184 protein-coding genes, 1 tRNA gene, 1 pseudogene and 1 riboswitch (1 of these 187 cut by a window edge) are annotated in these 230,686 nt (G+C 71.8%); of the genes and pseudogenes, 91 read left to right on the top strand and 95 right to left on the bottom strand.

What is annotated here, in order from left to right:
- Positions 1-420: 420 nt before the first annotated feature.
- A complete protein-coding gene (locus ACILSK_RS04025) occupies positions 421-2,151 on the bottom strand; it encodes an MFS transporter (RefSeq protein WP_395725842.1) in 1,731 nt (576 codons plus the stop codon).
- Positions 2,152-2,304: 153 nt separating this feature from the next.
- Between ACILSK_RS04025 and ACILSK_RS04030 the strand changes: the two genes are divergently transcribed.
- Together ACILSK_RS04030 and ACILSK_RS04035 are read left to right on the top strand one after the other, a co-directional pair.
- Complete coding sequence (locus ACILSK_RS04030; protein WP_395725843.1) at positions 2,305-3,114, top strand: hypothetical protein; 810 nt, start codon at positions 2,305-2,307, stop codon at positions 3,112-3,114.
- A 274-nt stretch (positions 3,115-3,388) separates the two neighbouring features.
- Positions 3,389-5,053, top strand: a complete 1,665-nt coding sequence (locus ACILSK_RS04035) for a DNA repair helicase XPB (protein WP_395725844.1) — start codon at positions 3,389-3,391, stop codon at positions 5,051-5,053.
- 139 nt (positions 5,054-5,192) lie between these two features.
- Here the strand turns inward: ACILSK_RS04035 and ACILSK_RS04040 are convergent, their stop codons facing one another.
- A complete protein-coding gene (locus tag ACILSK_RS04040) occupies positions 5,193-5,555 on the bottom strand; it encodes an STAS/SEC14 domain-containing protein (RefSeq protein WP_395725845.1) in 363 nt (120 codons plus the stop codon).
- 59 nt (positions 5,556-5,614) lie between these two features.
- Here ACILSK_RS04040 and ACILSK_RS04045 point away from each other — a divergent pair, with 59 nt between their 5' ends.
- The 4 genes from ACILSK_RS04045 (at position 5,615) to ACILSK_RS04060 (ending at position 9,373) form a co-directional block, all read left to right on the top strand.
- Positions 5,615-7,267 carry an alpha-keto acid decarboxylase family protein gene (locus tag ACILSK_RS04045; RefSeq protein WP_395725846.1) on the top strand — a complete coding sequence of 551 codons (1,653 nt, stop codon included), beginning with the start codon at positions 5,615-5,617 and terminating at the stop codon, positions 7,265-7,267.
- Positions 7,264-7,566 (top strand): DUF6092 family protein, encoded by a 303-nt coding sequence (locus ACILSK_RS04050; RefSeq protein ID WP_395725847.1) that lies wholly within the window; start codon positions 7,264-7,266, stop codon positions 7,564-7,566. Before ACILSK_RS04045 ends, ACILSK_RS04050 begins: the two co-directional genes overlap by 4 nt.
- Positions 7,567-7,746: 180 nt before the next feature.
- Positions 7,747-8,304 (top strand): nitroreductase family protein, encoded by a 558-nt coding sequence (locus ACILSK_RS04055; protein WP_395725848.1) that lies wholly within the window; start codon positions 7,747-7,749, stop codon positions 8,302-8,304.
- 4 nt (positions 8,305-8,308) lie between these two features.
- The gene (locus ACILSK_RS04060) at positions 8,309-9,373 is read left to right on the top strand and encodes an aminotransferase class V-fold PLP-dependent enzyme (RefSeq protein ID WP_395725849.1); all 1,065 of its coding nucleotides are present in this window, start codon (positions 8,309-8,311) and stop codon (positions 9,371-9,373) included.
- 9 nt (positions 9,374-9,382) lie between these two features.
- On the opposite strand, the gene ACILSK_RS04065 is transcribed toward ACILSK_RS04060, so the two are convergent.
- A complete protein-coding gene (locus ACILSK_RS04065) occupies positions 9,383-10,111 on the bottom strand; it encodes a PIG-L deacetylase family protein (protein WP_395725850.1) in 729 nt (242 codons plus the stop codon).
- A gap of 85 nt (positions 10,112-10,196) precedes the next feature.
- Here ACILSK_RS04065 and ACILSK_RS04070 point away from each other — a divergent pair, with 85 nt between their 5' ends.
- The 5 genes from ACILSK_RS04070 to ACILSK_RS04090 all read left to right on the top strand — a co-directional run bounded on the left by ACILSK_RS04070 (position 10,197) and on the right by ACILSK_RS04090 (position 13,988).
- Positions 10,197-10,709 (top strand): hypothetical protein, encoded by a 513-nt coding sequence (locus ACILSK_RS04070; RefSeq protein ID WP_395725851.1) that lies wholly within the window; start codon positions 10,197-10,199, stop codon positions 10,707-10,709.
- Between the two features lie 84 nt (positions 10,710-10,793).
- The gene (locus ACILSK_RS04075; protein WP_395725852.1) at positions 10,794-11,282 is read left to right on the top strand and encodes a hypothetical protein; all 489 of its coding nucleotides are present in this window, start codon (positions 10,794-10,796) and stop codon (positions 11,280-11,282) included.
- A 294-nt stretch (positions 11,283-11,576) separates the two neighbouring features.
- Positions 11,577-12,335, top strand: a complete 759-nt coding sequence (locus ACILSK_RS04080) for a LamB/YcsF family protein (RefSeq protein ID WP_395725853.1) — start codon at positions 11,577-11,579, stop codon at positions 12,333-12,335.
- A 103-nt stretch (positions 12,336-12,438) separates the two neighbouring features.
- On the top strand, positions 12,439-13,101 hold the full coding sequence (locus tag ACILSK_RS04085; protein ID WP_395725854.1) for an allophanate hydrolase subunit 1: 663 nt from the start codon (positions 12,439-12,441) through the stop codon (positions 13,099-13,101).
- Positions 13,098-13,988, top strand: coding sequence for a biotin-dependent carboxyltransferase family protein (locus ACILSK_RS04090; protein WP_395725855.1), 891 nt, complete (start codon positions 13,098-13,100; stop codon positions 13,986-13,988). The genes ACILSK_RS04085 and ACILSK_RS04090 overlap by 4 nt, the downstream gene beginning before the upstream one ends.
- A gap of 343 nt (positions 13,989-14,331) precedes the next feature.
- On the opposite strand, the gene ACILSK_RS04095 is transcribed toward ACILSK_RS04090, so the two are convergent.
- The gene (locus tag ACILSK_RS04095; RefSeq protein ID WP_395725856.1) at positions 14,332-15,030 is read right to left on the bottom strand and encodes a helix-turn-helix transcriptional regulator; all 699 of its coding nucleotides are present in this window, start codon (positions 15,028-15,030) and stop codon (positions 14,332-14,334) included.
- A 75-nt stretch (positions 15,031-15,105) separates the two neighbouring features.
- Here ACILSK_RS04095 and ACILSK_RS04100 point away from each other — a divergent pair, with 75 nt between their 5' ends.
- Positions 15,106-15,843 carry an alpha/beta fold hydrolase gene (locus ACILSK_RS04100; protein ID WP_395725857.1) on the top strand — a complete coding sequence of 246 codons (738 nt, stop codon included), beginning with the start codon at positions 15,106-15,108 and terminating at the stop codon, positions 15,841-15,843.
- A gap of 286 nt (positions 15,844-16,129) precedes the next feature.
- On the opposite strand, the gene ACILSK_RS04105 is transcribed toward ACILSK_RS04100, so the two are convergent.
- From ACILSK_RS04105 to ACILSK_RS04115, 3 genes are all read right to left on the bottom strand, one after another.
- The gene (locus ACILSK_RS04105) at positions 16,130-16,309 is read right to left on the bottom strand and encodes a hypothetical protein (RefSeq protein ID WP_395726151.1); all 180 of its coding nucleotides are present in this window, start codon (positions 16,307-16,309) and stop codon (positions 16,130-16,132) included.
- A gap of 153 nt (positions 16,310-16,462) precedes the next feature.
- The gene (locus ACILSK_RS04110; RefSeq protein ID WP_395725858.1) at positions 16,463-16,981 is read right to left on the bottom strand and encodes a hypothetical protein; all 519 of its coding nucleotides are present in this window, start codon (positions 16,979-16,981) and stop codon (positions 16,463-16,465) included.
- Positions 16,982-17,048: 67 nt separating this feature from the next.
- Complete coding sequence (locus tag ACILSK_RS04115) at positions 17,049-18,077, bottom strand: zinc-dependent alcohol dehydrogenase family protein (protein ID WP_395726152.1); 1,029 nt, start codon at positions 18,075-18,077, stop codon at positions 17,049-17,051.
- Positions 18,078-18,249: 172 nt separating this feature from the next.
- Here ACILSK_RS04115 and fdhA point away from each other — a divergent pair, with 172 nt between their 5' ends.
- Positions 18,250-19,479, top strand: coding sequence for a formaldehyde dehydrogenase, glutathione-independent (gene fdhA, locus ACILSK_RS04120; RefSeq protein WP_395725859.1), 1,230 nt, complete (start codon positions 18,250-18,252; stop codon positions 19,477-19,479).
- 25 nt (positions 19,480-19,504) lie between these two features.
- Here fdhA and ACILSK_RS04125 read toward each other — a convergent pair whose 3' ends face one another.
- Positions 19,505-20,455 (bottom strand): EamA family transporter, encoded by a 951-nt coding sequence (locus tag ACILSK_RS04125; protein ID WP_395725860.1) that lies wholly within the window; start codon positions 20,453-20,455, stop codon positions 19,505-19,507.
- A gap of 67 nt (positions 20,456-20,522) precedes the next feature.
- On the opposite strand from ACILSK_RS04125, the gene ACILSK_RS04130 reads away from it, so the two are divergent.
- The 5 genes from ACILSK_RS04130 (at position 20,523) to eccB (ending at position 30,770) form a co-directional block, all read left to right on the top strand.
- Positions 20,523-22,160, top strand: coding sequence for a PLP-dependent aminotransferase family protein (locus tag ACILSK_RS04130; RefSeq protein WP_395725861.1), 1,638 nt, complete (start codon positions 20,523-20,525; stop codon positions 22,158-22,160).
- Positions 22,161-22,856: 696 nt separating this feature from the next.
- Positions 22,857-23,156, top strand: coding sequence for a WXG100 family type VII secretion target (locus ACILSK_RS04135; protein WP_395725862.1), 300 nt, complete (start codon positions 22,857-22,859; stop codon positions 23,154-23,156).
- A gap of 142 nt (positions 23,157-23,298) precedes the next feature.
- On the top strand, positions 23,299-27,309 hold the full coding sequence (gene eccCa / locus ACILSK_RS04140) for a type VII secretion protein EccCa (RefSeq protein ID WP_395725863.1): 4,011 nt from the start codon (positions 23,299-23,301) through the stop codon (positions 27,307-27,309).
- On the top strand, positions 27,306-29,258 hold the full coding sequence (gene eccD, locus ACILSK_RS04145; protein WP_395725864.1) for a type VII secretion integral membrane protein EccD: 1,953 nt from the start codon (positions 27,306-27,308) through the stop codon (positions 29,256-29,258). Before eccCa ends, eccD begins: the two co-directional genes overlap by 4 nt.
- Before the next feature lie 39 nt (positions 29,259-29,297).
- A complete protein-coding gene (gene eccB, locus ACILSK_RS04150; protein ID WP_395725865.1) occupies positions 29,298-30,770 on the top strand; it encodes a type VII secretion protein EccB in 1,473 nt (490 codons plus the stop codon).
- A 41-nt stretch (positions 30,771-30,811) separates the two neighbouring features.
- On the opposite strand, the gene ACILSK_RS04155 is transcribed toward eccB, so the two are convergent.
- Both ACILSK_RS04155 and ACILSK_RS04160 read right to left on the bottom strand, forming a co-directional pair.
- Positions 30,812-31,438 (bottom strand): MBL fold metallo-hydrolase, encoded by a 627-nt coding sequence (locus ACILSK_RS04155; RefSeq protein ID WP_395725866.1) that lies wholly within the window; start codon positions 31,436-31,438, stop codon positions 30,812-30,814.
- The gene (locus tag ACILSK_RS04160; RefSeq protein WP_395725867.1) at positions 31,435-31,656 is read right to left on the bottom strand and encodes a hypothetical protein; all 222 of its coding nucleotides are present in this window, start codon (positions 31,654-31,656) and stop codon (positions 31,435-31,437) included. Before ACILSK_RS04160 ends, ACILSK_RS04155 begins: the two co-directional genes overlap by 4 nt.
- Positions 31,657-31,811: 155 nt before the next feature.
- Between ACILSK_RS04160 and ACILSK_RS04165 the strand changes: the two genes are divergently transcribed.
- Complete coding sequence (locus ACILSK_RS04165) at positions 31,812-32,747, top strand: hypothetical protein (protein ID WP_395725868.1); 936 nt, start codon at positions 31,812-31,814, stop codon at positions 32,745-32,747.
- Positions 32,748-32,779: 32 nt separating this feature from the next.
- Here ACILSK_RS04165 and ACILSK_RS04170 read toward each other — a convergent pair whose 3' ends face one another.
- Both ACILSK_RS04170 and ACILSK_RS04175 read right to left on the bottom strand, forming a co-directional pair.
- Positions 32,780-33,139: an MmcQ/YjbR family DNA-binding protein gene (locus ACILSK_RS04170; protein ID WP_395725869.1), complete on the bottom strand. Its 360-nt coding sequence runs from the start codon at positions 33,137-33,139 to the stop codon at positions 32,780-32,782.
- 194 nt (positions 33,140-33,333) lie between these two features.
- A complete protein-coding gene (locus ACILSK_RS04175; protein ID WP_395725870.1) occupies positions 33,334-34,161 on the bottom strand; it encodes an LLM class flavin-dependent oxidoreductase in 828 nt (275 codons plus the stop codon).
- Between the two features lie 195 nt (positions 34,162-34,356).
- Here ACILSK_RS04175 and ACILSK_RS04180 point away from each other — a divergent pair, with 195 nt between their 5' ends.
- A complete protein-coding gene (locus tag ACILSK_RS04180; RefSeq protein WP_395725871.1) occupies positions 34,357-36,813 on the top strand; it encodes a bifunctional lysylphosphatidylglycerol flippase/synthetase MprF in 2,457 nt (818 codons plus the stop codon).
- 18 nt (positions 36,814-36,831) lie between these two features.
- On the opposite strand, the gene ACILSK_RS04185 is transcribed toward ACILSK_RS04180, so the two are convergent.
- Positions 36,832-37,095: a hypothetical protein gene (locus ACILSK_RS04185; RefSeq protein WP_395725872.1), complete on the bottom strand. Its 264-nt coding sequence runs from the start codon at positions 37,093-37,095 to the stop codon at positions 36,832-36,834.
- A gap of 26 nt (positions 37,096-37,121) precedes the next feature.
- On the opposite strand from ACILSK_RS04185, the gene ACILSK_RS04190 reads away from it, so the two are divergent.
- Positions 37,122-37,712, top strand: coding sequence for a CGNR zinc finger domain-containing protein (locus ACILSK_RS04190; RefSeq protein ID WP_395725873.1), 591 nt, complete (start codon positions 37,122-37,124; stop codon positions 37,710-37,712).
- Positions 37,713-37,785: 73 nt separating this feature from the next.
- Here the strand turns inward: ACILSK_RS04190 and ACILSK_RS04195 are convergent, their stop codons facing one another.
- From ACILSK_RS04195 to ACILSK_RS04210, 4 genes are all read right to left on the bottom strand, one after another.
- Positions 37,786-40,098: a DUF3488 and DUF4129 domain-containing transglutaminase family protein gene (locus ACILSK_RS04195; protein ID WP_395725874.1), complete on the bottom strand. Its 2,313-nt coding sequence runs from the start codon at positions 40,096-40,098 to the stop codon at positions 37,786-37,788.
- A complete protein-coding gene (locus ACILSK_RS04200) occupies positions 40,095-41,342 on the bottom strand; it encodes a DUF58 domain-containing protein (protein ID WP_395725875.1) in 1,248 nt (415 codons plus the stop codon). Before ACILSK_RS04200 ends, ACILSK_RS04195 begins: the two co-directional genes overlap by 4 nt.
- 62 nt (positions 41,343-41,404) lie before the next feature.
- Complete coding sequence (locus tag ACILSK_RS04205) at positions 41,405-42,406, bottom strand: AAA family ATPase (protein ID WP_395725876.1); 1,002 nt, start codon at positions 42,404-42,406, stop codon at positions 41,405-41,407.
- Between the two features lie 11 nt (positions 42,407-42,417).
- Positions 42,418-48,621: an Ig-like domain-containing protein gene (locus ACILSK_RS04210; RefSeq protein WP_395725877.1), complete on the bottom strand. Its 6,204-nt coding sequence runs from the start codon at positions 48,619-48,621 to the stop codon at positions 42,418-42,420.
- Positions 48,622-49,021: 400 nt separating this feature from the next.
- On the opposite strand from ACILSK_RS04210, the gene ACILSK_RS04215 reads away from it, so the two are divergent.
- From ACILSK_RS04215 to ACILSK_RS04225, 3 genes are all read left to right on the top strand, one after another.
- Positions 49,022-50,512: a hypothetical protein gene (locus ACILSK_RS04215; protein ID WP_395725878.1), complete on the top strand. Its 1,491-nt coding sequence runs from the start codon at positions 49,022-49,024 to the stop codon at positions 50,510-50,512.
- Positions 50,513-50,592: 80 nt separating this feature from the next.
- Positions 50,593-50,808 carry a PspC domain-containing protein gene (locus tag ACILSK_RS04220; protein WP_395725879.1) on the top strand — a complete coding sequence of 72 codons (216 nt, stop codon included), beginning with the start codon at positions 50,593-50,595 and terminating at the stop codon, positions 50,806-50,808.
- Positions 50,809-51,006: 198 nt separating this feature from the next.
- Positions 51,007-51,891, top strand: coding sequence for a D-hexose-6-phosphate mutarotase (locus ACILSK_RS04225; protein WP_395725880.1), 885 nt, complete (start codon positions 51,007-51,009; stop codon positions 51,889-51,891).
- A 77-nt stretch (positions 51,892-51,968) separates the two neighbouring features.
- On the opposite strand, the gene ACILSK_RS04230 is transcribed toward ACILSK_RS04225, so the two are convergent.
- The 3 genes from ACILSK_RS04230 to ACILSK_RS04240 all read right to left on the bottom strand — a co-directional run bounded on the left by ACILSK_RS04230 (position 51,969) and on the right by ACILSK_RS04240 (position 56,633).
- Positions 51,969-53,009, bottom strand: a complete 1,041-nt coding sequence (locus ACILSK_RS04230) for a lysylphosphatidylglycerol synthase domain-containing protein (protein ID WP_395725881.1) — start codon at positions 53,007-53,009, stop codon at positions 51,969-51,971.
- Between the two features lie 119 nt (positions 53,010-53,128).
- The gene (locus ACILSK_RS04235) at positions 53,129-54,463 is read right to left on the bottom strand and encodes a nucleotide disphospho-sugar-binding domain-containing protein (protein WP_395725882.1); all 1,335 of its coding nucleotides are present in this window, start codon (positions 54,461-54,463) and stop codon (positions 53,129-53,131) included.
- 7 nt (positions 54,464-54,470) lie between these two features.
- The gene (locus tag ACILSK_RS04240; protein ID WP_395725883.1) at positions 54,471-56,633 is read right to left on the bottom strand and encodes a glycosyltransferase; all 2,163 of its coding nucleotides are present in this window, start codon (positions 56,631-56,633) and stop codon (positions 54,471-54,473) included.
- Positions 56,634-56,921: 288 nt separating this feature from the next.
- On the opposite strand from ACILSK_RS04240, the gene ACILSK_RS04245 reads away from it, so the two are divergent.
- Positions 56,922-57,503: a DUF1349 domain-containing protein gene (locus ACILSK_RS04245; RefSeq protein WP_395725884.1), complete on the top strand. Its 582-nt coding sequence runs from the start codon at positions 56,922-56,924 to the stop codon at positions 57,501-57,503.
- Positions 57,504-57,689: 186 nt separating this feature from the next.
- Here the strand turns inward: ACILSK_RS04245 and ACILSK_RS04250 are convergent, their stop codons facing one another.
- From ACILSK_RS04250 to groL, 4 genes are all read right to left on the bottom strand, one after another.
- Complete coding sequence (locus ACILSK_RS04250; protein WP_395726153.1) at positions 57,690-58,364, bottom strand: nucleoside/nucleotide kinase family protein; 675 nt, start codon at positions 58,362-58,364, stop codon at positions 57,690-57,692.
- A gap of 53 nt (positions 58,365-58,417) precedes the next feature.
- Complete coding sequence (locus tag ACILSK_RS04255) at positions 58,418-58,780, bottom strand: hypothetical protein (protein ID WP_395725885.1); 363 nt, start codon at positions 58,778-58,780, stop codon at positions 58,418-58,420.
- A 299-nt stretch (positions 58,781-59,079) separates the two neighbouring features.
- On the bottom strand, positions 59,080-59,841 hold the full coding sequence (locus ACILSK_RS04260; protein ID WP_395725886.1) for a DUF2510 domain-containing protein: 762 nt from the start codon (positions 59,839-59,841) through the stop codon (positions 59,080-59,082).
- Positions 59,842-60,268: 427 nt separating this feature from the next.
- Entirely contained in the window at positions 60,269-61,894 is a 1,626-nt protein-coding gene (gene groL, locus ACILSK_RS04265) for a chaperonin GroEL (protein WP_395725887.1), read from the bottom strand.
- Positions 61,895-62,164: 270 nt separating this feature from the next.
- Here groL and ACILSK_RS04270 point away from each other — a divergent pair, with 270 nt between their 5' ends.
- Positions 62,165-63,874: a Mur ligase family protein gene (locus ACILSK_RS04270; RefSeq protein WP_395725888.1), complete on the top strand. Its 1,710-nt coding sequence runs from the start codon at positions 62,165-62,167 to the stop codon at positions 63,872-63,874.
- Positions 63,875-64,003: 129 nt separating this feature from the next.
- On the opposite strand, the gene ACILSK_RS04275 is transcribed toward ACILSK_RS04270, so the two are convergent.
- Entirely contained in the window at positions 64,004-64,294 is a 291-nt protein-coding gene (locus ACILSK_RS04275; protein ID WP_395725889.1) for a hypothetical protein, read from the bottom strand.
- A gap of 148 nt (positions 64,295-64,442) precedes the next feature.
- On the opposite strand from ACILSK_RS04275, the gene glp reads away from it, so the two are divergent.
- Positions 64,443-65,627 (top strand): gephyrin-like molybdotransferase Glp, encoded by a 1,185-nt coding sequence (gene glp / locus ACILSK_RS04280; RefSeq protein WP_395726154.1) that lies wholly within the window; start codon positions 64,443-64,445, stop codon positions 65,625-65,627.
- A gap of 13 nt (positions 65,628-65,640) precedes the next feature.
- On the opposite strand, the gene ACILSK_RS04285 is transcribed toward glp, so the two are convergent.
- Positions 65,641-66,519 carry an endonuclease/exonuclease/phosphatase family protein gene (locus tag ACILSK_RS04285; RefSeq protein ID WP_395725890.1) on the bottom strand — a complete coding sequence of 293 codons (879 nt, stop codon included), beginning with the start codon at positions 66,517-66,519 and terminating at the stop codon, positions 65,641-65,643.
- Positions 66,520-66,815: 296 nt separating this feature from the next.
- On the opposite strand from ACILSK_RS04285, the gene speB reads away from it, so the two are divergent.
- The 5 genes from speB (at position 66,816) to ACILSK_RS04310 (ending at position 72,541) form a co-directional block, all read left to right on the top strand.
- Positions 66,816-67,952 carry an agmatinase gene (speB, locus tag ACILSK_RS04290; protein ID WP_395725891.1) on the top strand — a complete coding sequence of 379 codons (1,137 nt, stop codon included), beginning with the start codon at positions 66,816-66,818 and terminating at the stop codon, positions 67,950-67,952.
- Positions 67,953-68,879: 927 nt separating this feature from the next.
- On the top strand, positions 68,880-71,222 hold the full coding sequence (locus tag ACILSK_RS04295) for a sensor histidine kinase (protein WP_395725892.1): 2,343 nt from the start codon (positions 68,880-68,882) through the stop codon (positions 71,220-71,222).
- A gap of 15 nt (positions 71,223-71,237) precedes the next feature.
- Positions 71,238-71,933, top strand: coding sequence for a response regulator (locus ACILSK_RS04300; RefSeq protein WP_395725893.1), 696 nt, complete (start codon positions 71,238-71,240; stop codon positions 71,931-71,933).
- A gap of 91 nt (positions 71,934-72,024) precedes the next feature.
- Positions 72,025-72,273: a DUF6457 domain-containing protein gene (locus tag ACILSK_RS04305; protein ID WP_395725894.1), complete on the top strand. Its 249-nt coding sequence runs from the start codon at positions 72,025-72,027 to the stop codon at positions 72,271-72,273.
- A gap of 4 nt (positions 72,274-72,277) precedes the next feature.
- Entirely contained in the window at positions 72,278-72,541 is a 264-nt protein-coding gene (locus ACILSK_RS04310; protein ID WP_395725895.1) for a GlsB/YeaQ/YmgE family stress response membrane protein, read from the top strand.
- 111 nt (positions 72,542-72,652) lie between these two features.
- On the opposite strand, the gene ACILSK_RS04315 is transcribed toward ACILSK_RS04310, so the two are convergent.
- Positions 72,653-73,051: a PPOX class F420-dependent oxidoreductase gene (locus ACILSK_RS04315; protein WP_395725896.1), complete on the bottom strand. Its 399-nt coding sequence runs from the start codon at positions 73,049-73,051 to the stop codon at positions 72,653-72,655.
- A gap of 183 nt (positions 73,052-73,234) precedes the next feature.
- On the opposite strand from ACILSK_RS04315, the gene ACILSK_RS04320 reads away from it, so the two are divergent.
- Together ACILSK_RS04320 and ACILSK_RS04325 are read left to right on the top strand one after the other, a co-directional pair.
- Positions 73,235-74,392, top strand: a complete 1,158-nt coding sequence (locus ACILSK_RS04320) for a cation:proton antiporter (RefSeq protein WP_395725897.1) — start codon at positions 73,235-73,237, stop codon at positions 74,390-74,392.
- Positions 74,393-74,673: 281 nt separating this feature from the next.
- Positions 74,674-75,531, top strand: a complete 858-nt coding sequence (locus tag ACILSK_RS04325) for a PhzF family phenazine biosynthesis protein (RefSeq protein WP_395725898.1) — start codon at positions 74,674-74,676, stop codon at positions 75,529-75,531.
- A 293-nt stretch (positions 75,532-75,824) separates the two neighbouring features.
- Here the strand turns inward: ACILSK_RS04325 and ACILSK_RS04330 are convergent, their stop codons facing one another.
- Positions 75,825-76,868 (bottom strand): App1 family protein, encoded by a 1,044-nt coding sequence (locus ACILSK_RS04330; protein WP_395725899.1) that lies wholly within the window; start codon positions 76,866-76,868, stop codon positions 75,825-75,827.
- A 179-nt stretch (positions 76,869-77,047) separates the two neighbouring features.
- Between ACILSK_RS04330 and eat the strand changes: the two genes are divergently transcribed.
- The 4 genes from eat (at position 77,048) to ACILSK_RS04350 (ending at position 83,394) form a co-directional block, all read left to right on the top strand.
- Entirely contained in the window at positions 77,048-78,535 is a 1,488-nt protein-coding gene (eat, locus tag ACILSK_RS04335) for an ethanolamine permease (protein ID WP_395725900.1), read from the top strand.
- Positions 78,532-79,944: an ethanolamine ammonia-lyase subunit EutB gene (locus tag ACILSK_RS04340; protein WP_395725901.1), complete on the top strand. Its 1,413-nt coding sequence runs from the start codon at positions 78,532-78,534 to the stop codon at positions 79,942-79,944. Before eat ends, ACILSK_RS04340 begins: the two co-directional genes overlap by 4 nt.
- Positions 79,941-80,747: an ethanolamine ammonia-lyase subunit EutC gene (gene eutC / locus ACILSK_RS04345; protein WP_395725902.1), complete on the top strand. Its 807-nt coding sequence runs from the start codon at positions 79,941-79,943 to the stop codon at positions 80,745-80,747. Before ACILSK_RS04340 ends, eutC begins: the two co-directional genes overlap by 4 nt.
- A gap of 268 nt (positions 80,748-81,015) precedes the next feature.
- On the top strand, positions 81,016-83,394 hold the full coding sequence (locus tag ACILSK_RS04350) for an FdhF/YdeP family oxidoreductase (RefSeq protein ID WP_395725903.1): 2,379 nt from the start codon (positions 81,016-81,018) through the stop codon (positions 83,392-83,394).
- 52 nt (positions 83,395-83,446) lie between these two features.
- Here the strand turns inward: ACILSK_RS04350 and ACILSK_RS04355 are convergent, their stop codons facing one another.
- The gene (locus ACILSK_RS04355) at positions 83,447-83,887 is read right to left on the bottom strand and encodes a PAS domain-containing protein (RefSeq protein ID WP_395725904.1); all 441 of its coding nucleotides are present in this window, start codon (positions 83,885-83,887) and stop codon (positions 83,447-83,449) included.
- Positions 83,888-83,896: 9 nt separating this feature from the next.
- Between ACILSK_RS04355 and ACILSK_RS04360 the strand changes: the two genes are divergently transcribed.
- Complete coding sequence (locus tag ACILSK_RS04360) at positions 83,897-84,442, top strand: GNAT family N-acetyltransferase (protein WP_395725905.1); 546 nt, start codon at positions 83,897-83,899, stop codon at positions 84,440-84,442.
- A gap of 103 nt (positions 84,443-84,545) precedes the next feature.
- Here ACILSK_RS04360 and cphA read toward each other — a convergent pair whose 3' ends face one another.
- A complete protein-coding gene (cphA, locus tag ACILSK_RS04365; RefSeq protein ID WP_395725906.1) occupies positions 84,546-87,281 on the bottom strand; it encodes a cyanophycin synthetase in 2,736 nt (911 codons plus the stop codon).
- A 77-nt stretch (positions 87,282-87,358) separates the two neighbouring features.
- Complete coding sequence (locus tag ACILSK_RS04370) at positions 87,359-88,747, bottom strand: aminotransferase class V-fold PLP-dependent enzyme (RefSeq protein ID WP_395725907.1); 1,389 nt, start codon at positions 88,745-88,747, stop codon at positions 87,359-87,361.
- A gap of 346 nt (positions 88,748-89,093) precedes the next feature.
- Between ACILSK_RS04370 and ACILSK_RS04375 the strand changes: the two genes are divergently transcribed.
- Positions 89,094-91,037 carry an ABC1 kinase family protein gene (locus tag ACILSK_RS04375; RefSeq protein ID WP_395725908.1) on the top strand — a complete coding sequence of 648 codons (1,944 nt, stop codon included), beginning with the start codon at positions 89,094-89,096 and terminating at the stop codon, positions 91,035-91,037.
- 235 nt (positions 91,038-91,272) lie between these two features.
- Here ACILSK_RS04375 and ACILSK_RS04380 read toward each other — a convergent pair whose 3' ends face one another.
- Together ACILSK_RS04380 and ACILSK_RS04385 are read right to left on the bottom strand one after the other, a co-directional pair.
- The gene (locus ACILSK_RS04380; protein ID WP_395725909.1) at positions 91,273-92,091 is read right to left on the bottom strand and encodes a fumarylacetoacetate hydrolase family protein; all 819 of its coding nucleotides are present in this window, start codon (positions 92,089-92,091) and stop codon (positions 91,273-91,275) included.
- A 14-nt stretch (positions 92,092-92,105) separates the two neighbouring features.
- Positions 92,106-93,077 carry a cyanophycinase gene (locus tag ACILSK_RS04385; protein WP_395725910.1) on the bottom strand — a complete coding sequence of 324 codons (972 nt, stop codon included), beginning with the start codon at positions 93,075-93,077 and terminating at the stop codon, positions 92,106-92,108.
- Positions 93,078-93,404: 327 nt separating this feature from the next.
- Between ACILSK_RS04385 and ACILSK_RS04390 the strand changes: the two genes are divergently transcribed.
- Positions 93,405-93,941 (top strand): hypothetical protein, encoded by a 537-nt coding sequence (locus ACILSK_RS04390; protein WP_395725911.1) that lies wholly within the window; start codon positions 93,405-93,407, stop codon positions 93,939-93,941.
- 153 nt (positions 93,942-94,094) lie between these two features.
- Here ACILSK_RS04390 and ACILSK_RS04395 read toward each other — a convergent pair whose 3' ends face one another.
- On the bottom strand, positions 94,095-94,454 hold the full coding sequence (locus ACILSK_RS04395) for a hypothetical protein (protein ID WP_395725912.1): 360 nt from the start codon (positions 94,452-94,454) through the stop codon (positions 94,095-94,097).
- Positions 94,455-94,509: 55 nt separating this feature from the next.
- Here ACILSK_RS04395 and ACILSK_RS04400 point away from each other — a divergent pair, with 55 nt between their 5' ends.
- Positions 94,510-94,893 carry a helix-turn-helix transcriptional regulator gene (locus tag ACILSK_RS04400; protein ID WP_395725913.1) on the top strand — a complete coding sequence of 128 codons (384 nt, stop codon included), beginning with the start codon at positions 94,510-94,512 and terminating at the stop codon, positions 94,891-94,893.
- Between the two features lie 219 nt (positions 94,894-95,112).
- On the opposite strand, the gene ACILSK_RS04405 is transcribed toward ACILSK_RS04400, so the two are convergent.
- Together ACILSK_RS04405 and ACILSK_RS04410 are read right to left on the bottom strand one after the other, a co-directional pair.
- On the bottom strand, positions 95,113-96,792 hold the full coding sequence (locus ACILSK_RS04405; protein WP_395725914.1) for an alpha/beta hydrolase: 1,680 nt from the start codon (positions 96,790-96,792) through the stop codon (positions 95,113-95,115).
- Between the two features lie 136 nt (positions 96,793-96,928).
- Positions 96,929-97,801, bottom strand: a complete 873-nt coding sequence (locus ACILSK_RS04410) for a putative protein N(5)-glutamine methyltransferase (RefSeq protein ID WP_395725915.1) — start codon at positions 97,799-97,801, stop codon at positions 96,929-96,931.
- A gap of 543 nt (positions 97,802-98,344) precedes the next feature.
- Here ACILSK_RS04410 and galE point away from each other — a divergent pair.
- The 3 genes from galE to ACILSK_RS04425 all read left to right on the top strand — a co-directional run bounded on the left by galE (position 98,345) and on the right by ACILSK_RS04425 (position 101,713).
- On the top strand, positions 98,345-99,307 hold the full coding sequence (gene galE, locus ACILSK_RS04415; protein WP_395725916.1) for a UDP-glucose 4-epimerase GalE: 963 nt from the start codon (positions 98,345-98,347) through the stop codon (positions 99,305-99,307).
- A gap of 319 nt (positions 99,308-99,626) precedes the next feature.
- The gene (locus ACILSK_RS04420) at positions 99,627-101,021 is read left to right on the top strand and encodes a sugar porter family MFS transporter (RefSeq protein WP_395725917.1); all 1,395 of its coding nucleotides are present in this window, start codon (positions 99,627-99,629) and stop codon (positions 101,019-101,021) included.
- A 38-nt stretch (positions 101,022-101,059) separates the two neighbouring features.
- Complete coding sequence (locus tag ACILSK_RS04425) at positions 101,060-101,713, top strand: hypothetical protein (protein ID WP_395725918.1); 654 nt, start codon at positions 101,060-101,062, stop codon at positions 101,711-101,713.
- A 13-nt stretch (positions 101,714-101,726) separates the two neighbouring features.
- Here ACILSK_RS04425 and ACILSK_RS04430 read toward each other — a convergent pair whose 3' ends face one another.
- Both ACILSK_RS04430 and ACILSK_RS04435 read right to left on the bottom strand, forming a co-directional pair.
- On the bottom strand, positions 101,727-102,440 hold the full coding sequence (locus tag ACILSK_RS04430; RefSeq protein ID WP_395725919.1) for a TetR/AcrR family transcriptional regulator: 714 nt from the start codon (positions 102,438-102,440) through the stop codon (positions 101,727-101,729).
- Between the two features lie 32 nt (positions 102,441-102,472).
- Positions 102,473-103,093, bottom strand: coding sequence for a TMEM175 family protein (locus tag ACILSK_RS04435; protein WP_395725920.1), 621 nt, complete (start codon positions 103,091-103,093; stop codon positions 102,473-102,475).
- 209 nt (positions 103,094-103,302) lie between these two features.
- Here ACILSK_RS04435 and ACILSK_RS04440 point away from each other — a divergent pair, with 209 nt between their 5' ends.
- Together ACILSK_RS04440 and ACILSK_RS04445 are read left to right on the top strand one after the other, a co-directional pair.
- Positions 103,303-104,049: a phosphatidylserine decarboxylase gene (locus tag ACILSK_RS04440; RefSeq protein WP_395725921.1), complete on the top strand. Its 747-nt coding sequence runs from the start codon at positions 103,303-103,305 to the stop codon at positions 104,047-104,049.
- Positions 104,049-104,945 (top strand): CDP-alcohol phosphatidyltransferase family protein, encoded by an 897-nt coding sequence (locus tag ACILSK_RS04445; RefSeq protein WP_395725922.1) that lies wholly within the window; start codon positions 104,049-104,051, stop codon positions 104,943-104,945. Before ACILSK_RS04440 ends, ACILSK_RS04445 begins: the two co-directional genes overlap by 1 nt.
- A 96-nt stretch (positions 104,946-105,041) precedes the next feature.
- Here the strand turns inward: ACILSK_RS04445 and ACILSK_RS04450 are convergent, their stop codons facing one another.
- The 3 genes from ACILSK_RS04450 to ACILSK_RS04460 form a co-directional block, all read right to left on the bottom strand.
- Positions 105,042-105,374: a DUF3263 domain-containing protein gene (locus ACILSK_RS04450; RefSeq protein ID WP_395725923.1), complete on the bottom strand. Its 333-nt coding sequence runs from the start codon at positions 105,372-105,374 to the stop codon at positions 105,042-105,044.
- A 91-nt stretch (positions 105,375-105,465) separates the two neighbouring features.
- Entirely contained in the window at positions 105,466-106,497 is a 1,032-nt protein-coding gene (locus tag ACILSK_RS04455) for a hypothetical protein (protein WP_395725924.1), read from the bottom strand.
- Positions 106,498-106,760: 263 nt separating this feature from the next.
- A complete protein-coding gene (locus ACILSK_RS04460; protein ID WP_395725925.1) occupies positions 106,761-108,182 on the bottom strand; it encodes an amidase in 1,422 nt (473 codons plus the stop codon).
- A 62-nt stretch (positions 108,183-108,244) separates the two neighbouring features.
- Here ACILSK_RS04460 and ACILSK_RS04465 point away from each other — a divergent pair, with 62 nt between their 5' ends.
- Both ACILSK_RS04465 and ACILSK_RS04470 read left to right on the top strand, forming a co-directional pair.
- On the top strand, positions 108,245-109,807 hold the full coding sequence (locus tag ACILSK_RS04465; protein ID WP_395725926.1) for an MFS transporter: 1,563 nt from the start codon (positions 108,245-108,247) through the stop codon (positions 109,805-109,807).
- 44 nt (positions 109,808-109,851) lie between these two features.
- The gene (locus ACILSK_RS04470; RefSeq protein ID WP_395725927.1) at positions 109,852-111,501 is read left to right on the top strand and encodes an AMP-binding protein; all 1,650 of its coding nucleotides are present in this window, start codon (positions 109,852-109,854) and stop codon (positions 111,499-111,501) included.
- A 400-nt stretch (positions 111,502-111,901) separates the two neighbouring features.
- On the opposite strand, the gene ACILSK_RS04475 is transcribed toward ACILSK_RS04470, so the two are convergent.
- From ACILSK_RS04475 to ACILSK_RS04485, 3 genes are read right to left on the bottom strand one after another with little or no spacing between them, the layout of a single operon-like run.
- On the bottom strand, positions 111,902-112,684 hold the full coding sequence (locus ACILSK_RS04475) for a TIGR03084 family metal-binding protein (RefSeq protein WP_395725928.1): 783 nt from the start codon (positions 112,682-112,684) through the stop codon (positions 111,902-111,904).
- A 30-nt stretch (positions 112,685-112,714) separates the two neighbouring features.
- Positions 112,715-113,377, bottom strand: coding sequence for a response regulator (locus tag ACILSK_RS04480; protein WP_395725929.1), 663 nt, complete (start codon positions 113,375-113,377; stop codon positions 112,715-112,717).
- Positions 113,374-114,579 (bottom strand): sensor histidine kinase, encoded by a 1,206-nt coding sequence (locus ACILSK_RS04485; RefSeq protein ID WP_395725930.1) that lies wholly within the window; start codon positions 114,577-114,579, stop codon positions 113,374-113,376. Before ACILSK_RS04485 ends, ACILSK_RS04480 begins: the two co-directional genes overlap by 4 nt.
- Before the next feature lie 126 nt (positions 114,580-114,705).
- Between ACILSK_RS04485 and ACILSK_RS04490 the strand changes: the two genes are divergently transcribed.
- The gene (locus tag ACILSK_RS04490; RefSeq protein WP_395725931.1) at positions 114,706-115,620 is read left to right on the top strand and encodes an ABC transporter ATP-binding protein; all 915 of its coding nucleotides are present in this window, start codon (positions 114,706-114,708) and stop codon (positions 115,618-115,620) included.
- Positions 115,617-116,393, top strand: a complete 777-nt coding sequence (locus ACILSK_RS04495; RefSeq protein WP_395725932.1) for an ABC transporter permease — start codon at positions 115,617-115,619, stop codon at positions 116,391-116,393. The genes ACILSK_RS04490 and ACILSK_RS04495 overlap by 4 nt, the downstream gene beginning before the upstream one ends.
- A 181-nt stretch (positions 116,394-116,574) precedes the next feature.
- Here ACILSK_RS04495 and ACILSK_RS04500 read toward each other — a convergent pair whose 3' ends face one another.
- Together ACILSK_RS04500 and ACILSK_RS04505 are read right to left on the bottom strand one after the other, a co-directional pair.
- Complete coding sequence (locus ACILSK_RS04500) at positions 116,575-118,275, bottom strand: DHA2 family efflux MFS transporter permease subunit (RefSeq protein ID WP_395725933.1); 1,701 nt, start codon at positions 118,273-118,275, stop codon at positions 116,575-116,577.
- A gap of 233 nt (positions 118,276-118,508) precedes the next feature.
- Complete coding sequence (locus ACILSK_RS04505; protein WP_395725934.1) at positions 118,509-119,183, bottom strand: PadR family transcriptional regulator; 675 nt, start codon at positions 119,181-119,183, stop codon at positions 118,509-118,511.
- A 312-nt stretch (positions 119,184-119,495) separates the two neighbouring features.
- Here ACILSK_RS04505 and ACILSK_RS04510 point away from each other — a divergent pair, with 312 nt between their 5' ends.
- The 3 genes from ACILSK_RS04510 (at position 119,496) to ACILSK_RS04520 (ending at position 122,231) form a co-directional block, all read left to right on the top strand.
- Entirely contained in the window at positions 119,496-121,196 is a 1,701-nt protein-coding gene (locus ACILSK_RS04510; RefSeq protein ID WP_395725935.1) for a PHA/PHB synthase family protein, read from the top strand.
- Between the two features lie 191 nt (positions 121,197-121,387).
- On the top strand, positions 121,388-121,858 hold the full coding sequence (locus ACILSK_RS04515; protein WP_395725936.1) for a PAS domain-containing protein: 471 nt from the start codon (positions 121,388-121,390) through the stop codon (positions 121,856-121,858).
- Between the two features lie 91 nt (positions 121,859-121,949).
- Positions 121,950-122,231, top strand: coding sequence for a hypothetical protein (locus tag ACILSK_RS04520; protein ID WP_395725937.1), 282 nt, complete (start codon positions 121,950-121,952; stop codon positions 122,229-122,231).
- A gap of 254 nt (positions 122,232-122,485) precedes the next feature.
- Here the strand turns inward: ACILSK_RS04520 and ACILSK_RS04525 are convergent, their stop codons facing one another.
- Genes ACILSK_RS04525 through thiO form a run of 3 tightly spaced genes read right to left on the bottom strand, consistent with a single transcriptional unit; the run spans position 122,486 to position 124,661 of the window.
- Positions 122,486-123,283, bottom strand: a complete 798-nt coding sequence (locus ACILSK_RS04525) for a thiazole synthase (protein WP_395725938.1) — start codon at positions 123,281-123,283, stop codon at positions 122,486-122,488.
- On the bottom strand, positions 123,280-123,480 hold the full coding sequence (gene thiS, locus ACILSK_RS04530; protein WP_395725939.1) for a sulfur carrier protein ThiS: 201 nt from the start codon (positions 123,478-123,480) through the stop codon (positions 123,280-123,282). Before thiS ends, ACILSK_RS04525 begins: the two co-directional genes overlap by 4 nt.
- The gene (thiO, locus tag ACILSK_RS04535; RefSeq protein ID WP_395725940.1) at positions 123,477-124,661 is read right to left on the bottom strand and encodes a glycine oxidase ThiO; all 1,185 of its coding nucleotides are present in this window, start codon (positions 124,659-124,661) and stop codon (positions 123,477-123,479) included. Before thiO ends, thiS begins: the two co-directional genes overlap by 4 nt.
- Before the next feature lie 58 nt (positions 124,662-124,719).
- A riboswitch (TPP riboswitch) is annotated at positions 124,720-124,829 on the bottom strand.
- Positions 124,830-125,227: 398 nt separating this feature from the next.
- Here thiO and thiE point away from each other — a divergent pair.
- Positions 125,228-125,839, top strand: a complete 612-nt coding sequence (gene thiE, locus ACILSK_RS04540) for a thiamine phosphate synthase (RefSeq protein WP_395726155.1) — start codon at positions 125,228-125,230, stop codon at positions 125,837-125,839.
- 154 nt (positions 125,840-125,993) lie between these two features.
- Here the strand turns inward: thiE and malQ are convergent, their stop codons facing one another.
- A complete protein-coding gene (gene malQ / locus ACILSK_RS04545; RefSeq protein ID WP_395725941.1) occupies positions 125,994-128,180 on the bottom strand; it encodes a 4-alpha-glucanotransferase in 2,187 nt (728 codons plus the stop codon).
- Between the two features lie 165 nt (positions 128,181-128,345).
- On the opposite strand from malQ, the gene ACILSK_RS04550 reads away from it, so the two are divergent.
- Positions 128,346-129,764, top strand: a complete 1,419-nt coding sequence (locus ACILSK_RS04550) for an aromatic acid exporter family protein (protein WP_395725942.1) — start codon at positions 128,346-128,348, stop codon at positions 129,762-129,764.
- Between the two features lie 10 nt (positions 129,765-129,774).
- On the opposite strand, the gene ACILSK_RS04555 is transcribed toward ACILSK_RS04550, so the two are convergent.
- Positions 129,775-130,923, bottom strand: a complete 1,149-nt coding sequence (locus tag ACILSK_RS04555; RefSeq protein WP_395725943.1) for a DUF2235 domain-containing protein — start codon at positions 130,921-130,923, stop codon at positions 129,775-129,777.
- Positions 130,924-131,168: 245 nt separating this feature from the next.
- Here ACILSK_RS04555 and ACILSK_RS04560 point away from each other — a divergent pair, with 245 nt between their 5' ends.
- Complete coding sequence (locus ACILSK_RS04560) at positions 131,169-132,431, top strand: multidrug effflux MFS transporter (protein WP_395725944.1); 1,263 nt, start codon at positions 131,169-131,171, stop codon at positions 132,429-132,431.
- Positions 132,432-132,460: 29 nt separating this feature from the next.
- On the opposite strand, the gene ACILSK_RS04565 is transcribed toward ACILSK_RS04560, so the two are convergent.
- Positions 132,461-133,165: a hypothetical protein gene (locus ACILSK_RS04565; RefSeq protein ID WP_395725945.1), complete on the bottom strand. Its 705-nt coding sequence runs from the start codon at positions 133,163-133,165 to the stop codon at positions 132,461-132,463.
- Between the two features lie 98 nt (positions 133,166-133,263).
- Between ACILSK_RS04565 and ACILSK_RS04570 the strand changes: the two genes are divergently transcribed.
- From ACILSK_RS04570 to ACILSK_RS04580, 3 genes are all read left to right on the top strand, one after another.
- Entirely contained in the window at positions 133,264-134,562 is a 1,299-nt protein-coding gene (locus tag ACILSK_RS04570; RefSeq protein WP_395726156.1) for a DUF4032 domain-containing protein, read from the top strand.
- 151 nt (positions 134,563-134,713) lie between these two features.
- Positions 134,714-135,301 (top strand): HdeD family acid-resistance protein, encoded by a 588-nt coding sequence (locus tag ACILSK_RS04575; protein WP_395725946.1) that lies wholly within the window; start codon positions 134,714-134,716, stop codon positions 135,299-135,301.
- Positions 135,302-135,416: 115 nt separating this feature from the next.
- Positions 135,417-136,406, top strand: a complete 990-nt coding sequence (locus tag ACILSK_RS04580) for a sigma-70 family RNA polymerase sigma factor (protein WP_395725947.1) — start codon at positions 135,417-135,419, stop codon at positions 136,404-136,406.
- A 381-nt stretch (positions 136,407-136,787) separates the two neighbouring features.
- On the opposite strand, the gene ACILSK_RS04585 is transcribed toward ACILSK_RS04580, so the two are convergent.
- The 3 genes from ACILSK_RS04585 to ACILSK_RS04595 form a co-directional block, all read right to left on the bottom strand.
- Positions 136,788-137,225, bottom strand: a complete 438-nt coding sequence (locus tag ACILSK_RS04585) for a pyridoxamine 5'-phosphate oxidase family protein (protein WP_395725948.1) — start codon at positions 137,223-137,225, stop codon at positions 136,788-136,790.
- 347 nt (positions 137,226-137,572) lie between these two features.
- Complete coding sequence (locus ACILSK_RS04590) at positions 137,573-139,105, bottom strand: CHAD domain-containing protein (RefSeq protein ID WP_395725949.1); 1,533 nt, start codon at positions 139,103-139,105, stop codon at positions 137,573-137,575.
- 74 nt (positions 139,106-139,179) lie between these two features.
- Positions 139,180-139,323 carry a hypothetical protein gene (locus ACILSK_RS04595; protein WP_395725950.1) on the bottom strand — a complete coding sequence of 48 codons (144 nt, stop codon included), beginning with the start codon at positions 139,321-139,323 and terminating at the stop codon, positions 139,180-139,182.
- A gap of 451 nt (positions 139,324-139,774) precedes the next feature.
- Between ACILSK_RS04595 and ACILSK_RS04600 the strand changes: the two genes are divergently transcribed.
- Positions 139,775-142,261 carry a DUF222 domain-containing protein gene (locus tag ACILSK_RS04600; protein WP_395725951.1) on the top strand — a complete coding sequence of 829 codons (2,487 nt, stop codon included), beginning with the start codon at positions 139,775-139,777 and terminating at the stop codon, positions 142,259-142,261.
- 375 nt (positions 142,262-142,636) lie between these two features.
- Here the strand turns inward: ACILSK_RS04600 and ACILSK_RS04605 are convergent, their stop codons facing one another.
- Both ACILSK_RS04605 and ACILSK_RS04610 read right to left on the bottom strand, forming a co-directional pair.
- The gene (locus ACILSK_RS04605; protein WP_395725952.1) at positions 142,637-143,818 is read right to left on the bottom strand and encodes an ABC transporter ATP-binding protein; all 1,182 of its coding nucleotides are present in this window, start codon (positions 143,816-143,818) and stop codon (positions 142,637-142,639) included.
- Positions 143,815-145,788, bottom strand: coding sequence for a helix-turn-helix domain-containing protein (locus ACILSK_RS04610; protein WP_395725953.1), 1,974 nt, complete (start codon positions 145,786-145,788; stop codon positions 143,815-143,817). Before ACILSK_RS04610 ends, ACILSK_RS04605 begins: the two co-directional genes overlap by 4 nt.
- A 156-nt stretch (positions 145,789-145,944) precedes the next feature.
- Between ACILSK_RS04610 and ACILSK_RS04615 the strand changes: the two genes are divergently transcribed.
- The 6 genes from ACILSK_RS04615 to ACILSK_RS04640 all read left to right on the top strand — a co-directional run bounded on the left by ACILSK_RS04615 (position 145,945) and on the right by ACILSK_RS04640 (position 152,634).
- Positions 145,945-147,456, top strand: coding sequence for an aldehyde dehydrogenase (locus ACILSK_RS04615; protein ID WP_395725954.1), 1,512 nt, complete (start codon positions 145,945-145,947; stop codon positions 147,454-147,456).
- A 68-nt stretch (positions 147,457-147,524) separates the two neighbouring features.
- The gene (locus ACILSK_RS04620; protein WP_395725955.1) at positions 147,525-148,928 is read left to right on the top strand and encodes an MFS transporter; all 1,404 of its coding nucleotides are present in this window, start codon (positions 147,525-147,527) and stop codon (positions 148,926-148,928) included.
- Entirely contained in the window at positions 148,925-150,115 is a 1,191-nt protein-coding gene (locus ACILSK_RS04625; protein ID WP_395725956.1) for an FAD-dependent monooxygenase, read from the top strand. The genes ACILSK_RS04620 and ACILSK_RS04625 overlap by 4 nt, the downstream gene beginning before the upstream one ends.
- Positions 150,116-150,136: 21 nt before the next feature.
- On the top strand, positions 150,137-150,565 hold the full coding sequence (locus tag ACILSK_RS04630) for a hypothetical protein (protein WP_395725957.1): 429 nt from the start codon (positions 150,137-150,139) through the stop codon (positions 150,563-150,565).
- Entirely contained in the window at positions 150,562-151,554 is a 993-nt protein-coding gene (locus tag ACILSK_RS04635) for an amidohydrolase family protein (protein ID WP_395725958.1), read from the top strand. The genes ACILSK_RS04630 and ACILSK_RS04635 overlap by 4 nt, the downstream gene beginning before the upstream one ends.
- A 3-nt stretch (positions 151,555-151,557) precedes the next feature.
- Positions 151,558-152,634: an NADH:flavin oxidoreductase/NADH oxidase gene (locus tag ACILSK_RS04640; protein ID WP_395725959.1), complete on the top strand. Its 1,077-nt coding sequence runs from the start codon at positions 151,558-151,560 to the stop codon at positions 152,632-152,634.
- 62 nt (positions 152,635-152,696) lie between these two features.
- Here ACILSK_RS04640 and ACILSK_RS04645 read toward each other — a convergent pair whose 3' ends face one another.
- Together ACILSK_RS04645 and ACILSK_RS04650 are read right to left on the bottom strand one after the other, a co-directional pair.
- Complete coding sequence (locus ACILSK_RS04645) at positions 152,697-153,851, bottom strand: hypothetical protein (protein WP_395725960.1); 1,155 nt, start codon at positions 153,849-153,851, stop codon at positions 152,697-152,699.
- 278 nt (positions 153,852-154,129) lie between these two features.
- The gene (locus tag ACILSK_RS04650) at positions 154,130-155,359 is read right to left on the bottom strand and encodes an Nramp family divalent metal transporter (protein WP_395725961.1); all 1,230 of its coding nucleotides are present in this window, start codon (positions 155,357-155,359) and stop codon (positions 154,130-154,132) included.
- A 139-nt stretch (positions 155,360-155,498) separates the two neighbouring features.
- Here ACILSK_RS04650 and ACILSK_RS04655 point away from each other — a divergent pair, with 139 nt between their 5' ends.
- The 5 genes from ACILSK_RS04655 (at position 155,499) to ACILSK_RS04675 (ending at position 160,656) form a co-directional block, all read left to right on the top strand.
- Complete coding sequence (locus ACILSK_RS04655) at positions 155,499-156,425, top strand: cation diffusion facilitator family transporter (RefSeq protein WP_395725962.1); 927 nt, start codon at positions 155,499-155,501, stop codon at positions 156,423-156,425.
- 299 nt (positions 156,426-156,724) lie between these two features.
- Entirely contained in the window at positions 156,725-158,167 is a 1,443-nt protein-coding gene (locus tag ACILSK_RS04660) for an ankyrin repeat domain-containing protein (protein ID WP_395725963.1), read from the top strand.
- A 183-nt stretch (positions 158,168-158,350) separates the two neighbouring features.
- On the top strand, positions 158,351-159,283 hold the full coding sequence (locus tag ACILSK_RS04665) for a B12-binding domain-containing protein (RefSeq protein ID WP_395725964.1): 933 nt from the start codon (positions 158,351-158,353) through the stop codon (positions 159,281-159,283).
- Between the two features lie 258 nt (positions 159,284-159,541).
- On the top strand, positions 159,542-159,838 hold the full coding sequence (locus tag ACILSK_RS04670) for a hypothetical protein (RefSeq protein ID WP_395725965.1): 297 nt from the start codon (positions 159,542-159,544) through the stop codon (positions 159,836-159,838).
- Positions 159,839-159,939: 101 nt separating this feature from the next.
- The gene (locus tag ACILSK_RS04675) at positions 159,940-160,656 is read left to right on the top strand and encodes a hypothetical protein (RefSeq protein ID WP_395725966.1); all 717 of its coding nucleotides are present in this window, start codon (positions 159,940-159,942) and stop codon (positions 160,654-160,656) included.
- A 235-nt stretch (positions 160,657-160,891) separates the two neighbouring features.
- Here ACILSK_RS04675 and ACILSK_RS04680 read toward each other — a convergent pair whose 3' ends face one another.
- Entirely contained in the window at positions 160,892-162,181 is a 1,290-nt protein-coding gene (locus tag ACILSK_RS04680) for a glycosyltransferase (RefSeq protein WP_395725967.1), read from the bottom strand.
- 109 nt (positions 162,182-162,290) lie between these two features.
- Between ACILSK_RS04680 and ACILSK_RS04685 the strand changes: the two genes are divergently transcribed.
- Positions 162,291-162,929 carry a TetR/AcrR family transcriptional regulator gene (locus ACILSK_RS04685; RefSeq protein WP_395725968.1) on the top strand — a complete coding sequence of 213 codons (639 nt, stop codon included), beginning with the start codon at positions 162,291-162,293 and terminating at the stop codon, positions 162,927-162,929.
- Positions 162,930-162,944: 15 nt separating this feature from the next.
- Here ACILSK_RS04685 and ACILSK_RS04690 read toward each other — a convergent pair.
- Positions 162,945-163,017 (bottom strand) — tRNA-Thr (locus tag ACILSK_RS04690).
- A 251-nt stretch (positions 163,018-163,268) separates the two neighbouring features.
- Between ACILSK_RS04690 and ACILSK_RS04695 the strand changes: the two genes are divergently transcribed.
- Together ACILSK_RS04695 and ACILSK_RS04700 are read left to right on the top strand one after the other, a co-directional pair.
- The gene (locus tag ACILSK_RS04695) at positions 163,269-163,871 is read left to right on the top strand and encodes a histidine phosphatase family protein (protein ID WP_395725969.1); all 603 of its coding nucleotides are present in this window, start codon (positions 163,269-163,271) and stop codon (positions 163,869-163,871) included.
- Positions 163,872-164,042: 171 nt separating this feature from the next.
- Entirely contained in the window at positions 164,043-165,614 is a 1,572-nt protein-coding gene (locus tag ACILSK_RS04700; RefSeq protein WP_395725970.1) for a gamma-glutamyltransferase family protein, read from the top strand.
- Positions 165,615-165,651: 37 nt separating this feature from the next.
- Here the strand turns inward: ACILSK_RS04700 and ACILSK_RS04705 are convergent, their stop codons facing one another.
- The 5 genes from ACILSK_RS04705 to efeU form a co-directional block, all read right to left on the bottom strand.
- Positions 165,652-167,682, bottom strand: coding sequence for a VanW family protein (locus ACILSK_RS04705; RefSeq protein ID WP_395725971.1), 2,031 nt, complete (start codon positions 167,680-167,682; stop codon positions 165,652-165,654).
- Between the two features lie 163 nt (positions 167,683-167,845).
- The gene (locus ACILSK_RS04710) at positions 167,846-168,361 is read right to left on the bottom strand and encodes a helix-turn-helix domain-containing protein (RefSeq protein WP_395725972.1); all 516 of its coding nucleotides are present in this window, start codon (positions 168,359-168,361) and stop codon (positions 167,846-167,848) included.
- Between the two features lie 378 nt (positions 168,362-168,739).
- The gene (gene efeB, locus ACILSK_RS04715) at positions 168,740-170,035 is read right to left on the bottom strand and encodes an iron uptake transporter deferrochelatase/peroxidase subunit (RefSeq protein WP_395725973.1); all 1,296 of its coding nucleotides are present in this window, start codon (positions 170,033-170,035) and stop codon (positions 168,740-168,742) included.
- Positions 170,036-170,126: 91 nt separating this feature from the next.
- Positions 170,127-171,362, bottom strand: coding sequence for an iron uptake system protein EfeO (gene efeO, locus ACILSK_RS04720; RefSeq protein ID WP_395725974.1), 1,236 nt, complete (start codon positions 171,360-171,362; stop codon positions 170,127-170,129).
- Positions 171,363-171,458: 96 nt separating this feature from the next.
- Positions 171,459-173,165 (bottom strand): iron uptake transporter permease EfeU, encoded by a 1,707-nt coding sequence (gene efeU, locus ACILSK_RS04725; RefSeq protein WP_395725975.1) that lies wholly within the window; start codon positions 173,163-173,165, stop codon positions 171,459-171,461.
- Positions 173,166-173,322: 157 nt separating this feature from the next.
- On the opposite strand from efeU, the gene ACILSK_RS04730 reads away from it, so the two are divergent.
- Together ACILSK_RS04730 and ACILSK_RS04735 are read left to right on the top strand one after the other, a co-directional pair.
- Entirely contained in the window at positions 173,323-173,895 is a 573-nt protein-coding gene (locus ACILSK_RS04730; protein WP_395725976.1) for a peptide deformylase, read from the top strand.
- Between the two features lie 402 nt (positions 173,896-174,297).
- Positions 174,298-176,652, top strand: coding sequence for a bifunctional alpha,alpha-trehalose-phosphate synthase (UDP-forming)/trehalose-phosphatase (locus tag ACILSK_RS04735; RefSeq protein ID WP_395725977.1), 2,355 nt, complete (start codon positions 174,298-174,300; stop codon positions 176,650-176,652).
- Positions 176,653-176,679: 27 nt separating this feature from the next.
- Here the strand turns inward: ACILSK_RS04735 and pip are convergent, their stop codons facing one another.
- The 6 genes and pseudogenes from pip to ACILSK_RS04765 all read right to left on the bottom strand — a co-directional run bounded on the left by pip (position 176,680) and on the right by ACILSK_RS04765 (position 181,835).
- On the bottom strand, positions 176,680-177,642 hold the full coding sequence (gene pip / locus ACILSK_RS04740; protein WP_395725978.1) for a prolyl aminopeptidase: 963 nt from the start codon (positions 177,640-177,642) through the stop codon (positions 176,680-176,682).
- Positions 177,639-178,013, bottom strand: a complete 375-nt coding sequence (locus tag ACILSK_RS04745; RefSeq protein ID WP_395725979.1) for a VOC family protein — start codon at positions 178,011-178,013, stop codon at positions 177,639-177,641. Before ACILSK_RS04745 ends, pip begins: the two co-directional genes overlap by 4 nt.
- Before the next feature lie 127 nt (positions 178,014-178,140).
- Positions 178,141-178,743 carry a hypothetical protein gene (locus ACILSK_RS04750; protein WP_395725980.1) on the bottom strand — a complete coding sequence of 201 codons (603 nt, stop codon included), beginning with the start codon at positions 178,741-178,743 and terminating at the stop codon, positions 178,141-178,143.
- A gap of 392 nt (positions 178,744-179,135) precedes the next feature.
- Positions 179,136-179,267 (bottom strand): annotated as a pseudogene (locus ACILSK_RS04755) (AAC(3) family N-acetyltransferase); the annotation flags it as partial.
- A gap of 169 nt (positions 179,268-179,436) precedes the next feature.
- Positions 179,437-180,582 carry an AI-2E family transporter gene (locus ACILSK_RS04760; protein ID WP_395725981.1) on the bottom strand — a complete coding sequence of 382 codons (1,146 nt, stop codon included), beginning with the start codon at positions 180,580-180,582 and terminating at the stop codon, positions 179,437-179,439.
- 176 nt (positions 180,583-180,758) lie between these two features.
- The gene (locus tag ACILSK_RS04765; protein ID WP_395725982.1) at positions 180,759-181,835 is read right to left on the bottom strand and encodes a LacI family DNA-binding transcriptional regulator; all 1,077 of its coding nucleotides are present in this window, start codon (positions 181,833-181,835) and stop codon (positions 180,759-180,761) included.
- Between the two features lie 339 nt (positions 181,836-182,174).
- Here ACILSK_RS04765 and ACILSK_RS04770 point away from each other — a divergent pair, with 339 nt between their 5' ends.
- Positions 182,175-183,323 (top strand): ABC transporter ATP-binding protein, encoded by a 1,149-nt coding sequence (locus ACILSK_RS04770; protein ID WP_395725983.1) that lies wholly within the window; start codon positions 182,175-182,177, stop codon positions 183,321-183,323.
- Positions 183,324-183,484: 161 nt separating this feature from the next.
- Here ACILSK_RS04770 and ACILSK_RS04775 read toward each other — a convergent pair whose 3' ends face one another.
- The 16 genes from ACILSK_RS04775 to ACILSK_RS04850 all read right to left on the bottom strand — a co-directional run bounded on the left by ACILSK_RS04775 (position 183,485) and on the right by ACILSK_RS04850 (position 203,639).
- Positions 183,485-184,387 (bottom strand): metal ABC transporter permease, encoded by a 903-nt coding sequence (locus ACILSK_RS04775; RefSeq protein ID WP_395725984.1) that lies wholly within the window; start codon positions 184,385-184,387, stop codon positions 183,485-183,487.
- Positions 184,388-184,394: 7 nt separating this feature from the next.
- Positions 184,395-185,303 carry a metal ABC transporter ATP-binding protein gene (locus ACILSK_RS04780; RefSeq protein WP_395725985.1) on the bottom strand — a complete coding sequence of 303 codons (909 nt, stop codon included), beginning with the start codon at positions 185,301-185,303 and terminating at the stop codon, positions 184,395-184,397.
- A complete protein-coding gene (locus ACILSK_RS04785) occupies positions 185,300-186,265 on the bottom strand; it encodes a metal ABC transporter solute-binding protein, Zn/Mn family (protein WP_395725986.1) in 966 nt (321 codons plus the stop codon). Before ACILSK_RS04785 ends, ACILSK_RS04780 begins: the two co-directional genes overlap by 4 nt.
- Positions 186,266-186,644: 379 nt before the next feature.
- Positions 186,645-187,625, bottom strand: coding sequence for a 23S rRNA (guanosine(2251)-2'-O)-methyltransferase RlmB (gene rlmB / locus ACILSK_RS04790; RefSeq protein ID WP_395725987.1), 981 nt, complete (start codon positions 187,623-187,625; stop codon positions 186,645-186,647).
- Between the two features lie 31 nt (positions 187,626-187,656).
- Positions 187,657-189,072, bottom strand: coding sequence for a cysteine--tRNA ligase (gene cysS, locus ACILSK_RS04795; protein ID WP_395725988.1), 1,416 nt, complete (start codon positions 189,070-189,072; stop codon positions 187,657-187,659).
- A gap of 109 nt (positions 189,073-189,181) precedes the next feature.
- Positions 189,182-190,888 carry an alpha-glucosidase gene (locus ACILSK_RS04800; protein WP_395726157.1) on the bottom strand — a complete coding sequence of 569 codons (1,707 nt, stop codon included), beginning with the start codon at positions 190,886-190,888 and terminating at the stop codon, positions 189,182-189,184.
- A gap of 11 nt (positions 190,889-190,899) precedes the next feature.
- A complete protein-coding gene (locus ACILSK_RS04805; RefSeq protein WP_395725989.1) occupies positions 190,900-191,232 on the bottom strand; it encodes an Lsr2 family protein in 333 nt (110 codons plus the stop codon).
- Positions 191,233-191,488: 256 nt separating this feature from the next.
- Complete coding sequence (locus ACILSK_RS04810; protein ID WP_395725990.1) at positions 191,489-192,286, bottom strand: sugar phosphate isomerase/epimerase family protein; 798 nt, start codon at positions 192,284-192,286, stop codon at positions 191,489-191,491.
- 136 nt (positions 192,287-192,422) lie between these two features.
- A complete protein-coding gene (locus ACILSK_RS04815; protein ID WP_395725991.1) occupies positions 192,423-193,103 on the bottom strand; it encodes a response regulator in 681 nt (226 codons plus the stop codon).
- Positions 193,100-194,296, bottom strand: a complete 1,197-nt coding sequence (locus tag ACILSK_RS04820; protein ID WP_395725992.1) for a sensor histidine kinase — start codon at positions 194,294-194,296, stop codon at positions 193,100-193,102. Before ACILSK_RS04820 ends, ACILSK_RS04815 begins: the two co-directional genes overlap by 4 nt.
- A gap of 118 nt (positions 194,297-194,414) precedes the next feature.
- Positions 194,415-195,158 (bottom strand): phosphoglyceromutase, encoded by a 744-nt coding sequence (locus ACILSK_RS04825; protein WP_395725993.1) that lies wholly within the window; start codon positions 195,156-195,158, stop codon positions 194,415-194,417.
- Positions 195,159-195,221: 63 nt separating this feature from the next.
- On the bottom strand, positions 195,222-196,352 hold the full coding sequence (locus ACILSK_RS04830) for a DUF4349 domain-containing protein (protein WP_395725994.1): 1,131 nt from the start codon (positions 196,350-196,352) through the stop codon (positions 195,222-195,224).
- Positions 196,353-196,637: 285 nt separating this feature from the next.
- A complete protein-coding gene (locus ACILSK_RS04835; RefSeq protein WP_395725995.1) occupies positions 196,638-199,802 on the bottom strand; it encodes a C40 family peptidase in 3,165 nt (1,054 codons plus the stop codon).
- A gap of 270 nt (positions 199,803-200,072) precedes the next feature.
- Positions 200,073-200,591 (bottom strand): YbjN domain-containing protein, encoded by a 519-nt coding sequence (locus ACILSK_RS04840; protein WP_395725996.1) that lies wholly within the window; start codon positions 200,589-200,591, stop codon positions 200,073-200,075.
- Between the two features lie 59 nt (positions 200,592-200,650).
- On the bottom strand, positions 200,651-202,009 hold the full coding sequence (mshA, locus tag ACILSK_RS04845; protein ID WP_395725997.1) for a D-inositol-3-phosphate glycosyltransferase: 1,359 nt from the start codon (positions 202,007-202,009) through the stop codon (positions 200,651-200,653).
- Positions 202,010-202,364: 355 nt separating this feature from the next.
- A complete protein-coding gene (locus ACILSK_RS04850; protein WP_395725998.1) occupies positions 202,365-203,639 on the bottom strand; it encodes an Ig-like domain-containing protein in 1,275 nt (424 codons plus the stop codon).
- A gap of 113 nt (positions 203,640-203,752) precedes the next feature.
- On the opposite strand from ACILSK_RS04850, the gene ACILSK_RS04855 reads away from it, so the two are divergent.
- The 3 genes from ACILSK_RS04855 to ACILSK_RS04865 all read left to right on the top strand — a co-directional run bounded on the left by ACILSK_RS04855 (position 203,753) and on the right by ACILSK_RS04865 (position 207,872).
- Positions 203,753-204,880 carry a UDP-N-acetylmuramate dehydrogenase gene (locus ACILSK_RS04855; RefSeq protein WP_395725999.1) on the top strand — a complete coding sequence of 376 codons (1,128 nt, stop codon included), beginning with the start codon at positions 203,753-203,755 and terminating at the stop codon, positions 204,878-204,880.
- Positions 204,881-204,965: 85 nt separating this feature from the next.
- Positions 204,966-206,408: a gamma-aminobutyraldehyde dehydrogenase gene (locus tag ACILSK_RS04860; RefSeq protein WP_395726000.1), complete on the top strand. Its 1,443-nt coding sequence runs from the start codon at positions 204,966-204,968 to the stop codon at positions 206,406-206,408.
- Positions 206,409-206,843: 435 nt separating this feature from the next.
- Positions 206,844-207,872, top strand: a complete 1,029-nt coding sequence (locus ACILSK_RS04865; RefSeq protein WP_395726001.1) for a hypothetical protein — start codon at positions 206,844-206,846, stop codon at positions 207,870-207,872.
- A 369-nt stretch (positions 207,873-208,241) separates the two neighbouring features.
- On the opposite strand, the gene ACILSK_RS04870 is transcribed toward ACILSK_RS04865, so the two are convergent.
- Complete coding sequence (locus ACILSK_RS04870) at positions 208,242-209,444, bottom strand: cytochrome P450 (protein ID WP_395726002.1); 1,203 nt, start codon at positions 209,442-209,444, stop codon at positions 208,242-208,244.
- 53 nt (positions 209,445-209,497) lie between these two features.
- Between ACILSK_RS04870 and ACILSK_RS04875 the strand changes: the two genes are divergently transcribed.
- Both ACILSK_RS04875 and ACILSK_RS04880 read left to right on the top strand, forming a co-directional pair.
- Positions 209,498-209,860 (top strand): DUF6924 domain-containing protein, encoded by a 363-nt coding sequence (locus tag ACILSK_RS04875; protein ID WP_395726003.1) that lies wholly within the window; start codon positions 209,498-209,500, stop codon positions 209,858-209,860.
- Between the two features lie 105 nt (positions 209,861-209,965).
- Positions 209,966-210,340 (top strand): rhodanese-like domain-containing protein, encoded by a 375-nt coding sequence (locus tag ACILSK_RS04880; RefSeq protein ID WP_395726004.1) that lies wholly within the window; start codon positions 209,966-209,968, stop codon positions 210,338-210,340.
- A gap of 6 nt (positions 210,341-210,346) precedes the next feature.
- On the opposite strand, the gene ACILSK_RS04885 is transcribed toward ACILSK_RS04880, so the two are convergent.
- Positions 210,347-211,525, bottom strand: a complete 1,179-nt coding sequence (locus ACILSK_RS04885) for a winged helix DNA-binding domain-containing protein (RefSeq protein ID WP_395726005.1) — start codon at positions 211,523-211,525, stop codon at positions 210,347-210,349.
- 565 nt (positions 211,526-212,090) lie between these two features.
- Between ACILSK_RS04885 and ACILSK_RS04890 the strand changes: the two genes are divergently transcribed.
- Positions 212,091-213,209 carry a globin domain-containing protein gene (locus ACILSK_RS04890; RefSeq protein ID WP_395726006.1) on the top strand — a complete coding sequence of 373 codons (1,119 nt, stop codon included), beginning with the start codon at positions 212,091-212,093 and terminating at the stop codon, positions 213,207-213,209.
- Between the two features lie 40 nt (positions 213,210-213,249).
- Positions 213,250-214,125: a DivIVA domain-containing protein gene (locus ACILSK_RS04895; protein ID WP_395726007.1), complete on the top strand. Its 876-nt coding sequence runs from the start codon at positions 213,250-213,252 to the stop codon at positions 214,123-214,125.
- A 182-nt stretch (positions 214,126-214,307) separates the two neighbouring features.
- Here ACILSK_RS04895 and ilvD read toward each other — a convergent pair whose 3' ends face one another.
- Positions 214,308-216,014, bottom strand: a complete 1,707-nt coding sequence (gene ilvD, locus ACILSK_RS04900; RefSeq protein ID WP_395726008.1) for a dihydroxy-acid dehydratase — start codon at positions 216,012-216,014, stop codon at positions 214,308-214,310.
- Between the two features lie 166 nt (positions 216,015-216,180).
- On the opposite strand from ilvD, the gene ACILSK_RS04905 reads away from it, so the two are divergent.
- The gene (locus ACILSK_RS04905) at positions 216,181-217,500 is read left to right on the top strand and encodes a patatin-like phospholipase family protein (RefSeq protein ID WP_395726009.1); all 1,320 of its coding nucleotides are present in this window, start codon (positions 216,181-216,183) and stop codon (positions 217,498-217,500) included.
- Between the two features lie 56 nt (positions 217,501-217,556).
- Positions 217,557-218,756 carry a serine hydrolase domain-containing protein gene (locus tag ACILSK_RS04910; RefSeq protein ID WP_395726010.1) on the top strand — a complete coding sequence of 400 codons (1,200 nt, stop codon included), beginning with the start codon at positions 217,557-217,559 and terminating at the stop codon, positions 218,754-218,756.
- Between the two features lie 61 nt (positions 218,757-218,817).
- Here ACILSK_RS04910 and ACILSK_RS04915 read toward each other — a convergent pair whose 3' ends face one another.
- Positions 218,818-220,455 (bottom strand): biotin carboxylase, encoded by a 1,638-nt coding sequence (locus ACILSK_RS04915; RefSeq protein WP_395726158.1) that lies wholly within the window; start codon positions 220,453-220,455, stop codon positions 218,818-218,820.
- A gap of 380 nt (positions 220,456-220,835) precedes the next feature.
- On the opposite strand from ACILSK_RS04915, the gene ACILSK_RS04920 reads away from it, so the two are divergent.
- Positions 220,836-221,921, top strand: a complete 1,086-nt coding sequence (locus ACILSK_RS04920) for a C45 family autoproteolytic acyltransferase/hydolase (RefSeq protein ID WP_395726011.1) — start codon at positions 220,836-220,838, stop codon at positions 221,919-221,921.
- A 225-nt stretch (positions 221,922-222,146) separates the two neighbouring features.
- On the opposite strand, the gene ACILSK_RS04925 is transcribed toward ACILSK_RS04920, so the two are convergent.
- Together ACILSK_RS04925 and ACILSK_RS04930 are read right to left on the bottom strand one after the other, a co-directional pair.
- Complete coding sequence (locus tag ACILSK_RS04925) at positions 222,147-223,904, bottom strand: alpha/beta hydrolase (protein WP_395726012.1); 1,758 nt, start codon at positions 223,902-223,904, stop codon at positions 222,147-222,149.
- 88 nt (positions 223,905-223,992) lie between these two features.
- The gene (locus ACILSK_RS04930) at positions 223,993-225,657 is read right to left on the bottom strand and encodes a PucR family transcriptional regulator (RefSeq protein WP_395726013.1); all 1,665 of its coding nucleotides are present in this window, start codon (positions 225,655-225,657) and stop codon (positions 223,993-223,995) included.
- A 171-nt stretch (positions 225,658-225,828) separates the two neighbouring features.
- Between ACILSK_RS04930 and gabT the strand changes: the two genes are divergently transcribed.
- The 3 genes from gabT to ACILSK_RS04945 all read left to right on the top strand — a co-directional run bounded on the left by gabT (position 225,829) and on the right by ACILSK_RS04945 (position 230,323).
- Positions 225,829-227,196 (top strand): 4-aminobutyrate--2-oxoglutarate transaminase, encoded by a 1,368-nt coding sequence (gabT, locus tag ACILSK_RS04935; protein WP_395726014.1) that lies wholly within the window; start codon positions 225,829-225,831, stop codon positions 227,194-227,196.
- 55 nt (positions 227,197-227,251) lie between these two features.
- A complete protein-coding gene (locus ACILSK_RS04940; RefSeq protein WP_395726015.1) occupies positions 227,252-228,715 on the top strand; it encodes an NAD-dependent succinate-semialdehyde dehydrogenase in 1,464 nt (487 codons plus the stop codon).
- Positions 228,716-228,928: 213 nt separating this feature from the next.
- Positions 228,929-230,323 carry an NAD(P)/FAD-dependent oxidoreductase gene (locus ACILSK_RS04945; RefSeq protein ID WP_395726016.1) on the top strand — a complete coding sequence of 465 codons (1,395 nt, stop codon included), beginning with the start codon at positions 228,929-228,931 and terminating at the stop codon, positions 230,321-230,323.
- Between the two features lie 83 nt (positions 230,324-230,406).
- Here the strand turns inward: ACILSK_RS04945 and ACILSK_RS04950 are convergent, their stop codons facing one another.
- Positions 230,407-230,686, bottom strand: the end of a protein-coding gene (locus ACILSK_RS04950) for a sensor histidine kinase (protein WP_395726017.1). Its footprint extends 1,475 nt past the window's final position; 280 of the gene's 1,755 nt are visible here — the last part of the coding sequence; its start codon lies off the right edge, out of view — the gene reads right to left on this strand; it ends in the stop codon at positions 230,407-230,409.

Consider the following 230,686-nt stretch of genomic DNA (forward strand, 5'->3'; position numbering starts at 1 on the left):
GTTCCCGCGGGAACGTTCCACCCCGCACCCACCGCGACGTTCCCGCGGGAACGCCCACCATGTTCAGTGCTGGCCCCGCAAGCCCGGCCAACCAGGGTTCGGGCACCCGACCGGACGGGGCCAGTGGCGCGGGGCCGGTCCACTTACGCCGGTGGTGCGCCACTCGCCGGCCGCGACGTTCCCGCAAGAACGCCCGGGAACTGTCGCCCCGGCCGGCCGGGGCCAGTGGCGCAGGGCCGGTCTACTTACGCCGGTGGTGCGCCACTCGCCGACGACGGTCGACTCCGCGGAACGTCCGACGCGATTCGGGCCGTTCGTACCGGCCTAATCAGGCCATTGCCGATGGCGCCCGGTCACTGACGCGTTCGTGAGTCACCACCGAAGATTTATCGATTTCGCCCGTCGCGGACGGGACCCCGATCAGCAGTCGGCGCAGCACAACTGATCGTCCGGACGGGCCTGCGCCGCCGGATCTGGGGTGAGTGTCGGCCCGGCCGGTGCCGTGGGTGCGTCTTGGGCGATCGGTCCGGTGGCCTGGTCCCCGGCACCGTCCGCGGGGGCATCGTGGCCGGCAGCGACGACCTCGCCGGGCGCCGCGTCAATCGCCACCGCCGACTCCGGCTGCCGCGGTTGCCGGAGCGCGAACCAGGACACCACCGCGATCACCACGGCGATCACCGTGGCCACCGCGCTGACCACCTGCAGGCCGGTGACGAACGCGTTCGCCGCCGCGTCGAACACCGCCGCCCCCTCGGCCGGCGGCAACGTCGAGGAGACCACCACCGCTCCACCCAGGGTGTCCCTCGCCGCGTCGGCCACCTGCGTCGGCAGCCCGGCCGGCAGGTCGGCGGCGAGCTGCGACCGGTAGATCGCCACCCCGACGCTGCCCAGGATCGCGATGCCCAGCGCGCCGCCCAGTTCGGCCGCGGTCTCCGAGATCCCCGAGGCGGCGCCGGCCTTCTCCGGCGGCGCGGTGCCCACGATCAGCTCGGTGGTCAGCCCGAACACCGGCCCCAGCCCGACCGAGATGATCACCGACGACGTCACGATCACCCACAGCCCGTCGCTCACACCGATCTGGGTGAGCAACCCCAGGCCGACCGCGGTCAACCCCAACCCGACCGCGATGACCAGCGCGGGCTGGACGCGTCGCACGATCCGCGGGCCCAGTTGCGAGCCGAGGATGAACCCGGCGGCGGACGGCAGTGACCACAGTCCGGACTGCAGCGGCGACAGGCCGAGGATCAGCTGCAGGTACTGGGCCAGGAACAGGAAGTAGCCGACCGAGATGAACACGGCCAGGAAGTTGACGGCCAACGCGGTGCGGAACGAGGAGATCCGGAACAGGCCGACGTCGATCATCGGGTCGGCCAGCCGCCGTTGCCGCCGCACCCACAGCCAGCCGACCACCAGGCCTGCGAGGATCAGCGTGATCGGCAGCCAGGACACGCCGTCCTGGGCGATCTCCTTCAGCCCGAAGATGACCGCCAGGACCGCTGTGATCGACATGCCGACCGAGCGCAGATCGAGCCGGCCGGCGTTGGGATCCTTGTATTCGGGCAGCAGCACCGGCGCGAGGATGAGCAGGGCGACCATGACCGGCAGGGCGAGCAGGAAGACCGCGCCCCACCAGAAGTGCTCGAGGACGAGGCCGCCGAGCACCGGCCCGATCGCACTGCCGGCGGAGAACGCGCCGATCCAGACACCGATCGCCACCGACCGCTGCCGCGGGTCGGCGAACATGTGGAAGATCAGCGACAGCGTGGACGGAGCCAGCGTCGCGCCGGCCAGTCCGAGCAGCGCCCGGGAGACGATCAGCATCTCCGGTGTCGTCGAGAACGCGGCCAGGATGGAGGTCAGCCCGAACGCGGCGGCCCCGATCATCAGCAGCTTGCGCCGGCCGATCCGATCGCCGAGGGTGCCCATCGTGACCAGCGCGCCGGCCACCATGAACCCGTACACGTCGATGATCCAGAGCAGCTGTGCGCTGGACGGGGCCAGTTGCTCGCTGATCTGCGGCAGCGCCAGGTGCAGGACGGTCAGGTCCATGACGTACATCAGGCAGGCCAGCGCCAGCACGGACAGGCCGACCCAGTCGCCGGTGGTGGCTCGCCGATGGGCGGGTGTGCCCACCGCCTCCGCTGCGCTCATCGCCTGGTCCTTTCACCGTTCCCGTGCCCGCCGGCCGTGTCGAGGGTTTGACGGCCGGTCCACGGAGAACTCATCGGTTCGGGGTCCGGTCGCGGTACTCATCCGGATCAACCAAGCACAGGGGTCTGACAGTCCAGGGACGAAGGAGAAGACGTGAGCTCACTGAACGGCTCCACCGTGGTACCGATTCGTCGGCCGGCCACGGGTGGCGACCGGGTCCGCACCACTGCTCTGTTGGCCGCGACGGCCGCGCAGGTGGTGATCCCGGCGATCGGGCCGCTGCTGGGCCAGCGTCCGGTCGGCGAGGTCTCGAAGGACACGCCGAGCATCGTCACCCCGCCGGACTGGGCCTTCGGGGTCTGGGGCCCGATCTTCACCGGGTCCGCCGCGACCGCCGTGGTGCAGGCGCTGCCGACGCAGCGGACGGCGCCCGCGTCCCGGCAGGCCGGTTGGTGGCTGGCCGCGGCGGCCGCCGGCAACGCCCTCTGGGAGTGGGTGGCGCAGTCGGGCCGGTACCGGGCGACCCCGCCGATCCTGTGGGGCATCGTCGCCGCCGCCGGGGCCGCGCACGTCGCGCTGCAGCGGGTCGAGCCGACCGGCCAGGCCCGGCTGGCCACCGGCAGCAACGGGATGCTGCTGGGCTGGACGAGTCTGGCCGCGTCGATCAACACCGCGGACGTGCTGTTGAGCGCACTGCAGATCGACCCGGACAGCCGGCGGGGCCGGCTGGTCTCGCTCGGCCTGGTCGGCGGCGCGGCGGCCGGTGTCACCGCGGCCGTGGCGGCGAGCCGGCGCGGGGCCGCGGCGGTGGCGTCGACGACGACCTGGGGTCTGTCCACGCTGGCCGCCAACACTCCGCGGACGGCGGTACGAACCACCGGCTGGGCGGCGGTGTCGGGTGTGGCCGGCGGGTTGCTGACCCGGATCGCCAAGACCAAGCGGGTGCTGGACCTGCTCGGCTGAGCTGCACCGAGGCCGGGCGCCCGCGCGGATCAACTCCGCCGGCGCGGATCAACCGACGCCGATTGTGACGGGTGGGACGCGAGTCGACGACTTCGGCCGCGCCGGCGTTGATGATCCGCGCGGCAGGAGTGGCGGGGCAGGCTCAGCCCGGGAGGTCGCGGAGATTCGTCACCGCCGGGCCGGCCGGCGGTTCGGGCACACTTGATGGGTTGTGCCCCGTCCGGCCGGCCCACCGCGGCCGGGCGAGCCGAACCCAGTTGTGAAGGAACCGCCCGTGACCGACGGACCGCTGATCGTCCAGTCCGACAAGACGCTGCTGCTCGAGGTGTCCCATCCGGACGCCCCGGCCGCGCGCGCCAACATCGCGCCGTTCGCCGAGCTCGAACGGTCCCCCGAGCACGTGCACACCTACCGCATCACCCCGCTGGCCCTGTGGAACGCGCGGGCCGCCGGGCACGACGCCGAGCAGGTGGTGGACGCGCTGGTTCGCTGGTCCCGGTTCCCGGTGCCGCAGGCGCTGCTGGTCGACGTCGTGGACACGATGAGCCGGTACGGCCGGCTGGTGCTGCAAACCCACCCGGCGCACGGGCTGATCCTGTATGCCCGCGACCGGGCGGTGCTCGAAGAGATCATGCGGCACAAGAAGATCTCGCCGATGCTGGGCGCCCGCATCGACCAGGACACGGTCGTCGTGCACCCGTCGCAGCGCGGTCACCTCAAGCAGCAGTTGCTCAAGGTCGGCTGGCCGGCCGAGGACGAGGCCGGTTACGTCGACGGCGAGGCTCATCCGATCAGCCTGGACACCAGCGATTGGGAGCTGCGCTCGTACCAGGCCGAGGCCGTCGACGGGTTCTGGGACGGCGGATCCGGCGTGGTGGTGCTGCCCTGCGGCGCCGGCAAGACGCTGGTCGGGGCGGCCGCGATGGCCAAGGCTCAGGCGACCACGCTGATCCTGGTCACCAACACGGTCGCCGGGCGGCAATGGAAGCGGGAGCTGCTGCACCGGACGAGCCTGACCGAGGAGGAGATCGGCGAGTACTCCGGCGAACGCAAGGAGATCCGGCCCGTCACGATCGCCACCTACCAGGTGATGACCCGCAAGTCCGGCGGCCAGTACCGGCACCTGGACCTGTTCGATTCCCGGGACTGGGGCCTGGTGATCTACGACGAGGTGCACCTGCTGCCGGCCCCGGTGTTCCGGATGACGGCCGACCTGCAGTCCCGGCGTCGCCTCGGGTTGACCGCCACCCTGGTCCGGGAGGACGGCCGGGAGGGCGACGTGTTCTCGCTCATCGGGCCCAAGCGGTACGACGCTCCCTGGAAGGACATCGAGTCCCAGGGCTGGATCGCGCCGGCCGAGTGCACCGAGGTCCGGGTCACCCTCACCGATCACGAGCGCCTGGTCTACGCCACCGCGGAGCCGGAGGAGCGGTACAAGATCGCCTCCACCGCCCGAACCAAACTGCCGGTGGTGCGCAGCGTGCTGGATCGGCATCCCGGCGAACCCACGCTGGTCATCGGGGCCTATCTGGACCAGCTCGAGGAGCTCGGCGAGGAATTGCAGGCGCCGATCATCCAGGGTTCCACTCGCACCGCCGAACGGGAGCGGCTGTTCGACGCGTTCCGCTCCGGTGAGATCAGGACACTGGTGGTGTCCAAGGTCGCCAACTTCTCCATCGACCTGCCCGACGCGACCGTCGCCATCCAGGTGTCGGGCACATTCGGCTCCCGGCAGGAGGAGGCGCAACGGCTGGGCCGTTTGCTGCGCCCCAAGGGTGACGGCCGGCAGGCGCACTTCTACTCGATCGTGTCGCGGGACACCCTGGACACCGACTACGCCGCGCACCGGCAGCGGTTCCTGGCCGAGCAGGGGTACGCCTACCGGATCGTCGACGCCGACGACCTGCTGGGTCCGCCGGTTCCTGGTTCCCCGGAGTAAGGGGCCACCGCCGGTCCGGACCCACGGTTCGGCACGGCCCGACGTCGCGGGTGGGCCGTCCCGGCGGCCCGAGATATCGGACCCCTGCGGGATGTTCGACCGCATCGCCGGGCCGGCGGACCCGGGTCGACCCCGGCGGTCAGCCCTGCGCCACCCAGTCGATCGCCTCCTCGCTCTCGCCGAGACCGAACAGCCTCAGTTGTCCCGGCACCATCCAGGCGAACGCCTTGACCAGGTCGGCGTAGGCCCGGTGGTCGGTGACGAACGCGCCCCGCTTCCAGGCATGCAGATGGGCGATGCCCAGCCGCAGGTCCTCGAAGCCGGCGCCCACGCTGTAGCCGGTGAACCGGTCGCCCAACACGTACACGAGCCGTACGCCGCCGGACGCGGCGGCTGCGTCGACGGCGGGAATGAGCACCTTCTCGTAGTCGGCGGCGTGCACCTCGCCGACCGCCTCGAACCCGATGACGCCATCCGGCAGGTTGTCCAGCTTCTCGATCATGGCCTCACCCTGGCACGGCAATCCCGCCGGCGCAGCGGCCGTCTGTTTGACTGGCCGGCGTGGACACCTACACCGTCGCCGATCACCTTGTCGACCGGCTGGCCGAGCTCGGCGTCGACCGGGTCTTCGGGGTGCCCGGCGACTACAGCCTCGGTCTGCTCGACCACGTCGTGCACCACCCGTCGGTCCGCTGGACGGGAACCACCAACGAGCTCAACGCCGGGTACGCCGCCGACGGGTACGCCCGTCTGCGCGGAATGGGCGCACTGTGCACGACTTTCGGTGTCGGCGAGTTGAGCGCGATCAACGCGATCGCCGGCAGCTTTGCCGAACACGTGCCGGTCGTGCACGTGGTGGGCGCTCCGGCGCTGGTCAAGCAGGCCCAGCACCGGCCGGTGCACCACACCCTGGGCGACGGCGAGTTCGGCCATTTCGCCGCGATGCACGCCGACATCACCTGCGCGCGGGCCACCCTCACCGCGGCGAACGCGATCGCCGAGATCGACCGGATGCTCGCCGCGGTGCGCGACGAGCGATTGCCGGGCTACCTGGTGGTGCCCGCGGACGTGGCCGAGGCACCGGCCGAGCGGTCGACCGCGCCGCTGCCGCCGCCGGTGGCCGGTACCGACCCCGAGGCGCTCGCCGGCTTCACCGACGCGGCCCGCCGGCTGCTCGACGGGGCCGCCGACCAGGGCGAGATCGGCGTCCTCGCCGGACTCCTCGTCCACCGCTTCGGCGCCGGCGGTGCACTGGGCGACGTGCTGGCTACCGGGGTTCCGCACGCCGTCACCCCCTGGGCGAAGAGCCTGGTCGACGAGTCGGCACCCGGGTTCGCCGGCACCTACTCGGGTGCCGCGGGGAGCACCGAGACGACCCGGCGGGTGGTCGAGGACGCCGCCGCGCTCATCCTGGCCGGCGTGCAGTTCACCGACCTGAATTCCGGCCTGTTCACCCAGCGGATCACCCGGTCCCGGACGATCGAGGTGGGTGCCCGGTCCGCGTCCGTCGGGTCCGCCGTCTTCGCCCCGATCGACCTGGCCGACGCCATCGCGGCGCTGGCCCCGCTGGTCGCGGCCCGTCCCGCGGCGACCCCGGTCGCGGCGCCGCCGGTCGACCCGGGCGGGCCGGCCCCGGACGGTGACCCGCTGAGCCAGGCCGTCCTGTGGCAGGAGGTGGCCGATCAGCTGCGGGCCGGCGACATCGTGCTGGCCGACCAGGGCACGTCGTTCTACGGCATGGCCCCGCATCCCATCCCGGCCGGCATCACGTTCGTCGGGCAGCCGTTGTGGGCCTCGATCGGCTACACGCTGCCGGCGCTGATCGGTGCGTGCACCGCGGCGCCGGGGCGGCGGGGCGTGTTGCTCGTCGGTGACGGCGCCGCTCAGATGACGGCGACCGAGCTGTCGACCGTGCTGCGTCTGGACCTGTCGGTGGTCGTGCTGGTCGTCGACAACGACGGGTACACGATCGAACGGGCCATCCATGGTCCGGACGAGCCGTACAACGACATCGTCCGGTGGGACTGGACCGCTCTTCCGGCCGCGTTCGGCCGGGCCGATGCGACGGCGATCCGCGTCGAGACCGTCGGCGAACTGCGGGCGGCCCTGGCCGGCGCGGCCGGTTTCACGCTGATCCAGGCGGTGGTGCCGCGCGATGACGTGCCGGATCTGCTCGCCACCCTCACCCGCGTCCTGGGCGGGGCGCAGAAGTGACGGGCGTCCTGACCGAGGACGAGGCCCTCGAACTCCTTGCCTACCTGGTCACCAGTGCCCGGACCCAGGTCGACGAGGCCGCCGAGTACGGACCGCTGCGTCTGCTGACCGCCGCCCGGCGCCTCGGCGAGGCGATCGCCGCCCGCGCCTCCGACCCCACCGCCGAGTTCGTCGCCGGGCCACTCACCGCCCTGCCGGAGTTGGCCGTACCCAAGGCCGGCCGCGAGGAGTACGTCGCCCGGCTCGACCAGGTCTGCCGGGATCTCGCCACGCTGCTGTCCGACCGGTTCGCCTCATGAGCGAGGCTTGCCGAGCGAACCAGAACTTCCCGCAGCGGCGCCGCGCCGGCGCGACCGAGCGGGCGAGGTCGCACCGGGAGGCGCCGCTGTGAGCGAGGCTTGCCGAGCGAACCAAAGCTTCCCGCAGCGGCGCCGCGCCGGCGCGACCGAGCGGGCGAGGTCGCACCGGGAGGCGCCGCTGTGACCGAGGCCGACCGAACGAGCGCTGCTGCCCCCAACGAGGTGCTGGCCGCCATCCGGAGCAGGCGGGTCGTCCGCTCGATGAGCGACCGACCGGTGGCCCGGGCCGACCTGGAGACGATCCTGGACGCCGGCCGGTGGGCGCCGAGCGCCGGGAACCGGCACCTGCAACGGTTTGTCGCCACGGATCACCCCGGAACGCTGCGAGTACTGCGGATGCTGTCGCCGGGCATGATCGCCCGCCCGGCCGCGGCGATCGTCATCTGCACCGATGGGGCACTGGCCGTGGACTTCGGTTTCCGGCCGGACGTCCCCGGGCCATGGATCGACGTCGGCACCGCGGCCGCGACGCTGATGCTCGCGGCACACGCGATCGGGGTGGGCGCGGGGCCGGTGACGTCGTTCAGCAAGGCGGCGGTGGCAACGGCGCTGGGGCTGCCCGACGGGCTGCAACCGGACCTGATCGTCTGCCTGGGCTACCCGGCGCCCGGGGGTCCGGGGCCGATGCGACGAGGCCGGCGGGTGACCTGGCAGGACCTCACGACTTTCGTACCCTGAGGCCATGACGGACCTCGACGCGGCGGCCACCCTCTGGGACCCGGACCCCGGCTACCTGAACACCTCTTCGTTCGGTCTGCCCCCGCGGCCGGCCTGGGACGCGTTGCAGCAGGCCCTGTCCGACTGGCGAACCGGCCGGACGAGCTGGGAGGGGTGGGCGACCGCCGTCGACGAGGCCCGCACGCTGTTCGCCGGCCTGGTCGGCGCGACGACGGCGACCGTGGCCACCGGCGCTTCCGTGTCGCAACTGCTGGCTCCGATCGGCGCGGCCATCGCCGATCGGGCCACGGTGCTGGTGCCGGACATCGAGTTCACCTCGAACGTGTTCCCGTGGGCGGTGCACGCGGACCGCGGGGTCACGGTGCGGACGGCGCCGGTGGACCGGTTCGTCGAGGCCGTCACGGCCGACGTGGACGTCGTTGCGTGGTCGGCGGTGCAGTCGGCGACCGGTGAGGTGGCCGACACCGCCGCCATTTCCGCGGCCGCCCGCGCGGTCGGCGCGGTGACGGTCGTCGACGCGACCCAGGCCGCCGGTTGGCTGCCCGTCCACGCGGGTGCCGTCGACGTGCTGGTCGTCACCGCGTACAAGTGGCTGTGCAGCCCGCGCGGCACCGGCTTCCTGGTGCTCGATCCGGACCTGCCCGCGCGTCACCCGGCTGTGGCGAAGCGATTGAAGCCGTTGGCCGCCAATTGGTTTGCCGGCGAGTCCGTGCACGACTCGTATTACGGGTTGCCGCTGCGGCTGGCCGGCGACGCCCGCCGGTTCGACATCTCGCCGGCCTGGCACTGCTGGGTCGGCACCGCCCCGGCGCTGCGCGTGCTCACGGATGTCGGGGTGGCCGCGATCGGTGCGCATAACGTGGGCCTGGCGAACGAGTTTCTCGCCGCGATGGATCAGCCGCCGTCGAACTCGGCGATCGTCAGCGTGCCCGCGGACGACGCCGCGATCCAGCGGTTGCAGGCCGCAGGGGTGCAGTTCGGCGTGCGAACCGGCCGGGTGCGGGTGGCGTTCCACCTGTATTCGACCGCCGCCGACGTCGAGCTGGCGGTGCGGGCGTTGCGGGGCTGAGGTGGGGGCTCAGGAGAGGAGCTCGTAGGCAACCGTCAGCCGGCCGCCGAACCGCGGCGCGTGCATCGCCGCGAACCCGCGCAGCATGCCGTCCACGTCCGGGGCGCTCTCGCCCAGTCCCTCCAGATAGCGGCGGTGCGCGTGCAGCGAGGCCACGCTCGCCTCGATGGTGTCGGTGACGTCGACCGCGTGGGACGCGCGCGGGGACATGCCCAGTGCCGTGTACCTGACCTTCCACGGCTCCAGGCCTTCGTCCAGCAGTTCCCGGAAGACCCAGCGATTGCCCGCGTCCCGCACCCCGTCGACCGCGGCCAGGCCGACCGCCCGGTGGTCGGCGTAGTCGATGCCACCCCAGGCCGGCCGCGGGTCGGGGTTGGACGTGACCACCAGATCCGGCCGCCGGCGCCGGATAGCCCGGGCGATGTCCCGGCGCAGCGGCAGCCCGTACTCGACGACACCGTCGGGGTAGCCGAGGAACTCGACGGTCTCGACACCGACCTCGGCCGCCCCGGCCCGCTCCTCGGCCTCGCGCAGCGGGCCGCATTCGGCCGGGTCCAGCCCGTCGATGCCGGCCTCGCCCGAGGTGATCAGCAGGTAGGTGACCGTCTTGCCGGCCCGGGTCCAGGCCGCGACGGCGCCGGCCGTGCCGTACTCCAGATCGTCCGGGTGGGCCGCGATGCACAGCGCGGTCTGCCAGTCGTCGGGAAAGGGTTCGAGCTGGGGAAGGGGGTCGGTCACCCCCGCAGTCTCCCCCATCCGGTCCCCCGCGGCACCTGGCACAATCAACCATCCGCATTCGTTTCCCGGTCGACAAGGAGCCCGCATGGCTGCACCCGGCCGCCGTCGCCGCTGGCCGTGGGTCGTCGGCGCCGGGATCGTGCTCCTCGCCGGCGCCGCCTTCACCTTCCTGACCAGCCCGCGCAGCGACACCGATTTCGTCGGGGTCGCCGACACTCTCTGCAAGGAACTGCGGATCGACCGGCTGTCGGCCGTGGCCGGCCTCGCGCTCACCCAGTCGGCCGATCCCCCGGACTCGGCCAGCTGCACCCTCGTCGGCGAGGTGCCGGGCGACGGCACGGTGCCGGACGGCCAGACCTTCCTGCGGTTCGCAATGGCGACGGGGAACAACGTGGACCAGACCGGTGGCTCGCTGTTCAATTCCGGCGGCATCGACGGCGTCGGTTGGAAGGAGGTGATCGACCAGGACGGGTTCTACTCGGCCAAGATCATCTCGCTGCCGGGCAACAAGTCGGCCTCGGTCACCATCACGTCCGCGCAGAGCAACTTCGGGAACGCCGCGCTGGCCGTCGCGCTGCTGAACGAGTGGCTGGTGTGACCGTCCGACCAGGGTCGAAAGACCCTTCCCGACGGTTCGTTTCGGTCTGACGGCGACGCAGATCCGGCCGTAGCGTCGCGAACCGTGAGCGCAACCGTGCACCCCACCACCGTCCCGACGAAAGCGGCCGTCCCGGCATCGATGTGGGTCGGCGCCGGCATGGCCCTGGCCGCGTTCGGCGCCAGCGTGTACTTCTTCGAGATCGTGGGATACCAGGCGTCGTCACTGTGCTGGCTCAACCGCATGTTGATGCTGGCGCTGTTCCTCGTCATCGGCACCGGGATCGTCAGCCGGGACACCGGCGCCTGGCGGTACACCGTGCCATTCCTGGTGATCGGGCTGCCGGTGGCCCTGTTCCAGCAACTGGTGCACTGGAACGTGATTCCGCTCGGCATTCAACAATGCGGGACGTCCTTCGTCTGCACCACCAAGTTCTTCAACCTGTTCGGCTTCATCAGCCAGGCCACCCTCTGCCTGGTCGCGTTCGTGGTGGTGACTGCCGCGATGGCCGCCCTCGCCGCCCGCGACCGCGCGGCCCGTCCCGCACCGGCCTCCCCCACCCCTCACCGCTGAACCTCCCCGGGGCCGGCCCTGCCCGTCCGCCTCGGCCGCGCGGATCAAGTAGGTCAGCGCGGATGAATTGGTTGACTTCGGCCCCACCCGTCACATTTCCCGTCAGTTGATCCGCGCGGATGTCCACAACCACCCCTGTCGATCACCGCGCGGACGAAGTCGTCGACTCCTGTCCCACCAGCACCATTTCGCGCCAGTTGATCCGCGCCGGCGTAGTTGATCCGCGCGGGCAGGCTGGCCCCGGGGGTGGCGGGTCGTCCGTAGGATGGCCCGGCATCCTCGGAGGGAGCGGCCGTGCCCGTGATCGACCTGAACAGCGACGTCGGCGAGTCCTTCGGGCGCTGGACGCTCGGCGACGACGCCGCGCTGATGCCGTTGATCACCAGCGCGAACGTGGCCTGCGGGTTCCACGCCGGGGATCCGCGGACGCTGCAGGCCACCTGTGCGGCGGCCGTGGACCACGGGGTGACGGTCGGCGCGCAGGTCGGCTACCGCGATCTGGCCGGGTTCGGCCGGCGGTTCATCGACGTCGAACCGGCCGACCTGATCGCCGACGTCATCTACCAGATCGGTGCGCTGCAGGCCCTGGCCGGCGCGGCCGGCACCGTGGTCCGGTACGTGAAGCCGCACGGCGCCCTCTACAACGCGGTCGTGCATCACCGGGAGCAGGCCATCGCGGTGGTCGAGGCCGTGCGGGTGGTCGACCCGTCGCTGGCGCTGGTCGGGCTGCCCGGGTCGGCCATCCTGGAACTGGCCGCGGCGGCCGGGTTGCGGACGGTTCGGGAGGCGTTCGCCGATCGCGCCTACACCCCGCAGGGCACCCTGATCTCCCGCCGCGAGCCGGGCGCCACCCTGCACGACCCGGACCTGGTGGCGGCGCGGATGGTGCGTCTGGTGACCGACGGGGTGATTGCCGCCGCCGACGGGACCGACGTCGCCGTGGCCGCCGACAGCATCTGCGTGCACGGCGACGGCCCCGGGGCGGTCGACCTGGCCCGCCGGGTCCGGGCCGCGCTGGAGGCGGCCGGCGTCACGGTCGGGGCGTTCGCATGAATGCGGACCGGGCGCGGCGCTCCTGGCGGATCGAGGGCGCAGTTGCGGTCCTTCCCCGGGCCGCGAAAGGACCGAAACCGGCCCCTCGATCGCGGGGCCGGGGATGATGCCGCGGCTGCGCCGGGCCGGCGACCGGGCGCTGCTGCTGGAGACCGGTGATCCGGCCGGCACGATCGCGGTCGCCGCCGCGCTGGCCGCGGCAAGTCTCGACGAGGTCGAGGAGCTCGTTCCGGCCGCCGCCACCGTGCTGGTCCGGGTCGCCCGCGGCGCCGACCTGACCGCCCTGGGCCGGCGCGTGCTCGCCGCGGCCGACGGCGCGACGGCCGTCGGCGGGACAACCGGCGGCGCGCACGCGGGCCCCGGTGCGACCGCGCCGGACGAGCTGGTGATCCCGGTCGTCTACGACGGGCCCGACCTGGCCGAAGTCGCCGCCAGCACCGGGTTGACCGCAGCCGAGGTGATCGCCGCCCACGCCGGAACGCCGTGGCAGGCCGCCTTCGTCGGCTTCGCTCCGGGGTTCGCCTACCTGATCGGCGGTGACCCGCGACTGCAGGTGGCCCGCCACTCGCAGTCGCGACCCCGGGTGCCCGCCGGGTCGGTCGCGCTGGCCGGCGAGTACTCCGCGGTCTACCCCCGGGAGTCGCCCGGCGGCTGGCAGCTGATCGGCCGCACCACCGCGACGCTCTGGGACGAGACGGCGGAGCCCGCCGCCGCCATCCGGCCGGGCCGCCAAGTCCGCTTCCAGGACGCAGGAGCCCGACCATGACGGCCCGGCCGCGCACGACCGCAGGGTCGGTCGCGGCGCTGACCGTCGTGCGACCCGGGCCGCTGGCGCTGCTGCAGGACGCCGGCCGGTTCGGGCACGCCGCCGACGGCGTCGGGCGATCGGGGCCGGCCGACCGGGCCGCCCACGCCCGAGCCAACCGACTGGTCGGCAACGACACGGGCGCCACCGCCGTCGAGGTCACCCTGGGCGGCCTGGCGATCCGGGCCGAGATCGAGGTGACGGTGGCAATCACTGGCGCCCCGGCCCCGGCCGACGTCGACGGCCACCCGGTGGCCCACGACACGCCGCTGCTCCTGACGACGGGAAAGACGTTGCGGCTGCGGGCCCCTCGCACGGGTCTGCGCAGCTACCTCGCGGTGGCCGGGGGTATCGACGTGCCGGTGACGCTCGGCTCGGCCAGCACGGACACCCTTGCCGGGCTGGGTCCACCCCCGCTGGCCGCGGGTGCCCGGCTCCCGGTCGGGACCAACCGCGGCGCCGGGAATCTACCCACGGCAACCCCGCTTGGCGACCCGGTGACGGTGCTACGGGTGCTGTTCGGGCCCCGGGACGACTGGTTCACCGACCCGGCCGCGCTGACCACCGGGGAGTGGCAGGTCTCCCCGCAGAGCAACCGGGTCGGGCTGAGGTTGTCCCGGCCGGACGGCGGCGGCCCGACCCTGGACCGGGCGCGTCCGGGCGAACTGCCCAGTGAGGGGCTGGTTCTCGGGGCCATCCAGGTGCCACCCAGCGGGCAGCCGGTGCTGTTCCTGGCCGACCATCCGCTCACCGGCGGCTACCCGGTGGCGGCCGTGGTCGTCGACGCCGACATCGACCGGGCCGGGCAGCTGCGTCCCGGGCAGCGGTTGCGCTTCGTCCCGGCCTGATCGTCCCGGCCTGGTCGCGACACCCCGCGACCGGTTTGCGCAACTTTGCTCGAGATGGACGTGAAGTGGACGATCGCGGCGTGTTCGCTGGCCGCCAGCTACGGGTGCGCGTGCCGGACGGTCTCGACGCCGTGGGCGAGCAGGGTAGCCCCGCCGGTGACGACGGCCGTGCGACCGGACAGGTCGGGCATGCTGGGACCTCCGTTCCACATCCACCGCACCCGCTGTCGCGGGTGGTGGCTCGGAACGCCAGGTCCGGGTGCAGGTCAGGGACTAACCGTGCGCGGTGGTCGTCCGCGGAACGCGACCACGGTCTCGGGCCCGGCATCGAACAGCCGGGGACTCACCCGCTGCCACCGTGCACGGGTCGGGCGTTCGCCGGAGGTTCGCCGACCTCACTGACGGTGTGGCCGCTGCAGGCCGTCGCGGTGACGCCGGCCCGCTCGATGCGCGAGACGATGAACCATCGCATCGCGTCGCGCAGCCGGCACCACCCGACGAGGTACCACTGGCCGTTCGCGGCGGCGAACAGCACCGGCTCGACGTCGCGAGTGGACGCGGCACCCGCCCGGGACACGTAGCGGATGCGCACCACCCGCTGCTCGGCCATGGCCTCCTCCAGCGCGGACCTGATCGCTCGGGACGGGGTGGGAGCCGCGTTGACCCAGACCCGGCCGGCCAACTCGTCGGCCTTGGCCCGGGTGCCGGGATCGAGGACGTCCAGGATCTTGCGGACACCGGCGGCGGCCAGGTCGGCGTAGGGAGCATCGGCGGCGGCGGACACCGCCGCCATCAGGGCCACGGCCTGGGACGGGGAGAGGCTGACCGGCGGCAGGGACGCGCCGGTCGCCAGTCCGTAGCCGCCGCCGGGACCCGGCCGTGACCAGATTGGCGCGCCACTGTTCTCCAGCGCGTCGAGGTCCCGCTTGATCGTCCGGACCGAGACGCCGAAGTCACTGGCCAGACGCTCGGCCGAGCAGCCCCGTGCGCCGCTGCGACGCAGCGCCTCCGACACGGCGTGCAACCGCTCCGTTCGCTTCACCGTTTCCACCCCTCACCCGATTGGTGACGCAGATGGTGACACACAGCTGTCCGTCGGGAGGGCGAGAATCGGGGCATGAACAGCGCGCCGAAGCAGCCGACCATCGTCCTCATCGCCGGCCATTGGCTGGGCGCGTGGGCCTGGGACGGGGTGATCGAACACCTGGCGACCGGCGGTTCCCGGGCGGTCGCGATGACCCTGCCCGGCCTCGATGCCAGCGACCCGGAGCGGGCCACCAGGACCCTTCACGATCAGGCCGCTGCCATCATCGACCTCATCGGTCAACCGGAAATCGGCAGCGAGGCAGTTGTTCTCGTCGCCCACAGCGGGGCCAACGGCCCCGTCAGCCTCGTCCTGGACCGGCATCCCGAGCTGGTCCGGCGGGTGGTGTGGGTCGACTCCGGGCCGGTGACGGCCGGCACCAGCTTCGCCTCGGACCTGCCGGAAGACATGGTGGAACTCCCGCTCCCGCCCTTCGACGTCCTCAGCGCGCAGGCCAGCCTCGATGGCCTGAGCCCGGCCGACCTCGACCGGTTCCGCGCGAAGGCGGTCCCGGAGCCTGGCGCGGTGCTGCGTCAGCCCGTCGAGCTCACCAACGCGGCCCGCCTCGCGGTCCCCACCACCCTGGTGTGCTGCTCGCTGCCGAGCGCGCAGGTACTGGAGCTGGCCCGCGCCGGACATCCGATGTTCGCTGCGCTGGCGGAGTTCGACGATCTGGACGTCGTCGACCTCCCCACCGGGCATTGGCCCATGTGGAGTCGGCCCCGCGACCTGGCGCAGGTCATCGAATCCGCGGCCTTCCGGACCAGCTGAACGGGACCTTGGGCACTCCAGGACGGCGGTTCCGGCGCCGGGCCAGTGCCCGACTGCGTAGGCCGGGGCGCGTCCCTCCAGGGTCGCGACGAGGTGCTCGAACAGGGCGGCCGCCCGCGGGCCGGACCGGCCGGCCGGCAACAGGTCCTGGGGCAGCCCGGGGGTCGCAGAACGGGCGTCGACGACGGGCATCGACGACGTGCAGTCAGGTGGCGAACGCGTACGCCGGGGTGATCGTCCGTCGATCCCGTCGAGATCCCAGCTCTGGGCCAGCAGCTCGCGCCGGTCATGGCCGGCGACGTGAGCGCCGGCGAACGCCGCGCTGTGCTCGGCGAGGTCGTGTTCGGCGATGGCCCGCTCGGCGGCGGGCAGCATCCGGGCCGGGGCGATCCGGGTCGCCGTTCCGGGGTTTGCCGAACCCCAGTGCGGTCAGGTGAGACCGCAACTGCTGTCGTCGGCTGCGCATCGACTCGGGGACGGAGAGGTCACGGTGCACCACCCGTCGTCCAGCGCGGCGGGTTGCCGGGCGGGCCAGATGATCTCGTCGCCCTTGGGCGAGCACGTGGAGCGCGTGCGGGATGATCGCGTCGCCGCCGTCACGATTCTCGAGTCGCGGTGATCAGGTCCGACTCTGCCCGCGGCGCACCGCGATCGTCGTCCACCGGCGCATCCGCGCGGCCACCCCGGCGAAGGCGAGCACGATCAGCGCCGTCGTGGCCGGCCCGAACACGGTGGTGATCGATTGACCCACCGTCGCCACGGTGATCAGGCCGGTGCCCGGCACCCATGCGGCCGGGACGGTGTCGCCCGGCGCCGGCAACGGCGCGGACGATCCGCCGCGGAAGACCAGGGTCGAGTCCCCGGCGCGCTCGACGCCCTGGTCGTCGACCCAGGTCACGGTGTAGCGCTGGAACCAGGAGTTACTCGTCGACGATCCCGGCGAGCGAGCGGACGACCGCGTCGCGGAGAGATCGAGCACGGTGGCCGTCACCGGCTCGGTGCGGCCCACCAACCGGGCGGCATCGGCGGGGAAAATCACGGCGGTGATGGCCACGACCGCGAACAGGGCCAGGACGCCGAACAGGACGGCCCGCCGGCGTGATGGCCGCCGGCGGACAGATGGTTGCTCGGTTGTCATCAGCGGTCTCCCACGGTCGTCGGCAGTCGGCGCGCAGAGGAGTCGAGGCGGAGCCGGGCGATACCGATCAGGGACGGGCCACCACGATGCCGGCCCCGGCACCGGGCCCATCCATCGCCATCAGCGCGTCGACCGCGCCGGTCAGGTCGACGACCGACCCCACCAGCTCGGCCGGCCGCAGCCGACCGTCGGCGACCAGGTCGAGCATCGGCGGGTAGTCCGCGGCGGCCATCCCGTGCGAGCCGACCACGGTGAGCTCCCAGGCGATCACCCGGTCCCAGGGCAATGGGGCCCGGGCGGCGGCGCCCAGCATGAGGCCGACCTGGACGTGCGTGCCGCGCCTGCGCAGGCTGCGCACCGCGGCGTCGGCCGTGGCCGGGGCGCCCAGCGCGTCCAGGCTGACGTGCGCACCGCCATCGGTGGCGTCGATCACCGCCGCCACCGGGTCGGCCGACCGGACCGTCACCGCGGCGCCCAACTCGGTCGCCCGGGTCAGCGCGTTCGGGGAGAGATCGACCGCCGTCACCCGGGCCCCGAGGGCAACGGCGATCATCACCGCCGACAGCCCGACGCCGCCACAGCCGAAGACGGCAACCTCGCGGCCCGGGCCGACGCCTCCGTGCACGGTCAGCGCCCGCCAGGCGGTGGCGAACCGGCAGCCGAGGGCGGCGGCGGTCACCATGTCGACCCCGTCCGGCAGCGGGACCAGGTTGAAGCCGGCCGCCCGCACCACCACGTACTGCGCGTACGAGCCCGGATGGGTGAAGCCGGGCTGGGTCTGGTCCGGGCAGACCGCGGCCTCACCGGACGCGCACCAGGCACACCGGCCGCAGCCGTTGACGAACGGGGCGGTCACCCGGGTGCCGACTGCGACGTCGGTGACCTGGGAGCCGATCTCGACCACGGTGCCGGCGAACTCGTGACCGGGCGTGTGCGGCAACGGCACCGGGTCGTGCCCGCGCCAGGCGTGCCAGTCGGACCGGCAGACGCCGGTGGCCTCGACCCGCAGGACCGCGCCGTCGGCGGGGCACGACGGCACCTCCACCCGCTCGATCCGGGGGCGCCCGCCGACCTCGCGGTACACCACCGCGTCCATGAAAACAGTTCTCATTTCATCACTCTCCGCTACCGAGTGCACACATCATGCTCACGCAACGACCATCCGTTTGCCAGACACGGACTTGGGGCAAGTCCCTAGTGTGGAAATGGCAACGTGACCTGACCGTGACCAACGGCTTGTCACTCCACCTCAACGAAGAGGAGACCGCATGTCGAGCAACCGCGCCGTGACCTATCAGGGTCCGATGAAGGTGGCCGTCCAGGACATCGAGTACCCGACGTTCGAATTGCGCGACGGCCCCGGGGTCAACCCGCTCAACGTGGGCCGCAAGGTGCCGCACGGCGCCATTCTCAAGGTGGTCACCACCAACATCTGCGGTTCCGACCAGCATATGGTCCGCGGTCGCACCACTGCCCCCGAGGGCCTGGTCCTGGGGCACGAGATCACCGGTGAGGTGATCGAGACCGGGCCCGGCGTCGAGTTCATCCAGGTCGGCGACATCTGCTCGGTGCCCTTCAACATCGCCTGTGGTCGCTGCAAGAACTGCAAGGAGGGCAAGACCGGCATCTGCCTGAACGTCAACCCCGACCGGCCGGGCTCGGCCTACGGCTACGTCGACATGGGCGGGTGGGTCGGCGGCCAGGCCGAGTACGTACTGGTGCCCTACGCCGACTGGAACCTGCTCAAGTTCCCGGATCGGGACCAGGCCCTGGAGAAGATCCTTGACCTGACCATGCTCTCGGACATCTTCCCCACCGGATATCACGGGGCCTATACCGCCGGTGCCACCACCGGGTCGACGGTGTACGTGGCCGGGGCCGGCCCGGTCGGCCTGGCCGCCGCGGTCTCCGCCCAGCTCCTCGGCGCGGCCGTGGTGATCGTCGGCGATCTGAACGAGGAACGGCTGGCCAAGGCCCGGTCGATCGGCTGCGAGACGGTGGACGTGTCCAAGGGCGATCCGAAGGACCAGATCGAGCAGATTCTCGGTGTGCCCGAGGTCGACTGTGCCGTCGACGCCGTCGGTTTCGAGGCCCGTGGGCACGGCAAGGACGCGAGCCACGAGGCGCCGGCCACCGTCCTGAACTCGATCATGGACCTGACCGCCGCCGGCGGCGCGCTCGGCATTCCGGGCCTGTACGTGACCGGCGACCCGGGCGCCGTCGACGATGCCGCCAAAGTCGGGTCGCTGTCCATCCGGCTGGGACTTGGCTGGGCCAAGTCACTCTCGTTCACCACCGGTCAGTGCCCGGTGATGAAGTACCACCGCGGCCTGATGAACGCGATCCTGCATGACAAGGTCAAGATCGGAGACGCGGTGAACGCCACCGTCATCGGCCTGGACCAGGCGCCCAAGGGCTACGCCGAGTTCGACTCCGGTGTCGCCCGCAAGTACGTCATCGACCCGCACAACACCACCGGCAAGGTCAGCGCCAACTGACCTCGCCGGCCGTCTGCTTCGCTGATCAGAGCCGGGTTCGATCGGGCATGTCCGGCCCGTCGGCCCGGCTTTGATCAGCGAGCCCGGGGTGGGGCCGGCGCATCCGGCCGGCCCGTAACCCGATCGCCAGTCCGCCGATCACCACCGAAATCCCTAGCCACACAACAGGTCCCGGCAGACTGCGACCGAGAACGGCACCGCCGAGGGCGGCCGAGACCGGCGCTATGCCGGTGAGCAGGCCCGCCGGCCCCGGGCCCAGCCGGCCCACCGCGGCATACCAGAGCACGAAGGCCACCGCAGTGACCGCGACGGCCAGCCAGGCGGACGCGGCCCACTGTTGAGCAGTCAGCTCCGCCACCGCGGCCGGCCCTTCCACGACCAGGCCAAGGACGGCGAACATTGCCGCGCCGAGCCAGACGGCGTGCAGCGACACCCCCAACGCGCCGTGCCGGCCCAGGACCGGCAGGGCGAACAGCGTGAAGCCGCACTCGCAGGCCAGCGCGACGGCCGCCCAGCCCAGGCCGGCCGCGTCGCTACGGCCCGCGCCCTCGACAAGTGCGCAGCCCGCGGTCACCACTACCGCGGCGGCCAGCACCGGCCCGGCCGGCCGATGCCGCTGGGCCAACGGCCCGAGCACACCGAGAAAGACCGGTGCGCAGGCCACCGCAACGGCAATCACCGCCGGTTCGGCGTGCTCGACGCCCCGGACCACGGCGATGTTGAACACCACCAGACCGGACACGGCCACCCCGGCCAGCCAGAGCCATTCCCGGCCGCGCGGACGCACCGCCGGGCGGCCCGCGGCCCGGCCGATCGCCAGCAACAGCAGCGCGGCCAGGGCGTACCGCGCCGCCTGCGCGGTGAACAGGGGGGCGTCGATCAGCAGCCCCGACACCACCACACTGCTGCCGACCAGCGCCATCCCGGTCGCCCCGGCAGCCACCGCCCGTCGATCGGTCGGACTGTCCGTCGTCATCACCGTCCCAGCCTGAGCCGATAATGGACCGGTGAACAGATCCAAGACAGCCGATGATGACAGGTCCATGGGCGGCACCGACTTCCTGGGCCTGCGCATCGGGCACGCGCCACCCGGCGCGATGTCGGGGTGGCTGGCCGCCCGGATCCGGGCGGCGGTGCGGGACGGGCGGCTGCGTCCGGGCGATCGACTGCCGGCCAGCCGCACCCTGGCGGCCGATCTGCAGGTCTCCCGCGGGGTCGTCACCGAGTCGTACCGGCGGCTCCTGGACGACGGCGTCGTCGTCACCCGCGGCCCCGGCGGCACCGTGGTCGCGCCGAGCGACGCCGGGTGGGACCGCGGTCCGTCCGCCCCGATCCCGGCGGCCGCCCCGGACGCCGCGGCGCCCGGGGCCCGGCCGGCGGCCGGGTCGGGGGCCACGGCAGCCGGGCCGGGGGCAACGGCAGCCGGGTCGGGCGCAACGGTCGCCGGGTCGGGCGCGACGGTCGCCGGGTCGGGCGCAACGGTCGCCGGGTCGGGCGCAACGGCCGGATCGGGCGCGACGGTCGCCGGGTTCGGCTTCGATGCCCCGGTCGGCGCCGACGTGTTCACCGCGCTGCGCACCCGGCCGTGCCGGTACGACCTGTCCCCCGGCCTGCCCGACCTGAGCGCGTTCCCGCGCGCCGCCTGGCTGCGCAGCGAACGGACCGCGCTGGGCGGGCTGTCCGCGCCGTCCCTGGGCTACGGAGACCCGGCCGGGGCGCCGCCGTTCCGCCGGGCCGTCGCGGGTTGGCTGGCCCGCTACCGCGGCATCACCGTCGATCCCGACCGGATCGTGATCGTCGCCGGCGTCGCCCAGGCGCTGGCGCTGCTGTGCCGCGTGCTGGCCCGGCGTGAACTCGGCGACATCGCGGTCGAGGACCCGGGTTCGCGGGGCGCGCGTCAGCAGCTGACGGATTGGGGGGCGCGAACCGTCCCGATCCCGGTCGACGACCAGGGGCTTCGGGTGGACCGGCTGGCCGCGTCCGGCGCCCCCACCGTGCTGGTCTCCCCGGCCCACCAGTTTCCGATGGGCGTGGTGCTCTCCGGGACCCGCCGGCGCGAGCTGGCGCGGTGGGCGGATGCCGGCGGCCTGATCATCGAGGACGACTACGACGCCGAGCACCGGTACGACCGGCCGCCGGTCGACGCGGTCAAAGCGGCCCGGCCGGATCGCACCTGCTACGCCGGCAGCGTGTCCAAGATCCTCGCGCCGGCGCTCCGCATCGGCTGGCTGGTGCCGCCGGCCGGGCTGTACGCGGAGGTCGTCGCCGCCAAGCAGCAGGCCGACCTGGGCAGCCCGGTGCTCGCCCAACTGGTCCTGGCCGACCTGATGGAGTCGGGCCAGCTGGAGGCCCACCTGCGGGCGGTTCGTCGCCGCCAGCGCCGCCGGCGGGACGCGATGATCGCGGGGCTGCGCCGTCATCTGCCGGACGCGACGGTGCACGGGGCGGCCGCCGGGCTGCACCTGACCGTTACCTTCGACGAACCGCGCGATCGGTCGATGGACGACATCACGCTGGCGACGCGGGCCCTGGCCGCCGGCGTCAAGGTGCAGCCGTTGTCCTGGCACCGGGTCCGGCCCGGGCCGCCGGGGCTGGTGCTCGGCTACGCGGCCGCCTCGACGGGGCACATCGAGGAGGCGATGATCGCGCTCGCCTCGGTCGTCGGCAGCCGGGGGCGTTGAGCCGGGTCAATCGTGGCGGTGGGCCGGGCAGGGTGCGGCGTCGGGCCGCAGACCACCGGTCCGCTGATCAATGTCCGACTGAACCCGACAATTCGACCCAGGTTCTGGGACCTGGATCAGCGAACCTCCGACTGAGGCTCGGCGGCTCATCCGGCGATGATCGGCCAGTTATCCACATTCCAATCGGAACCAGGTTGACCGGCCATTTCCGGTGGTAGCTTCATCGCATTGGTTCGAATCGACGAGGGAGGTGCCGGTGACAATCCAAGGACCGATCGGCGGTCGTGGCCAACTCGGCTACGACTCGGCGGCCATGCGCAGCGGACCGTCCCCGATGGACACCGCAACCGCCAAAGTCTGCGCCCTGCTCAATTCCATTCCAGTCGATCCGGGCCGAGGTCGACGGCCTGGCCGCGACATGGCGGGCTCCAACGTCGCCTTCACCACCGTCCTCAGTCGGTGGGCCACCCGCGCGTCCGTCACCAACGCCGCACGTCAAGGCATGCGTGACACGCTCGCCGGAGCCGACACCCGGTACACCCGGACGGAGCCGACGCCCGGTACACCCGGACGGAGCAGGCCCAGGTCGACCAGTACGCCGACGGCCAATTCCATCTGATTTCGCCCCCCTTACCGGCGGTCGTAGAAACGATCGACCGCCGCATTTATCGACCCTTTCCCTGAATGGACGGTTCAATGACGGCAGCCGGCGGACCAATTCACCTGAGCTTTCCGGCAATGCAGACGGCTGAGGATTCATTGACACGCCAATTGACCGGGCTGCGCAGCCGGCCGGCGCAGCTCGCCGGCCACCGGCAACCGCTCGTGCACAGTTGGCGCAGCGAGGCCCAGGCCGCCTACCTCGTCCACAGCCAGGGCTGGGAAGCGGCGGCCGACGACCTGGCGTCGATGCTCGCCGCGATCATCTCGGCGCTGGGCAGCACGTCGGCCGACTACCTGGCCACCGAGGGCCGGATCGCCGCGGCCTTCAGCTGACCCCCACCCTCGGCGCAGCGCAGGACCGCCGCCGACCGCGTCCTCACGGATTCGGCGCGGTCGCCGTCGCCGCGTGGCAGGATCGGGCCCGACCAGGGCCGGTGGTCCGGCCACGGGCGGGACCACTTCGGGAGCATGTGCCGTGACCACTGCGGTTTTCCGCCGGCCGCCACGCCGGGAACCACCGGCCGTGACGGTCGGCGAGGCCGATGTCCGGCCTGCCCCCACGTTGCCCGCCCGGCAGGGCGGCGGGATGGGCGCCGTCCTGGTCCTGCTGCCCGCGTTGGCCGGCTTCGGCGCGATGGCGCTCATCTTCGCCTCCGGTGGTTCCGGTCTGCACATGGCGGCGGGCGTGCTGTTCGGGGTCTCCATGGTCGCCGTCGCGGCCGGTCAGCTGATCCGGGTCGGCGGCGACCGGTCCCGGAAGATCGCCGGCGCCCGGCGCGACTACTTCCGGCATCTCGCCCGGGTCCGCGATCAGGCCCGGGCGGCCGCGACCGCCCAGCGGCAGGCGTTGACGTGGATCCATCCGGCTCCCGATGCGCTGGCCTCGCTGGCCCGCACCAGCCGGCTCTGGGAGCGCCGCCCCACCGATCCGGACTTCGCCGCCACCCGCATCGCCGTCGGCGATCAGGAACTGTCGATGATCCTGCCACCCGCCGACGGGCGGCCGGCCGACGACGTCGACCCGGTGGCGGCGGTCGCCCGCGAACGCCTCCTGCGGATCCATCGGACAGTGCCCGCGCTTCCGGTGGCGCTCTCGTTGCGGTCCTTCTCCGTCGTTCGGTTCGAGGGCAACCTGCCGGCCGCCCGGCGAATGGCCGCCGCGCTGCTGCTGCAGGCCGTCTGCTGGCACGCGCCGACCGAACTGCGGTTGGCGGTGTGCCTTCCGCCCGGGTCCGGACCGGACCGGGCCCGCTCCTGGGACTGGCTCAAGTGGGTGCCGCACCTGGCCGACCCCGCCGGGTCACCGACCCGTCCGCCGGTGCTGGCGGTCGCCGACAGCCTTCCGGCGCTCGAGGCCATCCTGGCCGACGAACTCGCCGGCCGACCCTGGGCCGAGGTGGGCGCCGGTCCGCTCGCCGATCGCAGCCATCTCGTGGTGCTGGTCGACGGCGGCTCCGGGGCGGCGCGGGCCGGCGGCCAGCTCGACGGGCCGCAGGGGCTGCTGGGGGTCACCGTCCTGCAGATCGGCGGGGACGGCGACCTACCCGTCGGGCGGAGCCTGCGATTGCGGGTGACCGACACCGACGTGCAGACCGTGACGGTCGACCGGATCGGCCATGAACTCACCGGGTACGTCGGCATCCCGGACCAGGTGACGCCCGCGGTCGCGGCGGCCACCTGCCGGCACCTGACCGACCTGCGCCCGCCCGGCAACGGCCCGGCCGAGCCGATGACGGCCGCCACCGGTCTGGCCGATCTGCTCGGCGTGGCGAACGTGCGCACGCTGGATCCGGCGGTCAGCTGGCAGCCCCGGCCGGCGCGGGATCGCCTGCGCGTGGCGATCGGCGTGGGCAGCAGCGGACAACCGGTCGACCTCGACCTCAAGGAGGCCGCCGAGGGCGGCATGGGTCCGCACGGCCTGGTCGTCGGCGCCACCGGGTCGGGCAAGTCGGAGCTGCTGCGCACCCTGGTCCTCGGACTGGCCATCACCCACCCGCCGGACCTGCTGAACTTCGTGCTCGTCGACTTCAAGGGGGGCGCCACCTTCACCCGGCTGGACGCCCTGCCCCACACGTCCGCGGTGATCACCAACCTCCATGATCATCTCGACCTGGTCGACCGGATGTCCGATGCCCTGGCGGGTGAGCTGGCCCGGCGGATGGAACTGCTCCGGGCCGCCGGCGACTTCGCCTCGCTGCGCGACTACGACCGGGCCCGGGCCGACACCCGCCCCGATCTGACCGCCGTGCCCTCGTTGCTGGTGGTCGTCGACGAGTTCAGCGAGTTGCTGACCGCGAAACCGGAATTCCTGGACGTCTTCATGACGATCGGGCGGGTCGGCCGGTCGTTGGGCGTGCACCTGCTGCTCGCGTCCCAGCGGCTCGAGGAGGGGCGGCTCCGCGGTCTCGACACCCACCTGTCGTACCGGATCGGGCTGAAGACGTTCTCGGCGGCGGAATCCCGCGTCGTGCTCGGCGTCGACGATGCGTACCGGCTGCCCACCGCCCCCGGGAACGGGTACCTCCGGTTCGACACGAGTGAGTTGGTGCGGTTCAAGGCCGCGTTCGTGTCGGGCCCGGTCCGCGACCGGCGAACCGAGCCGGCGGCCGTGGCCCGACCGGAGCCGCAGGTGTTCCGGTTGTCATCGGCGGTTCCGATCGACACCGTCGCCGGGGCGGCCGGGGCGGTGGCCGGCCCCGCCCCCGGCGAGGTGGTCGTGCCGGGCGAACCGGACCGGAGCCCCGCGAGCCCGGCCGGCACCGTGCTGGAGATCGGCGTGTCCCGGCTGGCCGGGGCCGGGGTGCCGGCCCACGAGGTCTGGCTGCCGCCGCTGCAGGATCCGCCGTCGCTGGACCTGCTGTTGCCGGCATCGCCGCGCCAGCCCGGTGCCGGGTTCGGCCGGGTCCCGCTGGGCTGGGTGGACCGGCCGTTCGAACAGACCCGCGGCGTCCTCGAGCTGGACCTGGCCGGGGCGGCAGGACACGTCGCGATCGTCGGCGCGCCGCAGAGCGGCAAGTCGACCGCGCTGCGCACCCTGGTCTGCGCCCTGGCGCTCACCCACGGTCCCGGTGAACTGTCGATGTACTGCCTGGACCTGGGCGGCGGTTCCCTCGCCGCCCTGGCCGGGCTGCCGCAGGTCGGCGCGGTGGCCGGCCGCCTGCAGCCGGACCTGGTCCGGCGCACGGTGTCCATGGTCGAACGGGTGCTCGGTGAGCGGGAGGCGGCGTTCGCCGCCACCGGGGTCTCGTCGGTGGCCGACTGGCGCCGGCGCGCGGCGGCGGCCCGGACCGGCGACCTGGATCCGGGCGGGTACGGGGACCTCATCCTGGTCATCGACGGGTGGGGCGCGGTGCGGGAGGCGTTCGAGCCGCTCGAATCGCGGCTGATGTCGATCGCGGCCAGCGGGCTGAATTACGGGGTCCATCTGGTCATCACCGCGACCCGCTGGCCGGAGATCCGGCCGGCGCTCAAGGACCTGATCGGCACCCGGGTCGAGCTCCGGCTGGGCGACCCGCTGGACTCCGATGTCCACTCCCGCCTCGCCGCCGCCGTGCCGGTGGACCGGCCGGGACGGGGCCTGAACCGCGACGGCCTGCACCTGCTGACCGCGGTCCCCCGGGTCGACGGCCGCACCACCACAGCGGACCTGCCCGCCGCGACCGCCCGGCTGATCGAGCTGGTGCGGGGCCGTTGGCCGGGCCGGGCCCCCGGGGTGCGGGTGCTGCCGGCCACGGTGCGCCCGGCCGATCTGCCGGCGCAGCCGGATCGCGCCGGGGGCGTCGTGCTGGGCCTGGACGAGAACCTGCGCCCGGTCCGCTGGGATCCGTTCGCCGACCGGCATCTGCTGGTGTTCGGGGAGGAGCAGACGGGCAAGTCGACGCTGCTGCTCCGGTTGATCCGCGAACTGTCCGCGGACGACGGACTCGACGATGCCCGGTTCATCGTGTTCGACCCGGACCGCCGGCTGCAGAACCTGCCCTTCCGGCCGGACCAGTTGATCGCGTCGGCGGCCACCGGGCGGGACGCGGCGGGGATCGTCTCGGCCAACGCGCAGCGGCTGGCCGCCCGGCTGCCCCCGCCCGGGACGCCGATCGGCGAGGTTGCCTCCCGCGCCTGGTGGGGGTCGCCCGCCGACATCTACCTGATCGTGGACAACTACGAACGGCTGGCCGGGGCGGCGCCGCTGACCCCGCTCGTGCCGCTGCTGGACCACGCCGCCGACATCGGATTGCACCTGATCGTCGCCCGGCAGGCCCGGGGCGCCGCCCGCGCTGTGTACGACTCCATCTACGCCACACTGAAGGACGCGGGGAGCCCGGCCCTGCTGCTGTCCGGGCCCGAATCGGAGGGCACGGTCATCGGTCGCAGCAAGATGACGTCCCGGCCACCGGGGCGGGGCGTGTGGGTGCCGCGGCGCGGTGACGAGGTCGTCGTGCAGACCGTCCTGGAGCCGGCCGCGGCCGGGTGGGATCGGCGGGGCTCATGACCGAGCCGACACCCCCGCCGCCGGTCACCGCAGCGCCGTCCGACACCGACCACCGCAGCCACCGGACGTCGAACCGTCCGGTCGGTCCCGCCGGGACGGACGCGCTTTCGGCGCAGCCGGGTGCCCCGGCCGAGCACCCGCTGCAGCCGGACTCCCCGGTCGAGCACCCGGCGCAGCCTGGCGTCTCGGCCGAGTTGTCGGCGCGGCCCGACCCCCGGGCCCAGCGGGACGGGCACCCGGCGCCCGAGCCGCCCGGCGGTCCCGGCGACTCCCGGCGGCCGTTGCTGATGGATCCCGCGGGAACCCGGCCGAGCGGCTTCGCTCCGCCGACCGCGCCGGCCGGCCTGACCACCTCGGTGGAGCCGGCCGATCCGGTGGCCGACCGGGCCCCGATCCACTCGCCCGCCCGGCGCCTGCCGGCCAGCCCGTGGGCGCCGGGCGCCGCCGCCCAGGCCCGGCCGGGGCGGCCGCACACCCCGTCGGTGCTCGCCGGTCCCACGCCGACCGGGCCCCCGGTCGGTCAGCGATCGGCGACGCTCGAGACGGTGCGATCCGAATCGGCGTTCGGTCCCGCCAGCCGCATCGTGACGGTCAGCGTCCGGACCCCGTCGTCCCGGATCGACCTCGCCCTGCCGGACCGGACGACCATGGCCGAGGTCCTGGAGACCGTGCTGGAGCTGGCGCCGCGATCGCTGCGCGAGCAGGCCATGGCGCACGGCGGCTGGATTCTGCGCACCGCGGCCGGTCGGCCGCTGCCCGGGTCGAGCACCCTGCTGGACGAGGGCGTCGCCAGTGGCGCGACGGTGTACCTGGCGGGCGCGGACACCGCCGAACCGGCGGTCGTGCACGACGATGTGGCCGACGCGATCGCCGATGAGGTGCGGACGGGCACCGCGGCCTGGACGGCCGGCGCCGGCCGGGCCGTCGCCCTGGGCAGCTGTGCGGCGTTCGGCGTTCTGGCCATCCTGGCCACGCTCGCCCTCGGACCGCCCTGGGTGGCGCCGGCGGTGTCCCTGGCCGGCCTCGCCGTGGCCGCCCAGGTGATTGCCGGACTGCTGGCCCGGCGCCGGGGCGACAACGGAGCCGCGCTGACGATCGGCCTGCTGTCCGTGCCGGCCGGGGCGGCGGCCGCCACCGTCGCCACCGCCGGATCGGACCCCCTGACCTCGCTCGGCCCGCTGCCCTGGCTGGCGGGGACGCTGACCGCCGGCGTGCTCGCCGGCACCGCGACGGCGGCCGTCGGGTCGCACCGGGTCGCGTTCGGCGCCGTGATCACCTCGGCCGGTTTGCTGGCCGCAGCCGGTGCGCTCGGCGCCGGGTTCGGTCTCGGCGCGTTCGGCGCGGCGGCCCTGGTCTGCGGGCTCGCGGTCTGCCTGATGCCGGCGGTGCCGAGCCTGTCGCTGCGGTTGGCGGCCTTCGATGCCGATCCGCTGCCGGTCTCGCCCCAGGAACTGGGCGCGGCGGCCCGCCGGCCCGCCGACGGCGGCGACGCCCGGATCCGCACCCGTCGCGCGGTACACCTGCTCACCGCGCTGCTGCATGGCCTGGCGTGGCCGACGCTCGCCGCCGGGGTCGTGCTGGCTCTCGGCGATGCCCCGGCCGGGTCCGCGCTGGCCGCGGTCGTCGGGCTGGCCATGCTGCTGCGCGCCCGGCTGTTCCGCACGGTCGGGCAGCGGCTTCCGCTCCTGCTGTGCGGGGTGGGTTGCCTGCTCGCGGTGCCCACCGGTGTGGTCATCCACGCGGAGTCCACGCTGACCGTCGTCCTGATGATCGCGGTCGCGATGGCCGGCGCGGTGGGCGCGGCGACGATCGCCGGCCGGCGGACCCCCCGCACCCCGGCGATGGCGCGCGCGGCGGAAATCGGCGATCTGCTGCTGACGATCGCGGTCATCCCGCTGGTCGCGGCCGTGCTCGGCGCCTTCGCCTTCGTCCGCGGGCTCGGCGGCTGAGTCGATGACGACCGGCAGGACAGCGGGCGGGCACCGGGAATGACGGCCGATACCCGGGACGAGCTCGCCGCCCACCGGTTCCGCAGCCGACGGATGCGGTCGGCCCTGCTCACCGGTGATCCGGACGGGTCGGGCGCGCCGCTGTCCCGGCTCGGCGCCGGGGTGTACGGGGGCATCCTGGTCACCGTGCTGCTGCTGGCGGTCGCCGGGATCGACGGGGTTCTGCGACCGGGAGGTTCGACGGCCTGGCAGGAATCGGGAGCGTTCATCGTCGACGACGACACCGGCGCCCGGTACGTCTTCCTGGACGGCGCGCTGCACCCGATGCTGAACTACGCCTCGGCCAAGCTGCTGCTCGGCGACGGCCTGCACGTCGTCACGGTCTCCGGGTCCTCCCTCGACTCCGCCGTCCGCGGTCCCATGCTCGGCATCCCGATGGCGCCGGACTCGTTGCCGGACGCGACGCAGATCGTCGGGCCGGCCTGGTCGGTGTGTGCGGTGGGTCGGGCGGCCGACGGCGACCGGCTGAGCACGCAGATCCGGCCGGGGGTCACCGCCGCCGGCGCCCCGCTCGACAGCGGCCACGGCCTGCTGGTGCGGACCGAACAGGGCCGAAGCTCCATGCTCTGGTCGGGGTCGGCCTATCCGATTGCCGATGAGTGGTTGCCGGCGTTGGGCTACCACGACGCCGCCCCGCTGCTGGTGGACGAGACGTTCGTGGCCGCGCTGCCCGCCGGCCGGCCGCTGGCCCCACCCGACATTGCGGGGCTGGGCGAACCCGGGCCGCCGCTGCCGGGGTCGAGCCAGCCGACCACCGTCGGCACGATCTACGCGGACCGCACCAACGCGTCCTACGTGATGACCCGGGACGGGCTGGCATCGTTGACGCCGTTGCAGGTGCAGCTGCTGCTGGCCGATCCGGCGCTGGCCGGTGCCTATGCCGGCAGCGACCCGACCCCGCTCAAGGTCACCCAGGCGCAGGTCACCGAGGCTGCCCCGAAGCCGCTCCCCGACCCGGTGGCCCCGTCGACATCCGTTCCTACCGGCGGGACGTCGGCCGCGCCCGGGCCATCGAGCTCGGCCTCGACCCCGTCGTCGGACCCGACCTCGACGCCGGCGCCGTCATCGCCCGCTCCCGCCCCCACGACAGCGCCCACGCCGGCCGACCCGGCCCCCGGGGAACAGCAGTTCTGCGCCCGGTACACCGGGGGATCGGCGCCCGACCTGGCCATCGGACCGGCCGAACCGGCGCCGGGCGGCACCAACGGTCCGGTCCGGCTCGCCCCCGGCCAGGGCTCGCTGATCGCCCCGCTCCCGGGCCCGGAGGGCACCGGAGGCCCGATCGCCCTGGTCACCGACGCGGGCATCCGGTATCCGCTGGCCGATCAACGCGCCCTCGAGTCCATCGGCCTGGCCGGGTCGCCCATTGCGCAGCTCCCGCCGGCGCTGATTGCCGCCATGCCCGTCGGACCAACCCTGGACCGCGCCGCCGCCGCCGCGCCGGCCGGCTGAACCGGCCGGCTGACCGGGCCAGGCCGCCGGCGCCGGGTTTCTCAGCCGGCGCCGGGCCGCCATGGCTCGTGCGTGTGCGCCAGCCAGACGTGCGCGGGGTTCAGGGCCCGCACCAGTCGCTGACCCTCGGTGCGCGGTTCATCGAGTTCGCCGAACCACACGGCCACGTCGCCGGCGATGACGACCGGACGCCCGCCGGCGTCGACCGGATCGATCACCACCACCTGGGTGCCGGGAGTGTGGCCCGGGGCCGGGACGAGGCGAACCCCGGGCAGCAGTTCGAACTCGCCGTCGACCGGCACGTAGCGCACCTCCGGCGGATCGACCCACTCGTGGATGGTGTAGTCGTCCTGACCGCGCGCGTCGTCGAGTTCGCGACGCTGGACGTAGATCGGCCGCCCGGTGAAAAGGTGGTTGCCGCCGCAATGGTCGAAGTGCAGGTGGGTGTTGACGACCAGGTCGATGCCGGCGGGATCGACGTCCTGCCGGTGCCACGGCCGCAACCGCGGATCCATGTCGGCGACCGCCGGATGCAGTTCCTTGATCCCGGTGTCGACCAGCACCCGCCCGTCGGGGTGGTCGATGACGTGGGCGTAGACCGGCATCCGCTCGCCCTCCACGAACAGATCGGCGACGAGGACCGGCGTGACGGTGACGGTCGCGTTCATCGTGCACCCACGGTCGCCCCGAGCGTGGCGGGCAGGTCGAAGAGCCGGACCACTGCGCGGTCGACCGTGATGATCTCGCTGACGAACCCGTCCGGATCGCGCAGCACGTCGGGGGCCGGCGGGTCGTATGCGGGGTCGTGCAGGTGCGGTTCGCGGCGGTGCGGCTCGACTCGGGCACCGAATCCCCGTTCGTTCAGGGGCCGGAGTTCGTCGGTCATGATGTCCATGGTGAGTGTGACTGCGGCCGGCCGGCCAACTCATCGCCCGGCCGGGACCGCTGCGTGTTCCGAAACGGGCCCAACGCCTCTGGGCGGCCCGGGGGCCGGAGCGAATGATCGGTATGGGTCGGGTCTCGTCGGAGAGGTCGCCGGTCATGAAGACACGTGGTGCTCGTCGGTTCATCGGTGCGGTGCTGGGCGTTGTCGTGGTGCTCTCGGCGGCGGCCTGCGGCGCGTCGCCGGGCACCCCGATGCCCGCAGGCTCACCCGCCGACCCCACCACATCGGCATCGCCGACACCGGGGCCGACGACGAGCCCACCGGCACCGACCCAACCGTCCACCGCTGAGTCGACCCCGCCGACCACAGCCGGTGACGAGACCGGCGGGAGTCCGGACGGGCAGCAAGACGGGACCATCGACGGGCAGGAGGACACCGCAACGGCCGGCACCGCCGCCCAGGCGCTGGCGCCCTTCTTCGCCGCCGTCGACGAGATCGACGGGCGGCTCCAGGCCGCGGCCACGGCGGTCAACGCCGGGCTCGGGGATCAGGACGTGACCTTCGACCGGTCGACGGTCGACCTGGTGGACGCCGCCGCTCCGTGGCCGGCCGCGGACGCGATCCCGGCCGGTCTCGATCCGGCCACCGAGCAGTCCGTCCTGCTCGTGTACAGCGACCTGGTCTCCCGCTTCGGCGCGCTGCGCGGCGGCGACTGCCTGCAGGTGGGGACGGTGCCCCGGGCCTCGCTCAACGCCGACTGCTTCGTGCGCGGCCACGCGGCGAAGGTTCGGATGCCCGGCGATGTCCAGGCCGCGCACACCGTGGCCGCGGCATCGATGCTCGGCACACCGGGTCCCGGTTCACCCGAGGCCGCCGAGGTGCTGCTGCGCATCGAGTACATCAACAAGGCCAACCTCGGCTGCGGCACGATGGGTGGCTTCATCGCCACCGACCCCATCCCCGTCGAGTGGGCGAGCGAACCTTCGGGCGACCCCACCCGGCCGCCGACCGACGGCAAGGTCAACGGCGTCCGGTTCCGGGCCGCCTTCGACGAGTCGGCCGGATGGAGCATCGAACTCCTGGCCTGCTGATCCGCGTCCCGGCCGACGCCCGGCAGGATCCGTCAGCCCGGCCCGCCGGGGTGCGCGAGGTCGTAGGCCCGCGAGAGCTTCTTCGGCACCACCAGGCGCCAGGCGTCGACGACGAGTTCGCGCGCCTCGCGTGGGTCCAGCGCCGCCAGATTGGCGTGGACCCAGTTGAAGCGCAGGTCGGACGCGGAGGGCAGGGCGAACGTGTGCGGCTCGCTGGCGACCAGCGCAGTCCGCTCGTCCCGGGGGAACGCGAACCCCATCACGCGCTCGTCGAGTGAGAACGCCACGTAGACGATCGACCCCACCCGGAACTTCAGCCGGTCCCGCACCCAGACCTCATACGACCGCTCCAGCTCACGGCCCAGCGATCGGACATCCTCGACCACCGCCATAATTGCCCCTTTCCCGGTCGGGTGTACCGGGTTGACCGCGCCACGGGCAGCCGTTCATCGCTGCGTCTCCAGGGATCGGGACTTCACCGGAACAAGCGAGATCCGGCCACACCCGACCCCGGACCTGGGCGGGCCGACGCCGGACCGCGCACTGCCTCCGCGGCATGTCGCCACGAAAGCTGCGCGCTACCGCCCTACCGCCCGGCCAGTTCGGCCACCAGTGGGGCGAACGCGTCCGCCGCGTTGGCGCCGAACACGACGTAGGAGACGCCGGTTTCTTCCCGACGCCGGCGCAGCTCGTCGGCGGCCGCGGCCGGGTCGGGCGGGAGGCAGGCGAGGGAATCGGCCGCGCGCAACGCGGAGGTATCCGTCTCCGGCGGGGCCATGAACGCCGAGACGGAGTCCCCGACCACCGGGATGTGCATGGAGAGCTCGACGTCACGGGTGGCCCGGAAGTCCAGCATTCGCTGCACCACGGTGACCCGCGGCTCGTCCGGCGCCATCGCGAAGGTGACGGTGTCCGCGATCTCAGCCGCCAGCGCCCGAGCCTTCGGCCCGATCACCGCCATCGCCACCGGCGTGCGAACTCGCTCGCCGTCGAGCTCGCGCAGCGCCAGGACGGTGTCGCGCACCTGGTCCAGCCGCCGCCCCGGCGTCGGCGCGGGCAGCCCCCGTTCCCGGAGCTCGTCCTCGATGCCGGGCCGGCCGACCCCGATGCCCATCTCGAAGCGACCCTCCGTCAGCACCGTCAGCGAATGCGCTTCCCACGCGGCGAGCCACGGCGCCCGCAGCGGTGCGGCGTAGACCCAGGTGCCCACCCGCACGTCGGCGATCGTCGCCGCGACGGCGAGCGCCGGACCGGGCGACGGCTGCAACCGCGGGAAGTCGGGCATCAACACCGTCGAATAGCCGTGACCCGCGATGCGGCGCACCCGTTCACGCCAGGTCGGCAGGTCCGGCATGAACGGGGCCACGATGCCGAAGCGAAACGGTCGCGGCCGGCCGGCCGCCGAATCGATCATGTGCTCTCCCACCGTCAGGGGCCCGACCTCGTCCGGGCCGCTACCTCTACGACGAACGGGGCCGACCAGATCCGACACGTCCGTCGGGCCGGGAAACCCGCTGCCGTCCACTGCAAGATCCTCTGAGTGCGACTCACTCGCCCGGGCGCGCACAGGTCGGCGCGGGCGCGACGTCGGCAGGATAGCGTTCCGTGCATGGCTTCCGACGGCGGCAGTGCGCCGAACGAGACCGGCGCCCCCGCGGCTCCGACGACATCCGACGCTCCGACGACATCCGACGTCACTCCGGGGAATGACGTCCCGTCGGGGGTGGCCGTCGCGCCGTCGGCGAAGCAGGCGGCCCCGGCACCGGCACCGGCACCGGCACCGGCACCGGCACCGGCACCGAATCAGGCAATCTCGTCGCCGGCCACCCGGGCGGCGACGACCACCCGGGCGGCAACGACTGCGGCGACCAAGAATCCCGCGACCAAGAATCCGGCGGCCCAGGGCGCGACCAAGCCGGCGGCCCAAGGCGCGACCAGGCCGGCCGCCCAGGGCGCGACCGAGCCGGCCGCCGAGCCACGGCCGACCCCGACCTGGCTGCGGCTACTCAAGCGGCTTCCGTTCACCTCCGCCTACGTCGTCATCACGCTCGTCCTGGCGATCGTCTTCGGCACGCTCTGGACCTCGATCGAGGACAAGTCGTTCTACGGGGACGTCGCCTTCGGGCTGCCCGCCTTCCAGGACGGCCGGTGGCTCACCCTCATCTGGGGCATGTTCTTCGCCCTCGATCCGTTCTTCTACGTCTACGTGGCCGGCGCGTTCGCGATCATCACCGGCTTCTCCGAATGGCGCCTGGGCACGGCCCGGACCGTCGTCATCTGCGTGGCCTATCAGTGGGGTGCGGTACTGCTCACCGCACTGTTCTTCCTCACCTTCAAGGGCACCGGCTGGGAGTGGGTGCAACAGCGGGCCACCGAGACCGACGTGGGTTTCTCCGCCGGCATGCTGGCCGCGGCGAGCGTGGCCAGTGCCACCGTGCGCCCCCCATGGCGGCTGCGGATGCGGCTGGCCATCTGGGGATACGTGCTGTTCTCGGTGTTGTTCGTCGGCCAGATGGCCGACGCCGAGCACTTCGTCGCCGTCGTGCTGAGCATGCCGTTCTCCACCCGGCTCGCCGGACCGACCGCGTTACGCGCCCGGGCCTTGCCCACCCGGCACGAGCTGCGCCTGCTGGCCGCGATCGGCGCGCTGGTCATCACCGTGCTGACCCTGCTGGCCAATTTCCTGCCCGACCGGCTCACCCCGTTCGGCCAGACCGACGACGCCCCCGAGACCTGGTGGGTGCTCATCATCGAGGTGGCGCTGTTCCTGCTGGTGGCCAACGGGCTGCGCCGCGGCTACCGCTGGGCCTGGTGGGTGACCGTCGTCCTGTGCAGCCTGATCGTGGTGTTCGCGATCCTGGTCGCCCTGATCGCGGTCCTGCTGGCCCTGGATCCGGACGCGGGCGACCTGGACATCGACAACGGCCTGCCGGAGTTCTTCGCCCAGTCGTTGCTCTACCTGGTGTACCTGGTCCTGCTGATCGGCGGCCGGGGCGCGTTCCGGGTGCCCCGGCGCAGCAAGCGCCGGCTGGCCTCCGGCACGTCGCACGCCGACACCGCCAAGGAGCTGCTGCGCCGCTGGGGCGGCGACACGATCTCCTGGATGACCACCTGGCCGGAGAACCGGCACATGATCACCGCCGACGGGCAGGGCTACCTGGCGTTCCGCAAGCATGCCGGGGTGGCCGTCGCGCTGGGCGACCCGGTCGGCCCGCCCGGCTCGACGGCCGGAATCATCGATGACTTCGTGGCGATGTGCGACAAGGCGGCGCTGGTGCCCTACATCTTCAGTTGTGGCCGGGACACCGTCGGGGCCACCACCGCCCTCGGCTGGTCGGCGGCGCAGGTCGCCGAGGACAACCTGATCGATCTGCCGACCCTGGAGTTCAAGGGCAAGAAGTGGCAGGACATCCGGACGGCATTGAACAAGGCGCCCAAGGAGGGCGTGACGTTCCGCATGGTCACCCTGGCCGACGAACCGTGGTCGATGGTGCGGCAGGTCGAGGAACTGTCCCAGCAGTGGCTCGGCGACAAGGAACTGCCCGAGATGGGCTTCACGTTGGGTGGCGTCACCGAGGCGCTGGACCGCGAGGTGAAGGTCGGCCTGGCCGTCGGCGCGGACGGCAAACTGCACGGCGTGACGTCCTGGATGCCGGTGTACGGGCCGGGCGGGCACGTGCGGGGCTGGACGCTGGACCTGATGCGGCGCGCGGACGGCTCGTTCCGGGCGACCATGGAGTTCCTGATCGCCTCGTCGTGCCAGTGGTTCAAGGCCGACGGAGCCGATTTCGTGTCGCTGTCCGGCGCCCCGCTGGCCCGTTCGGCGGCGGACACCGACGGTGAGTCCCCGGTGGAGAAGTTCCTGGACACCCTGGGCGAACAACTGGAGCCGGTGTACGGCTTCCGGTCGCTGCACGCGTTCAAGGGCAAGTTCCAGCCGCGGTTCGAGCCGATGTACATGACGTTCCGGGACGAGGGCGACCTGCCCCGGATCGGCATCGCGATCACCCGCGCCTACCTGCCCACCGCCGGCCTGCGGGACATGATCTCCGTCGTCAAGCAGTAGCCGGCCCCGGTTCGCCGATCATTCCCGCGCCGAACCGGACAGCACCCACCCGCCGGCCCGGCTTCGATCGGCGCCGGGGGGCGGCACCGCCACGCTGAGCGCGGCCGGCGGTTGCTCCGGGTGCGGCTGCAGGTCGACCCGGCGGGTGCCGCAGCCGGCGCAGTGCACGTACCGCAGCAGGCCGAGCGATGTCCGGTGGGCCGACTCGGTCTCCCACGCGTGCTCGTGCGCCCGCGCGGAGCAGCAATCCCGGAGGGTCAGGGTTTGGTCGTCGATGCTCATGACGACCACCATGCTGTAATGGTCTTGTGCATCTCAACCCTTACGGCGAGTACGCGGTGCTGCTCGCGGCCTCGCTGGTCAACGACTGGCCGGCCGACCGGGCCGGGATCGTCGCCCGGACCCGCGAGTTCGGCATGACCATGGACTTCCGCACCGAAGCAGGCGACCACGCGCGGACCCGCCGGGTGCTGGACGAGTGGTTGCCCGTCGTGGATGCCGACGGCCCGAAGCGGCGCGCCGAACTGCTCAACGCGCAGATGGCCGCCGTCGCCGCCTATCCGCGGCTGACCGACCACGACGACGAGGGCTGGCACCTGCACTACCGCGACGACGACCGACCCTTGCCGGACGTGCTGGCCGCGGTCATCAGCGTCGGCACCGCGCTGCACCTGACCACCCGCGGCATGCACCGCCTCGGGCGCTGCGCGGCCGGGGAGTTCGCCGGCGATCCGTGCACGGCGGTGGTCGTCGACGTCACCCGCAACGGGCGCCAGCGCTACTGCTCGGTGCGCTGTGCCAACCGGGCCGCCGTCCGCCGGCACCGGTCGCGGGCCGCCAGATCCTCGCCCACGGTCACCGATTCCCGCGGAACTTCGGACGGTCTGGGGCCGGCGTAGTTTCCGCAGACCGCCTCGCTCCGGCCCCGCAGACCCCCCGCAGACCGCCCCGCCCCGCTCCGGCCCGCCTGAATCAGCGCTTCCGGCGCCGCAGGGACGCCAGGGACAGCCGCGCCCGCCAGCGCCGCCAGAAGCCCAGCCCGCCCAACAGCTCGGCACTGCGGTCGTCCACCTCCCGCCAGTAGCGGCGGGCCCGGTCGTCATCGATGGGGGTAGGTGAGAACTGGGCCGCGTCGGCGGCCGGAGCGAGCCAGTCCAGCTGCAGCACGCCGGCGCCGGCCAGCTCGCGGGCGACCTCGGACCGGGTCTGCCAGGGCACCGGCCGGTACCCGGCGTCCGTCGCGGTGTCCACCAGCTCCAGCCACCCGCCGGTGATCCGATCGGCCGGCCGGGCCGCGGCCAGCCGGCGCCGGCGGCGCCGGGCCTTGATCGCCAGGATGGCCAGGATCGGCGCTGCGACCAGGGCGACCACCAGCAGGGTCCACCCCAGCATCGCCACCACCAGCGCGGGCATGAACGAGTCGCCGGGCGCCGCCTCGGGCGGCGGCGCATCTTCCGGATGCTGGTCGGCCGACTCGTTGTCCACCGTGTCCGGCGGCACCTGGGGCAGCGCCGGCGGCACCTCGACGGCCACCTCCCGGCGCTCGGTCTGCGCCCGTTCCTGGGTGTCGGTGACCGGCTTGTCCGCCGGCGGGGTCGGGTCGAACGGCACCCAGCCGAAGCCCTCGAACGGCACCTCCACCCACGCGGTGAGGTCGCTGCCGCGCAGCTCGGTGGCCCCGCCGGCCGGCGCGGACGGGGCGAAGCCGACCACCACCCGCGCGGGGATGCCGATCGACCGGACCATCAGGGCCATCAGCGCGGCGTACTGCTCCTGGTCGCCGATCATCGGACCCGTCCCGACCATCGAGGTCAACCGGTCCAGGCCGTGCCCGGCCGGCGAGACGGGTTCGCCGGTCGCGCCGTGGCTGAAGAAGCCGTCCGCCACCAGACCGGCGCGGATCGCCTCCACCCGCTGCCCTGGTGTCGTGGCCCCGGCGATGTAGCGATCCGTGGCCGATCGCACCAGGTCCGGCACCGCCGGTCCGGGCGGCATCGCGACCGCCTGCGGGCGCGCCGCGGCCAGCACGTCCGGGGCGTACTGGGCCGGGACCGCGGCGACCACGTCGTAGCCGTCCCCGGTCTGCCAGCCACCGGGCATCAGGCCCGTCGTTGCGGTCGCGGAATACCGCAGGTCGGCGCTCAGCTCGTCGGTCCGGGCGCCGGTGAAGCGGAGATCGACGACCGGGCCCGGCAACGGCAGGAACGGGCCCCGGTAGCCGGCCACCCGCACCGTGACGGGTACCTGGGCGGTGTTCGCCGGGGCCGGCCGCTCCGGCCCGATCCGGACGAACGGTCCGCTCAGGTCGCTGATCCGGAACTGTCGCCCGTCGTAGTCGTCAAGCGCGGCCAGCCGCAGCCGGGCCCCGGTCGGCAACCCCTGCACGACGAGCTGCACGTCGTCGGCCCGGTCCTTGGTATAGCTGCGGAACAGGGCGAGCGGGCTGTCGAAGACGGTCGGATCGATCGGCGCCTGGACCACCGCGCGCAGCGCCGCGCGGTCGGTCGACCCATCGAGCGCCACCGCGGCACTCGCACCGGCGGCGACCGCGAGGATCGTGCCGGCGACGACGGCGCGGCGCAGGCCCAGCACGCCGTCGGCGCCGGACACCCGATCCTGGGCGAGCTGGCCGGCGGCCAGTCGTTCGGCCCGCCGAGCGCGGCGGCCCCCGATCCACACCACCCAGCTCAGGCCGGCCACCAGCAGGCCCGTGCCGACCAGGACGACCGTCCCGGGGTTCACGGCGATGTCCCCGAACAGGGCGAAAACGACGGCGGCGGCCGCCGGCCCCACCAGCGCGACCGCGGGATGGCGGGTGCCGACCAGCACCCCGGCCACGGTCGCCGCCACAGCCGCGATGAGCAGGGGCGGCACGAGCAGGGCGCCGGAGACACCCGTCGGGGTGGCCACGGTCAGCAGGTCCCGCCATCCGTCGAGCGACCCGCGACCGAGCGTGGCCACGGCCTCGCTCGCGGGCAACACACCGAGCACCCGGTCCTGCGGGGCGACGACGACCGCGCCCAGCACCACCACCCCGAGCGGGATCACCGGAACGGCGAGCCAGCCGGGCAACGACCACCGCTGCAGGACGGCGAAGACCGCGGCCGGCACGGCGGCGCCCACGGCCGCCGCCACCACCGGCGCCGCCGACCCGTACGCCGGCACCAGCAGCAACGAGCCGAGCACCACCAGCCCGGCCAGCACGGCGAGATCGGCGGCGCGCCACCAGCGGCCCGTGCCCGCCACGCTGCGGGCCCGGCGCGGCCCGCGGACCCGCCCGCTCATGCCGTCGCCCCGCGCAGCACCAGCGGCAGCTGGGCGACGTCCTCGACGGTCGCGACCGCGCCGCCGGCCAGCCGGCCGAGCACCGCCGGATGCGGCGAATCCGGCACCCGCGCCCGCACCGCGAGCACGGTCGCTCCCGGCGGCCGCAACCGTGCGGCGGCCCGCAGCCGCGCTGCGTCGACCGTCGACCCGAACACCAGCACCAGCAGGGACGCCCGCGGATGCCGGCGGGCCATCCGCCGGGTCATGGCCAGCAGGTCGGACATGCCCGGCACCGGGTGGACCGGGCTGAACTGGTCGAGCACCCCGTCGGCGCTCGCACCGCGGACCGACGACCCGGCGGCGTCGACCACGACGTCACGACGGCGGCGCACCAGTTCGGCGACGATCGACGCGGCGCAGCTGACGGCGATCTCGAACTCCGCACAGGTGTCCGGGTCGGCGGCCCCGGGCGGGTCGGCCCGGAAGTCGTCCGGATTGCCGGCCAGCACCACGGCGACCAGCGACCGCTGGGTCTGCAGGAACTCCCGGACCTGCAGGGTGCCGCTGCGGGCGGTCGCCTTCCAGTGGATGAAACGCCGGTCGTCGCCCGGCACGTACTCGCGCAGGGTATGGAAGGACAGGTCGCTGGCGGTCCGGACGGTCGACTCCTCGCCCTCCAGGTCGCGGGTCTGACCGGGCAACGCGTCGGGCAACCGGACGGTCCGCGGATGCACGAACACCTGCTCACGGACCGGCCACTGGACGACCCGGCGGATCAGCCCGAACACATCGCCCCGGACCGCGCGAGCCGGCCCCAGCTCGACGACGGCGCGCCGGTGGGTGGGCAGCGGGATCGCGACCGGGTGGGTGGCCCCACCGGGCAGCGACGGCACCCGGACCTGGGCCGGCAGGCCGTCGACATCCAACTCCAACCGCAGCGGCAACATGCGCCGGGCGGACACGTTGCGAACGCCGACCCGGACGACGGCCGGCTCGCCGACCACGAACCGGGTCCGGGCCAGGTCGAGGTCGATCGCCACCGGCGACCGGCCCAGCGCCATCGCCACCGCGACGAGCAGCACCACGGACAGCCCGGCCGCCAGGCCGATCCATTCCCGCCAGCCCGTCGCCGCGCCGAGGACGGCGGCCGCCACCGCCACCGCGGCGGCCACCCGGCCCCGCCGGGTCACCGCGCGCCAGGCCCCGACCAGGTGCCGGCCGGCGTCGGCGCCGCGACCCGGCGCCGGGTCCGCCCCGCCCACCCCGGGGAGGCTCCGATCGTCCGGCGGGGCCGGAAGGTCCCCAGGCAGCGGGGTTGCTCGGGTCATCCCGCCCCCCGCGGCGGCGCAACGGCGTGCAGGACCTCGGTCACCACGGCGGCCGCGGTGAGCCCGCCGTACTCGGCCTCCGGGTCGATGGAGATGCGATGGGCGAGCACCGGCTCGGCGAGCGCCTTGACGTCGTCCGGGACCACGAAGTGCCGGCCCCGGGACGCAGCCAACGTGCGGGAGGTGCGCAGCAGCGCGATCGCGCCGCGCTGCGAGACGCCCAGCGTCACCCCGTCGGCGACCCGGGATGCCTGCACCAGCTGGGTGATGTACCGCAGGATCGAGGTGTCGACGTAGACCCGGGACGCCTGGTCGACCAGATCGCCGACGGCCGCCGGGTTCAGCATCGGCCGCACGGCGGGCCGGTCCGCGCGGGTGCCGACCGCGGCCAGGATCGCCACCGCGGCATCCTCGTCGGGGTGGCCGACCGAGGTGCGGATCTGGAACCGGTCCAGCTGCGCCTCGGGCAGCCGGTAGGTGCCGGCCTGTTCGATCGGGTTCTGGGTGCCGATCACCATGAACGGCGCGCCGACCGGTCGGGTCACCCCATCGACGGTCACCGCCGACTCCTCCATCACCTCGAGCAGGGCCGACTGGGTCTTCGGGGAGGCCCGGTTGATCTCGTCGGCCAGCACGATAGAGGCGAACACCGGCCCGGGATGGAACACGAACGCGCCGACGGACTGGTCCCAGATCGTCACGCCGGTCACGTCCGACGGCAGCAGGTCGGGCGTGAACTGGATCCGGGCACTGGTCCCGTTGACCGTGGTCGCGAGCGCCTTGGCCAATGTCGTCTTGCCGGTGCCGGGAACGTCCTCCAACAGCAGGTGCCCCTCGGACAGCAGACAGATGAGAGCGAGCCGGATGGCGTCCGGCTTGCCGACCAGAACCTCGCCGATGGCCCCCACAACGGCATCGAACAGGCCGGCGAACTGGCTGGCGTCGGTCGCCTCCAGCACCGGCGGCTCGGGGGGTCCGGACACTTGTACTGCCTGCACGCGGGTTCCTTCTAACATGTCGGAATTTTCGAGTCAGGGTTGAGGAACACCGGCTTGCGGTACCAGTTGCGATCCTTGTCCTGATACCACACGTTCACCTGCTTGGGGCTGGTCACCGGGTTGCCCGCGGGGAATTCGGGATACCCCGGGCCCGCCTGCACGCAGAGCAGGTCGGCCGGGTTCGGCGCTTCCACCCAGGTGCCCGGCGAACAGGTGGCCTGGGTGCGCCACTCGCCCCCGTACGGAGCGGGCACCGCGCAGGTGCCGGTCAGCGGGGTGAGCGCCTGGGTGGCGATGGTGAACAGGTTCGCGGTCGACCCGGTGGCGGTCGCGTCCTTGCATTCCTGGGTCGCGCCCGAGCCCACGCAGTACCGCACGGTGGCGGTGACCTTCGTGCCGTAGCCCAGGTCGTCGCGCCATGGGGCGGTCGCCGGTGCGATGTCGGCGCCGTTGATCGTCACCGTCTGGGACACGACGTCGCGCCCATTGCCACCGGGGAAGGTCCAGTCGACCTGGACGGTGCTGCCCCACTTGTCGGGCAGCGTCACGGTGACCTTCGGCGCGCTCAACGGACCGGCCGGTGTTCCCGACCCGGCCGCACTGGCCGGGCCGCACCGCACCTCGTCGGCAAACCCGGACTCACCGTTGCAGGCCCGTACCTCGACCTGGTACGTGGTGCCGTTGGCCAGGGACGGGATCGTGGTCGACGTCGCCGGACCGACGCCGCGCCAGGTTCCGCCGTCCACCCGGTACTGGTAGTCGGCGACCGGCCGGCCGGGCGAGTCGGCCGGGTTCCAGGTGGCGGCCAGGGACGAGTCGCCGCCGGTCACCGCGAGGCCGGTCACCTGTGCGGGTCGGCCGAACGGGGCGACCGTGCCGGTGGCCGGCGGCCCCTCGCCGCGGCCGTTGCGGGCCGTCACCGAGACCGTCACCGGGTCGTTGCCGTCGAGCGGCACGAACGCCGACCGCCCGTTGCCGTCCCCGGACCCGGCGTCGGCCCCGTTCACCGTGAGCCGGTACGACGCGACGGGCTCGCCACCGTCGTCGCCCGGCGGTCCCCAGGTGACCTGCACGCCCCGGCGACCGGGGTCGTAGACGAACTGGGTGGACAGGTCGGACGGGGCCGACGGCACGCCGGAGGGCACCATGGCCTCGCTCGGGGCCGACCAGTCGGAAAATCCCTGCTGGTTCGCGGCCCGCACCTGGAACCGGTAGCTGCCGGACGAGTCGAGGCCGGTCAGCACCGCCGGGCTGGTGGCGGGGTCGATCACCTGCACCACGTCGTTCCCCCGCAGCACCTGCAACGACATGACCGACACCGGGGTGAAGTCGCCGGTCGGCGTCGAGAAGCTGACGGAGATCTGGCCGCGGGCGACGTACTGGGCCACCGGGGCCGCCGGAACCGTGGGGGCGACGTCCGGAATGATCACCGCGGACGGCGCGGACGGCGCGGACTCGCCGACCGAGTTGGTCGCGCTCACCACGAAGACGTACGCCTGGCCGGGGGTCAGCCCGCCGATCACACAGGAGCTGTCCGAACCCGGGCAGGCCTGGCGGATCCCGCCACCGGACACCGTGTAGTTCTGCACGGGCGCCCCGTTGGCGTCGGCCGGTTCCCATTGCAGCTGCACGCTGCGGGCGGTCACCGTGCCGGGCACGGCGGCCGGCACCCCGGGGGCGCTCGGCCGGTCCTGGATCTGCACCCGCAGCGTCGCGGTGACCTGGCGGTCGGGATCCTTCGTGCCGTCCAGCACGTCCGCCGCCACCGCGATCTCGCCGACGAAACCGGCGGCCGGGGTGAGCGAGACGGTGCCGCCCGACACGGTCGGCCCGGAGCCGATACCCGCGGCGCCGTCGAGCACTCGAACCCCGGTGACGGTCAGCCCGAGACCGACCGGATCGTCGCTGCCCGTGAGCATGTCGACGGACACCGGCGCGCCCCCACGCCCCTGCCCGACCTGCTGGTCGACCACGGTGGGCAGCGGCTTGGTCGAACCGGTCACCGTCACGGTGAGCGTGCCCCGGCCGTTCTTGCCGTCGCCGTCGGTGACGTCCATCGGCAGGTCCACCCGGGTGCCCCGGGGCACGTCGGCCGCGGCGGTGACGGTGACGGCGCCGCCCCGGACCGCGGTGGTCACCCCGGACCCACCCGGGTCGACTCCCCAGCTGACGCTGCTCGCCTGCCGGTCGTCATGGGTGGTGGTCAGCGCGGCGAGGTCGACGGTGACGGAGGTGCCGGCCTCCACCGGCACCGTCGTCGAGTCGAGTTTCGGCGGCGGGATCAGCCGCGGCTCGATCCGCACCGGGATGCCCAGGACCACCGGTGGCCCGGTGCCGGCGGTGATCGGCACGTACACCGCGGCCGAGCCACCGGCGGTGGACGGCGCGGACAGCGTCAGCGTGGTGGCCGAGGTGCGCACCACGGTGCCCTGGGTGGCCCGGAGCGGCGGGTCCGACGCGATCGTCACCGGGTCCTGACCGGCGCCGCCGACCGTCACGTAGTCGCCGATCGTCACGTCCACGCTCAGTCCGGCGTCCAGCGCGATGGGCCCGACGCCGGCCCGCAACTGGGGTCCCACCAGCTGGGCGCGCGGTGGCACCACGATGAACGCGCCGGCCTGTCCGCCGTTGGCGTCGGCCACCCGGTAGGCGACGATCTGCCGGACCGGCGACATGGTCACCCGGATGGTGCGTCCGTCGACCAGGCTGGCGTTCCCCGCGGACAGCGGGTCGACCGACACGGCCAGCCGGTCGGACCGTCCGCTCCGGTTGGTCACCGACCCCCGCAGGTCGACGTCGACGGTGTCGGTGTCGGCGGTGAGGTCGGCGGGTTGGACGAACACGTCCTTGGCGATGGGGTCGGGCATCGGTGCGTCCGGGGACACGGTCACCCGCACGGTTCCGGTGGCGGTCAACCCCTTGGTGTTGACCACGGTGTAGCGCAGCGTGCCAACGGTCGGCTCGACGGGTGCGGTGAGGATGAAGCTCTGCTCCTCGACCTGGACGTCCAGACCGTCGGTGACGGTGTACGCCGGGTCGGCCAGTCGCACGGGCTGCCCACCCGGGTCGACCACCGCGGCCAGCGGGTCGATCCGGATGCTGCCCCCGGGCCGGACCGAGGCGGCCAGATCCGGCGCGACCGGCGGCCGGGCCGCGTCGGACGGCGCGACGACGAGGACGGTGAGCTCGCCGGTCACCGTGCCCCCGCTCGGATCGGCCGCCACGTAGCGGATCCGGTCGACCCCGGGCGTGGCGAACGCGGTGTAGGACAGCGTGTCGGCACCGGTCACCCGGACATCGCCGAGCGGGGCCTCGGGTTGCTCGATCGAGCGCAGGGTGACCCAGTCGCCGTCCGGATCGATCCCGGCCAGCGGCACCGACACGCTGATGGCGCTGCCGGCAAAGACCCGCGCGGTCGCCGGTGGCGGGGAATCGGGGGGTCGGTTGCGCGAGGGGTCGGCGGCCGTCACGGTGATCGTGACCGTGCCGGCCGCCTGGGCCGGCGCCAGCGCGGTCCCCGTTCCGGACGACGCCGTGTAGCCGAAGGAGAGCTGGCCCGGCGCGGAGTCCGCGGGGGCCAGGTACCGGATCGAGTCGGCGGTGACGAACACCGGCCCGGGCAGCGCGCCCAGCTGCGTCGGGTCGACCTTCACACTGACCGGGGAACCGTCCTGGCTGGTGGTGAACGCCGCGATCGGGATGGTGACCGCGTCGCCCGCACGCACCGTCGCCTGCGCCGGGTCGGCGAGCGGCGGCGGCGCCACCCGCGGCGCCGGCACCGGCACCACCCGGATCAGACCGGTCGGTGTGGTGGCCCCGTCGAACACCGTGTACGTCAGCTCCACCGGCTGGCGCAGCGGCCGGGTCGCGCTGATCCGCACCAGCCGCAGGTCGACGACGGCCGCCGCCAGGGTTGTCCCGGCCGTCTCCTGCACCTCGCGGACCGCCAACCCGCGCCCCCCCGGATCACTGTCGTTGGCGGTGGGATCGAGCACCGTTTCGCCTCCGGCCGGCAGGTACGCGATGTCCAGCATCGGCACCGCGGAGGCCTCGCCGGCGGACCCTGGGTCGCCGGCGACGTCGACCCGCAGGACGCCGGTGGTGCCGCGCCCTCCGGCATTGGCCTCGAAGGTGAAGTAGAAGCTGCCCGGCTCGGTGGCGCTCACCGACACCGAACCGGTCCGCCGGTCCAGCACGGCGGTGGTCGACTCACTGCCCGGCTCGGGCTGGACGGCGTCGATCACGACGGGGTCGGACGATCCGCTGACCACACTGCGGCGAAGGTTCACCACCGCCGGGGTGCCCGGCACGGTGCGACCGTAGGCCGGGTAGATGACCGGCGCACTGGAGCCGGTCGGCACGACCGACACGGTGAGCGTCCCGGTGGCCTGCTCGACGCCGTCGGAGACGACGAACTCGACCGGCACATCGCTACCGGACCCGCCACCGGTATTGCGGTAGGAGATGGTCCCGTCCGGCCGGAAGGACACCACGTCGGCGGTGTCGGTGGCGGCGGAGATGAGAAAGAGGTCATCTCCGGCCGGCGAAACCATGTCGTCCAGCACGTTGTACGACACGGTGCCGTCGACCTCGGCGGTGGCCGCCGACCGGCGGACCCGTTCCGCCGGGGTGGTCACCGCGGCGGGCACCACGCCGACGGTGACCCGGGCGGTGGCGGTCCCGCCGCGCCCGTTGCCCACCGTGTACTCGAGTCCGGGCACCGTCGTGGCGGTCGGGCTGACCGTGATCTGGATCGCCGACCCGTTCCCGACCACGGCGACCGTGCCGACCTCGGGCGGCAGCGGGCTGACCGACTCGATGACCACGCTGGTGCAGTCGATGCCGGGGTCGTTGTCCAGCACCCGGAGCACGGTGGCCCGGCCCGCGCGCACGCCGAACTCGTCGTCGACCGCCTGCGGCTCGCCGACCGGCACCGCGGTGCAGTCCGGCGGCAGCTGGGGCAGGTCATCGGAGCTGGTCGGGTCCTCGACCGTGGTGGTCTGGTCCGCCGGGCCATCGGGGGGAGCGACGTCCGCCCAGTTGTCCACCGGTCGGAATCCGTCGCTGGCGATCCAGGACCGGCCCGAGGTGGTGTCGGTGAGGACCACCGCGTCGCCCCGGGCCTGCATGGTCAGGGTCGGGTCGGCCGACGCACCGGTGAGGCTGACCGGGGCGGCGGCCGTACCGTCCGCGCAGCCGGCCACGCCGGTGATCGTCGACCCGGATACCCAGGCGGCGTACCGACAACCGGCTTCGGTGACGGGCGGCACCGGACGGCCCGCCGCCGCGTCGAGGGACCGGACCGTCCCGTCGGCCAGGTCGACCGCCTGGAGTCCGGTCGAGGATGCGATCAGCACCTCCGCGGCGGCCGGGCCGGAATCCTGCAGGACCGCGTCCGCCGGCAGCGTCACGGAGAGCCGGCGACCCTCCACCCGGAGCGACCGGTCGGCCCGGTCGAGCACGACCGGCGAGTCACCGACGGTAGTGAGCTGGATGTCGCCGATGCGGCCGGACGTCGAGGTACCCGCCGGGTTGCCGGTCACCGGGTTGCCGAGCGACAGCGGCCCGTCGGCGAGGGGGATGGCGGCCGGCGTGGTCGATGGTCCGGGGCCGGGATCGACCCGGACGATCTCCGACGAGCCCGGCCGGGTGGCGAACACCGTTCCCGAGGTGCTGACGGCGACGACCGGCCGGGTGCCGATGGTGGCCACCGGCGACGCGGACCGGGCATCGACCGAGGACAGGTCCGGGCTGGGCCCGCCCCCGGAGGTCGTGCCCACCCACAGGCTGCCGTCGGCCCGATCGGCCACCGCGATCGTCCCCGAACGCAGCACGATCACCGGGTCGTCGGGGACCCCGACCCGGGCGCCGAAGGTCACCGTCGCGGTATCCAGCAGTTGGATCTCGTCCTTGCCCGAGTCGACCACCAGCACCGGATCGGCCGGGTCGCCGGCCGGGTCCTGGATCACCGTCGACGCGCCGCGCAGCGCCGTGGCCGAATCGAGCTCGCCGATGCCGGTGTTGACCCGACCCACCAGGAGCCGGGCGTCGTTGACCACCCACACCGACCGGTCCACCGGTTGGGGTGGCACCTGCGCAAATCCTGGTCGCTGCCAGGCCAGGACCGCGCCCGCGACAAGCAGCAGCGAACACGCCACGGCCACGGCGGCGACGACCGGGTGCCGGCGACCGGGCAGCCGCAAGCGATCACCCACCGTTCGCCTCCCGGATCCCCGTCGCATGCCGCCAATCGAAGCCCTGCCGATCCGCGAAACCCGGCGACCGCCCGGCTCACATGATGCCATCCAAACGGGTCTACGTCATCACCGCCTGCCACCGGACCGACGATCAGACGGTCAAGATGTCTCGTTCTGACGACCGGAGGCCGCATGCCGTTGATCCAACGGCGCACGACGCCCGACCGATCGTCACGTGGCGTAGCGGTGATGATCAACCCTTGCGTTCGACGAAATTATCCCCGACCGCTGGTCCCCCGGACAGGGATGTGGACAACTTCCCACCCGCTGCCGAGCGATTCCGGACTGCTTTCCACGGGCCCGGCCGTGCAAGGCTGGCCCGGTGATCCAACGTCCCTGCCGTGTCCGGCGGCTCCCCGTGGCGATCGTGGCGGGCGCGCTGCTGGTCGGCGCGGCCGCCGGATGCACCTCAACGCTGGACCGGCCGACGTTGCCGTCGGCGGGGGCCACCGATCTGCGGGCCGGGACGACCGCGACGACCACCGCGGTGTCCATCACTCCCGTCACGCCCGACGGTCTGCTCGCCGGCCCCGGCGTCACCGACGGCGCGATCAGCCTGGGCGTGCTGGCCGAGCCCGGCCGGGACCGCGGCTTCACCGACGGCGTCCGGCTCTGGCAGCGGTCGGTCAACACGACCGGCGGCCTGTGCGGGCGGACCATCGAGCTCCGGGTGAACGGAGCCGACGGGATCCCGGACGACCCCGCCGCGGCCTATGCCGCCGTCGGCACCTCCGTGCTCGGCCTGCTGACTCCGCCGTTCGGGACGACGACCGGGACGGCGTCCACGGGGTCGACCGTGGCCTCCGGGGCCGGCACCCCGACCGGCACCTCGCCGGAGACCTCGTCCGCCGGCGCGCCGTCGGGCCCGGCGGCGGGTTCGGGCGGAACCGCATCCGGCGCGGACGATTCGGCATCCGGCTCCGACACCGCGGCATCGGGCTCGGCGGCCGTGTCGGCGGCCGTCTCGACCGGACCCGGCCCGACCGGGGCCGGCGCCGCGAACGACGGCGACGCGATCCTGGCCGCCTCGATCGCGGCCGACCAGATTCCCGCGGTCACCCCGAGCGGCACATCCGCCCGACTCGGGCCGACCCGACCGATCGTGGCCGGGGCGACCGCGGACATCCTCGCCATCAACGGCCTGGAATACCTGCTGCGGACCGGGACACTGCACACGGGGGACGTCGTCGGTGTGCTGCCCGACGGATCGGCCACCGCGCAGAACGCGCTGCGCGGTGCCCGATGGTGGGCGCAGCAGAACGGTCTCGACCTGAACCTGCGTGATCCGGGCGCCGACCCGGAGTCGTGGCCGCCGGCGAGTGTCGTGCTGGCGCCGGTCGGACCGGCCACCGTGGCCACGCTGGTCACCCGCGATCCGGGGACGCCCGTGCTGACCCTGGCCGACGGGTTCGACCCGGGCTCGTGGCCCGCGGACGCCGTCACCGGGGCCGCCGGCCGCGTCTACGTCACAACCCCGGCGCCGGCCTACGGATCGGACTACCCGGCCGCCGTCGCGGTCTCGTCGATGGCCGCGGCCGGCGGATCGACCGATCCCGGCGTCCGGACGCTCGACGGCTACGCCACCGGGACCACCTGGGGCCGGCTGATCGGCGAAGCCTGCGCCGACCGGTCGCTCACCCGGACCGGGATCTGGACCGCGGCGGGCACCGTGGGGCCCGCCCAGCCGACGTCCCTGTTCGGCGCATCCGATCCCGGCCTGGTGGTGCAGTCGGCCCTCCCGGCCACCCGGGTGTCCTCGATCTCCGTGGCCGACGCCGCCGCACCAGCGGGCCTGCGCTCGCTCACCGCACTGGAATCGGCGCCGGGCATCGACGAGTACCGACCCTGATCGGACTCGGGGGTGGGGCCGGGTCCGATCCGGGGTGCGTCCCCGATCCGTTTCGTCGGCGGGCGGCGAAGACTCGTGGCATGACCACACCGGAACGTCCCTATCGCCGCCTGACCCTGTCCACCTCCGACAAGATGATCGGCGGGGTCTGCGGCGGCATCGCCGCCTACTTCAACGTCGACCCGACGCTGATCCGCCTGATCGCCGTCGTGCTCGCCCTCCTCGGCGGCGGCGGCGTCCTCGCCTACCTGCTCGCCTGGATCGTCATTCCCAAGCCCGGCCCGGCGGCCTCCTGACCGCGCGGATCAACTTCGCCGGCGCGGATGAACTCACCCCGAATGTGAACCGTGGGACACAAGTCGACGATTTCATCCGCGCGGCGATCCACCCCGGGCCGGCCGCAGCGAGCACCCGCACCGCACCGCACCGCACCGCACCGGGCAGAGCAGAGGTCTCGCCCGCGCCGGTCGCCCGACGCCGGTAGCCTGCCGACCATGACGGTGCCCTCCTCCGACCAGACCCTGCCCGACGGCGTGTGGGTCACCACCGGCCGCGGTGGCCTGCCCGTCGTGCGGGTCGACGTACCGGCCTGCACCGGCGAGGTCTACCTGCACGGCGCACACGTCACGTCCTGGCGGCCGTTGGGCGCGGAGGTGCTCTGGGTCAGCGAAGCCGCCGTCTACCAGCCGGGCAAGGCGATCCGCGGCGGCGTGCCGATCTGCTTCCCCTGGTTCGCCGATGGTCCCGGCGGCACTTCCACGCCGGCGCACGGGTTCGCCCGCACCACCGAATGGGGCCTCGTCGGCGCCACCACCGACGGCCAATGGGTCGAGGTGATCCTCGCGCTCAGCGACTCGCCGGCCACCCGCGAGCTCTGGCCGCACTCGTTCACCTGCGACTACCGGGTGCGGATGGGCGAGAACGAACTCGCGTTGCTGCTCACCGTCACCAACACCGGGGACGAACCGTTCCTCTACGAGGAAGCGCTGCACACCTACTTCGGGGTCACCGACATCCGCTCCACCCAGGTCGACGGCCTGGTGGGGGCGAGCTACCTGGACATGGTGCCGGGCGCCGATCGCGGTCCGCACGTGCTCGACGGACCGATCACCTTCGCCGGCGAGGTCGACCGCACGTTCCAGGGCACCGGCGCCACCGCGGTGATCCGCGACGGCGACCGCGCCGTGACCATCGCCCGGGACGGATCGGACAGCGCGATCGTCTGGAATCCCTGGATCGACAAGGCCGCGGCCATGGGTGACTTCGGTGACGACGAGTGGAGCGGCATGGTCTGCGTGGAGACGGCCAACGCCAAGGCCGACGCGCTCACGCTGGAGCCCGGCGCCCAGCACACGATGACCGCCTACATCTCCGTCTGACCCGACCGGCCCGCCAACGAGGGCCCACCTCCCGGGCCGGGCCGACAACCGAGGCGGTCACGGAATCCGGCCGCAGGTCAGGCCGCCGCCTGCCGGCGACGCCAGAGGCCCAGGGTGAGCAAGCCCGGCACCAGCGGCAGCAGGAGCGTCGCGGCCCGCCAGATGACCAGCGCGGCCACCAGGTCGGCTGGGTCGGCCACCCCCTCGGCGTTGATCAGCACGATCAGGCTGGCATCGAGCACGCCGAGGCCGGCGAACGGGAAGATCGTCAGTGGGTACAGCGTGAACATCGCGGCCAGCACGGCCAGGTAGCCGACGTACTCGCCGGGAATCCCGACGAACCGCAGGCAGACGATCACCACGATCGAGTCGACCAGGATGAAGCCGAGCATCGTCGGGGTCGCCCGGGCCATCCGGGAGACGATCCCGGACGACGACTCCTTCTGGAACCGCACGACCGCGGCCGCCCATGCGTCGGGGTCGACCGTCGGCCGCAGCCGCTTGACCACCCGGGCGGCGACCCGCCCGACATTGCCGGCCGCCGTCTCCCCCCTCGAGATCATCACCATCGCCCAGACCAGCAGTCCGGCCGCGGCGAGCCCGCCGACGGCCATCCAGATCTGGATTCCCTCCAGCGGCAGCACGAACAGGGTCAGCACGAGACCGATGAGCGGCGCGACGAACCGGGCCAGGTAGAAGACGATCGTGTCGAGCACGAGCGCGGCCGCTCCCCGGGTCGTCTCGACGCCGAACGACTTGAGCATGGACAGCCGCAGCACCGTGTCCGCGGGCGGCGGGGTGAACGTCTGGATCAGGGTGCCGGACAGCGCCGTCTGCAACGCATGCGGCAGGGACAGTCCGGGGACCAGGATCGGCAGGGTGGAGGCGTTGACGGTCTGCCGGACCGCGACGACCAGGACGACGACGCCGATCTCCCACCAGGTGAGCCGGCCCAGCGCGTCACCGACCTGGCTCCAGTCGACGGCCCGCAGGGCCTGCACCGCCAGATAGATGCCGACGACGACCAGCCCGATCTTGGCCAGCAGCACCAGGACCCGGCGCCACCGCGCCCGCTGCTCGGCCTGCGGGGTGGCCGTCGGACGGTCCGTATCACTCACAAGGATCATCCTTGCCGATCAGGACACCCGGCCCGGACCCATGCGGGTGTGACGCCGGCGGCCGGCCGTGCTCGCAACCGGCGCCATCGGCCTGGGCACCTGCGGAAGGTCGGCCGGTCTCAGCCCGGCAGATGCTCCGCGGAGAGCGGGACGCTGCGCCGGCCGGTCACCGCCGCCATGGCCACCTCTCGCCCGGGTCGCGCGCGCAACCCGTACCCCAGCCTGGCCGCCACCGCCGCGCTCGGGCCGTCGAGCAGGTCGCCGACCGCCGCACCGATCTCCTCGGGCGACGCCGCGTTCGGGTCCAAGGCCAGCCCCACCCCGGCCTCGACGACCGCGGCCGCCCCGGCGAACTGGTCGGTGGAGAACGGCAGCACCAGCATCGGTACCCCGGCGGTCAACGCCTCGGTGACGCTGTTGTTGCCGCCGTGCGTGACGGCCACCGCGGTGTGTTCGAGCAGGGCGACCTGCGGCAGGAACTCGCGCACCAGCCAGGACGCGGGCAGGTCCCCCAGGACGGCCGGGTCGGCGGACCCGACGGCCAGGGCCACCCGCACCGGCAGCGCGCGCAGGGCATCCGCCACCCGGGCCAGCACATCGGCCCGGACCGAGAGGAAGCTGCCGAAGCTGACGTACACCACCGGCGTCGACGGATCGGCGGCCAGCCAGCCGGCGACGTCCGGTGGCGCCGGCTGGTCCCGGACGGCCGAGCCGAGGAAGGCGTGCGGGGGCAGCAGCGGGGTCCGCGCCGGGTCGTGCAGCGCCGCCGGGTAGTTCAGCAGGACCTGGTCGCCGTGTTCGGTGAACGCGTCGTCCGACGGCCCCAGCCGGGGCGCCAACACCTCCAGCGCGGCGTTCCACTCGGCAGTGAACGCGCCTCGCACCTGTTCACAGCGCCGGTGCAGGGCAGCCAAACCCTCCGGGTCCGGGGTGAACGCGGCCGGCCAGGCCGGTGGGTAGCCGTACACCTCGGCGCCGACGGGCAGCGCGCTGGGATGCCCGAGCACGACGTCCGCGTGCGGGACCCCGGCCGCCACCAGCGCCAGCCGGGCGCTGAATGCCAGGTGGTCCACGATGATGTGGTCGGGACGGACGTCGTCGACGACGGCAAGCACCCGGCGCGCCGTGTCCACCGGTTCCCACAGCAGGTCGTTGCGGCGGGCGTCGGCCTGGTACCGCAACGTCGGCACCATGCCGTGCCGGGTGGCCGCGAAGAAGCCGCGCAACGCGTCGTCCTCGCCGGCGACCTGTTCCTGGGCGCGAATCACCCCCGGGTTGGAGCCGCGACCCAACCGCAGGTCGGTGCGGACGAAGCCGAAATCGGCGGTCAACCCGGCGGTAGCCGGGCCGCTGGCCACCACCACCCGTTCCCCGGCGTCGCGCCAGGCCGTGGCCAGCGTCGCCAGCGGTAGCAGATGGGAGGCGTAGTCCGGGCTGATCACAAGCAGCGTCACGGCCCGATCACCCGGCCACCGGCGCGCCGACGCCGGCGTAGACACCGGACAGGGTGCGCGCCATCACCGTCAGGGTGAACCGTTCGTGGACCATCTCGCGGGCCTGCGCCGCCCGTTGCTCGGCCCCGGGGCGCGCGGTCAGTTCCAGGGCACCGGCCAGGCCGTCGGCCACGGCCCGCGGCGAGCGGGTGTCGACCAGGAACCCGGTGACGCCGTCCTCGATGTAGGTGGCCGGGCCGCCGTGGTCCGGGGCGACGACCGGTAGCCCGGTCGCCATGGCCTCGACCAGGGCCAGCCCGAACTCCTCTTTCAGGCTGCCGCACACGTAGACACCGCCGGGCGCGACGACGCCGGGCAGGCCCAGGTGGGCCGCGGCCATCCACCGGGCGACCACATCGTTGGGCCGGTGCCCGGGCAGCATCACGCCCCCCGCGGCCGCCGGGTGGCGGGCGATCACCCCGGCGATCAGGTCCAGCTGTTCCCGCTCGTCGACCGAGGGCTCGACCAGGTCACCGCCGACGATCAGCAGGTTGCATCGCTGCGGCAGGGTCGGGTCGGCCGCCCACGCCTCGACGACCGTCGCCATGCCCTTGACCCGGTGCAGGCGTCCGACGCTGATCGCCAGCGGCAGGCCTCGCCGGTGCTCGGGCAGTGCGTCGATCAGCGCGGTCAGCTCGGTCACCGCCCGGTCGCAACCGGCCCGCACGTCGTCCAGGGCCCGGGCGGTCACGGCGATGTCGATGCCCTCCGGAACCACGGAGTAGCTGCCCGGCCCCCCATAGCGAACGGTCGTGCCGCCGGCCGGCCCGGCCGCGGCATCGTCGGCGGGATCGATGTCCAGGCCCAGCAGATCGCGCAGCTGCGCCCGCAGGTTCGGCCGGGGGAAGAGCACCCGGTGTTGTGCCCCGGCGGCCAGCCGGGCGACCAGGTCGGTGCGGAACCAGTAGTGCTCCCGTTCGTCGACCGCGCCGAAGGTGGCCCGGGTCAGCGCGCCGGTCATGTCCAGCGCGTGGATGACGGCGTGCGGGTCGGGCGCGAGGGTGAAGACCGTCGGGATGCCGAGCCGGGCGGCGACCGCGGCGGCGGCCATGCTGCCCACGTCGGCCATCCGCAGGTGCAGCACGTCGACCCGCCCGTTGGCGGTCAGCGCCCGCCGGATCCCCCGTTCGGCGGCGACCGCCAGCGGCCAGGCGTTGGCCGCGTCGGTCGGCTCGGCCAACAGCGGAACCGGTGCCAGCGTGTGGGCGTCGGCCGGCTCGTCGAGGGCCGCGACGGCCGCATCGACCGAACCGCGGGACAGGGTCAGCACCCGGTCGATGCCCGGCTCGCCGGCCAGCGCGTCGCCGAGCCGGACCAGCATGGTGGCGATCCCGCCGTTGTCACCGGCGCCCGCCCGGCTGAGCTCGCGGTCGAGGTCGGCGTGCAGGAACAGCTGGGCGACCGCCAGACCCGACCGCCGGGTGACCCGCTCGTCCGGCGGGCCGGCCAGGTCGAACGCCGCCAGCCGGGCGACGCCGGCCAGCTCGCCCGATCCCGCGGCGAGCCGGGCGACCGCATCGTTGACGGCGGGGTCGCCGGACCGGTCGCCCAGCGCGGCGACCGCCGCCTGCCGGGGACGCAACGGTTCGGATTCGTCGGCGGCGATCCGCAGCAGCGCGGCGGTTGAGATCGGGCCCGGCACCAGGCCCATCGTGTCGATCAGCCGCGCCCGCCCGGCCGCGTCGTCGCGGGACAGCAGCGCGCCCTCCAGGGCCAGCGCGATGTGGTCCGGGGCGACCTGCGCCCAGCGGCGCAGCGCCCGCTGGTTGATGACGGTGGCGAAGCCGCCCGCGGCGACGCCGGCGACCAACCGGCCGATCGCGTCCAGCCGCGGCACCCGGGAGCCCAGGGCCCAGGCCGCGTGCTCGCGCAGGAAGGTCCGCGGGTCGGACAGCAGGACGGACAGCCGCGCGGCCGCGCCGTCGTCGAACACCGCGCCGAGCCCGTGCACGGCCGCGATCGCGGTCAGCTGGTCGTCGGTGTCCTCGATCACGCGGCCGAGCACCGTCACCGCGAACGGGCCGCCGTCGCGACCGGCGGCCTCCGTCAGGGCATCGGACGATCGGATCGCGTCGAGCAGGAACGGGGCGTCCCGCACCTGGGCGAGCGCGTCCGTCAAGGAAAGGGACATCAACGGCATGGGGTGATCTCTTTTCGGCTACGCGGACTACGGCGTGGTTCCGCCGGTACGCCGCACGCTCGCCGGTACCCACGGCGCGGGAAATTCACACCCGTCGGGCGCCCGGCACCATGCACTACCGGTCGTCCTTCCCGGCCGGATGCGGGCCGCCGGGCGGCGCACCGGCGCCCTCGATCGGACGGCCCCACCCCGTCCAGCCGGGCGGAGCCCGCGGCCCGGGCCGGTAGGGTCCGGCTGCCGGTGCGGGCCGGTGACCGCACGGAACGAAGGGGGCCGCGCATGCCCGAGATCGCCTGGTCGGACGGCCGCTGGACGCATCCACCGGCGGCGAGCGTCGAGCGCGACGGCGACCTGCTGGTCACCGCGGTGGAGGGCAGCGACGCCTGGCGGATCACCTCGTACGGCTTCGTGCACGACAGCGAGCACGCGCTGCTCGCGCCGTTCCCGGACGGCAGCGCCGTCGAGGTCGAGTTCACCGCGGCGTTCAGCGATCAGTTCGACCAGGCGGGCGTGTTCGTCCGGGTCGGCGCCGAACGCTGGATCAAGGCCGGGGTGGAGTTCGCGGACGGCCGCTGCCAGCTGGGCGCGGTGGTGACCGACGGTCTCTCGGACTGGTCGCTGGCCCCGGTGCCGGCCTGGGTCGACCGTCGGGTCACGGTCCGGGTCAGCCGGGACGGCACCGCGGTCACCGTCCGGGCCGGGCTCAGCGGAGAGGACCTGCAGCTGGTCCGGGTGGCGCCGTTCGCGGCCGAGCTCGATGCCCAGGCCGGTCCGCTGGTCTGCGCACCCACCCGGTCCGGCCTGCAGGTGCCGTTGCACCGCTGGCGGACCACCGAATCGGACGCCGGCCTGCACCCCTGATGGTGCGGGCCGCCCGGCCGGATCGCCCGGGTGCACCTCCGTTGCGCATCGGGGGCCCGGATGCGCAACCGCGGTTCAGCCGGGCGAGCCGGTCAGCCCCGGCGCCGTGGCTCAGCTCCGGCGCCGCCGGTCAGGTCTGCCGCTCCCGGTCAGTTCTCGTCGCCGTGGGAGCTCCGGCGCCGTCGGTCAGTTCTCGACGAGCCGCCAGCCGGACGGGCCGTTCTCCACGACCAGGTCGGCCCGGGCCGCGCCCTCGTCGATGAGCGCCGCGTTCGGCTCGTCGACGGTCAGCGCCCAGTCCCGCGCGGCGTCGGGCGTCTTGCCGAACTCGATGTGCCGGGCCACCAACCGGTCCTGCCGCACCGCCGGGTCGACGGCGACGTACCAGACCTCGTCCAGCTTCCCGCGAGCCGCGCACCAGGATGGGGTGTCCAGCAGCAGGTAGTTGCCCTCGGTGACGATCAGCCGGGCCGCCGGCGGGACCACCAGCGCGGCCGCCAGCGGCTGCTCCAGCTCCCGCTCGAACCCCGGGACGTAGATCCACTGGTCCGGGGCCGACCGGATCCGGCCCAGCAGGTGGGCGTACCCGTCGGCGTCGAACGTGTCCGGCGCGCCCTTGCGGTCCAGGGACCCGAGCCGGCGCAGCTGCGCGTCGGCCAGGTGATACCCGTCCATCGGCACGTGCGCCACCCAGTCGTCGCCGTGGCGCGACCGCAGGGTCGCCAGCAGCTGCTCGGCCAGCGTGCTCTTGCCCGAGCCGGGCGCACCGACGATGCCCAGGATCGCCCGGCCGCCCTCGGGGACCAGGGCGGCCGCCCGATCGGCCAGGCCGAGCAACCCGGCCGGGCCGTCGGCCGGCACCGAGGACGGCGTGGTGGACAGGGGGTTCGACGGCGCGGCGGTCGGGGTCGAGGTCACCGGACGCTCGCCGTCCGGGCCCGGGTCGGCCCGCCCGCCATGGACCCCCGCGTGACGACCGGATCGAACCCGTGGTCGCGCCGGCTGGAGCAGCGGTGATCCTCGCCGATGGGCACGGAGCCGAGTCGGTCGTCGACCTCCTTCACCGGTGTCACGACATCGTCCTCGATGGTCATCCGATGCGTGCCGAGAAGGCTCACGACGTGGTCCGAGCCGATGTCGTCGGCCCGGACCAGCGCGTCGCGGGCGGTGTTGACCACGTTCACCTCATACCCGTTGCAGATCCTCAACCCGAGGGCGTCGCGCGGCGGGGCGGCCTCGGCGGCGCGCTCACGCAGCCCGCCGACGAACATTGTCACGGCCGCGGGTGGTCGGCGGTGCGCCGGCCTTGCCGGACGCGCTGGAACGCGCGCCGGTCAGCACCCGTGCCGCCGATGCCGTGGTCGTCGTCATGAACGTTTCTTTCGCCGGATGGGGCGCTGGGCGGCAATGGCACGGTGGGTGACGAGGAATCGGGTCAGTCGGTCTCGGCGGCAACGTCGTCGGCCCGGGCCCGGTGACAAACGCGGTGATCTCGTCGCCGTCAGTGGCGGCGGTGCGCCGGCCGGCCACGCACCGGCCCGGCCGGCATCACCCAGACCTCGCCGCTCGTCACGGGCTACAGCTGATCCTGCCCGGCGACGCCCCGGTCGGCCACGTGCGGCGTCCAGGCCGTGCCGTCCCAGTATCGGACCTCGTGCCGGCCGGCCGGGTCGGCATGCCAACCGGACGGCACCCGAATCGGCATCGCGGCCGGCGCCGCCGGGACCGAGCCCGGGGCGACCAGGCCGGGGGCGGCGGGGCCGGCTGCGGGCCGGGCGGCCGGCAGATCGAACCGGACCCAGGCCCGCGCGGCGGTGCCGAACAGCAGGCCGAGCATGACGACCGGCAGCGCGGCCATCATCAGCGCCATCATCTGCAGCTGACGGACGTAGTCGAACTCGATGGCCCACCACACCGACAGCAGGATCGAGGCGGACGCTCCCACGGTGATCGCCAGCGCCTTGCCCCGCAGCACGACCAGGCCGCCGACGATCAGCAGCGCGGCGCTCGCCAGCCCGAGCAGGGCCAGGACGGTCAGCGACGACCCCACGGCCGTGCGCCGCAGGCCGAACTCGGCCAGCTGGCCCGCACCCTGGAAGCTCATCAGCGCGCCGATCGCGTTGAACCCGGCCTGCACGAAGCCGAGCACGGCGATCGCCCGGACCGACCCCGGCCGAGTTGACCCGACCGGAGCGGTGCCGGGGGCCGGCCCGGCGGCCGGAGCGGATGCGGTGGTCGCGCCGACCCCGGGCGCGGGCGCCGGACCGACGCCCGGGGCCACCGCCCGGTCGGTGCCCGGTTCGACGGTGGGCGGCCGCTCGGAGTAGTTCGCGGTCATTGGTGTGTCCCTTCGCAGGGCCCCGGCCGGGGCCGATCACACCCGAGCCTGGCCGGCACCGATCAAGCCGCACTCAGATCCGGCTCAGCCGGGCCGCCCACGCCCGCCCGTCCGCCCGTCCGCCCGTCCGCCCGTCCGCCCGTCCGCCCGTCCGCCCGCGAGTGTGCAGAAGGTGCCCGTTCCTCGCGCGAATAGGGGCACTTCCTGCACACTCGGCAGCCCCGGGAACGCGGGCACCCGACGTGCGGCCGGACCCGCGACCCGCACTCACCTCGCGACCCGCACCCGCCCCCCGCGGCCCGCACTCACCTCGCGACCCGCACCCGCCCCCCGCGGCCCGCACCCGCACCGCGACCCGCGGAACGCCGAAGGGCGGCCCCTCGCGGGACCGCCCTCCGGATGGAACAGGTGATGCAGAAAGCAGGACTCAGAAGTCCATGTCCCCGCCGGGCATGCCGCCGCCGGCCGGGGCCGAGGCCTTCTCCGGCTTGTCCGCGACCACGGCTTCGGTGGTCAGGAACAGCGCGGCGATGGACGCGGCGTTCTGCAGCGCGGACCGGGTGACCTTGGCCGGGTCGATGATGCCGGCCTTGATCAGGTCCTTGTACTCGCCGGTGGAGGCGTCCAGACCCTGGCCCGCGGGCAGGTGCTTGACCTTGTCGGCAACGACGCCGCCCTCGAGGCCGGCGTTGATGGCGATCTGCTTCAGCGGCGCCTCGACGGCCACCCGCACGATGTTCGCGCCGGTCGCCTCGTCGCCCGTCAGCTCCAGACCCTCGAACGCCTTGATCGCGGCCTGCAGCAGGGCCACGCCGCCACCGGCGACGATGCCTTCCTCGACGGCGGCCTTGGCGTTGCGCACCGCGTCCTCGATGCGGTGCTTGCGCTCCTTGAGCTCCACCTCGGTGGCAGCCCCGGCCTTGATCACCGCAACGCCGCCGGCCAGCTTGGCCAGCCGCTCCTGCAGCTTCTCGCGGTCGTAGTCGGAGTCGCTCTTCTCGATCTCCGAGCGGATCTGCGCGACCCGGCCGGCGATCTGCTCGGCGTCACCGGCACCGTCGACGATGGTGGTCTCGTCCTTGGTGACGACAACCTTGCGGGCGGTGCCCAGCAGCGCGATGTCGGTGTTCTCCAGCTTGAGGCCGACGTCCTCGCTGATGACCTGGCCACCGGTGAGGATGGCGATGTCCTGCAGCATGGCCTTGCGGCGGTCGCCGAAGCCCGGGGCCTTGACGGCGACGGACTTGAAGGTGCCACGGATCTTGTTGACGACCAGGGTCGCCAGGGCCTCGCCGTCGACGTCCTCGGCGATGATCAGCAGCGGCTTGCCGGACTGGATGATCTTCTCCAGCAGCGGCAGCAGGTCCTTGACGGTCGAGATCTTCGAGCCGTACAGCAGGATGTAGGGGTCGTCCAGGACGGCCTCCTGACGCTCCTGGTCGGTGGCGAAGTACAGCGAGGTGTACCCCTTGTCGAAGCGCATGCCCTCGGTGAGCTCGAGCTCCAGGCCGAAGGTGTTGCTCTCCTCGACGGTGATGACACCTTCCTTGCCGACCTTGTCCATCGCCTCGGCGATGAGCTCGCCGATGGAGGAGTCGGCCGCGGAGATGGACGCGGTGGCCGCGATCTGCTCCTTGGTCTCGACCTCCTTGGCATCCTCGAGCAGCTGGGCGGAGACGGCTTCCACCGCCTTTTCAATGCCCTTCTTCAGCGCCATCGGGTTCGCACCCGCGGCCACGTTGCGCAGACCCTCGCGGACCAGCGCCTGGGCCAGGACGGTCGCGGTGGTGGTGCCGTCACCGGCGACATCGTCGGTCTTCTTGGCAACTTCCTTGACGAGCTCGGCACCGATCTTCTCGTACGGGTCCTCGAGCTCGATCTCCTTGGCGATCGACACACCATCGTTGGTGATGGTGGGCGCGCCCCACTTCTTCTCCAGGACGACGTTGCGGCCGCGCGGGCCCAACGTGACCTTCACGGCGTCGGCGAGAATGTTCATTCCCCGCTCGAGACCGCGACGCGCTTCCTCGTCGAAAGCGATCAGCTTGGCCATGTGGTGTTGTTCCTCCGGATTCGCCACACCCTGGGAGCCGGTCGGGCCCCACCGGTGCGGACAGCAGCATCGGGATCGTGCAACGGCCGGCATCGGCGCCCGCGACGGACGGACCCCCGGCACCCGGAGACCCTCACCCCACCGACCTGGCACTCGGCTATGACGAGTGCCAATCCAGGTTTAGCACTCGACCGGCCCGAGTGCAAGGAGATCGATCACCGACCACCCCCGCGGGCGGCGGGACCCGGCCCGGACTGGTTAGGTCGAACCATGGCTGAAGCCGACGCCGCCGGACCGCTCGAATTGCGGGTGCTGACCGGGCCGAACTTGTACTTCCCCCGCCCCGCGGTCAAGCTGACCCTGGACGCGTCGGGGGTGCAGGCGGCCGATCCGGGGCGGGTGGTGGCCTGGCAACGAGCGCTGGGCGTGCGCGAGCCGACGGTGGGCCTGCCCCACTCCCCGGCCCGATCCGTCGCCGCGGCCGAACTGGCCGCGGCGATCGTGCGGCGGGCCGCCGGCCGGTTGCGCACCCGGGTCGCCGCGGTGGGCCGGCCGGGTGATGACGACACCGTCGTGGTCGCCTACCCGTTCCGGCACCGCGGGACGGCCGAGCTGTTCGGAGCCGCCGTCGCCGGGGCCTTCGACGCGATCACCCGGCACGAGGAGGATCCCGCGGCCGCCCTGGACCGCGTGCGCGATCGGCTGGCCGGGCACGATCCCGGGGAAACCGTCGCCCCGCTGCGTCCGTCGATCCCGGTCATCGCGGTGACCGGGACCAACGGCAAGACCACCACGACGAGGTTGATCGCGCACCTGGTCAAGTCCGGGGGGCGCACGCCCGGCTGGTCCTCCACCGACGGCATCTTCATCGACGGCGTCGAGGTGGAGACCGGCGACTGGTCCGGCCCGGGGGGCGCCGGGCGGGTGCTCGAGGACCCATCCGTGCAGGTCGCGGTCACCGAGACGGCCCGCGGCGGCATCCTGCTGCGCGGCGTCGGCACCGCCGTCAATGACGTCTCGGTGGTCACCAACATCAGCGCCGACCACCTGGGCCTGCTCGGCGTGCACACCCTGGAGCAGCTGGCCGAGGTCAAATCGGTCATCGTGCGGATCACCCGACCGGGCGGCTGGACGGTGCTGAACGCCGACGACCCGCTGGTCCGGGCGATGCGCTCGGTGTCCCGGGCCAAGCCCTGGTTCTACTCGCCCGACCCGGACAATCCGTACCTGGACGACGCCCTGGACGCCGGCGGCCGGGCCATCACGGTGCTGGACGGCAAGATCGTCATCCTGGGCCGCGGGCACGACCCGACCGAGGTGATCGAGCTGGCCGACGTGCCGGTGACGCTGGCCGGGGCGTCGACGGTGAACACGGCGAACGCGCTGGCCGCGACGGCCGCCGCGATCGCCATCGGGGTGCCGCTGGACGCCGTCCGGCGGGGCCTGCGGACGTTCACCACCGGAGCCGAGCACAACGCCGGCCGGCTCAACGTCTATGCCGTCGGCGGCACCGCGATCGTGCTGGACCTGGCCCACAACGAGGCGTCGCTGGCGTCGCTGCTCGCGGTGGCCGAGGCGCTGCGCTTCGATGGCGGCGAGCTCGCGGTCGTCCTCGGTACCGCCGGCGACCGCCCCGACGAGGCGATTCACGCGATGGGCGCGATCGCCGCCCGGGCCGCCGACCGGCTCCTGGTCGCCGGCCGGACGAAGTACGGCCGGGGTCGGCCGGACGGCGAGATGGAGGCTATCTGGCGGGCCGGCGCGGCCGAGGTCGGCGTCCTGGACATCGCCCAGTCGCCCGACGAACTCAGCGGGCTGACCACGATGCTGGACGCCGCTCCGGCGCTGCCCGAAGGGTCCTGCATCGCGGTATGCGCACTGGAGCAGCGTCGGGAGATGGTCGACGAGATCGTCCGGCGGGGGGGCGCGGAGCTGACGCCGGCCCAGGTGGCGGATCGAGTTCGAGGGGCCGCCGGCTGACCCGCGCGTGGCGCGGCCCTGCGTGGCGCCCGCCCATCCCCATCGAGGTGCCGCATTCCACCCTGCTCACCCGCCCCGACGGGGCCGAAACCGGCACGTCGACAGGGTCCCCGAGCCCGGGCCGGGGCTTCAACGCTGGCGGGGTACCCCCACGTAGATCCGGTGTGCGGCATCCCTGAGCAGCTGGCCGTGCACGGCGTCGACATGATCGGCGACCGCCGCCGCCGACGAACCCATCCGCGGCGGGCTGAACCGGCCGTGATGCACCCGATCACCAGGACCGGTGATCATCCAATCGACCGAACGACTCGGCCCGACCTCGGACAGATGGCGGACCAGCGCCGCGGCGGCTCCATCTGGCGTGTCGGTGACCGTATCGAGTCCGGCCGTGCTGCAAAGTGAATACTGCACAGAACTCATTCGCATCCTCCCCAACAGGCACGGCGGCAACGTCGGCGCCCAGCAGACCGTACCTCAGCCGACCGCGCCAGGATCCTCGAAAACGGGTGATATTCCAGCGGTTCTCGGTGACGCGATGCAATTCACGAGGTCAGGCAGGATGAGTCATATGCGCACGGTGGAACAACACGCCCGGATCATCGCGGATCTGCTCCGACCGACCCCGGTGGAGTCGACGCCGTTGGCCCAGGCCCGCGGTCTGGTGCTCGATGCGGACCTCCGCGCGCCGCTGGATCTGCCGCCGTTCGCCAACTCGGCGATGGACGGTTACGCCGTTCGCGCGGCCGACCTGACCGCCTTCCCGGTCACGCTGCCGGTGAGCCAGGACATCCCCGCCGGCCGCACCGACGTCGCGCCGCTGACGCCGGGGACCGCGGCCCGGATCATGACCGGCGCCCCGCTGCCACCCGGCGCCGATGTGATCGTGCAGGTGGAGCGGACCGACGGCGGCGCCGAGCGGGTGCGGATCGACAGCGCCCCGGCGCCCGGCACGCACATCCGTGGGATCGGCGAGGACGTGCGCCACGGTGATGTGGTGCTGGCCGCCGGAACGGTGATCGGCGCCCCGCAGATCGGCGTGGCCGCGGCCCTCGGCCACTCTCACCTGCCCGTGCGCCGACCGCTGCGCGCCCTGGTGCTCTCGACCGGCACCGAACTCGTCGCTCCGGGCCACCCCCTGCAGCCCGGACAGATCTACGAGTCGAACGCGCCCATGCTGGCCGCGGCCCTGGCGGCGATCGGCGCCGTCCCGACGATCGAGCATTTCGTCGCCGACGATGTGATTGCGCTGCGGGCCGGCCTGGACCGGGCGAGCGCGGGCCAGGACCTGATCATCACCTCCGGCGGGGTGTCCGCCGGCGCCTACGAGGTGGTCAAGGACGCGCTGACCGGGCAGGGCATCGAGTTCGCCAAGGTCGCGATGCAGCCCGGCATGCCGCAGGGCGCCGGGCGCTACCGGGACGTCGCGATGGTGACGCTGCCGGGCAACCCGGTCAGCTCGTACGTCTCGTTCGAGGTGTTCCTGCGGCCGGCCATCCGGGCCGCCATGGGGCACCCGGACATCACCCGGCCCACCGTCTCGGCGCCGCTGAGCGCGCCGCTGGACTCACCGGCCGGCAAGCGCCAGTTTCGCCGCGGCCAGCTCGACACGGTGAACGGCACCGTCGCCGCCTGGGGCGGACCCGGCTCGCATCTGCTGGCGTGGCTGGCCGGCGCCGACTGCATGCTCGTCATCCCCGAGGACGTCACCCATCTGGACGCCGGCGATCAGGTCGAGGTCTGGTTGCTGGGCTGAACGCGCGAACGGGTCAGCCGACCCGCAGCCCGACCAGCACCATCCGGTGGTCGCTGCCGCCGCCGGCCAGGACCTGATCGCTGACCGGTGTCACACCCTTGGCCAGGACGTGATCGGGCCGGGTCAGCGGGAACTGGGCCGGCCAGGTGAAGCCGAACCCACCGGCGGCCTTCTGCCGGGAGTCGGTCATCAGGTCGGTCAACGGGGTGAGCGCCGGATCCGTTCCGGCGGTGTTCAGGTCACCCAGCACCAGGACGCGGGCGGCGGGGTCGGCCGCCACCCGGGCGGCGAGCTCGTCGATCGCACGGTCCCGCACGTCGGTGTACCCCGGGCGCACGGACGGCAGGTGGACGGCGTAGACGGCGATGTCGCCGTCGGGATGGTGCACGACGGTGCGGAACGCGCGCGCCCAGCTGAGGCTGAGGTCCAGCGGCTCCGGTTCGTCCATCGACCATTGCGACCACAGACCGACGGTGCTGACCCGCACGTGGTCGGCGTAGGCGGCGTCGAGTTGGCTGATCGCCCCGTCGGCGGCCGACGTGATCTCCTGGGCCGCCACCAGGCCGGCGCCGGTGCCCAGCAGGCCGCGGATCGCCACGGCGGGGTCGGGGTTGGCCGCGCCGATGTTCTGGGTGGCGACCAGGATGTCGGCGCTGGCCGCGTTCCGGGTGGGCATCAGCTGGGGCACGAAGGTGATGGACCAGACCATCGCGGCGATGATCACCGCGGAACCCGCCCACCAGCTCCGGCGAATCACCGCGGCCGCGCCCAGGAGCACGATGGGCACCGCGGTCCACGGCAGGAAGCTCGTCCAGGCCGCGCCGGCGCCGTCCAGCGACGGGATGTCGGGGGCGAACAGGATGCCCAGCGCCAGGATGACCGCGGCGACCATCACCCCGAGCCCGCGCAGGGATCGTCGAGAGCCGGCCGAGCGACCGGGACCACCCGAATCCCCGCGGACAGCGGGAAGCCGGGTGGTGGTCGAAGATGGGGACGTGCTCGTCGGGCTCACGGAGTGAGGACGCACGGGGACGCCAGTTGGTTGAGCGTGCAACTTGTTGCAGTGGCCGGAGGACGTCGAGTGAACACGGTGGGCGGGCGGGTCCAGAACCGCCGGGCGAATCATCGGTGCAGCAGCCGGCGCCCTGAGTGTTGCCGAGCCGGTGCCGTCGCCCCGGGGGTGGCGGCATGAGTGGGGGCAGCAAGTCGGTGGCGCCGGGCGAATCCGAGAACGACAACGAGGGCCTGCCGACCTTCAGCTCCCGGGACTGGGTGGCCACGGCCGCCGAGCTGGCGCAGCGGCGCCCGGACGTGGCGATCGTCGGCGCGCCGATGGACATCAACACCACCTACCGGCCGGGCGCCCGCTTCGGCCCGAAGTACGTGCGGTCCAACGCCTACGACCCCGGCACGTACCACCTCGACCTGGGCCTGGACATCTTCGAGTGGCTGGACGTGGTCGACGCCGGCAATGCCTACTGCCCGCACGGCCAGTCGGCCCGATCGCAACGCAACATCGAGGCCAAGGTCACCGACGTGCTGCGGGCCGACGCCTTCCCGATGATCATCGGGGGCGACCATTCGATCACCTACCCGTGCGCGACCGCGGTCGCCCGCAAGTACGGATGGGGCAAGGTCGGGCTGCTGCACTTCGACGCGCACGCCGACACCGCCGACTCGATCGAGGGACACCTGCACTCGCACGGCACCCCGATGCGCCGGCTCATCGAGTCCGGCGCGATCCGCGGCCGCAACTTCGTCCAGGTCGGGCTGCGCGGCTACTGGCCGCCACCGGAGGTCTTCGACTGGATGCGCGAGCAGGAGATGACCTGGCATCTCATGCACGACGTGTGGGACCGCGGGATGCGGCCGGTGATCGCCGACGCGATCGCCCGGGCCGGCGACGGCTGCGACTGGCTGTACCTGTCGGTGGACATCGACGTGCTCGACCCCGGGTTCGCGCCCGGCACCGGCACTCCCGAGCCCGGCGGGATGAACCCGGCCGACCTGCTGCGGGCGGTGCGGCAGATCGCCCTGGAAACCCCGCTGGTGGCGATGGACGTCGTCGAGGTGTCGCCGCCCTACGACCACGCCGACAACACGGTCAACAACGCGCACCGGGTGATCCTGGAGGCGCTCGGCGCGCTGGCCACCAAGAAGCGGGAGCAGGCGGGCGGCGAGGTCACCCGCCCCGGCGCCCGCCCGGACCCGGCCCGGCTGCGGTACCCGATCGAGCCCACCGAATGGTCGCGACCCGGCGACGGGACCAACACCTACACCGATGAGGACGCCCACCTGCAGGGCCATCACGACGACCACGCCTGACGCCGCCAGTTCTGGGACTCACCCCCATGGGGGCGGGTCGCCGCAGAGCCGGCCGCGCGGCATGCGCGGCCGGCCCGGTCGCGGGCGACTCAGCAGGCGTAGCCGAAGTAGCCCTGGGATTCCCACGGGTAGATGCTCAACCGGAAGCCGGAGCACCAGCCGCGGTTCGCGTCCTGCTGGGCGAACCAGCGGTGCGCGACCACCGGACGGTGTGGGCGATCGTGAGCCGGTAGTCGACCCACGCCGGGAGCCCCGGGGCCGAGCCGTTCGCCATCGCTCTCGTCTCCGCCCTGGACGGGTAGGACGGCCCTGAGCAGTCCAACTCCTGCGTCGCCGTCCCCTGCTTCCAGGGCACTCCTTCGGTGTTCGATGGTGGCCTTGCAAGCTCGGCCAACTGGGACCACCGGCCGCCACCGCCACTCGCGGTCGTTTCGCCAGCTGCGCCGCCGCAACCGCCGGTGTCGCGGCAACGGCGCCGATCCCCCTCGACAAGGCCCCGGCCGCCGCGGTGGACGTGGCCAGCAACCCTCCGATCAGCCACAGCACCACCGCCATCCGGGCTGCCAGTTGCACCGTGCCGCGGACGCTTCGTGGCTCACCACGCACCGGCCCGCCGGCGGGGCCGGACGGTGGCCGGCACCTGCGCTCGCGCCGATGTCAATGAGTCGGTCATGGCCGATCTCCATGTTGATCCCCCCGGATCGGTTGCGGCCGACGACGCCGATCGTCGCCGGCGGTGCGGCAGGCGGCGGTGGACGCCACCCCCCGGTGGCCCCGCGGTCCCCCCGGCTGGTCCCCCTGGACGTGCCGCCTGCGGTGCCGCGTCCACCGCCGCCTGCCGACCACGATCGTCGGGCCACTGCCGGTTCGTCATGTCCCCGAAGATCGGGACAGCCGCGATCGGGACGAACGGGTGACAATGGTCCGGTGACCACGGTGGGGGGCGCCGGCGGTCGGTCGGGCTCTCCCGGCGGCGGACCCGCGGGCCGGTCTTGGGCGACCTGGTTCGAGCGCGCGTTGGGGCTGGTCTATGCGCTCGTCGTCGTCATCGACGTGGTGATCTCGACCGACTACATCAGGGCCACCGTCGCGGCGACTTCCCCGACCGGCACGGCGGCGGTGGTGCTCGGCACGGCCACCCTGCTCGGGTCGGCGGCGATGATTGCCGCAGGTTCCCGCGCGCCCTGGATCGCCTATTCGACCGTCACCCTCATGCTGGTCGCGCAGTTCGTGGTCGTCGCGTCCGTCACCGACCCGTCGGCGATGCCGCCGGTCTGGTGGTCGTGGCAGCTGGCGGTCCCCACGTTCGTGCTGGTCGTCGCGCTGCTGCCGCCGCGGCCGGCAACGGTGGTGGTGGCGCTCGCCGGCGCCGGGTACCTGGCCGTCCGGACGTCACCGGCCACCGGGGCGACCGCCGGGTGGCACAGCGCCGGTTCCGAACTGCTGCTGGGCCTGGTGTTCGTCGCGCTGACGGCGGTCTTCGTGCCCGCCTGGCGGCGGACTGCCGCGATCGCCGACGACGCGGCCCGTACCCAACAGCGGGTGTTCGCGGCGACCGAGGGCGCCCGGGCGACCGAGCGGCAGGACCGCGTGGCGTCCCGGCTGCTGCACGACGAGGTGATCCACGCCCTCCGCGCGGTCGCGCTGCCGGCCGGAGCCATCGAGCCCCATCGGATCCGACAGATGGCCGGCCAGGCAGCAGATCTGCTCCGCGACGCCACAGCGACCCCGACCCCGGCGGGCGAGTCTGCCGACCTGGTCACCGCACTCCGGGAGCTGGCCGACGGTGCCGGGATCCGGGTCGATCTGCGGCCCAGCGGCCGCGACCAGCTGCCCGAGCGGGTGGTCACCGCCCTGGTCGGCGCGGTCGGCGAGGCGCTGCGCAACGCCGAATTGCACTCCGGGGCCGATGTGGTGACGATCGACGCCGACCTGGACGACGACGGCGTGCGGATCCACGTCGTCGACAACGGACGCGGGTTCGACCCGGCGGCGGTGCCCGACGGCCGGATGGGTTACCGGCAGTCGATCGTGGGTCGGGTGACGGAGGTCGGCGGGTCGGCGTCGGTGACCTCGGCCGTGGACGCCGGCACCTCGGTCGTCCTGGCCTGGCGGGTGCCCGACGCCCCCGGCCTCGCCTCGCACCGGCTGGCCGACCTCGCCGGGACCCGCAACGCCATCGTGCTCGGCGCCACCATGCCGATCCTGGGCTTCGTCGTCATCCAGGCCGGCCTGCGCTACCGGATGCTCGCCGATCCGTGGCCGGCTCTGCTGGCCGTCGCGATCATGTCCGCGTTGACCGTCACCACGGCCCGGCGGGTCGTCCACCACCCGATGACCGCTCGCCGGTCGGCCGCACTGGTCACCACGGCCACGCTCACCCCGGTGGCCGGCGGCATCGCCCTGCTGCCCGCCGACGACGTTGCCCTTGCCTACTTCGCCGCCGGTGCGGGCGCGCCGGCGCTGGCGCTGGTGTCCATGTTCCGGCCGGCCCGGGAATCGATCGTCGGCGCGGTCGTGGCGACCGCGGTGACCGTCGGCATGGTGCTTCGGCTCGACGCCGGCGGCGGCTACCTGCTGCCGGGACTGCCCGCGATCATGTCCAACGCGCTGGGGGTGGCCTGCCTGCTCGGCGGGCGGCTGACGATCGACCGGATCGCCAGGTCGATCCAACGGAGCGAGGAGATGGAACGGCACGCGCACGCCGCCGGTGTCCAGCTCCGGGTCGCGCGGGATGTCATGGCCGCCCGGCTGGGCCGCGTGCGGGAGTGGGTGCTGCCGTTCCTGACCGCGGTCGACGACGGGCGACTGCCCCTGGGCGTGGCCGACACCCGGCGTGAGGCGAGCACGCTCGAGGCCGCGGTGCGCGACGACATCCGGCTCGGCGCGCTGATCGACGACGACACGCGTGGGCTGATCGCCCGCACCCGGCTGGCCGGCCGCACCGTGGAGATCATCGCCGACTCGGACCTGCCCACCGACCTGCCGGACGGGCTGGTCACCGGTCTGCTGTCCGCCGCCCTGGCCGGCGATGCGGCACCGGTCCGCACCGTGCTGACCGTGACCGGGGCACCTGCCCGCCAGGTCAGCCTGATGGTCAGCCCCGCGCCGGCCGGCCCGCGGCTGGCCGCATCGGCCGAGCGACTCCGCGCCCGGCTGCTGTCCGGTCCCGACTTCCTGCTCGTGATCGTGGACCTCGCGACCACCGCACGATCGGTGGTGTCACCACAGGCGGGGACTTCCACTCGGGCCACCGCGGGGATTGGCTGAGCCGGTGAGGCAACGATGAGCATTGATGGTGCGGTCGACGCGCCCCTGCTGATCGCGGCGGTCGACGACCACCCATTCGTCCTCAAGGGCATCCTGTGGACGGTTCGGGAGCACGCCCCGTGGATCGAGGTGATCGCCACCGCCGCCGACGTCGCGGAACTGCTCGCGGCCGGCGGCGGCGCGGCCGACGTGGTGCTGCTGGACCTGGATCTCGGGGTGCCCGCCGACGAGGCCGACCCGACGGCCAACGTCCGGGCCATCCGGGAGGCCGGCCCGCAGGTGCTCATCCTGACCGCAGAAGAACGGCCGGTACCCGTCCGCCGGGCGATCGCCGCCGGCGCGGTGGGGCTGGTGCTCAAGTCGGACCCCGAGCACCTGCTGATCGACGCGCTGCGCTTGGCCCGCACCGGGGAACTCGCCGTGTCCAGCCGGCTCGCGCACGCGTTGCTGACCGACGAGACGTTGATCGGCCACCTGGCCCCGCGGGAGATCCAGGTGTTCGAGCTACTGGCCCAGGGCGTGGGCCGGGCCGACATCGGCCGGCTGATGGACCCGCCCGCCGCCACCTCGACGGTCGACACCTATCTCAAGCGGGCGGCCCGTACCTACCGCTCGCTCGGCCGGTCCACCTACAACGCCTACGAGACGTTGCAGCACGTGATCCGGGACGGGCACGTCGACGGTCCGGGACGGGAACGCCCCGGGAGCTGATCCTCCTCACCGGGCTCGCCGCCCGGCGCCGGTGGGGCGATCCGGGGGAACCCTGATCCGGCCCGGGCCCTGCTGCGGTTACGTTCATCCGATGAGCACACTTGACGACTGGATCGCCCAGGTCAGCACCGCGTTGGACCTGCCGGCGGATTCGATACCCACCGACCGCCGCGACGCCCTGCTGGATCTGACCCGCGACGTCGCCCATGGGGTGGCCCGCGTCGCCGGGCCGCTGACCTGCTACCTGGTCGGCGTGGCGGTCGGTCGCGGGGCCGATCCCGAGCAGGCTCTGGCCACCCTGAGCACCCTGACCGGCACCGTCGAGCGGACCAAGGAGTAACCCAATGGGTTGGCTGTCGTGGATCGTCTTCGGCGCCCTCGCCGGGTGGATCGCCTCGCTGGTGGTCCGGGACCGCCGGGGCTGCATCATGAACGTCATCGTCGGCATCCTGGGTGCGGTGCTGGCCGGCTTCATCTACCAGTGGACCACCGGCAAGGCCTGGACCTACGAGTGGAGCTGGTCCAGCTTCGGGGTGGCCTGCCTGGGCGCGATCGGCCTGCTGCTGATCATCAATCTGATCACCGGGACCAGTCGCAGCCGCAGCTGAGCCGCGGGCTGCCCACCGGCCCGGGAACGTTCCGTGTCCGCGGAGTCTCCGGTCGCCTGAGGCGGATGCTCCCCGGGACAGCGGTATCAGCCGGTTCGTCGCGCCCGAGGCTCAGCCCTGGACGGCGCGGGCCGGGGTGACCCGGATGACGACCCGCTCGTCGCGGACCATCGCCTCGCGGTACTCGTTCCAGTCCGGATGCTCGCCGCGGATGGCGCGGTAGACGTCGACCAGCAGGTCGAGCGCGGCCGGCTGGTCGACGATCTCCGCGGTGCCGTCGATCTGCACCCAGCCGCCGTAGAACTCCTCTTTGAGCACCAGCAGCGACACCGCCGGGTTGCGGCGCAGGTTACGCACCTTGGCCAGCATGGCCCGGCTGGAGATGCAGATCAGGCCGTCGACGACGCCGGCGTTGACGGCCGACATCTGCGGGCTGCCGTCCTTGCGACGGGTGGACAGCACGGTGCGGTCATGGGTCCGGACGAAGTCGATCGCGTCGCTGATGTCCACGCGGACTATCGTCGCCGATCGGGCCGCGCGGTGCCCGGTCGGCCGCCCCTGGCGCCGGCGGAGCGAGCTCGCGGATGGGCCCGGGACGGCACCGCGCTGCGGTCGTCGGCCCGCGGGATCGGCGGGCGGCGTCGGCGGACCGGGCGTCGGGGACGACGACCGCGAACGGGACGGGAGGCCGGTGTGGACTTCGGCACTCTCGCGTTGATCGTCGCGGCCGGTCTGCTGGGGCCGCTGTTGTCGACCCGGCAGAACTGGCACCTCCCGACGGTGGTCGGCACGCTGCTGGCCGGTGTGCTGCTCGGCCGCACCGGCTTGCAGGCCCTGGACACCACCGATCCGACGTTCACCTTCCTGGCCGATATCGGGTTCGCACTGGTCATGTTCGTCGCCGGATCGCATGTGCCGGTGCGCGACCCGCGGTTGCGGCACGGCATCGGCCCGGGCCTGGCCCGGGCGGCGCTGGTCGGCGTCGTCGCCGGCGCGGCCGGGCTGGGGTTGGCCGCGGCGTTCGGCACCGGCAACGGTGCGATCTACGCCGTGCTGATGGCGTCGTCGTCGGCGGCGATCGTGCTGCCGATCGTTGATTCGCTGGAGTTGACCGGCCCGCCGGTCCTGCAGCTGCTACCCCAGGTGGCCGTCGCCGACGCGGCCTGCATCGTCGCCCTGCCGCTGGTCATCGACCCGGCCCGGGCCGGGCGGGCCGGGTTGGGAGCACTGGCCGTCATCGCCTTCGCGGTCGTGGTGTTCGCGGCCCTGTGGTGGGGCGAACGGTCCGGCCTGCGGCGGCGGCTGCACCGGGTCTCCGAGGAGCGCAAGTTCGCGCTCGAGCTGCGGTTCAGCCTGCTCGCGCTGTTCGCGTTGGCCGCGGTGGCGACCTGGTCGCACGTGTCGGTGATGCTCGCCGGGTTCGCGCTCGGCCTGGCGGTGGCCGCCATCGGTCGGCCGCGCCGGCTGGCCCGGCAGCTGTTCGCCATCAGCGACGGCTTCTTCGCGCCGCTGTTCTTCGTCTGGCTGGGCGCATCCTTGAATGTGCGGGATCTCGGCGAGCATCCGAGCCTGATCCTGCTGGGCGTGCTGCTCGGGGTGGGCGCGCTGCTGGTCCATCTGACCGGTGTGCTGACCCGGCAGCCGGTGTCGATGGCCGCGCTGTCCTGCGCCCAGATGGGCGTGCCGGTTGCCGCGGCCACGCTGGCCACCCAGCTCGGGCTGCTCGGACCGGGCGAGGCACCGGCGATGATCCTCGGCGCGCTGATCACCGTCGGCGTCTCGGTGCTGGCCGGCGGGGCCGCCGCCCGGCGGCAGGCCCGCGAGCCGGCGGTCACGCCTCCGCCGACCTGATCCGGCCCCGCCCGGTTCGGCGGCCGCCCGGTTCGGCCCCGCCCGGTTCGGCCCCGCCCGGTTCGGCCCCGCCCGGTTCGGCGTCCGGGCGGTTCGGCGTCCGGGCGGTTCGGCTTGGCTCGGGTAAGGCTCGGCTCCTGCTCGGCAGGGCCAGGGGTTCGGCGGCACGGCCGGATCCGGGTGCGGAAGATCCGCCGCTCCCGGGCCCGCCGGACCTCCGCGGCCGGCCGAGGACCCGAGGTGTCCTTTCCCGGACGGCGGGGCCGTGATGGACTGCCCGGATGACCGCGCCCCGCGCCCGCGCCTTCGCCCAGGTCGACGTGTTCTCCGAGACCCCGCTGCGGGGAAACCCGGTGGCGGTCGTGCTGGACGCGGCCGGACTGTCCGACCAGACCATGGCCGCGTTCGCGCGATGGACCAACCTCTCGGAGACGGCCTTCCTGTTACCGGGCGGGCCCGACGCCGACTACCGGTGGCGGGTCTTCACACCGGAGCGGGAACTGCCGTTCGCCGGGCATCCGACGTTGGGATCGGCGCACGCCTGGCTGGAGCACGGCGGGGTGCCCCGCACTGCGGGACGGGTGGTGCAGGACTGTGCCGCCGGGCTGGTCGAACTCACCCTGACCGACGGCCGGTTCGCGTTCGCCGCACCGCCGACCGTCCGCTCCGGGCCGGTCGAGGACGCCCTGCTGGCCGACGTCGGCCGCGCGCTGGGCGTCGATCGGGCCGAGGTCCTCGACCATCAGTGGGTGGACAACGGCCCCGGCTGGCTCGCGGTGCGGCTGGCCTCGGCGGAGCGGGTGCTGGCGCTGGAGCCCGACTTCACCGATCTGCCGGACATCATGGTCGGCGTGCTCGGCGACCACCCGGCCGGATCGCCGCACCTGTTCGAGATCCGCGGCTTCGCCGTCGGGGCCGGCATCGTGGAGGATCCGGTCACCGGCAGCCTGAACGCGTCCGTCGCGCAGTGGCTGATCGGCACCGGTCAGGCGCCCACGAGCTACACCGCGACCCAGGGCACCCGGCTGGGCCGGGCCGGTGTGGTGCACATCGACGCGGGCACCGGTTCGGCCGGCGACGACACGGTCTGGGTGGGCGGCACCTGCACCACCGTGATCCGGGGCACCGTCACGCTGTAGCCGCCGGGTCCCGGCCGCTGTCTCTCAGCCCCTTCCCTTCTGCCGGTCGTACCCTTGCGCCGGCGGCGAGCCCGTCGTTGACGACGGCCCACCCTCCCCTGCGCCGGCCCGGTCCAACCTTGCGCCAGGTTGGCCTCCCCTTGTCGCCGGGCAGGGCCTCCCTAGCGCCGACTCGCCGGACATACAGGTTCCCCGGCCCGATGAGCATGCGTGTCTGGCGAGTCGGCCTAGGAAAAGGGGCGGCGCGGTCAAGGCAGCAGGGGCCGAGCCAGCCGGCGCGGGTGGGGCGCCGGTCAACGCCGCCCGAGCAGACCCACCGCCCGGAGCTTGGCCGCCAGCCCGTGTCCGTCCCGAGCGGCGACGACGGGAACGGCCGCCATCGCGGGCCGGTGCACGGACGGCGTCGTCGTCAATGCCTGCTGGGCGGCGGTGAGCTGGCGGATCGCGATTCCGACGACCCGGTCCGGTCGCTCGGCGGCGAACCCGTCGTAGATCTCCGGGTCGTGCTGGCCGTCGTCGCCGACCAGCAGCCAGCCCACGGCCGGTAGGTCCTGCGCCAGCTGCCGCAGCGCGGCCTCCTTGTGCCGGCGGCCCGACCGCACCCACCCGGTGTTCGTCGGGCCCCAGTCGGTGAGCAGCAGCGGCCCGTCGGGAAAGCCGTGCCGGGCCAGGAAGCGGGTCAGGGTCGGCGCGACGTTCCAGGCGCCGGTGGACAGATACACCACCGGGGCGCCGGGATGATCGGCCAGCAGCCGCGCATACAGGTCGGCCATCCCGCGGACGGCGACGCGAGCAGATTCGCGGAGTACGAACGTGTTCCAGGCGGCCAGCAGCGGTCGGGGCAGGTGCGTGATCATCACGGTGTCGTCGATGTCGCTGACGATGCCGACCGTCGGGCCGTCCCCGACGATCAGCACCCGCAGCTCGCTCGGCCGGCCGTGGTCGACCTCGATCGGCAGGTCGTGCCAGCCGGGCGCGAATCCGGCGCCGGCCGGAGCGGCGATCACCGCATCCACATAGCCTCGCCGGTTGCCGACGAGATGGTGGGTGCGCCCGTCCGCCCGGACCCGGACATGGGCGTCCGGCACCGGCGTGGTCAGGAACCGGCGCCAGCCCCGGGTCGCCCGCTGCCGCGCCTCGGCGGTCCGGATGTCCTCGGGCGGGCCGTCCGGCGGGGCCAGCAGGATGCGGGCGAGCACCCGCACCTGCCGGGTCGACCCGTAGCCGGTGTACGCCACGATCCGCGGCCGCCAGCCGCGGCGTCGGAACAACCGGTTCCGGACGGCATTGACCACGTCGTCGATCCGGGCCGCGACGTGCCGGTCGGAGGGATCCATCCGTCGAACCTGCCGCATCGACCGGATCGGCGCCTGTCCGGATCCCGGGGGCGCCGCGACATCGGATGGGCCCGACCGGTACTCGCCCGGCACCGTCACGACCCGGCACCGTCACAACCCGGCAACGTCGGACTGCGAACGTGAGCCACGTTCGTCCCGCCGACCGCTGGGAGACCGTGATGGTCGCTTCGCCCGAGTCCACCCCGTCATCAACCCCAGCACCGGCCGAATCAGCCGAATCGGCTGAATCGACCGCATATCTCGCCAAACGCACCCTACGCACCGGCACCGCCGGGTGGGTGCTGCTGGCCGGTCTCGGGGTCAGCTACGTCATCTCCGGGGACTACTCCGGCTGGAACTTCGGCCTGGCCCAGGGCGGCTTCGGCGGCCTGCTGATCGCCGCGGTCGTCATCGCCGGCATGTACCTGGCGATGGTGCTGGGCATGGCCGAGCTGTCGTCGGCGCTGCCCGCGGCCGGTGGTGGGTACACGTTCGCCCGGCGGGCGCTGGGGCCATGGGGCGGGTTCGCCACCGGCACCGCGATCCTGCTGGAATACGCGATCGCGCCGGCCGCGATCGCCACCTTCATCGGCGCGTACGTCGAGTCACTCGGCCTGTTCGGCATCACCGACGGCTGGTGGGTGTACCTGGCCGCGTACGCGCTGTTCATCGGCGTGCACCTGGCCGGCGTCGGCGAGGCGCTCAAGGTCATGTTCGTCATCACCGCGATCGCCGTGGTCGGCCTGGTGATCTTCGCGATCGCCGCCGTCGGCGACTTCGACCCCGCGAACCTCACCGACATCGTGCCCACCGAGGCCGCCGGGGCGAGCAGTTTCCTGCCGTTCGGCTACCTGGGCATCTGGGCCGCGGTGCCGTTCGCCATCTGGTTCTTCCTGGCCGTCGAGGGGGTTCCGCTGGCCGCGGAGGAGGCCGCCGACCCGGCCCGCAACGTGCCGCGCGGGATCATCGCCGCGATGTCGATCCTGATGGTCAGCGGCGCCATCGTGCTGGTGCTGGTCCCCGGCATCGGGGGCGCGGCGGCGATGTCCGAGTCGGGCAATCCGCTGGTCGAAGCCCTGGGCGGGTCGGCCGCGGCGACGATCGTCAACTACATCGGCCTGGCCGGGCTGGTCGCCTCGTTCTTCTCGATCATCTACGCCTACTCCCGGCAGCTGTTCGCGCTGTCCCGGGCCGGCTACCTGCCCCGGGCGCTGTCGGTGACCAACCGCCGCAAGGCCCCGACGCTGGCGCTGATCGTGCCCGGCGCCATCGGCTTCCTGTTGTCCTTGACCGGGCAGGGGGCGATGCTGCTGAACATGGCCGTGTTCGGCGCTGCGGTGAGCTACGTGCTGATGATGATCAGCCACATCGTGCTGCGCGTCCGCGAGCCCGACATGCCGCGGCCGTACCGCACCCCGGGCGGCGTCGTGACGACCGGCTTCGCGCTGGTGATTGCCGTGCTGGCGGTGATCGCGACGTTCCTGGTGGACAGCGTCGCATCGCTGTGCTGCCTGGCTGTCCTCGCCGCGTTCCTGGCCTACTTCGGCTTCTACAGCCGCCATCATCTGGTCGCCAACTCGCCGGACGAGGAGTTCGCCGCCCTCGCCGCCGCGGAGGACGACGTGACGGTGACCCGGGACGACCCGACCAGGATGGAGACCACGTGACGGTCTACCGGCAGGCGCTGGCCGGCCATCACTACGAGTTCGACGGCATCGTCGATCTGCTGGCCCGGGCCACGCCGCAACGCAGCGGGGACGAGCTCGCCGGCTGCGCCGCCCAGACCGACGCCGAGAGGGCGGCGGCCCAGTGGGCGCTGGCCGACGTCGACCTGGCCACCTTCCTGGAGCACCCGGCGGTCCCGTACGAGACCGACGACGTCACCCGGCTCATCCTGGACCGGCACGATCCGGTCGCGTTCGCGCCCGTCGCGTCATTGACCGTCGGCGAGTTCCGCGATCGGCTGCTGGCGTTGGCCGCCGCTCCCACCGCCGCCACGGACCTCACTGCACTGGCGTCCGGCCTGACCCCGGAGATGGTGGCCGCGGTCAGCAAGCTGATGCGCAACGCCGACCTGATGTCGGTGGCCAAGGCGGCGCAGGTGACCGCCGCGTTCCGCAGCACCGTCGGGCTGCCGGGCCGGCTGGCCACCCGGCTGCAACCCAACCACCCGACCGACGACGCCCGCGGGGTCGCCGCCGCCGTCCTCGACGGGCTGCTGCTGGGCTCCGGGGACGCCGTCATCGGCATCAACCCGGCCACCGACTCGCCGGCCACGGTGACCGAACTGCTGCACCTGCTGGACGACATCCGCGCCCGATTCGACATTCCCACCCAGTCCTGCGTTTTGACCCACGTCACGACGACGATGGATCTGATCGAGCGGGGCGCGCCGGTCGACCTGGTCTTCCAGTCGATCGCCGGCACCCAGGGCGGCAACGCCTCGTTCGGGGTCGAGCTGGGCATGCTGGGCGACGCCCGGGCGGCCGCGCTGGAGCTGCGCCGCGGCACCGTCGGCGAGAACGTCATGTACTTCGAAACCGGCCAGGGATCGGCGCTGTCGGCCGGCGCGCACCTGGGCACCGACGGCAAGCCGGTCGACCAGCAGACTCTCGAGGTCCGCGCGTACGGTGTCGCCCGGGAGTTCGCGCCGCTGCTGGTGAACACCGTCGTCGGGTTCATCGGGCCGGAGTATCTCTACGACGGCAAGCAGATCATCCGGGCCGGGCTCGAGGACTACTTCTGCGGCAAGCTGCTCGGCCTGCCGATGGGCGTCGACGTCTGCTACACCAACCACGCCGAGGCCGACCAGGACGACATGGACAGCCTGCTGGTGCTGCTCGCCGCCGCCGGGGTGGCGTTCGTCATCGCGGTGCCGGGGGCCGACGACGTCATGCTCGGCTACCAGAGCCTGGCCTTCCACGACGTGCTCAGTGCCCGTGCGATGCTCGGCCTGCGCCCGGCCCCCGAGTTCGAGACCTGGCTGTCCGCGGTCGGTCTGGACGACGGGCAGGGCCGGATCCGGCCGATCGACCCGGCCGGATCGGCCCTGCGCCAGCTGACGGTGACCCGATGAGCGAGCCGCTTGCGACCACACCGAGCGACCCGACGGGCACCGACCCGGTGCCGGGCTTCTGGGATCCGCTGCGGACCACCACGCCGTCCCGGATCGGCCTGAACCGCACCGGTGACGCGGTGACCACCCGGCACCTGCTGGAGTTCCGCGCCGCCCACGCCGCCGCCCGGGACGCGGTGCACGAGCCCCTGGACGTGCCCGGCCTGGCCGCGGCGGTGACCGCCGTGGGGCTGGGTGAGCCTGCGGTGGTCACCAGCCGGGCGGCCGGGCGCAGCGAGTACCTGCGGCGCCCGGACTTCGGCCGCCGGCCGGCGTCGCTGGAACCGCTCGACCCGCTGCCCCGCGGGCGGGACATCGGCATCGTGCTGGCCGACGGGCTGTCCGCGCGGGCCATGGCCGAGCACGGCGCCCCGCTGCTGCAGGCCCTGGTCGACGCGTTCGCCGGCCGGTGGAGCGTGGCCCCGCCGGTCATCGCGACGCAGGCCCGCGTCGCGCTGGGCGATCACATCGGGACCGCGTTGGGCGTCGGCACCCTGCTGGTGATCATCGGTGAACGGCCCGGCTTGTCCGTCGCCGACAGCCTGGGCATCTACCTGACCCAGGCGCCGCGGGTCGGGCTGACCGACGCCGACCGCAACTGCATCTCCAACATCCACCCGCCCGGCGGTCTGGGGTACGCCGAGGCCGCGCGGGTCACCGTCGGGCTGGTCGAGGGCGCGCGGGCGCTGGGCCGCTCCGGGGTGACGCTCAAGGACACCTCCCGGCCGGCCCTCGACGGCAACGCCCGGTCGGCGTTGGACTGACACCGCGCCCGGCCGGCCCTGAGTGACGCACCTCCCGGGGGGCGGTGGACGGCGGCGCCCGCTCCGTCCTGGATTGACCCCCCGCTGACCTCGCTCCTCGGACCCCGCTCCTCAGCGCGAGGACCGGCGAACCGGCCCGCCGACTTCCACCCGCCGGAATCGGCGCCGTCCGGAAGGCAGGGCCGGACGACCGAACGCAGGATGGATCATGGTCCGGTCGCTGTCGCGGCCGGCGGCTGCCCGCCCGCATCCATCCCGAGGAGCCCGCATGCCCGACCCGCGCGATCTGCCGGACTACTCCGAGGCCGATCTGACGGTCGGCCATCAGAAGGAGTACGCCGCCGGCGTCAAGGCGGTCGGCATCTCGCTGAAGCGCGCGCTGGCGCACATGGGGCCGGTGCGCACGGCCCGGACGCTGAGCAAGCTCAACCAGGCCGAGGGCTTCGACTGCATGAGCTGCGCCTGGCCCGATCCGGAGGTCGGCCACCGGCACACCGCCGAGTTCTGCGAGAACGGGGCCAAGGCGGTCGCCGAGGAGGCCACCACCGCCCGGGCCACCCCGGAGTTCTTCGCCGCGCACAGCATCGCCGAGCTGGACGCCCGCTCCGAATGGTGGCTCGGCCAGCAGGGCCGGCTGACCCACCCGATGGTCAAACGACCCGGCGCCACCCACTACACGCCCATCGAGTGGGGCGAGGCGTTCACCCTCATCGGCGACGAGCTGAACGCGCTCGGTAGCCCGCACGAGGCCGCCTTCTACACCTCGGGCCGGGCGTCGAACGAGAGCGCCTTCGCCTACCAGCTGTTCGTGCGCGCGTTCGGCACGAACAACCTGCCCGACTGCTCCAACATGTGCCACGAATCGACCAGCGTCGGCCTGGCCGAGTCCATCGGCATCGGCAAGGCCTCGGTCAGCATGGAGGACGTCTACCGCGCCCAGCTGATCATCGTGGCCGGCCAGAACCCCGGCACCAACCACCCGCGCATGCTCTCCGCACTGGAGATCGCCAAGCGCAACGGCGCCACCATCGTCTCGATCAACCCGCTGCGAGAGGCCGGCCTGACCCGGTTCAAGAACCCGCAGCGGCCGTCCGGCGTCGCCGGGGACGGCACCAGGATCGCCGACCTGCACCTGCCGATCAAGGTCAACGGTGACCAGGCATTGTTCCAGGCGCTCGGGTCGCTGCTGGTGCAGTGGGACGCGCTGGACCACGACTTCATCGCCACCCATACCACCGGGTTCGAGGCCTGGAAGGCCCACGTCGGCGCCATCGACTGGGACCGGGTGACCGCCGTGACCGGGCTGACCCGGGCGCAGATCACCGCACTCGGGCAGCTGCTGCGCGACTCGTCGGCCACGGTGTTCTGCTGGGCGATGGGTCTGACCCAGCACCGCAACGGGGTGGCGACCATCCGCGACGTCTGCAACCTGGCGTTCGCGCAGGGCAACATCGGCAAGCCCGGGGCCGGCCTGTTCCCGGTCCGCGGGCACTCCAACGTGCAGGGCGACCGGACCATGGGCATCTGGGAACGACCCCCGCAGAACTTCCTCGACGCCCTGCAACTCGAGTTCGGCTTCGACCCGCCCCGCGCGCACGGGCTGGACGCGGTCGACTCGATCCGGGCGCTGCGTGACGGTCAAGCGCACGTGCTCATCGGACTCGGCGGCAACTTCGTGCAGGCCGCACCGGACACCGAGGTGGTCATCGAGGCCATGCAACGGGCCCGGCTGACCGTGCACATCTCGACGAAACTGAACCGCTCCCATCTGGTCTGCGGGCGGACCGCGCTGATCCTGCCCACGAAGGGGCGGACCGAGAAGGACGTCCAGGCCTCCGGCGAGCAGTGGATCTCGGTCGAGGATTCCACCTGCGCCGTGCACGCGTCCCGGGGCCCGCTCAAGCCGGCCAGCCCGCACCTGAAGTCGGAGGTCGACATCGTCTGCCGGATGGCCCAGGCCACCCTCGGCGACCGGTATGGGATCAACTGGACGGCGATGCGGGAGGACTACGGCGTCATCCGCAGTCACATCTCCCGGGTGGTCGCCGGGTGCGAGGCCTACGAGGTGAACGTGCGCCGGCCCGGCGGCTTTGTCATGCCGCACCCGCCCCGGGACAGCCGCACCTTTCCCACCCGGTCCGGGCGGGCCGAGTTCGCCGTCTCCACGATCGAGGCGATCCAGGCGCCGCCCGGCCATCTGGTCCTGCAGACCCTGCGCAGCCACGATCAGTGCAACACCACGATCTACGGGCTGTCCGACCGTTATCGGGGCATCGAGGGCGGCCGGAAGGTGATCTTCCTGAACAAGGCCGACATCGCCGCCGGCGGGTTCGCCGACGGCCAGCTCGTCGACATCGAGACGCACTGGCCCGACGACGAGGTGGTCCGCTGCGTGCGCGCGTTCCGGATCGTCTGCTACGACACGCCGGCCGGGTCCGCGGCGGCCTACTACCCGGAGACCAGCCCGCTGATCCCGCTGGACTCGACCGCGTTGGAGAGCAACACCCCGACGTCCAAGTCGGTCATCGTGCGGCTGATGCCGGCCGGTCAGGGTCACCAGCACCGGGTCGCCGACGCCAGCCAGGACGCGACCGGTTCCGACTGGTCGCACAAGTGGGAACCGGACGTGGAGGAGCACCTGTCCTGACCGTGGGGATGTCAGGCGGCCCGCGCGCCCGGCCGCCGGTCCGCCCGCACCGTCACCGCCCGGTCGGACCGACCCGGTCGATCAGGTCGGTGACGTCGATCTGGGTGCCGATGAAGTGGGTAACCCGGCCGCTTGACGGATCCCGGATCGGCGAGATCGACACCCGGTTCCAGAACGGGGTTCCGTCCCGACGGTAGTTTCGGATCACCGCGGTGGTGTCCCGGTGCCGGCGCAGCCCGTCGGCCAACCGGGCGACCTCCGTCCGGTCGGTCTCCGGGCCCTGCAGGAAACGGCAATTGCGGCCGAGGATGTCGGCCGCCAGGTATCCGGTCAACCGCAGGAACGATTCGTTGGCGTAGACCAGCGGATGGTCGTCGCCGCTGCCGGAGATGGTGATCCCCTGCACCGCGCCGCTGGCCGCCACCGCCCGCAGCAGCACGTTCGGCAGCGCGGCGGAGGAAAAGGGGATGTCCGGAACCGACCCACTGAGCATGATCGGAGTATGCCTGCCTCCTCCATCGGCCTCCGCCGGCTGACCCCCGACGATTTCGGCCGGCTGGCCGGCTGGCTCGCGCAGCCGCACGTGCACCGGTGGTGGTTCCACGAGTTCACCCCCGAAGCGGTCGAGCGCGACTTCGGCCCCTCCGCCCGCGGCGAGGAGCCCAACGAGGACCTGCTGGCCCTGCTCGACGGACGTCCGGTGGGCCTGGTGCAGCGTTGCTTCTGGCACGACTACCCCGAGTACGTGGACGAGATCGCGCACATCCTGACCGTCCCCGCGGACGCGGTGACGATCGACTACCTGATCGGTGAACTCGCCGACACCGGCCACGGGCTCGGGCCGGCGATCATCGGCGCGGTGCTCGCCGATACCTGGGCCGCCCTTCCGCGGGCCCGCTGCGTCATCGTGCCGGTGGCGTCGGGCAATCGCGCCTCCTGGCGGGCCCTGGAGAAGGCCGGCTTTACCCGGGTCGGCGCGGGTGAGCTACCGCCGGACAACCCGATCGACCCGCCCGAGCATGTGGTCTATCGCATCGACCGGCCCTGACCCGCTGCCCGCACCCCCCGGATTCGTGTTGATCATGGGCGGGCGGCCGTTCCGCGGCACGTGAAGCGGCCGCCATCCCATGATCAACAGCAGGTGGGTCGGCTCAGTCGTCGGTCGGCTGGGCCCGCTTGGCCAGCACCTGCAACTCGTCCCAGACGGCACGGGCCCGGTCGACGCAGACGACGACCAGATCCCCGGGGTTGGCCCATTCGACGGCGGCCCGGGTGGACTCGATCTCGTCCAGCACGGTCTCGATCTGCTTGACCCGGCCGCCCTCGGCCTGCGCCTCACGCGCGCCCTGCACGATCAGCGCGGCGGTCTCGCCGCGCTGCCGGCCGCGCAGCCGGTCGTCCTCCCGGACGATGATCCGGTCGAAGTGCTTGGCCGCCTGCCGGCCGAGGTCGACCATGTCCTGGTCGCGCCGGTCGCCGGCGGTGGCGATCACCCCGATCCGCTGCGGGCGCTCCAGAACGGAGTCGTCGTCGAAGAACCGGTCGACGAAGTCGCCGAGCGCGACCATCGCCGGCGCGTTGTGGCAGTAGTCGACGATCACCTTGATGCCGCGCACCTCGGTCATGTTCATCCGGCCCGGCGCCGAGTAGTAGGACGGGGTGAACGAGCGCAGCCCACCGCGGATGTCGCCCAGGTGCGCCCCCGCGCAGTAGGCCGCGGCCGCCGCGGCCATGGCGTTCTGCACGTTGAACATGGCCTTGCCGCCGAACGTCGCCGGCACGAGATGCGTGTAGGCCAGCGGCATCCGGCGCCGGCCGTGCACGAGCACGATGAGGTCGCCCAGGTCGGATCGTTCCAGGATCACCGCCTTGCCACCCCGCCGGCAGTGGTCGGAGATCATCCGGTTGTCCGGTTCGATCGAGAACCACACCACCTCACCGGAACATGCCCGGCGCATGTTCGCCACCAGCGGGTCGTCGGCGTTCAGCACCGCCGCCCCGTTCTTCGGGACCGCCTCCACGATCACCTGTTTCACCTGGGCGAGCTGCTCGACGGTGTCGATCCCGCGCAGCCCCAGGTGGTCCGGGGCCACGTTCAGCACGACCGCGACGTCGTTGCGCGGGTAGCCGAGGCCCTCGCGCAGGATGCCGCCCCGGGCCACCTCGAACACCGCGAAATCGACCCGCGGGTTCTGCAGCACCATCCGCGCCGACCGCGGGCCGGACGCGTCGGACCGGATGACCAGCCGGTCGTCGATGACGACGCCGTCGGTGGACGTCATGCCCACCTTGCGGCCCGTCGACTTGAAGATGTGCCCGATCATCCGGCTGCAGGTGGTCTTGCCGTTCGTGCCGGTCACCGCAACGATCGGGATCCGGGCATTGCTGCCGGGCGGGAACATCAGGTCGACAACGGGTTTCGCGACGTACTGCGGGTCCCCGATGGTCGGGTGGGTGTGCATGCGGAAGCCGGGCGCCGCGTTGACCTCGCAGATCGCGCCGCCGGTCTCGCGCACCGGCTGGGTGATGTCCGGGCAGAGGAAGTCGATGCCGGCGATGTCCAGCCCGACCACCCGGGCCGCCTCCTCGGCGATGTCCACGTTGTCCGGATGCGCCTCGAAGGTGCGGTCGATGGAGATGCCGCCGGTCGACATGTTGCCGGTGAGGGCGAGTTTGACCATCTCCCCGCGCGGCGGGACGTCGGTCATCTCGTACCCCTGCGCGCGGACCAGTTCGATCGCGGCGTCGTTCACCTCGATCCGGGTGAGCACCTTCTCGTGCCCGACACCGCGCCGCGGGTCGGCATTGGTCGCCTCCACCAGCGCGGCAACCGATTTCGCGCCGTCGCCGATGACGTGCGCGGGCACCCGCTCGGCGATCGCGATCATCTGCCCGCCGATCACCAGCACCCGGTAGTCCTTGCCGGCGATGTACGACTCGACCAGCACGTAACCCCGCCGGGACTGGTCGTAAGCCTCGTCGAAGGCGCCCCGGACGGCGGCCTCGTCGGCCAGATTGATCGCGACGCCGCGGCCGTGATTGCCGTCCAGCGGCTTGACCACGACGGGATAGCCGATGCGGCGGGCGATCCGCACCGCGTCGTCGGCGCGGCGGACCACCTCGGAGGCCGGCACGGGCAACCCGGCGGCGGCCAGCAGCCGGTTGGTCAGCTCCTTGTCGGAGGCGATGTCCACGGCCAGCGACGACGTCAACGACGTCATGGTGGCCCGGATCCGCTGCTGGTTCACCCCGTAGCCCAGCTGCACCAGGGAACCGGAATTCAGCCGCTGAAAGGGGATGTCGCGGGCGATTGCCTCGTCGAGGATGGCCTGGGTGGATGGCCCGAAGGCGACCCGTTGGCAGGTGCGCAGGAACGCGTCGTGCTCGGCGGCGAAGTCGAAATCGTCGTCGACGATCTCGTTGTCCGGGATCAGGTGATTGACCAGACGGACCGCGAGCCGGCCGGACAGCGTGCCGACGGTGTCGTCCAGATAGCCGTAGATGACGTTGTAGACGCCGTCCTCGCCGGTGGACCGGGTCTTGCCGCGGGTGATCTCATGACCGGCGGTCCGCTGCAGCTCCAGCGCGACATGCTCGACGACGTGGCCGGCCCAGGTGCCTTCGACGAGCCGCTCGACGAACCCGCCGTCCCGGCCCCGCGAGCACTGGTGGTCGTGCAGCCCGGGCAACAGGTCGATCAGGGACTCGGTGAACCCGGGCAGCGTATCGGTCGGCCGCTGCTCGAGCCGGCCGATGTCGACCACCAGGTGGACCGCCGGTTCGTACGACCAGTAGTTGGGTCCCCGGTAGACCCGGGTCTCCCGGACGGTGATGTCCGGTTCCCCGTTGCCCGGGACGACCTTCTGTGCCGCTGCCGACGTGGCCACCGCAGCCCCTTCCACCGAACTGTTCGGGAGTTGCTGCGCATTCTTTCAGCCGCGCTGCCGGCGCGCCGGGCAGCCGGTCAAGCCGCCTCCCGCCGGTGCCGGCCACCCACCGGCGTGGGCGCCGGGGGCCGGTGGGCCACCACCTTCCGCACCGCATCGACGGCCCGGTCCACGTCGGCGTTCGAGTTGTAGAGGTAGAAGCTGAGGCGGCAGCTGGCCGGCGGGTCCAGCCCGAGATCGTGATGGGCCAGGGTGGCGCAATGGCAGCCGGCCCGTGACTCCACGCCGTGCCGGTTCAGCTCGGCGGCCAGCTCGAACGGGCTCCACCCCGCCACGGTGAACGCCACCAGCGGCGAACGCGGCGTCCCCGGCGGCCCGCCGAGCATCCGCAGCCCGGGCACGCCGCTCAGGCCGTCCATCGCCCGTCGGGTCAGGTGCGCCGTGTGCTCGCCGATCCGGTCCATCGTCCGGCGGACGACCGGTCCGGGCACCGGGTCCTCGCTCCGAAAGTGCATCCGGGTCGGGTCGCCGCCCACCAGGTCCACCGCCAGCCGCAGGGCCTGCGCGGACACGATGACGCCGAGGATGTTCGGCGTGCCCGCCGAGTACTTCCAGGGCAGCCCGTTGTAGCCGACCGCGTCGGGGGTGACCTGCCCGTCGGCGATCATGTCGCCGCCGTACAGGAACGGCAGGGACTGTTCCAGCAGGTGTTCCTTGGCGTAGAGCACACCGACACCGAACGGGGCCAGCAGCTTGTGGAACGAGAACGCCAGGTAGTCCACGTCCAACGCCTGCACGTCGACGAACGAACTGGGTACCAGCTGCGCACCGTCGACCAGGAGCCGGGCCCGGCGCTCCCCCGTCGGCTGCGGGTAGCCCCCGGCATCCGCGATGGCCCGCACGATCGGCAGTGGCGGCTTGCTGCCCAGGAAGTTCGAGGCGCCGCTGCAGCAGACCAGCTTGGTTCGCGCATCCACCAGGGAGGCCAGGTGATCCAGATCGAGTTCGCCCGTTCGGTGGTCGAACCGGGCGATCCGAAGCTCTACCCGGCGACCGAATCGTGGCAGGATCTCCCGACACAACCCATGCCAGGGCACGTAGTTCGAATTGTGTTCGAGCATCGTGGTCACCACGTTGTCGCCGTCGCGGAACTCGGTGAGCAGCGAGTACATGACGGCGTTGATCGCCTCGGTGGTGTTGCGGTAGGTGGCGATCGACCGCCGGCTCGGGGCGCCCAGCCACCCGGCGATCGTGTCGTAGGACGATTCGAACCGGTCGGTCGTGTACCTGGAGGCGTCCGACTGGCCGCGGTGCACGTTCTCGTAGAACGGGGTCAGGCTGCGGTACAGATCCAGCAACTGTCGCGGCGGCTGGGTGCTGGCGGCGTTGTTCGTCACCACCCGCCCGCTGCGGTCGAAGTCGAACTGCTCCCGGATACGTGCGATGTCCGGTTCGGTCAGGTCCATGCCGACTCCGGAGCCGGGTCGAGCTGACATTGATACCGGCGGCGGGTGTCCCATGCAGGTCCCTACGCCGGCCGCCCCGCTTCGGTTCTCGCCCACCGGCGCGGGCCGATCGGGCGGGCCGATCGGGCGGACCGATCGGGCGGACCGGCCGACCCGCTGTTGATCATGGCGAACTCTGCTCCGAAATCGGCGTGTCGCCGGCGAGTCGCACAGACAACGCCATGATCAACTCGCGGAAGCCGGTCACCGCGCGCCTGCTGCCCGACCCGGCGGTGCGCGCAGATCATGTGGGCGAGTCCGGCGCGGCTCTTCGGTTTCCCCACCGGACACCGGTCAAGCTGACCGGATGTCCTTGGAGATCGAGCTGACCTTCTGGCAGTGGGTGCTGGCCATCGTCTTCGTGCTCGGGGTCGGCTTCGTCACCGGGCGGATCCTCGGCATCCACCGAGGGTTCCTGCGGGCCACGCTGGCCGGGATCGTCGGCTCGTTCATCGGTCTGGTCCTGGCGACGGCCGTGCTCGGTGACCGGCTGAACGACCAGGACATCGCCCCCACCCTGCTGCTGACCACCTTTGGCTTCGCCCTGCTCGTCACCATGATCATCTCGGTGACCCTGGAGGCGGTGCTGCGACCCCGCCGCCGAGGCCGCCGGGTGTCCTGGCGCACCCGGTTCCGGGCGTTCTCCACCGTGGGCGGCCGACTGTTCGAGGTGACCCGGATCGCCCGCCGGCACGGCCTGGTCGGTCGCCGGCTGGTCTCCCGGTCGGCGTTGACCAGCCCCGAGGGCGGTCGCCGGATCCGCGGCTTCCTGGAGGACTGCGGCGGCGTGTTCATCAAGTTCGGGCAGATCGCGTCCACCCGGGCCGACCTCATCCCGCCCGCGGTGATCGTCGAACTGTCCGACCTGCAGGCCAACGTGAAGAAGGTGCCGAGCGAGCAGATCCGGGCGGCGATCGAGAGCGAGCTGGCCCAACCGATCGACGAGACGTTCGCCCGGTTCGACGACGAGCCGCTCGCGGCCGCGTCCATCGGCCAGACCCACACCGCCGCGCTCCCCGACGGCCGACCCGTGGTGGTCAAGGTCCGCCGACCCGGCGTCGAGGTCGGGGTGGCCCGCGACTCGGCGGTGCTGCGCTGGGCGACCCGGCAACTCAGCCGGCGGTCGGAGGCGGCCCGATCGCTGGGGTTACAGGCGATCTCGGACGAGCTCATCCGGTCGGTCGAGCAGGAACTCAACTACGTGCACGAGGCCGCCAACGCCAAGGCGCTGAGCGTGGTGCCGACGGCGGGGGTGCAGATCCCGCCGGTGGTCTCTTCGCTGAGCACCGAGGGCGTGCTGGTGATCAGCCGGGTCGCCGGGGTGCCGGTGTCCGACACCGGCGCGGTGGACCGGTGTGGCGTGCCCCGCACCGTGCTGGCCGACCGGCTGCTGTCGTCGTTCCTGAACCAGGTCATGGTCGCCGGGGTGTTCCACGCCGACCCGCACCCGGGCAACATCCTGATCGACGGCGAGGGCACGCTCTGGCTGATCGACTTCGGCGCCGTCGGGTTGATCGACCCGGTGACGATGGAGGCGCTCCAGCTGATGGTCGGCGGGCTGGCCACCCATCAGCCGGCGCTGATCGCCCGCGGGCTGCGCTCGATGTCCGGTTCGGCCGGCGAATCGCTGGACACCCAGGCCCTCGAGGCCGAACTCAGCCGCCTGCTGTCCGAGCAGATGCACGCCGGCGGGTTCGACCCGCGCAGCCTGCAGCAGATCATCGGCGTGATGCGCACCCACGACCTGCCTGTCCCCTCGACGCTGACCCTGCTGGCCCGGGCGTTGCTCACCCTGGAGGGCACCCTGCGGGTGATCGACCCGGGGATGGATCTGGCCGTCGCCGCCCAGTCCCAGCTCGGGGCCTCCGTCGACGCCCAGGCCGCGGACCCGAAAGACGTCGCCCAGAAGGAGTTGCTACGCAACCTGCCCTCCTTCCGCGCGTTGCCGGGGCTCACCGAGGACATCGCCCTGCAGCTGCGGGCCGGCCGGGTGCGGCTGCAGGTGGACGCGTTCGCCGGGGACAGCCAGACGAACCTGACCCGCTGGATCGATCAGCTGCTGTTCGCGGTGGTGGCCGCGGTGGGCCTGATCTCGTCCACCCTGATGCTCGTCGGCGTCGCGGTGTCCAACGAGGCCCGGGAGACCGCCGCCCTGTCCGCCGTCGGCTACATCGGGCTGATCATCTCGTCGGTGATGCTGATGCGCGTCGTCGCGCAGATCCTGCGGCGGGACGGCGAACAGGCGCGCTGACCCGGTCGCACACTCGGGCCGCCCCGACGCGAGGCTGCCGAGTTGCCACCCCGACGCGGGCCCGCCGAGTTTCCGGACCGCCGAGTTTCCACAGTGGGCCCTTCCCCGGCGCGGAGGAGGGCCGAAGGTGGCAAGTCGAGCGGCTTCCGGCCGCCGGGTCGGGACCGGGCCGCGATGTGGTGGCGGCGGGGCCGTGGTGTCGTGGCCGGCCTTGCGCCGGGCTGAACTGCCCGCGTCAGCCGATCGGCGTCGTCACCGAGCCCACACCCGCCACCGCCACCTCGACGACGTCACCCGGCACCGCGTACCGCGGCGGGGTGCGCTTGAACCCGACGCCGTCCGGCGTGCCGGTGGCGATGACGTCACCCGGGTTCAGGGTCATCACCTCGGACAGGTAGGCGAGCAGCTCACCTACGCCGAACACCATGTCGGCGGTGCTGCCGTCCTGCATCGTCTCGCCGTTGACGACGGTGGTCAGCCGCCAGCCGTCGCCCGGGTCGCCGGTTTCGTCGGCGGTGACGATCTCGGAGATCGGCCCGCTCGCGTCGGCGTTCTTGCCGACCGTCCACAGCCGGGAGTGCAGCTGATGGGTACGGGCGGACAGGTCGTTGAATGCGGCGTAGCCGAGCACCCCGGCCAGCGCCTGCGCCGGCGTCACGCGCTTGAGCGGCCGGCCGACAACGGCGGCCAACTCCACCTCCCAGTCCCACCCCGGCTCGCCCGCCGGCACCGGCGCGGTGACGCCCGAGGTGATCAGTGAGGCCGTCCAGCGGCCGAAGATCGCCGGGTGCTCGGGCACCCGCATCCCGGCCTCGTCGGCGTGCATGCGGTAGTTCAGCCCGACGCACAGCACCCGGGCGGCCGGCGGGACGGCCGGCACCTCGACGACCGAGGCGCGGTCCACCGACCCGCCGGCCAGCGCCGCCGCCGCGTCCAGCGACCCGGCCAGGTCGTCATAGAACTCACGCACCTCGGCCACCGGCGCGAGGGTCTGGTCCGCGAACAGCCGGGCCACGGTCACGGTGCGACCGTCCCGCATCCCGGTGAACTTCATGGTGGGTATCCCGCTCAGGAGCTGGCCGGCCGCCGGCGAAGCTCGGCGACGGTCTCGTGGGCGCCCTCGACCGCGATCCGCCGGGTGTCCGGCCGCACCCCCGCCGGCACCTCCCCGGGCCGGGTGACGGCCGGCGGGCCGGCGGCGTCCGGCAGGCCGGGAGCGGTCACCAGCCGCCGCGTGACCAGGTCGAACACGGCACCGCGCGGCAGCGAGTGCAGGCGTACGTCGGAGATCATCAGCGGCTGGGTGCCGGTCGCGGTGTACGCCGTGGTCAGCGCCGCCGATCCGTCCATCACCGTGACGACGCCGCGGCCCTTGACCTCCAGCCGTCCGCCCGGTCCGATGATCGCCGCAGTGTCCTCGTCGACCCCGATGCCCAGCTGGGCGGGGTTCCCGGCGACCAGCGCGAGCAGCCGGCCGAACCGGTTCCGTTGGGTGAAGTGCTGGTCGACGATCGCGCCCGGCAGCAGCCCCAGCCCCTCGGACACCTGACTCATCCGGAACTTCGGCGTCGCACCGCCGCTGCCGAACGAGACCATATGGGTGGACAGGATGCTCGCGCCGGCGGACGTGCCGGCCACCAGCGCGCCGCGCCGGTGGGCCGCGCGGATAGCGTCGCCGAGCGGGGTGCCGACCACGATCGCGGCCAGCTTGACCTGATTTCCGCCGGTCATGAACACCGCGGTGCGGTCGTTCACCGCCTCGATCAGATCCGCGGACGCGGCCTGGGTGCGGCTTTCCGGCCGGATGCCGATCACGTCGGTCACCCCGAGCGAGGTGAAGATCTGCAGGTAGGCGTGAGTGATCTCGTCACCCAACGAGGAGGCCGTGGAGATCACCACGATCCGGGCCCCGGTTCCGCCGGCCAGCCGCACCACCTCACGCAGCACGGTCATCCGGCCGACCTTGTCCTCGGCGCCGCCGATGGGCATGACGACGCCTGCGGGACGTGCCGCAGCGGCGGCCTCCGGGTGGGCGGTCATCCGGAACACGGTAGTGCAGGCACGATGGTGACCGCTGCGGTCCAGCGGGAACGGCGGCGTGAAGAGAGAGTTACCCGCCCTTCGATGCGGCGAAACGCCTTGCCATCGCGTCGTTCTTCACAGGCCGCAAACCGCCCATCCGGCCGGCACCGTTGCTAGCGTCGACCTCGGGTTCAAGGGGGATCCCCGCTTCGTACGGGCCGCGCGTTTCGCGCATGTTCACCTGCCCGTCCCCGAGCGCACGGTCCGACCGACAGGTCGGGCATTCACGGTAGAGCCGGACATCACCGGCCACCCCACATCCAAGGCACCACCCAAGGAGATCCAATGACCACGTACGCGGACGCCACCGACAAGACCGTCGACACGTTCAAGCAGGGCGCCCGGGCGATGACCGATCGTCTGGACTTCCTGGCCACCATGCCCTCCCTCGATTTCGTCGAGCCGGTCGAGCGCTACTTCGACTACCTGCAGAAGGCTGTCGATCTCAACCGCGAGATGCTCGTCCGCTGGGCCGAGCTGGCCTCGCAGATGTCCGGCACCCTGCGTGACGAGGCCGTCAAGGCCGGCCACGCGCTGGAGGACAAGGTCGAGGAGCTGGCCGACAAGACCGGCGAGCTGGCCATCAAGGGCAAGGACATGGCCGACCAGGCCGCCGACCAGGCCGGACAGGTCGTCGACGAGGCCGTCGAGAAGGGCAAGGAGACGGCCGAGAAGGCGACCGGCAAGGCCAAGGAGCTGGCCGACGACGCCACCGACACGGCCGAGGAGGTCACCGACGAGGCGACCGACACCGCCGATGACCTCGCCGACGACGCCGCCGAGACCGCGCAGAAGACCACCAGCCGCACCCGCCGCCGGTAATTCCCCGCGCTTGGTCTTTCCCGCGCGGATCAACGGCCCGCGTGAATCAACGCCCCGCGTGACCTGACCGCGGAACATCGACCGGCCTGAGGCCGGTCGATGTTCCGCAGGCACGGCCCGCGCGTGGCTGCTCGACCCGACAAGCCGGGCCGCTCAGCCCGTCGGCGTCAGGACGGCGATCTGCCATTCACCCGTCGGGTGGCGCACCAGCTGATAGACGAAGTGCTCGCGCACCTGGCCGCCGTAGCGCCAGTCGACCTTCACCCAGGCGCTGTGGTCGGCCGCGGCGATCACCTCCAGCTCCGGTACGGCCTCGGTGACACCGTCGTACTGGCCCCAGTTGCCGGCGAAGAACCGGCGGGTCAGCTCGGGGTCGTCGACGACCAGGGACTGGCCGGGGAACAGGATCAGCCCGGGTACCGCGTACATGGTCGCGATCGTGTCCTCGTCCCGGTCGAGCAGCGCGGTGGCGTAACGCTGGAAGAAGGCGACGACGGTCGGGTCGGTATCCATGACCACGACGGTAGGGACCAACCAGGACACGCTGGTGTCTTGGTAACGTCCCGCTGTGTCGCCCCGACCCGATCTGGCCGCCGAGTCCCGGGACAGCCACCTGACATTGCGCCGGGTGGAACGTCAACACGCCATCCTGGATCGCCTGCTGGACGCTGCCGAACCGCTGACCGCGCCGCGGCTGGCCGCCGAGCTCGGCGTCTCCCAGCGCACCGTCGTCCGCGACCTGCGCCGGCTGCGGGAGTCCGGGGTGCCATTGACCGTGTCGACCGGCCCGCACGGCGGCGTCCGGATGAGTCGGCGGGGATCGCTGCCGGCGATCCAATTCGACCGGGCGGAGGTCGGGGCGTTGATCGCCGCGCTGGTCGCGCTCGGGCCGACCGCCACTGACTCGGCGGCGTCGGCGATGCGCAAGCTCACCGGGGCGATCGGGTCGTAGCCTCCACGCCGGAGCCGGTGAGCGGACCGGGAGCGGCGGCGAGCCGCGACACCAGGTCCGCATCGGCTTGTCACCCGGATCCCTAGCCGACGACCGCCCGCGTCAACCTGCCTGCGGAACATCCACCGGCCGGACGCCGGCCGATAGTCCGCAGGCACGGCCGACGGTCCGCCCGCGCCGATCATCGGGAAACGGCCGGGCGCACCCGTCCTGGGCCGATCAGCGGGCCCCGGCGAGCACCGGCCAGGTCGGCGGCAGTCCGATCTGCGGATGGGCGGATCGGGCCGACAGCCGGGCCGAGGTCGGCAGGAATGGGTTCGGGTTCGCCGCGCATCGGGTGTCCGGCGCGGGCAGCGCGCCGTCCACCAGATAGGCGACCACGGCGTCGCTGACGCACGCCGACCGGCCGAAGGCGGTGTGCCCCCAGCCCTCGTAGGTCAGCAGCCGGCTGTTGCGCAGCAGCCGGGCACTGGCCTGCGCACCCGCGTAGTCGGTGGCCGGGTCGAACCGGTTGCCGACGATGAGCATCGGGTTCGCGGTCCGGGTGGACCAGGGCCCGGTGTAACGGTCCTGGTTGACCGGCCAGGCCGCACATCCGGCGACTCCCCACCACCATGCCGGTCCGAAGCGGGAGCCGGCCGCGGCGAACCGGTCGCCGGCCCGCCACTGCTGATAGCCCTTCGGGTATTCCGCGTCCGCGCAATGGTTCCCGAAGAAGGCGTCGAGACCGTTGAAGTGGTAGGGCTTCTGCTCGTCGGCGGCCACACCCAAGCGAACCAGGAGAGCCTGCTGGCCGTCGGCAACGGCCGACCGGTCGACGTCACCCTCGGCAAGTGCCAGATCGGCCACCTGGTCCAGCAAGAAGGCGAAACCGTCTTCCCCCGACCAGACCTCGGGCGCGTACAGGGCCGACAGCGTCACGGCGATCAGGCCGTCATAGCTAGCCCGCTGACCGTCCGTGAGATCCACGGGATGCTCGCGGAGCGACTTCGCCAGCCGTTCCCAGCGCGACGCCGATCCCTCGGCTGTGTGGAAGGGGCATCCGTCGCCGGCGTCGTCACACAACCGCAGGAACTCGTCCAGCACCAACTGGGTGGCCACCCGGTCCGATTCGATCTGCCGCCCGCTCGCGAACAGCCGCGGGTCGAGGACGCCGTCGATCACCAGGCGACCGACGTTGCGGCCGAACAGGTTCGCGTACGTGGTACCGATGTAGCTGCCGTAGGAGAAGCCGAGATAGTTGAGCCGGCGGTCACCCACGGCCGCGCGCAGCCGGTCGAGGTCGCGGGCCACATCGGCGGTGCTCATGTGCGCGACGATCGGCTGACCACTCGCCGAACAGCGTCGCCCGTAGTCCCACCACAGGTCGAAGAACGGACGGAACTGGTCCCGCTCATAGGGAAACACCGGCTGACTATTGAGAAAGTCGGCGGCCGCGTCGTTGTCGGCGAAACACCGGATCGGTGCGGTCCCGCCGACCCCACGCGGATCGAATCCGACCACGTCGTACCGGCCGCCCAACATCTCACCCAGATAGCTGCCGAACCCGTTTCGCACCATGTCGGCCCCGGACCCGCCGGGGCCACCGGGGTTGACGAACACCGTGCCGATCCGCTGGTCCGGGTTCGTCGCCGGTACCCGGGTGAGCGCGACGTCGACCGTGCCGGAACGGGGCCGGTCGTAGTCCAGCGGCACGGTCAACGAGCCGCACTGCACCGCGGGATCGACGAACTCCGGATCGACGGACGCATCAATCGGGCACGCTGTCCAGGAGATCGGCGGTCCGTTCGGCCGGTCGGGGGGATGGACGGCGCCACCGGAGGACACCGGCGCGATCGACAGCGACAGCACCGCGACCATCGCGGCCACGAATCCGGTGCGCATGGCGCGACGCGTCATTCAAACCCCCTCGATCACCACACGGTTCGCCCCGCGCAGCATTGACCAGAAATCCCCGACGCATTGCCAACCTAGTACCGGGAAGCACATTTCCGCGCGGCGTTTTCGGCACCGGCGTCACCGGCCCATCAGTCGATTAGTTTTGCCAACGAATAGATGTCGGGACCGGCCGCCGGCCGGTCGCGACCATTCCACCCAACTCGTCGTCGACGAGGATCCGGGGATTCAGGTCATGGCGGGCCAACTCACGGACGACGGTGCCCTGCTGCGTCCGGCCCACCTCCACCAGCACCAGACCGCCCGGGGCGAGCCACTCCGGTGCGCCGGCGATCACCCGGCGCAGGATGTCGGTGCCGTCCGGCCCGCCGTCCAGCGCGGCGGCCGGTTCGTGATCCCGGGCCTCCGGCGGCATCAGCGCGATCGCGCCGGTCGGCACGTACGGGGCGTTGGCCACGAGCACGTCGACCCGCCCGCGCAACCGGTCCGGGAGCGCCGCGAACAGATCACCCCGGACGACGGTGCCGCCGACGGTCGCCACGTTGCGCTCCGCGCACCGCGTCGCGACTGGATCCAGGTCGGTCGCGGCCAATTCGATCTCCGGCACGGCCGCGGCGATGGCCACCCCGATCGCGCCGCACCCGCAGCACAGGTCCACCACCACCGGTCCCCGCCCGGCGGGCGGCGCCGGCCGACCGTCGGTCGCCCGCGCCAGATGCGCCACCGCCTCCCGCACCAGCAATTCGCTGCGTCGTCGCGGGACGAACACCCCCACATCCACCTCGACCCGCCGGCCGGCGAACTCCACCCAGCCGACGACGTGCTCGAGCGGAAGCCCGGCCACCCGTTGCCGCAGCATCTGCGCCAGCTCGGCCGGCGACGTCGCGGCCTCGACCAGGACGGCGGCCTCGTCCTCGGCGAACACGCACCCGGCCGCCCGCAGCCGCGCCACCAGCCAGCCGGGGGGCGTTGGACCGGACCCCGACCCCGGGTACATCCCTGGAACGGTCATCGACCGCATCATCAACCATCCGGCACCCGATCGTGCACCGCGGGAGGACCGATGTCCGTTTCACTCTCGAGTTCACTCAAGGGCGGGCGAGTGGCCATCCTGGCCACCGACGGCGCCGAACGGGTGGAGTTCGACAACCCCGCGACGCCCTGACCACCCACGGTCCCCGGACCGACTTGAGGAACGCGGCGCCACCGTCGTGGACCAGGAGGCCGCGATGGACGGCATTCTGATCACCTGTCGCAACCCCGATGACCTCCCCTCCTTCTGCGCCGCCCTCGTCGACGCCCTGCGGAGCTGACGACGTCGATCGTCCCGGCCGGCCGGAGTGACCGACGGTTCCCTTCACTCCGGGTTACGATCCACCACGGAGCGTCGCAGAACGTCGCCCCCAGGTGACACTGGAGTCGGCGACCGGCCCACCGTGGGGGGTACCGGAGGGGGATCACAATCGGTGGGGTTCGATTCAGCGATGCACAACAGGTTCAACGACAGGACGGCGGCGACGATCGCGATGCGGGTCGGCACGGGGGCGGTGACCCGATGAAGGCATTGGTCGTCGGCGGGGCCGGCTACATCGGCTCGGTGGTCACCCGGCTGATGATCGCCGAAGGTCACGACGCCGTCGTGCTGGACGACTGCTCCACCGGGCATGCCGATTCCGTGCCCGCCGGGGTCGAGTTGGTCCGGGCCGACATCGGCGACGCCAGCGGCGTGCTGGCCGGCGGCGGCTTCGACGCTGTACTGCACTTCGCGGCGAAGTCGCTGGTCGGCGAGTCGGTGGTGAAGCCATCGCTGTACTGGCGGACCAACGTCAACGGCACCCGGGCGCTGCTCGACGCGATCGCCGAGCATGGCGTTCCCACCCTGGTGTTCTCGTCCACCGCGGCCACCTACGGGGAGCCCGAGGCCGTGCCGATCACCGAGGACGCGCCGGCCCGGCCGGGCAACACCTACGGCGCGACCAAGCTGGCGGTGGACATGATGATCACCGGCGAGTGCGCCGCGACGCCGCTCGGCGCGGTCTCGTTGCGTTATTTCAACGTGGCCGGAGCCGCCCTGGGAGCCGGGGAACGGCACGCGGTGGAGACCCATCTGATCCCCAACGCGCTCGGCGCGGTGGCCGGCACCAAGGACCCGTTGACGGTGTTCGGGGACGACTGGCCAACCCCGGACGGCACCCCCATCCGCGACTACGTGCACGTGCTGGACCTGGCCCGCGCCCACGTCCTGGCTCTCGGCGCCGCCCGCCCCGGGGAGCACCTGATCTGCAACCTTGGCAGCGGCGACGGGTACTCGGTCAAGGAGGTGCTCACCGCCATCGAGCAGGTCGCGGGCCGGCCGGTGCCGCACGCGGTCGGCCCGCGCCGGGCCGGCGACCCGACCCGATTGATCGCCTCGAACGCGCGCGCCCGGGAGCGGCTCGGCTGGACTCCGACGCTGGGCCTGCAGGACATGGTCGCGGACGCCTGGCAGTTCGAGACCACCGGCGGCACCATCCGGTAGCCGGGTTCCGGCCGGCGCCGAGGACAATCACCGACATCGTTGTCTTAACTCGGCAAAGAATGACAGATTCCCCCGACCGGCCCACACCGCTGCGGCAGAACCGGATGTGGCGGCGGCGCCCAGTGATCGCCGGTCGATAGATTTCACCCGGCCCTGCCGGACCAGCCCAGAATCGGACGCAGGCCGTCGTCACCCTCCGCGTCCCCATCGGGCGCCGAGGGTGCCGGATCCGAGTGATTGCGCGCGCCCCCGACGAATGATCCCGAGTAGTTTCCGGGCCGGGCGTTGCACTTCCGCGGCGCCCGGTTGGGGGTGCAGCGTGAACGCTCTGGTCCTTCGCAGTGCCATCGTGGCGGCATTGGGTGGCCTCATCTTCGGGTTCGACACGGCCGTCATCTCGGGCACCACGGGTGCCCTGGAAGACAAGTTCGGCATCAGCGGATTCATGCTCGGATTCACCGTGGCCACGGCCCTGATCGGCACGATCGTCGGCGCCCTGGGTGCCGGCAAACCGGTGGACCGGTACGGCCGCAAGAAGGTGCTGATCGCCATCGGCATTCTCTACGTGGTCGGCGCCCTCGGCAGCGCGCTGTCCGACAACCTTGTCATCTTCATGATCTTCCGGTTCGTCGGGGGCGTCGGGGTCGGTGCCGCCTCGGTGACCGCGCCCATCTACACCGCGGAGGTCTCACCGCCCGCGCATCGAGGCCGGCTGGTCGGCCTGGTCCAGTTCAACATCGTGCTGGGCATCCTGCTCGCCTACATGTCGAACTACGTCATCGCCCAGCTGGTGCCGTCGGACACCGCCTGGCGCTGGATGTTCGGCGTGATGGCCATTCCCGCGGTGATCTTCCTGGCCCTGCTGCCGTCCGTGCCGGAGAGCCCGCGCTGGCTGATGTCGGTCGGCCGGCAGGACGAGGGGGTGGCGAACATCCGCCGGCTGACCTCGTCGGAGGCGGAGGCCAAGTTCGAGATCGACGAGGTCACCACCTCGCTCCGGGCGGCCGAGAAAGCGCCCAAGGTGGCGTTCTTCACCCGGGGGCATCGCAAGGTCATCCTGCTGGCCTTCGCGATCGCCGCGTTCAACCAGCTCTCCGGTATCAACGCGGTGCTCTACTACGCGCCCGAGGTGTTCCGGATGGCCGGCGCCGGCGAGAACGCCGCCTTCCTGGAGAGCGTCGCGGTCGGCCTGGTCAACCTGATCGCCACCATGGCCGCACTGACCGTCATCGACAAGCTCGGCCGCCGCAAGCTCATGCTCGTCGGGTCGATCGGCTACCTGGTCAGCCTCGGCGGGCTGGCCGCCATCTTCTACCTCTACAGCGGGAACTTCAGCGGATTCTCCAGCGTGCTGGTGCTGGTCGGCCTCATGGTGTTCATCGCGGCCCACGCCTTCGGCCAGGGCGCGGTCATCTGGGTCTTCATCTCGGAGATCTTCCCGAACCGGATCCGCGGACGCGGGCAGTCGTTCGGCAGCCTGACCCACTGGGTCTTCGCGGCCATCGTGTCCTGGACGTTCCCCGGCATCGCCGGGGCGCTGGGTGGCGGCACCGCCTTCCTGATCTTCGGCATCTGCATGGTCGGCCAGCTCATCTGGGTGATCAAGGTGATGCCGGAGACCAAGGGGATCCCGTTGGAGGAGATGGAAGCGCAGCTGGGCCTGGTGCACGACCCGAACGACGTCGGGCCGAGTCGGCCGATCATGGGGCACTGACCGCTCGGGGCGCCGGCCGGCGCGGCTATCGTCGGCTGATGATCCGGTGGCGGGCGGCAGTGGCCATGGGCGCCCTGCTGCTCCCCGCCGGCGCCGTGGCTGGATGTGGCGCCGCCACCGCGGGCTCGGCGATCGTCAACTCCGCCGCCGCGATCCCCTCGCCCGTCCCGGCGGTGACCACTCCGCCGTCGGGGGCCGGGCCCGGCCCGGCCCGATCATCGGCCGCCGGCCCGCCCTCGGTGGTGACCACCACCGTGACCGCGGTGACCACGATGACCACCGCGGCGACCACCCCGTCCCCGCCGACGGCCACCGCGCCCGCCGCGCCGCCGACCGACCTGGCCGGCGAGGTACACGGATTCATCACCGCCGTCGACGTGCCCAACGCCACCCTGACCGTCGACAAGATCGACTGGTTCACCGGCGCCGCCGCCCAACAGGCCTGCGCCGCGGACGGGGTCACGGACACCAGCAACAATTGGTGCACCGGGTACTACTGGCGCAATCGGAACCCGGCGCTGCGCACCGTGGCGGTCAGCCCGGACGCGACGATCACCGTGCTCGACGGATCGGCGTCCGTGCCGGGGTCGCTGGCCCGGGTCGCGCAGCGGATCGGCCAGGCGCACTCGACGTACCTGCTGGTCGTCACCGACGGCCGGGTGACCGAGGTACACGAGTCCTACGCGCCGTGACCGGCCGTCCACCTCAGCTCGTTCGGGCTCCGGCCAGCTGTTCCCGGACCGCCGCGGCCAGCCGGTCCGGCGGGGTGCCGGCCGGGAAGACCGCCACCACCACATCCGTCGCCGCCACCGGCGCATCGACCACCGGCCCGACCCCGTGCTGAGCCCGCACCCGGTCGAGCTCGAGGCTCAGCTCCCGCTCGTCCACCGGCTCGGGCGAACGCAGCAGCAGCCGCAGCTCGTAGTTGTGGGTGGCGATGACGGCGGCGGCGAACCGGATCGAATGCAGCGGCGGCTCCTCCGGCAGCCGCCGGCGCAGATAGCTGACGAACAGCCGCTCGTACCGGCTGGAGGTCACGAGTTCGCGGTCGCGCAGCTCGGGCGTCTGGCGGACCACCCGGTCGCGCAGCTGGACCACCGGCAGCCGGTCCCGGAAGCGGCGGAACACCATCGTCGCCGCCTCGCACACCGCCCGGTACGGGTCCGGATGCTCCCGGGCGAAGAACTCGGCGATCGACTCCAGCAACTCGTCGTGATCGGCGAAGATCACGTCCTCCTTCGACCGGAAGTGCCGGAAGAACGTGCTCCGGGAGACCCCCGCGGCCGCGGCGATGGCCGTCGCCGAGGTGGCTTGAAAGCCGTGTTCGGCGAACATGCGCACCGCCACGTCCGCCACCGCCACCCGCGGCAGGGCGGCCGCCCGGGAGGCCGGGACGTCGTCGTCGGGGGCCGCACTCACATCCCGAACCTACCCGCCCGTGGGACTCGGTCTCACGTCCTCGACGTCCTCTGCAGCGCGAACCTGGTCGCCGGGATCATGGCCACCCAGCAGATCGCGGCGGCGATCAGGCCGAAAAAGGCCGCGCCGATACTCACCACGAACGCGGCCATGGCCACCAGCGACCCCACCGTGAAGCCCTTGACCTGCTCGGTCGTCAGGTCGGGGCGCAGCAGATCGTGCGTCCGGGCATAGGTCCACATGAGCACCAGGGCCAGGCTCGTCGCCGTCAACGACGCCGCGTAGAACACCACCTCCAGGTGGTGTTCGTCCCGTACGGCGCCCAGCACCGCCGTCGGGAACGGCATGAAGGTCACCGTGAGCAGGCAGAACAGGTTCATCCAGAGCAGTCCGCCGTTGTAGGACCCGATCAACCGGTACATCCGGTGGTGCGCCATCCAGAACTGACCGATCACCAGGAAGCTGATCAGGAAGCTGAGGATGTGCGGCCACAGCTCGCCGATCACGTGCAGCAGCTGCGCGTCCTCCTCGGGCGCCTCGAACTCGGCCGCGATCGGCAGCACGAGCAGGGTGATGACGATCGCGTAGACCGCGTCGCTGAAGAAGACGATCCGTTCAAACCCGAGCGAGGTCTCGGCTGGCGTGTCAGGCACGTGGCTCTCCGCTGGCTGGCATGGCACGGATGGGTCAGCACAAAACTCTGACACATCCGGGGCGACGAGGATCGACGCGGTTGTCCGACACCGCGTCGGTGCCGCCATCGCGACCCGCACCTGGGCTAACGTGGTGCGCATCCGAAACGTCGGGCGGAACTTCTCCTCGCAGCGTCCCCGATGGCGAAAGGGCAGGCGAACTCCCCGCAATGGCCGACAAGCGACCCGGCTCCCACATGGTCGGGCTGATCCGTTCGACGATTCCGCCGATCCATCCCGGCGGCCGGCCGATCGTGGTGGGCGCGGCCGCGGCGACCCTCGCCGGCCGGCTCCTGCTGCGGTCGCTCGGCCTGCGCCGGGCCGGCCGGCTGGTCACCACGGTCGGCCTGAGCGCGACCGCCGGCTCCGCGGCGTTCTTCCGCGCGCCGGCGCGGGTCCGCCCCGAGGGCGGCGGGCTGGTCGTGGCGCCCGCCGACGGGCTGGTCAGCCTGATCACCGACGCGCCGCCGCCCCCCGAACTGGGTCTGGATCCCACGCCCCTGGTCCGGGTGTCGATCTTCCTGTCGATCTTCGACGTGCACATCCAGCGCATTCCCATCGACGGCGTGATCCGCGAGGTCGCCTACCGGCCGGGGGCCTTCCTGTCCGCTGACCTGGACAAGGCCTCGGACGACAACGAACGCAACACCCTGCTCATCGACCCGGCCGATTCCTCGGTGGCCGGTCCGGTGGCCGTCACCCAGATCGCCGGGCTGGTCGCCCGCCGGATCGTGTGCGACGTCCGGGCCGGCCAAGCGGTCACCGCCGGCGAGACCTACGGCCTGATCCGGTTCGGATCCCGGTTGGACACCTACCTCCCCCCGGGCACCCGGCCGCTGGTGCGGCTCGGTCAGCGGGCGGTCGGCGGCGAGACCGTGCTGGCCGACCTCACCGGCACCGTCGAAGACCGCGGCTGATGGGCGGCGTCCCCGGCGTCCGGTTCCTGCCCAATGCCATCACCGTGATGGCCCTGTGCGCCGGGCTGACCTCGGTCGCGTTCGCGATGAGCGGGCAATGGCGACTGGCCGTCGGCGCGATCGGCGCGGCCGCGGTGCTGGACTCGCTGGACGGTCCGGCCGCCCGCTGGCTCCGCTCGCAGAGCCGGGTCGGCGCCGAGCTGGACTCGCTGTCGGACTGCATCTCGTTCGGCGTCGCCCCGGCGCTGGTGATGTACGTGTGGCTGCTGCGGGACGAGGGCCAGGGCTACGGCTGGGTGGTCTGCCTGCTGTTCGCGGTCTGCGCGGCGCTGCGGCTGGCCCGGTTCAACTCGCTGCTCGACGACGAGCCGAAGCCGTGGGCCAAGGGCTTCTTCACCGGGGTGCCGACCCCGGCCGGCGGGCTGATCGTCACCGCCCCCCTGCTGCTGACCAACCGGCTGGGCACGGACGGCCCGTGGGCGCTGCCCTGGGTGGTCTCGATCTGGATCGTCATGATCGGCCTGCTGATGGTGTCCCGGGTGCCCACCATCGCGCTCAAGTCGGTGCGGATGCCGCCCCAGTTGATCGTGCCGATGCTGATCCTGCTGGTCCTCGGGGTCGCCGCGCTGTTCTACGAGCCGGAACTCGTCACGGTGATCGGCATGGTCGTGTACCTGCTGCACATCCCCTACGCGGTCTGGAAGTACGACCACCTCCGGCGCCACCCGGAACTGTGGCGGACGACCGGCGCCCGGGCCCGGCGGTCCAGCCGCCGGGTGCGGATGCGGATGCCCCGCCGGCAGCGGGTCGCCGGCCGGCTGCCCGACGGGTCACCGGCGCCCCACCAGCAGGGAACCCGGCGGCGGCCGCGCAGCGCCTGGCGCCGGCTGCCCTGAGCGCTCCACCCTGCTCTGGGCGGTCCGACTGCCCGCGGCGGTCCGACTGCCCGCGGCGGTCCGCCGGGTCGCCGGGGCGTCAGCCGGCCCCGGGGCTCAGACGTCGAAGCCGAGGCGGCGGGCCGAGCGAGTCTTCTGCCGGCTGGTCCGCAACCGCCGCAGCCGGCGCACCAGCAGCGGATCCTCGGCCAGCGCCGCCGGGTTGTCGATGATCTCGTTCAGCACCTGGTAGTACCTGGTCGGCGACAGGTCGAACCGTTCCTTGATCGCCTGTTCCTTGGCGCCGGCGTACTGCCACCACATTCGCTCGAACGCCAGGATGTCCCGGTCGCGACGACCGAGGGCGGCTCCGGCCTCGGGGGCTCGGTCGCCGTTCGGCTGCGGCACGGCAGCGCTATCCACGTCGGGGTCCTCCCGGATCAAGACCATCTCGGCAGCCGAAAGCACGCGGCTGCCATTCCGGGCTCAATTCCAACACGGCGGGCCCGGCCGGCCGTGGCGCTCGGCCGGGCGTGTCTGATCAGCCGGCCGGCGGTGCGGCCGCCGTCCCGGTCCCCGCGGATGCTCGCGTCGATGCAGCGGTGGTCGGCGCGCTGGTGGCCGGCGTGGTGGCCGACGCCGTCGTGGACGTGGTCGCCGACGAGGTCGGCGAGCTCGAGGTCGCCGACGAACTGGTGCCCGGCGCCGACGAGGACGTCGTGGTGGGCGGCGCCGTGGTCGTCTCGGTGACCGTGGTCCGACTGGACGACGACGGAGCGTCCTGCGGTCCGGTTCCGCGGTTGCCACCCAGCACCGAGAAGCCGCTGTTGCCGCCCGAGATCGGCGCGCCCTTGACCGCCTCGACGACGGTGACCGCGCCGAGCGCGGCGGCGAAGACGGCGGCCGAGGCGATCAGCCCGACCAGCAGCCAGCGCAACCGGCCCGGTCGCGACCACCAGCCGCGGCGCCGCGACGTCGGACCACCGGTCGTCCCGGTGGCCGGGCCCGGCCGGGCCGGCGCCGCGTGCTCGATCTCGACCCGCCTGGTCACCGCGGTCAGCAGCACGGTGTCGGCCGCATCGGCGGGCGAGCCGGCACCCACCCGGACGTGGTGCACGGTCTTCGTCACCGTGCGACGGGTGAGGAGCAGGGAGTGGCCGATGACGGCACTGCCGACCACCGAGACGACGGACGCGATCGCGGCGCCGACGATCGTCCCGGCCACCCCCAGTTGCGCACCGATGAACGCGGCGATGACCGCGGCCGACATGCTGGCGGTGACCTGGGTGGCGGTCAGCGCGAACTTCGGGGCATCGGCGTCAGTGGAGTCATCATCCGATCCGTCGATGCCCGGGCTCGCGTCGACGAGGGCCGCGGTCGTCGCCGGGGATCGCACCGCGGCATGGGGGTAGGGCTGCGGCCGGTAGGGCGCGGCCAGTGGTGCGCGGGTCGGCGGCGCGACCGCCGCCCGGCGGATCGCCGGGGTGGTCAGCCGGACCGTCCGGTCGTCGGTATCGCCGGGCAGCTCGTGGAATGTGGGTGTCGGGGTGGTCCGTGGCGCGGGGGTTTGCATGGGTATCGGTTTCGTGTCGGGTTTCTCGGGTGGTGCGGGGACAGCGACCTGACGGGCAGGCCGTTGGTGGACGCGTCCGCCGCCCGATCCGTTGAAAACGGGTGGGTTGTCTCACGTCCCCACCCATCGGCGCACGGTTCCGGTCGGCGGAGAGCGTCGCCGAGGGGGCCCTGCGGAACAACGGCCGGTGTCGGGCCGGCGGATGTTCCGCAGGCGGGCGAACGCCCGGCCGTCCGGCACCGAACCCGGTTCAGTGCCCCGGTTCAGCACCCGGGGCGTCGCCGCCCGTGCCCGGTGACCGCTTCGAACGCCTTGGCGACGGCCAGCAGCGCCCGCTCGCCGCGGTGCCGGCCGACGATCTGCAGGCCCAGCGGGGTCCCGGCCGCGCTGAACCCGCCGGGGACGGAGATGGCCGGATGCCCGGTGACGGTGATGTGACAGACCGCCCGCATCCACCCCAGGTAGTCCGGCTGCGGCACCCCGGCGACCACCTCGGGGTACTGCACGTCGACGGAGAACGCGGGCAGCGGCGCGACCGGCAGCAGCAGGGCGTCGAAGTCGTCCAGGAACTCGCGCATCCGGTGGAACAGCGTCGTGCGCAGCACGGTCGCCCGCCCCACCTGCGGCCCGGTGAGCGGCCGGCCCGCCCGCATGTTCGCCAGCAGGCTGGGCCGGACCAGGTCGGACCCGGCGTCCAACTCGGCCCCCAGGGTGGCCTCGAACTGCCAGGCGCGCAGCGTGCGGAAGCACTCGTCGGCGCCCGCGAGATCCGGGCAGCCCTCCTCGACCAGCGCCCCGTGCGTCTCGCAGGCGGCGGCCGCCGCCCGCACCATCGCCGCCACCTGCGGCTCCACCTCGATCAGCCCGCCCAGGTCCGGGGAGAACGCGATCCGGGCGCCGGCCAGCCCGCCGTCGGGCACGACGTCGAACGACGAGCCCGGTTCCTCCAGGGAGATCGGCGACCGGCCGTCCGGACCGGCCAGCACCGACAGCAGCAGGGCCAGGTCGTCGACCGTACGGGCCATCGGGCCCGAGACGGACAACCCGATGAATCCATCAGCGGCCGGGTACATCGGGACCCGCCCGGCGGTCGGCCGCAGCCCGACCACATTGCAGTAGCCGGCCGGCAGCCGCAGCGACCCGCCCATGTCGTTGCCGTCGGCCAAGGGGTGGAGCCCGGCGGCGAGCGCGGCGGCCGCTCCGCCCGACGAGCCGCCGGCCGTCACGGCCAGGTCGTAGGGGTTGCGGGTGATGCCGAAAACCTCGTTGAAGGTGTGTCCGCCGGCGGCGAACTCCGGGATGTTCGTCTTGCCGATGGTCACCACGCCGGCCGCGCGGAGCCGCTCGATCACCAGGTCGTCGGTGTCGGGCACCAGGTCGGCCCGCAGCCGGGAGCCGAAGGTGGTGCGGATCCCGGCGGTCAGGTGGTTGTCCTTGTGCGCCATGGGCAGGCCGTGCAGCGGTCCGGCGAACTTGCCGTGGGCGGCCAGCTGGTCCAGCTCGTGGGCCCGGGCGAAGGCGAGCTCCGGGGTGAGGGTGACGATCGCGTTGATCGCCGGGTTGACGGCCTCGACTCGGTCCAGGTGCGCCTGCAGCAATTCGCGCGCGCTGAGCTGCCGGGTGCGCAGCAGAGCGACCTGCCGGCGCGCATCGAGGTAGTGCAGGTCGTCGGTCATCATGGTCATCTTGCGCGACCGCTTCACCGATGCCCAGCCTGGGAGTTCCCGATCCGGATGAAAGGGGCGACATGACCGAACGCGCCACCGCGGCTTCCCTGCGCCTCGTGCTGATCAGCATGACGCTGGCCAACGCGATGATCCTGGTCGACCAGACCGCGGTGCCGCTGATCCTGCCGAGCGTGATGAACACATTCCACATCGGGTCCGCGCTCGCGCAGTGGGTGCTCAACGCGAGCCTGCTGCCACTGGCCGGCCTACTGGTGCTCGGCGGACGGTTGGGCGACCTGCTCGGGCGGCGGCGGATCTTCCTGCTCGGGGCCGCGCTGTTCGGCGGCGCCTCGGCCGTCGCCGGGTTGGCGCCCGAATTCTGGATCCTGCTCCTTGCCCGGGTGCTGCAGGGGTGCGGCGGCGCGTTGATGCTCCCCGCCACCGTCGCGATCATCAGCTCGGAGTACCCGCCGGCGGACCGCGGGCGAGCGCTGGGCGCGATGGGCGGCACCGCGGCGATCGCCGGTGCCCTGGGCCCGACCATCGGCGGCACGCTCACCTCGCTGCTCAGCTGGCGCGCGGTGCTGCTGATCAACCTGCCGCTGCTGCTGCTCGTCGTCTGGTTCACCCTGCGCGCCGTGCCGGCCGACAAGAAGACGAACGGCAAGGTGCACGTGGACCTCACCGGCGCCCTGCTGCTGTGCGTGACCCTGGTCGGTGTCGTCTTCGGCCTGTCCCAGACCGCGGTCTGGCCGGTCGGCAGCCCGGGGGTCTGGCTGCCGGTGGTGGTCGGCGCCGGCGCGGGGGTGCTGTTCGTCCTGCGGGAACGCCGGGCGCACAACCCGCTGATGAGTTTCGCGCTGCTCGGCCGGCACCGGAACTACCTCGGCGCGACCGTCAGCCAGGGCCTGGCCGGGATGGCGGAGATGGGGTTGGGCCTGATCTTCCCGCTGCTGCTCATCCTGAATTTGAAGATGGATCCCGTTCTGGCCGGTCTCGCCCTCATCCCGACCACCCTGCCGATGGTGCTGCTGGCCCCGCTCACCGGCCGCTGGTACGACCGGTCGGGCGGCCGCGCCCCGATGACCTGGGGCTTCCTGATCCTGGCCCTGTCCGGGGTGCTGCTGGCGGTCGCCGTGCCGATGCAGAGCTACCTGTGGCTGCTGCCCGGGTTGCTCGCGTACGGCAGCGGGTTGGCCATCGTGCTGTCCGTCAACGACCCGGTCTCGGTGGACAGCGTGCCGGAAGCAGACGAGGGTCAGGCGTCCGGCGTGTCGGCGACCGCGGAGCAGGGCGGCGGCGCCCTGGGCATCGCCGTGCTGTACGCGGTGTTCCACCAGACCTTCCTGGCTCGGCTGTTCCCCGACATGGACGCCGCCCCGGGGCCCGATCTGGATATGGAGACCGTCGGCAGACTCAAGGACATCATGATCGGCGAGGAGCAGACCGGCCTGCGGGAATCGGACTTCGGCGACTACGTGCAGAGCTACCTGATCCCCGCCCGGGAGGCGTCGACCGTCGGTTACGCCGTCACGTTCCTGGTGGTCAGCGGGCTGGCGCTGGTCGGCGCCGCGGCCGCGTGGTGGTTGGTCCGCCGGCCCCCGGTGCCGGCGGCGCCGGATGCCGGTCCGGCCCCGGCCTGAAGGGTGTTGGATCGAGGGGATCGAGCGTTCACCGAGGAGGGCTCATGGTCACCGTTGCGTCCTACGCGTCGGGCACGTCCGACGTGCCGTTGCTGGGCGACACCATCGGCGCCGTGCTGGACCGGGTCGCTGCGGCTCAACCCGCCGCCGAAGCACTGGTCGACGTGCCGACCGGACGCCGGTGGACCTACGCACAGCTGCGGGACGCCGCCGACGACGTCGCGCTGGGCCTGCTCGCCGCCGGGGTCCGGCGCGGGGACCGGGTCGGCATCTGGGCGCCGAACCAGGCCGAGTGGACGCTGGTGCAGTTCGGCACGGCCCGGATCGGCGTCATCCTGGTCACCATCAACCCGGCCTACCGGGCGCACGAACTGGAATACGTGCTGAGGCAGGCCGGCGTCAGCCTGCTGGTGGCCGCACCGTCGTTCAAGGACGCGAACTATGCCGCCATGATCGACCAGGTTCGGCCGAACTGTCCGGACCTGCGGACCGTGGTGCTGCTCGGCCGGCCGGAGTGGGACGCCCTGCTCGCCGCGGGCCGGCGCGGCGACCGGTCCGCGCTGGCCGGAATCGCCGCGGAGCTGTCCGCCGACGACCCGATCAACATCCAGTACACGTCCGGGACGACCGGATTCCCCAAGGGCGCCACGCTGTCCCACCACAACATCGTCAACAACGGGTATTTCGTCGGCCGGCTGTGCGGGTACACCGCCGACGACCGGGTGTGCATCCCGGTGCCGTTCTACCACTGCTTCGGCATGGTGATGGGCAACCTGGGCGCCGTGACGAACGGCGCGACGATGGTGATCCCGGGCCCCGGGTTCGACCCCGCGGCCACGCTGCACGCGGTGGCCGAGCAGCGGTGCACCTCGCTCTACGGGGTCCCGACGATGTTCATCGCCGAGCTCAACCACCCGGACGTCGAGTCCTACGACCTGAGCTCGCTGCGCACCGGAATCATGGCCGGGTCGCCCTGCCCGGTCGAGGTGATGAAGCAGGTGGTCGAGCGGATGGGGATGACCGAGGTGACCATCTGCTACGGCATGACCGAGACGTCACCGGTGTCCACCCAGACCCGCGCCGACGACACCCTGGACCGGCGAGTCTCCACCGTCGGCCGGGTGCACCCACACGTCGAGGTGAAGATCGTCGACCCGGCCACCGGCCGCACCCTGCCCCGCGGTGAGCCGGGCGAGCTGTGCACCCGGGGTTACTCGGTGATGCTCGGCTACTGGGACCAGCCCGACAAGACGGCCGAGGCGATCGACGCCGCCCGCTGGATGCACACCGGCGACCTGGGCGTGATGGACGAGCAGGGGTACCTCAACATCACCGGCCGGATCAAGGATCTGGTGATCCGGGGCGGCGAGAACGTCTACCCCCGGGAGATCGAGGAATTCCTCTACACCCATCCGGACATCCTGGACGCGCAGGTGATCGGCGTCCCGGACGAGCGGTACGGCGAGGAGCTCTGCGTGTGGGTCAAGCTCCGGGCGGGCGCCGAACCGTTGACCGCCGAGGGGATCCGGGAGTTCGCGACGGGAAAGCTGGCCCGCTACAAAATCCCCCGGTACGTCCTGCTGGTCGACGACTTCCCGATGACCGTCACCGGCAAGATCCGCAAGATCGAGATGCGTGAGAAGTCCGTGGAGCTGCTTGACCTCGGGGGCGCCGCGGCGATCCGCAACGCATAGCGGGCGGGCGGGCGAGCCCGCCCGCCCTCGCGCCCGCCCCCCACCCGCGCACCCCTGACCCCCTGACCCCCTGACCGCGCGGATCAACTCCGCCGGCGCGGATCAACTCACCCGAAATGTGACCGGTGAGCCAGGAGTTGCCGATTTCAGCCGCGCGCCGGGGTGGACGGCAACGCCGACGCCGGAGCGTCACGCACCAACCGCGCCCCCTTACTGGCGCACCCCTACCCCCTGGCACGCTGCTGCGCAGGTTGCTCGGGCATGCTCGGCCGGATCCTCACCGGGACGCCGGTGACCGGCCGCCTCCCTTCGCCGACTTGCCTCATATGCAGGTTCGGGATCGATTCAGAACATGCATATGGCGCAAGTCGGCGGAATCGAGGGGTGGGCGGGCGGCACGTCAGCCGGCGGGCGGCCGGTCCGGCCCCGGCGGCCCGGCGAACGCCTGCGCCAGGCCAAGCCACTGGTCCGCGTCTTCGGTCGTTGCGGTCAGCGACAGGTCGGCGCGGTGCCGCCGGCGGGTGACCAGCAGGCAGAAATCCAGCGCCGGTCCGGTGACATCCGGCGCCCGGTCGTCCGGCCCCCAGGTCCAGATCGACCCGTTCGGCGCGGTCAGCTCCACCCGGAACGGCTCGGCCGGCGGCGTGCGGCCGTGCACGCCGAACGCGTGATCGCGAGTGATGACACCCAGGTGCGCGACGTGCCGCAGCCGGCCGGTGGGCACCCGGTCGACCCCGAGCGCGTCGGCGACATCCTGGCCGTGCGCCCAGGTCTCCATGATCCGGGCGGTGGCCATCGAGGTCGGGCTCATCGTCGTGCCGATCCACGGCAGGCGAACCGGCCCGGCCGCGGCGAGCGCGGTGGCCAGCGCGGCCCGGCCGCGGCGCCAGTGGGCCAGCAGGTCGGCTGCGGGCAGCGACGCGCCGTCGGCGGCGCCACCCTCGATCACCAGCGTGAGGTCGACGGCCGCGGCTCGCCGGATCTCCGCGAACGTGTCCGGGTCGGTGGCGGCGGCCAGCGCGGCGTGATCGGTCCAATTCAGGTGGGCGATCTGGTGCGCGATCGTCCAGCCCGGCGCGGGAGTGTCGATGGCCCAACCCGACTCGGGCAGGTCGGCGACCAGCGCGTCGAGATCCTCACTCTCGGCGCGTAGATCCGCCAGCACGTCGGCAATGCCTACCACAGCAATCCCCTTTCCGGACACTGGGCCGAGTCAGTCCATTCCCGCGTCATGCACGAGAAGCGCCAACTGCACCCGGTTGTCGGCGCCGATCTTGGTCAGCGCCCGCCCGACGTGCGCCTTGACGGTGGCGAGCGACATGTACAGCTCGGCTGCGATCTCAGCGTTCGTCTGGCCCTTGCCGACCCCGCGGGCCACCTCGAGCTCCCGGTCGGTCAGCGCGGCCAGCCGGCGCCGGGCCTCGTCCCGGGTCGCGGTGCCGCCCGCCCGGTCCGGGGCGGTGGCCGCGGCGATCAGCTGCGCGGTCACCTGCGGGGACAGCGTCGGCGCGCCGGTGGTCACGGTCTTGATCGCCTCCACCAACCGGGCCGGCGGGGTGTCCTTGAGCAGGAACCCGGCGGCGCCGATCCGCAGGGCCCGCAACACCATCTCGTCGGTGTCGAAGGTGGTCAGCACGATGATCCGCGGCGCGTCGGGCCCGGCCACCAGCTCCTCGGTGGCGCTGAGCCCGTCGCGGACCGGCATCCGGATGTCCATCAACACCACGTCCGGCCGTTCCCGCGCGACCAGACCGATCGCCTCCGCGCCGTTGGCGGCCTGACCGACGACGGTCAGCTCCGGGTCGCCACCCAGGATCATCGACAACCCGGTGCGGACCAGCGGATCGTCGTCGACGATCACCACCCGGATGCTCACCCGGCCCACGGTAGCCAGACGGCCAGCTCGAATCCGCCGTCGACCCGCGGTCCGTGGGTGATTCGCCCGCCGGCCTTGGCCACTCGCTCGGTCAGGCCGATCAGCCCGAGCCCGGCACCCGGCAGCCCGGTGCCGCCCGGCCGCAGCGGGGCCGGGTTGGTGATGCGCAGGGCCAGCCCGTCGCCCGGTTCGCCGGCGACCGACACACTGACCCGGGTGTCCGGGGCGTGCTTGCGCGCGTTCGTCAGCGCCTCCCGGACGACCCGGTGCGCGGTCTGCGCGGTCAGCGACGGCGGTTCGCCGTCGGCGGCACCCTTAGATCCGGGATCGACGGCTTCGACCAGATCGATGTGCATGCCCGCGGCCCGCCCTTCCTCGACCAGCGCGGCAATGTCGGCCAGCCGTGGTTGGGGCGGCTCCGGTGCGTCGGCGATCGCGGCCGGGTCGCGCAGCACCCCGAGCACGTCCCGGAGTTCGGCCAGCGCGAGCCGGGCGTTCTCCTCGATCGTGCGCAACGCGGCCCGCCGTTCGTCGGCGGTCAGGTCCGGACGGTAGCCGACCGCGGCCGCGTGCATGGCCACCAGCGAGATCCGGTGGGCCAGCACGTCGTGCATGTCGCGAGCGATCCGGTTGCGTTCGGCGATGCGGGTGGCCTCGACCCGGGCCGCCTGTTCCCGCTCGGCGGTCTCGGCCCGCTCCCGCAGGCCGGCGACCAGCGCCCGGCGCTGGCCGACGGCGACCCCGACGGCGACGACCATCGCGACGCCGACGGCGACGAACGCCAGTTGGATCCACCAGGGCTCTTCGGCGTTCGGGACCCCGTAGATCGGGCTCGGCACCGAGAAGGCGACCAGGTCGACGCCGGCCACCACGGCGATCTCCCACCACCGCCGGCGGGTCGCCACCGAGCACAGCGCCAGCAGCGCGGCCCCGAAGGCCAGCGCCGAGACGATCGCCGTGAGGGCGGCGCCGACGGCCACCGGTACCGGGTACCGCCGCACCAGCAGCACGGTCAGCACGAGAACGGTGACGCCCAGGACCGGGTCGACCGCCCACATCCAGACCCGCAGGAAGCCGGTTTCGGATGCCGGCCCGGCGCTGGCGATCCAGCCGAGCAGGCCCAGGCCCACGGCGAGCAGCACCCGCCACGTCGTCCCCCACCTCCCACGGGGTGGGGCAACGGGTTCGACGGCGGTGAGCATCGACGCCGACCCTATGTCGGTCCGGACGGCAGCGACCTCCGGGGCGAACCGGCGTAGACCAAAGTAGGGGGTCGATCTAGACCAAGGCTCGATTCGCCGGCGGCCGGGCGACGGCAGGCTGAAGACATGATCCAGATCGAGAACCTGTCCAAGCGCTACGGCGGCACGACGGCCGTCGACGGCATCACCTTCACCGCCCGGCCCGGCTCGGTCACCGGGTTCCTCGGCCCGAACGGGGCCGGCAAGTCCACCGCCATGCGGATGATGGCCGGGCTGACCGTGCCGACCGGCGGCCGCGCCCTGGTGCTGGGTCGCCCCTACCGGGAGCTGCCGAACCCGGGACGGCAGGTCGGCGTCATGCTCGACGCCTCCGCGCAGCACCCCGGCCGGACCGGCCGCGAGGTGCTGAACCTGGCCGCCCTCCAGCTCGGCATTCCGGGCCCGGCGGTCGACTCGTCGCTGGAGCTCGTCGGCCTCACCGCCAAGGAGTCCAAGCGACGCGTCCGGGACTACTCGCTGGGCATGCGCCAGCGGCTGGGCATCGCCGGCGCACTGATCGGCAACCCCCAGGTGCTGATCCTGGACGAACCGGCGAACGGCCTTGACCCCCAGGGCATCCACTGGATGCGCTCGCTGCTGCGCGGCTTCGCCGACCAGGGCGGCACCGTGCTGCTGTCCTCGCACCTGCTGCACGAGGTGCAGATCATCGCCGACGACCTGGTCATGATCGGCCGCGGCCGCATCGTCGCGCAGGGTGCCAAGCACGAGTTGCTGACGACGCAGGGCAGCCGGGTCGGCTCCACCGACGACGCCGCCCTGGCCGGCGCGCTGACCGCCGCCGGCGTCACCGTGCGCCGCGACGGCGACCGGCTGGCCGCCGACGCCCCCACCGAACTGATCGGACGGATCGCCCTGCAGGCGGGCGTCGTCCTCACCCACCTCGGCACGGCCGGCGCACAGGGCCTGGAAGAGATGTTCCTGCAGCTCACCGCCGACCACGACCGCACCGGCTCCACCGCCCAGGAAGGCATCGCAGCATGACGACCGTGGCCGCCACCCCGTCCACCGACCCCACCACCCGCATCGACGCCGCCATCCGTCCCATCCCGTTCACCCGGCTGACCCGGGTCGAACTGCGCAAGATGACCGACACCCGGGCCGGCCGGGCGCTGCTCGCCGTCACCGCCGCGGCTGCCGTGGCGATGATCGTCGGCACGTTGATCTGGAGTACCGGACCACACGGCCTGGCCGACCTGCTCGGCGCCACCGTGCTGCCGCTGAGCCTGCTGGTCCCGATCATCGGGATCATGGGCGCGACCGCCGAGTGGTCGCAGCGCACCGGCCTGGTGACATTCGCTCTCGAACCCCGCCGCGGTCGCGTCGTTGCCGCCAAGCTCGTCGCCGCCGTCCTGCTCAGCCTGGGCGTGTTCGCCGTGGCGTTGCTCGGCGCGGTGACGGCGACGCTGGTCGCCGGCGCCGCCTGGGACCTGACCCTGCCGGTGCTCGGTGGCACCGTGCTGGTCGTGCTGGTGTTCGTCCTGCTGGGCGTCGCCTTCGGCTTCGCCTTCCTCAACACCCCGGTGGCGATCGTCGCGTCCCTGGTGCTGCCGACGGTCTGGACCATCGTCGCCGGGCTCGCCCCGAGCGCACTGGACGCGATCGGCTGGCTGAACATCAACCTGACCACGATGCCGCTGATCTCGGGCGAGATGACCGGCACCGACTGGGCCAAGCTCGGCACCAGCGTCCTGGTCTGGGTGGGCCTGCCGCTGGCGATCGGCACCCGCCGGGTGCTGACCCGCGAGGTGAAGTGATCCGATCGGTGGCGCTCGTCACCGACGCACGCCCGGCCGGAGATCCCGTTCCCCGGCCGGGCGTTCGCGTCCGTGTGTGCGTTGACGTGGGCGCGAAACCTGCCTGCGGAACATCCACCGGCCTCACGCCGGCCGATGTTCCGCGGGCACCCGTCGGTAGACCACCCGTCGGCAGGCACCCTCAGGCGGCGATCTCCGCGGCGGCGTCGCTCGCCCCGCCGGACGGCGCCGCGCTCCGGTCCCCGGCCCCGTCCCGCACGAACAGCACCGCCACGGCCGCGGCCAGGATGACCCCGACGGCCACCAGGATCACCGGGTCCATCGCGTCGGTGAACGCAGCCGCGAACGCGTGGTGCGCGGCCGCGCTGATCTGGTCCGCCACCGCCGCCGGGACATCGGCCGGGAGCGCCTCCTGGGCCTGACCCGCGCCGACCTGCAGGCCGCCGCTCGCCGCCTGGGTGAGGCCGTCGACGAACGGGGCCCGGGCCGCCTCGGGCAACCCGGCCGCGGCCGCCGAGGCCTGGCTGACCAGAGCGGACGCCAGCCGGTTGGCCAGCAGCGCACCGAGGATCGCGGTGGCCAGCACCGCGCCGAACTCCTGCACGGTGTCCAGCACACCGGCGCCGATGCCGGCCCGTGACGGTGGCATGTCCCGGGTCGCCAGTCCGAACACCGGCGTCCACACGCAGCCCAGACCGATCCCGGCGGTGATCAGGCCGGGCACGAAGGTCCACTGCCCGGAGTCGGGTGCGGCGACCGCCACCACGTACATCATGCCGGCGGCGAACAGCAGCAAACCGGCGATCAGCACCCACTTCATGTTGATCCTCCCTGAGCCGGATAGGCCACCGACCACCCCGGAGGTGATCATCATCGCCACCGACTGGGTGCCGATCACCAGCCCCGCGGCCACCGCGGTCAGCCCGAGCACGGACTGGTAGTAGATCGTCATCGGCAGGAACACCCCGACCATGGCGAACCCCATGGCCAGCAGGACCAGGGTCATGACGGTGAACGTGCGGTCCCCGAACACGACAAAGGGCAGCAACGGCTCACGGTCCTGGGTGCGGACCTGCCGCCAGAGGAACAACCCGAGGAAGACCGCGCCGACCCCGATGATCAGCGGGATCGTCACGAAGCCGACCACCGTTCCCCAGTCGTACCGCTCCCCCTCGATGAGCCCGAAAACCACACCGAGCAGACCCACGGTGAGCAGCGCGACCCCGACCAGATCCAGCCGATGCTTGCGCCCCGGCCGCACGTCGGGCATGAACACGAAGGCCAGGATCAACGTGACGATGCCGATCGGGATGTTCAGGAAGAAGATCCACCGCCAGCCGGCGTTGGTGACCAGGAAGCCGCCCAGGGTCGGCCCGGCCAGCACCCCCAGCCCGGACATGATGCCGGTCGCGGCGAAGGCGGGTCCCCGTTTGGCCGCGGGCAGGATCGAGGTGATGATCGGCAACCCCTGCGGCGCCAGCAGCGCGGCCCCGACGCCCTGCAGCGCGCGGAACGCGATCAGCTGACCGGGCGTCTGGGACAGTCCCGACGCCAGGCTGGCCGCAGTGAAAACGGTCAGGCCGATCAGGAAGAGCCGTCGCGGACCGTGGATGTCGCCCAACCGACCCGCGGTGATCAGCAGGACGGTGTAGGTGAGCGAGTACGCCGACCCGACCCAGAGCACCGTCTCCAGGGTCGCGTTCAGGTCGGTGACCAGGTCGGGAATGGCGATGTTGACGATCGTGATGTCCAGCAGGGTCATGAACAGACCCAGGCAGAACACGGTGATGACCAGCACCGGACGCACCGGTCGATGGCCGTGGATCGGAACGCCGGTCGCGGTGACCGAGCCGGAGCCGGGCTCCGGGATTGACGTGGACATGGGAAAATCTCCTTGCGCTGTGGGTGGTTGTTGCCGTCGGTTCGGTTGATGTCCGCCTCGCGGTGCAGGGTGCGGACCGCTTGTCCGCGCCGGGGTCGGTGGGGTGTTGGCGCACCTCACCGACCCGCCGCCGGCCAGTCAGGACCGCGCTGAGCAATCGGGCTCTTGCGTCGCCAGATTGACTGCGCCCGGTCCTGTTGCCTCCATGGCGGCCTCGCACGCTCGGGCGACGATCAGGGGGCGGGGCCGCCGGTCATCGGCCGCGCCATGCCGGGCACGATCGTGCCGGCCCGGGCGAGCCCGTCGACCCATTCGTTGATCTGCTCCGCGTCCCAGGCCAGCCGCCCGGCGGCGATGTCGTCGACGACGGAACTGACCCAGGCGTACTCCGCCTCGAGCATGGCCAGTTGGTACTCGGACTCGATGAGGAACAACCGCGGCAGGGCGAAACGCTCCATCAACCCGTCGGTGACCGACCGCAGGGCGCCGATGCTCTTGCCCAGCGCGACCAGCCGGGCGGTCAGCTCGGCCCGGGCCTCCGGGGCGGACAGCAGCGGCAGGAAGGACAGTGCCGCGGGAAACTCGGTGAACTCGTTGCGGACATCACGCAGCATCGCGGTGAGCCAGAGTTCGGCGGTCTCCCGACCGTCCTCGGTGATGCGGTACACGGTGCGTTCGGGACGCCGTCCCTCGCGTTCGGTCTCGACCGGTTCGATCAGCCCGGCGGCGGCCAGCCGCTCCACCGCGGGGTACAGCGACCCACGCTGCACCCGGACGACGCCGTCCTTGCCGCGGGCCTGCATCACCCGCTGCATCTCGTACGGATGCATCGGCGCCTCGGCCAGCAGCACCAGCACCATGAGGGTCAGCGGGCTGGGCCGGATCGACGTCCTGCGCGGACTAGTCATGCAATGACTATCCACCCGTTGATGAGCGGCGTCAAGACTGACCTGTTTGGCGTCACTACGAGGTCAGTGCGACCCTGCCGTGGCGTCATTGTGGCGTCATTGTGGCGTCATCGTGGCGTCAGCCGGGATGTCACCCCGGCCAGTGGGACAGAAACGGCATCCCGCGGCTCGACATGGCAGGCTCTACGGTGGCCGAGCGTGCCAGGCCACCATCAGCACCCAAGGAGGGCACCGGACGCACTCGGCGACGCAGGAGCCGAGTTGACCAGTGCCATCCGGAGTACTCGTGCCGTCGTCACCAGGGAGCAATCGATGACCTCACCCCTGCCGGATCCCACCAGCTGGCTGACCGATCTGATCAAGACGCAACCGCCGATGGTGCTGTGGCCGACCGGCGACGTCGCGAACACGTCGGCGGCCCTGTCCGCGGCCGCCGCGCCGTGGACCAAGTCCGTCGCCCAGATGACCCAGTGGCAGATGGACACGATGAAGTCGTTCTGGGCACCGTTCCTCGGCGGCGCCGATCAGGGCGATGCGATCAAGGACCGTCGGTTCAGCGACGACGCCTGGGCCAAGGATCCGCGCTACGAACTGGTGGCCAAGACCTACCTGGCCCAGACCGACCTGGCCCAGAAGGCCCTCGATGCGTCGCCGATCGACGAGCGGTCGAAGGCGCAGTGGAGCTTCGCCCTGCGGCAGGTGGCGGACGCGCTCAGCCCGGCCAATACGCTGCTGACCAACCCGGAGGCGTTGCAGCTGGCCATGGAGACCGGCGGGGCCAGCCTGGCCGAGGGCATGAAGCTGTTCACCGAGGACCTGGCCAAGGGCCGCATCTCGATGACGGACGAGAATGCCTTCGAGGTAGGCGTCAACGTCTGCACGACGCCCGGCAGCGTGGTCCTGCAGAACGAGCTGATCCAGATCATCCAGTACACGCCGACCACCGAGAACGTGTTCAAGCGGCCGCTGCTGATCGTGCCGCCGTGCATCAACAAGTACTACATCCTGGATCTGCAGCCGGCGAACTCGTTCGTCGGGCACGCGGTCGCCCAGGGCCACACCGTATTCCTGGTCTCGTGGCGCAATGCCGGACCGTCGCAGGAGAGCCTGACCTGGGACGACTACCTGGAGCAGGGCGTGCTGACCGCGATCGACGCGGCGCTCAAGATCAGCAAGGCCGACAAGATCAACGCGCTCGGCTTCTGCATCGGCGGAACGCTGATCACCAGCGCGCTCGCGGTGCTGGCCGCGCGGGGCGAGAGCCCGGTGGCCAGCCTGACCCTGCTGACCACCCTGCTGGACTTCAGTGACACGGGCGAGATCGGCCTGCTGGTCACCAAGGAGGGCGTGACCGCCCGGGAGAAGGCCATCGGCCAGGGCGGCCTGCTCAAGGGCAGCGAGCTGGCCCAGGTGTTCGCCGCGCTCCGGGCCAACGATCTGATCTGGCCGTACGTGGTCAAGGGCTACCTGAAGGGCCAGGCGCCGCCGGCGTTCGACCTGCTGTACTGGAACAGCGACGACACCAACCTGCCCGGCCCGATGTTCTGCTACTACATCCGCAACACCTACCTGGAGAACAAGCTGCGCGAGCCGGGCGCGCTGACGATGCTCGGCGAGAAGGTCGACCTGGGCGCGCTGGACATCCCGGTGTTCGTCTACGCCTCGAAGGAGGACCACATCGTCCCCTGGACGTCGGCGTACGAGAGCACCCAGCTGCTGCGCAACGCGTCTTTCGTGCTGGGCGCGAGCGGCCACATCGCCGGCGTCATCAACCCGCCGGCCAAGATGAAGCGCAACTTCTGGATCGCCCCCGACGGCGGCGGCACGCCGGCCGACCCGAACGCCTGGTTCGAGGCCGCCGAGAAGGTGCCGGGTAGCTGGTGGCCGACCTGGTACGAGTGGCTGGCCCCGCACGCCGGCAACGAGGTCAAGGCCCGCGCCAAGCTCGGCAGCGCCCAGTTCGCCCCGCTCGAGGAGGCTCCCGGCAGCTACGTCAAGCAGAAGGCGCCCTGATCCACCGCGCTCGCCCGGTCCTCGATCAGCCCAGCTGCATCGAGCCGGCCGGCCGACGGCGCACGTCCGGCGGGGCGACTCGCCCGGGCGTGCGCCGTTCGCGTTCATCTGGTCACAGAACGGGATCTTTTTCCCCGGGACAGGGCTATACCTGTGTCGGGAGATCCAGTGTGGCCGGAGGGAGCGGGGCCATGGTCAGCAAGACGCGAGCGTCGGTCGACGATGACGCGCTCACGGCGATTCACATCCGGGAGCACACCGAACCTCCGGCCGGCATCAAGGGCGGTTTCCGGCTGTCCCTCGTCTCCGGTCAGTGGTGGTGGTCGCCCGGCGTCTTCGAACTGCACGGCTTCGACCCCGCCGCCCGACCGCCGGCCCGGCCCAGCACCCGGCTGCTGCTGGCCCGGCGCCATCCGGCCGACCGGGGTGCATTCATCGCGGCCTGGCGGCACCTGCTGACCGATGGCGGCGTCGCCGCCATCCGGTACCGGATCATCGGCATCGACGGCCGGGTCCGGCCGGTTTTCGTCATGGCCTACCTGGACGAGATCACCGGGCGCGGCCCGCGGTTCGTCACCGGGATGATGCAGTCCGAGGATGCCGGCGGTGCACCGACCGAGCCGCGTTCGCTCCCGCAACAAAATGTAGATCCACCTGCTTGACCTACCGCGCAGTGCTTGGTAGACTACGCAGGACGGTGTTGATGAGGAACCATCCAAGTCACCACCACTCCGACAATCGAAGGGAAACACCATGTCTGACTTCGCCTCGCAGGCTCAGGAAGCCGCCGAGCAGTACCTCGCCGCGATCCAGAAGATCCAGGACGCCTCGCTCGACGCCATCTCCCGCGTGACCTCCTCCATCCCGGAGGCCGCCAAGGATGCCGCCAAGAACGTGCCGTCGCTGCCGACCCCCGAGGGCCTGCCGACCGTCGAAGAGGTCTCCGCGGCCTACTTCGACTTCACCGAGAAGCTCGTTGCCAACCAGAAGTCCTACACCGAGAAGTTCCTGACCGCGGTCAAGCCGTCCGTCTGAACGACTCGCTGACGTCGCCGGGGGCCCAACTCCGCTGACGGCAGGTCAAGAGCTACCGCAACCGCCCGGTTCGGATCCCGCGAGGGGTATCCGAACCGGGCGGTTCGGCGTCTGCGGCCTTCTTGGCGGGAACATCCGGCCGTCAGGGGCAGCCGGAGGTTCCCCGGTCGGGCTGCGCCGCGGGCCTCACCGCGCCGCGGGCCTCACCGCGCGGCGGGCCTCACTGCGCCGCGGGCCTCACCGCGCGGCAAGGCTCACAGCACCGCCATCCCCTGCACCGGTGACGACGCCTGCGCGTGCACCCGTTTCGGGATCCGGCCGGCCCGCCGGGCCGCCCGACCCCCGAGCACGGCGTGGCGCATCGCCGCGGCCATCAACGCCGGATCCTGGGCGCGGGTGACCGCGGAGGCCAGCAGCACGGCGTCACACCCGAGCTCCATGGCCAGCGCCGCGTCCGACGCCGTGCCGATGCCGGCGTCCAGGACGACCGGCACGGTCGCCTCGGACACGATCAGCTCGATGTTGTGCGGGTTGGTCAGTCCCAGGCCGCTGCCGATCGGCGCGCCCAGCGGCATCACCGCGGCGCACCCGACCTGCTGCAGCCGGCGGGCCAGGATCGGGTCGTCGTTGGTGTAGGGCAGCACCACAAAACCCTTGGCCACCAGTTGTTCCGCCGCGTCCAGCAGCTCCAGCGGATCGGGCAACAGGGTGAACTCGTCGGCCACCACCTCGAGCTTGACCCACTGCGTCTCCAGCGCCTCGCGGGCCAGCTCCGCGGTCAGGATCGCCTCCCGAGCGGTGCGGCAGCCCGCGGTGTTCGGCAGGATCCGCACCCCATGCCGGTCCAGCACATCGAGCAGCGACCCCTCGGTGGCGATCCCGTGCCGGCGCATGGACACCGTGCACAGCGCGGTGCCGGACGCGGCGATCGTATCCTCGATGACGGTCATGCTGGCGGCACCGCCGGTGCCGAGCAGCAGCCGTGACGCCAGCGGCACCCCGGCGATGACGAACGGATCGGACGCGCTGCCCGAGTCGACCACGGTACTCATCCGCCCTGCACCGCCGTCACGATCTCGATGACACTGCCGTCGCGCAAAGCGGTGTCGGGCCACAGCGAGCGGGGCACCACGTCACCGTCCAGGGCGGCCGCGCCGCCCCGGCCCCCACCGGTCTCGGTGCTGACCAGCACGTGCAGCGTGGTGCCGACGGCCACTTCACGCGACCGACCGTTGACCGTGACGTTCATCGAACCTCCTGGGGGGCAAATCGTTCCGGACTGAACGCGAGCAGCTCCGGCGGCAGCGCACCGTCGGCGAGCAGGGCGGCGACGCCGTCGCCGGTGATCGGGGTGAGTAGCACCCCGTTGCGGTAGTGGCCGGTCGCGATGACCAGGCCCTCGGTCCGGGATCGCCCGATCAGCGGCGCGTTGTCCGGGGACCCCGGCCGCAGCCCGGTGCTCACCTCGACCAGTTCGGCCTCCGACACCGCGGGCAGCAGCGACTGGGCGTCCCGCAGCAGCTCGTACACGGCGCCGGCCCGCGGCGTGCAGTCGAAGCCGGCCTCCTCCGACGAGGCACCGATCACCAGCTCGCCGGTCGGCGGTCCGCTTTCCAGGCTCGTCGCGCGGGGTACCAGGTAGACCGGCGAGCCCTTGACGGTGCCGCGCACGATCAGCGGCGGCATGGTGTCCGCCGACATCCGCAGCCGAAGCGTCTGCCCCCGCACCGGGTGCACCCGGGGCCGATCGGCGTCCGGCAACCCGGCGACCCGGCCGGAATGCGCTCCGGCGGCCAGCACCACGGTCCCGGCGGGCAGGGACGTCCCGTCCGCGGTGATCACGCCACGAGCCCGTCCGCCGCCGACGTCGATCCGGGCGACGGGTGCGTCGACCAGCCGCGCCTCCGCACCGGTCACCGCGGCCAGCAGCGCGGCGTGCAGCCGCCGGTTGTCGACCTGATGGTCGTCGGGGGCCAGCAGGCCGCCGGGCAGCCCGGGGGCGATCCCGGGCACCAGCGACCGCAGCTCGCGGCCGGTCAGCGCCTGCACCGGATGACCGAGGGTGCCGGCGAACCCGGCCAGGTCACGCAGCGCGGCCAGGTCGGCGGCATCCCAGGCGGCGACGACCGTGCCGGTGCGGCGGTAGCCGATGGACCGGCCGGTGACGTCCTCGAGTTCGCCGGCGAACGCCGGATACCGCGCGGCCGAGGCGAGATTGAGTTCCAGCAACGGCTGCTCGCCGTAGTGCAACTCGGTGACCGGGGCCAGCATGCCGGCCGCCGTGCGGGAGGCGCCCGAGCCGGGGGCCGGGTCGACCACGGTCACCGACAAGCCGCGTTGACGGCAGCGCCAGGCCACGGACAGGCCGATCACGCCGGCCCCGACGACCAGGACGTCGACCGCCGAACGCGCTCGCCCGCTCTTCTCCACCCGGCGTCCCTTCGCTCAGCGCGACGGAGGACTCGGCGAGCGAGCCGATTCGTCCGGCCCGGGTGAAGGGCAAACTCCCTACGCCGGCATGATCCGGTTCAGGTCGGACGGTCGGCGGCTGGCAGCCACCCTCTCAGCCCGATCCATCGGGCTCCCGCGTGCACCGCCGACCCTACGGCACGCGACGACGATGCGGAACGGGCGTGCGACCGGGATGCAACCGGGGCGCGATGCCGGTCGACCCGCTTCCCACCGGCCGGCCTTTTCACCGGCCGCCTCACCCGACCCCCCTGCGGATCGACTCGCCACCGTCCGCCCACTTCGGCGACGGCCGAGGGTCGAAGGTGGCAACTCGATCGGTGATGGCGCACGTGCGGAGCATCCTGCCGGGCGCCGGGCCGGGTCGCCACCGGCGCCTCGACGTGCCACGGGGTTGCCACCCGCAGCACCGTAGGGTGTCGCCGGTGACCGAGCCCGACCTGCACCCATCGCCCCGCCCCGCCGACCCCGGCTCCGGCTCCGGCTCCGGCCCGGCAGGCCCCCGCCGGGCCCTCGCCGACGCCCGGCTGTACCTGTGCACCGATTCCCGGGCCCGGCAGGGCGACCTGGTCGACTTCCTCGATGCCGTCCTGAGCAACGGCGTGGACATCGTGCAGCTCCGGGAGAAGGGTCTGGAGGCCGGCGACGAGCTGCGCCTGCTGGAGGTGTTCGCCGACGCCGCGGCCCGGCACGGCACGTTGTGGGCGGTCAATGACCGGGCCGACGTCGCGCTGGCCGCCGGGGCGCCGATCCTGCATCTGGGCCAGGACGACCTGCCGGTGCCGATCGCCCGCCGGATCGTCGGCGACGAAGTCCTCATCGGCCGGTCGACCCACGACCCGGGTCAGGCGGACGCGGCTCGCGGCGAGGCCGGCGTCGACTACTACTGCACCGGCCCGACCTGGACCACCCCGACCAAACCGGGGCGGCCGGCGGCGGGGCTGTCGCTGCTCGACCACGCGGCGGCGCACCAGGACGCGCGGCCGTGGTTCGCCATCGGGGGCATCGAGAACCTGGACCGGTTGGACGAGGTGATCGCCCGCGGCGCCCGCCGGGCAGTGGTGGTGCGGATGATCACCGAGGCCGACGACCCCGGCGCGGCCGCCCGGGCCGCCGCCGACCGGCTCGCCCGGGGGTGACCCGAACCGCGGACTCGGCCGCCGGACCGAACACGGGCCCGAACCCGCCGCGCGGATGAAGTCGTCAACTCTCGTCCCACCCGTCTCATTCGGGGTGAGTTGACCCGCGCCGGCGTTGTTGATCCGCGCGGTCAGGGTCCGTTGACCGGCAGGGTCAGGATTCGTTCACGACCGCGGCCAGCCGGCGGGCGCGACGTGAGGAGAACACCTGCTCCAGGGTGAGCGGGGAACCGTCCGGGCCGGTCAGCGGCACCCGCCAGTTCGGGTACTCGTCGATCGTGCCCGGTTGGTTCTGCGTGCGCCGGTCGCCCACCAGGTCGCTCAGGCTGACGCAGATCAGCCGCGACGGGGTCCACATCAGGTAGCGGTGCAGGGCGTGGATGGTGGCCTCCAGTTCGCGGCCGGCCGGGTCGGGAGCGCCCGGGTCGAGGGTGTCGGTCACCGCCGACGCCATCGCGTCGGTCAACGCTCCGCGGACCCGGAGTTCGTTGATCCACGCCGCTCGTTCGGCGTCGTCGGCGGCCAGTTCCTCGTCGAGGGTCCGGGTGAGCAGCCCGAGCGAGTCACGGAGCCGGACGTGGTCCCCGGCCAGGTACCCGGCGGTGGGCGGCAGGTCGTGGGTCGTGACCGAGGCCAGGCAGTATTCCCGCCACCCTTCGGGCCGCAGCGGGCGTCCGTCCCCGTCGAACTCGAACTCGAACCACAGGATCGAGGTGCCGAGAATGCCGCGCTCGGCCAGGTACTCGCGCACCCACGGCTCCACGGTGCCCAGATCCTCACCGACGACCACGGCGTCCGCCCGCACGGCCTCCAGCGCCAGGATGCCGATCATGGCCTCGTGGTCGTACCGGACATAGGTGCCTTCGGTGGGCCCGAGCCCCGCCGGGATCCACCACAGCCGGAACAGCCCGATGATGTGGTCCACCCGCACCCCGCCGCCGGACCGCAGCACCGTCCGCACCATGTCCCGGAACGGCGCGTACTCCAGTTCGGCGAGCCGGTCGGGCCGCCACGGCGGTTGCGCCCAGTCCTGACCGGCCTGATTGAACGCGTCCGGCGGTGCCCCCACCGTCATTCCGGAGGCGAACACGTCCTGCAGGCTCCAGGAGTCGGAGCCCTCCGGATGGACGCCGACGGCGAGGTCGTGCATGACGCCCATCGACATGCCCGCCCGCCGGGCAGCGTTCTGCGCGTCCGACAGCTGCTCGTCGATCACCCACTGCGACCACCGGTAGAAGTCGACGTCCCGCTCGTGCGCCGCGCGGAACTCCAGCACCGCCGGTCCCGCCGGATGGTGCAGCTCCGACGGCCACTCGTGCCAGTCGGGGCCGTGCCGGTCCGTCAGCGCGCACCAGGTCGCGTAGTTGTCCAGCCCCGCACCCTCCCGCTCCCGGTACGCGGCATACGCCAACTCGCGGCCCGCGGTCCGGGGCACGGCGTGGACCAGTCGCAACGCCGCCGCCTTCGCCGCCCACGCCCGGTCGCGGTCGATGGCGTCGACATCGTCGAGGTCGGCGTGCAGCGCGGCGCGGAGCTCGTCCACCGTCGCCCGATCGGCCGGGGCCAGGTCGGCGTACTCGGGGATCCGCTCGACCCGCAGGTAGATCGGGTTCTGGAAGCGCCGGGTGGTCGGCAGGTACGGCGACGGTTCCATCCGCCCGGACGGCTCGGCCGCGTGCAACGGGTTGATCAGCACGAAATCCGCGCCCAGCTGCGCGGACCCCCAGACGGCCAGGTCGGCCAGATCGGCGACGTCACCGACCCCCCACGACTGCGCCGACCGGACGCTGTACAGCTGGGTGGCGATCCCCCAGCTGCGCCCACCCATCCGGTCCGGAATGCCGACCCACGGTGGGGTCACGATCAGGGCGCAGGACGCTTCGTCACCGGCGGACCAGGCCCGAAGCCGGTGGTAGCCGGTCGGCAGGTCGTCCGGGATGCGGAAGGTGGCCTCGCCCACCCACCGGTCCTCGGCCGGGCCGGCGATCAGCCGGTCGGGCGACCAGTTCTCCTCCTGACGCAGGTTGCCGTGCTGCGCGCCACCCTCGAGTTCGATCCAGACGGCGACGTCCTCACCGGCGCGGACATGGACGTCGACCGTCGGTCCCCACCCCGAGCGGATGACCATGGTCGGCGGCAGCATCCGCCGCCACGCCGCGTCGTCGCTGTCCCGCAGCGCCTGTTCGGCGGCCTCCGGGCTCCCCGCGTCCACCCCGAGCGCGGCCAGCACCCGGGCGATGGTCCCGTCGGGCACGGTCACGTGTCGGCCCTGCCAGTCCCAGAACTCCGTGGCGATCCGGTGGGCCTGCGCCAGCCGGTGCATCGATTCGTGCAGGTCCATCGACGGCAATCCTCTACATGGCTCGGGCACCTCGGATGTGGGAGATCACATCACGGACGCCCATCCACTGCCCGACCTGAGACGTCTGCACAGGGCTGGTCCGCAGTGGACCGGTCCACGAAGCGGTCCGAAGCCGCTCGCCCCGTTGAAGGAGGGCAGTCCGGAATGCTCAGCACCGTTCGTCGTCTCGTGGACGCCGGGCTGACCCGCCTGCGTCTGCGCGGGCGGTCGGCCGCCGGCCGGGCCCTGCGCCTGACCGGCGCGGCCGTGGCCGCGTTCGTCGTCGCCCTCCTGCTGGTCCCCGGCACCGCGCCGATCCTGGCGCCGCTGACCGCACTGCTCGTCGTGGAGATCACCCTCAAGGACAGCCTGACCAGCGGTTTCCAGCGCATCATCAGCGTCGGTGTCGGCGTCCTCCTGGCGGTGCTGTTCTCCAGCGTGGTCGGCCTGACCTGGTGGTCGCTCGGCGTGCTGGTCGCGCTGTCGCTCCTGGTCGGCCAGCTGTTGCGGCTGGGACCGCACATGCTCGAGGTGCCGATCAGCGGGATGCTGGTGCTGGCCGTCGGCGGCGCCCAGGCCGCGGCGATGGACCGGATCTTCGAGACGCTCATCGGCGTGGCGGTCGGTCTGGCGGTCAATCTGGCGTTCCCGCCCGGGATCGGCGACGTATCGGCGGCCCGGGCGGTCCACCGCTTCGCCGGCCAGCTCGCCCGGCTGCTGCGGACCGCGTCAACCGAGCTGGCCGAGCCGATCAGCGAGCAGCAGGCGGTCCGGTGGATGGACGATGCCCGCCGGTTGTCCCGGAACGTCCCCGAGATCGACAAGGCGCTGCGTCTGGCCGAGGCGGGCCGCCGGCTCAACGCGCGGGCCCTGGTCGGACCCGACACCGGAGGAAATCTGCGGGCCGAGCTGGACGCGCTCGAGCACACCACAGTCACGGTGCGCAGCATGTTCCGCTCGATCCAGGACGGCGTGCGCGACCATCCGACCGTCGATCCGGAACGCGGCGAGGACCTGCGACTCGTCTTTGCGGCCCTGCTCGCCGACGTCGCGGCGGGCATCGAGGCCTTCGGCGAATTGGCTCTCGACGAAGGGACGGACGACGTCGCCGGCAGCGAGCGCGCGTTGGCCGTGGCGTTGGAGCGGCTCCGGGACGCCCGGGACCGGGCCGACGACCTGCGGATGATGGATACCCGGCCCGACGGCTCGGCCAACGGATGGGAGCTGTCCGAACCCGTTCTGCAGGCCGTCGAGCGGGTCCTGCGTGACCTGGACGTCCTCGGCCAGGCCCGCCGGCCGCGGCCGGTGCGGCCCAACCCCATCCGGGAATCGCTGGAGATCATTCGCACCGCGGGGTACCTGCTGCAGGCCGCGCCGATGGCCGGCCGCGCCCCGTCCGGTCGCCCGCGCGACCGCCAACCGATCGCGGCCGACCAGACCGGTCCGCACCGGTTGCCGCTGGGGCGGACCGGTCACCGGGCCGGCCGGCCCGTTCGCGACTACTCGCCGCTGGACACCGGCCGGATGCGGGCGGTGTCGCGGCCGGCCGGGCGGGCCAGTTCAGCGCCGAATGGGCGGCGCTGAACGCGGGCGATCAGGCCGCTTCGTCGTGGGCGGACGACTCCGATGAACCATCCCACGGGTCGTCGACGGAGAGGATCGTCGCCCGCCCGGAATCGAGATATGCGCCGAGGTTGGTGGCGGTCCGATAGGACGGGTCTTTGTCCCAGCGCCCCTGCGCGGACGACGACGCGGCCTCGGTGAAACGCGTCTTGCGCCGTCCCAGCCGACGCACGTGTTCGGGCAACAGGGTGTAGAACTTTGTCCGGGAATTCACGAGCTTGCCATTCGTGGCCGGATTGATCGGGTACGACGTGCCGAGAACGTTCACCCACCCGGTCGTGGCGCCCAGCGATCCCGGCAGGAACCGCAAGCCGTGATCGTATGCACGTCGGGCCAGCCAATTCAGGGTGATGTCGGACAGCCCGGTCTCCCGGTAGCCGCCGCCCACGTTGCTGTGCACGCCACTGAACCACACCTGTTCGACGACTCGCCGACCTGACGTCAAGCAGGCCTCGCACGGCAGGTCCCACAGGGTGGGCACGAACGGTCCGCGGCGCTCGTCGATGGCCAGCGCATGGAACGCCGCCTCCACCGAACCGCTCAACTGGGTGTCGTGGAACTGCCACCGGCGATTGACGACGTTCAGCCAACGCAGCCCGCCCAACGGAATCCCGAGCGCGCCGACGGTGTCCCACACCCCGATGAAACGGATCCCGGTGCGATGCGAATTGGCGTCGACGAATTCTTCGGCGATGCGGCCGTCAGGATTCTTTTCCTCGTCGTCCCGATCCCGATAGATCTCGAATGCCCGATCGAGGTTCACCTCGCTGATCCGGTCGTCGCGCAGCAGGCCGACATTATGAATCATCCCGGCGACGCTGCGGGCGGTGTACGCGCCTCGACTGAATCCGAGCAAGTAGATGCGATCGCCGGGCTCGAAGTGCTGCGCGAGGAACTTGTACGCCTCTCGCACCCGGGCGGACAGGCCGAATCCGAATGCCCCACCCAGCCACTTCTCGGCCCGCTTCACCCCGACGCCCTCGAAATACTGTGGGATGAGTACGTCACCGAACCCGTCGGTGCTGGCCAATGCCGAGGCAAATTTCCGCACGTTGGTCGGACTCACCTGATCCGCCTTGTTCCACGTCCCGTCACAGCACACGACGATGCTCTTGGCCATTCCGTCCGCCCTCCGGTTGTCGTGGGCGCCCTCCCCGGCGCCGACGTCACACGACCCCAAGGGTCCCGCAACCGGACATCCGGGCGAAACCGAATAAACGGCTTGGGCGCGGGATGCCGGCAGGTTCACACTGCACTGAGGCGACCGTCACATCGCTTTCTCATGAATCAACCACGAGGCCGGAATGCGCGTCGCAGATCCCGGGTTGGTTCAAGAGTCAACAACCACCCGGAGGGGTCTTCTTCATGTCTGTCGGCGTGCCCGCGAGCCGGATTCCGGCGTCGCTGATCATGTTGCTCGGCGCGCTGACCGCGATCGGGCCGTTCACCATCGACCTGTACCTGGCCGCGTTTCCGCAGATCACGGCGGACCTGACCACCGACCCGGCCGCGGTGCAGCTGACGATCACAGCCACCCTGGCCGGCCTGGCCCTGGGCCAACTCGTCATCGGTTCGGTGTCCGACGCACTGGGTCGCCGGCTGCCACTGCTGGTCGCGCTCGGCGTCTACGTCGTCGCGTCCGCGGCCATCGTCTTCGTCGGCTCGGTCGAAATGCTCACGGCGCTGCGCTTCCTGCAGGGATTCACCGCCGCGGCGGGCATGGTGCTGTCCACCGCGATCATCCGGGACCGCTTCCAGGGGATCCAGGTCGGCAAGGCGCTGGCCCGGATGATGCTGGTCGTCGGCGTCGCGCCGAGCATCGCGCCCATCATCGGCGCCCAGGTGCTGACCTGGAGCACCTGGCGGACCATGTTCGCCGCGTTGGCGGCCGTCGGCGCGATCCTGTTCGTGCTGGCCGCGGTCTTCCTGCGCGAGTCCCTTCCGGTCGACCGGCGCCGCTCCGGCGGTCTGGCCGCCGCCGGCCGGTCCTACTCCTCGCTACTGCGTGACCCGGTGTTCATCGGCCTGGCACTGGTCGGCGGGTTCTCCTTCGCGGGGATCTTCACGTACGTGTCGTCGGCCACCTTCGTCTTCCAGGAGGGTTACGGCCTGTCCACCCAGCAGTTCGCGTTCATCTTCGCGGCCGGCGCCGTGGGCGTGACCGCCGGAACGCAGATCAACGGGGCGCTGCTCGGCCGGGTCCGCCCCGAGCGGATCCTGCTGGCCGGGGTGTCGTTCGCCGCCGTCGTCGGTGCCGTGATGCTGCTCGTCGCGCTGCTCGGGCTGGGTCCGTGGGCACTGGCCGGCACGCTGATCTTCACCCTGCTGACCGCCGGGCTGCTGCTGCCCGCCGTCCCGGTCATCGCCCTGGCCCAGAACGCCCACCGCGCGGGCAGCGCCGCCGCCCTGCTCGGCGCCGTCCAGTTCGCGGTCGGTGCGACGATCGCGCCGATCTCCGGGCTGTTCGACGCGACGTCGCCGGTGGCGATGGCCGCCGTCATTCTGGCCTCCGCGCTGGTCACCCTGGCCCTGGTGATCGTCCTGCGCCGTCCGCTCATCGCGGCGGCCCGGCCGGAGACCGACCGGGAAACCGTCTTGACCGCCGGCGAGGCGGTCGTCGCGCACTGAGCCGGCGCGGAGTGGGGCACGGACCGGCGTCACCCGTCGGCCCAGCGGTCCGGCAGGACCATCTGCCGGGCGGAAAGTTCGTCGCGGACCTGGTCGCGCAGCCGGGCATCACCGGCGAGGCGCCGCTGGGTGGCCCGTAGACCGCCGTCCCCGACCAGGTCGCGGAACCACCTGAACGTCCCCAGCCGTCCGAACACCGCGGCCTGGGTGGACGCAGCCGCCGGTCGCTCGTCACCCGGCCACCGCAGGGCGCCCCACCGACCGCGGTAGGCCGCATAGCGAACCGGCGCCCCGGTCGTCCGCGCCACCAGCGGATAGCGGTTCCCGTCGATCGGCTGCAGGTGGTAGTTCGGTTCGGTGGCATCGAGCACCCCGCGTTGCCGATCGTCCAGCCACAGCAGCGCGCAATCCACCGCCGCCCCCGGCGCATGCACCAACACCCAGGGCAGGTAGCCCGGGATGCTGACGTGCGGTGAATGGCCCACCGCGAACCCGTGCAACCGGGCTTGGGTGACCACGACGGAGCCGGTCGAGGTACCGAACTTGGCCGCCAGCTGGGCCGGTGCCGCATTGGAACCGAAGGCGACCACGGCATGCCGGCCGGCCAGAACCCCGGTCGGGTCCGCCGGCAGTGGGTGAACCCGACCGCCGCCGAGCACAAAGTCGGACGCCGGCCGATTCCCCGGATAGCGGGCCGGATCGAGCACGGGCGGGATGTCGTCGAGCCCGGCCATGGCTCCCCTTTCCCGTGCGCGGGGTCGACGGTCAGGCCGCTGCCCCGGACGCCCGTCCTGCCCTTGACCTGTGCGTGTGCCACGCTGGCGGGGTGCGCATGCAGTTCGCCACCGGCCCCGACCCCACCGACCTGCTCACTCTGCCCTGGTCGACCCCGCTGGAACAGTGGCCTCGGGAGAAGCTCGTCTCGCTGCCCCGCGGCATCAGCCGGCACGTCGTCCGGTTCGTCCGCATCGGTGGAATCGTCTATGCCATCAAGGAGATCAGTCAGGGACTGGCCGACCACGAGTACGAGCTGCTGCGTGAGCTGGCCAAGCGTCAACTGCCGGTGGTCCAGGCGGTGGGTGTGGTCGCGAATCGGATGACCCCCGAGGGCGAGCCGCTGGATGCCGCGCTGGTCACCAAGCACCTGAAGTTCTCCCTGCCGTACCGGGCGCTGTTCTCCCGCCGGATGGATGCGGATCTGGAGCCCAAGCTGCTCGACGCGCTGGCCGAGTTGCTGGTCCGGCTGCACCTGGTCGGGTTCGCCTGGAAGGACTGCTCCCTGTCCAACACGTTGTTCCGCCGCGATGCCGGGGCGCTGGCCGCGTACCTGGTCGACGCCGAGACCGGGGAACTGCGCGAATCGCTGTCTCGCGGTCAGCGCCTGCAGGACCTGGACATCGTGGAGACGAACGTCGCCGGCGAGCTGCTGGATCTGCAGATGTCGGGCCTGCTGCCCGACACCATCGACCCGCTGGAGACCGCGATGTCGGTCATCGAACGGTACGACCGGCTCTGGGAACTGCTGACCGCGCCGCAGACCATGGGCGACGACGAGTGGTGGCGCATCGAGCAGCGGCTGCGCAAATTGAACGACCTTGGCTTCGATGTGGCCCAGATCCATATCGACGACTCCGGCGGCGACCCCCACGTGATGGTGCAGACCCAGGTCGTCGACGCCGGTCACCACCGGAAGCGGCTGTTCGCGCTGACCGGCATCAACGTGCAGGAGAACCAGGCGCGCCGGATCCTCAACGATCTGGACACCTACCGGTCACAGGCCGTCATGCCGAACACCGACGTCGACGAGGACACCGTCGCGCATCACTACGTCACCGACGTCTACGACCCGGTGATCGAGGCCATCCCGCCGGGTCTGGCCGAGAAGCTGGAACCGGCGGAGGTGTTTCACGAGGTCCTCGAGCATCGGTGGTTCCTGTCCCAGTCGGCCGGCCAAGAGGTCTCGATGGACTACGCGACCCAGTCGTACATGCAGACCGTCCTGCGGCATCGGCCCGACGAGCGGGCGTTCCTCGACTCCAGCCTGATGGGAGTCGGCGCTCTCGACGCGGACGACATCGAGGACGACATCGAGGATCACGCCGACACCGAGGTCGACGACATCGTCGGCTGACACTCAGTCGCGATCGGGGTCACATCGCCGAGACCAAGATGTCACCCAAGATCGACAATGGCGGACATTCCGCACTGGTAGCGTCGCCGCGACCGCTGATCATGCGGAGGAACCGACGGCGCGGCGGAAACCCCGCCATGAGGAGTGCGTCATGACAACAAGCGTGCGCGGCATGGGCCAGATCGCCGCCAAGTACTGGTGGGTGATCCTGGTTCGCGGGATCATCCTCATCCTGCTCGGGATGGCGATGCTGATCTGGCCGAAGCAGTCGGTCTGGGTCTTCGCCGTCATCTTCGTGGCCTACCTGTTCGTCGACGGCATCATGTCGATCTTCCAGGGCCTGTCCGCCCGCAAGGCCGGCCAGTCGGGCACCGGCGACTTCGTGGTCGGCGCCCTGGCCATCCTGGCCGGCATCGTCATCCTGGTCTGGCCCAAGGAGAGCGGGACGGTGATCGCCGTCCTGGTCGCCTTCTGGGCGCTGCTCGCCGGCATCTCCGGCATCGCCGGCGGTCTGGCCCTGCGCAAGCAGCCGGGATCCGGCTGGGGCTGGTTCGTGGCCTGGGGAGTTCTCGCCTTCGCGTTCGGCGTCATCGTGCTGTTCAACCCGGCCGCTCTGCTGGTCAGCCTGCTCTGGCTGGTGGCGATCTGGGCGATCATGGCCGGAATCCTGTTCGCCATCGCCAGCTTCTTCGTCAAGAAGGCCGGCCAGCAGATCGTCAACGACCCCAGCTACCAGTAGGCGTCGCTCGCCCGGGGCCGCAAGGGGTGGCCGGGTTCGGCCGGTGCCACTGTCGGTGCGCCCTCCTATGGTGGAGACGTCCCACCCGGACACCGCCAGGAGGAGATCGCCGACCATGTCCGAACTCGCCACCGCCCCCGACGCCACGAGTCGCGCCCAGCTGGAGGGCCGCCTCGAGGACCACCGCCGCGAATTGTCGGGCTACTGCTACCGGATGCTCGGCGCCACGTTCGAGACCGACGACGCGGTGCAGGAGACGATGGTGCGGGCGTGGCGCGCGCTGGACAAATTCGACGGTCGCTCGTCACTGCGCACCTGGCTCTATCGGATCGCCACCAACGTCTGCCTGGACTCGCTGAACAGCCGCAACCGGCGTGCCCTCCCGATGGATTTCGGACCCGCCTCCCCGCCGGTCGCCGAATCGCTGGGCGAGCCGCGGCCGGAAGCCACCTGGATCCAGCCCATGCCCGACGGCGAGGTGCTGTCGCCGACGGCGGATCCCGCGGACCTGGCCATCCAGCGGGATTCGGTGCGGCTCGCCTTCATCGCTGCCCTGCAGCATCTGCCGGCTCGTCAGCGGGTCGTGCTGATCCTGCGGGAGGTGCTGCGGTGGAGCGCCGCGGAGGTCGCGGAGCTGCTGGACACCACGGTCGCCTCGGTGAACAGCGCGCTGCAGCGGGCGCGCGCCACGATGACCGAGATCGACCCGGACGTCGATCGATCCGCCGGCCCGGTCGACGAAGCCCAGAAGAACCTGCTGGACGACTACGTCAAGGCGTTCACCAGCTACGACATCGACGCCCTGGTGCAACTGCTCCGCAAAGATGCGACCGCCTCCATGCCGCCGTTCGCCCTGTGGCTGGACGGGCGGGACGACATCGCCGCGTGGCATCTCGGACCCGGTCACGGATGCCGCGACTCCCGGCTGGTGCCGCTGGCCGTCAACGGGTCACCGGCGTTCGCCGCCTACAAGCGCGCCGCGGACGGCACCCACCTGCCGTTCTCCGTCCAGGTCCTAGATCTCGACGGCGACCGGATCAACCGGATCACCTACTTCCTGGACACCTCATTGTTCGAGCGCTTCGGCCTGCCGCCGAAGCTGTAAGGCCGAGCGAGCGAGGCCGCCATGGAGGCCGTAGGACTGGGCGCAGGCAATCTGCCGACGCAGGAGCCTGATTCTTCAGCGGGGTCCTGATTGGCCGAGCGTGCGAGGCCGCCATGGAGGCCGTAGGACCGGGCGCAGGCAATCTGCCGGAGCAGGAGCGTGATTTTTCAGCGCGGTCCTGATTGGCCGAGCGTGCGAGGCCGCCATGGAGGCCGTAGGACCGGGCGCAGGCAATCTGCCGACGCAGGAGCCTGATTTTCAGCGCGGTCCTGATTGCCCGAGCGTGCGCGGCCGCCATCGAGCACCGGTAGGGCTCTGGAGTCATGACGCGACGCAGAAGCCGGATTGCCTGCGGAGCTTCCTTGCCGGGATGGCCCGACCTCAGCGGTCGGGCTCGGCGGCTTTCCAATCGCCCATGCCGCTGATCTTGGTGATCGAGTAATGCGCGACCATGCCGGGCGGCGGGTCGGGGAACGGCGGGAACACGGTGCCCGGGCCCACATAGGTCTGTGCCAACCGTGACAGCAGCTCCGGCCCGCCCCCTTCGGTGAGCCGGACCCGAGCGTGCAGGATCAGGTTCTCCCGCAACCCCATGCCGTTGACCGCGGAAGCCTCGAACGACAGCGCGACCCGTGGATCGCGGGTCATGTTCCGCATCTTCAACTGGCCGGGATCGAGGTGGCCGCTGACCAGCTCGTCGCCGTCGATGCCGACCCAGATCACGGACACCTGCGGCGACCCGTCGCGGTTCAGCGTCACCAGGTGGGCGAGCGCACCGGACTCGACAAGCTCACGTGCGGCGGCATTCAAACGGGGCATCGGTCCTCCTGCGACTTGTCCGTGCGCCTGACCTTCCGGCGCACGGATCTACTGTGCTCTCCCCGACCACGTCCGTCCGTCCTCCCGAGCATGCCGTCGCGCCTGGCCGCCCGGAGCCCGGCCCCACTTGTGCCTGCCCCGTACACCTCCTGGCGTCCGTCCTCCCGAGCATGCCGTCGCGCCTGGCCGCCCGGAGCACGGCCCCACTTGTGCCTGCCCCGTACACCTCCTGGCGTCCGTACCCCCCGGGCACGGCCCTGCCTCTGGCCTAGTGTCCTAGCGGAGCACGTCCCCGCACCGGGTGTCCTTTGGACGAACACCGCGACCGCGCGCACGTCCGGCGCCGGTCATTTGCGGAGCCAACGAGTCGTGGCCGGATCCGAGAGCACGACCCAGGCCCGTTCGAACTCGCCGATCGCCGCCTCGCCGCTCACCTGCTCCAGCGCGTGCAACCGGCCGATGGTGAAGGCGTTGTCACCGTCGAGGTGCAGCCGCACCCCCAGCTCCCGGAGAGCGCCGCGGGCGACCACGCTGTCCTGGTGCTCGCCGAGCACCTCCTGGAGATCCTCGGCGCGTTCGGCCAGCACGACCGCTGGCTCACCGAACGCCGGCGCCACCGACTCCCCCGCGTACCGCAACCGCTTGGCCGCCTTCCGGATCTCGTGGTACCACCCGTCCCGATGCGCCGGATCTGCGGGCGGGCCGCCCTCGACGAGCGCGCCCACCCGGCGGTAGGCCTTGCGCAGGCAGATCGTCAGCTCCTTGCGAGCCCTCCGGTCGCCGTCCTTCGTGAACGGCGGTTCGAGCACGAGCGAGTCCAGCCGATCCAACAGGCGGAAGTAGCGGGTCGAACCCAGGGCCTCGACCAGCTCGGCGTGCGCCTTCTGGTGGTCGGCCTGGAGCTCGGTGCTGATCCGGGAGGCGACCGGGCCGAGCACCAGCTCATCAGGCTCGGCGGCGATCTGCTTCAGCAGCCGCTCCCGGAGCACCTCGGCATCCCGCGCCCCGCCCAGCTCGGTGGCGATCCACTTGAGCTCGTCGCGCAGCGGATCGGTCTGCGTGCGGTCCAGCAGCGGTCGGAAGGTGGCCAGTGCGCTGCGCAGCCGCCGGGTGGCCACCCGCATCTTGTGGACGGCGTCGTACTCGTCCGTGCGGACCTTCGGGTCCCACTCGATAATCGCCTCGACCTGCTCGGTCAGATGCGCGTGGACGACGTCACGCGCTCTGCTGGCGGGCGAGAAGGCGCCGAAGTCGGGCCGGCGGGGCAGTCCCCTCAGCCGTCGGTCCAGCGCCTGCGCGAGTTTGGACGGGAACGGCGACGGGGTTGCCCCCGCACCGCGGATGAGCTCGTCAGCCGCATCCATCAGCTCGGCCGGGCCGTCGACGAGTTCGAACTCCCATTCCCGCCACTCGACCAGATCGGCCGACCCCGCCTCCGCGTGCGAGCTGGCCGTCACGACATCGTCGGCGGCCTCGGCCAGGACCGCACCGGCCGCATTGAGCAGCTTGTGCACGGTTCGTCGGCTCTTGATGCCGGCGACCGGGTGGAGCTCGTGGTCACGCACGTGTGCCCGGATCCGATCGACGAGCGCCGGCGGCGCGGTCGTTGGATCGCCCAGCGGTTCGCCGAACTCGGTGCGGGCGCCGGCCGCGGCAGGCAGCTTGAGGTGCCAACCGGCGTCGGAGCCGCCGGTGCGGCGGCGAAGGGTGATGCCGGCCCGGATCAGGGCCAGCGTCTCGGTGTCGTAGTAGGTGGCGTCGAGCAACTTTTCCTTCGGCTCGGCGAGCGAGTCGACCCCGGGCAGAGAGCTCAGATCGACCCACGGCAGGTCGTGCGCGGCGTCGTACTTGCGCTCGATCTCCAGATGCTCGGACGTCATAAGAACGGTCTACCAGAGGGGTACGACGGCCCGTCACGACGGAGGCGACCCGGCCGATGGGGCGGGCGAGCGGGTCAGCGACGGCTACCTGCGCTGCGATGTGGGGCCAGCACCCAGCCGCCGACGACGGAGTCCCAGACGATCGGGGTGCCCGCCCGGTAGGCAGTGGAACAGCATTCGCAATTGCCCGAACGGGTGGCAGGAACGGGGGCGCTCATGGTGGGTCCTTCGAGCTCGGTGGGCGCCCGGCGAGTCGCCGGGCGAATGTGCGGGTTTCGCTGATCACGGCATCTCGACAGAGGCGAACTCTGGAGCCGTTGATGCGGATTGGTCGGAGATCACCGCCGCGGCGGCGGGATGCGTTCCGATGCCCCTTCAGCTAACCAACCGGATCCATCCGGGGCAAGCCGCGACACGTTAACTTCCCGCGACCTGACCGTGTCGTGCCCCACAGCCGGCCGTGGCGCCGGGCACTCGACCTCCCGGGCCGCGCCGATTCCTAGGCCGGGTTCCGGCTTCGGGATCCGCACTGTCCGACCGATGCGCTGTACTGCCGAAGGGCAGCGTCGCACACCGCACTCCGCAGCGGAGGTCAACCACTCGGTCTTGATATCTAACATGTACAGGTATAGTATTCGAACACACGTACGGGCTGATGGAGGTGTCGGGATGGTCGATCAGGTCCCGCCCGCCGCCTGGCCGGATCTGGCCGCCGGGCCGGCGACCGCCGCCTCGTTGTGTGCCCTGGTCACGGTGGACGCCGGCAGGTTGAGCGGCGCGCAGCTGGTGGATGCCGTCGTATGCGCGGAGAAGGCGGTCTCGCTGCTGCTCGGGGTGCAGGCGCGGCTGCTGTCCGCGCTGGCGGTGCCGTTCGTGGCCGGCGACCCGATGCGTCTGGCGGCCAAGCTGGCCCGCCGCTCCGGGCTGGGAGACGGCATGGACGACGAGCGGGACGATCAGATCGTGCAGGCCATGGTGCCGGAGGCGGCGCAGTCGCTGGCCGCCGGGGAGATCGCCGCCGCGTTGCGGATCGCCCCGGTCACCGCGGGCATCCGGGTCCGCGACGCGGTCGCGCTGACCGAGGAGTTCGCCCCGGCCCGGGAAGCCCTGGAGGACGGCGTCCTGGACCGCGGCAAGCTGCGCGCCGTCATGGACCAGGTGCAGGTCCTGCCGGCCGAACAGATCGGCCCGGTCCTGGACCAGGTGCTGCCCGAGGTCGCCGACCGCTGCACCAGCGAGATCCGGGAGATCACCGCGCAGGCCGTCATCACCGCGGACCCGGACGGCGCCGCCGACCGGCACCGGCAGGCCGCCGCCCGGCGCGAACTCACCCTCAGCCCGGGGACCGACGCGATGGCCACCCTCAAGGCGTTCCTCCCGGCGGACGGCGCCGTCAAGATCTTCCAGGTCAGCGACCTGCTCGCGACCGGCACCGCCGGAGTACCCGGCGACCACCGCGGAATCGGCGCCCGCCGGGTTGACGCCCTGATCGACCTGGCCGACCGGTTGCTGTCCGACGGGCACATCGACCTCACCGGGTTCATCGGGCAACCCCTGCCCGACCCGACCAGCCCCACCCACCGGCCCCGCCGCGCCAGCCACACCCGAGCACGCACCGGCCGCGGTGGTGGCCTCATCGACCCCGCCGGGACCCGCGGCGCCACCACCCGCCGCCCCACCGGCGATCATGACGATCCCACCGACCACCACCACCACCACCACCACGCGACCGGCCGAACCACCACAGCCAACCCCGCCACGACCATCCACCTGGCGGACCCCGCACCCACAGCCAACCCCACCACGACCGACCACCCGGCGGACCCCGACCGCGCCGTCGCCGGCGGCCCCGCCGAAGCCGGCAACCAGCCCACCACGGCCGACGCCGCAGCCGCCGATGACCCACCCGAGAACGCCGGCGGCAGCGGCCCCGAAATGGGCCGCCACACCCACCCGAACGGACCCGCCCGCCCCGACACCTCACCCACCACCAACGCCGACCCGCCCGAACCGCCCGACCCGGACAACCATCCGGCCGCGGACGACGAACCGGCCGACCCCGCCACGGCACGCCACCCCGCCGATCCGGACCACCCCAGCAACCCCACCGATCCAGACCACCCCAGCACCCGCACCGATCCGGACCACCCCAGCACCCGCACCAGCCGACCAGCCCTGACCCGGCAGGGCCGCCGACCCCACCTGACCGTAACCCTGAGCCTGGACACCCTCGCCGGCCTGAACGAACTACCCGCCGCCCTCGCCGGCTACGGCAGCATCCCCGCCGACCTGGCCCGCAGCATCGCCGCCAGCGCCGGCACCATCACCGCCGCCCTGACCGACCCGACCACCGGCGCCGTCACCACCGCCGGGGAACTGACCTACCGCCCCCGACAAGCCCTCCGCGACCAATCCGCCGCCCGCACCGACACCTGCCAGTTCCCGTCCTGCCGGCAACCCGTCTGGCGGTGCGACCTGGACCACCGCCAACCCTTCGATCACCGACACCCCGACCAGGGCGGGCGCACCACCCTGGACAACTCCGGAGCCCTGTGCCGACGCCACCACCTGTTCAAGGACCACGCCGACTGGCAACTCACCGTCGACACCAGCCGGCTCACCGTCAACTGGACCAGCCCCACCGGCCACACCTACACCCGCCGAGCCCGGCAAACCGCCCCACCCGCCGCCTGGATCCGCACCACCGCCACCACCATCGCGCAACGACTCGACGACATCGCCGCCACCCACGCCCTCCACACCGACGCCACCCCGACCGGAACCCGCTACCCCACCGCCGACCACCCAACGCCCGAGACCGGCCACCCCACCGAGCCCAACCCGACCGGGACCGACCACCCCACCGGCGACACCCCGCCGACCGGGACCGACCACCCCACCGGCGACACCCCGCCGACCGGCCAGACCGCCAGCACCAGCTCCAGCTCCAGCTCCAGCTACGACACTGCCGCCCCGACCGAGCACTGCGGCACCTTCGAGGACCGCCTCACCGACGCCGTGCTGCGCCACGCCCTGAGCAACCCCCAGCAGATCGAATACCAGCCCGGCCAAGCCGATGAGCGGCTCGAGCAAACCCCGCCGACCGTCGCGGACGCGGCCGCCGGGCCGGAGGATCCGGACGAACCGCCGTTCTGATCGCCTCGGCCAGGCCGGCCGAACGAAACTGTTGGTAGGACCAGGTGGTGCCAGCCGGGTCGCCGAATACCCGAAGCAGCCCCACGGCTGCTCAGCCACGCCCTGCGCGACACCCGCCGACCGCCGCTGCGCGAGAGCCGCGGCCGCATCCGGGATCACACACTGCAGCCCAACAGTGCTCATTTCTGGTGGGTGCAGCGCCCGACCGGTGGCCACGTCGAACACATGCGCGGCCGCCGCATCGACCCACAGCCCTCCGGCTCGTCGCCACCGCCGCTCAACTCTGGTGGGTGCAGCGCCCGACCGGTGGCCACGTCGAACACATGCGCGGCCGCCGCATCGACCCACAGCCCTCCGGCTCGTCGCCACCGCCGCTCAACCCGGGTGGTGCAGCGCCCGACCGGTGGCCACGTCGAACACATGCGCGGCCGCCGTATCGACCGACAGCCCGATCACTTCGCCGACCCGGACCCGAGACCGGCCGTCGAATCGGCCGATCAACCGCCCGGTGGGCATTTCGACCGTGAGGAACGTGTCCCGGCCCGTGCGCTCGACACCCTGCACCCGGCCGGTGAGCACGGTGGCATCCGGGTCCGGATCGGGCGGCACCGCGGTCACCGACTCGGGCCGAAGACCCAGCGTCACCAAGCTGCCGACGGAGCCGGCCAACTCGTCCGGCAGTGGCTGCCAGGTCATCAGGGTCCGGTCGCCGACCCGGAACCCGACCAGGCCGCCGGACACCACCACCTGAGCGGGCACGATGCCGATCGGCGCCTGGCCGACGAAGTCGGCCACGAACAGGTTGACGGGCCGGTCGTACAGGTCGCTCGAGGAACCCAGCTGCTGCAACCGCCCGCCGTCGATGACGGCGATCCGGTCCCCGATGGCCATCGCCTCGGTCTGGTCGTGCGTCACGTACAGGGCGGCCACTCCCGACGACTTCACGGTCTCGGCGATGATCCGGCGCATCCGGGCGCGCTCGACCAGGTCGAGATGGGCCAACGGTTCGTCCAGCAGGAAGACCTTGGGTACCCGCACCAGGGCGCGGCCGATGCCGGCTTGCCCTTGCTGGCCCATTGAGATCTCCGTCGGCTTGCGGCGCAGGAGACCCCAGATCCCCAGCCGCTGAGCCTGCCGGTCGACCCGCTGTTCGACTTCGGCGGCCGCAGTTTGCCGCTGCGCCAGCCCGAACCCCATGTTCCGGGCCACATCGAGGGTGGGCAGCAGGGTCGTCCGCTCGAACACCATCGCCACGTCCCGGTCCGGTGGTGCGAACCGAGTGACATCGCGACCCTGGATGAGCACCCGCCCGGCCCGCACCGGCTGCAGCCCCGCCACCGCTCGCAGCAGGGTCGACTTGCCGCATCCGGAGGGCCCGAGCACGACCAGCAGCTCGCCCGGCCGGGCCAGCAACGTGAAGTCGTCGAGCAGCACCGTGCCGTCCGGCAGCGCGACCACCGCCCGGTCCAGGCCGGTCCCCCCGGCCAGGCCGGTGTGGTCGGCTGGACCGGTGGGCCCTGCGGGGCCGGTGGGCTCGGCCGATGGCTGGTCGATCACGGGGAATCGGACTCCAATCCGGTGCGGGCCACGTCCAGCACCAGGACCGCCGCCCGCATCTGGACCACCACCGCCGCGTCGGCCAGATCGAGGCCGGTCAGCGCCTGGATCCGGGCCAGGCGTTGGCTGACGGTGTTCGGGTGCAGATGCAGCGCCGCGGCGGTGGCCCCGCGACTCTGCCCATGACTGAGGTAGTGACGGAGTGTGGCCAGCAGGTGGGTGCCGCGCGCGGCGTCGTGCTCTCGGACGGCGCCGAGGGTGCGGTCGGCGAAGCCGATCAGTTGCGCGGTGTCGTCCAACTGCAGCAGCAGGCCGGCCACGCCGAGCCGGTCCAGGGTGACCGTCACGTCGGTCCGGCCACCGGCCACGGCCAGTTCCAGGGCGCCCCGCGCGGTCCGGAACGCCTGAGGGTGTCCGGAGACGGGGCCGGCCACCGCCACCGTCGCCGACCGCACGCCGGGAACCGACCGCATCGCCCGGCGCACGAGGTCGGCCGCACCGACGACCTCGGCGGTCCGCCCGGCCGCCGGTCCACTGCCACCGTCCGAGGGCCGCCCGGGGCCGACCGCGCTGTCGATGGCAGGCACCGCACCGAGGGCGGGCGCTCCGACCGGAGGTAGTAGGACGGTCGGGTCGGTGGGCGCTGACGGCCAGAGTACGACGAGCAGCCCCCGGTGCGAGCCGACCAGTGGACGCGGTCGATAACGAGCCGCCAGATCGGCGACGGCGGCCACCGTCCGCTGGTCGACCACCTGCTGGCGCGCCGGATCGACCGAATCGGCCCGGCCCACGAACGCGACGGCCGCCCCGGACAGGTCATGACCGAGCCGCCGGGCCCGGTCGCGGATCGCGGGCGACTGCACCGCGGCGCCGCCGAGCACGTCGGTCAGCAGCTCGCCGCGCACCCGCAGCTCCACTTCGACCCCGGTGCGCAACCGGGTCAGTTCCAACGACACCACCAGCGAAGCATGCTCGACCGCCCGCCGATCCAGTGGCGTCAGGTCGCCGGCGGGCACCCAGATCCGCGCCGCGACGTCGCCCGCGACCAGCACCGACCACACTCGGAATCGGCCGCGTCCGACCCGGCCATCCGAATCGGCCCGCTCACCACCGTTGCGGCCGTCCGGAACGGCCCGCTCATCGCCGTTGCGGCCGTCCGGTTCGGCCACGTCGACCGGCGGCCCCGCACCATCGCCGATCGGGACCGACCGGCGCAGGTCCGGGTCCGGGAGCCACGTCGCCTCCCCCGCAGCAGCGGCGATCTGCCCCGCGCCGTCCTCGATGAGCACCGTCCGTCCGATCAGCTCGGCCAGCGAGTCGGCAATGCCACGCAGCCCGCCCCCACCCAGGGCGACGTCGAGCAGTCGTCGATGGATCCGCTCGGAGCGCGCCAGCAGGTCGGCCTGCTCGCGCAGTCGATCGACGAGTTGGGCCGACGTCAGGGCGATCGCCGCATGGCTGGCCAGCAGTGTCAGGCGCTCGGCCTCGTCATCGCCGAAGGTATGGACGCGCGCGTGGTAACCGTTGAGGGTGCCGAGCACGGTTCCGTCGGCGACGAGCGGCACGGAGACCATCGCCCGGTACCCCTGATCGCGAGCAACGCCACCCCAGGGGACGAACTGCGGCTCGGCCGCGATATCGGAGATGGCCACGATTCGGCCCGAGGAGAACGCGCGGCCCGACGGCGCCTGCCCCTCCCCGTCCAGGGCCAGTCGCACCGGCCGGTCCGCGTTCACGCTGGCCACGTACTCGTCCGACAGGCCGCTCCAGCCCGTGATCACCAGATGCCCGCCGGACGGATCGGGGAGCAGGACCGCGCAGAAGTCGTAACCCAGCAGCTCTCGAGCGGTGTCGGCGACCAGATCCAGCACCTCACGCAAGCCGGCCGACGAGTTGACCGCCCGGGTCAGCCGGTCGACCGCAGCCAGCCAGCGACGCAGCTCGGTCAACGCGGGTTCCTCGACGAGCACTACAGCAGCCTATGTCTGGTCGCACACCGAAGTGAAGAGACAGTGGTTTCAATTCCATAGATCGCCGCGGCTGCGCTCGGAATACTTCTCGACAACCCACCGAGGGCGAACAACGAGGGTCCCGCACAGCCCACCACCCGGTCGAGAGGCGATCCAATGACGGATACCAGCACCGCTCCCGCATCCCTGGTTCGAACGGCCGGAGTCGAGCCGCTGCCACCGGCTCGACCGATGCGGTCGATCCTCAACCCGGCCACCGGTGAGGTCATCGCCACCGTCCCCGAGCAAGGCGCGGACGAGGTCGACCGGGCCGTCGCGACGGCCAAGGACGCGTTCGAGAGCGGGCCGTGGCCGACGATGGCCCGCAGCAGACGGGCCCACCTGCTGCTGAAGCTGGCCGACGCCGTGGAAGACCGCAGTGGAGAACTCTTCGAACTGGAGACCCGCAACAACGGCCGGCCGATCACCGAGACCCGCGCGCAGCTCGCCCGGGTGCCCGAGTGGTTCCGCTACAACGCCGGGTTGCTCGTCGCGCAGCGCGACGCCGTGCTGCCCAGCGACGGCGAGTACCTCACCTACCAGCGCCGGGCCCCGCTCGGCGTCTGCGGCATCATCACCCCGTTCAACCATCCGATGCTGATCCTGGCCCGCAGCCTGTCCGCCGCGCTGGCCACCGGCAACACGGTGGTGGTGAAGCCCTCCGAACTCACCCCGCTCACCACGCTCGCCCTGGTCGAGATCCTGCACGCCGCAGGTCTGCCGGCCGGCGTGGTGAACGTGGTGACGGGCGGTCGGGAGGCGGGTGAACGCCTCACCCGTCATCCCGACATCGCCAAGATCACCCTCACCGGCGGGACGGAGGCGGGCCGGGCGGCCGCGCTGGCCACCGCCGCCCGGTTCGCCCGGGTGACCGCCGAACTCGGCGGCAAGACCCCCATCGCCGTCTTCGACGACATCGACCCGGTCGCCGCCGCCGAGGGCGCCGCGTTCGCGGCGTTCGTCGCGGCCGGCCAGTCCTGCGTCGCCGGCTCCCGCTTCCTGGTCCAGCGCGGCATCTACGACGCCTTCGTCGACGCCCTCGCCGCCCGCGCGGACGCCATCCGGATCGGCGACCCGGCGCTGCCCGCCACCCAGCTCGGCCCGCTGATCAGCGCCGCCCAGCGGGACAAGGCCCTGCGCTACGTGCAGATCGGTCGCGAGGAGGGGGCCCGGGTGGTCGCCGGCGGCACCGTCCCCGATCTGTCCGCCCCGCTCGATCGGGGCTTCTACCTCCGGCCAACCGTGCTGGCCGACGTTGCGAACGACATGCGGGTGGCCCAGGAGGAGATCTTCGGCCCGGTCGCCGCCGTCGTCCCGTTCGACACCGAGGCCGACGCGATCGCCATGGCCAACGACAACCGGTTCGCCCTCGGCGCCGGCGTCTGGACCCGGGATCTGGCCCGCGCGCACCGCGTCGCCGACCGGATCGTCGCCGGCATGGTCTGGGTCAACGACCATCACCGGCTCGAGCCGTCGCTGCCGTGGGGCGGCATCAAGGAGTCCGGCATCGGCAAGGACGCCGGCACCGAATCCTTCGACGACTTCACCTGGATCAAGACCGTCGTCGTGCGCACCGCCGCCGACGACGTCGACTGGTACGGCCAGGCCGACCCCGGCCGCCTCAACTGATCATCCCCACTCCCCCCTTCGTCCCTGGCGGCCGCGACGACGCGCCGCCGACCCGAGGAGCTCCCGACATGGGCATGCCCACCACCCCCGCGCCGGGGACCTGGCGCACCGAGATCACCCGAGTGCAATGGCTGGTGCTGCTGGGCACCACCCTGGGCTGGGCGCTGGACGGCTTCGCCGGCAGCCTCTACGCCCTGGTGCTCGGCCCGGCGATGACCGAACTGCTGCCCAACAGCGGCATCCCGGTCAGCCCCGCCAGCATCGGCCTGTACGGCGGGCTGACCGTCGCCCTGTTCCTGGCCGGCTGGGCCACCGGCGGCATCCTGTTCGGGGTGCTGGCCGACTACTTCGGCCGGACCCGGGTGCTGTCCATCGGCATCCTGACCTACGCGGTGTTCACCGCGGCCGCCGCGTTCGCCGACACCTGGTGGCAGCTGGGCATCCTGCGGTTCATCGCCGGTCTCGGTTCCGGGGTCGAGGCCCCGGTCGGCGCCGCCCTGGTGGCCGAGGTCTGGCGGAACCGCTACCGGGCCAAGGCCTGTGGCGTGATGATGTCCGGGTACGCGGCCGGCTTCTTCATCGCCGCCCTGGCCTACGCGGTCCTGGGCAGCCAGGGCTGGCGCATCATGCTGAGCCTGGCCGTGGTCCCCGCGATCCTGGTCTGGTTCATCCGCCGGTACGTGCCCGAGCCGCCCGAGATCACGTCGGCGATCAGCGCCCGGCGCCGGCGCAAGGAGGCCGGAACCCGGCACGAGCAGGATCGTTTCGTGCTCGCCCGGCTGGTCCGACCGCCGCTGCTGCGCAACACGCTGATCTGCACCGCCCTGGCCACCGGCTCACTGATCGCCTTCTGGAGCGTCTCGACCTGGTACCCGCAGATCATCCGGGTCGCCGCGGCCGCCGAGTCGCTGCCGGCCGACGTCGCCAACGGCCGGGTCGCCCTGGCCTCCATGCTGTTCAACGCCGGCGGCGTCCTGGGCTACGCCACCTGGGGCTTCCTCGCCGACGCCATCGGCCGGCGCAAGGCATTCGCCATCAGCTTCGCGGTCTCGGCCGTGAGCATCGCCTTCCTGTTCCCGTTCGAGCACACCTTCACCACGTTCCTGCTGACGATGCCGGTGCTGGGCTTCGGACTGTTCGGCGCGCTGTCCGGCACGTTCGTCTACGGCCCCGAGATCTTCCCGCCGAGCGTACGGGCCACCGGCATGGCGCTGGCCAACAGCGTCGGGCGCTACATCACCGCGGCCGGCCCGCTCATCGCCGGCGTCATCGCCGCCTCCTGGTTTGGCGGCGACCTGGGCCTGGCCACCACCTGTGTGGCGGCGTTCGGCGTGATCGCGCTGGTCGGACTGGCGTTCGCTCCGGAGACCAAGGGTGCGCCCCTGCCGAGCGATCCCGGCATCACCCCTCCCCCACCCGCCGGCCCGGCCCCCGTCGAGGCGGCCGCCACCTCCCAGGAGCACACGTCATGACCAGCTACGCCGGCGCCCGCGCCCTCGTCATCGGCGGGTCCATCGGGGGCCTGACCACCGCCCTGCTGCTGCGCGACGTCGGTTTCGACGTCACCATTTTCGAGCGCACCCCGGCCGTGCTGGACGGCCGTGGCAGCGGCATCGTGCTCCAACCGGACACCCTGCGCTGGTTCACCGAGCGCAGCAGCCGGAACCCGGCCGAGCTGTCGACCAGCACCCGGTGGGTGCAGTACCTCGACGGCGCCGACACGGTGGTCCACCGCGAGGAGCGGACCTGGAGCTACACCGCCTGGGGCACCTTCTACCGGGCCCTGCTGGACGATTTCGGGCTCGACCGATACGTGTTGGGCGAGTTCGCCGCCGGCTTCGATCAGGACGAGACCGGGGTGCAGGTGCGGTTCGTCAGCGGCCGGACGGAGCGGGCCGACCTGGTCGTGTTCGCCGACGGCATCACCTCGATGGCCCGCGGCCGCATCGACCCGACCGCCACCATGGGCTACTCCGGCTATGTCGGCTGGCGCGGCACCGTGCCCGAACGCACGCTGTCCGACCACGCCCGCGACACCTTGGCCGACGCCATCAGCTACACGGTGGTGCCGAACTCGCACATCACGATGTACCCGATCCCCGGCGAGCGGGGCGTCGGCCCGGACGACCGGCTGATGAACTACGTCTGGTACCGCAACGTGCCGGCCGGCCCGGAGCTGGCCGAGATGCTGTTGGACAAGCGTGGTTTCACCGGTCCGGTGTCGATCCACCCGGGTCAGGTGCAGGACCGGTTCATTGAGGAGATGCGGGCCACTGCGGCGCAGGTGTTCGGCCCGGCCATCGCCGAGGTGGTGACCGGGACGGCCACCCCGTACGTGCAGGTGGTGCAGGACGTCCGGTCGTCGAAGATGGCCGACGGGCGGGTCGCCCTGATCGGCGACGCCGCCTGCGCCGCCCGGCCCCACGCCGCCGCCGGCACGGCCAAGGCCGCCGCCGACGCATGGGCCCTGCACGACGCCCTGCAGCAGGCCGACGGCGACATCGCGGCCGCCCTGCGCAAGTGGGAACCGGCCCAGCTGGCGCTGTCCGCCGCGCTGCTGGAACGCGTGGTCGACATGGGCGAACGCGCCCAGTTCCGCGGCACCTGGACCCCCGGCGACCCGTCCCTGCGGTTCGGGCTGTACGCCCCCGGCCGCTGAACTCGACAAGGAGAAATCTCGATGACCACCTTCCTGGCCGACCTGCCGCTGGCCGGCACCCTGATCGGCACCGACTTCGCCGGCTGGACCCCCGAACTGCACGCCGAGTTCGAGAGCCACTCCCACGACGGGCATGTCGGATCCCGGCTGCTGGCCCAGACGCCCCGGGCCCGGGTCTGGGAGATCCGGCTGGCCCCGGGCGAGCGCTGGCCCGCGCACCGGCACGTGCTCGACTACTTCTGGACGGCCGTCACCGCCGGCACCAGCCGGCAGCACACGTTCGACGGCACCACCCGCGAGGTCAGCTATGTCGCCGGCGAGACCCGGTACTTCCACTTCGGTCCCGGCGAGTACCTGCTGCACGACATCGAGAACGCCGGCGACACCGAGCTGATCTTCACCACCGTCGAGCACCTGGACGGCGACAACGCACCGCTGGAGCTGTCGTGATCGAGCGCATCGCGGGCGGCGTGGTGGACGTGCACGCCCACTGGCTGCCCCGCGACCTGTTCCACCTGCCGCCCGGCGCCCCCTACGGCGCGCTGGCCGATCGGGACGGCGAGCTGCACCTGGGGGAGGTTCCCCTGTCCATCGCGGCGACCGCGATGAGCGACATCGCCGCCGTCCGGGCCGACATGGACACCACCCGGGTCGGGGTGCGGGTGCTGTCCGCGCCACCGTTCGCGTTCCCGGTCGGCGACCCCGCGGCGGGGCACGACGCCGCCGACTACGTTGCCTCGTTCAACCAGGCGTTGTCCCGGGTGGCGGCCGATAGCGACGGCGCCCTGGTCGGTCTCGGGCTGGTCGGCCTGCACGACGAGTCCGCGGTCCGGGCCGAGCTCGAGGCGCTGGCCCGGATGCCGGGCATGGCCGGGGTGGCCATCCCGCCGCTGCTGCGGGGGGACTCGCTCGACCGTGGTGTCCTGCGGGCGGTGGTGACCGGTGCGGCCGAGCTGGACCTGGCCGTGCTGGTGCACCCGATGCAGCTGCCCCGGCCGGAATGGTCCTCGTACTACCTGGCCAACCTCGTCGGCAACCCGACCGAGACGGCGACGGCCGTCGCGTCGCTGCTGCTGTCCGGGCTGGCCGAGGAGCTGCCGCTGTTGCGGATCTGCTTCGTGCACGGTGGTGGCAGCGCCCCCGGGTTGCTCGGCCGGTGGGAGCACGCGTTCGGCCGACGGGCCGACGTCGCCCGGTCGGCCAAGCGCGGCCCGCGGGAGGGGTTCCGGGAACTGTTCCTGGACACCGTCACCCATGACGCCGACGAGCTCGACCTGCTCGTCGCGCGGGCCGGGAGCGACCGCGTCGCCGTGGGCAGCGACTACCCGTTCGACATGGCCCAGCCGCACCCGGTGGCGTTCGCCGTCGACAACGGCCTGTCCCCCACGTCCCTGACCACCGCCGGCCGCACCTTCCTCGGCCTGACCCCGGAGCGCTGACCGATGCCCAGCCTGTTCGACCCGATCACCCTGCGGGGTATCACGTTTCGCAACCGGATCTGGCTGTCCCCGATGTGCCAGTACAGCGCCGTCGACGGGCTGCCGGCCGACTGGCACCTGGCCCACCTGGGGGCCCGGGCGATCGGCGGCTTCGGCCTGGTGATGACCGAGGCGACCGCGGTCGTCCCGGAGGGGCGGATCAGCCCGCAGGACACCGGCCTGTGGACCGACGGGCAGGCCACCGCCTGGCGGCGGATCGTCGACTTCGTGCACGGCCAGGGGGCGGCCGCCGGCGTGCAACTGGCCCACGCCGGCCGCAAGGCGTCCACCTACGCGCCGTGGCGGGGCACCGGATCGGTCCCGGCCGCCGACGGTGGCTGGGAGACGGTCGCCCCCTCCCCGATCGCGCACGGCGAGCACACCGCGCCGCACGCGCTGTCCCCGGATGAGATCGCGGGCACCGTCGACGCCTTCGCCGCCGCGGCCCGGCGGGCCGACGCCGCCGGTTTCGACGTCGTCGAGCTCCACGGCGCCCACGGCTACCTGCTGCACCAGTTCCTGTCCCCGATCACCAACCGCCGCACCGACGCCTACGGCGGGTCGTTCGACAACCGGATCCGGTTCGTGCTCGAGGTGGTCGACGCGGTCCGGGCGGTCTGGCCGGTGGACAGGCCGCTGACCGTGCGTCTCTCGGCCACCGACTGGATCGACGGCGGCTGGACCGCCGCCGAGAGCATCGACCTGGCCCGGATCCTGCGCGAACGCGGGGTCGACCTGATCGACGTGTCGACCGGCGGGCTCGATCCCGCGCAGCGGATCACCGTCGGGCCGGGGTACCAGGTGCCGTTCGCCCGGGACGTGAAGGTCAAGGCCGAGGTGCCCACCGGCGCGGTCGGCCTGATCACCGAGCCGGCCCAGGCCCAGCAGATCCTGGACGAGAGCGCCGCCGACGTCGTCTATCTGGCCCGGGCCGCGCTGCGTGAGCCCGGCTGGCCGCTGCGGGCCGCCCACGAGCTGGGCGTCCCGGCCGCCGACGCGCCCTACCCCCCGCAGTACCGGCGCGGCGCGTGGCGCGGCTGAGCACACGACACTGCCCCGGGCCGGGGCCCGGGGCAGGAGGGTGGGTCGCTCATTCGTCCCAGTCAGTTCATCCACGACGGCGGGGTGTCGCCACCGCAGTTCTGGTTCCACTCGGCCTTGGTCATCTTGTAGGTGTTCTTGGTCATCGAGGCCTGGCCCAACGACTGCCCGTTGGCGTTCGTGCCGGCCACCCCGGAGTCGTTCACGGTGACGTTGTCGAAGGAGTAGGTGGAGCCGCCCAGGGTCGCCGTGAAGGTGCCGGTCGCCGACCCGATGGTGGGGTACCAGAACGGGGTCGCCGCGTAGCCGTAGGCCGCATGGATCGCCTTGCTGTCCGAGTAGGTATGGCCCGAGCTGAACGACTGACCCCAGGTGTTGGAGTGGGCGAAGCCCGCGTTGGCCACCCCGAAGACGCTGGTGGACAGGGAGAGCGTGTCGCTGCCACCGGTCGACGCGGTCTGGCTCTGCGTCCCGCCACCGGTGTAGTTGTACGAACCGCCCCACGGCTTGCATCCGTAGACCGTGTTCGCCCCGGTCGGCACGAAGCCCCGGGGGGACTCGGTGTAGGTGGGCGCGGTGCCGTTCGGCTGGAAGGTGCAGGTGGCCAGGCCGTTGGCCCCGCCGGTCGAGCAGATGTCGTTGAGGGCCTGGACGAACTGCTCCTTGGCCTTCGGCGAGAGGTTCATCTGGGCGGCCGAGGCGTGCACGTCGAGGGCGAAGTTGTTCTCCCCGGAGGTCTCGGTCACGTCGCACGTCCAGTCCGCCGAGTCGGTGCCGGTCACCGTGCAGGCCGGCGTCGCGTCGTCATCGTTGCTCTGCGTGGCATGCACGGTCTGCACATTGCCCTGGGCGTCGGTGAAGGTGTAGTCGACGGTGAACGGGGAGTTGGGGGTGAAGGCCACCCACCAGGTGGAGGCGAATCCCGGGGACAGCGCCGTCTCGTTCGGCTGGCCGTTGTCGCCCCACCCACCCGGGGCGGTTGCCGACTGCTCGGTCATCCGGAACGGGGTCAGGTTGTTGAGCACGACGCCCTCGGAGGTGAAGTCGCCCACCGGGTGCGCGGCGACCGGGGTGGCGGCCGAGGCCATCGGCGCGACGATCAGCGCGGTCGCGGCGGCGATGCCGGCGACGGCAGCGGTCTTGGCGGCCAGGGCTCCGAACCGGTGGGCCGGCTGATCGGCGGTGGCGGTGTCGGTGGTGGTGGGCCGGCGGAACATGGTGTTCTCCCTCGGTGGAACGGTCGCACTCCAGGTGGTGGGGCCGTTGACAACAACTCTCGTCCGGCGCAGCCCCTCGGTCGGTCGGCCGAGCGGTGGATGCGGTGGGGGAACTTGCCCTCCCCCGATCGGTGGACGGGTTCCGCCGAGTTCAGCTGCCGGCCAGGACGTCGAACCGGGGGACGCCCCAGCCGACGCCTCGTCGAACCCGGGTCCGGCGGTGCAGCAACCGCCGCGGCAGCACACGGGGCGCCACACCCGCCGATCGGTACGTTCGCTCAGCCGCCGGTGATGGTCAGCCAGATCAGGGTCAGATTCAGCGCGATCACCAGTGCGACCACCACGACGGCCACCACGGTGGTCACCGGGTGGTTGGCCGCCGGGCCCATCACCGCCCGGGAACGGGTCAACGACACCAGCGGGATCAGCACGAACGGCAGCCCGAACGACAGCACCACCTGGGAGATGACCAGGGCCAGCGTGGGGTCAACGCCCAGCGCCAGGATGATCACCGCCGGCACCATGGTGATCACCCGGCGCAGCAGGAGCGGAATCGACCGGCGCAGCAGGCCGGCCATCACCACCGCCCCCGCGTAGCAGCCGACCGAGGTGGAAGCCAGCCCCGACGCCAGCAGGCCGATCGCGAACATGGCCGCGACCACCCCGCCGAGGGACTGACCGACCGCATCGTGGGCGGCCTGCAGGGACAGCTCGTCGGCGCTCCCGCCCAGGGAGGTCGCCGCGACCAGCAGCATCGCCAGGTTGACCGCGCCGGCCAGCAGCATGGCCGCGCCGACGTCGAACCGGGTGGCCCTGAGCACCTTCGGCAAGTGGGCCGGCGAGGGGCGGCCGTGCCGATCCCGGGCCAGGGCGGAATGCAGGTAGACGGCGTGCGGCATCACCGTCGCACCCAGCATGCCGGCGGCCAGCAGCACGCTGCCCGAACCGTCGAATGCCGGGACCAGGCCGCTCACCACCGCGCCGGCGGGCGGCGGCGCCACGAAGAGTCCGGCGAAGAAGCCGGCGGCGATGATCACCAGCAGCGTCGTGATCACCCGCTCGAAGGCCCGTTGGCCACGCCGATCCTGCACCAGCAACATGGCGGTGGACACCACGGCAGTGATCACCCCGCCGAGCAGGAGCGGCAGGTCGAACAGGATATTCAGGGCAATCGCCCCGCCGAGCACCTCGGCCAGATCGGTGGCCATGGCGACCACCTCGGCCTGCACCCAGTACGCCAGCCGGCCGCGGTTGGACAGCCGATCGCGGAGCGTCTCGGGCAGCGTCGCGCCGGTGGCCAGGCCGAACTTCGCGGAGAGGTACTGCACCAGACAGGCCATCAGGTTGGCCAGCACGACCACCCAGACCAGCAGGTACCCGTACACGGCGCCGGCCGTGACATTGGTGGCGACATTGCCCGGGTCGACGTAGGCGATGGCGGCGACGAACGCCGGACCGAAGAGCGCCATCGTGCCCCGGGCACGGCTGACCGCGGAAGACAGGGACATCGATGCTGAACCTATCCCAGGCTCGCCGCCGGCCCCGCCGGCCCCGCCGGCCCCGCTGGCGGTCGGGGTCCCGCCGGGCGGCACGATTCAGCCAATTCTGTATCATCGAGCTCGTGACGATTCCGACCGAGGCCGTGCGATGAGTGGCGGGCACTCCCATGCACACGGCTCGGCCGGCGGCGGCGACCACCGGCCCCGGCTGGCGATCGCGCTCGGCCTGACCTCGGTCGTGCTCATCGTCGAGGTATTCGGGGCGCTCATCTCGGGCAGCCTGGCCCTGCTCGCCGACGCCGGGCACATGCTCACCGACGCGGCCGGGCTGGTCATCGCACTGATCGCCGCGCAACTGGCCCGGCGCGGGCCGACCGACAAGCGCACCTGGGGCTACCTGCGGGCCGAGGTGCTCGCCGCGACCCTGCAAGCCGCGATCCTGCTCGCGGTCGGCACGTTCATCCTGATCGAGGGCATCCAGCGGCTGTTCGCGCCACCCGAGGTGGCGTCCGGGATCATGCTCGTCTTCGGCATCGTCGGCCTGGCCGCCAACATTGTCTCGCTGCTGGTGCTGGCCGGCGGGCGGGGCGCGAACTTCAACATGCGCGCGGCGTTCCTCGAGGTGCTCAACGACGCGCTCGGGTCGCTGGCCGTCATCGTCGCGGCGATCGTCATCGCCACCACCGGCTACGAACAGGCCGACGCGATCGTCTCGATCCTGATCGCGCTGATGATCCTGCCGCGCACCGTCACGTTGCTGCGCGAGACGACGTCGGTGCTGCTGGAGAGCACCCCCCGCGGCCTCGACCTGGCCGACGTGCGCAAGCACCTGCTCGAGCTGGACCACGTGAAGGCCGTGCACGACCTGCACGCCTCCCAGGTGGCGACCGGGCTGCCGGTGCTCACCGCGCACGTCGTCGTCGACGATTCCTGCTTCCAGGACGGCCACGTGCCGCAGATGCTCGACCAGCTGCAGGCGTGCGTGGCCGAGCACTTCCCGGTCAGCATCGAGCACTCCACCTTCCAGCTGGAACCCGCCGGCCACCGCACCCACGAGCACGGCGCCCACGCCTGATGGGATCGGCCAGGCCCTGACCTGGGTGCTCCCTCACCGCGCGGATCAACGACGTCCGCGCGGCCGAACTCACCCCGGATGTGACGCGTGGGACGCGAGTCGACCACTTCATCCGCGCGGTCGTCCACACCCACAACGCGCCGTTGCCCGCCCCGCAGCGCCGGGCGTACGGTCGAGACCGGCGCGCAGGGCGCCACCGGTCCGCGGGCAGGGCTCAGCCCACCTGAGCACGGCTGCCTGGTCACGCCCTCTTTCGCCCCCGACAGCGCGGACATCGGGACCCTCGCGAAGGAGGCGTCATGCCCGAACCCGCCCGCTGGACCCTGCCCGACCAGCCCGATCTCGACTGGCTGCGCCGCCGGGCCAAGCGCCTGCACCGGGCGAGTGTGAGCGGTGACCCCGATGCCGTGGCATTGGTGGCGACGTACGACCCCGGGGACGGCCCAGTCACCTTGGCCCGCGCGCAGCGAGTGCTGGCCCGATCGTACGGGTTCGCCGGCTGGTCCAAGCTGGTCGAGCACATCACCGCGCGGGCGGCGCTGTCGCGGACCATGGACCCGGCCGCGAACCCCGACGGTCCGCCGGAGTCCGACGCCGACCGGTTCCTCCGGCTGGCCTGCCTGAGCTACACCGAACCGTCAGTCGCCGGCGAGGCCCGTTCCATGCTGGTGACCGACGCGTCGCTGGCGTCCCGGTCGGCCGCCACGCTGGCCGCGTCCGGCCGCGCCGGCGACCTCGCTCGGCGGCTCGCTGCGGCGCCGGCCGCGGCCACCCGGGAGGACGGGCCGCACCGCTGGCCGCCGCTGCTGTACCTGTGCTACTCGCGGCTCGGGCTCGGTGACCCGGCCGGCACGCTGCGGGTGCTGCTCGCGGCCGGTGCCGATCCGAACAGCGGCTTCCTCTGGAGGGGACTGCCGTCCCCGTTCACCGCGCTCACCGGGGTGCTCGGCGGCGGTGAGCGGGACGAGCCACCCCTCCCGGACGCCGTCGAACTGGCCGAGGCCCTGTTGACCGCCGGCGCGGATCCCAACGACAACCAGGCCTTCTACAACCGGCAGTTCCGGCCGGACAACAGTCATCTCCGGCCGTTGCTGCGGCACGGTGCCGGCCGCCCCCATCCCTCGCCCTGGCGGGACCGGCTCGGCCCGGCCTACCCGTCCCCGGAACAGATGGTCGGCGAGCACCTGCGGTCGGCCGCGCAGCACGGGTTCGACGAGCGGGTGCGGATCCTGCTCGACCACGGCGTCGACCCGAACACCCGCGGTTACCACCCGATCCTGGGCGACCAAACCGCGTACGAGGTTGCGGTGCGGTTCGGGCATGCGACCGCGGCAGCCATGCTCGAGGCGGCGGGTGGTCACACGGACCGACTCGATGACGTCGATCTGCTGCTGGCCGCGGCGTACTCCGGCGATACGCCGACGCTGGCCGCCCTGCGTGATCGGGTCGGCGATCTTCCGCGGCGCCGGCCGGGGGCGCTGCGTACCGCTGCCGAGTTGCACGGCATTCCCGCGCTCGTCCGATTGCTCGACCTCGGTTACCGGGTCGATGGCTCCGGCTCGGACCGGGTCACCGCGCTGCACGAGGCCGCGTTGCGCGGGGACGCAGCGATGTGCGACTGGCTGCTGGCGCATGGCGCCGACCGGACCGTCCGCGACCGCCGGTTCGACGCGACCGCCGCCGGATGGGCCGCGCACGCCGGGCACCGGGCGCTCGCCCTGGCGTTGACCCCCACGTCATGAACCGCGCACGTCCCAGCCCGCCCCATCGACCAGGCCGCCCGCGCCGGGCGGGCGGGTCGAGAAGTAGGAGGGCTCACATGTACGCCAGGCGGACGGCTGGGTGATATGGGTCTATCGTCGGATTAGGTGAACCGGTCGACCGTCGGACAGGAGATTGTCGGCCGGAGCGATGGAGTGACTCGCATGACGATGTCGGCCCGCCCGGACGGCGTAGGGGAGGACCCTCGGGGCATCCCGATCAGGGATGTGGCCCGGTTGCTGGGCGTACCGATGCCGACCCTTCGATCGTGGGAGCTTCGGTACGGCATCCCTGCGCTGGACCGTCGACCCCGCGGGCAGCACCGCCGGTACCGGCCCGAGGAGGTCAACGCCCTGCGGCTGATGCGCGACCAGATCGCCCGTGGCGAACAGGCCGCTCTGGCCGCACGGTCGGTCCGCCGGATGTTGGGTGGGCAGGGACCGGCAGAGGACCTCGTGCACCGGATCCTGGAGTCCGCCGAACGATTGGACGCGGCTGCGGTCCGCGGCCGGCTCGACGAGGCCGCTGCGGCGTTGGGCCTGGCCGCCTGCATCGACGACGTTCTCCTACCGGCCATGCGCCAGATCGGCGTGTGGTGGGCGGTCGGCCACTGCGACGTCGCGCAGGAACGGATGGCCACCGAGGCCGCCCGCGCCTGGCTGGACCGGCGCAGCGCCTTCGCTCCGGCCCCGGCCCGGCCCCGGCCGATCCTGCTCGCCTGCGGGCCCAGCGATCTGCACACGATCGGACTGGAATCAATGGCCGTGCTGCTGCGCTACCAGGGCTGGCCGTGCCGGATACTCGGCGCCCGGACCCCGACCGTCACCCTGACGACCGCCGCCCGGGCCTCCGGGGCCGCCGGGGTGATCGTCGCGTCCCACCTGGCCAGCGGCCGCCTGCGGGCCGTCGAATCGATCCGGGCCGTCCACGATCTGGATATCGAGGTCTTCTACGCCGGCAACGCGTTCGCCACGCCGCGCAGCCGACGGGGCGTGCCGGGCCATTACCTGGGCATCCGGATCCAGGACGCCTGCGCTGAGCTGACTCGAGCTCTCGATCCCATCGACCCCGACCCGCTGGTCGGACCACCGAGCTGACCGGCGGGCGAGCGCCGCCCGCGTCGAGCCCGCCGGGGCCGGCACATCGAGACTATGCAAGTTGCCCGGACGCCACCGGAAACCCCGGGCGCCAGGCAGTCTGGTGACGCAAGCGACCGGACCGGTCCGGTCGACGCCGTCGGGGGCGTCGACCGCCCCGGCCACCGGTGGATTGCCGCGCTACCCGTGTCCGCGCCACCCCCCCGGCCGCGCGGGCACGGGTCACCACCTCCGGACCAACCCGAAGGGAGCACCACGGTGTGTCTGACCCTGCGCAACGCAGTCGACGTGCTGGACCATCAGGTCGGGCGGGCGCCGGTCCCCGGGTACACCCGCACCCGGCACCACATCGGTCATCTCAGCCCGGGTGATTGGTGGTTCCCCGGCCCCGGCCCGTCACCGCACACTGTGACCGGGGTCCAGCGGCGGGCCGGCCGGGTCGTGCTCACCGATCAGTATGGCGGCAACTTCTCCCATCCCGACGATGCGGTCCTGGCGACCGGCGTCCCCGACTCCCGGACTCTCACCAGGGCCGCAGCGCAGCCCTCCGAATAACGGAGGACGCGGACCGGGCCCGGCCAACCCAGGACAGGCCCTGCCGCAGCACCCAGGGTGCGGCACCCCGGCCCGCAGAGCACCTCCGGAAGGGAGCGGGCGTGTCCCACGCGGCATCGACGGTCGGCCCCGGTCCGGTCCGGACCCCGTACCCTGCCGGTCCGGGCATCCGGTCCCCCACCGCACATCTGGTCCGCCACATCATCACCGCACCTCACGACCTCGACCCCGTTGGCCTGCAGGGCCACCTCGACCTGGCCGCCAGCCGGTTCGGACTGGCCCGCTGCATCGATGAGATCGTGATCCCGGCGATGCGGGAGCTGCGCCTGATGGTGGCGACCGGTCAGCGCGACCACGCCCAGCAGCTGGTGGCCACCGAGGCCATCCGAGCCTGGCTGGACCGTCGTGGGTGGACGGTTCCACGACCGCTGCCCATCGGATCGATCCTGCTGGCCTGCGGACCCCGCGACCAGGAACTGGTCGGTCCCGAATCGCTGGCGCTGCTGCTGCGGGTCCATCGCCGCCCGTGTCGGGTATTGGGCGCCCGGATCTCGACCTCCACCCTGACGGTCGCTGCGCAGGCGGCCGAGCCCACCGGCGTGGTGGTCTTCTGCACCGAGAGTCGCGGACGGCCCCAGGCCATCGCCTCCCTCAGAGCCGTTGCTAGACAAGACATTCCGGTATTCAGCGCAGGAATCGCTTTCCGCAGCCGGCGCAGCCGAGAACAGGTTCCGGGACGGTACCTGGGCACCCGCATCCAGCACGCCACCGCGCTGCTGATCAAGGCACTCCCACCCGATTCCCGCCCCGCGGATTGAACCATCGGATCGGTCGCGCACGATCACCGCAGTCGCGACGCGAGGGTGCTCGTCGGTGTCCCATCCGTCCGGCGGGATCGGCCGTGTCAACCGGACCGGCCGCGATCACGCCGGAGATTTCCGAGAGCTGGTATCGGGCTGGGTCTTTCCGCAGTCCGGTCAGCGGCCTTCAGTTCACGAATGACGGATTGCCTTTCTTCCGCTGGCCGCCGAACGACTACCCTCGTTGCGAGGGTCAAGCAACCGCATCCCGCTTCGTCCTCGTCACCACGGCCTCGATCCGTGCCATCGGGTCGTACGAGCGAAGCTCTGATCGCAATGCGGCAACGTTCTCGGCGTAGGTCGGTTCGTTGAGCACGCGATCAACCGCTTTGCGGATCGCCGACGGCTTGGGATTTTCCAGCCGTAGGTCGATGCCGAGTTTGTGGTAGCCGACACGGGCATTGATGTCGTTCTTGCCCTCGCGCTTGCCAGCCCCCACCACTGGGACGCCGTGGAGGAACGCGGCCAGGCTGCTGCCGAACCCGCCGCCGGTGACGAACGCCGCCACGTTGGGAAAGAGGTCGTCGTAGTTGATGAAGTCTTCGATGACGACGTTCGGCTCCGGGAATCGAGCGCGCAGCGCGCTGGTCCCAACTCCCGCGGTCGTTGCCACGACGACAATATCGCTCCCCTTCAGCGCCTCGATGGTGGGGACGATCAACTTCCCCGGGTCACCATTGTCGACAGTGCCCTGCGACACCGCCACAACTTTCCGCGTGGGATCGAGCACGACGGTCGGGATCGGGGTGTCCGGACCCATCGCCGGGCGAGCAGGAACCAGCGGCCCGACGTATTCGGCGTTGGCGAGTGGCCGGTAGCCGGGAAACTCAAGTCCCGGCGACCCGTTGAGGAAGACCCGGCGGACTCTGAGCATCGGCTCGTGCGGGAAGCCGTCCAGCGAAATGGGGTCAACGCCGTGCCGAGCGAGGATCTCGTTGTACTGGATGGTACCCGCCTTCATGCCGCTCGCCAGCAGTTTGCGGACGACTGCGTGCTGCAGCCTTCCGACGGGACTGCGGGCGGGTCGCAGTCCGAAGAACGGTGGTGGACTCTGCGAGTCCGGCATCACCATCGTCAGAGCAAATGCGTAGACAGGGATGTGAAGCACATCGGCAACGAGATGCTCGGCATAGAAAGCCCCGTCGCACAGGAGTGCGTCGAACGGCCACTCGTCGTGGATCGCGGCGAGATCATCGAAATGGTTCTCGACCTGGCTGACGAAGAACCTCTCGATGTCGAACGAGATGAGCCTGGGCCCCTTGAGCGCAGCCCGCTCGGGGAACAGGGCGCTGAGATTGCCGGCCATCACCTCTGTCGCCCGCTGATATGGGAACCACGGCATGTCGAGTCGGTCGATCTTGGAGCCGTATGCCGGACCGGCGTACCAGCGCACCTCGTGGCCGCGGTCGCGGAGATGGACGGCGATACCCGTCAGCGGGTTGAAGTGGCCGTCGGCCGGCAGGGATGCGAGCACGATCTTCATGGCTCTCCTGACTATAGTGACTCTATAGTCAGAGACGGCTACCATCTTGTCAATGGTCTCTGGATCGACTACTACCCGCGCCGATAAGGCCCTTGCCACACGACGTCGGATGGTCACCGCCGCCTACCATCAGTTCTGCATGAACGGCTACCTCGGCACCACTATCACCGCAATAGCCGGCGACGCCGGGGTCGCGGTGCCGACCATCTACTACACCTTCGGCACGAAGGCCCGCTTGCTCGACGAGGCGCTGGGTGCCGCGATCCTGGGTTTCGACCGCTGGCACGAACCACCCACCAACCCATCCATCGAGGAGCTGCTGCCGTGGCATCACTGGTGGACCGATTTCAACGCGGCTCCGACCTCCGCCGAGGCGCTCGGCATCTTCCTCACCCACGGTGTCGCCATCCTGGAACGATGTGCCCCGCTCGTGGCAGCGCTCCACGGTGCGGCGGGCGATCCGGAGGCCGCGGCTGTCGCCAGGATCGCCGAACAACGACGCGTCCAGGCCTACCGCCAAGCCGCACGAGTGATCGCCGCGAAGGCGGGTGGCCTGCGTGACGGCCTCACGACCAAGGCAGCGACCGACGTCCTGGTGGTGCTCTTCAGCGCCGAGTTGTACCAATCAATCCGTCAGGGTCGAGGCTGGTCGGTCGACAGAACGGCCCTGTTCCTGCGGAAGCTGCTGTCGGAACAGCTGCTTCGCAGCGATCGTCAACGGACCTCAGATCATCCGCACCCAGTCTGACCTGCAATTTATCGGAGCCGCCGAGGGGACTTGAACCCCTAACCGCCCGATTACAAGTCGGGTGCGCTACCAGTTGCGCCACGGCGGCCTGCGCCGGCCGGCGCCGGGGCCCGGCGCGGAGGCGCGGGGCAAGCGTAACCGGCGCGGCGCGGTCACCGTACCCGCGGGAAACGTGTCGGGACCTGGCCGTTCCGGTCGGCAACCGCTCGTGCGGTTCGAGATGCCACCATCGGCCCGAGTAGGCGGACCTCCGCGGCGGAGAGTGGCAAGTCGGCGAACGCTGCGGGATGGTGACTGGCTGGCAGCTCCGTCGCCACCCACGCCGACCGAAGGACCCCGATGACAACCTTGTTCCTGGCCCGTCATGGCGAGACCGTCTGGCACGCCGAGAACCGCTACTGCGGCCGCACCGACGTCGGACTCACCGACCGTGGGGTCGAGCAGGCGCGGCGGCTGGCCGCCTGGGCCGCCGGCGCCGGGCTGAACGCGGTGTGGTCGTCGAACCTGAGCCGGGCGCGAGTCACCGCGCAGCCAAGCGCCGACGCGGCCGGCGTCGAGCTCCGCGTCGATCCGCGGCTGCAGGAACTGGACTTCGGTGCCGCCGAGGGCCTGACCATCACCGAGATGGACGAGCAGTTCCCGGATGCGCTCGCTGCCTTCCGCAGCGACCCTGCCACGCACCACCTTCCCCGCGGCGAGGATCCGCACGCGGCTGCGCAGCGGTTCGTCGCCGCCCTCGTCGACATCGACGCCGAGTTGCCCGACGGCCGGGTGCTCGTCGTCGCCCACTCGACCGCGATCAGGCTCGCGCTGTGCACCCTGCTGGGCATCCGGCTCGGTCGCTACCGCGATCTGTTCCCGGCTGTCCACAACTGTGCGATCACCGAAATCCTGGCCACGAAAGGTCATTTCGCCCTCATGCAGTACAACAACCCGTGCTGAGCGGGTTCGGGCCCGGATCCGTTGCCGTGGTCGACCTGCCCTCAGGCCGAGCCGTTCACCGACGCACCCTGGGAGCGAAAGACCTCGAGTGTGCAGAAGGTGCCCTCATTCACCGGGTTTGCGGGCACCTTCTGCACACTGGCCGGGCGCGAGTCGCACTACGGTCGGCTGATGGCTGACGGCACGGTCACCGGCGAACGGGGATTGGTCTGCTCGGTCGACGCCCTCGCGACGGCGGCCGGGGTGGCCGTTCTCGACGCCAGCGGCACGGCGGCGGACGCGGCCATCGCGACCAACGCGGTCCTGGCCGTGACCGCGCAGCATCTGTGCGGCCTCGGCGGCGACCTGTTCGCCCTGGTCCACGCCCCGGACGCCGGAGGCAACGGCGAGCCGCAGGCACTGGTCGCGGTCGGCGCGGCCGGCTCCGGCGCCGACCCCGACCGGCTGCGTGCCGAGGGCCACCGGACAATGCCCCGCCGCGGCGACATCCGCACGGTGACGGTTCCCGGCTGCGTCGACGGGTGGCTGGCCCTGCACGAACGGTTCGGCCGGCTCCCCCTGGGCGAGCTGCTCGAACCCGCCCGGCGCTACGCGGCCGGCGGATTTCCGGCGTCACCGCCGCTGGCCGCGGCCGCCACTCGCATCGCCGGCCTGCCCGGCGCCGGCGACTATCACCGGCCGGGCGGGCTCCACCCCGGCGAGGTGGTCACCCGACCGCTCGTCGGCGACGCCCTGCGCGCGATCACGAGCCACGGCCGGGACGGTTTCTACGGCGGCGCATTCGGCGAAGGCCTGGTCGCGCTCGGCCACGGCCTGTTCAGCAGCGACGACGTGACCCGGCCGCACGCCCGCTGGGACCGGCCGGTCGGCACGACGGCGTGGGGCCATCAGGTCTGGACCACCCCGCCGCCGTCGCAGGGGTATCTGATCCCGGCAGCCGCTTGGATCGCCGACCGGCTTCCGCTGCCCGACGACCCGGACGACCCGGCCTGGCCGCATCTGCTGGTCGAGGCGGCCAGGTGGGCCGGCCACGACCGGCCGACCGTCCTGCACGAACACGCCGACGGCAGCGACCTCAGCGCGCCGGCCCGGCTTGCCCCACGCCAAGCGGCGATCGACCATCACCGCCGGACCGCACCGCCGTCCCCGGCCGCCGCGGGCGGCACGACCTACCTGTGCGCGGTGGACCGGGCGGGCATGGGTGTCTCGCTGATCAACTCCAACGCCGCCGGCTGGGGCGCCAATCTGGTGGTGCCCGGCACCGGGATCTTCCTGCAGAACCGTGGGCTGGGCTTCTGCCTGGAGCCAGGTCACCCCGCCGAGTACGGACCGGGCCGGCGACCGCCGCACACCCTGGCGCCGGCCCTGGTCACCGATGCCGCCGGCCGCCTGCGCGCGACGCTCGGCACGATGGGCGGCGACAGCCAGCCGCAGATCGTGCTCCAACTGCTCGCCCGCCTCCTGCGCAACGGGCAGTCCCCCGGCCGGGCGGTCGGCGCCGCGCGGTGGTTTCTCGGCACCGGTGGTTTCGACACCTGGACCGGCGACGCCACGGAGGACGTGGTGTCACTCGAGTCGGGGGCTCCGACCGCGTGGGCGACGGGGCTGCGACAGCGAGGCCACGCCGTGCGGACGGACGCGCCACCCGCCGGTCATGCCCACGCGATCCTGCGGGCGTCCGACGGGACGGTGACCGGGGCGGCCGATCGGCGGGCCGTCGTCGGCCGCGCCGCCGGGCCGTAAGCCCGGGCGACAACCCCGCCGAGTGTGCGAGTGCCGATCAGCCGCCCGCGGGGGCCTCGGCCGGCGCCGGTGCCGGTGCCGGCGGCGGCGCGTCGGCCGCCGGCGCGGCGCTGGTGGTCGGCGCGGCCGGCGGCGGCGGCGAGCAGATCACGTTCTGCTGGCCGTTGTAGACGGTGGTGAAGTCCTCGCGGCGGATCTCGTTGCCGGCCAGGTCCTTGATCACCCGGGTGTTGACGATGCTGAACCCGGAACTGCCGCCGGACGGCGAGCACGCCGTGCCGTACGGCTTCACGATCACCGGCGCCGACGTGTAGTTGAACCGGTCGGAGGAGATCGACTCGACCTCGACGTGCTTGGTGCCCCAGAGGCGGACGGTGATGTCGGACGGCGTCCAGATCGTCTCGATCAGCACGCCGGTGTCGTAGTCGTTGGAGAAGGCCAGCTCGATCTCCCCGTCGAACACGGTGGCCTCCCGGCCGGCCGGGTAGCGCGAGATGTAGAACGAGTGCGGGGTGTGGGTGACGTCGCCCATCCCGGCGAAGTAGGCCGCGTTGTAGGTGGTCGTCGCGAACTGGCTGATGCCGCCGCCGACCGCGGTGGACAGTGCGCCCTCCTGGATGATCGCCGCCGGCACGTAACCCTGGTCGGTGCCGCGCGGGCCGGTGAACTCGTTGAGGCCGAACGTCGAGTGCGGTTGCACGATCGCCCCGTTCACCTTCTCGGCGACGACCCGGATGTTCTCGCCGGAGGCGGCGGCGAACCCGCCGGTGGTGAACTCGCCGATCACCTCCTTGATGCCCAGCGCGTTGGCCTGCTCGGTGGTGAACGTCGGGTCGCTGAGCTGGTACGCCAGCTCGACGGTGCGGTTCGGCGTCACCACGACCGCGGCCACCGCGCTTTCCACGGCCGGCCAGTCCACGGCCCGACCGGGCGCGCTCGGCTCGACCACGGGGGCGCCGTCCTTGATCGAAATGGTGGCGTTGCGCGGGTCGCTCTGCGTGGCCTCGATGGCCGGCGTCACCGGCTTGAGCACCGTGGCCGGATCGACGGCGACGACGAAGCCGTCCGCCGAATCCGGGGTGAAGGTGGTGCCCGCGGCGATGTCGACGACCGGGACCTCGACCGTCGTTCCGCCACCGGTCAGCGTCAGCGGCGCGGAGAGAATTGTCCGCGCCTGCGCGGCCGCCTGTTCGGTCTTCTCGACCGAGGCGCGCACCGGGGTGGACGACACCGGCAGCACCAGGCCCTCGACGCCGCCGGGTCCGCCCGCGATCCAGGCCTGGGACACCGCGTCGACCGCACCGGCCACGTCCAGGTTCCGACCGATGACCGGCGCGGTGGCCACCACCTGCGCGTTCTCGACGGTGACGGCCCCCTCGACCGGCGCCAGGTCGGTCTCGGTGGCGATCGCGCCGACCACCGCGGTCAGTGATGTCTCGTCGACGCCGTCGGCCAATGGCCGCTCGGTCGAGGTGAAGAACGAGCTGAGCCGCACGAACGGATTGACCGAACGGGTGCCGATGGCCTCGACGGTGGCCGCCACGTCGGCGGTCAGGCCGGCCTCGGCGGGGTCGATGGCGGTCGGGACGCCGTGCACGTCGACCGTGATCGGGGCCGCGTACTCGGGCATCGCCCGGGCGCTGAGCTCGGCCGCGGCCTGGTCCGGGGTGAGACCGCCGACCTCGACGCCGGCGACGGTGGTGTTGCGTTCGACCGTGCCCGAGGTGGCGAACAGATCGACCAGGTAGACCGCGCCCAGCAGGGCGACCACGCCGCCGACCGCGGCGGCAATGATCTTGTTGCGGCGTGGGTGTCCGGATGTCGCTGCGGCCGGGTCGGTGGGATCGACCGGCGGATAGTCCGGCGGTTCAGCTCCCTGCGCCGGGACGATGGTGGCTTCGGCGGCACCGGCCGCCGATCCGGCACCGGCCGTGTCCGCGGTGGTCGGCACCGGGATCCGGCTGCGATCGATCACGTCGGTCGTCTCGCCCGGATTGCCGATCCGAATGATCTCCGTCGGCGAGTCGCTCCCGGCTGCGCCGTGCGGCTGGGTGGGCTCGTCTCTCACTGCGGTGGGTGTCCTTCCTCGCTGCGTCGGCCGGGAGCGCGGCGATACGCCGCGTCAAGCCACGGTCTCATGGACGCGCGAGGATGGGCTGGGGATGGACGGCAATCGCAGCTTCACCCGAATGGGCCAGACGCTCCCTGGATCGGGTGACCGCCGTGGTCGCTCAGACGCCGTTGGCCGCGTGCGGCTGCGGGGCGCGGCTCCGGCTGCTGGTCAGCAGCAGGCGGCGGCATTCGTCCGGACGGACGTTCATCAGCGCCGCCAGGGCCGCGATGGCGCCCTCGTCGAGAGTCATCGTGGTGGACGAGTTGGCCCGCAACTCGAACCACCGCTTGACGACCGACAACCGGGGGTCCGGGCTGGCCATCACCTCGTTGACGTCGACAGTGAGCGAACCGGTGCCGAACGGGGACGGCCGAGTGGTGACGTTTCGCTCGGCGGCCGACAGCAGCGCCCCCAGGTCCTCGCCCAACGCCCCCGCGATCACCCACAGCACGTCGACCCGCAGGGACCGGTGACCGGTCTCGTAGTTGGCCAGGGCCGCCTTGCTGACCAGACCGTTGGTGCGCTGCGCGACCTCCGCCTGGGTGAGCTTCTGCCGGCGCCGTGACTCCCGCATCACGCGGCACACAGCCGCAGCGAAGGCCTGCTGCGACCGTGAATCGTAAGCCTGCGACACCCGAAACTCCTCTGGTCGTTCCACGCAGGCGGGCACTGTGACCGACTGCAAGACTCTGTCAAGCGTTGGTGCGTCACCGACCCGGCTATCACTCTCCGTTAGTGCGTGACCCGCGTGGCGTTCATCTGTGGACCAAACGGGCTACACCAACGCGTGCTGAACGTGTCGACACCACATTTCTACCACAGAGTAACCACGAATACACCCTTTTGGCCCATCCGTGTGAACGGGCAACACCAGGATGGGCGTATCGGTGACCGAACACAAGGGGAATCGGAAGAATCCGTGTCGACCCGTGGCCAAGTGGGCCGCGCCACATCGGACGGGGGAACACGATCGGCGTGTACGACGGCTACTCGAGCCGGACGGCCGCCACGATCAGGTGAAGAGTGCCTTCCCGAACCAGTCGCCGGGCGCGCTGACCCCGGGCGGGCAGCCCCACAGGCCGCCCCCGATGTGCGCGATGTACTCGTTCAGCAGATCGGACTTGCCCAGTCGCGTCTGGAGGACCTTGAACTGGGTCTGCGGATCGCGCTGGAAGGCGATGAAGAACAGGCCGGCGGCGAGCTTGCCGGTCGCCGGATCCTGACCGTCGGTGTAGTTGTAGCCGCGGCGCAGGATGGTCAGCCCGTTGTTCTGTTCCGGCGAGGCGAGCCGGATGTGCGCGTCGACGTCGATGACGGGCGCGCCGTTGGATCCGACCGCGTCGTAGTCGGGGGCGGTGAACTCGTCACCGCCGGTCAGCGGGGCACCGGTCGCCTTGACCCGGGCGAAGATCCGCTCCTGGTCGTCCAACGGGTCGGTGTCCCAGGACTCGATCTCCATCCGGATCTTGCGGGCCACCAGGTACGACCCGCCGCGCATCCACTCGTGCTCGGCGGCGACGGCCGCGCCGTTCGCACCCACCCACACGTGGGTGTCGAGCGCCGCGGTGTCGTCGGAACGGAGGTTGCGGGTGCCGTCCTTGAAGCCCATCAGGTTCCGCGGGGTCACCTGCGCGGCCCCGGTCGACGAGGCCCGCCCGAAGCCGAGTTGGGACCAGCGCAGCGTGGCCGTGCCGCGGGCCGCCCGGGCCAGGTTGCGGATGGCATGGAAGACGACCTGCGGGTCGTCCGCGCAGGCCTGGACGCACAGGTCGCCGTCGGACAGTTCCGGCCGCAGGACGGCGTCGCCCGGAATGGTGCCGAACGCCGTCAGCTCGGGCGGCCGCCGATCGGCCAGGCCGAACCGGTCGTCGAACAGGCTGGGCCCGAAGCCGACCGTGATGGTCAACGAATGCGCCCCGAGATCCATGGCCTCACCGGTGTCGAACGGCGGCTGGGCCGGCTTGGTCGGCGAGTCGCTGACCTGCTTGCCTTCGGTCATCCGCGCGGCCATCGCCGACCAGCGACCCAGCATGCGTTTGAGCTCCTCGACGTCCCTGGTGGTCACGTCGAACGCGGCGAACATCAGCCGCTCCTGCTGGGGTGTGGTGATACCGGCCTGCCGGGCAGCGTAGAACGGCACGACGTTGTCGGAGACCGCCGCCATCTCGGCGGCCACGGCCTCGGGGACGGCATCCGCGTCGGCGACCCCGCGAACGCCGTAGCCGGCGGCGAATCCGGCGGCCGCCCCCACCCCGGCCGCGGCGGCCCCGGTGAGGAACCGCCGCCGCGAGGTGCCTTGCTCTGTCATGTCCGTGCCATTTCTCGTCACTGCGTGCAGCCGGATCGCCACCCGTGCGGATCCGCCACCCGCCAGGCTCTTGGTACCGGGCGCCGCGTGGTTACTGCGTGATTTTCTGCGCGACGGCCGACAGTGGCTCCTGCACCGCCAGCAGTGCGTCGGTCAGGGCCTTCTTGTTCGCGTCGGTCAGCTGGTCGTAGGACATCCAGCCGCTCGGCGAATTCGGGTCCTTGAACGCAGCCAGTTGGGTGGTCAACGCGTCGAAGGCCGCCGAGATCTGCGGCACGATCGTGGGGTCGATCTGATCGAGCGCCGGCTTGAGCGTCGCGAACGCCTGCAGCGAACCTTCCACGTTGGCCTCGAAGTCCAACAGGTCGATCTTGGAGTAGGCCTCCTCCTCGCCGGTGATCTTCGACGCCAGCACCTCGTCCAGCAGGGTGGCGGATCCGTTGGCGATCTCGAACGCCTGGTAGCCGCCGTCGGCGCCGGCGGTGGTCGCGTCGGAGAGCTGCGTGGCCTGCTGCTGCAGCTGCTGGAGGTTGGCGACGAGGCCGTCGGCCAGGCCGCTCAACCCATCGGTGCTCTGCCGCTCCCACAGGCCCTGCTCGATGGGATGGAAACCGGTCCACTCGGTGCCTTGCTCCACGTCACCGATCCGCAGGTCGATCGCGGGATCCAGGTCCGGGAACGACTCGGCGACCGGTTCGATCCGCTCGTAGAACGGCCTCGCCTTGATGTAGGCGGCCTGGGCCGCCGCCAGGTCGCCGGTCTTGATCGCGGCGGCCAGTTCCTGCACGGGGACGATGAGGAACGTGATCTGGTCGTCGACGTAGGTGGCGTAGTCCTTGGTCGCCTGGGTCAGCAGGGCGGCCACGTCGGCGTCCTGCGCGCCTGCCTGCCCGGTCACGGTGAACGCCGAGCGCTCGGTGCTGGCTCCCGGGCAGTAGATCTCGTAGCTGCCGCCGTCCAGCCGGGCCGAGAACGTGCTGTCGAAGCCGGGCGCCAGGTTCTCCCGCTCCCCAACGATCCGCTGGTCGGCGACCAGTTCGACCTCGGTGACGCCCACGGCGTCGACATTGGTGATGACGAACGTCACCTGTCCGGCCGGCACCGTGTTCGGGGTGGTGACGCAACCCCCGGCGTCGGTGACGGAGACCGTCACCTGCCCCGGGACCGCCGAATCGGACCCGCTCGCCGAGGTGACGCCCGATGCCGCCGCGGAGGACGCCGACGAGCCCGCGGAACCGGCCGAACCCGCGGAACCGCATGCGGTCAGGGCAATCGACCCGACGGTCAGCAGGATGAGGGGCACCATCCGATTGGTTCGGACTGTCATGAATTGCTCCGGGGCTGGGTTCGTCGCTGGTCAGGATGGGTCGCCGATCGACGTCATACCGACGATCGGCTCGGGCAGAGCTCGGGGAGGGGCGGGTCAGGACCCGGGCGGGGGCACCGAACCGGCCAGCGGTACCGACTCAGCGGCCAGCGGTACCGACTCGGCGTCCGGCGGGGCCGCCGCGGCGACCGGCGGGGCCTGCGGAGGGCGGCCGGCAGGTGGGGTCGGCGGGGACGACGCCGCCGTCGACCGGCGCCGCAGCTTCGGTAACCCGAAGGCGGCCATGACGACGGCAAACACCACCAGCAGGCCGGGGATCACCCGGCCGAGAACCTGTTGGCTGTCCCGGTCGCTCTCGAACTCGGCGACCCTGGCCAGCGCTGGGGCGACCACCTCGGCCGGGGTGACCAGGGTGGTCTCCAACGCCGTGCCGACCTGGACCGGAGCGCGCCCGACCACCTCGACCTGCGCCGTGCGGACTAAACGGACACTCAGCCCGACGACGATGCCGGCGTCCTGGTCGGCGGTGACGGTCGGCGTCACGGTGTCGGTGTAGACCGCCGGGTAGGTCTGGCCCGGCACGGAGCGGATGCCGACCGGCAGCCGGCCACCGTTGAGGGCGGCGATCTGCTGGGCGGTCAGGGTGGCCGGCAGGTCGCCCTGGGCCGGCGCGCTGATCGGGGTGCCGGTCAGCGTGGTCGCGGTCGCCGTCGCGCCGTCGGTGGTCGCGACCGCGATGTGCCCGCTCGTGGTCAGGGCGGTGGTCCCGGCGGTCGTCGCTCCGCCGGCCTCGACCGACAGGGTGGCCGAACTCACGTCGCCGGTCAGCTGGATGGTGGCGGTCCCGGTGACCCCGCCCTCCCCGGCGAGCGCGAACGGACCCTGCACGGTGGTGATCGGGGCGGGCACGGCCGGGGCCAGGGCCACCAGCCCGCCCGCGACGACGATCGCGGCGGCGGCCGAGCCGACCAGGATCCGGCCGATGGTGCGGGTGCTCGGCGTGTGCTTCGGCGGCCACAACACGACCAGCAGCATCGGCACTGCGTAGAGCACGTAGGCGACGACCTCGACCACCGGCAGGGTGGAGCGGATGCCCAGCATGCCGGTAAGCAGCGACTCCTGGACCGAGCCCGGGCGGGCGATCGCGGTCAGGTCCAGGGCCTGCTGCTGACCCATCGTGAGCCAGCCGGCCTCGTAGGCCGCCCGCAGCGTGCTCATCACCAGGCCGGCGGCGACCAGCACCAGCACCGCGCCGGTGATCCGGAAGAACCGGGACAGGTTGAGCTTGATGCCGCCGCGATAGACCAGGTAGCCAAGGCCGACGGCCACCGCGATGCCCAGCACGACGCCGATCGCGGCCTCCAGCGGGGAGACCGCGGACTGGAATGCGGCGAGCAGGAAGACCGACGTCTCGAAGCCCTCGCGGATGACGGCGAGGAACGCCATGACGATCAAGGCGGCGGCACTGCCCCGGGCCAGGGCACTGCCCGCGGCGTTCTGCAGGCTGCTGCGCAGGTCCCGGGAATGCTTGCGCATCCACAGGATCATGTAGCTGATCATCAGCACGGCGATGCCGGCGACGACGCACTCCAGCATCTCCTGCTGCTGTTGTGGCAGTTCCGACCGGAGCACCTGCAGCAAGACACCGACGCCCAGGCAGATGGCGACGGCAACGCCGACTCCGATCCAGACGTGCCGAAGGGCGTCCGCCCGGTTGCTCTGCTTGAGGAACGCGGCGATGATGCCGACGATGAGGGCCGCCTCAAGCCCCTCGCGGAGGCCGATGACGAACGTCGCGAGCACGCGCACCTCCCGCCTCGGGTTCGCGCGGATCGGCCGCGCCGCCGGGCGAGGAGTTGGTTAGCCTGCCCTAGCCAGGCACCATACATCCGCCAGGCCGGTAGTAGAACCAGGTCGAAGGTCCCGAATTCGCTCCGCGCGGATTTCGTACCCTGTTCCGATGACCATCCGCCCCATCGTGATCTGCGGCGAGCCGGTGCTGCACCAGCCCACCCGCCCGATCACCGAGTTCGGCACCGCCGAGCTCGACACGCTGATCCGCGACATGTTCGAGACCAACGAGGCCGCCCACGGCGCAGGCCTGGCGGCCACCCAGATCGGCGACGACCGACGGATCTTCGTGTACGACTGCCCCGACGGTGGCACCCGCCGCAAGGGCTACGTCATCAACCCGACGATCGAAACGTCACCCATTCCGACCAACATGCCCGACCCGGACGACGACAGCGAGGGCTGCCTGTCGGTGCCCGGGGAGAACTTCCCCACCGGCCGCGCCGACTGGGCCCGGGTCAAGGGGTTCGACAAGGACGGGGAGCCGATCGAGGTGGAGGGCACCGGCTTCTTCGCCCGCTGCCTGCAGCACGAGACCGACCACCTGGACGGTCACCTGTACCTGGACCGGTTGATCGGCAAGAACCACAAGCGTGCGTTCAAGGCGGTGCGCGAGCACGGCTGGGGCGTGCCGGGGCTCTCCTGGTTGCCCGGTACCGACCCCGATCCGTTCGGCCACTGAGGCCCGCCCGCCGGATTCGGACGACCGGGAGGGTCCGTGTTCGATGGCGGCCTCGCACGCTCGGCCGATTGGGACTCGCAAGCTCGGCCGACTGGGACGGCCCTGCGCAATCCGGCTCCTGCGTCGCCGTATTGCCACCAGGGCCCTCCCTCCGTGTTCGATGGCGGCCTCGCAAGCTCGGCCGACTGGCCACTTTCGGCCCTTGGTGGATCGATCAAGCAGGGCCGAAGGTGGCAACTCGGCGCGGAGCAGCCCCGTATTGGTGCCCACGACTGTGACCCTCCGCGCACCGAAGGAGTTCCCACCCCTGACTAGGGTGGGAACTGTGCAGACCGTGAAGAAGCCGACCGCAGCAGCGGCCATCGCGCCGGTAACGCACATCCCTATGCCTGGGAAGGGCCGGTGAACGCCCGACCGACGGCCGCGGACGTGACCATGAACGGCGGGCGCCGCACCGACGGCGACCTCGAACGCCCTGACGCCGCCGGCAATGACGCCGACGATCGGGTCGGCGCGCAGGCCGAGATGGTCGTGGTGGCCAACCGGCTGCCGTTCGACATCGAGAAGCTGCCCGACGGCAGCACGCGCGCCCGGCAGGCGCCGGGCGGCCTCGTCACCGCACTGGCGCCGATCCTGTCCCGCCGGCACGGCGCCTGGATCGGTTGGCCCGGCTCCCCGGACGTCACGATCGAGCCGACCACCACCGACGGACTGAGCCTGCACCCGGTCACCCTGACCGCGGACGAGGTCGACAGGTACTACGAGGGCTTCTCCAACGAGACCCTGTGGCCGCTCTATCACGACGCGGTGGTCGAATCGCACTTCCACCGGGAGTGGTGGGAGGCCTACCAGAAGGTCAACAACCGGTTCGCCGAGGAAGCCGCGGAACTCGCTGCGCCCGGCGCCACCGTATGGGTGCACGACTACCAGCTGCAGCTCGTCCCGCAGTTCCTCCGACGGCTCCGCCCGGACGTGCGGATCGGTTTCTTCCTGCATATCCCGTTCCCGCCGGTCGAGCTGTTCATGCGGCTCCCCTGGCGCTCCCAGATCGTCAACGGGCTGCTCGGCGCCGACCTGATCGGCTTCCAGCTGCCCGGCGGCGCCCGCAACTTCGGCCGGCTGGCCAAGTCGCTGACCGGGGCGGTTACCACCGGCGGCACCATCGAGCACGAGGGGCGGTTGATCCGGGCCGCCGCCTACCCGATCGCGATCGACTCGGCGGAGCAGTCGGCGCTGGCCGCCACCCCGAAGGTGCACGCCGCCGCGCGGACCTTACGCAGCGACCTGGGCGATCCGGAGAAGATCATCCTGGGAGTCGACCGGCTCGACTACACCAAGGGCATCGACGTACGGCTGCGCGCCTTCGCCGAGCTGCTCAAGGAGGGCGACCCGGCCGTTCAGGACGCCGTGATGGTGCAGATCGCCACCCCGAGCCGGGAACGGCTGGGGTCCTACCGGCGGATGCGCGAGCAGATCGAGCAGCAGGTGGGGGCGCTCAACGGCGACTACGGCCGGATCGGCCGGCCGGCCGTGCACTACCTGCACCAGTCCCTGCCGCGCGAGGAACTGGCCGCCTTCTACGTCGCCGCCGACGTGATGACCGTCACGCCCTTCCGGGACGGGATGAATCTCGTCGCCAAGGAATACGTCGCCTGCCGGGTGGACGGCGGCGGGGTGCTGCTGCTCTCCGAGTTCACGGGGGCCGCCAAGGAATTGCGGGCCAGCCTGCTGGTCAACCCGTACGACACGGACGGGGTCAAGAAGCACCTGCGGCAGGCGCTGACCATGCCCGCGGTGGAGGCCAGGCGGCGGATGCGGTCGCTGCGCCGGCAGGTGCTCACCCATGACGTCGACCGGTGGGCGGCCGCATTCCTGTCCGCGCTGGAGAACACCCGGGATCACGTCGCGGACGCCACCCGCCGGCTGCCCGGCGAGGTCGTGGCCAAACTGCACCAGGTCGCGGAGACGGGCCGGCTGATGGTGGCCACCGACTTCGACGGCTGCCTGGCGCCGATCGTGGACGACCCGGCGACCGCCCGGCCGTTGCCGGAGTCGATGGAGGCCCTGCAGGCGATGACGGTCACCCCGGGCACCGTGGTCGCGGTGGTGTCCGGGCGGGCGTTGGCCGACCTCGAGATGCTGCTCGGCCCGGCCGACCGGGTCCATCTGGTCGGCAGCCACGGCGCGGAGACCTCGGCCGAGGACCGGGACGACTCGACCCTGCTCAGCGCCGACGACGCGCGGCGGCTGGCCAAGCTGCGCCTGGAGCTGCAGCAGATCACCGCCGAATTCCCCAAGGTCCGGCTGGAGCTGAAGCCGACCGGCATCGCGGTGCACCTGCGCGGGGCCGACCCCGACGACGCCGCCGCGGTCACCAGGGCGATCGAGGAGAACCCGGCGACCTGGCCGGGCGTGCACCTGCTACGCGGCAAGATGGTCCTCGAACTGACCGTGGTGACCACCAACAAGGGCCGCGCGCTCAAGGCGTTGGTCAAGGCGAACCATTGCACGGCAACGGTTTTCATCGGCGACGACATCACGGACGAGAACGCCTTCGGCGTGCTCGGGGACAACGACATCGGCATCAAGGTCGGCCGCGGCGAGACCGTCGCGGACGCCCGGATCGCCGACCCGGCCCGGGTCGCCGACGTGCTCAACGTGCTGGCCGACCTGCGCCGGCGGGTGATCAAACGCCGGTCCCAGCACGCGGCCGGCACGTCCGGACCGGTGGCCAAGGACCAGCGCACCTCGGACTGATTCCGGGTGGTCCGGCACGAACCTGAGTCACCTGGTCGCGCCGGCCTCACCCAGCTCGGCGATCGCCGCGGCCAGCGACTCCCTCATCGACGGGCCGCCATGGCCGCTGTCGTCGAGGACGACCAGCCGGCTGGCCGGCCAGGCCCGATGCAGATCCCACGCGACGGACAGCGGGCCGCTCACGTCGAACCGGCCGTGGATCAGCACCCCCGGGATGGTCGCGATGGCGGGCATCCCGGACCGGATGCCGTCGGGTGGCAGAAAGCAGTCGTTGGCCCAGTAGTGGATGACGAGGGTGGCAAACTGGGCGCGGAACTCCGGGTCGGGGTATCGCGTGCTCGGCGTCCAGCCGGGGGCCAACGAGACGTGCACGTCCTCCCACGCGCACCACGCCTGGGCGGCCGCAACCCGGACTGTCGGATCCGGGTCGGTGATCCGCTCGAGGTAGGCGTCCAGCACCCGCTGCCCCGGTCGCCGCCCGGCGGCCGCGGCGAACTCGTCCCACTCGCGGGGGAAGACCCGACGCATGTCCTGGGTGATCCACTCGAGGTGCTCGCGCGCGCCGTCGGTGATCGCGGCCAGCGCCAGCCCGGTGACCCGGTCGGGGTGCCGCTGCGCATACGCCAGGGCCAAGGTCACCCCCCAGGAGCCGCCGACCAGCAACCACCGCTCGATGCCCAGATGTTCGCGCAGCAATTCGAGGTCGTCGATCTGCTGATCGGTGGTGTTCGTTGCCAGGGAGCCCAGAACCTGATGGGCCAGCGGCCGGCTGCGCCCGCAACCACGCTGGTCCAGGTAGACGATCCGCCACCGGTGGGGATCGAACTGGCGCCGGTACCCCCCGGACATCGGTGCCCCGGGACCGCCGTGCAGGAACAGCGCAGCCGCGCCGCCCGGGTGGCCGGAACATTCCCAGTACAGCTCGGCCCCGTGCGCCGCGGGCAGCATCCCCGTGGCGTACGGCTCGATCGCCGCAAACACCGGCGTCACTCCTCGGGCGGCCGGTGGCAGACCGCCTCGACGTTGTTGCCGTCGGGATCGCGGACGAAGACCGCGTAGTAGCCCGGGTGATACTCCGGCCACTCCCGAGGCTCGTGCAGGATCTCCAGGCCCAGCCCCACGGCCACCCGATGCACCTCGTCCACCACGTCACGGTCGGCCGCGGTGAACGCGATATGCGACTGCCGCCCGCCCGGGTCGGTGGCCTCGCCCAACCAGAAGTACGGGTGCTCGGGCGGGCCGTAGCCCACGGCTACCCCGAAGTCCATCGCCCGCCCATAGCCCAACGGGGCGAAGAACGCGTCGTACCAGGCCGTCGCGGCGGCCATGTCGTCGCACTGGATGCCGAAGTGATCGATCATGCCGCGCATCCTGCCACCAGCGTCCGACAATCGACGCCGACCGGGTCGACGACGCCGCCGTGCATGTCCGAGGTCGTACCGAGCACGACGGCACCCGCGTCGATCGCGATCGGATGTGGTGAGTGGATCAACGTCGGGCGCCGCTGCTGTCGAGGTAGCGGCGGATGGGCAGGTCGGACCAGAGTTGGATCTCCACGTAGTCGTTGATCAGCGTGTGCTCATGTCCGGCGTAGCCGGTGCGGTCGGTGCGATCCGGGAGGCCGTGGATTGCCACCTGCGCAGGGAGTTCGTCGATGCGGAAGACGTTGCAGTGCGCCGGATCCGGAGCAGGCAGACCGAACGCAGTGCCCAAGCCGAGAGAGCTGATGCTGTCACCCCAGGTCCAAGAGGTGCAGTCGGGCGGCAGAGCGGCCAGCGGTACCCGCACGTGCGCAGCGTCAGCGTAAAGGCCGGCGAACCAATCGCTCTCGCCGAGAACGAAATAGTGCGGTGAGGTGCGTTCCGGACGACCGCCCCGGTCGACGAAGAGCTGGCGGGCCAGCGCTTCGGTCGCCCGACGCAGGTCGATGTACCGCACTCCGAAACGGCGGGCAGAGCGTGCAGCGTTGTCCGGCGAGTTCAAGCCGGCCAACACCTGCGTCAGCTGCGTCGGAGCCAGATCCGACAGGTTCAGGAACGGAGCACGGTCGGCTCGGTGATAGTGCGTGGCAAAGTCCGGTGTCACGACCATGAGATCAATCGTCGCAATCGACGCCTCATGCGGTCGGCGAACCCGCCGGAACGGCGTTCCTGTCGGAATCCAGATTTGCCCTACGGATTCAGAACAGTGTGTTCCGTTCCGCCGACGGATCGGTGGTCGGTGAACCATCCAGTGGCGTAGTCAATCAATGGCCGCTGTGGACCGAGCAACGCAGTTACGTCACCCACCCGGCCAGCGCGCAGCAGGCCCGTCTCCCGGGCAAAGTCTGCTCCGACGTCGTCGAAGCTGCGGACCGCGCCCGGGATGGTGCGAAACAGCTCCGCGACCACCCGCCATCGTCCGGGCCGGCGTGACCGCCGGATCATAGGCGGGCAGATTGTCGCGTATGAGTGGCCAGACCTCGCGGAGAACGTCAGGATCGTTCAGGTAATCCGGGTCGCACACTGCCAGGACTGCGCAGGCATCACCAATGTCCCCGAAGTGCCGATGGCCCGGAGCAGAGCTTCGGTGACCGACTGTTCACCGCCCACGCCCCACCCGAGCTGGGACATGAATACATGGGCAAGAAGGACCGAAGCCTCGGTGACACCAAGATCACCGAGATCCTGGGCGAGCTTCCCGACAGGTCACCAACGCCATGCCACGTCCTCCCCATGGCTGCCGGATGGTCGAGCGTTGCGCCGACCCGGCGCCGAGCGCCAGGCCCCCAGGCATCCTGAACCGTCAACGACCTTCCTTGGGATTGCGGGACTTCTTCGGCTTCTCCGCGTTCGGGTTGGAGGGATCGCCGAGGACCAGCTGTAGCCAGCGGGCCTGCGGGTCGATGTCCACCATCATTCCCTTGACCAGCAGGCTGGCCGGGATGGCCAGAATGGCGCCGATCGGCCCGAGGATGAACGTCCAGATGATCAGCGACAGGAAGCTCATGGTGGTGGTCAGACCGACCGCGTCGCCGACGAACTTGGGTTGCAGCACCGACTGGATGATGAAGTTCAGCACGCAATAGACCACCAGCACGGCGATGGCCAGTTGCGGGCCGCCCTGCAGGAAGGCCAGGAAGGTCGGCGGGATCAACCCGATGATGAAGCCGACGTTGGGGATGTAGTTGGTGACGAACGCCAGCAGGCCCCACAGGAAGGCGGCGGGCACACCCAGGATGAGCAGGGCGGCGGTGTCCAGCACCGCGACGATGCCGCCGAAGACGGTGGCGACGCCGAAGTAACGGCGGGTGCCCGAGGCGAAGGTCCGCAACCCGTCGAAGGCGACCTCGTGGCCGGGCCGGGCGAGAGCGAACCGCCGCGGAAAGATCGTGCCGTCCACCGCCAGGAAGATCAGCAGCACGATGGTGAACAGCGTGCCGGAGATCACGCCGGTGACTCCGGACAGCAGCGACTCGGCCGCCGACGCGACCGTGCCGGGGCTGATGTTCTGCAGCATCGAGGAGATGTCGGTGCTGGTCAGGCCCAGGTCGGCCAGCCAGGACTGAAGCTGCGCCAGGGTGTTGCTCCACTCGTCGGAGTACTGCGGGATCAACTTGATGAACTGGACGATGCCGACCACGGTGGCCGCGACCAGCCCCACGATGATCAGTAGCGCGAGCACGAACGCCGCTATCGAGGCCAATGCTCGGGACGTGTTCCGCCGGATGAGGACGGCCCGGAGCGGGTCGACCAGGATCGCCAGCACCAGCGCCAGGAACACCGGGCCGAGGATGCCCGGTATCGCACGCATGCTGCCGGCGATGAACAGGACGCCGGCGATGCCCAGCACCAGCATCAGACCCCGCGGCAGGGAGGCGGCCCACGTCGGTCCCGGCGGCCGGGGCGGCACCACCGGCGGCGTCGGCTGGGTGGGTTCGGGGGAAGCCACCGTCGGAGCGGGGGTGGCCGGCGACGCCGCTCCGACGTCGCCCGCCGGGCCCGTCGTACCGTCTTCGTGTCCTTGTGCTCGCGTCATGACCCGTCCACCCGTTCCGCAGGGATGCCACCGGGCATCAGCCTGCCGTGCCGGGGCGGCCTGCGCGGGGATGTCAGCGGTCTGAAATGTCAGCGTCGGGGTGGCGCCGTGGTGCGGCCGGGCAGGAATGTCGTGGGCAGCACGATCCGCCGGCCAGCGGCCTTGCGGGCCGGGCTGAGCAGCATCCGGCCCGCCTGCCGACCCTTTTCCACCACCGGTTGCTCCACGCTCGTGAGCCCCGCATCGACCGCCGCCTTGATGCCGTCGAAGCCGGTCACCGAGACGTCCTGGGGGACCCGCTGGTGCCGTCGGGTGAGTTCACCGATCGCGCCGAGCGCGAGCACGTCCGAGGTGGCGATCAACGCGGTGATCCCCGGGTCGAGCGACAGCACCTCGGCGGCGGCCGAGGCGCCCGCCTCGACGGTGTGCTCGAACCGCTCGACGACCGGGATACGGTCCCAGGCCACGCCCGCCGCCGTGCACGCCTCGCGCAGGCCGACCAGCCGGTTGCGCTGGACGTGGTACCGGGCGGCGACCTGCCGCTCGATGGGCACCGGACCGTCCAGCCGGGCCCGGCCCAGCCGCATGCAGACCACCCCGATCCGGCGGTGGCCCAGCTGGAGCAGGTGCTCGGCCACCTGACGGATCGCGGCCCGGTCGTCGATGCCGACCGAGTCCGTCCCGGGGAAGGTGGGCTGGTCGCAGATCACCGACGGCACCGGACGGGCGAGGGCGGCGGTCAGGTGGGGGTCGTCGTCGGGCATCGAATAGACGACGAAGCCGTCAACGGCGGCCCTGGTCACCCCGGCGACATCCTCCGATTCGGGTCGGGCCGGCACCAGCAGCAGACCGACCTGCGCCTCGTCGCACTCCAGGGTCAGCCCCTCGAGAAAGGCGACGGCCCCGGGGTCGCGGATGGCGTAGGACACCTGCTCGGCCAGCAGCAGCCCGACCGCACCGGCCTTGCGGGTGCGCAGCGAGCGGGCCATCGGATCGGGCCCGGGGTAGCCCATCCGCCGGGCCGCCTCCATCACCCGGGAACGCAGCTGCGGCGACAACTGGTCCGGCCGGTTGTAGGCGTTGGACACCGTCGTTCTGGACACTCCCAACTCGGCGGCGAGCGACGCCAGCGTCGCCGGCGGCCTCGTCCGTGGGGGTCGGTCCATCCTCGACACGCTATCGCGTCGGCCCCCCGGAATCGGCATCCGGCCCGCCACCGTGTGCCATGCCGCGCGTCCGGCCCGGGTGGCCGGGGAACGGTGCGTCGCGTGGAGCGATCCGATCCTCCCCGGCGATCGCGCGTCGCCGGACCGCGCCGGGTGGGTCGATCCGAGGTCGCGACCGGCCGTGCTGACCCACACCGTCGATCGACCTCCTGGAAAACGTTTTCCCGAGCCCTTCCCTCCGGCCGATCGGTCGGCTAGGGTCGTCCTCGACCGCCTCTCGAAGCAACCTGCGACCGGTCCGGAGCCACCCTCCGCGCCGATGGAAGGACGTGACGTTCAATGGCCGACGTCCAGTACGACGGAGCCTCCCGCGTCTACCCCGGCAGCCCGCCTGTGCGCGCCGTGGACACCCTGAACCTGGAGATCCCCGACGGCGAGTTCCTCGTGCTGGTCGGTCCGTCCGGCTCGGGCAAGTCCACCGCGCTGCGCATGCTCGCCGGTCTGGAGGACGTCAACGAGGGCCGCATCCTGATCGGCGGCCGCGACGTCACTCACGTACCTCCGAAGAACCGGGACATCGCGATGGTGTTCCAGTCCTACGCGCTGTACCCGCACATGACCGTCGCCGAGAACATGGGCTTCGCGCTCAAGCTGCGCGGCGTCAACAAGACCGAGATCGCCGAGAAGGTGAAGGAGGCGGCCGGCCTGCTCGACCTCGAGAAATACCTCGATCGCAAGCCCAAGGCCCTCTCCGGTGGTCAGCGGCAGCGCGTCGCCATGGGCCGGGCGATCGTCCGCGAGCCCTCCGTGTTCCTGATGGACGAGCCGCTGTCCAACCTGGACGCCAAACTCCGGGTGGAGACCCGCGCCAACATCGCCGAGCTGCAGTCGCGGCTGGGCACCACCACCGTCTACGTCACCCACGACCAGGTCGAGGCCATGACGATGGGCCACCGGGTCGCCGTGCTCAAGGACGGGATCCTCAACCAGGTCGACACCCCGCGGACCCTCTACGACAAGCCGGTCAACGTGTTCGTCGCCGGCTTCATGGGTTCCCCGGCGATGAACCTGCTGACCGTCCCGCTGGTCGGCGACGGTGCCCAGCTCGGTGACGCCGTATTCACGCTCCCCCGTTCGGTGATGTCCGAGGCGTCGGCCGCCGGGCTCAAGGAGGTCACCTTCGGCGTCCGTCCGGAGAACATCACGCTCGCCGGCAGCGGCATCCCGGTGACGATCGACCTGGTCGAGGAACTCGGCGCCGACGCGTTCGTGCACGGACACACCCCGGACGGGAACCGCCTGGTGATCCGCGCCGACGCGCGTATCCACCCCACGGCCGGCTCGACCGTGCACGCGCTGCCGACCGACGCCGAGCACTGCCACGTCTTCGACCCGAACACCGGCATCCGGTTCAAGTCCTCCGATGCCGTGCCGGCCGACGCCACCACGGCCGCGGCGACCGCCGCATCGGTGGACCTGGGCAAGTAGCTCCATCCCTCCGGCCGACGGGGCGGTTCCGCAGGAATGCGGGGCCGCCCCGTTGTTCGTTCCGCAGGTCGGCCGACCGGCCCGAGCCCGTGTGCGGAAAATCTCCGGCCGCGGGGTATCCGACGTCCCGCGGGGCATGGCCGGCCGCGACCCAGGAACGCTCAGCGGGCGCCGGACCCAACCGGCACGGGTGCCGGCGGCGCGGCGGGGGCCCGCCGTGACCAGCCGCGGCGGGTGCGCGCCGAGCCGAGCAGCCGGCACACCACCCAGATCGTGAACGAGATGGTGGTGATGTACGGGCTGATCGGGATGCTGCCGCCGAGCGCGAGCAGGATGCCGCCGACCGTCGAGACCATCGCGAAGATCACCGACAGCACCGGCACCCACATGGCCGATGCGGTGACCCGCATCGCCGCGGCGGCCGGGGTGACCAGCAGGGAGAGCACCAGCAGGGCGCCGACGACCTGGATCGCCATGGCCACGGTCAGCCCGAGCATGAGCATGAAGACCGGGGACAGCCCGCGCACGGCCACCCCGCGGGCGGCCGCGATGTCCGGGTCGACCGAGGCAAACATCAGCGGGCGCCACACCACGGCCAGCGCCGCCAGCACGAGCAGCGAGATCCCGCCCAGCCAGATCAGCTGGGGGTCGTCGACGGCCACGATCTGCCCGGTCAGCAGCCCGAACTTGTTGGCCGACCGGCCCGGGTACAGGGCCAGGAACAGCACGCCCAATCCCAGGCCGAACGGCATCAGCACGCCGATGATGGACGATCGCTCGCGGGCCTTGACGCCCAGCACGCCGATGAGCACCGCGGCCAGCAGTGACCCCATGATCGAGCCGACGACCACGTTCATCCCGACCAGCAGCGCGAACGACGCGCCGGCGAAGGACAGCTCGCTGATCCCGTGCACCGCGAAGGTCAGGTCCCGCATCATGACGAAGACGCCGATCAGGCCGCCGACCAGGCCGAGGATCGCGCCGGCCAGGATCGAGTTGTGCAGCAGCGCGAGCAGCTGGCCGTAGTCGTCGAAGTTGAAGATCTTGTCCCAGACGTCGCTCACCGGTCGGTCACCGTCCCATTCCCAGTTCGGTCGCCCCGTGATCGTCGTGGGACTGATGCTCGAGACTCTCCAGCGACGACACGACGATGATCCGGCCCTGCGCCCGGAGCACGTCCACCGGTGCGCCGTAGAGATCGGACAGGCCGGCCGACGTGAGCACCTCCTCGGGACGGCCCAGGCGGAACGAGCCACCGGCCAGGTACAAGACCTGGTCCACGTAGGGCAGCACCGGGTTGATGTCGTGGGTGACGAACAGCACCGCGGTGCCCAACCGCCGGCGCCGCTGGTCGATCAGCGCGGCGATGTCCTGCTGATGGCGCAGGTCCAGCGCCGCCAGCGGCTCATCGCACAGCAGCAGCACCGGGTCGCTGGCCAGCGCGGCGGCCACTCGGATGCGCTGGAGCTCACCGCCGGACAGCATCGAGACCGGCGAGTCGCCGAAGGCGGTCGCCCCGACCGAGTCCAGCAGCTCGTCGATGCGCGCGCGGATCCGGCGCCGTCGGGCCCCGATCGCGACGGGCAGGCCCCAGCGGTGGCCGTCCAGGCCCATCCGCACCACGTCCCGGGCCTTGATCATCGTCGCCGCGTCGATGGCGATCTTCTGCGGGACGTAGCCGACGTGGGTGCTGCCCCGGCCCAGCGGGCGGCCGCTGATCGCGCCCGACCCGCTGGTCAGGGCCACCTCCCCGAGAATGGTGCGCAGCAGGCTGGTCTTGCCCGATCCGTTCGAGCCGAGGACCGCCACGAATTCGCCACGGGCGATCGACAGGTTCAGGTGGTTCCACAGCGTCCGGCGACCGAATGCCAGACCCGCGTCGCGCAGCTGCAACGCGGGCGGCCCGCTCGCCGGGGCGGCCGGTCCGGCGGGTGCCGGCCGGGCCGCCACCGGGGAGGACACGGTCGCCGGCTCGGTCATCCGCCCAGCGCCTGGCTCAGCGCCTGGATGTTGGACTTCATCCACGACAGGTAATCCTGCCCGTCCGGCAGGGTCTCGGTGACCGGGACCGTGGGAATGCCGTTGGACGTCGCCGCCTCGAGCACCTGCTCGGTCTGCGGGCCGGTGGTCTGCTCGTTGTAGGCGAGCAGCTTGACCTGCTGACCGCTGAACAGCTTGAGCGTCTCGTCCATGACGGTCGCCGGGACGTCCGTCTCGCTCTCGATCGCCTCGCTGAACTCGGCCGGGGTGACGTTCTTCAGGCCGGCGGTCGCCAGCAGGTAAACCGGCACCGGCTCGGTGATCGCCACCGGGGCGCCGGCGTGCGCTGACTTGATCGCCTCGGCCTGGGTGACCAGGTCGTTGACCGCCTGGTCGAACGTCGCCGAATTCGCCTGGAAGGTGCTGGCGTTCGCCGGGTCGATGGTGGCCAGTTCGGCGGCGATCGCGTCGGCGACCTTGATCGTGCCGGGCAGGTCGTACCAGACGTGCTCGTTGAGCTCGCCGTCCTGCGGGGTCACGCCGGAGGCGTCGACGGCGGTGATGACGGGCGCCTTGCTGTTGGCCGACGACACCATGGTCTGCATGAAGTCGTCATACCCGCCGCCGTTCTCCACGATCAGCTGGGCCGACGAGAGGGCCAGCTGATTGCGCGGGGACGACTGGAAGGAGTGCGGATCGGCATTGGGGTCGGAGATGATCGAGGTGACCTCGACGTGGTCACCGCCGATCTGCTTGACGACGTCGCCCCAGACGTTGGTGGCAGCGACGACCTTGATCGTCCCGGTGGCGGCGTCGGCGGACCCGCTGGCCCCGGCCGAGCCGGCGGTGGTCGTGCCGGCACCGCTCGAACTCCCGCCGGAGCAGGCCGCGAGGGTAATGGCGAGCGCTGCGCCAAGGACAGCCGCACCCAGGCGGCGACGACCGTTCGAAGTGTTAACCATTCTGAGAATCACTCTCAGGAGAGTAGTACATCACCGGGCATGGATCACCCACCCTCAGCATCACCACACGAGACCGTCACACACCGGTCACATGGAGCTTGCGCCGCGTCACGATCCGCCCGCACCCGGCACCCCGGCCCCGCGCGGATCATGACCGCCGGCGCGCACGAAGTGGTTGACCCCTGCCCCACCCGTCACATTCGGCGTGAGTTGATCCGCGCTTGTCTCCACGGGTGGTTGCCCCCCGGCCGCGCGGACGAAGTCGACGACTTCCGTCCCACCCGTCACCTTCGGGGTGGGTTGATCCGCGCCGCCCGAGTTGATCCGCGCGGGGCGGGGACAGGTCCGTGCGGGGCGGGCAGGGGTGTCGGGGGGCAGGTCAGGTGGTGGGCCGGTCGGTGCGACGGCGGCGGGCCACCTCCGCGAGAACGACGCCGGCGGCCACGGATGCGTTCAGGGACTCGACCGCGCGGGCCATCGGGATGGAGACGGTGACGTCACAGACGGTGCGGGTGAGCCGGGCCAGACCGCGACCCTCGGAGCCGACCACCAACACCAGGGGGGAGGTGGCCAGTTCGAACGAGTCCGTGTCGGTGGTGCCGTCGGCGTCCAGGCCGGCGATCATCAAACCCTGTGCCGCGTAGTCCTTCAGGGTGCGGACCAGGTTGGTGCACCGGGCGACCCGCAGCCGGGCCGCGGTGCCGGCGGAGGTCCGCCACGCCGACGCGGTCATCCCCGCGCTCCGCCGCTCGGGCACCACCACCCCGTGCGCGCCGAAGGCGGCGGCCGACCGGACGATCGCGCCCAGGTTCCGCGGGTCGGTCACCCCGTCGACCGCGACGATGAGCGCGGCCCGGCCGGAGTCGCGGGCGCGCCCGAGCAGGTCGTCCGGGTGCGCGTACTGGTAGGGCGGGACGACCAGGGCCACGCCCTGATGGATCGCGTTGCCGGTCAGCCGGTCCAGTTCGGGTCGGGACACGTCCAGTTGCGGTATGCCGCGCTCGGCCGCCCCGGCGATCGCCTCGGCGACCCGCTCGTCCGACGCCAGCCCGCCGGCCACGTAGAGCGCGGTGGCCGGCACCCCGGCCCGCAACGCCTCCACCACCGGGTTGCGACCGACCACCGTCTCCGGCAGCTCACCGCGAGGGCGGGGGGCCGGCTTCGACGGGCCCGCCGCCGGCTTGCGTTTCGCCGCGGCGGCCGCCCGACGCGTCGCGGGATGCCCCTTGCGCATCTCCGCCGGTGGCGTCGGGCCCTTGCCCTCCAGCGCCCGCCGTGGCCGGCCACCGCTGCCGGTCACCTGCCCCTTCTTCGTGCCCGTCTTGCGGGTCGCGCCGCGGCGCTGCGAGTTGCCGGCCATGTCAGGGTCCTCCGTGAACGAATAAAGGGGTTCAGGGCCGGCCGGTGGACCCGGCCACGGACCACACCGGCCCGTCCTTGGTGTCCTCAATGGCGAAGCCGGCCGCCGCCAGCTGCGTGCGGATCTCGTCGGCCCGCGCGAAGTCCCGGTCCTTGCGGGCCTGCGCCCGCTCGGCGAGCAGACCATCGAGCAACCGGCCGGTCGCCGTCACCAGCCGGGGGTCCTCACCCTTGGCCGCCCACGGCAGCGCCCAGGGATCCAGGCCCAGCACCGCCATCATGGCCCGCACCGACGACGCCAGCTCCTGCGCGGTGCCGTCGTCGGACGCGGCGAGCGCCGCGTTTCCGGATCGCACCATCTCGTGCACGACCGCCAACGCCTTGGGCACCCCGAGATCGTCGTCCATCGCCCGCCGGAAGGCGTCCGGGATGTCGCCGAGCGGAACACCTTCGCCGCCGGCGCCGATGCGATCGGCCGCCCGGTGCAGGAACGCCTCGATCCGCTCGAATGCCTTGGCCGCGTCGTCCAGGGCCTCCTGGGAATATTCGATCGACGACCGGTAATGAACACTGATCAGGTAATACCGCAGGGCCACCGCCCGAACCTTCTCGGTGATCGTCGGCACCGACAGGATGTTGCCCAGGGATTTGGACATTTTTTCACCGGACATCGTGACCCAATGTGAATGCAGCCAGTACCGGGCGAACACGTCACCGAGACCATGCGACTGCGCGGCCTCGTTCTCGTGATGCGGGAAGATCAGATCGAGCCCGCCGCCGTGGATGTCGAATTCGGAACCGAGGTAGGCGCGGGCCATTGCCGAGCATTCGATGTGCCAACCCGGACGCCCGCGGCCCCACGGCGAAGCCCAGGACGGCTCGCCCGGCTTGGCGGCCTTCCAGAGCGTGAAATCGGCCGGGTCCCGTTTGTCGCCCGCCTCCGTCTCGCCCTGCACCATCTCGTCGATCCGTTGGCCCGACAGGAACCCGTAATCGGGCTGGGTCCGCACCGCGAAATAGACGTCGCCGCCGGCCGCATAAGCGTGCCCGGCCTCGACGAGCTCGGCGATCATTTCCAGGATCTGCGGGATGTGGCCGGTGGCCCGCGGCTCGACCGACGGCCGCAGGCAGCCGAGCGTGTCGTAGGCGTCGTCGAAGCTGCGCTCGTGCGTGGCCGCCCACTCCCACCAGGGCCGGCCCGCTTCCGCCGCCTTGGCCAGAATCTTGTCGTCGATGTCGGTGACGTTCCGCACGTGCCGGACCTCGAAGCCGTTGAATTCCAGCCAGCGCCGCAAAACGTCGTAGACAATGCCGGCGCCCCGCAGATGCCCGATGTGCGGATGCCATTGCACCGTGGCCCCGCAGTTGTACACGGACACCACCCCGGGACGCAGCGGCTCGAACGGCCGGACCGATCGGGTCGCGGTGTCGTACAGTTGCAGACTCACGCCGCGGCCCGCCTACGGCGCCTCGCCGGCTCGGACGGCCCGCACACGGTCGGGTGCCCATGGTTCAGTCGCTGACGCTCGCTCACCACACCACCCTATCGTCGCGGCGCTATCGCCTCCGCCGATAGACCCGGGCCTCCCAGGGCCGCAGCAGCACGCTCGAGGTCGGGTCACCCGCCGGGTAGTTCCCGAGCACGAGTTCGGCGGCCGCCCATTCGGATTCCTCCGGTACCGGAGCCGCGGCCGATTCGGCCGAAAAATTCGCCAGCACGAGCAGTGTGGTCGCTTCGAAATGCCGGGTGAATGCATAAATAACCGGGTCGTCCGGCAGCAGCATGGTGAAGTCGCCGTGAGCGACGGCCGGTTCCGCGTGCCGCAGGGCGATGACCGCCTGATAGTGCGCGAAGACGGATTCCGGATCGCCGGTCTGCGCAGCAGCGTTGATCTCGACATGATTCGGATTGACCGCGATCCACGGCTGCCCGGTGCTGAAACCGGCGCCGGGCGAGGCGTCCCACTGCATCGGGGTACGGGCATTGTCCCGGCTGCGCAGGCGCAGGGCCGCCAACACCGAGTCGGGGTCCTGCCCCGCGGCGACCGCGGTGCGGTAATGATTGACCGATTCGATGTCCCGGAAGTCGTCCGGGCCGGCGAACGGCGCATTGGTCATACCGAGTTCTTCGCCTTGGTAAATGTACGGCGTGCCGCGATGCAGGTGCAGCACGGTCGCCAGCAATTTCGCCGATTCGATCCGATAGCGACCGTCATCGCCGAAACGGGATACCGCCCGCGGCTGATCGTGGTTGTCCCAGTACAGGCTGTTCCACCCGCGCTCGGCGAGGCCGGCCTGCCAGCGGCCCAGGCTCGCCTTCAGATCCAGCAGGCGCAGCGGGCGCAGGTCCCATTTGCCGGCGGGCCCCGAGTCGAGACTGACATGCTCGAACTGGAAGACCATGTCGACCTCGCGGCGCGCGGGATCGGTGAACAGCACGGCCTCGTCGACGGTGACCCCCGGCATCTCCCCGACCGTGAGCAGGTGCCCGGGGCGACCGTCGAACACCTGGGCGTGCATCTCCTGCAGAAACTCATGGATCCGCGGGCCGCATTGAAAATGCGGCGAACCGTCACCCAGGACGCCATGGGTCACTGCGCCGTCAGGCAGTGCCGGGTCCTTCGAAATCATGTTGATGACGTCCATGCGGAAGCCGTCCACGCCGCGGTCCAGCCACCACCGCATCATCTCGTAGACCGCTCGACGAACGTCCGGGTTCTCCCAATTCAGATCCGGCTGTTTACGGGAGAAGAGGTGCAGGTAGTACTCACCACTGGACGGATCGAATTCCCAGGCCGGGCCGCTGAAGAACGAACCCCAATTGGTCGGCTCGGCACCCGGTGCACCCGCGGGCATCCCGGCCCGGGCCGGGCGCCACCAGTACCAGTCCCGGCGCGGGCTGTCCGGGCCCGAGCGAGAATCCACGAACCAGGAATGCTCGTCGGAGGTGTGATTGACCACCAGGTCCATGACGATCCGCATGCCCCGGTCGTGCACGGCCGTCAATAATTCGTCGAAATCGCCCAGATTGCCGAAGACCGGCTCGATATCCTGATAATCGCTGATGTCGTAGCCGTTGTCGTCCTGCGGCGACGGGTAGACCGGGGACAACCAGATGACATCCACGCCGAGCGCGGCGAGGTAGTCGACCCGCTCGATGATCCCCCGCAGGTCGCCGATTCCGTCACCATTGGAATCGGCGAAACTGCGCGGATAGATCTGGTAGACGACCGATCGCTTCCACCAATCCGGGTGGTCAGTCATCATCGGCGGAATCAGGCGACGGATTCTTCGTACCGGGACAGGACGTCTGCCGGAATCCGGCCGCGGGCGGACACCGTGATCCCGTTGGCGGCCGCCCATTCCCGGACCGCCTTCGCGTCGATCCGCGCCGGAGCCGGCGCCGCCACCGGCTTGGTCGCCGTCCGGGATCCGCGAACCTTACGACCGGCGGCCGTGAATTCGGCCAGCACCTTGCGCAGGGCCGCCGCATTCCGCTTGTTCAGATCGATCTCGTACAACCGACCATCCAGACCGAACCGGACCGTTTCCGCCGCCTTGGTGCCATCCAGATCATCCGTCAGCGTCACCGTGGTTTGCTGTGCCATGTGGAGCTCCGTACCTTCCAGTGCTGCCGATCAATAAACCGACATTCTGGATCCGGACAATTCGGAATCGAATCACCCATGGGATGCCCTGCGCGACAGGAGACCCCGCGGGAATCACGCTCCGAAGACGTTGATCCAGGCCGGCAAGCCGGATGCCCGGCGTAACGACCAGCGTAGCGCGTCGAAGGACATGGGGTTACCCATCCGCGTCATTGTCCGAGAGAAATTTCACTACGGAGTCGACCGCCGACCGGATCTAATGCCCGTTACCGGCCGATTCCACGGGCGTCTCCGACGTGGTGGCCAGATTCAGTCGGGCAAACGTGAGGGCCTCGGCCAGGTCGATCTCCCGGGTGTCCGCGTCTTGACCCCGAGTGGAGATCTCGACGACCACTGTTCCGTCGAATCCGTTGCGGGCCAACCGCTCCAAGATCTCGGCACACGGCTGGGCGCCTCGCCCCGGCACCAGATGCTCGTCCTTGCTCGACCCGGAGCCGTCCGCCAGATGAAGGTGTCCCAGCCGCTCGCCCATCTGGTCGGCCAGTTCCACGGCGTCGCTGCCGGAGGTTGCCGTGTGGGAAAGGTCCAGGGTGTACCAGCGATGTCCCGCCGGCACCGGATTCCAGTGCGGGCGATAACTGTTCACCCGGGTGCCGCGGACTTTGACCGGGAACATGTTCTCGACCGCGATCCGCACCTCCGTCCGATCCTGCAATTCGGCAACCGATTCGGTGAACGTGGCCGCCGCCGCCCGTTGCCAGAGAAAGGGCGGATGAACGACGACGGTGCCGGCCCCGAGTTGTTCGGCCATGTCGATGGATCGGGCCAGTTTGACCAGCGGGTCGCTGGTCCACACCCGCGCAGTGACCAGCAGGCACGGGGAATGCACGGACAGCACCGGCATCGAGAAGTCGTCCGCGAGGGCGGCAAGGGCGATCGGGTCCTGGCTGGCCGGTTCGGTCTGCACCATCACTTCGACCCCGTCATAGCCCAGATCGGCGGCGCGGGCAAAGGCCCGGGCGGTCGATTCCGGATAGACGGCGGCGGTCGACATGCCCACCTTGATCGGCGGAATACGAATCACCGCGGCCCGCCAGCACGCTGCACGACATGTCCTCCCGATCCGGCCTCCAGCCACGGTACCGGGCCGCGCAGGCCATCGATCCCCGGTCGCGAGCGCCCGCGCCGGGTCAGGCCTCCAGCTTGTACCCCAGCCCCCGCACGGTGACCAGATATCGGGGGGCCGCGGGGTCGGGCTCGATCTTCGCTCGCAGCCGCTTCACGTGGACGTCAAGGGTCTTGGTGTCGCCGACATAGTCAGCACCCCACACCCGATCGATCAACTGCCCGCGGGTCAGCACCCGCCCGGCGTTGCGGATGAGATATTCGAGCAGGTCGAATTCCTTCAAGGGCAGCGACGTCGGCACGCCGTGCACGTTGACCACGTGCCGGTCGACGTCCATTCGCACCGGACCGGCCTGCAGCACCGGTGAATGCATGTCCTCGACCTCGACACCACGGCGGAGCACCGCCCGGATGCGGGCGATCAATTCCCGGGTCGAATAGGGCTTGGTGATGTAGTCGTCGGCACCGAGTTCGAGTCCGACGACCTTGTCGATCTCGGTGTCCTTGGCCGTGACCATGATCACCGGTACCGAGCCGCGAATTCGCAGCTGGCGGCAGACCTCGGTGCCGCTCATCCCGGGCAGCATCAGGTCCAGGAGCACGATGTCCGCACCGGAGCGGTCGAACAGCTCCAGTGCGTCCGGGCCGTTGACCGCGATCTCCGTGCTGAAGCCTTCCTTGCGCAACAGGAAGGCCAGCGGCTCGGCCATCGATTCCTCGTCCTCAACGATCAGGACCCTGGTCATGCTGCTCCTCGGTGGACGGACGACGGGGTCCCGCTCGATGGCGCGGCGGCTCCGAGGCCGTCGGCGCCGGGGTAGTTCGGCACACTCAACGTGAAGGTCGAGCCCAGGCCCGGACGGCTCCATACGGTGGCGGTCCCGCCGTGGTTGGCGGCGACCTGCTTGACGATGGCCAGGCCCAGCCCGGTGCCGCCGGTGGATCGGGATCGGGCGGGATCGACCCGGAAGAACCTTTCGAAGACCCGCTCGGTGTATTCGGGGGCGATGCCCACCCCGCGATCGGTCACCGCGATCCGCACGTGTCCCTCGCTCGTGGTCCGGCTGACCGAGACCTGGGTCCCGGCCGGCGAATAGTTGATGGCGTTGCTCACCAGGTTGGTCAGCGCCATCGTCAGCAGCGCCCGATCCCCCCGGACCAGCAGCATGGAGTCCTCGTCGGCTACCACGGTGATACCGGCCGCCTCGGCCGCGGCCGCCTGCCGACGGATCGCCTCATCGACCACCGCATCGACCTCGACGACTGCGGCGTCGGCCTGCGGGTCGGCACCCTGCAGCCGGGAGAGCGTGATCAGTTCGGTGACGAGCGCCCCCAGCCGGGTCGACTCCGAATGCAGACGTCCGGCAAAGTGCCGGACCGACTCCGGATCGTCGGCCGAGTCGAGGGTGGCTTCGGCCAGCAGCCCGATGGCGGCCACCGGAGTTTTCAGCTCGTGCGAGACGTTGGCCACGAAGTCGCGGCGCACCGCTTCCACCCGCTGGGCAGCCGATTCGTCGGTGACCGCGACCAGGATCCGTTCGTCGTCGATGCTCTGCACCACGGCGCGGATGGCCGTCGGAGCCGTCGACGGCGTCGTCGCGGTGGTCAACGACGGCGGCTGGACCGGCTCGAGCTCGACGTCGACCGGTTCGCCGGACACCGCTGCCCGTTCGGCCGCGTCCAGCACGCCCCGGTCGACGATGCCGCCGACCAGCACCCCCAGTTCGCGGGCGCGGGGATTGCTGAGCAACGGCCGACCCTGCGGGCTGAGCACCAGGTAACCGGTCGAGGACCGGCGCAACACCTCGCGCTCCAACGAATCCGGCGCCGGCACCTGGCGGGCCGCGTCCGCCCGCCGGGGCCGCAGGACCAGCCAAGCACTCAGCCACCCGAGGGCGCACCCACCCACCGCGACTGCCACATAACCCGCGCCCGACACAACCGTGATGGTAGGGCGATCCGGACCGCGATCCGACGCCCCGGTGGCCGCCGGGCCACCATCCGGCGGCCGGCGGCCCAGGGATTCACCCGGAGTTCACCGGGCGTCCATGACCGATTCAGCGCCCCTGATTCGCCACCGCGGTGATCGCCGCGGCCGCAGCGTCCGGGTCGAGGTATTCGCCACCCGGCTTGATCGGCTTGAAGTTGTCGTCGAGCTCGTACTTGAGCGGGATACCGGTCGGCAGGTTGACCTTGGCGATGCCCTCGTCGCTGATCTCGTCCAGCATCTTGACCACGGCGCGCAGCGAATTGCCGTGCGCGGCAACCAGCACGGTCTTGCCGTCCTTCAGGTCGTCGAAGATGGGCCCGTACAGGTAGGACTCCATCCGGGCGACGACGTCGGCCAGGCACTCGGTCTTCGGGGCGTCGTCGCCGAGGTCGGCGTACCGCGGATCGTCGGCCTGGGAGTACTTGTTGGTGTCGCTGATCGGCGGCGGCGGGGTGTCGTAGGAACGACGCCACAGCATGAACTGCTCCTCGCCGTACTGCTGCAGGGTCTCCTTCTTGTCCTTGCCCTGCAGGTCGCCGTAGTGCCGCTCGTTGAGCCGCCACGAGCGGCGCACCGGGATCCAGTGCCGATCGGCCGCGTCCAGCGCGAGGTTGGCCGTCATGATCGCCCGCCGCAGCAGTGAGGTGTGCAGGACGTCGGGCAGCACCCCGGCCGCCGTCAACAGCTCACCGCCGCGCGACGCCTCGGCCCGACCCTTGTCGGAGAGCGGGACGTCCACCCAGCCGGTGAACTGGTTCAACGCGTTCCAGGTGCTCTCGCCGTGGCGCAACAGAATCAAGGTGTAGGTCATGCCGGTATTGTTCCGCAGCCCGGGCGAACGTACCCGTCGAGGGCCGGGCTGTGGACGGTCCACTCAGCTCACGCCGGCGGGTTCGCGGGATTCCTCGTCGGCCCGGGCCTGGTTCGGCTCCGGGTCGACCGGAGCCGGCGGGACGGATCCGGTGCGGCCGGACCCCGGCCGGCGCAGGCGGCGAGCCGCCCACCAGCCGATGCCGACCACGATGGCGATCAGCGGCAGCCACGGCAGCAGCCCGCCGATCAGGGCACCGAGCCAGGTCAGGAACTGGAGCAGATTGTCCCAGCCGGCCTTGATGCCGGCCACGAAGCCGGTGTCGGGGGCGGGTTCGGTCTCCCCGGCCGCCGGCAGGGTCACCGCCATCAGGCCGACGGTCATCGTCGACATCGCGACCTGCCCCTGCAGGTAGGCCTGCTGCTGCTGCAATGCCTCGAGATCGGCTTCCCGCGAGGCGAGTTCGGACTCGATGGAGATGACGTCGGCGATGCTGGTGGCCTGGTCGAGCAGCGCGCGCACCCGGGCGACGCTCGCGGTCATGCTGGCGACCCGGCTGTTCACGTCGACGATCTGGGCGGTGACGTCCTGCGAGCTCTCGGTCCGGCCGGTCACCTGACCCAGGCCCGCGATCTTGTCGAGCACGGCGTCGTACTGGTTGGCCGGGACGCGAAGCGTGACCGACATCTGCGACCCGCCGCCGTCCGCACCGGCGACGAAGCCGCCCACGGTGGCCGCGGTCCCGCGAAGGGAGCCGGCGGCGGCGGCGACGGCGTCGGCGCGCGTCCTGGCGTTGGCGTCACGGTCGGCGGAAGCGTCGTCGGTCGGCGTCACCGGCTGCACCTCGAGCCGCACGGTCAGGTCTGCGGTCCTGATCACCTGAGTGCCGTCCACCGGGACGGTGCCGAGGATCTGCCCGCCCGCGGTTGACCCACCTGCCGACCCACCCGCCGACCCGGCGCTATCGGGCGCGGGCGGCGCAGCGGCCTCACCGGCGGCGGCATCCGCCCCGGCGTTCGCCCGCTCCGGCGCGGCCTGGGTGGCCATCGCCGCGGCCGACCCGGAGTAGGCGGCGGCGTTGCCGCTGTCCGAGGCGGACTGCGATGTGCAGGCCACCAGGCTCGCGGCCAGCACGGCGAGCAGGGCCGGGGCGAGCACCCTGGTCGCCGCCCGCTTCGTGGGAATACGCCTCATGACCGTCCTCCGTGGGCTCGCGTTCCGGGTCCGACCGCGGCACCGTCGGCGGTCGGTGCTTACTGGACGGAGAACGCCGGCCGAGACGCTGCACGCCCAAGGTCACGGTTGGGCAACGGTGACCTTGGCCGACCGGGATCCCGTGGCCCGACCGACTCGCCTCACCCACCGGTTCCGACGCACCGGGAACCTGCGGATGTGGCGAGTCCGGGGGTGGGCGGGGCCGCATGCCGGAGCGCGGGATTCAGTGGGGTGGCCCCGGTGCCGGGGCGGCCCGGCCAAGGCTCAACGCCCGGCCGGCTCCCCCGGGTCCGGGGCGGCCGTGCCGCGGTCGACGCCACTTCGCCGGGACCGCGGACCGGTGCTCCACAGATCGGCGCTCCGCGACGGACCACCCGGCGCCCGCGGCCCCGGCGCCGAGCGGGCCTCGGTGGTGGTGGTCGTCTCGGTGATCGCCGCCACCGAGCCATCCGGGGATGCGGTGTCCGTCGTCGTCTGTGTCGTCTCTGTCGTCTCCGTGGCATCGTCGGCTCCGGTGTTCTCCGCAGAGCCGGCTTCGGCCGACACCGTCGCCTCGGCCGACACCGTCGCCTCGGCCGACACCGTCGCCTCGGCCGACACCGTCGTCTCGGCCGACACCGTCGTCTCGGCCGACACCGTCGCCTCGGCCGACACCGTCGTCTCGGCCACGACCGCCTCGGTCGCCGGTGACGTACCGGTCGCCGGCGGCGTCGGCGTGGGCGTGGCGGTCGGGCTCGCCGGCGTGGCCGAGCCACCGGCGCTCGATGAGATCGTCGAGGAACTCATCGTCGGCGCGCCGGACGCGGTGGTCTTCGTTGTCGTGGCGGTGTCGGAGGTCGCACCCGACGACGTGGTTGACGAACTCGCGGACGACGGCGTCGGGGAGCCCGGCGGCGGGGAACCCGCCGTCGTTGAGCTCGTCGTCGTAGCCCCGCCGGCACCGTTCGTTCCGCTCGCCGTCGACACGGCGGGCCCGCCGGTGACCGGTGCTGTAGTGACCGGCGCGGTAGCGACCGGCGCGGTGCTGCTCTGCGCGGTGCTGCTCGGCGCGGTGCTGCTCGGCGCAGTGGTGACCGGTTGGGCGGGCGCCGGCCCGGGTGTTGTCGTGGCCGGCGGCGGCTGCTCGATCGTCGTGGTGGGCGGTGCGTCGGGGGCCGGATCGGGCACTGGCAGCGTGACCACCGGCGCGGGCGCCGGGAACGGCACCGGCCGGATGCGCGGAATGTTCGGGGTATAGGTCGTTGCCCCGCGCGACTGGGAGACGACGGTGCCGAACGACCCGGGCGAGCCCGACGAGTAGCCCGGTGCCCCGTAGCTGTTGATCCGCACCAGCGACCCGAAATCGGCGACGCCGGACGTGCGGACCGGGCTGCCGGTCCAGTACCGGTGCACCCGGTCGTCCATATCGGTCCGGGTCAGCGGCACGATGTGCACCGGGGTGCCGACCCAGGATGCCTCGAGTATGTACGGCCGCCCGCCGATGGTGCCCAGGTAGACCGCGACGTGGCCGGGGAAGCCGACGATGTCGCCGGGCAGCGCGTCCGACCAGCTGACCGACACGCCGGCGCCGCGTTGCGATCCCGAGTCCCCGGGAGTCTGATAGCCGGCCATGCCGAGCACGTACGCGGTCAGACCCGAGCAGTCGAAGCCGATATCGGGGCCGCAGCTGTTGTAGTCGCCGCCGCCCCGGGCGCAGCCGTTGTTCGGGCCCGCCCCGGAACCGCCGCCACCCCAGACGTAGGGCAGACCGAGCGCACTGAATCCGGCGGCCAGCCCGGCGGCGACCTGCGGGGTCGGCGCGGTGATCGTCTGCCCGGCCAGCGCCGCCGAGACATACGGGCTGTTGGGCACCTTCACCGCGGTACCGGTGGCCCGCACGGCGGCGTTGACCGTCGTGGTGGACGCGCCGCCACCGGTGGAGCCGAAGTACTTGCGGAACAGGAAGAAGAAGTTTCGGTTTCCGTACGCCGAGCAGGCGTCGCCGGTGCCCGGGTACGCGGCGAGCGACGCGGGGTTCGGCTGGTACGGGGTGTAGTTGTACAGCGAGGCGGTCGCCTGGTTCTTGATCGTCACCGGGGCGCCGCCGCAACCGGACTCGACGACGTTCCAAAGGATGTTGACCGTCTGGCCGGCCTGGTAGTTGTACTTGCCCGGGTCGACCCGGTAGCGGGCCCACTGCTTGGCCATGCCGTAGCCCTGGTTGAAGAAACCGGCATAGGCCGGGTCGCAGTTGGCGCTGCCGCCGGGGCCGGTGTCCGGGCAATGCCAACCCCAGGCCGCGTTGTAGGTGCCCGCCGTGGTGTCGGTCCGGCTGAGCAGGCCGGACTCTTTCTGCAGCGTCACCAGCATGACCTGCGGGTTGACGCCGCAGGCGGTGGAGAACTTGGCGATGACGGTGGCCGCGTCCTCGTTCGTGCCGCCGGTGTAGGCCTGGCAGTACCGATCCGCGGGTTGGCTGGTGGTGGTGATCCGAAGGTTCTTCAGGCACGCGGCGGCGGTGCACCCTTCACCTTCGGACAGCAGGAAGGTGCGGATCTGGTCGACCGTCATCGCCGACGAGTTGTAGAACACGGCGTCCGAGACGATGTTGCCCGGATCGAACGCCGATCCGGTGGACACCTGCTCGGCGGGCGCCGGCGTGCAGACCACCTCGTCCTGCGCGATGGTCACCGTGTCCGACAGCCGGTCGGCCAGGGCGGTGGCCATGGCGGTGTACTCGGCGAACCGCCATCCGGTACGGGTCTTCTGGACGACCTCGCCGATCTCATCGTCGGATCGGGGGTCGGTGTCGTACCCGGGCACCTGCTTGATCAGCTGGTCGTAAAACATCCAGGCCGCCCCGGCCGGCTCGGTGCGCCGGTATTGGGTGTAGGTGACGGGGTTCTGCTGGAACAGGCCGAGCCACTCGTCATTCACTGCCTCAGGGCGCAGACTCGATTGTTGGGTGGCCACGGCAACGGCGATCTCGACCCCGCGCTTGGTGATGCCCATCTGCTTGCCCACGGCGATCACGGTGGCCGCCATCTTGACCTGCTCGGCGTCCAGGGCAACCCCGGCGAAGACCCCGCCGCCGGCCACGTCGTCCGGCAGGCCCTGCAGGTTGCCCAACGGTGCGGGGGTCCCCGATCCGGATTCCGGGGTCGACTCCTGGCCCGGAGCGCAGACGGGCGGCGCCGTCACCGCCGCCCCCACGTCGGGCGTGGCCGGGATGGCGGCGAGGGCCTCGGCGGCCGGCACGGCCAACGTCAGGACGATGGCGCTGACGGCGGCCCCGGCCAGCAGCCGGACCGACAGGGCGGTGCGGTTCACCGGCTCGACGGCCGGGGCCGGCTCCGCATAGCCGGCTCGTTCCTGCGGGGCCAACCACCCATCGGGACGGGTCGTCCGCCGGGTGCGCCAGGACAGGGCGATGGCACGCGACAGCACCATCGGTGCTCGACGCTGTCGCCCGGCCACGGGCATTCCCCCAGGTGTTGTGTCACGCGCCTGGACGATCCTGAAGTCCGGTGTGACCTTACTCGACGTTGCTGTGCCCAGCGATCTCCAGTGTAGTTACTGTACGTGCAGCACTACATACTTCGTTCGGGTGTTCGATCGCGGTTGTTCGACCCCGATCAGGTGATATCCGGGACGATTCCGGCACTCCCTGTGCCCTCTATTCCGATGACCGTTCACCCTCCGTCAGCGGCCAAGGGTCAATCACGCCGGGTCGATCAGATGCCGGAACTGGGTCAGGTTGGCCACCGATTGCCCGGTCGAGGTCCGCCAGGCCCATTCCCGCCGGATCGCCGAGGCGAACCCCCGCTCGAGGATCGGGTTGAAGTCCGCATCGGACGTGGCCAGCACCACGCCGAGCACGGTGTTCAGCTCGTCCGCGGTCAGCGACGCCCGGCCCAGCCGGCCTACCAGATGAATATCCCCGTCCCCATCGACCGCATAGGCGACCGACCGCAACTGCGCATTGCGCTGCAGCAGGAATCGGTACACCTGCTCGGTGTTCTCATCGGGTTTGCGGCAGACGAAGGACTCGACAACGACGTGGTGCGCGCCCACCAGCAGCCAGACCAGCGTCCGGTGCCGGCGTTCGCCCGGCAAGGTGACCAGCATCGCGTCGTCCTCGGGCCGGAGGAAATCCACGCCGAGTTCGGTCAGCGCGGCCGCGATCTCATCCGGAGTCAGCGTCCATCTCCCATCAGCGTCGGCACTCGTCGGCGTCATTCCTGCCGCCTCCGTTTCCCTCGTCGGTTCCCCGTTGCGCCCGCATCGGAGCCGACCGGTCAGCGGCCGGCGACCCGCATGAGCCGTTCGGCGTCGAATCGTTCCACGATCCGTGCCGGCAGCGCCCTGGACCGCGCCGCCCGGTAGGCCGCCAGCAGCCCGTCCACCGTCGCCTCCCAGGAGAACCGGAGTGCTTGCTGGCGCGCGCCGGTCGACAGCCGGTCACGGGCGCTCGGATCGAGCGCGATCCGCGCCAGGGCGTCCGCCCAGAGGTCCGCATCGTGGCCGTCGACGAGCAACCCGCTCACGCCGTCGTCCACGGCCACGGTCAGCCCGCCGACCGCGGCCGCGACCACCGGCGTCCCCGACGCCTGCGCCTCGATCGCGACCAGCCCGAATGACTCGTTATAGCTCGGCACGGCGACCACGTCGCCGGCGCGGTACAGGATCGCCAACTCCGCCGCCGAAACCGGTGGCCGGAAATCGATGGTGTCCCGGGTGCCCAGCAGGTCCACCAGCTCGTGCAGCCGGTGCCCCGGTCGCCGTCCGGTGCCGGACGCGCCGCCGACGATGATCAGCCGCCAGCGATGCTCCGGAAAGCGGTCGGCGAGCCGGTGCACCGCACGCACGGCGACGTCCGGTCCCTTGAGGGGCTGGATCCGTCCGGCGAACACGATGACCTTCTCGTCGGGATCCAGGCCGACGGCCCGCCGAGCCGCGGCCCGGTCGCCGGGGCTGAACAGGACGGTGTCCACCCCGGGGGGAACCACGTCGATCCGGCCCGGCTGTGCGTCGTACAGGTCGATGAGGTCCCGCCGCTCGGCCGCGGTGTTGGCGATGAGCCGGTCGGCCTCGGCGACCACCTGGTCCTCGCCGATCACCCGCCCGCGTGGCTCGGGGTCGTCACCCTCGGCCATGGCGGCGTTCTTCACCTTGGCCAGGGTGTGCGCGGAATGCACCAGCGGCACTCCCCATCGGTCCTTGGCCAGGTAGCCCACCTGACCCGACAACCAGTAGTGCGAGTGCACCAGGTCATAGTGGCCCACCGCCTGACGCGCCTCCGCCCGCATCACGCCCGCGGCGAACGAGCACAGCTGGCCGGGCAGGTCCTCCTTGTCCAGGCCCTCGAACGGGCCCGCCACGATGTGCCGGACCAGCACGCCCGGCGCCATCTCGACGATCGGCGGCTGGTCGGACGACGTCGCCCGGGTGAAGATCTCCACCTCGACCCCCCGCGCCGCCAGTCGGCGGGCGGTCTGGTCGATGTAGACGTTCATGCCGCCCGCGTCGCCGCTACCCGGCTGGGCGAGCGGAGAGGTGTGCAACGAGATCGCCGCGAGCCGCCTGATCGCCGGTCCGGCCCCATTCGCCGGGTCCTGGGGACCATCGGGATCGGAGTGTGCGGAGTGTCTGCCCATGTCGCCGCCACGGTACGCCCGGCTCAGTGCCGCCTTCGCGTCGGCCGAGCTGGCCAGGCCGCCACGTTGCCAGCAGGACGGGCGCAGGCAATCTGGCGACGCAGGAGTTGCCCTGTGTCAAGCCGCCATCGATTGTTGATCTTGGTTGAGGATGCGTTGCAGGCCGCCGTGTGCGGCGGGTTGGAGGCGGTGCCGTCCTGCCAGCATCTCCGATGATGGTGGCCCAGGCTCGGGCGAGGATGCGGACGGCGCGCGGGTGGTCGCATTCTCTGGTTCTGGCCCACTGTCCGTGAAGCCGAAGCGGCCGAGTTGAGGGCGCGACGGCCGGCCGCCTGGGCGTTGCTGTCAGCGCGTTCTACAGCGCGGACAACTTCTGCCAGTCGGCGAAGGAGTAGATCCAGTCGTAGATGGAGTCCTTCTCGCTCATCTGCGCCCCGGTGTTCGACACGATCACCGGATCGCCGTAGAGGGCCGAGTTGTAATACTCCTCGGCGTCGCCCACGCCCATGTTGATACAGCCGTGGGAGACGTTCTCCTTGCCGAGGTAGGGCGTCGTGAGCGCATTCTCATGAATGAACTCGCCGTTGTTGTTGATCCGGACGGCCCACTTCTCCTCGACGTTGCAGTAGTCGAAGTCCGGGTTGCACATCGAGAAGGTCGGGAACTTCTCGGTCACCACGTGGATGCCGCTCACCGTGGCCCGGCCGGGCACGGACTCCTTGCCGTACGAGACGGGGTAGTTCTTCACCACCTGGTCGTCGACGAGCACCACCATGTGGAAGGTGTTCACGTCGGCCTGGACGATCTGCTTGCGGCCGATCGTGAAGTCGCTGGAGATGTCCTCGCGCCCCCATTTGCCGCCGCCGTAGTCCACGCCCGCCAGGTTCGCCTCGACATGCACGTTCGTGTTCGCCGGCCAGAAGTCGGCGGGCCGGAAATGCACGATCGACTGCTTGACTCCGGTGCCCTGGATGTCCTCGTCCTGCAGCCAGCCCCAGGAGCCCTTGATATCGCCCTTGTCGGTGGTCAGCTTGAACGTCTGCTGCGCGGCGGCCTTGTCGCCGATGGCCTCGGCGAAGGTAATGATGATCGGCGCGGCCACCCCGACCGTGGTGCCGTTGGGAATCTGGAACGACGCCCGCACCGTCGACTCCGGTTTGACCGTCTGCAGCGTCCCGGTGAACGGGGTGTCGTTGCCGTCCGCGTCGGTGGCCGTGCCGTTGAACGTGTAGGTGGTGTTGTAGGCCAGGTGCTGGCCCACCGTCCAGGTGGCCTTGTCGTCCGAGATGGTGCCGGTGACGTTCGAGCCGTCGTCGCCGGTGACGGTCAGGTCCTTGATCTTGGCCGAGAACACGGTGACGGTGATCGGGTCGTTGGGCGCGACGTCGGTGGAGCCGAACTTCGGTTTCGAGCTGACCCGCACCTTGGTGTTCAGTGCGGTGGTGTCGCTGCTCGGCGCGGCGGACTGATCCAGCCCGGACACGGTGACCGGGGCACCGGCGGTGGATGTCACGGTGACCACCTCGTCACCGCTCTGGGACCCGCAGGCGCCGAGGGCGAGCAGGGCGGTCAGCGCGAGCGCGATCCAGCCGACAGACCTGGCCTTTCGCCATCCGGGCGTTCGACGCACCGCAAGCTCCTTCCCGTCACCCATCCGTACCGTTCTCACCGTAGGCCGCGTTCGTGTGGTTCCGGTGACGCGGCGGAGTCGGTGCGTTCCCGGGCACTGCCTACCCTGTCCGAGTGGCTACACCCGTCCGTCTCGCCGACCTGACGACTCTCCGGCTGGGCGGGCCCGCCCCCGGACTCACGGAGGCGCACACCGCGGACGACGTTCGCCGGATCGTCGGCGACGCCGATCGGACCGGCTCCGGCGTGCTGGTGCTGGGCGGCGGGTCGAACCTGGTGGTCGCCGACGCCGGCATCGACGTTCCGGTCGTGCGGATCGCGATCCGTGGGATCCGCGTCGTCCCCGCGGGCGAGTCCGCCCTGGTGACCGTCGGCGCGGGCGAGAACTGGGACGAGGTCGTCGCGACGTTGACCGCGGAGGGGTTCGGCGAGCTGGCGCCGCTGTCCGGCATCCCCGGCTCGGCCGGCGCGACCCCGGTGCAGAACGTCGGCGCCTACGGCACCGAGATCGCCGAGGTGCTGGAGTCGGTGACGCTGTTCGACCGGCCCTCGGGCCGCACCTTCCCGGTGCCCGCGTCCGACCTACGACTGCGCTATCGCAGCTCGACATTGCGGGGCACGAACGCGGGGGTGATCACCGACGTCACGGTCCGGCTCACGCGGGGGCCGGTCGTCGTCAAATACTCCGAACTGGCCCGCACCCTCGGCGTGACGCCCGGCGCGACCGCCCCGGCCGCCGCCGTGCGCGAGGCGGTACTCGGCCTGCGCCGGGCCAAGGGCATGGTCCTCGACCCGGACGACCCCGACACCCGCAGCGTCGGCTCCTTCTTCACCAATCCGATTCTGACCGCCGCGCAGCTGGCCGACGTGGATCGGGCGATCCGCGAGCGGCTCGGCCCGGACGTCAGCTACCCCCGGTACCCCGTGCCGGACGAGCCGGCGAGTGCCGGCCTGGCCGTTCAAGGAGCCCCGGCGAAGCCGGGCCAAGCCACTGCGGCGAGCAGTGCGAAGCTCTCCGCGGCCTGGCTGATCGAACGCGCCGGATTCGGCAAGGGCTTCGCCGGTCCGGGTGGGCGGGTGGCGATCTCGAGCAAGCACACGCTGGCACTGGTCAACCGCGGCGGCGGCACCACTGCCGAATTGCTGGCCCTGGCGGTGCAGATCCGGGACGGGGTCCACGACGCCTTCGGAGTGGGCCTGGAGCCCGAGCCGATGCTCATCGGGGTGAACTGGCCCGGCTGACCGGTGCCGTTTCGCGACCCCAGCGAACGACGCGGACGGGGGATAAGGTCGGGCTCTCACCGTGGAGGCGACGAAAGGGCAGGCAGTGAGCGAGAAGATCGCGCTGGCAAACGTCATCAATGGCGAAATTGTTCCGGCCGTCGACGGGGCGACGCTGGACATCATCGATCCCACGACCGGTGCGGTGTATGCAACCTCGCCGCTGTCCGGCGCGCAGGACGTCGACCGGGCGTACGCCGCCGCCACCGAGGCATACAAGTCCTGGCGGTGGGCCACCCCCAGCGAACGGCAGCAGGCGCTGCTCAAGTTCGCCGACCACATCGAGGCCAACGCCGATGAGCTCGTGGCCGTCGAGGTGCAGGACACCGGCAAGCCGACCGCGCTGACCCTGTCCGAGGAGATCGGCCCAATGGTCGACCAACTCCGGTTCTTCGCCGGCGCCGCCCGCGTCCTGGAGGGCAAGTCCGCCGGCGAGTACATGCGCGGCGCCACCTCCTCGATCCGCCGGGAGCCGGTCGGCGTCGTCGGGCAGGTCGCCCCGTGGAACTACCCGATGATGATGGCGGTCTGGAAGATCGCCCCCGCGCTGGCCGCGGGCTGCACGGTGGTGCTGAAGCCGTCGGACACCACCCCGGCCAGCTCCGTCTGGATGGGCAAGGCGCTGCAGGAGTTCTACCCGCCGGGCGTGGTCAACGTGGTCTGCGGGGACCGCGACACCGGCGCGGCGCTGACCTCGCACAAGGCGCCGGCACTGGTCTCGATCACCGGATCGACCGGCGCAGGCATCGCGGTGGCCACCGCGGCGGCCAAGAACGTCACCCGGGCGCATCTGGAACTGGGCGGCAAGGCGCCGGTCGTGGTCTTCGACGACGCCTCCATCGAGGACGCGATCGAGGGCATCTCCACCGCCGGCTACTTCAACGGCGGGCAGGACTGCACGGCGGCGACCCGAGCGATCGTGCAGGCCGGCGTGTACGACGACTTCGTCGCCGCGCTGACCGCCAAGGCCAGGGAGATCAAGACCGGCAACCCGGACGACGAGGACGTGCTGTTCGGCTCGATCAACAACGCCAACCAGCTGGCGCACATCGCCGGGCTGGTCGAGCGGGCCGGCAACAGCGCCGAGATCACCGCCGGCGGCGCGCCGTTGGACCGGCCGGGCTATTACTTCCCGGCGACGGTGGTGGCCGGGGTGCACCAGCAGGACGAGATCGTGCAGAACGAGGTGTTCGGGCCGGTCATCACCGTGCAGAAATTCGACACCGAGGACGAGGCGTTGGCCTGCGCCAACGACAGTGTTTACGGTCTGGCCTCCTCGGTCTGGACCAAGAACGTCGACATCGCGGCCCGGATGTCGGCCCGGCTCGACTTCGGCTGCGTGTGGATCAACACGCACATCCCGCTCATCGCCGAGATGCCGCACGGCGGGTTCAAGATGTCCGGCTACGGCAAGGACCTGTCGATGTACGGGTTCGAGGACTACACCCGGATCAAGCACGTCATGCACTACCACGGCTTCACCGGCTGACCCGGGCGCGCCGTTTTCGCGGGCGGCCCGGGCTGGGCGGGCTGGGCTCAGCGGGCCGGGCTCGTCGGGCTGATCAACTCGGCACGCGACGCCCGAAATGCCGGATCTCCTGCCGAGTTGACCAGCGTTGATCACCAGGCCTCGCACCCGCCACCCTTGACCCGAGTCTCCAACACCGCGGGCTGATCAACTCGGCACCCAGAGCGCACCACGCGCGCCCTCCCGCCGAGATGATCAGCGTCGCCCCCGCACCCGCAGCAAATCACCACCCCCACCCCGAGCCACCCCATCGCAGGCTGATCAACTCGGCACCCAGAGCGCACCACGCGCGCCCTCCCGCCGAGATGATCAGCGTCGCCCCTGGGTGAGCGGCGAGTTGTCCACATTCGGCGGATCGGCGGCTCGGCGGCGCCGGGAGTGCGCGACGCTCAGCGGATGCCTGCCGCGTCCAGCCTGCCCGATGATGTCCGGGCCGCTCTTGTCGATGGCGGCGGGCTGATCCGGGCCGCGGACTTCGACACCGCGACGCGCTCGCGGAGTCGACTGCACCGGCTCGAGCGGGCCGGTGCCCTGGTCAGCGTGGCCAAGGGGGTGTACGTCGACCCCGCGGCACTCGCCGCCAGCGATGCCTGGGCCGCCTATCGGCTGCGGGTCCGTGGGTTCCTGACGGTCGCCGCCCCGGACAGCTACGCATCCGACTGGTCGTCCATCGTCCTGCACGACCTGCCGACCATCGGCCGGCCACCCGCCGTGCCGAACGTCATCCGCCCGGGATCCCGGGTCAGCGGATCGAACACCACGCGCCACGGCCGAACCCGGTTTGCCGCCGTACCGGATCGGTGGCTCGGCGACACCGACGGCTGGGCGGTCGTCGATCCGGCCTTTGCCGTCGCCGACATCGCGCGTCATAGCGACCGTCTGACCGGACTCGTGCTTGCCGACGCGGTGGCGTTCCGGAAGCGAAACCGCGAGGAGCTGGCCGCCGCGGCCGCAGATGTGGAGCGATGGCGCAACGGTGGCCGCGCGGCATGGCCGGTCCGGCGATGTGACACCGACGTCGAGTCCCCGCTGGAGTCGGCGGGGCGCCTGGCGTTCATCCAAGGCGGGCTGCCGGAGAGCCTGAGCAACGTGTGGGTCGGCGACTACGTACCGGAGGCTCGGCTCGATCACTACTGGCCGGATTTCCGCGTCGCCGCCGAAGGGGACGGGCTCGGGAAGTACCTCAAGGATCCTGCCGCCGCGATCAGGAAGGAGAAGGAGCGTGAGTGGGTCCTGCAGGAAATGGGGATCCGGTTGGTTCGCTACACCTGGGCGACGGCAACCCTCTCGCCCGACCTCCTGGCCGGTCGCGTCCGGGAACTGCTGAACTCGGCTTCCGTGTCCGGCCGCCAGCTCCGGACATGGCCCCGTGACGAGGGTCTGGCCATCCTGGGCCTCTCGTCCGGCCGGCCGCCCTTGCGCTGATTCGCGCACAACCCATCCGCAGCTGTTCAGCTCGCCATACCTGCACTGATCGGTCGAAACTACCGGCGACCCATATGCCCGAAATGCACGTTGCCTGCCGGCCCCTCCTGGGTGCCGGGCTGATCAAATCGGCACAATTCACCCGAAATGTCGGAGTCAATGCCGAGTTGATCAGCCTGACGCAGTTTTCGCCGACCCGCATACGGTTTCAACCTGAGCGGACGGGCCCTGCGAGCCGGCCCACCCTTCAAACTCTGCGCCCAGAGAGCACCGCGCCCGACGTCGCGCCGCGTTGAACAGCCCGGCCCACCCCGGCCGCCGCGTTGAACAGCCCGGCCCCCGCGTTGGTCAGCCCGGCCCGCGCCGTCGTTACCCGGTGGTGACGGGCAGGCGCTGGTAGCCGCGCAGGGTCAGGCTCACCCGGCGCATGCCCGGACCGGCCAGGGCAAGCCGCGGGTAGCGGCGGAACAGCGCGGGGAAGGCGACCTGGCCCTCCAGCCGGGCCAGCGGCGCGCCCAGGCAGTAGTGGATCCCGGCACCGAAGGCCAGCGATCCACCCTCGGCTCGGGCGAGATCGAGCCGGTCGGGGTCGGTGAACCGGGCCGAATCGCGGTTGGCAGCGCCCAGGCAGACCGTCAGCTTCTCCCCCGGCGCCACCTCGGTGTCGCCGATCACCAGCGGTCGCAAGGCCTTCCGGCGGGCGATCTGCACCGGGGAGTCGAACCGGAGCAGTTCGTCCACCGCCGGTTCGGCCAGCTCGTCGGGGGCCGATCGCCAGCGCTGCAGCTGGTCGGGATGGCCGAGCAGGGCGACCAACCCGTTGCCGAGCAGATGGGTGGCGGTCTCGAAGCCGGCCGCGAACAGCAGCGCGGCCATCGTCACCACCTCGTCCGGATCCAGGCCACCGGGGTCGGCGACCAGCGCGCTCATCAGATCGTCCCGTGGCCGGACCCGCCGCTCGTCAGCGAGATCGCCGAGGTACGAACGTATCTCGACGGCCGCCTGGTCGGCTCGGGCCAGCACCCGCGGGGTGGTCACGTCCAGGACGTGGGTCCAGTCCCGGGCCAGCCGCTGGAACGGCGGCTGGTCCGCGCGCGGCACGCCCAGCAGCTCGCCGATCACCGCAATCGGCAGGGGGAACGCGAACGCGGAGATGAAATCCGACGCTTCAGAGAGTTTCTCCAGCAGTTCGTGGACGACCGCGGTGACTGCGGGACGGAGGGCGGCGGTCCGCCGAGGGGTGAACGCGCCACTGACGATCCGGCGCAACCGGGTATGCGCCGGCGGATCCAGACCGAGCAGACTGGTGCCGAACAACAGCAGCGAGGGATGGTCTCGCCAGTCCGGCACCCGCGCGCCACCCACATCATCGGAGTGACCGACATCCGGACTGCGCAGCACCGCCGAGCAGTCGGCGAAGCGGGTGATCATCAGCGACCCGTCGCCCAGGCGCGGCAATCCCGGCAGGGCCAGTAATTCGCGATAGACCGGGTAGGGGTCGTCCCGGCCGGACCGGGACACGAACGCGGCCAGCAGCGGCTCCGCGGCAACACTGTCCGTCAACACGTGCATGTCCTTCCCGGTCGTCCCGTCGATCCTGCACCCATCGGGACTCCCGACGCGCAGTGAATCCGCCCGTTGCGAAGACGCGTTCGTGCGGCTCACCCCGACCTACTCCGAAACGGCCATGCTCATCCGAACCGACTGCACCGACGGCCACGTCCGGCAGGAAGTGTGCGACGCCGCTCAGGCCCCGTCGCCCGACGGCTTCCAGGCCGGTTTTGGAGTGCGTCGACGACCGTCGCTTCGAGCGCTTCACGGTCGAGCAGGCGGTCGCGGCCGGGCCCGACGGCGAGGAGCCATACTTCGCATTCCTGGCCGACGCGGTGACGATCACCGACCCCGAGCATCCGATCATGGTCGTGGATCTGCACTGGGAGCCCGGCCGCCATTTCCGGGTGACGCCGGCCGAGCGGTATAGCGTTTAGAACAACGTGACGATCTCCACCATGGATCGGGAGGACTTCGCCGACGGCGTGTTCCGCGGATTCTGAGCGGGTCGCGCCGGCCCGACTCCACGTCACAATGTTCCGGTGAGTGCCATCGACGACATGCTGACCCGGGCCCGCGCCCGCCTGGATCGAGTGCCGCCCGAATTGCTGGCCGCGGAGGCGGCGGCCGGCGCGCTGATCATCGACACCCGGCCGGTCGAGCAGCGGGAGCGCGACGGAGCGCTGCCGGGCGCCATGGTCGTCGACCGCAACGTCCTGGAGTGGCGGTTGGACCCGACGTCGGCCCACCGGTTGCCGCTCGTCACTGGGGTCGATCAGCGCATCATCGTGGTCTGCAACGAGGGGTACAGCTCCAGTCTGGCCGCCGCCACCCTGCAGGACCTGGGCCTGCGCCGCGTGACGGATCTGACCGGCGGCTACCAGGCCTGGCTGCGACACCAGGCCGGGCACCGCTGAGACGCCTCAACGGCCGGCGAGTTCCCGGTCGAGCGGTACCCGGAACTTTGGGACGAACCGGGCCGGACCGATCCACTCCTGCAGTCGGGCGGCCTCCGCGTCGACGGCCTTCGCGGCGGCGGCGCCGATGTCGGTCAGCAGTCGGGTCACCACCTCGCCGGATGGGCGTTGCGCCCACCCACCGACCACCCGACCGTCAGACCACACCGTCGGTCCGATGTTTCCGGTGCGGTCGAACAGGAGCGGCTTGAACGCCGGCGGGAAGTACCAGTCCCGGTTGATCCAGCCCATCGGCGTCGGGTCGAGGGCGGGCAGCAACGCCACCCACGGTCCGGCGGGCGGTTCCGGCTCCAGGTCGTCGGCCAGGGCAACCCCCGGCCCCTCCTCCAGCGACACCTCCAGCACGCCGGCTTCGGCCAGCGCAGCCTTCGTGTCGCGGCCGTTCCAGCCGGCCCACCAGGCGACGTCGGCCGCGGTCGCCGGCCCGAACCGGGCGAGCCACTCCCGCGCCAGCGAGGCTCGGGCGGCCACCGGGTCGAGGTCCGGGATGCCGGCCGGGAACCACTTCTCGATCGGCGCCCACTCGTAAAGAGCGCCGGTCCACGACCCCGTCGTGCGGCCGCGGGCGATCAGGCCGTCGGCGGCCATCAGGTTCAGCACTCGGGTGGTGATGGTCGCCGGCCCGCCGTACGCCTTGCCCTCGGCGTAGGTGAGCTTGGTGCGCAGCCGGGGTTCGGCAGCGGACAGCGCCGTCGCCTTTGCCTGGCCCGCGGCCCGGAGCACGTCGTGCACGGACCGTTCGACGTCGGCGAGCCAGGCGTCCGGCGCATCCGTCACCGCCGCCAGGTCCTTCACCAGCGCGGTCCGCAGCCGGGCGGCCACCGCGTCGGTCGCCGCCCGCTGCACGATCGGCACGATCGGTGTCGGGACGACGAACATCGTCCGGCGCATGCCCAGCATCCTGACCAGGGACAAGTCGTTGTCGAGGGCGCGCGAGATGCCGTCCGGGGTCAGATCGGCCGACCGGGCCGCGACCGAGAGATACACCGTGGCCGGGTCGGTGGCGTGCAGGGCGAGCACATCGCCGGCCACCTCGTCGGCCGAACGCCGGGCCGAGCGGTCCAACAGACCGTGCCGAATGCCCAGCCGGAGCCGCCGTTGGTCGTCGGTGATGCGGTAGGCCATCAACCCACTGTCGCACCCGGTCCGGCGAACGCCGCGGCGCCTCCGGAAGGGGTCGCTCGGGGTGTGGACAACCGCGCGGCCGAAGTCGGTGACTTCCGTTCCATACGTCACAAACGGGGTCAGTTCAGCCGCGCGGGACTAGTTGATCCGCGCGGGCGGGGTGGGTGGCGGGCGGGGTACGGGGTGCGCGGCGGGCGGGGTGCGTGGTGGCCAAGAGCCCGGGGGCGGCGGGGAGGTTGACGGTTCGACTGCCGGACACCGTCCGTGGCGGCGATCGTGTGCTCGACCCGGTCGAAGCGGACAAACGGCGGCGTCGAGATCCACGGCGTGTGACATCGCGGTGAAATGAACTGGCTGGTCTGCCTATTTCTCACACTATCGGCGTAAGCGCTCTTTGCATCCGGCCCTGCCTTGCGGCTACGCTGCGCGTGTTTGGCCCGTGGTTGTCGTCTGTGGTCTTCTGGCCGGCGAGGAGCGCCCGTGAGGAATTCGCCGCGCCGGACCGGGACGACCGCCGCTCGATGCGCCTCCAGCCGTTCGATCGCAAGCGCGTGAGGAAACCGTAGTGGCGGATATCGACACAGCCGCGCTCAAGGCGAACTTCGCCGAGGTCGCCGGCCATGGCCCCGACGTGGTCGCCCAGTACTTCTACAGCTACCTGTTCCTGCGGTACCCCGAGACCCGGGACATGTTCCCGCCGTCCATGGCCAAGCAGCGCGACCGGCTGGTCGGCGCGCTGGTCAGGATCGTCACCAACGTCGACAACGTCGGGGAACTGGTTCCCTACCTGCAGGATCTGGGTCGGGACCATCGCAAGTTCGGCACCCTGGCCGGTCACTACCCGGCCGTCGGCGAGGCGTTGATCACCACGCTGCGGCACTTCAGCGGCGACGCCTGGACCGAGGCGTTGCACGCCGACTGGGCCGCCGCCTACGGCATCGTCGCCGACACCATGTCCACTGCGGCCCAGCAGGTCGACGAGTCCGAACCGGCCTGGTGGGAGGCCGACATCACCGAGGTCGACCTGCGGACCTTCGACATCGCGGTGCTCAAGGTCCGCACCGAGACCCCGCACCCGTATGTGGCCGGCCAGTCCGTCTCGGTCGAGCCGAGCACGTTGCGACCGCGGGAATGGCGCCTCTACACCCCGGCGAACGCGCCCGGTGGCCTGGAGATCGAGCTGCACGTCCGGCTGATCGACGGCGGGCCGGTCTCCACCGCCCTGGTCCGCAGCGCCGCGCCCGGTGACAAGCTCCGGCTCGGCCCGCCGATCGGCCAGATGGTCCTGGACCCGGCCTCGACCCGGCCGCTGCTGCTGGTCGGCGGGAGCACCGGCCTGGCCCCGCTGAAGTCGATCGTCGACCAGCTGGCCCGGGACGGCGGCCGTCCGACCCACCTGTACTTCGGTGCGCGGTCGGTACGGGAGATCTACGACCGCAAGGACCTGGACCTGCTCGCCGAGCGGTACCCGTGGTTGACCGTGGTGATCGTGATTTCGGACGACATTCGGTGGAAGGGCCCGCGCGGGCTGGTCGGTAATGTGGTCGCCAACGCCGGCGGCTGGTCGTCGCACGACGTGCTCGTCTGCGGCTCGCCCGCGATGGTGAAATTCACCGTCGCGAAACTCATCGCCTCCGGAGTGCCGGAGAATCAGATCAAGTTCGAGGATTTCGGCGACGCGTGACAGTGATCGGTCAGCCCGGTCGATCAAGAAGGAGACTCCCATGACGGACTCGACCTCCGGCCTCCGCAACCTCGACGAGGTCACCGGAGCGGACCTTCAGACGGTCACGTTCGCCACCTCGAAGGGCTTCGGCCGTGGCTACGACCAGCATGAGGTCGACTCGTTCGTCGTGCGCTGCGCCCAGTTGGTGGACCGGCTCCGGGCCCGGATGGACGAGGTCGCCGCCGGTTACCAGGCGCAGGTGACCGAGCTCCAGGAGCGCATCGACCGGGACAGCCGCAGCAACGAGGTCGCGCAGGCGATGAGCGTGCTGATCACCGCCCAGCAGACCGCGGACAAGACGGTCGCCCAGGCCGACCAGTACAGCGCCAAGGTGATGGCCGAGGCCCGCGAACTGTACGAGGACACCCGCAAGAACGCGGCCACCCTCGAGCAGGAGACCGAGGACAAGGCCCGCCATGTGTACGAGGAGGCGTTGAGCCGGTCGGAGGCGATCCAGCGGGAGGCCTCCGATCGGGTCGAACGGATGAACCTCAACTCGGAGTCGGTCCAGGCCGAACTCGACCAGCAGACCGCGTACCTGCGGACGCTGCGGGATACCAGCCGGATCCAGATCCAGACCTTCCTCGAGGGCCTGCTCGATCACGTGGCCGAGGAATACGGGCGGGCGCACCCGATCGCGGCCGAGGCAGCGACGGCGGCGACGACCAACGCCCGCAAGGCCAAGCGGGCCGGCCGGGGCGGGAAGCCGGCGGGTAAGGGCGCGCCGGCCAAGTCGACGCTCAAGGTGGCCGGGTTGACCCCGGTGCGCCGCGGGGGCTCGAACGGCGCGCTGCCGCCCCAGGCCGGGCCGCTCCAGGAGCCGGTCTACGCCGAGCAGTACTACGAGCAGATCGACGTCTACGGCGACCGGTAGCCGCCGACCCGCCCGGTCGGCGGAGTCTCTCCGGCGAACGGGAACGGGTACCTCCCGGTCGCGGCCAGGTCACCGGCTGCGGAACATTCGCCGGTCTGGCAGCGGCAGAGTTACCGCGGGCCGGGGCAGCCCGCCGCCGGCCGAACGGTCAGGTCCGGCCGGCGACCGGCGGTCGGTCGTGATCAGAAGCAAACCGCGCCCTGGGCCGCGGAGCCGACCAGCTTGGCGTACTTCCCGGCGACGCCGAAGTTCAGGTTCTGCTCGCGCGGCTCCCATTCGGCGCGGCGACGCTCCAGCTCGGCGTCGTCGACCAGCAGGTCCAGGGTCTTGGCGGCCAGGTCCAGCCGGATCTGATCGCCCTCGCGGACCAGCGCGATCGGACCGCCGTGCGCCGCCTCGGGGGCGATGTGCCCGATGCACGGTCCGGTGGTGCCGCCGGAGAAGCGGCCGTCGGTCAGCAGCAGCACATCCTTGCCCAGCCCGGCGCCCTTGATCGCGCCGGTGACGGCGAGCATCTCCCGCATCCCGGGCCCGCCCTTCGGGCCCTCCCAGCGGATGACGATCACATCGCCCTTGCCCAGCGTCCCGTCGGTGACGGCCTCCAGCACGCCGGCCTCGCCGTCGAACACCCGGGCCGGGCCGGTGAACTCCTCGTACTCGATCCCGGCGCTCTTGATGACCGCGCCTTCCGGGGCCAGCGACCCGCGCAGGATCGTGATGCCGCCGGTGGCATGGATCGGGTTGGTCAGCTGGTGCAACACGTCGCCGTCCAGCTCCGGCGGGTTCAGCTCGGCCAGGTTCTCGGCCATGGTCTTGCCGGTGACGGTCAGCGTGTCGCCGTGCAGCAGGCCGGCGTCCAGCAGCGCCTTCATCACCACCGGCACCCCGCCGATGCGGTCGATGTCGGTCATCACATACTTGCCGAACGGCTTGACGTCGGCCAGGTGCGGGGTCCGCGCACCGATCCGGTTGAAATCGTCCAGGGCCAGGTCAACCTTCGCCTCGTGGGCGATCGCCAGCAGGTGCAGCACCGCGTTGGTCGAGCCGCCCAGCGCCATCAGCACCGTGATGGCGTTCTCGAAGGCCTTCTTGGTCAGGATGTCCCGGGAGGTGATGCCGGCATCGACCAGGGCGACGACGGCCTCACCACTGCGGATCGCATACGTGTCCCGGCGGGCGTCCGGGGCGGGCGGCGCCGCACTGCCGGGCAGCGACATGCCCAGCGCCTCGGCCACGCTGGCCATCGTGTTCGCCGTGTACATGCCGCCGCAGGCGCCCTCGCCGGGGCAGATGGCCTTCTCGATCTCGGTGAGCCGGTCCCGGCTGATCCGGCCGGCCAGGCAGGCGCCCACGCCCTCGAAGGCGTCGATGATCGTCACCGTCTCCCCGTCCAGCTTGCCGGGGAGGGTCGATCCCGCGTAGAGGAACACCGAGGCGATGTCCAGCCGGGCGGCGGCCATCAACATCCCGGGTTCGGACTTGTCGCAGCCGGCCAGCAGCACGCCGCCGTCCAACTGTTCGGCGCGGAACACCGTCTCCACCGAATCCGCGATGACCTCCCGGCTGACCAGCGAGTAGTGCATGCCGCCGTGACCCATCGAGATGCCGTCGGAGACGGAGATGGTGCCGAACTCCAGCGGGTACCCGTCGGCCTCGTGCACGCCCTGCTTGGCCGCCTTGGCCAGCCGGTCGAGCGACAGGTTGCACGGGGTGATCTCGTTCCACGAGCTGGCCACGCCGATCTGCGGCTTGCGCCAGTCGTCGTCACCCATGCCGACCGCGCGCAGCATGCCGCGGGCGGGGGCCCGCTCGATGCCGTCGGTGACGATGTGGCTGTGCGGCTTGCGGTGCTGCTTGGGCTGATCGGATGCGGCGGCGGCGTCACTCATGAAATGGACCCTACGTCCGCTCCGTTCTCCAGGGAGAACTCGCTCACACCCGGCCTCCCGGACGTGTCGCCGGGCGTCCACCGGACCCTAGGCTTTCCCTGTTCGGCGGGTGCCGATCGGCATCCGCCGGCCGACCCGTCGGCAATGCCCACTCAGGAGGACCAGCGTGGCGCCCGACGACGCTCCCCGCATCGCCATCGCCTGCCAGGGCGGCGGCAGCCACACCGCCTTCACCGCGGGCGTCCTGGCCCGGTGGCTGACCCCCGAGGTGCTGGACCACTACAACGTGGTCGGCCTGTCCGGCACGTCCGGCGGGGCGATCTGTGCCCTGCTGGGCTGGTCCGCGCTGATCGAGGACAAGCCCGAGCTGGCCAAGGAACGGCTGGACGCGTTCTGGGCGGCCAATTCGGCCGGCTCACCGCCGGAAAAGATCATCAACGAGATGCTGTTGGCCGCCTTCCGGGCGTCCCACTACATCTCCGCGCCTGCCATCAGCCCGTACAGCACGCCCACCTCGAACTGGTCGCTCGAGCACCTGCGGTCCATGCTCGAGCAGACGCTCGACTTTCCCGCGGTGACCGCCCGGGCGGCCGAGGTCGGGGCCGACGCCCCGCTGCTGCTGCTCGGCGCGGTCGACGTGCTGTCCGGCTCGTTCAAGGCGTTCAACAGCCACGATGGGGAGATCTCGCCCGACGCGGTGCTCGCCTCCGCCGCGATTCCCAACCTGTTCCGGTCGGTGCCGGTCGACGGGCATCTCTACTGGGACGGGCTGTTCTCGCAGAACCCGCCCGTCGGCGACCTGCTGTACGCGCACCCGGACGAGATCTGGGTGATCCAGATCAACCCGACCGAGCGGGTCACCGAACCGACCAGCGTGATGGAGATCGAGGACCGCCGCAACGAGCTCGGCGGCAACCTGTCGCTGTACCAGGAACTCAACTTCATCGAGCAGATCGACAAGCTGATCGAGCGCGGGGCCCTGCGGACCGACACGTACCGTCCGGTGACCATCCGGATCCTGGAGATGAACCGGCCGCCGTCGTCGGAGCGGCTGGGGTACGCGTCCAAGCTCAATCGCGACCCCTCGTTCCTCCGGTCGCTGATCGAGCAGGGCGATGACCAGGCCGGCGAGTTCCTGGCCGCGTTGCGGTTCGAGCAGGCCTGGGACGCCGGTGACGTCGACGCCGTGCTCGGGTTCTTCGCGGATGATGCCGTCATGCGCGCAGCCGAACCGTTCCGCGCGCTGGCGACCACCCGGGATCGGGCGATCCAACGCGAGTTCCTGACCAGGAGCGTGGGCGCCGGGGTGAGCATCGACCACAACCGCAAGCAGATCGTGAAGCGCACGCACGCCAAGTGGCGGGTGCGCGCGATGATCGCCGACCGCCGGGTGGAGGGCATGGCCGTCGCCGACTTCAGCGGTGGCCAGGTGATCCGGTTCGCACTGGGTACCGTCGACATGTTCCCGCTCGATCCCGAGGAGTGAGCCGCTCCGGCCTCGCTCTCCCCATCCCGCACGCCTCGCTTGGAGTCTTGTCCGTCATGACCATGATCGGTTTCCCGCCGCATCCGGCCGACCGATGGTCGCTCGCCACCTGGCAGAACGCCCCCGCCAACCGTTGGTCCTTCCAGCACATCCGGGAGGTGGTGCCGACCGCCCGGGTCTCCCGCGGCACCGGCGCCGCCGCGCCCCTGCCGCAGGCGACCGGTCTCGACGACGAGCAGACCGTCTGGCGGCTCGAGGGACGCTGGTCCACGGTGGCCCAGGTGATCGAGGACACCTACACCGACGGGTTCCTGGTGCTGCACCGCGGGCAGGTCGTGACCGAGCGGTATCCCGGTGGCATGCCGGCGGACCGTCCGCACATCCTGATGTCGGTCTCCAAGTCGGTGGTCGGCTGCCTGGTCGGCATTCTCGCCGACGAGGGCGCGATCGACGTCCGCGCGGCGGTCGAGGTCTACGTGCCGGAACTCGCCGTGTCCGGTTACGCCGGCGCGACGGTGCAGGACGTCCTGGACATGCGTTCGGGGATCAGCTTCTCCGAGACCTACCTCGACCCGGCGGCCGAGGTGCGGCTGCTCGAGCAGGTGGTCGGTTGGGCGCCCCGCACCGTCCCCGAACTGCCGACATCCATGTACGAGTACCTGTCCACCCTGTCGGCCGGCCGACCGCACGGCGCCGAATTCGAGTACCGCTCCTGCGAGACGGACATCCTCGGCTGGATCTGCGAACGGGCCACCGGCACCCGGCTGCCCGACCTGCTGTCGGCCAAGATCTGGTCGAAGCTGGGCTGCGAGCAGGACATGGACGCCGCGGTCGACCCCGCCGGCGCCGTCTTCGCCGACGGCGGCCTGTCGGCCACCCTGCGTGATCTGGGCCGGTTCGGGCAGATGCTGCTCGACGGTGGGGTGGCCCAGGGCCGGCCGGTGGTTCCGGCCTCCTGGATTGCCGACAGCCTGGCCGGCGCCGCCGACACCCGTGACGTGTTCGCCGCCTCCGGCAACGGGACGTGGCTGCCCGGTGGCGGCTATCGCAACCAGTTCTGGCTGCCCGGCGGCCGGGAAGTGTTGCTGTGTCTGGGCATCCACGGCCAGATGGTGTGGGTCGAGCCGGCTCGGGAGCTCGTCGTCGTCAAGCTGTCGTCCTGGCCGCTGCCGCAGGAGCCCGCGTTCCTGCTGGACACCATGGCCGCGATCGACATGATCGGCTTTCAGCTCACCCTGGCCGCCGGGTTGGTCTGACCCGTCCCGGATCGACGATGCCGGGACGACGCGCCGCCCGGCCGCCCCGGCGCCGGGCTCGTCACGAGCTCGACTTCACCCCGACGGACGTCGCCGGAACCACGAACTCAGCGGCCACCGGTACCCCGGCGTACTGGTCGCGGATCGCCTGGATCAACCGGCGGCCGCGGCCGGTCAGCCGCGAATTCCCGGACGACATGTTCTCCGCGGGGGTGTCTTCGGAGCCGGTCGGCGGGACATCCGATTCCGATCCGGAGATCAGGTCGAGCGCCAGCGACTCACCCGGCTGGGGTTCCGGCGCCGGTGCCGGCGCCGCGCCGATCTCGGGATCCTCGGTCTGCAGCCGGCCCTTCGTCACCAGGACACCGAGATCGGCACCCTTCCAACGGTAGTCGCCCGCACCGAAGATGCGCAGGAAGAAGCACTCGCTCTCCCGCTGCAGCTGGTGCCAGTCCAGGGCGGCGCGCCGGAAATGTAATTCGTCGGCGTCGTCGAAATACCACTGGCCGGTCTGCGCCGCCTTCGTGATCAATTCGACGTCGGGCGTGACCTCCTTGATCACCATCTGCGACCACACGTCCACCGAGGCGAGATCCTCCCACCGACGGTTGATCTCATCGACATCCAACTCGTAGTCCACGCCCATGAATTCCAGCAGATGGAACAGGAACAACGGCATGTCGGAATATGCACCCGCAGTGACATTCGTGATGGACGAGGCCCCGGAGATCCGCGGGTTCAACTCGCCCAGGTAGACCTCTTCGGAATCCAGGTCGACCAGCACGTCGACCTCGAAAAAGCCCTTGTACCCCTCGCCGGCCAACCGGTCGCCGAGCCGGCGCACCAGCTGGTTGGCCTTTTCCCGGCGCAGCCCGGTCAGCACCTCCGGATACATTTCGTTGCCGCACCAGCCGCCCTTGTACGGGGTCAACTCGGGGTGCCCGACCAGCTCGGACATGTACGGCCCGACCACCGTGCCGTGCCGGGTCAGCACGGCCTCGACGGCGATGCCGCGGTTGTTGATCCGCTTCATGATCTTCTGCTGCTGGCCGACGATGTCCTCGGCGTTCTTGTCCCAGTCGGCCTGGCTGGTCAGAAAGAACGTGGTCTTGCCGGAGTCGCCGTACGGCGTCTGCAGCACCACGTCGGTGCCCAGCCCGGCAGCGGTGCATTCCTGCACGAGCTGGTCCCAGGAGTCCACCGACGTCAGGATGTTCGGCACGCTCGCCGCACCGGCCTCGTTGCCGAGCCGGGTGGTGACGATCTTGGAATCCAGATGCTCGCGCAGCGCGGCCGACGGCAGGATCAGGTCGTAGCCCAGTTCGGTGCAGATCTTTTCGGTCTCCTCGTCGAAGAAGACCATCGCGACCTTGGGCCGCCCCCCGTTGCGTTGCATGAACGCCTTCACCTCGGGGTGCAGCAGCAGGTAGTTGTTGATCTCCTCACCGGACTCGAACTCGATGTACGGCTTGTCCTTCGGGGTGAACACCCGGGGGTGCCCCCCGTCCCAGGCGTCGTAGTAGGTGACGTACTCGAAGTTGCGCACCCACCGGTCCAGACCGAGCAGGTTGAACGGGGTGGCACCGATGAAAAAGACCGGCGTGGTGTTGGTCCGGAAGAAGTGCCGGATCTCCGCGATCCCCTTCAGGGGCCGCTGACCGAAGGGCGCCGACACCGCTGAAGTGCTCTGCTCGCTCATGACGTTGATCGTTGCCGAACCCTCCGGGCTGGGCAACAGGGGGGCCGCCGGAATCTGCGCCGGGGCCCGGAGCGGTTCGGCGGGCGACGCCGCCCGCCCGCGTTCACCCCGGGGCCTGCGGCGCACCAATGCGACGGCGGCGGAACCGAGACCGGTCAGCCAGGACCGGACCGTGGCCCGCGGGCCCGTCAGGATCGATGCGCGCTCATCCACCCGGTGATTCTCACGCGACCGGCGAGGTGCCGGGTCGGGCCACGCCGCATGATGATTCGCCGCCCGGGCGGCCCGGGCACGGAGCGCGCCGCCGGGGGATGATGGCACGCGGGCCGGCCCGCTGACCGGCCGGCGGCGGCACGGCAGAGAGGGCGGACGGGTCGACCATGGTGCTCGGTGGGGGGCGGCGCAAGGGACTCAATCCCTTCCCGCGCGCGCTGCCGCCGGCCAAACCGCCGGACGCCGGCGCCCCGATCCCGCTGACCGTCTTCGGCATCCGGGAACCCGTCCCCGGCCCCCGCTGGCAGGCGTTGTTCACCGCGACCTGGCCGGGATACCGCCGGTGGTACCTGCAGCGGGACGTCCGCCCGCGGCCCGCTCTGACCACGGCCCGCGATCGGCTCGCCGAGCACATGCCCGAACTGGTGCCGACCTACCGGCGGTTGGTCGACCTCGCCGGCGAAGCCGTCGCGGCCATCGGTCTGCCGCCGGACGACGTCGCCGCCCGGATGCTCACCCTGTGGGACCCGCCCCGGTTCCTGCCGGGTTGCTCGCAGGCGGTCGTCACCCACCCGGAGATCGCGCTGTGCCGCAACTACGACTACTCCCCCGCCCTGTGGGAGCGAGTGGTCTTCTCCAGCGCATTCGCCGGCCGGCGGGTCATCGGCAACGGCGACTGCCTGTGGGGGTTGACCGACGGGATGAACGATGACGGGCTGGTCGTCTCCCTCAGTTTCGGCGGGCGGCGAGGATCGGGGCCGGGTTTCGCGGTCTCGCTCGTGGTCCGCTACCTGCTGGAGGTCGCCGCGACGACGGAGCAGGCCCGGGAGATCCTGTCCCGGATGCCGGTGGCGATGGCCTACAACCTGACCGTGGTGGATGCCGGCAAGAACGTGTTGACCGCGTTCGTCGCACCGGACCGGGCGCCCGAATTCACCGAGTCCCCCATCGCCACGAACCACCGCGGGGAAGTGCCGGACAGCGTCGAGCACGCCCAGCAATTCGCCAGCGTGCCGCGGCGGGAACGGCTCGCCGAACTGGTCGCGACCGATCCCAGCCCGACCGACCTGGTGTCCGCGTTCCTCAAGCCCCCGCTGTACTCGACGCATTACTGGCGCGCGTTCGGCACCGTCTACACCGCCCTGTACCGCCCGGAATCCGAGGCCATGCACCTGTTCTGGCCCGGGTTGAGCTGGCGACGGTCGTTCGACGACCCGGACGGCACCTGCGCCGTCGTGCTGCACCCGGACTGACCCCGACCCGACCCGACCCGACCCGACTCGGACTCGGACTCGGACTCGGACTCGGACTCGGACTCGGACTCGGACTCGGACTCGGACTCGGACTCGGACTCGGACTCGGACCCGGACCCGGACCCGGACCCGGACTCGGACTCGGACCCGAGTGTGCAGAAGGTGCCCCCGAGAACCCGGAATAGGGGCCCTTTCTGCACACTCGCGGGAGCCCCTGGGGCCGGCTCAGCCCAGGTCCGGCTCGGCCAGGATGATCGCGCGCAGTTGCTCGGCCTTCTCGGGGGTCCAGCCGGCGGGCTGCACCACCTGTGCCCAACCGTCGAGGTAGTTGGCCTGGTAGTCGTGCCCGTGCCCGCTGGGCACGTCGACGAGTTCCATCATGTCGACGGTGACCTGCCAGAACGTCACGAACGGGATCCAGAACATCTCCTCGAGCTGGTCGTTGCCGGCCGGTTCGTCCAGCCAGTCCGGCCGGTTCAGCAACAGGGACGGGCTCCACCAGGCCACCGGATCCGAGCCGTGCATCAGGTACAGCACCCGGGTGCCGTCCCACGGGGCATCGGCGGGCCCGGCCGGTTGGGTCGGGTCCGGGGAGAACCGGACGATCCGCCCGTCCCGGAAGACCGGTGCGGCAGCCGTGCTGCCGGCGTCCCGACCTGTCTCGAACTCCCGGCGCAGCGGGTTGAAATTCGGCGGGCCGGCGAACAGCACGCCATCGGTGCGATTGGCCAGGTCGGCCTCGCCGCTGAACGCGGCCTCGCCGGAGAACGACCCCAGACTGACCCCGAAGAACAGCAGCTTGGGGCGCTTGTCGATGGGCAGCTCCGACCACCGCTGATACACGGCGTCGAACAGCGCCCGACCGGCCTCGCGCGCCCGGGCCTGATCCACCAGGAACGAGAGCCAGGACGGCAGGTAGCTGTACTGGATGGCGACGCTGGCGATGTCGCCGCGCACCTCGTACTCCAGGGCGTCGATCGAGGCGGGATCGACCCAGCCGGTCCCGGTGGTGCCGGCGACCAGCAGATACTCACGATCGAAGCCCCCGGCCCGGTCCAGATCGTCGACGGCCAGCCGGGCCCGGCCTTCCGCGTCCGACGCGCTCTTGATGCCGGCGTAGGCGCGGATCGGCGCGTCGGCGGTCGGCTGGTCCCAGAATGCGGCAATCTCCGGCGCGGTCGGGCCGGCACCGGTGAAGTTGCGGCCTTGGAAGCCGAGGGTGTCCCACGGAACCAGCGAGTCGGCGCCGCCGGAGCGCAGCGTCGACGTCGGCTGCGTGACAAGCTCCGAGGTGCCCCCGTCGACCACGGAGAACGCCGAATCCATGCCCTTGAGCAACACGTCCTGCAGCAACCCGGACAGCAGCAGCAAGCTCAGGCCGACCACGACGACCCAGCCGATCGCCCGCGCCGCCCGTCGCCCGATCCATTTCGACAGCAGACCCCACAGCCAGCGGTAGGCGCCCCGGAGCCCGCGGCCGATCCCGATGAGCAGCACGAACACCCCGGCGGCGGCCAGCGGCAACAGCAGCTTGGACCAGAACGACTCCGGCGGCGCCGACATCATCTCCCGCAGCTGGCCCTGCCACCGCTGGCCGAGCAGCCAGCTGACGACCAGCAGCGCGCCGCCCAGCCCGAAGAAGACCGGCCAGGACCGCTTGCCTGCGGGCCGCGGGGGACGGTCCGGGAAGGTCCGCCAGACGTACGCACCGATGACGCCCAGGCCGTACCCGATGGCGGCGGTGATGCCGCAGACCACGCCCTGCAGCAGGCCCGGTCGTGGCACGAGCGACGGGCTGAACGACAGGCAGGCGAAGATCAGCGCGGTCCAGGCGCCGGGCAACGTGTACCGGAACCAGGCGCCGCGCCGGGGTGGGTCGCGCTCGGCCGGCGCGGACGGCCCGCCGGGGTCGCCGGGCTCGGCGACGGCGACGGTCTGCTCGGTAGGCACGGGCGTGGTCCTCTCGACAGTCCGGATCGGCATTCCGGACGGGCATTCCGGACGAATCTGCCCGCCCATTGTGGGTGCCTCAGGTTGCGATTCCGTCTCGGCGCCCGACTCCCGATGATGGTCACGGTGCCGTGATCGTCACAGGTGGGCCCATCGCTTCCAGCGCCAGCCACAGCTCGCTGCGCACGGTCGGCGAGTCCAGGTCGCGGCCGAGCAGCTCGGCCGCGAGCGTCATCCGTCGCCGCAGGGTGTGCCGGTGCACCCCGAGCGCCGCCGCGGTCGGGTCCCACTGACCGTGATGGGCCAGCCAGGCGCGCAGTGAGGTGACCAGTTCGCCGCGGCGGGTCCGGTCGTGGTCGACCAGCGGCGCCAGCAGCGATTCCGCGAACGCCGCCGCCCGTAACGGATCCCAGACCCCGGCGATGCCGGTCGAACCGACGGCGTCGAAGCCGAGCGCGGGCAATCCCCGGCCCACCGCGGCCTCGGCCGCGCGCCGGGCCTGCTGCCGGGCGGCGGGCAGACCGGTGGCGGGCGTCGGAGCCGACCAGCCGACGGTCCGGCCGGTGGTGGCGAGGTCGGCAGCCAGCCGTTCGGCAACCTCGGCGGGCGCGACCGCGATCAGCTCACCGTCGAGTTCGGCCGACCACACCGGGACGTCGATGTCCGGACCGGCGTCCGGCCCTCCCCCGGTCTCCCGATCGCGGCCGTCCCGGGCGACCCAGCCGCGCGGCGCAAGTCGTTGACTCCCGTCCCACCCGTCCCATCCGAGGCTGGTTGATCCGCGCGGGCCTTGTTGATCCGCGCGGGGTGGGGGGGCGGCGGTGGGGAGCGCGTGGGGTGGGGTCGCGGCAGATGGGGATGGGAGGGCGAGCAGGACCACGAGCGGGGCGTCCGGCCATTGCCGACCGACCCGGGCGGCGATCGTCGCGGCGAGGTCGGGATGGCCCTCCAGCGCGAGCTCCAGGACGGCCGCCGCAACCGCGCCGGAGGTGTCCGGTACCGAGCGCTGCTCCAGGCCCAGGGTCAGCAGCATCACCGCCGCATTGACCAGGTGTCGATCCGCGGGCGACAGCGGCCCCGGGCGGCCCACCGCCAGGAACGCCCGGCGGCGGACTCCGGCGCCCACCGGTTGCAGGCTCACGGCCTCGCCGTCCACGTCGAACCCCGCACCGACCGACCCCCGGTGCTCCCGCAACCGGGCCGCCTCGACCGCGACGGCCGGCACCATCGCGGCGGCGCGGCCTCCGCCCAGCGCCAGCGTCCCGCCCCGGGCGTCGAGCAGGACGGCCCACCCGTCGACCTTGCGGGCCAGCAGCCGGATGAGCCGCGCCGGGGAATCCGGGGCCAGCGCCGCCCGGGTGAGCTCCTGCTGCGCGAGGAAGGTCCGGGACACCGCCGCGTACTCGTCCGCCGCCAGCGCTCGGGATACCGCCCTGGACAGCGCGATGAACGGCGTCCGGCGCGGCACCTCCAGCAGCGGCAGGCCGATCCGCTCGGCGGCCGTCACCAGGTCGGCGGGTACCTCGGCACAGCTCAGCCCGACCCCGAACCCGAGGCCGAGCACCCCGGCGGCGCGAAGCCGTCCGACATAGGCCGGGAAGTCGGTCGCCGGCCGGACGAACAACCCGGTGGTCAGCAGCAATTCACCGCCCGAGAGGAACGGGGTCGGGTCGTCCAGCTCGCTCCCGTGGACCCAGGTGATGGGCTGCTCGGGCGCGCCCGCCCCGGCGAGCATCCGCACGCCCAGATCCCGCTGCGCGACGAGGGCAGGCACCGTCAACGCCATCGGGTGTGCTCCATTCTGTCCACATCGACCAGGGTAATGCGCCACTTGTGACCATTACCTGGACAGTCCGCGTCGGGAAGGCTGGGCTCAACGACGCGAGCCCTCGCCGACCACCCGACGCCGCCAAGACCCACCCGGGCGAGCCGAGCACCGCCTGAGACAGGAGCATTCATGACCGCCACCCTCCCGACCCCCACGTCCGCCGCCGTCCCGGCCGACCTGCCGCAGGAACGCCGGATCGTCACCGAGCTGCCCGGCCCCCGCTCCCGCGAGTTGTTCGCCCGCCGCAACTCGGTCGTCTCGGCCGGCGTGAGCACCGCCTTCCCGGTGTTCATCGAGCGGGCCGGCGGCGGCGTCCTGGTCGACGTCGACGGCAACTCACTGATCGACTTCGGCTCGGGGATCGCCGTGACCAGCGTCGGCAACGCCGCCCCCGCGGTCGTCGACGCAGTATCCACGCAGGTCGCCGCGTTCACCCACACCTGTTTCATGGTCACCCCGTACGAGGGGTACGTGCAGGTCTGCGAGCAGCTGGCCGACCTCACCCCCGGTGACCACGCCAAGAAGTCGGCGCTGTTCAACTCCGGCTCCGAGGCGGTGGAGAACGCCGTCAAGATCGCCCGGCAGGCCACGGGCCGGACCGCGGTCGTCGCGTTCGACCACGCCTACCACGGCCGCACCAACCTGACGATGGCGCTGACCGCGAAGAACATGCCGTACAAGCACAAGTTCGGCCCGTTCGCCTCCGACGTCTACCGGGTGCCGACGTCCTACCCGTTCCGCGATTCCGGGGTGGACGGCGCCGCCGCCGCGGCCCGGGCGATCAGCCAGATCGCCGTCCAGATCGGCACCGACAACGTCGCCGCCGTGATCATCGAGCCGATCCAGGGCGAGGGCGGCTTCGTCGTGCCCGCCGATGGCTTCCTGCCCGCGCTGGCCACCTGGTGCTCCGAGAACGGCATCGTGTTCATCGCCGACGAGATCCAGACCGGCTTCTGCCGCACCGGCGACTGGTTCGCCTGCGACCGGGAGGGTGTCGTGCCCGACCTGATCACCACGGCCAAGGGCATCGCCGGCGGGCTGCCGCTGGCCGCCGTCACCGGCCGGGCCGAGCTGATGGACGCGGTGCACGCCGGCGGCCTGGGCGGCACCTACGGCGGCAACCCGGTGGCCTGCGCCGCCGCGCTCGGCACCATCGCCACCATGCGCGAGCTGGACCTGCCCGCCGCCGCCCGGGCGATCGAGGACACCATGCTGACCCGGCTGCGGGCCATCGCGTCCCGGCACGGCGCCATCGGCGACATCCGCGGGCGGGGCGCGATGATCGCCGTCGAGCTGGTCAAGCCGGGCACCACCGAGCCCGACGCCGCGTTGACCGGCGCGATCGCCAAGGCCTGCCACGCGCAGGGCGTGGTCGTGCTCACCGCCGGCAGCTACGGCAACGTGCTGCGCTTCCTGCCGCCGCTGGTGATCGGCCAGGACCTGCTGAACGAGGGTCTGGACGTCATCGAGGCCGCGATCGACCAGCTCGCCGCCTGAACCACGCACCGACAACGACCACGTATCACCGATGCACCGACCTCGAAGGACGATCATGGCTGTCACCGACGAAACCGTCTCCCGCGTCCTGAACGCGGTCCCCCAGGGCCTGCTGATCGGCGGGAAGTGGATCGGCACCGAACACACCATCGATGTGGAGAACCCGGCGACCGGTCAGACCATCGCCCAGGTCGCGGACGCCACTCCGGAGCAGGGCATCGAGGCGCTGGACGCCGCGGTGGCCGCCGCCGACGACTGGGCCGCCACCGACCCGCGGGCCCGCGGCGAGGTCCTGCGCAAGGCGTTCGAGCTGCTCACCGAACGGGCCGAGGACATCGCGCTGCTGATGACCCTGGAGATGGGCAAGCCCCTGGCCGAGGCCCGCGGGGAGGTCACCTACGGCGCCGAGTTCTTCCGCTGGTTCTCCGAGGAGGCCGTCCGGATCGCCGGCCGCTACTCCGTCGCCCCGTCCGGCGGCACCCGGCTGCTGACCATGAAGCAGCCGGTCGGCCCGGTCTACGCGATCACCCCGTGGAACTTCCCGCTGGCCATGGGCACCCGCAAACTCGGCCCCGCCATCGCCGCCGGGTGCACGGCGATCATCAAACCGGCCGCGCAGACCCCGTTGACCACCCTGGCGCTGGCCGCGGTGCTGATCGAGGCCGGCCTGCCCGACGGAGTGGTCAACGTCATCACCACGTCCCACTCGGGCGCGGTCAGCGAGCCGATCATCCGTGACCCGCGGCTGCGCAAGCTGACCTTCACCGGCTCCACCCCGGTCGGTCGCCGGTTGATCGAGCAGTCCGCGCAGAACGTGCTGAAGACGTCCATGGAGCTCGGCGGGAACGCCCCGTTCCTGGTGTTCGCCGACGCCGACCTGGATAAGGCCGTCGAAGGCGCGATGCTGGCCAAGATGCGCAACATCGGTGAGGCGTGCACCGCGGCCAATCGGCTGCTGGTGCACTCGAGCGTCGCGCAGGAGTTCGCCGGAAAGCTGGCCGAGCGGATGGGCGCGATGACGATCGGCCCCGGCATCGAGGACGGCGTGCAGGTCGGCCCGCTGGTCGACGCCGCGGCCGTGGACAAGGTGACCGAGCTGGTCACCGACGCCGTCGACCGGGGCGCCACCGTGCTCACCGGCGGGACCGCCATCGATGGGCCGGGCCACTTCTACCCGCCGACCGTGCTGACCGGCGTGGGCACCGACGCCCGCGTGTTCACCGAAGAGATCTTCGGACCGGTCGCCCCGATCATCACCTTCGACACGGACGACGAGGGGATCGCCAAGGCCAACGACACCGAGTACGGCCTGGTCGCCTACGCCTTCACGGAGAACCTGACCCGAGCGTTGACGGTGGCCGAACGGCTGCAGACCGGCATGGTCGGCATCAACCAGGGCATCGTCTCCAACCCGGCCGCCCCGTTCGGCGGGGTCAAGTCCTCCGGCCTGGGCCGTGAGGGCGGCGCCGAGGGCATCGAGGAGTACCTCGAGACCAAGTACGTGGGCATCAAGCTGTAACCACGCTCACAGTCGGGCGCGACGATCGCGCGACCGTTCTCGACCGTCCCGGTAACGTCACCGCCATCTTGTGTGCGTATGACACAGGGCGGTCGAGTTTTCTGCGGCCCGGTCCCGATCGGGGCCCTACCGCTGGGCAGCAAACGCGGTCCGCGGCGGTTCCGATCGGGGCCGACCGTGGAAGATGATCTGCACTGACACCATGGAGGAAGCATGTCGAACGGGCGACACCGGGTTGTCGTGGTCGGCGGCGGGTTCGGCGGGCTGAACGCGACCCGCAATCTCAAGGACGCGCCCGTCGACGTCACGATCATCGATCGAACGAACCATCACCTGTTTCAGCCGCTGCTGTACCAGGTCGCGGCCGGCCTCATCTCCCCCGGACTGATCGCCCCGGCGATTCGAGCCACCATCAAGAAGCAGCGCAACGCGCGGGCACTGCTGGGTGAGGTCAAGGACCTCGACCTGGACAACAAGGTGGTTCGGGCCCTCGGGCCCGACGGCCGCACCCTCGACCTGGAGTACGACTCGCTGGTGGTCGCCGCCGGTGCCTCCCACTCGTACTTCGGCAAGGACGAGTTCGCCGAGTACGCCCCCGGCATGAAGACCATCGAGGACGCCCGCTACCTGCGCGACGGCATCCTGAGCAAATTCGAGATGGCCGAGATGGCCACCGACCCGATCGAGCGGGCCGAGTGGCTGACCTTCGTCGTCATCGGTGCCGGGCCGACCGGGGTCGAACTGGCCGGCCAGCTGGCCGAACTGGCGCACCTCGTGCTGCCCCAGGAGTACCGCACGGTCGACACCACCGAGGCGCGCATCATCCTGCTCGAGGGTGCCCCGGCGGTGCTGCCGCCGTTCGACGAGAAGCTGCAGAAGTACACCAAGGGCCACCTGGAAAAGATGGGGGTGGAGATCCGGACCGGCACCCTGGCGACCGACATGGATCACGAGTCCATCACCGTCAAGGGCCCCAACGGGGTCGAGACCATCCGGGCGCGCACCCGCATCTGGGCCGCCGGTGTGCAGGCGTCCCCGTTGGCCAAGATGCTCGCGGAGAAGACCGGTGCCGACACCGACCGGGCCGGCCGGGTGTCGGTCAACCCCGACTGCTCGCTGCCCGGGCATCCCGATGTCTTCGCGATCGGCGACATGGTCTCGCTCAACGGCCTGCCCGGGGTGGCCCAACCGGCCATGCAGGAGGGCAAGTACGTCGCCAAGCTGATCACGTCCCGCACCACCGGCACGCCGACGCCGCCCCCGTTCAAGTACTTCGACAAGGGCAGCATGGCGACCATCGGGCACAAGGCGGCGGTGGCCGACGCCTTCGGGGTCAAGACCACCGGCTTCATCGCCTACCTGATGTGGGGCTTCATCCACGTCGCGTATCTGGTCGGCTGGGGCAACCGGCTCGGCACGCTCTACAACTGGGCCCGCTCGCTGTGGTTCAGCAAGAGCCGGGGTCACCGGATCATCACCTTCGAACGGACCATGGTCGAGCTCGACGAGAACCGCAAGAAGGGGCGCGCCCCGGTCGTCCTGCCCGGGTCCCGGCCGTCGCTGGCCGACCAGGTCGACGCCGAGGAGGGCGCGCCCAAGGCGGGCTGACCGCACGTTCTCGAATTCCGGTGGCGCGGGACGGGGTCAGGATGACCCTGTCCTGCGGCATTCGTGTCTTCGGGTCCGGGTGGTCAGGACGACATCGGCAGCCGTACCCGCAGGGTCGTGCCGGCGCCCGGCGGGCTGGACAACTCGAACCTGCCCCCCAGCACGTCGACCCGGTCGACCAGCCCGCGGATGCCGGTGCCCTGCTCCGCCGACGCCCCACCCCGCCCGTCATCGGTCACCTCGATGTCGAGCATCCCGCCCGTGCCGGTCAGCCGGACGACCACCTTGCCGGCCCCGGCGTGCTTCACCACGTTCGCGACCGCCTCGGCGACGACGAAGTACGCCGTGCTCTGCACCGGGTCG

Origin of the sequence: Nakamurella sp. (assembly GCF_044224575.1) — a bacterium.
Taxonomy (GTDB): Bacteria; Actinomycetota; Actinomycetes; order Mycobacteriales; family Nakamurellaceae; genus Nakamurella.

Excerpts from the sequence above, each read along its gene's own strand:
- ACILSK_RS04130 (WP_395725861.1), top strand. The coding sequence starts at position 20,523 with ATGGGCGGCACCGACTTCCTGGGCCTGCGCATCGGGCACGCGCCACCC.
- eutC (WP_395725902.1), top strand. The coding sequence starts at position 79,941 with ATGAGCGAGCCGCTTGCGACCACACCGAGCGACCCGACGGGCACCGAC.
- ACILSK_RS04105 (WP_395726151.1), bottom strand. The coding sequence starts at position 16,309 with ATGCGCAGCCGACGACAGCAGTTGCGGTCTCACCTGACCGCACTGGGG.
- ACILSK_RS04245 (WP_395725884.1), top strand. The coding sequence starts at position 56,922 with ATGCCCGAGATCGCCTGGTCGGACGGCCGCTGGACGCATCCACCGGCG.
- ACILSK_RS04090 (WP_395725855.1), top strand. The coding sequence starts at position 13,098 with ATGACGGCCCGGCCGCGCACGACCGCAGGGTCGGTCGCGGCGCTGACC.
- ACILSK_RS04525 (WP_395725938.1), bottom strand. The coding sequence starts at position 123,283 with ATGAGTACCGTGGTCGACTCGGGCAGCGCGTCCGATCCGTTCGTCATC.
- ACILSK_RS04650 (WP_395725961.1), bottom strand. The coding sequence starts at position 155,359 with ATGTCCCTGTCTTCCGCGGTCAGCCGTGCCCGGGGCACGATGGCGCTC.
- ACILSK_RS04165 (WP_395725868.1), top strand. The coding sequence starts at position 31,812 with ATGAAGACACGTGGTGCTCGTCGGTTCATCGGTGCGGTGCTGGGCGTT.
- ACILSK_RS04155 (WP_395725866.1), bottom strand. The coding sequence starts at position 31,438 with ATGAACGCGACCGTCACCGTCACGCCGGTCCTCGTCGCCGATCTGTTC.
- ACILSK_RS04470 (WP_395725927.1), top strand. The coding sequence starts at position 109,852 with ATGGTCACCGTTGCGTCCTACGCGTCGGGCACGTCCGACGTGCCGTTG.
- ACILSK_RS04680 (WP_395725967.1), bottom strand. The coding sequence starts at position 162,181 with ATGAAGATCGTGCTCGCATCCCTGCCGGCCGACGGCCACTTCAACCCG.
- eccD (WP_395725864.1), top strand. The coding sequence starts at position 27,306 with ATGACCGAGCCGACACCCCCGCCGCCGGTCACCGCAGCGCCGTCCGAC.
- ACILSK_RS04060 (WP_395725849.1), top strand. The coding sequence starts at position 8,309 with ATGACGGACCTCGACGCGGCGGCCACCCTCTGGGACCCGGACCCCGGC.
- ACILSK_RS04865 (WP_395726001.1), top strand. The coding sequence starts at position 206,844 with ATGCCTGCCGCGTCCAGCCTGCCCGATGATGTCCGGGCCGCTCTTGTC.
- ACILSK_RS04810 (WP_395725990.1), bottom strand. The coding sequence starts at position 192,286 with ATGTCGACCGCCGCCGTCTATCCGGAATCGACCGCCCGGGCCTTTGCC.
- ACILSK_RS04465 (WP_395725926.1), top strand. The coding sequence starts at position 108,245 with ATGACCGAACGCGCCACCGCGGCTTCCCTGCGCCTCGTGCTGATCAGC.
- ACILSK_RS04595 (WP_395725950.1), bottom strand. The coding sequence starts at position 139,323 with ATGAGCGCCCCCGTTCCTGCCACCCGTTCGGGCAATTGCGAATGCTGT.
- mshA (WP_395725997.1), bottom strand. The coding sequence starts at position 202,009 with ATGGGCAGACACTCCGCACACTCCGATCCCGATGGTCCCCAGGACCCG.
- ACILSK_RS04615 (WP_395725954.1), top strand. The coding sequence starts at position 145,945 with ATGACGGATACCAGCACCGCTCCCGCATCCCTGGTTCGAACGGCCGGA.
- ACILSK_RS04115 (WP_395726152.1), bottom strand. The coding sequence starts at position 18,077 with ATGGACGCGGTGGTGTACCGCGAGGTCGGCGGGCGCCCCCGGATCGAG.
- ACILSK_RS04750 (WP_395725980.1), bottom strand. The coding sequence starts at position 178,743 with ATGGTCGTGACACCGGACTTTGCCACGCACTATCACCGAGCCGACCGT.
- ACILSK_RS04630 (WP_395725957.1), top strand. The coding sequence starts at position 150,137 with ATGACCACCTTCCTGGCCGACCTGCCGCTGGCCGGCACCCTGATCGGC.
- ACILSK_RS04695 (WP_395725969.1), top strand. The coding sequence starts at position 163,269 with ATGACAACCTTGTTCCTGGCCCGTCATGGCGAGACCGTCTGGCACGCC.
- ACILSK_RS04780 (WP_395725985.1), bottom strand. The coding sequence starts at position 185,303 with ATGACCGAGCCGGCGACCGTGTCCTCCCCGGTGGCGGCCCGGCCGGCA.
- ACILSK_RS04580 (WP_395725947.1), top strand. The coding sequence starts at position 135,417 with ATGTCCGAACTCGCCACCGCCCCCGACGCCACGAGTCGCGCCCAGCTG.
- ACILSK_RS04520 (WP_395725937.1), top strand. The coding sequence starts at position 121,950 with ATGTCTGACTTCGCCTCGCAGGCTCAGGAAGCCGCCGAGCAGTACCTC.
- galE (WP_395725916.1), top strand. The coding sequence starts at position 98,345 with ATGAAGGCATTGGTCGTCGGCGGGGCCGGCTACATCGGCTCGGTGGTC.
- ACILSK_RS04125 (WP_395725860.1), bottom strand. The coding sequence starts at position 20,455 with ATGACGACGGACAGTCCGACCGATCGACGGGCGGTGGCTGCCGGGGCG.
- ACILSK_RS04685 (WP_395725968.1), top strand. The coding sequence starts at position 162,291 with ATGGTCACCGCCGCCTACCATCAGTTCTGCATGAACGGCTACCTCGGC.
- ACILSK_RS04835 (WP_395725995.1), bottom strand. The coding sequence starts at position 199,802 with ATGGTGCTGTCGCGTGCCATCGCCCTGTCCTGGCGCACCCGGCGGACG.
- thiS (WP_395725939.1), bottom strand. The coding sequence starts at position 123,480 with ATGAACGTCACGGTCAACGGTCGGTCGCGTGAAGTGGCCGTCGGCACC.
- ACILSK_RS04260 (WP_395725886.1), bottom strand. The coding sequence starts at position 59,841 with ATGACCGCGAACTACTCCGAGCGGCCGCCCACCGTCGAACCGGGCACC.
- malQ (WP_395725941.1), bottom strand. The coding sequence starts at position 128,180 with ATGGACCTGCACGAATCGATGCACCGGCTGGCGCAGGCCCACCGGATC.
- ACILSK_RS04920 (WP_395726011.1), top strand. The coding sequence starts at position 220,836 with ATGGTGCTCGGTGGGGGGCGGCGCAAGGGACTCAATCCCTTCCCGCGC.
- groL (WP_395725887.1), bottom strand. The coding sequence starts at position 61,894 with ATGGCCAAGCTGATCGCTTTCGACGAGGAAGCGCGTCGCGGTCTCGAG.
- ACILSK_RS04485 (WP_395725930.1), bottom strand. The coding sequence starts at position 114,579 with ATGCTCACCGCCGTCGAACCCGTTGCCCCACCCCGTGGGAGGTGGGGG.
- ACILSK_RS04175 (WP_395725870.1), bottom strand. The coding sequence starts at position 34,161 with ATGATCGATTCGGCGGCCGGCCGGCCGCGACCGTTTCGCTTCGGCATC.
- ACILSK_RS04180 (WP_395725871.1), top strand. The coding sequence starts at position 34,357 with ATGGCTTCCGACGGCGGCAGTGCGCCGAACGAGACCGGCGCCCCCGCG.
- ACILSK_RS04160 (WP_395725867.1), bottom strand. The coding sequence starts at position 31,656 with ATGACCGACGAACTCCGGCCCCTGAACGAACGGGGATTCGGTGCCCGA.
- ACILSK_RS04600 (WP_395725951.1), top strand. The coding sequence starts at position 139,775 with ATGGTCGATCAGGTCCCGCCCGCCGCCTGGCCGGATCTGGCCGCCGGG.
- ACILSK_RS04395 (WP_395725912.1), bottom strand. The coding sequence starts at position 94,454 with ATGGATACCGACCCGACCGTCGTCGCCTTCTTCCAGCGTTACGCCACC.
- ACILSK_RS04110 (WP_395725858.1), bottom strand. The coding sequence starts at position 16,981 with ATGACAACCGAGCAACCATCTGTCCGCCGGCGGCCATCACGCCGGCGG.
- ACILSK_RS04445 (WP_395725922.1), top strand. The coding sequence starts at position 104,049 with ATGGGCGGCGTCCCCGGCGTCCGGTTCCTGCCCAATGCCATCACCGTG.
- ACILSK_RS04730 (WP_395725976.1), top strand. The coding sequence starts at position 173,323 with ATGACCATCCGCCCCATCGTGATCTGCGGCGAGCCGGTGCTGCACCAG.
- ACILSK_RS04895 (WP_395726007.1), top strand. The coding sequence starts at position 213,250 with ATGACGGACTCGACCTCCGGCCTCCGCAACCTCGACGAGGTCACCGGA.
- ACILSK_RS04560 (WP_395725944.1), top strand. The coding sequence starts at position 131,169 with ATGTCTGTCGGCGTGCCCGCGAGCCGGATTCCGGCGTCGCTGATCATG.
- ACILSK_RS04870 (WP_395726002.1), bottom strand. The coding sequence starts at position 209,444 with ATGCACGTGTTGACGGACAGTGTTGCCGCGGAGCCGCTGCTGGCCGCG.
- ACILSK_RS04570 (WP_395726156.1), top strand. The coding sequence starts at position 133,264 with ATGCAGTTCGCCACCGGCCCCGACCCCACCGACCTGCTCACTCTGCCC.
- ACILSK_RS04840 (WP_395725996.1), bottom strand. The coding sequence starts at position 200,591 with ATGACGCCGACGAGTGCCGACGCTGATGGGAGATGGACGCTGACTCCG.
- ACILSK_RS04495 (WP_395725932.1), top strand. The coding sequence starts at position 115,617 with ATGACGACCGTGGCCGCCACCCCGTCCACCGACCCCACCACCCGCATC.
- ACILSK_RS04640 (WP_395725959.1), top strand. The coding sequence starts at position 151,558 with ATGCCCAGCCTGTTCGACCCGATCACCCTGCGGGGTATCACGTTTCGC.
- ACILSK_RS04910 (WP_395726010.1), top strand. The coding sequence starts at position 217,557 with ATGACCATGATCGGTTTCCCGCCGCATCCGGCCGACCGATGGTCGCTC.
- ACILSK_RS04815 (WP_395725991.1), bottom strand. The coding sequence starts at position 193,103 with ATGACCAGGGTCCTGATCGTTGAGGACGAGGAATCGATGGCCGAGCCG.
- ACILSK_RS04450 (WP_395725923.1), bottom strand. The coding sequence starts at position 105,374 with ATGGTCTTGATCCGGGAGGACCCCGACGTGGATAGCGCTGCCGTGCCG.
- ACILSK_RS04275 (WP_395725889.1), bottom strand. The coding sequence starts at position 64,294 with ATGAGTTCTGTGCAGTATTCACTTTGCAGCACGGCCGGACTCGATACG.
- ACILSK_RS04360 (WP_395725905.1), top strand. The coding sequence starts at position 83,897 with ATGCCTGCCTCCTCCATCGGCCTCCGCCGGCTGACCCCCGACGATTTC.
- ACILSK_RS04440 (WP_395725921.1), top strand. The coding sequence starts at position 103,303 with ATGGCCGACAAGCGACCCGGCTCCCACATGGTCGGGCTGATCCGTTCG.
- ACILSK_RS04930 (WP_395726013.1), bottom strand. The coding sequence starts at position 225,657 with ATGGCGTTGACGGTGCCTGCCCTCGTCGCGCAGCGGGATCTGGGCGTG.
- ACILSK_RS04380 (WP_395725909.1), bottom strand. The coding sequence starts at position 92,091 with ATGAAGTTCACCGGGATGCGGGACGGTCGCACCGTGACCGTGGCCCGG.
- ACILSK_RS04310 (WP_395725895.1), top strand. The coding sequence starts at position 72,278 with ATGGGTTGGCTGTCGTGGATCGTCTTCGGCGCCCTCGCCGGGTGGATC.
- ACILSK_RS04925 (WP_395726012.1), bottom strand. The coding sequence starts at position 223,904 with ATGCCGATCCGGACTGTCGAGAGGACCACGCCCGTGCCTACCGAGCAG.
- rlmB (WP_395725987.1), bottom strand. The coding sequence starts at position 187,625 with ATGGCCGGCAACTCGCAGCGCCGCGGCGCGACCCGCAAGACGGGCACG.
- ACILSK_RS04645 (WP_395725960.1), bottom strand. The coding sequence starts at position 153,851 with ATGTTCCGCCGGCCCACCACCACCGACACCGCCACCGCCGATCAGCCG.
- ACILSK_RS04370 (WP_395725907.1), bottom strand. The coding sequence starts at position 88,747 with ATGGACCTGACCGAACCGGACATCGCACGTATCCGGGAGCAGTTCGAC.
- fdhA (WP_395725859.1), top strand. The coding sequence starts at position 18,250 with ATGTCGAGCAACCGCGCCGTGACCTATCAGGGTCCGATGAAGGTGGCC.
- gabT (WP_395726014.1), top strand. The coding sequence starts at position 225,829 with ATGACCGCCACCCTCCCGACCCCCACGTCCGCCGCCGTCCCGGCCGAC.
- ACILSK_RS04585 (WP_395725948.1), bottom strand. The coding sequence starts at position 137,225 with ATGCCCCGTTTGAATGCCGCCGCACGTGAGCTTGTCGAGTCCGGTGCG.
- ACILSK_RS04455 (WP_395725924.1), bottom strand. The coding sequence starts at position 106,497 with ATGCAAACCCCCGCGCCACGGACCACCCCGACACCCACATTCCACGAG.
- ACILSK_RS04660 (WP_395725963.1), top strand. The coding sequence starts at position 156,725 with ATGCCCGAACCCGCCCGCTGGACCCTGCCCGACCAGCCCGATCTCGAC.
- ACILSK_RS04885 (WP_395726005.1), bottom strand. The coding sequence starts at position 211,525 with ATGGCCTACCGCATCACCGACGACCAACGGCGGCTCCGGCTGGGCATT.
- ACILSK_RS04620 (WP_395725955.1), top strand. The coding sequence starts at position 147,525 with ATGGGCATGCCCACCACCCCCGCGCCGGGGACCTGGCGCACCGAGATC.
- ACILSK_RS04770 (WP_395725983.1), top strand. The coding sequence starts at position 182,175 with ATGGCCGACGTCCAGTACGACGGAGCCTCCCGCGTCTACCCCGGCAGC.
- ACILSK_RS04940 (WP_395726015.1), top strand. The coding sequence starts at position 227,252 with ATGGCTGTCACCGACGAAACCGTCTCCCGCGTCCTGAACGCGGTCCCC.
- ACILSK_RS04745 (WP_395725979.1), bottom strand. The coding sequence starts at position 178,013 with ATGATCGATCACTTCGGCATCCAGTGCGACGACATGGCCGCCGCGACG.
- ACILSK_RS04565 (WP_395725945.1), bottom strand. The coding sequence starts at position 133,165 with ATGGCCGGGCTCGACGACATCCCGCCCGTGCTCGATCCGGCCCGCTAT.
- eat (WP_395725900.1), top strand. The coding sequence starts at position 77,048 with ATGGTCGCTTCGCCCGAGTCCACCCCGTCATCAACCCCAGCACCGGCC.
- ACILSK_RS04655 (WP_395725962.1), top strand. The coding sequence starts at position 155,499 with ATGAGTGGCGGGCACTCCCATGCACACGGCTCGGCCGGCGGCGGCGAC.
- ACILSK_RS04355 (WP_395725904.1), bottom strand. The coding sequence starts at position 83,887 with ATGCTCAGTGGGTCGGTTCCGGACATCCCCTTTTCCTCCGCCGCGCTG.
- ACILSK_RS04390 (WP_395725911.1), top strand. The coding sequence starts at position 93,405 with ATGACCACGTACGCGGACGCCACCGACAAGACCGTCGACACGTTCAAG.
- ACILSK_RS04500 (WP_395725933.1), bottom strand. The coding sequence starts at position 118,275 with ATGTCCACGTCAATCCCGGAGCCCGGCTCCGGCTCGGTCACCGCGACC.
- ACILSK_RS04405 (WP_395725914.1), bottom strand. The coding sequence starts at position 96,792 with ATGACGCGTCGCGCCATGCGCACCGGATTCGTGGCCGCGATGGTCGCG.
- ACILSK_RS04185 (WP_395725872.1), bottom strand. The coding sequence starts at position 37,095 with ATGAGCATCGACGACCAAACCCTGACCCTCCGGGATTGCTGCTCCGCG.
- ACILSK_RS04590 (WP_395725949.1), bottom strand. The coding sequence starts at position 139,105 with ATGACGTCCGAGCATCTGGAGATCGAGCGCAAGTACGACGCCGCGCAC.
- efeB (WP_395725973.1), bottom strand. The coding sequence starts at position 170,035 with ATGACAGAGCAAGGCACCTCGCGGCGGCGGTTCCTCACCGGGGCCGCC.
- ACILSK_RS04100 (WP_395725857.1), top strand. The coding sequence starts at position 15,106 with ATGAACAGCGCGCCGAAGCAGCCGACCATCGTCCTCATCGCCGGCCAT.
- ACILSK_RS04385 (WP_395725910.1), bottom strand. The coding sequence starts at position 93,077 with ATGACCGCCCACCCGGAGGCCGCCGCTGCGGCACGTCCCGCAGGCGTC.
- speB (WP_395725891.1), top strand. The coding sequence starts at position 66,816 with ATGAGTGGGGGCAGCAAGTCGGTGGCGCCGGGCGAATCCGAGAACGAC.
- ACILSK_RS04350 (WP_395725903.1), top strand. The coding sequence starts at position 81,016 with ATGCCCGACCCGCGCGATCTGCCGGACTACTCCGAGGCCGATCTGACG.
- ACILSK_RS04505 (WP_395725934.1), bottom strand. The coding sequence starts at position 119,183 with ATGACTAGTCCGCGCAGGACGTCGATCCGGCCCAGCCCGCTGACCCTC.
- ACILSK_RS04285 (WP_395725890.1), bottom strand. The coding sequence starts at position 66,519 with ATGGTCGCCGCGGTCATCCTGGCGCTGGGCATCCTGTTCGCCCCCGAC.
- ACILSK_RS04195 (WP_395725874.1), bottom strand. The coding sequence starts at position 40,098 with ATGAGCGGGCGGGTCCGCGGGCCGCGCCGGGCCCGCAGCGTGGCGGGC.
- ACILSK_RS04800 (WP_395726157.1), bottom strand. The coding sequence starts at position 190,888 with ATGACTGACCACCCGGATTGGTGGAAGCGATCGGTCGTCTACCAGATC.
- ACILSK_RS04555 (WP_395725943.1), bottom strand. The coding sequence starts at position 130,923 with ATGGCCAAGAGCATCGTCGTGTGCTGTGACGGGACGTGGAACAAGGCG.
- ACILSK_RS04700 (WP_395725970.1), top strand. The coding sequence starts at position 164,043 with ATGGCTGACGGCACGGTCACCGGCGAACGGGGATTGGTCTGCTCGGTC.
- glp (WP_395726154.1), top strand. The coding sequence starts at position 64,443 with ATGCGCACGGTGGAACAACACGCCCGGATCATCGCGGATCTGCTCCGA.
- ACILSK_RS04805 (WP_395725989.1), bottom strand. The coding sequence starts at position 191,232 with ATGGCACAGCAAACCACGGTGACGCTGACGGATGATCTGGATGGCACC.
- ilvD (WP_395726008.1), bottom strand. The coding sequence starts at position 216,014 with ATGAGTGACGCCGCCGCCGCATCCGATCAGCCCAAGCAGCACCGCAAG.
- ACILSK_RS04575 (WP_395725946.1), top strand. The coding sequence starts at position 134,714 with ATGACAACAAGCGTGCGCGGCATGGGCCAGATCGCCGCCAAGTACTGG.
- ACILSK_RS04515 (WP_395725936.1), top strand. The coding sequence starts at position 121,388 with ATGGTCAGCAAGACGCGAGCGTCGGTCGACGATGACGCGCTCACGGCG.
- ACILSK_RS04915 (WP_395726158.1), bottom strand. The coding sequence starts at position 220,455 with ATGAGCGAGCAGAGCACTTCAGCGGTGTCGGCGCCCTTCGGTCAGCGG.
- ACILSK_RS04425 (WP_395725918.1), top strand. The coding sequence starts at position 101,060 with ATGATCCGGTGGCGGGCGGCAGTGGCCATGGGCGCCCTGCTGCTCCCC.
- ACILSK_RS04945 (WP_395726016.1), top strand. The coding sequence starts at position 228,929 with ATGTCGAACGGGCGACACCGGGTTGTCGTGGTCGGCGGCGGGTTCGGC.
- ACILSK_RS04135 (WP_395725862.1), top strand. The coding sequence starts at position 22,857 with ATGACGGCAGCCGGCGGACCAATTCACCTGAGCTTTCCGGCAATGCAG.
- ACILSK_RS04225 (WP_395725880.1), top strand. The coding sequence starts at position 51,007 with ATGACGGTGCCCTCCTCCGACCAGACCCTGCCCGACGGCGTGTGGGTC.
- ACILSK_RS04040 (WP_395725845.1), bottom strand. The coding sequence starts at position 5,555 with ATGATCGAGAAGCTGGACAACCTGCCGGATGGCGTCATCGGGTTCGAG.
- ACILSK_RS04070 (WP_395725851.1), top strand. The coding sequence starts at position 10,197 with ATGGCTGCACCCGGCCGCCGTCGCCGCTGGCCGTGGGTCGTCGGCGCC.
- ACILSK_RS04830 (WP_395725994.1), bottom strand. The coding sequence starts at position 196,352 with ATGAGGCGTATTCCCACGAAGCGGGCGGCGACCAGGGTGCTCGCCCCG.
- ACILSK_RS04085 (WP_395725854.1), top strand. The coding sequence starts at position 12,439 with ATGATGCCGCGGCTGCGCCGGGCCGGCGACCGGGCGCTGCTGCTGGAG.
- ACILSK_RS04765 (WP_395725982.1), bottom strand. The coding sequence starts at position 181,835 with ATGGACCGACCCCCACGGACGAGGCCGCCGGCGACGCTGGCGTCGCTC.
- ACILSK_RS04170 (WP_395725869.1), bottom strand. The coding sequence starts at position 33,139 with ATGGCGGTGGTCGAGGATGTCCGATCGCTGGGCCGTGAGCTGGAGCGG.
- ACILSK_RS04460 (WP_395725925.1), bottom strand. The coding sequence starts at position 108,182 with ATGACCATGATGACCGACGACCTGCACTACCTCGATGCGCGCCGGCAG.
- ACILSK_RS04240 (WP_395725883.1), bottom strand. The coding sequence starts at position 56,633 with ATGTCCCTTTCCTTGACGGACGCGCTCGCCCAGGTGCGGGACGCCCCG.
- ACILSK_RS04220 (WP_395725879.1), top strand. The coding sequence starts at position 50,593 with ATGACCACACCGGAACGTCCCTATCGCCGCCTGACCCTGTCCACCTCC.
- eccB (WP_395725865.1), top strand. The coding sequence starts at position 29,298 with ATGACGGCCGATACCCGGGACGAGCTCGCCGCCCACCGGTTCCGCAGC.
- efeO (WP_395725974.1), bottom strand. The coding sequence starts at position 171,362 with ATGACAGTCCGAACCAATCGGATGGTGCCCCTCATCCTGCTGACCGTC.
- ACILSK_RS04305 (WP_395725894.1), top strand. The coding sequence starts at position 72,025 with ATGAGCACACTTGACGACTGGATCGCCCAGGTCAGCACCGCGTTGGAC.
- ACILSK_RS04510 (WP_395725935.1), top strand. The coding sequence starts at position 119,496 with ATGACCTCACCCCTGCCGGATCCCACCAGCTGGCTGACCGATCTGATC.
- ACILSK_RS04410 (WP_395725915.1), bottom strand. The coding sequence starts at position 97,801 with ATGACCGTTCCAGGGATGTACCCGGGGTCGGGGTCCGGTCCAACGCCC.
- ACILSK_RS04785 (WP_395725986.1), bottom strand. The coding sequence starts at position 186,265 with ATGGTTAACACTTCGAACGGTCGTCGCCGCCTGGGTGCGGCTGTCCTT.
- ACILSK_RS04375 (WP_395725908.1), top strand. The coding sequence starts at position 89,094 with ATGTCCTTGGAGATCGAGCTGACCTTCTGGCAGTGGGTGCTGGCCATC.
- ACILSK_RS04665 (WP_395725964.1), top strand. The coding sequence starts at position 158,351 with ATGACGATGTCGGCCCGCCCGGACGGCGTAGGGGAGGACCCTCGGGGC.
- ACILSK_RS04325 (WP_395725898.1), top strand. The coding sequence starts at position 74,674 with ATGACCGCGCCCCGCGCCCGCGCCTTCGCCCAGGTCGACGTGTTCTCC.
- ACILSK_RS04825 (WP_395725993.1), bottom strand. The coding sequence starts at position 195,158 with ATGACCTACACCTTGATTCTGTTGCGCCACGGCGAGAGCACCTGGAAC.
- ACILSK_RS04625 (WP_395725956.1), top strand. The coding sequence starts at position 148,925 with ATGACCAGCTACGCCGGCGCCCGCGCCCTCGTCATCGGCGGGTCCATC.
- ACILSK_RS04330 (WP_395725899.1), bottom strand. The coding sequence starts at position 76,868 with ATGGATCCCTCCGACCGGCACGTCGCGGCCCGGATCGACGACGTGGTC.
- ACILSK_RS04490 (WP_395725931.1), top strand. The coding sequence starts at position 114,706 with ATGATCCAGATCGAGAACCTGTCCAAGCGCTACGGCGGCACGACGGCC.
- ACILSK_RS04550 (WP_395725942.1), top strand. The coding sequence starts at position 128,346 with ATGCTCAGCACCGTTCGTCGTCTCGTGGACGCCGGGCTGACCCGCCTG.
- ACILSK_RS04270 (WP_395725888.1), top strand. The coding sequence starts at position 62,165 with ATGGCTGAAGCCGACGCCGCCGGACCGCTCGAATTGCGGGTGCTGACC.
- ACILSK_RS04300 (WP_395725893.1), top strand. The coding sequence starts at position 71,238 with ATGAGCATTGATGGTGCGGTCGACGCGCCCCTGCTGATCGCGGCGGTC.
- ACILSK_RS04025 (WP_395725842.1), bottom strand. The coding sequence starts at position 2,151 with ATGAGCGCAGCGGAGGCGGTGGGCACACCCGCCCATCGGCGAGCCACC.